The sequence below is a fragment of the Acinetobacter sp. 22323 genome (assembly GCF_052044895.1).
Classification (GTDB): domain Bacteria; phylum Pseudomonadota; class Gammaproteobacteria; order Pseudomonadales; family Moraxellaceae; genus Acinetobacter; species Acinetobacter schindleri.
On record NZ_JBQEOL010000004.1, the window covers coordinates 1 to 199,184 of the forward strand.

Annotated in this window: 174 protein-coding genes and 5 pseudogenes; 72 read left to right on the top strand and 107 right to left on the bottom strand. The window is 42.8% G+C overall.

Annotated elements, in window-relative coordinates; all coding sequences use genetic code 11:
- On the bottom strand, positions 1 to 847 hold an 847-nt coding region (locus ACTJIX_RS03660), incomplete at its 3' end, for an RNA-guided endonuclease InsQ/TnpB family protein (RefSeq protein ID WP_440611173.1).
- Positions 848 to 867: 20 nt separating this feature from the next.
- Between ACTJIX_RS03660 and tnpA the strand changes: the two genes are divergently transcribed.
- Positions 868 to 1,281, top strand: a complete 414-nt coding sequence (tnpA, locus tag ACTJIX_RS03665; protein WP_004889908.1) for an IS200/IS605 family transposase — start codon at positions 868 to 870, stop codon at positions 1,279 to 1,281.
- Between the two features lie 17 nt (positions 1,282 to 1,298).
- Here the strand turns inward: tnpA and ACTJIX_RS03670 are convergent, their stop codons facing one another.
- From ACTJIX_RS03670 to ACTJIX_RS03690, 5 genes and pseudogenes are all read right to left on the bottom strand, one after another.
- Positions 1,299 to 1,769 carry an HAD hydrolase-like protein gene (locus ACTJIX_RS03670; RefSeq protein ID WP_004889909.1) on the bottom strand — a complete coding sequence of 157 codons (471 nt, stop codon included), beginning with the start codon at positions 1,767 to 1,769 and terminating at the stop codon, positions 1,299 to 1,301.
- A gap of 243 nt (positions 1,770 to 2,012) precedes the next feature.
- A complete protein-coding gene (infC, locus tag ACTJIX_RS03675) occupies positions 2,013 to 2,564 on the bottom strand; it encodes a translation initiation factor IF-3 (protein ID WP_076753101.1) in 552 nt (183 codons plus the stop codon).
- A gap of 5 nt (positions 2,565 to 2,569) precedes the next feature.
- A complete protein-coding gene (thrS, locus tag ACTJIX_RS03680) occupies positions 2,570 to 4,492 on the bottom strand; it encodes a threonine--tRNA ligase (protein ID WP_004813026.1) in 1,923 nt (640 codons plus the stop codon).
- Positions 4,493 to 4,729: 237 nt separating this feature from the next.
- Positions 4,730 to 5,887, bottom strand: a pseudogene (locus ACTJIX_RS03685) (alanine racemase).
- Positions 5,888 to 5,909: 22 nt separating this feature from the next.
- Entirely contained in the window at positions 5,910 to 7,190 is a 1,281-nt protein-coding gene (locus tag ACTJIX_RS03690; protein WP_004889919.1) for a D-arabinono-1,4-lactone oxidase, read from the bottom strand.
- 481 nt (positions 7,191 to 7,671) lie between these two features.
- On the opposite strand from ACTJIX_RS03690, the gene ACTJIX_RS03695 reads away from it, so the two are divergent.
- The gene (locus ACTJIX_RS03695) at positions 7,672 to 9,312 is read left to right on the top strand and encodes an acyl-CoA synthetase (RefSeq protein ID WP_004889922.1); all 1,641 of its coding nucleotides are present in this window, start codon (positions 7,672 to 7,674) and stop codon (positions 9,310 to 9,312) included.
- A gap of 56 nt (positions 9,313 to 9,368) precedes the next feature.
- Here ACTJIX_RS03695 and ACTJIX_RS03700 read toward each other — a convergent pair whose 3' ends face one another.
- Positions 9,369 to 10,832 carry a phospholipase D-like domain-containing protein gene (locus ACTJIX_RS03700; protein ID WP_004889924.1) on the bottom strand — a complete coding sequence of 488 codons (1,464 nt, stop codon included), beginning with the start codon at positions 10,830 to 10,832 and terminating at the stop codon, positions 9,369 to 9,371.
- A 106-nt stretch (positions 10,833 to 10,938) separates the two neighbouring features.
- Positions 10,939 to 13,053, bottom strand: a complete 2,115-nt coding sequence (gene znuD, locus ACTJIX_RS03705; protein ID WP_440611174.1) for a zinc piracy TonB-dependent receptor ZnuD — start codon at positions 13,051 to 13,053, stop codon at positions 10,939 to 10,941.
- A 141-nt stretch (positions 13,054 to 13,194) separates the two neighbouring features.
- Between znuD and ACTJIX_RS03710 the strand changes: the two genes are divergently transcribed.
- The 4 genes and pseudogenes from ACTJIX_RS03710 to ACTJIX_RS03725 all read left to right on the top strand — a co-directional run bounded on the left by ACTJIX_RS03710 (position 13,195) and on the right by ACTJIX_RS03725 (position 17,375).
- Positions 13,195 to 13,959, top strand: a complete 765-nt coding sequence (locus ACTJIX_RS03710) for a DUF4184 family protein (protein ID WP_440611175.1) — start codon at positions 13,195 to 13,197, stop codon at positions 13,957 to 13,959.
- 162 nt (positions 13,960 to 14,121) lie between these two features.
- Positions 14,122 to 15,906 carry an aspartate--tRNA ligase gene (gene aspS / locus ACTJIX_RS03715; protein ID WP_440611176.1) on the top strand — a complete coding sequence of 595 codons (1,785 nt, stop codon included), beginning with the start codon at positions 14,122 to 14,124 and terminating at the stop codon, positions 15,904 to 15,906.
- A 271-nt stretch (positions 15,907 to 16,177) separates the two neighbouring features.
- A pseudogene (locus ACTJIX_RS03720) lies at positions 16,178 to 17,043 on the top strand (lysophospholipid acyltransferase family protein).
- 113 nt (positions 17,044 to 17,156) lie between these two features.
- Positions 17,157 to 17,375: a hypothetical protein gene (locus tag ACTJIX_RS03725; protein ID WP_253170116.1), complete on the top strand. Its 219-nt coding sequence runs from the start codon at positions 17,157 to 17,159 to the stop codon at positions 17,373 to 17,375.
- A 7-nt stretch (positions 17,376 to 17,382) separates the two neighbouring features.
- On the opposite strand, the gene ACTJIX_RS03730 is transcribed toward ACTJIX_RS03725, so the two are convergent.
- From ACTJIX_RS03730 to ACTJIX_RS03770, 9 genes and pseudogenes are all read right to left on the bottom strand, one after another.
- Entirely contained in the window at positions 17,383 to 18,171 is a 789-nt protein-coding gene (locus tag ACTJIX_RS03730) for a hypothetical protein (protein WP_440611177.1), read from the bottom strand.
- 13 nt (positions 18,172 to 18,184) lie between these two features.
- Entirely contained in the window at positions 18,185 to 18,946 is a 762-nt protein-coding gene (locus ACTJIX_RS03735) for a glycosyltransferase family 25 protein (RefSeq protein ID WP_440611178.1), read from the bottom strand.
- A gap of 388 nt (positions 18,947 to 19,334) precedes the next feature.
- Positions 19,335 to 19,526 (bottom strand): glycosyltransferase family 25 protein, encoded by a 192-nt coding sequence (locus tag ACTJIX_RS03740; RefSeq protein ID WP_440611179.1) that lies wholly within the window; start codon positions 19,524 to 19,526, stop codon positions 19,335 to 19,337.
- 55 nt (positions 19,527 to 19,581) lie between these two features.
- Positions 19,582 to 19,719: pseudogene (locus ACTJIX_RS03745) on the bottom strand (glycosyltransferase family 25 protein); the annotation flags it as partial.
- Positions 19,720 to 19,905: 186 nt separating this feature from the next.
- The gene (locus tag ACTJIX_RS03750) at positions 19,906 to 20,670 is read right to left on the bottom strand and encodes a glycosyltransferase family 25 protein (RefSeq protein ID WP_346794978.1); all 765 of its coding nucleotides are present in this window, start codon (positions 20,668 to 20,670) and stop codon (positions 19,906 to 19,908) included.
- 17 nt (positions 20,671 to 20,687) lie between these two features.
- On the bottom strand, positions 20,688 to 21,458 hold the full coding sequence (locus ACTJIX_RS03755; RefSeq protein ID WP_346794979.1) for a glycosyltransferase family 25 protein: 771 nt from the start codon (positions 21,456 to 21,458) through the stop codon (positions 20,688 to 20,690).
- A 10-nt stretch (positions 21,459 to 21,468) separates the two neighbouring features.
- Positions 21,469 to 22,233, bottom strand: coding sequence for a glycosyltransferase family 25 protein (locus ACTJIX_RS03760; protein ID WP_346795009.1), 765 nt, complete (start codon positions 22,231 to 22,233; stop codon positions 21,469 to 21,471).
- Between the two features lie 9 nt (positions 22,234 to 22,242).
- Positions 22,243 to 23,217 carry a stealth family protein gene (locus ACTJIX_RS03765; protein WP_440611180.1) on the bottom strand — a complete coding sequence of 325 codons (975 nt, stop codon included), beginning with the start codon at positions 23,215 to 23,217 and terminating at the stop codon, positions 22,243 to 22,245.
- Between the two features lie 54 nt (positions 23,218 to 23,271).
- Positions 23,272 to 24,045, bottom strand: coding sequence for a hypothetical protein (locus ACTJIX_RS03770; RefSeq protein ID WP_051005988.1), 774 nt, complete (start codon positions 24,043 to 24,045; stop codon positions 23,272 to 23,274).
- A 183-nt stretch (positions 24,046 to 24,228) separates the two neighbouring features.
- Here ACTJIX_RS03770 and ACTJIX_RS03775 point away from each other — a divergent pair, with 183 nt between their 5' ends.
- Together ACTJIX_RS03775 and ACTJIX_RS03780 are read left to right on the top strand one after the other, a co-directional pair.
- Positions 24,229 to 25,398 carry a nucleotide sugar dehydrogenase gene (locus ACTJIX_RS03775; RefSeq protein ID WP_004813070.1) on the top strand — a complete coding sequence of 390 codons (1,170 nt, stop codon included), beginning with the start codon at positions 24,229 to 24,231 and terminating at the stop codon, positions 25,396 to 25,398.
- Entirely contained in the window at positions 25,395 to 26,417 is a 1,023-nt protein-coding gene (locus ACTJIX_RS03780; RefSeq protein WP_004813072.1) for an NAD-dependent epimerase, read from the top strand. The genes ACTJIX_RS03775 and ACTJIX_RS03780 overlap by 4 nt, the downstream gene beginning before the upstream one ends.
- 57 nt (positions 26,418 to 26,474) lie before the next feature.
- Here the strand turns inward: ACTJIX_RS03780 and ACTJIX_RS03785 are convergent, their stop codons facing one another.
- The 12 genes from ACTJIX_RS03785 to mazG all read right to left on the bottom strand — a co-directional run bounded on the left by ACTJIX_RS03785 (position 26,475) and on the right by mazG (position 38,892).
- On the bottom strand, positions 26,475 to 27,401 hold the full coding sequence (locus ACTJIX_RS03785; protein ID WP_004813074.1) for a branched-chain amino acid transaminase: 927 nt from the start codon (positions 27,399 to 27,401) through the stop codon (positions 26,475 to 26,477).
- A gap of 24 nt (positions 27,402 to 27,425) precedes the next feature.
- Positions 27,426 to 30,176: a bifunctional [glutamate--ammonia ligase]-adenylyl-L-tyrosine phosphorylase/[glutamate--ammonia-ligase] adenylyltransferase gene (glnE, locus tag ACTJIX_RS03790; protein WP_004889963.1), complete on the bottom strand. Its 2,751-nt coding sequence runs from the start codon at positions 30,174 to 30,176 to the stop codon at positions 27,426 to 27,428.
- A 78-nt stretch (positions 30,177 to 30,254) separates the two neighbouring features.
- Positions 30,255 to 31,532 carry a sensor histidine kinase gene (locus ACTJIX_RS03795; protein ID WP_004813078.1) on the bottom strand — a complete coding sequence of 426 codons (1,278 nt, stop codon included), beginning with the start codon at positions 31,530 to 31,532 and terminating at the stop codon, positions 30,255 to 30,257.
- 694 nt (positions 31,533 to 32,226) lie between these two features.
- Positions 32,227 to 32,760 (bottom strand): ribosome biogenesis factor YjgA, encoded by a 534-nt coding sequence (yjgA, locus tag ACTJIX_RS03800; RefSeq protein ID WP_004813080.1) that lies wholly within the window; start codon positions 32,758 to 32,760, stop codon positions 32,227 to 32,229.
- Between the two features lie 2 nt (positions 32,761 to 32,762).
- Positions 32,763 to 33,032, bottom strand: a complete 270-nt coding sequence (locus tag ACTJIX_RS03805) for an HPr family phosphocarrier protein (protein ID WP_008303424.1) — start codon at positions 33,030 to 33,032, stop codon at positions 32,763 to 32,765.
- A complete protein-coding gene (gene rapZ, locus ACTJIX_RS03810) occupies positions 33,029 to 33,880 on the bottom strand; it encodes an RNase adapter RapZ (protein WP_004813082.1) in 852 nt (283 codons plus the stop codon). Before rapZ ends, ACTJIX_RS03805 begins: the two co-directional genes overlap by 4 nt.
- Before the next feature lie 14 nt (positions 33,881 to 33,894).
- The gene (panC, locus tag ACTJIX_RS03815) at positions 33,895 to 34,746 is read right to left on the bottom strand and encodes a pantoate--beta-alanine ligase (protein ID WP_004813083.1); all 852 of its coding nucleotides are present in this window, start codon (positions 34,744 to 34,746) and stop codon (positions 33,895 to 33,897) included.
- 1 nt (position 34,747) lies between these two features.
- Complete coding sequence (panB, locus tag ACTJIX_RS03820; protein WP_004813084.1) at positions 34,748 to 35,557, bottom strand: 3-methyl-2-oxobutanoate hydroxymethyltransferase; 810 nt, start codon at positions 35,555 to 35,557, stop codon at positions 34,748 to 34,750.
- Positions 35,558 to 35,609: 52 nt separating this feature from the next.
- The gene (folK, locus tag ACTJIX_RS03825) at positions 35,610 to 36,095 is read right to left on the bottom strand and encodes a 2-amino-4-hydroxy-6-hydroxymethyldihydropteridine diphosphokinase (RefSeq protein ID WP_004889973.1); all 486 of its coding nucleotides are present in this window, start codon (positions 36,093 to 36,095) and stop codon (positions 35,610 to 35,612) included.
- Positions 36,092 to 37,558, bottom strand: a complete 1,467-nt coding sequence (pcnB, locus tag ACTJIX_RS03830) for a polynucleotide adenylyltransferase PcnB (RefSeq protein ID WP_004889977.1) — start codon at positions 37,556 to 37,558, stop codon at positions 36,092 to 36,094. The genes folK and pcnB overlap by 4 nt, the downstream gene beginning before the upstream one ends.
- Positions 37,559 to 37,694: 136 nt before the next feature.
- A complete protein-coding gene (locus ACTJIX_RS03835) occupies positions 37,695 to 38,120 on the bottom strand; it encodes a ComEA family DNA-binding protein (RefSeq protein WP_004889984.1) in 426 nt (141 codons plus the stop codon).
- Entirely contained in the window at positions 38,077 to 38,892 is an 816-nt protein-coding gene (gene mazG, locus ACTJIX_RS03840) for a nucleoside triphosphate pyrophosphohydrolase (RefSeq protein WP_004889985.1), read from the bottom strand. Before mazG ends, ACTJIX_RS03835 begins: the two co-directional genes overlap by 44 nt.
- Positions 38,893 to 38,982: 90 nt before the next feature.
- Between mazG and ACTJIX_RS03845 the strand changes: the two genes are divergently transcribed.
- Positions 38,983 to 39,756 (top strand): SDR family oxidoreductase, encoded by a 774-nt coding sequence (locus ACTJIX_RS03845; protein WP_004889988.1) that lies wholly within the window; start codon positions 38,983 to 38,985, stop codon positions 39,754 to 39,756.
- Positions 39,757 to 39,773: 17 nt separating this feature from the next.
- Here ACTJIX_RS03845 and ACTJIX_RS03850 read toward each other — a convergent pair whose 3' ends face one another.
- The 19 genes from ACTJIX_RS03850 to ACTJIX_RS03940 all read right to left on the bottom strand — a co-directional run bounded on the left by ACTJIX_RS03850 (position 39,774) and on the right by ACTJIX_RS03940 (position 59,558).
- Positions 39,774 to 40,421: a 4'-phosphopantetheinyl transferase family protein gene (locus tag ACTJIX_RS03850; RefSeq protein ID WP_004889991.1), complete on the bottom strand. Its 648-nt coding sequence runs from the start codon at positions 40,419 to 40,421 to the stop codon at positions 39,774 to 39,776.
- Positions 40,422 to 40,528: 107 nt separating this feature from the next.
- Positions 40,529 to 41,941: a ribosome biogenesis GTPase Der gene (gene der, locus ACTJIX_RS03855; RefSeq protein ID WP_004889995.1), complete on the bottom strand. Its 1,413-nt coding sequence runs from the start codon at positions 41,939 to 41,941 to the stop codon at positions 40,529 to 40,531.
- A gap of 176 nt (positions 41,942 to 42,117) precedes the next feature.
- A complete protein-coding gene (gene bamB / locus ACTJIX_RS03860; protein WP_103800613.1) occupies positions 42,118 to 43,266 on the bottom strand; it encodes an outer membrane protein assembly factor BamB in 1,149 nt (382 codons plus the stop codon).
- On the bottom strand, positions 43,263 to 43,961 hold the full coding sequence (locus ACTJIX_RS03865) for a YfgM family protein (protein ID WP_004813100.1): 699 nt from the start codon (positions 43,959 to 43,961) through the stop codon (positions 43,263 to 43,265). The genes bamB and ACTJIX_RS03865 overlap by 4 nt, the downstream gene beginning before the upstream one ends.
- A 30-nt stretch (positions 43,962 to 43,991) precedes the next feature.
- On the bottom strand, positions 43,992 to 45,287 hold the full coding sequence (gene hisS, locus ACTJIX_RS03870) for a histidine--tRNA ligase (RefSeq protein ID WP_103800611.1): 1,296 nt from the start codon (positions 45,285 to 45,287) through the stop codon (positions 43,992 to 43,994).
- Positions 45,288 to 45,290: 3 nt separating this feature from the next.
- Complete coding sequence (gene ispG / locus ACTJIX_RS03875; RefSeq protein ID WP_286859374.1) at positions 45,291 to 46,412, bottom strand: flavodoxin-dependent (E)-4-hydroxy-3-methylbut-2-enyl-diphosphate synthase; 1,122 nt, start codon at positions 46,410 to 46,412, stop codon at positions 45,291 to 45,293.
- Positions 46,413 to 46,435: 23 nt separating this feature from the next.
- Positions 46,436 to 47,227 (bottom strand): helix-turn-helix domain-containing protein, encoded by a 792-nt coding sequence (locus ACTJIX_RS03880; RefSeq protein WP_004890006.1) that lies wholly within the window; start codon positions 47,225 to 47,227, stop codon positions 46,436 to 46,438.
- A complete protein-coding gene (gene pilW / locus ACTJIX_RS03885) occupies positions 47,218 to 48,018 on the bottom strand; it encodes a type IV pilus biogenesis/stability protein PilW (protein ID WP_076753067.1) in 801 nt (266 codons plus the stop codon). Before pilW ends, ACTJIX_RS03880 begins: the two co-directional genes overlap by 10 nt.
- 14 nt (positions 48,019 to 48,032) lie before the next feature.
- The gene (gene rlmN / locus ACTJIX_RS03890) at positions 48,033 to 49,268 is read right to left on the bottom strand and encodes a 23S rRNA (adenine(2503)-C(2))-methyltransferase RlmN (RefSeq protein WP_004890014.1); all 1,236 of its coding nucleotides are present in this window, start codon (positions 49,266 to 49,268) and stop codon (positions 48,033 to 48,035) included.
- A 122-nt stretch (positions 49,269 to 49,390) separates the two neighbouring features.
- The gene (gene ndk / locus ACTJIX_RS03895) at positions 49,391 to 49,822 is read right to left on the bottom strand and encodes a nucleoside-diphosphate kinase (RefSeq protein WP_004813112.1); all 432 of its coding nucleotides are present in this window, start codon (positions 49,820 to 49,822) and stop codon (positions 49,391 to 49,393) included.
- 110 nt (positions 49,823 to 49,932) lie between these two features.
- Positions 49,933 to 50,133, bottom strand: a complete 201-nt coding sequence (iscX, locus tag ACTJIX_RS03900; RefSeq protein WP_004813114.1) for a Fe-S cluster assembly protein IscX — start codon at positions 50,131 to 50,133, stop codon at positions 49,933 to 49,935.
- Positions 50,134 to 50,222: 89 nt separating this feature from the next.
- A complete protein-coding gene (locus tag ACTJIX_RS03905; RefSeq protein WP_004813115.1) occupies positions 50,223 to 50,774 on the bottom strand; it encodes a phosphatase PAP2 family protein in 552 nt (183 codons plus the stop codon).
- 69 nt (positions 50,775 to 50,843) lie between these two features.
- Positions 50,844 to 51,254 carry a hypothetical protein gene (locus ACTJIX_RS03910; protein WP_004890015.1) on the bottom strand — a complete coding sequence of 137 codons (411 nt, stop codon included), beginning with the start codon at positions 51,252 to 51,254 and terminating at the stop codon, positions 50,844 to 50,846.
- Positions 51,255 to 51,266: 12 nt separating this feature from the next.
- Complete coding sequence (locus ACTJIX_RS03915; RefSeq protein WP_440611181.1) at positions 51,267 to 53,600, bottom strand: fimbria/pilus outer membrane usher protein; 2,334 nt, start codon at positions 53,598 to 53,600, stop codon at positions 51,267 to 51,269.
- A gap of 44 nt (positions 53,601 to 53,644) precedes the next feature.
- The gene (locus tag ACTJIX_RS03920; protein WP_004813121.1) at positions 53,645 to 54,346 is read right to left on the bottom strand and encodes a fimbrial biogenesis chaperone; all 702 of its coding nucleotides are present in this window, start codon (positions 54,344 to 54,346) and stop codon (positions 53,645 to 53,647) included.
- Between the two features lie 113 nt (positions 54,347 to 54,459).
- Positions 54,460 to 54,981 carry a DUF4402 domain-containing protein gene (locus tag ACTJIX_RS03925; RefSeq protein WP_004813123.1) on the bottom strand — a complete coding sequence of 174 codons (522 nt, stop codon included), beginning with the start codon at positions 54,979 to 54,981 and terminating at the stop codon, positions 54,460 to 54,462.
- A gap of 1,239 nt (positions 54,982 to 56,220) precedes the next feature.
- Entirely contained in the window at positions 56,221 to 57,237 is a 1,017-nt protein-coding gene (ilvC, locus tag ACTJIX_RS03930) for a ketol-acid reductoisomerase (protein WP_163167160.1), read from the bottom strand.
- Positions 57,238 to 57,342: 105 nt separating this feature from the next.
- Positions 57,343 to 57,834, bottom strand: coding sequence for an acetolactate synthase small subunit (gene ilvN / locus ACTJIX_RS03935; protein WP_004813125.1), 492 nt, complete (start codon positions 57,832 to 57,834; stop codon positions 57,343 to 57,345).
- Complete coding sequence (locus ACTJIX_RS03940; RefSeq protein WP_163167162.1) at positions 57,831 to 59,558, bottom strand: acetolactate synthase 3 large subunit; 1,728 nt, start codon at positions 59,556 to 59,558, stop codon at positions 57,831 to 57,833. The genes ilvN and ACTJIX_RS03940 overlap by 4 nt, the downstream gene beginning before the upstream one ends.
- Before the next feature lie 690 nt (positions 59,559 to 60,248).
- On the opposite strand from ACTJIX_RS03940, the gene ACTJIX_RS03945 reads away from it, so the two are divergent.
- The 7 genes from ACTJIX_RS03945 (at position 60,249) to ACTJIX_RS03975 (ending at position 70,058) form a co-directional block, all read left to right on the top strand.
- On the top strand, positions 60,249 to 60,575 hold the full coding sequence (locus ACTJIX_RS03945) for a DUF4124 domain-containing protein (RefSeq protein ID WP_227591025.1): 327 nt from the start codon (positions 60,249 to 60,251) through the stop codon (positions 60,573 to 60,575).
- Between the two features lie 121 nt (positions 60,576 to 60,696).
- Complete coding sequence (leuS, locus tag ACTJIX_RS03950; protein WP_440611182.1) at positions 60,697 to 63,318, top strand: leucine--tRNA ligase; 2,622 nt, start codon at positions 60,697 to 60,699, stop codon at positions 63,316 to 63,318.
- A 307-nt stretch (positions 63,319 to 63,625) separates the two neighbouring features.
- A complete protein-coding gene (locus tag ACTJIX_RS03955; RefSeq protein ID WP_440611183.1) occupies positions 63,626 to 64,159 on the top strand; it encodes an LPS-assembly lipoprotein LptE in 534 nt (177 codons plus the stop codon).
- A 12-nt stretch (positions 64,160 to 64,171) separates the two neighbouring features.
- Positions 64,172 to 65,158, top strand: coding sequence for a DNA polymerase III subunit delta (holA, locus tag ACTJIX_RS03960; RefSeq protein WP_325776813.1), 987 nt, complete (start codon positions 64,172 to 64,174; stop codon positions 65,156 to 65,158).
- 118 nt (positions 65,159 to 65,276) lie between these two features.
- Positions 65,277 to 66,650: an efflux RND transporter periplasmic adaptor subunit gene (locus ACTJIX_RS03965; protein ID WP_440611184.1), complete on the top strand. Its 1,374-nt coding sequence runs from the start codon at positions 65,277 to 65,279 to the stop codon at positions 66,648 to 66,650.
- A gap of 2 nt (positions 66,651 to 66,652) precedes the next feature.
- Positions 66,653 to 68,629: a MacB family efflux pump subunit gene (locus ACTJIX_RS03970; protein WP_440611185.1), complete on the top strand. Its 1,977-nt coding sequence runs from the start codon at positions 66,653 to 66,655 to the stop codon at positions 68,627 to 68,629.
- 10 nt (positions 68,630 to 68,639) lie between these two features.
- Positions 68,640 to 70,058, top strand: a complete 1,419-nt coding sequence (locus ACTJIX_RS03975) for an efflux transporter outer membrane subunit (RefSeq protein WP_440611186.1) — start codon at positions 68,640 to 68,642, stop codon at positions 70,056 to 70,058.
- Between the two features lie 2 nt (positions 70,059 to 70,060).
- Here the strand turns inward: ACTJIX_RS03975 and ACTJIX_RS03980 are convergent, their stop codons facing one another.
- Complete coding sequence (locus tag ACTJIX_RS03980) at positions 70,061 to 71,893, bottom strand: tetratricopeptide repeat protein (RefSeq protein WP_440611187.1); 1,833 nt, start codon at positions 71,891 to 71,893, stop codon at positions 70,061 to 70,063.
- 99 nt (positions 71,894 to 71,992) lie between these two features.
- A complete protein-coding gene (locus ACTJIX_RS03985) occupies positions 71,993 to 72,763 on the bottom strand; it encodes a tRNA threonylcarbamoyladenosine dehydratase (RefSeq protein WP_440611188.1) in 771 nt (256 codons plus the stop codon).
- 428 nt (positions 72,764 to 73,191) lie between these two features.
- Between ACTJIX_RS03985 and ACTJIX_RS03990 the strand changes: the two genes are divergently transcribed.
- Entirely contained in the window at positions 73,192 to 73,440 is a 249-nt protein-coding gene (locus ACTJIX_RS03990; RefSeq protein ID WP_004813139.1) for a hypothetical protein, read from the top strand.
- 35 nt (positions 73,441 to 73,475) lie between these two features.
- Here ACTJIX_RS03990 and orn read toward each other — a convergent pair whose 3' ends face one another.
- Positions 73,476 to 74,030 (bottom strand): oligoribonuclease, encoded by a 555-nt coding sequence (gene orn, locus ACTJIX_RS03995; RefSeq protein WP_004813140.1) that lies wholly within the window; start codon positions 74,028 to 74,030, stop codon positions 73,476 to 73,478.
- Between the two features lie 124 nt (positions 74,031 to 74,154).
- Between orn and rsgA the strand changes: the two genes are divergently transcribed.
- From rsgA to secB, 4 genes are all read left to right on the top strand, one after another.
- Positions 74,155 to 75,213, top strand: coding sequence for a small ribosomal subunit biogenesis GTPase RsgA (gene rsgA / locus ACTJIX_RS04000; RefSeq protein WP_440611189.1), 1,059 nt, complete (start codon positions 74,155 to 74,157; stop codon positions 75,211 to 75,213).
- A gap of 93 nt (positions 75,214 to 75,306) precedes the next feature.
- Positions 75,307 to 75,714, top strand: a complete 408-nt coding sequence (locus ACTJIX_RS04005) for a rhodanese-like domain-containing protein (RefSeq protein WP_004813143.1) — start codon at positions 75,307 to 75,309, stop codon at positions 75,712 to 75,714.
- A gap of 22 nt (positions 75,715 to 75,736) precedes the next feature.
- Entirely contained in the window at positions 75,737 to 75,991 is a 255-nt protein-coding gene (gene grxC, locus ACTJIX_RS04010) for a glutaredoxin 3 (RefSeq protein ID WP_004813145.1), read from the top strand.
- Between the two features lie 38 nt (positions 75,992 to 76,029).
- The gene (gene secB, locus ACTJIX_RS04015) at positions 76,030 to 76,488 is read left to right on the top strand and encodes a protein-export chaperone SecB (RefSeq protein ID WP_440611190.1); all 459 of its coding nucleotides are present in this window, start codon (positions 76,030 to 76,032) and stop codon (positions 76,486 to 76,488) included.
- A gap of 60 nt (positions 76,489 to 76,548) precedes the next feature.
- Here the strand turns inward: secB and ACTJIX_RS04020 are convergent, their stop codons facing one another.
- The 6 genes from ACTJIX_RS04020 to ACTJIX_RS04045 all read right to left on the bottom strand — a co-directional run bounded on the left by ACTJIX_RS04020 (position 76,549) and on the right by ACTJIX_RS04045 (position 82,424).
- Positions 76,549 to 76,965, bottom strand: coding sequence for a cytochrome b562 (locus ACTJIX_RS04020; protein ID WP_440611191.1), 417 nt, complete (start codon positions 76,963 to 76,965; stop codon positions 76,549 to 76,551).
- A 179-nt stretch (positions 76,966 to 77,144) separates the two neighbouring features.
- Complete coding sequence (locus tag ACTJIX_RS04025) at positions 77,145 to 77,951, bottom strand: enoyl-ACP reductase FabI (protein ID WP_004813155.1); 807 nt, start codon at positions 77,949 to 77,951, stop codon at positions 77,145 to 77,147.
- A gap of 129 nt (positions 77,952 to 78,080) precedes the next feature.
- Complete coding sequence (locus ACTJIX_RS04030; RefSeq protein WP_440611192.1) at positions 78,081 to 78,902, bottom strand: TatD family hydrolase; 822 nt, start codon at positions 78,900 to 78,902, stop codon at positions 78,081 to 78,083.
- Positions 78,899 to 79,852: an RsiV family protein gene (locus tag ACTJIX_RS04035; RefSeq protein WP_163167182.1), complete on the bottom strand. Its 954-nt coding sequence runs from the start codon at positions 79,850 to 79,852 to the stop codon at positions 78,899 to 78,901. Before ACTJIX_RS04035 ends, ACTJIX_RS04030 begins: the two co-directional genes overlap by 4 nt.
- A 51-nt stretch (positions 79,853 to 79,903) precedes the next feature.
- Entirely contained in the window at positions 79,904 to 80,740 is an 837-nt protein-coding gene (locus ACTJIX_RS04040) for a hypothetical protein (protein WP_440611193.1), read from the bottom strand.
- 91 nt (positions 80,741 to 80,831) lie between these two features.
- Positions 80,832 to 82,424, bottom strand: coding sequence for a peptide chain release factor 3 (locus ACTJIX_RS04045; RefSeq protein ID WP_004813164.1), 1,593 nt, complete (start codon positions 82,422 to 82,424; stop codon positions 80,832 to 80,834).
- Between the two features lie 303 nt (positions 82,425 to 82,727).
- Between ACTJIX_RS04045 and ACTJIX_RS04050 the strand changes: the two genes are divergently transcribed.
- Positions 82,728 to 83,216: a PaaI family thioesterase gene (locus tag ACTJIX_RS04050; RefSeq protein WP_440611194.1), complete on the top strand. Its 489-nt coding sequence runs from the start codon at positions 82,728 to 82,730 to the stop codon at positions 83,214 to 83,216.
- Positions 83,217 to 83,230: 14 nt separating this feature from the next.
- Here the strand turns inward: ACTJIX_RS04050 and ACTJIX_RS04055 are convergent, their stop codons facing one another.
- Both ACTJIX_RS04055 and ACTJIX_RS04060 read right to left on the bottom strand, forming a co-directional pair.
- The gene (locus ACTJIX_RS04055) at positions 83,231 to 85,291 is read right to left on the bottom strand and encodes a bifunctional diguanylate cyclase/phosphodiesterase (protein WP_440611195.1); all 2,061 of its coding nucleotides are present in this window, start codon (positions 85,289 to 85,291) and stop codon (positions 83,231 to 83,233) included.
- 450 nt (positions 85,292 to 85,741) lie between these two features.
- A complete protein-coding gene (locus ACTJIX_RS04060) occupies positions 85,742 to 87,931 on the bottom strand; it encodes a carboxy terminal-processing peptidase (RefSeq protein WP_406612445.1) in 2,190 nt (729 codons plus the stop codon).
- A 200-nt stretch (positions 87,932 to 88,131) separates the two neighbouring features.
- Between ACTJIX_RS04060 and nagZ the strand changes: the two genes are divergently transcribed.
- A complete protein-coding gene (gene nagZ, locus ACTJIX_RS04065; RefSeq protein WP_440611196.1) occupies positions 88,132 to 89,157 on the top strand; it encodes a beta-N-acetylhexosaminidase in 1,026 nt (341 codons plus the stop codon).
- A gap of 115 nt (positions 89,158 to 89,272) precedes the next feature.
- On the top strand, positions 89,273 to 90,139 hold the full coding sequence (locus ACTJIX_RS04070) for a class I SAM-dependent methyltransferase (RefSeq protein ID WP_004813186.1): 867 nt from the start codon (positions 89,273 to 89,275) through the stop codon (positions 90,137 to 90,139).
- 54 nt (positions 90,140 to 90,193) lie between these two features.
- Here ACTJIX_RS04070 and ACTJIX_RS04075 read toward each other — a convergent pair whose 3' ends face one another.
- A complete protein-coding gene (locus ACTJIX_RS04075; RefSeq protein WP_440611197.1) occupies positions 90,194 to 91,531 on the bottom strand; it encodes an alpha/beta fold hydrolase in 1,338 nt (445 codons plus the stop codon).
- A 325-nt stretch (positions 91,532 to 91,856) separates the two neighbouring features.
- Here ACTJIX_RS04075 and ACTJIX_RS04080 point away from each other — a divergent pair, with 325 nt between their 5' ends.
- From ACTJIX_RS04080 to ACTJIX_RS04105, 6 genes are all read left to right on the top strand, one after another.
- The gene (locus tag ACTJIX_RS04080) at positions 91,857 to 93,119 is read left to right on the top strand and encodes a glutamate-5-semialdehyde dehydrogenase (RefSeq protein WP_004813189.1); all 1,263 of its coding nucleotides are present in this window, start codon (positions 91,857 to 91,859) and stop codon (positions 93,117 to 93,119) included.
- Between the two features lie 463 nt (positions 93,120 to 93,582).
- Positions 93,583 to 94,806, top strand: coding sequence for an acetate/propionate family kinase (locus tag ACTJIX_RS04085; protein ID WP_076753041.1), 1,224 nt, complete (start codon positions 93,583 to 93,585; stop codon positions 94,804 to 94,806).
- 53 nt (positions 94,807 to 94,859) lie between these two features.
- Positions 94,860 to 96,998 (top strand): phosphate acetyltransferase, encoded by a 2,139-nt coding sequence (gene pta / locus ACTJIX_RS04090; RefSeq protein ID WP_440611198.1) that lies wholly within the window; start codon positions 94,860 to 94,862, stop codon positions 96,996 to 96,998.
- 248 nt (positions 96,999 to 97,246) lie between these two features.
- A complete protein-coding gene (locus tag ACTJIX_RS04095; protein ID WP_004890141.1) occupies positions 97,247 to 98,635 on the top strand; it encodes a GntP family permease in 1,389 nt (462 codons plus the stop codon).
- A 36-nt stretch (positions 98,636 to 98,671) separates the two neighbouring features.
- The gene (locus ACTJIX_RS04100) at positions 98,672 to 99,829 is read left to right on the top strand and encodes an iron-containing alcohol dehydrogenase (protein WP_103800310.1); all 1,158 of its coding nucleotides are present in this window, start codon (positions 98,672 to 98,674) and stop codon (positions 99,827 to 99,829) included.
- 49 nt (positions 99,830 to 99,878) lie between these two features.
- Entirely contained in the window at positions 99,879 to 101,375 is a 1,497-nt protein-coding gene (locus ACTJIX_RS04105; protein WP_103800309.1) for a CoA-acylating methylmalonate-semialdehyde dehydrogenase, read from the top strand.
- 53 nt (positions 101,376 to 101,428) lie between these two features.
- On the opposite strand, the gene ACTJIX_RS04110 is transcribed toward ACTJIX_RS04105, so the two are convergent.
- Together ACTJIX_RS04110 and ACTJIX_RS04115 are read right to left on the bottom strand one after the other, a co-directional pair.
- Positions 101,429 to 102,181 carry an IclR family transcriptional regulator gene (locus tag ACTJIX_RS04110; protein ID WP_103800308.1) on the bottom strand — a complete coding sequence of 251 codons (753 nt, stop codon included), beginning with the start codon at positions 102,179 to 102,181 and terminating at the stop codon, positions 101,429 to 101,431.
- Between the two features lie 322 nt (positions 102,182 to 102,503).
- Positions 102,504 to 102,743 (bottom strand): DUF2171 domain-containing protein, encoded by a 240-nt coding sequence (locus ACTJIX_RS04115; protein ID WP_004813194.1) that lies wholly within the window; start codon positions 102,741 to 102,743, stop codon positions 102,504 to 102,506.
- A 658-nt stretch (positions 102,744 to 103,401) separates the two neighbouring features.
- On the opposite strand from ACTJIX_RS04115, the gene ACTJIX_RS04120 reads away from it, so the two are divergent.
- Positions 103,402 to 104,928: a fumarate hydratase gene (locus tag ACTJIX_RS04120; protein ID WP_008302017.1), complete on the top strand. Its 1,527-nt coding sequence runs from the start codon at positions 103,402 to 103,404 to the stop codon at positions 104,926 to 104,928.
- A gap of 68 nt (positions 104,929 to 104,996) precedes the next feature.
- Here the strand turns inward: ACTJIX_RS04120 and ACTJIX_RS04125 are convergent, their stop codons facing one another.
- The 4 genes from ACTJIX_RS04125 to tig form a co-directional block, all read right to left on the bottom strand.
- Positions 104,997 to 105,710, bottom strand: a complete 714-nt coding sequence (locus ACTJIX_RS04125) for a DUF2846 domain-containing protein (RefSeq protein WP_440611199.1) — start codon at positions 105,708 to 105,710, stop codon at positions 104,997 to 104,999.
- A gap of 164 nt (positions 105,711 to 105,874) precedes the next feature.
- Positions 105,875 to 107,185, bottom strand: coding sequence for an ATP-dependent protease ATP-binding subunit ClpX (clpX, locus tag ACTJIX_RS04130; protein ID WP_005220905.1), 1,311 nt, complete (start codon positions 107,183 to 107,185; stop codon positions 105,875 to 105,877).
- Between the two features lie 29 nt (positions 107,186 to 107,214).
- Positions 107,215 to 107,820: an ATP-dependent Clp endopeptidase proteolytic subunit ClpP gene (gene clpP, locus ACTJIX_RS04135; protein ID WP_004813202.1), complete on the bottom strand. Its 606-nt coding sequence runs from the start codon at positions 107,818 to 107,820 to the stop codon at positions 107,215 to 107,217.
- 195 nt (positions 107,821 to 108,015) lie between these two features.
- Positions 108,016 to 109,347 (bottom strand): trigger factor, encoded by a 1,332-nt coding sequence (tig, locus tag ACTJIX_RS04140; protein ID WP_004890158.1) that lies wholly within the window; start codon positions 109,345 to 109,347, stop codon positions 108,016 to 108,018.
- A gap of 263 nt (positions 109,348 to 109,610) precedes the next feature.
- Between tig and ACTJIX_RS04145 the strand changes: the two genes are divergently transcribed.
- From ACTJIX_RS04145 to rdgB, 11 genes are all read left to right on the top strand, one after another.
- Complete coding sequence (locus ACTJIX_RS04145) at positions 109,611 to 111,788, top strand: TonB-dependent receptor domain-containing protein (protein WP_278363677.1); 2,178 nt, start codon at positions 109,611 to 109,613, stop codon at positions 111,786 to 111,788.
- A gap of 291 nt (positions 111,789 to 112,079) precedes the next feature.
- A complete protein-coding gene (locus ACTJIX_RS04150) occupies positions 112,080 to 114,410 on the top strand; it encodes a TonB-dependent receptor (RefSeq protein WP_436913170.1) in 2,331 nt (776 codons plus the stop codon).
- A 384-nt stretch (positions 114,411 to 114,794) separates the two neighbouring features.
- The gene (locus tag ACTJIX_RS04155; protein ID WP_440611200.1) at positions 114,795 to 117,050 is read left to right on the top strand and encodes a catecholate siderophore receptor Fiu; all 2,256 of its coding nucleotides are present in this window, start codon (positions 114,795 to 114,797) and stop codon (positions 117,048 to 117,050) included.
- 79 nt (positions 117,051 to 117,129) lie between these two features.
- Positions 117,130 to 117,813: a Fe2+-dependent dioxygenase gene (locus ACTJIX_RS04160; protein WP_348903095.1), complete on the top strand. Its 684-nt coding sequence runs from the start codon at positions 117,130 to 117,132 to the stop codon at positions 117,811 to 117,813.
- On the top strand, positions 117,813 to 118,919 hold the full coding sequence (locus ACTJIX_RS04165; RefSeq protein WP_348903092.1) for an alpha-hydroxy acid oxidase: 1,107 nt from the start codon (positions 117,813 to 117,815) through the stop codon (positions 118,917 to 118,919). Before ACTJIX_RS04160 ends, ACTJIX_RS04165 begins: the two co-directional genes overlap by 1 nt.
- 314 nt (positions 118,920 to 119,233) lie before the next feature.
- Positions 119,234 to 121,564, top strand: coding sequence for a TonB-dependent receptor (locus tag ACTJIX_RS04170; RefSeq protein WP_440611201.1), 2,331 nt, complete (start codon positions 119,234 to 119,236; stop codon positions 121,562 to 121,564).
- A 464-nt stretch (positions 121,565 to 122,028) separates the two neighbouring features.
- The gene (gene leuA / locus ACTJIX_RS04175; protein ID WP_278364373.1) at positions 122,029 to 123,726 is read left to right on the top strand and encodes a 2-isopropylmalate synthase; all 1,698 of its coding nucleotides are present in this window, start codon (positions 122,029 to 122,031) and stop codon (positions 123,724 to 123,726) included.
- A 112-nt stretch (positions 123,727 to 123,838) separates the two neighbouring features.
- A complete protein-coding gene (gene metX / locus ACTJIX_RS04180; RefSeq protein ID WP_440611202.1) occupies positions 123,839 to 124,999 on the top strand; it encodes a homoserine O-succinyltransferase MetX in 1,161 nt (386 codons plus the stop codon).
- Positions 124,999 to 125,592, top strand: coding sequence for a methionine biosynthesis protein MetW (gene metW / locus ACTJIX_RS04185; RefSeq protein WP_004890183.1), 594 nt, complete (start codon positions 124,999 to 125,001; stop codon positions 125,590 to 125,592). Before metX ends, metW begins: the two co-directional genes overlap by 1 nt.
- Entirely contained in the window at positions 125,589 to 126,179 is a 591-nt protein-coding gene (locus ACTJIX_RS04190; RefSeq protein ID WP_004813225.1) for a tetratricopeptide repeat protein, read from the top strand. The genes metW and ACTJIX_RS04190 overlap by 4 nt, the downstream gene beginning before the upstream one ends.
- A gap of 103 nt (positions 126,180 to 126,282) precedes the next feature.
- Positions 126,283 to 126,909 carry an RdgB/HAM1 family non-canonical purine NTP pyrophosphatase gene (rdgB, locus tag ACTJIX_RS04195; protein WP_440611203.1) on the top strand — a complete coding sequence of 209 codons (627 nt, stop codon included), beginning with the start codon at positions 126,283 to 126,285 and terminating at the stop codon, positions 126,907 to 126,909.
- A 102-nt stretch (positions 126,910 to 127,011) separates the two neighbouring features.
- Here rdgB and ACTJIX_RS04200 read toward each other — a convergent pair whose 3' ends face one another.
- Complete coding sequence (locus tag ACTJIX_RS04200; RefSeq protein ID WP_184104585.1) at positions 127,012 to 127,893, bottom strand: permease; 882 nt, start codon at positions 127,891 to 127,893, stop codon at positions 127,012 to 127,014.
- A 112-nt stretch (positions 127,894 to 128,005) separates the two neighbouring features.
- Positions 128,006 to 128,788: an NRDE family protein gene (locus tag ACTJIX_RS04205; protein WP_440611204.1), complete on the bottom strand. Its 783-nt coding sequence runs from the start codon at positions 128,786 to 128,788 to the stop codon at positions 128,006 to 128,008.
- 94 nt (positions 128,789 to 128,882) lie between these two features.
- On the opposite strand from ACTJIX_RS04205, the gene lgt reads away from it, so the two are divergent.
- The 3 genes from lgt to ACTJIX_RS04220 all read left to right on the top strand — a co-directional run bounded on the left by lgt (position 128,883) and on the right by ACTJIX_RS04220 (position 130,544).
- Positions 128,883 to 129,692: a prolipoprotein diacylglyceryl transferase gene (gene lgt, locus ACTJIX_RS04210; RefSeq protein ID WP_440611205.1), complete on the top strand. Its 810-nt coding sequence runs from the start codon at positions 128,883 to 128,885 to the stop codon at positions 129,690 to 129,692.
- A 95-nt stretch (positions 129,693 to 129,787) separates the two neighbouring features.
- Positions 129,788 to 130,177 (top strand): hypothetical protein, encoded by a 390-nt coding sequence (locus tag ACTJIX_RS04215; RefSeq protein WP_005220888.1) that lies wholly within the window; start codon positions 129,788 to 129,790, stop codon positions 130,175 to 130,177.
- Positions 130,170 to 130,544, top strand: a complete 375-nt coding sequence (locus tag ACTJIX_RS04220; protein WP_005220879.1) for a hypothetical protein — start codon at positions 130,170 to 130,172, stop codon at positions 130,542 to 130,544. The genes ACTJIX_RS04215 and ACTJIX_RS04220 overlap by 8 nt, the downstream gene beginning before the upstream one ends.
- 33 nt (positions 130,545 to 130,577) lie before the next feature.
- On the opposite strand, the gene ACTJIX_RS04225 is transcribed toward ACTJIX_RS04220, so the two are convergent.
- The gene (locus ACTJIX_RS04225) at positions 130,578 to 131,123 is read right to left on the bottom strand and encodes a CHAP domain-containing protein (RefSeq protein WP_004890200.1); all 546 of its coding nucleotides are present in this window, start codon (positions 131,121 to 131,123) and stop codon (positions 130,578 to 130,580) included.
- Between the two features lie 417 nt (positions 131,124 to 131,540).
- Here ACTJIX_RS04225 and ACTJIX_RS04230 point away from each other — a divergent pair, with 417 nt between their 5' ends.
- From ACTJIX_RS04230 to msrA, 6 genes are all read left to right on the top strand, one after another.
- A complete protein-coding gene (locus ACTJIX_RS04230; RefSeq protein WP_440611206.1) occupies positions 131,541 to 132,032 on the top strand; it encodes a lipocalin family protein in 492 nt (163 codons plus the stop codon).
- A gap of 172 nt (positions 132,033 to 132,204) precedes the next feature.
- Positions 132,205 to 133,047 (top strand): thymidylate synthase, encoded by an 843-nt coding sequence (gene thyA / locus ACTJIX_RS04235; protein ID WP_440611207.1) that lies wholly within the window; start codon positions 132,205 to 132,207, stop codon positions 133,045 to 133,047.
- Between the two features lie 96 nt (positions 133,048 to 133,143).
- Entirely contained in the window at positions 133,144 to 133,656 is a 513-nt protein-coding gene (gene dfrA44, locus ACTJIX_RS04240; protein WP_333837001.1) for a trimethoprim-resistant dihydrofolate reductase DfrA44, read from the top strand.
- Between the two features lie 28 nt (positions 133,657 to 133,684).
- The gene (locus tag ACTJIX_RS04245; protein ID WP_346794331.1) at positions 133,685 to 134,731 is read left to right on the top strand and encodes an Lnb N-terminal periplasmic domain-containing protein; all 1,047 of its coding nucleotides are present in this window, start codon (positions 133,685 to 133,687) and stop codon (positions 134,729 to 134,731) included.
- A 100-nt stretch (positions 134,732 to 134,831) separates the two neighbouring features.
- The gene (locus ACTJIX_RS04250) at positions 134,832 to 135,293 is read left to right on the top strand and encodes an META domain-containing protein (RefSeq protein ID WP_440611208.1); all 462 of its coding nucleotides are present in this window, start codon (positions 134,832 to 134,834) and stop codon (positions 135,291 to 135,293) included.
- Between the two features lie 94 nt (positions 135,294 to 135,387).
- Positions 135,388 to 135,906 carry a peptide-methionine (S)-S-oxide reductase MsrA gene (gene msrA, locus ACTJIX_RS04255; protein WP_048882532.1) on the top strand — a complete coding sequence of 173 codons (519 nt, stop codon included), beginning with the start codon at positions 135,388 to 135,390 and terminating at the stop codon, positions 135,904 to 135,906.
- A gap of 59 nt (positions 135,907 to 135,965) precedes the next feature.
- On the opposite strand, the gene ACTJIX_RS04260 is transcribed toward msrA, so the two are convergent.
- The 5 genes from ACTJIX_RS04260 to ACTJIX_RS04280 all read right to left on the bottom strand — a co-directional run bounded on the left by ACTJIX_RS04260 (position 135,966) and on the right by ACTJIX_RS04280 (position 139,643).
- A complete protein-coding gene (locus ACTJIX_RS04260) occupies positions 135,966 to 136,370 on the bottom strand; it encodes an ExbD/TolR family protein (protein ID WP_005220866.1) in 405 nt (134 codons plus the stop codon).
- On the bottom strand, positions 136,370 to 136,990 hold the full coding sequence (locus tag ACTJIX_RS04265; RefSeq protein WP_004813259.1) for a MotA/TolQ/ExbB proton channel family protein: 621 nt from the start codon (positions 136,988 to 136,990) through the stop codon (positions 136,370 to 136,372). The genes ACTJIX_RS04260 and ACTJIX_RS04265 overlap by 1 nt, the downstream gene beginning before the upstream one ends.
- A gap of 25 nt (positions 136,991 to 137,015) precedes the next feature.
- Positions 137,016 to 137,789: a TonB-dependent receptor gene (locus ACTJIX_RS04270; RefSeq protein WP_440611209.1), complete on the bottom strand. Its 774-nt coding sequence runs from the start codon at positions 137,787 to 137,789 to the stop codon at positions 137,016 to 137,018.
- Positions 137,790 to 137,996: 207 nt separating this feature from the next.
- The gene (purU, locus tag ACTJIX_RS04275; protein WP_004813265.1) at positions 137,997 to 138,863 is read right to left on the bottom strand and encodes a formyltetrahydrofolate deformylase; all 867 of its coding nucleotides are present in this window, start codon (positions 138,861 to 138,863) and stop codon (positions 137,997 to 137,999) included.
- 60 nt (positions 138,864 to 138,923) lie between these two features.
- Positions 138,924 to 139,643, bottom strand: a complete 720-nt coding sequence (locus ACTJIX_RS04280) for a TetR/AcrR family transcriptional regulator (protein ID WP_008302057.1) — start codon at positions 139,641 to 139,643, stop codon at positions 138,924 to 138,926.
- A 136-nt stretch (positions 139,644 to 139,779) separates the two neighbouring features.
- On the opposite strand from ACTJIX_RS04280, the gene ACTJIX_RS04285 reads away from it, so the two are divergent.
- The 5 genes from ACTJIX_RS04285 to ACTJIX_RS04305 all read left to right on the top strand — a co-directional run bounded on the left by ACTJIX_RS04285 (position 139,780) and on the right by ACTJIX_RS04305 (position 144,429).
- Positions 139,780 to 141,228, top strand: coding sequence for a coniferyl aldehyde dehydrogenase (locus tag ACTJIX_RS04285; RefSeq protein WP_440611210.1), 1,449 nt, complete (start codon positions 139,780 to 139,782; stop codon positions 141,226 to 141,228).
- 165 nt (positions 141,229 to 141,393) lie between these two features.
- Positions 141,394 to 141,630, top strand: a complete 237-nt coding sequence (rpmB, locus tag ACTJIX_RS04290; RefSeq protein WP_004813275.1) for a 50S ribosomal protein L28 — start codon at positions 141,394 to 141,396, stop codon at positions 141,628 to 141,630.
- 16 nt (positions 141,631 to 141,646) lie between these two features.
- Complete coding sequence (gene rpmG / locus ACTJIX_RS04295) at positions 141,647 to 141,802, top strand: 50S ribosomal protein L33 (protein ID WP_001205031.1); 156 nt, start codon at positions 141,647 to 141,649, stop codon at positions 141,800 to 141,802.
- 153 nt (positions 141,803 to 141,955) lie between these two features.
- Positions 141,956 to 143,671 (top strand): cation:proton antiporter, encoded by a 1,716-nt coding sequence (locus ACTJIX_RS04300; RefSeq protein WP_004890287.1) that lies wholly within the window; start codon positions 141,956 to 141,958, stop codon positions 143,669 to 143,671.
- Positions 143,672 to 143,826: 155 nt separating this feature from the next.
- A complete protein-coding gene (locus ACTJIX_RS04305) occupies positions 143,827 to 144,429 on the top strand; it encodes a DUF1294 domain-containing protein (protein WP_004890290.1) in 603 nt (200 codons plus the stop codon).
- 56 nt (positions 144,430 to 144,485) lie between these two features.
- On the opposite strand, the gene ACTJIX_RS04310 is transcribed toward ACTJIX_RS04305, so the two are convergent.
- The 11 genes from ACTJIX_RS04310 to ACTJIX_RS04360 form a co-directional block, all read right to left on the bottom strand.
- Positions 144,486 to 144,764 carry a hypothetical protein gene (locus ACTJIX_RS04310; RefSeq protein ID WP_103800898.1) on the bottom strand — a complete coding sequence of 93 codons (279 nt, stop codon included), beginning with the start codon at positions 144,762 to 144,764 and terminating at the stop codon, positions 144,486 to 144,488.
- A 103-nt stretch (positions 144,765 to 144,867) separates the two neighbouring features.
- Positions 144,868 to 145,371 carry a DUF6586 family protein gene (locus ACTJIX_RS04315; protein WP_004813280.1) on the bottom strand — a complete coding sequence of 168 codons (504 nt, stop codon included), beginning with the start codon at positions 145,369 to 145,371 and terminating at the stop codon, positions 144,868 to 144,870.
- 412 nt (positions 145,372 to 145,783) lie between these two features.
- Positions 145,784 to 146,035: an RNA recognition motif domain-containing protein gene (locus ACTJIX_RS04320; protein WP_103800270.1), complete on the bottom strand. Its 252-nt coding sequence runs from the start codon at positions 146,033 to 146,035 to the stop codon at positions 145,784 to 145,786.
- Between the two features lie 83 nt (positions 146,036 to 146,118).
- Entirely contained in the window at positions 146,119 to 148,107 is a 1,989-nt protein-coding gene (locus ACTJIX_RS04325; RefSeq protein ID WP_440611211.1) for an ATP-dependent helicase, read from the bottom strand.
- A gap of 290 nt (positions 148,108 to 148,397) precedes the next feature.
- Positions 148,398 to 149,540 (bottom strand): glycerate kinase family protein, encoded by a 1,143-nt coding sequence (locus tag ACTJIX_RS04330; protein WP_440611212.1) that lies wholly within the window; start codon positions 149,538 to 149,540, stop codon positions 148,398 to 148,400.
- Positions 149,541 to 149,662: 122 nt separating this feature from the next.
- Positions 149,663 to 150,421: a hypothetical protein gene (locus ACTJIX_RS04335; protein WP_440611213.1), complete on the bottom strand. Its 759-nt coding sequence runs from the start codon at positions 150,419 to 150,421 to the stop codon at positions 149,663 to 149,665.
- A 31-nt stretch (positions 150,422 to 150,452) separates the two neighbouring features.
- On the bottom strand, positions 150,453 to 151,460 hold the full coding sequence (locus ACTJIX_RS04340) for an NYN domain-containing protein (protein ID WP_440611214.1): 1,008 nt from the start codon (positions 151,458 to 151,460) through the stop codon (positions 150,453 to 150,455).
- Positions 151,461 to 151,552: 92 nt separating this feature from the next.
- Positions 151,553 to 154,195: a type I DNA topoisomerase gene (gene topA / locus ACTJIX_RS04345; protein ID WP_440611215.1), complete on the bottom strand. Its 2,643-nt coding sequence runs from the start codon at positions 154,193 to 154,195 to the stop codon at positions 151,553 to 151,555.
- Positions 154,196 to 154,227: 32 nt separating this feature from the next.
- Positions 154,228 to 154,677 (bottom strand): ammonium transporter, encoded by a 450-nt coding sequence (locus tag ACTJIX_RS04350; protein WP_440611216.1) that lies wholly within the window; start codon positions 154,675 to 154,677, stop codon positions 154,228 to 154,230.
- A 70-nt stretch (positions 154,678 to 154,747) separates the two neighbouring features.
- Positions 154,748 to 155,746 carry a hypothetical protein gene (locus tag ACTJIX_RS04355; protein ID WP_440611217.1) on the bottom strand — a complete coding sequence of 333 codons (999 nt, stop codon included), beginning with the start codon at positions 155,744 to 155,746 and terminating at the stop codon, positions 154,748 to 154,750.
- A gap of 178 nt (positions 155,747 to 155,924) precedes the next feature.
- Positions 155,925 to 156,170: a SlyX family protein gene (locus ACTJIX_RS04360; protein WP_004813295.1), complete on the bottom strand. Its 246-nt coding sequence runs from the start codon at positions 156,168 to 156,170 to the stop codon at positions 155,925 to 155,927.
- A 35-nt stretch (positions 156,171 to 156,205) separates the two neighbouring features.
- On the opposite strand from ACTJIX_RS04360, the gene ACTJIX_RS04365 reads away from it, so the two are divergent.
- Entirely contained in the window at positions 156,206 to 158,110 is a 1,905-nt protein-coding gene (locus ACTJIX_RS04365; RefSeq protein ID WP_440611218.1) for an ATP-binding cassette domain-containing protein, read from the top strand.
- Positions 158,111 to 158,232: 122 nt separating this feature from the next.
- Positions 158,233 to 159,168: an LpxL/LpxP family acyltransferase gene (locus ACTJIX_RS04370; RefSeq protein ID WP_440611219.1), complete on the top strand. Its 936-nt coding sequence runs from the start codon at positions 158,233 to 158,235 to the stop codon at positions 159,166 to 159,168.
- 755 nt (positions 159,169 to 159,923) lie between these two features.
- Here ACTJIX_RS04370 and ACTJIX_RS04375 read toward each other — a convergent pair.
- Complete coding sequence (locus ACTJIX_RS04375; protein WP_440611220.1) at positions 159,924 to 161,051, bottom strand: endonuclease/exonuclease/phosphatase family protein; 1,128 nt, start codon at positions 161,049 to 161,051, stop codon at positions 159,924 to 159,926.
- A gap of 188 nt (positions 161,052 to 161,239) precedes the next feature.
- Between ACTJIX_RS04375 and asd the strand changes: the two genes are divergently transcribed.
- The 5 genes from asd (at position 161,240) to truA (ending at position 167,369) form a co-directional block, all read left to right on the top strand.
- Positions 161,240 to 162,358 carry an aspartate-semialdehyde dehydrogenase gene (asd, locus tag ACTJIX_RS04380; RefSeq protein ID WP_048882548.1) on the top strand — a complete coding sequence of 373 codons (1,119 nt, stop codon included), beginning with the start codon at positions 161,240 to 161,242 and terminating at the stop codon, positions 162,356 to 162,358.
- 141 nt (positions 162,359 to 162,499) lie between these two features.
- The gene (locus ACTJIX_RS04385) at positions 162,500 to 164,086 is read left to right on the top strand and encodes a hypothetical protein (RefSeq protein ID WP_440611221.1); all 1,587 of its coding nucleotides are present in this window, start codon (positions 162,500 to 162,502) and stop codon (positions 164,084 to 164,086) included.
- Between the two features lie 73 nt (positions 164,087 to 164,159).
- Positions 164,160 to 165,539, top strand: coding sequence for a hypothetical protein (locus tag ACTJIX_RS04390; protein WP_440611222.1), 1,380 nt, complete (start codon positions 164,160 to 164,162; stop codon positions 165,537 to 165,539).
- Positions 165,540 to 165,569: 30 nt separating this feature from the next.
- A complete protein-coding gene (locus tag ACTJIX_RS04395) occupies positions 165,570 to 166,553 on the top strand; it encodes an asparaginase (protein WP_440611223.1) in 984 nt (327 codons plus the stop codon).
- Between the two features lie 18 nt (positions 166,554 to 166,571).
- Positions 166,572 to 167,369, top strand: coding sequence for a tRNA pseudouridine(38-40) synthase TruA (truA, locus tag ACTJIX_RS04400; RefSeq protein WP_163167301.1), 798 nt, complete (start codon positions 166,572 to 166,574; stop codon positions 167,367 to 167,369).
- An 87-nt stretch (positions 167,370 to 167,456) separates the two neighbouring features.
- Here the strand turns inward: truA and ACTJIX_RS04405 are convergent, their stop codons facing one another.
- A complete protein-coding gene (locus ACTJIX_RS04405; RefSeq protein ID WP_048882553.1) occupies positions 167,457 to 168,464 on the bottom strand; it encodes an AraC family transcriptional regulator in 1,008 nt (335 codons plus the stop codon).
- A 231-nt stretch (positions 168,465 to 168,695) separates the two neighbouring features.
- Between ACTJIX_RS04405 and infA the strand changes: the two genes are divergently transcribed.
- The 3 genes and pseudogenes from infA to ACTJIX_RS04420 all read left to right on the top strand — a co-directional run bounded on the left by infA (position 168,696) and on the right by ACTJIX_RS04420 (position 170,007).
- The gene (gene infA / locus ACTJIX_RS04410; protein WP_001284370.1) at positions 168,696 to 168,917 is read left to right on the top strand and encodes a translation initiation factor IF-1; all 222 of its coding nucleotides are present in this window, start codon (positions 168,696 to 168,698) and stop codon (positions 168,915 to 168,917) included.
- Positions 168,918 to 169,066: 149 nt separating this feature from the next.
- Positions 169,067 to 169,446: pseudogene (locus tag ACTJIX_RS04415) on the top strand (hypothetical protein).
- 150 nt (positions 169,447 to 169,596) lie between these two features.
- Positions 169,597 to 170,007: a hypothetical protein gene (locus ACTJIX_RS04420; protein WP_440611224.1), complete on the top strand. Its 411-nt coding sequence runs from the start codon at positions 169,597 to 169,599 to the stop codon at positions 170,005 to 170,007.
- Between the two features lie 64 nt (positions 170,008 to 170,071).
- Here the strand turns inward: ACTJIX_RS04420 and leuB are convergent, their stop codons facing one another.
- The 4 genes from leuB to leuC form a co-directional block, all read right to left on the bottom strand.
- Entirely contained in the window at positions 170,072 to 171,151 is a 1,080-nt protein-coding gene (gene leuB, locus ACTJIX_RS04425; protein WP_440611225.1) for a 3-isopropylmalate dehydrogenase, read from the bottom strand.
- A 40-nt stretch (positions 171,152 to 171,191) separates the two neighbouring features.
- The gene (locus ACTJIX_RS04430) at positions 171,192 to 171,755 is read right to left on the bottom strand and encodes a hypothetical protein (RefSeq protein ID WP_004890345.1); all 564 of its coding nucleotides are present in this window, start codon (positions 171,753 to 171,755) and stop codon (positions 171,192 to 171,194) included.
- Between the two features lie 86 nt (positions 171,756 to 171,841).
- Positions 171,842 to 172,492: a 3-isopropylmalate dehydratase small subunit gene (leuD, locus tag ACTJIX_RS04435; RefSeq protein WP_004890347.1), complete on the bottom strand. Its 651-nt coding sequence runs from the start codon at positions 172,490 to 172,492 to the stop codon at positions 171,842 to 171,844.
- 100 nt (positions 172,493 to 172,592) lie between these two features.
- Positions 172,593 to 174,026, bottom strand: coding sequence for a 3-isopropylmalate dehydratase large subunit (gene leuC, locus ACTJIX_RS04440; protein WP_278362984.1), 1,434 nt, complete (start codon positions 174,024 to 174,026; stop codon positions 172,593 to 172,595).
- A gap of 266 nt (positions 174,027 to 174,292) precedes the next feature.
- Here leuC and ACTJIX_RS04445 point away from each other — a divergent pair, with 266 nt between their 5' ends.
- The 3 genes from ACTJIX_RS04445 to ovoA all read left to right on the top strand — a co-directional run bounded on the left by ACTJIX_RS04445 (position 174,293) and on the right by ovoA (position 177,998).
- Entirely contained in the window at positions 174,293 to 174,532 is a 240-nt protein-coding gene (locus ACTJIX_RS04445; RefSeq protein WP_004890352.1) for a DUF2061 domain-containing protein, read from the top strand.
- A 241-nt stretch (positions 174,533 to 174,773) separates the two neighbouring features.
- The gene (locus ACTJIX_RS04450) at positions 174,774 to 175,643 is read left to right on the top strand and encodes a LysR family transcriptional regulator (RefSeq protein WP_440611226.1); all 870 of its coding nucleotides are present in this window, start codon (positions 174,774 to 174,776) and stop codon (positions 175,641 to 175,643) included.
- 159 nt (positions 175,644 to 175,802) lie between these two features.
- Entirely contained in the window at positions 175,803 to 177,998 is a 2,196-nt protein-coding gene (gene ovoA, locus ACTJIX_RS04455) for a 5-histidylcysteine sulfoxide synthase (RefSeq protein ID WP_440611227.1), read from the top strand.
- Positions 177,999 to 178,056: 58 nt separating this feature from the next.
- Here the strand turns inward: ovoA and ACTJIX_RS04460 are convergent, their stop codons facing one another.
- On the bottom strand, positions 178,057 to 178,305 hold the full coding sequence (locus ACTJIX_RS04460; protein ID WP_004813337.1) for a DUF2789 family protein: 249 nt from the start codon (positions 178,303 to 178,305) through the stop codon (positions 178,057 to 178,059).
- Between the two features lie 160 nt (positions 178,306 to 178,465).
- The gene (locus ACTJIX_RS04465) at positions 178,466 to 179,116 is read right to left on the bottom strand and encodes an HAD family hydrolase (RefSeq protein ID WP_004813338.1); all 651 of its coding nucleotides are present in this window, start codon (positions 179,114 to 179,116) and stop codon (positions 178,466 to 178,468) included.
- A 180-nt stretch (positions 179,117 to 179,296) separates the two neighbouring features.
- On the opposite strand from ACTJIX_RS04465, the gene ACTJIX_RS04470 reads away from it, so the two are divergent.
- Complete coding sequence (locus ACTJIX_RS04470; protein ID WP_004813339.1) at positions 179,297 to 179,779, top strand: RNA pyrophosphohydrolase; 483 nt, start codon at positions 179,297 to 179,299, stop codon at positions 179,777 to 179,779.
- An 87-nt stretch (positions 179,780 to 179,866) separates the two neighbouring features.
- Positions 179,867 to 182,164 carry a phosphoenolpyruvate--protein phosphotransferase gene (ptsP, locus tag ACTJIX_RS04475; RefSeq protein ID WP_004813340.1) on the top strand — a complete coding sequence of 766 codons (2,298 nt, stop codon included), beginning with the start codon at positions 179,867 to 179,869 and terminating at the stop codon, positions 182,162 to 182,164.
- Positions 182,165 to 182,174: 10 nt separating this feature from the next.
- Here ptsP and ACTJIX_RS04480 read toward each other — a convergent pair whose 3' ends face one another.
- From ACTJIX_RS04480 to hcaE, 11 genes are all read right to left on the bottom strand, one after another.
- Positions 182,175 to 182,360, bottom strand: coding sequence for a DUF7230 family protein (locus tag ACTJIX_RS04480; RefSeq protein WP_017401511.1), 186 nt, complete (start codon positions 182,358 to 182,360; stop codon positions 182,175 to 182,177).
- A 146-nt stretch (positions 182,361 to 182,506) separates the two neighbouring features.
- The gene (locus ACTJIX_RS04485) at positions 182,507 to 184,168 is read right to left on the bottom strand and encodes an acyl-CoA dehydrogenase family protein (protein ID WP_440611228.1); all 1,662 of its coding nucleotides are present in this window, start codon (positions 184,166 to 184,168) and stop codon (positions 182,507 to 182,509) included.
- Between the two features lie 195 nt (positions 184,169 to 184,363).
- Positions 184,364 to 186,562, bottom strand: coding sequence for a catalase/peroxidase HPI (katG, locus tag ACTJIX_RS04490; protein ID WP_325776761.1), 2,199 nt, complete (start codon positions 186,560 to 186,562; stop codon positions 184,364 to 184,366).
- 503 nt (positions 186,563 to 187,065) lie between these two features.
- Entirely contained in the window at positions 187,066 to 188,004 is a 939-nt protein-coding gene (locus tag ACTJIX_RS04495) for a cation diffusion facilitator family transporter (RefSeq protein ID WP_440611229.1), read from the bottom strand.
- A gap of 523 nt (positions 188,005 to 188,527) precedes the next feature.
- Positions 188,528 to 189,439 (bottom strand): DMT family transporter, encoded by a 912-nt coding sequence (locus ACTJIX_RS04500; protein ID WP_440611230.1) that lies wholly within the window; start codon positions 189,437 to 189,439, stop codon positions 188,528 to 188,530.
- 296 nt (positions 189,440 to 189,735) lie between these two features.
- Entirely contained in the window at positions 189,736 to 190,965 is a 1,230-nt protein-coding gene (hcaD, locus tag ACTJIX_RS04505; protein ID WP_440611231.1) for a 3-phenylpropionate/cinnamic acid dioxygenase ferredoxin--NAD(+) reductase subunit, read from the bottom strand.
- 4 nt (positions 190,966 to 190,969) lie between these two features.
- The gene (locus tag ACTJIX_RS04510) at positions 190,970 to 191,935 is read right to left on the bottom strand and encodes a 3-carboxyethylcatechol 2,3-dioxygenase (protein WP_004781819.1); all 966 of its coding nucleotides are present in this window, start codon (positions 191,933 to 191,935) and stop codon (positions 190,970 to 190,972) included.
- 66 nt (positions 191,936 to 192,001) lie between these two features.
- Complete coding sequence (gene hcaB, locus ACTJIX_RS04515) at positions 192,002 to 192,817, bottom strand: 3-phenylpropionate-dihydrodiol/cinnamic acid-dihydrodiol dehydrogenase (protein ID WP_004781818.1); 816 nt, start codon at positions 192,815 to 192,817, stop codon at positions 192,002 to 192,004.
- 2 nt (positions 192,818 to 192,819) lie between these two features.
- On the bottom strand, positions 192,820 to 193,146 hold the full coding sequence (hcaC, locus tag ACTJIX_RS04520) for a 3-phenylpropionate/cinnamic acid dioxygenase ferredoxin subunit (protein WP_004781817.1): 327 nt from the start codon (positions 193,144 to 193,146) through the stop codon (positions 192,820 to 192,822).
- Positions 193,146 to 193,664 carry a 3-phenylpropionate/cinnamic acid dioxygenase subunit beta gene (gene hcaF / locus ACTJIX_RS04525; RefSeq protein ID WP_004781816.1) on the bottom strand — a complete coding sequence of 173 codons (519 nt, stop codon included), beginning with the start codon at positions 193,662 to 193,664 and terminating at the stop codon, positions 193,146 to 193,148. The genes hcaC and hcaF overlap by 1 nt, the downstream gene beginning before the upstream one ends.
- A complete protein-coding gene (hcaE, locus tag ACTJIX_RS04530; RefSeq protein WP_004781815.1) occupies positions 193,661 to 195,028 on the bottom strand; it encodes a 3-phenylpropionate/cinnamic acid dioxygenase subunit alpha in 1,368 nt (455 codons plus the stop codon). Before hcaE ends, hcaF begins: the two co-directional genes overlap by 4 nt.
- Before the next feature lie 279 nt (positions 195,029 to 195,307).
- On the opposite strand from hcaE, the gene hcaR reads away from it, so the two are divergent.
- Entirely contained in the window at positions 195,308 to 196,210 is a 903-nt protein-coding gene (gene hcaR / locus ACTJIX_RS04535; RefSeq protein ID WP_004813369.1) for a DNA-binding transcriptional regulator HcaR, read from the top strand.
- A gap of 394 nt (positions 196,211 to 196,604) precedes the next feature.
- Here the strand turns inward: hcaR and ACTJIX_RS04540 are convergent, their stop codons facing one another.
- The 3 genes and pseudogenes from ACTJIX_RS04540 to ACTJIX_RS04550 all read right to left on the bottom strand — a co-directional run.
- Complete coding sequence (locus tag ACTJIX_RS04540; protein ID WP_004813371.1) at positions 196,605 to 197,465, bottom strand: alpha/beta fold hydrolase; 861 nt, start codon at positions 197,463 to 197,465, stop codon at positions 196,605 to 196,607.
- 279 nt (positions 197,466 to 197,744) lie between these two features.
- Positions 197,745 to 199,034 carry an OprD family outer membrane porin gene (locus ACTJIX_RS04545; protein WP_111810588.1) on the bottom strand — a complete coding sequence of 430 codons (1,290 nt, stop codon included), beginning with the start codon at positions 199,032 to 199,034 and terminating at the stop codon, positions 197,745 to 197,747.
- Between the two features lie 44 nt (positions 199,035 to 199,078).
- Positions 199,079 to 199,184: pseudogene (locus ACTJIX_RS04550) on the bottom strand (IS30 family transposase); the annotation flags it as partial.

Below are 199,184 nucleotides of genomic sequence, written 5' to 3' on the forward strand. Positions count from 1 at the left end.
CCCCTGCGTTCTCGCATTTATACTTGAGCAATGTTTTTAGTGCCGAAAACCCTGTATCTAAAACAGACTTTGCCATTTTAGTTTTGACTAGTTTCCTGGCACTTAAGTCACCCACAACAATTAGTGCATTGTTTTTTACAAGCATGGTGCTTGCTTTGTGCAAATGATCTTTACGACAATTTGCAATCTTAGCGTGTAAGGTACGAACACGCTTTTTATTCCTTGATCGTTGAGCAATCCCTAATTTCTGCTCGTACTTCCGATAGAATTTAGGGTTTGTGATCACTGTGCCATCAGAGCAGGTGGCAATATCTTTTAAACCTAAATCAATGCCTATGGCTTTGGTTGCTATTGGTTTTTCTTGTTTAGATGATTCAACCACGAGGCACACATACCAGCGCCCACGACTATCTTCAACAAATGAGCCAGTTTTAACCTTGTATTTGCCTATACCATAACTGTCCCATAAGTTGAATTTAGTTTTCCCGTACTCAACCCAGCCATCGGCATACTTGAATCCTGATTTTTTAAATGGTATCCAACCCAAAGATCGTCTTGCTGATTTTTTGTTGCTTACACGCCATTTCAGCTTTGCTTTTTTAAATTGCTTTCTTCGGGTAATAAGTTCTTCTGTAATGGCTTGAACAGTTTGACTATGCAGGTTGCATTCCTTAGAAGTACCTTTGGTGTATTCTGCAATATCGTATGCCGATAGAAATTCACCCTTACGCTTGAGATGTTTAAATCCTAAATCATTCACATAATTCCAAACAAAATTCACCTCAGATGCCAATTGGTCTAGCACCTTGCAATGTTTGTTTCTTATACGTAATTTAAGTGTTTTCATCATTAGAATATATTTAGTCTATGAACAATAGTCAAGAAATTAGAACAGGCCGTCACTGTGTCTTTAATATGCACATTCACTTGGTATTTGTAGCGAAATATCGTAGAGATGTTTTCACCAATGCCATGCTTGAAACGATGCGTGAAGTATTTGAACGTGTCTGCTTAGACTTTGAAGCTGAATTGATAGAATTTGACGGTGAACATGATCATGTACATTTGCTCGTCAATTATCCACCTAAAGTCGCCATTTCTAGTTTAGTGAATAGCTTAAAAGGTGCGTCTAGTCGCATTCTACGCACTAAGCATCCTGAAATTAAGAGCAAATTATGGGGCAATGCCCTGTGGTCCCCAAGTTACTTCGCTGCGTCATGCGGAGGTGCGCCAATCGGAATTATTAAACACTATATTCAGCAACAGCAAACACCGCATTAATGGCTTACGCCAGTCGCTTATATCCTCGGGCTGAACCCCGAAGTTTTACGCTCCAACGAATAAATTGAAGCATTGCTTTCGACCCACTCAAATAGCTGAAACAGTTCCGCACCTAGATACTTTCGGCAATTATTCGGAGTATTGGAGGTGACAATTGCCATGCGAACGCCCTGCTGTTTGAGATGGCGAAGCAAATCCGCAATACCTTCAAACAATTCTGGCATTTTGCCACTACGACGCATCTCCCGTTTACAGTCATACATTAAGCGAAAGGTCTGAAATATTGACAGATTGAGTGCCTGACGGATCTGTCGTGGTGGTAAAGCTCTTAAATGCTCGACCTGATCTTTATGCATCAATGCATAGCGATATTTACCGGCAAAGCAATTCAGCAACTCGATAAACTGTTCAAAGGAATCAACCAGAGTACCATCTATATCAAAAATGACCAGCTGATAGGGTACAACGCGATTATTTAAAAAAGCCATAAGCCAGTCATCCAGCAATTTATGCCAAGTTTAAAAAATATATCTTTTCTCTACTCATATTCACTCATATTTGTAATGTTTATCACTGTAATCCTGATCAAAATTATTTCGGCACAAATAATGTGCGGCATAGTTGAGTTATTTTTTAGGCTTTAAACTGATAGCAGAAACTAGACTGTCTATTTTATGGCTATAAAATAAAAAAGCCCTGCAAGTGCAGGGCTTTTTTCGCTCAATGAGTGCTTACTTTTTCTTTTTAGGACCAAGCAGCATACCCATTTGACGGCCTTCCATTTTTGGAGACTGTTCAACTACACCAATTTCCGCTACATCAGCTTCAATTTTTTGTAATTGAGCCAGACCCAACTGTTGGTGAGCCATCTCACGACCACGGAAACGAAGCGTGATTTTTACCTTGTTGCCTTCTTCAAGGAACTTGATAATTGCACGCAGTTTTACGTTGTAATCACCTACATCAGTACCAGGGCGTAGCTTGATTTCTTTCACCTGTACTTGATGTTGTTTTTTCTTCGCTTCTTTCTGCTTTTGTTTAAGATCAAACAAATGCTTGTTAAAGTCCATGATTTTACAAACAGGTGGCTCAGCATTTGCTACGATCTCTACAAGATCAAGCTCTACGCTTTCTGCTGCACGTAAAGCTTCAGTTAAGCTTACTATACCTTTTTGCTCACCATTTTCGTCTACAAGACGGACTTCTTTCGCACGAATTTCATCATTCAACGCAGGACGGTTTGATTTGTTACCGCCCTGTTGATTACGGTCAGGCTGTTTAATCGCTGTTACTCCACAATGTACCGGCCGCGTTCGGCAACGGCTGTTTTTACCAGATCAACGAAAGCATCGATTGACATGGTACCCAAATTTGTTCCTGAGCGTGTACGGACATTTACCGTACCTTCCTCTACTTCACGGTCCCCAAGTACCAGTAAGTAAGGAATACGCTCTAAAGTACGTTCACGAATCTTAAAGCCGATTTTCTCATTTCTCAAGTCGGAAATCGCGCGGATACCGCTTTCTTTAAGTTTTGCGACGACTGACTCACAAGCCTCGGCTTGAGAATCGGTAATATTCATGACACACGCCTGAATTGGTGATAACCAAGGTGGCATAAAGCCTGCGTAGTGTTCAATAAGTATACCAATAAAACGCTCGAAACTGCCAAGAATTGCACGATGTAACATTACTGGCTGATCACGGTCGTTGTCTTCGGTCACGTAAGATGCATCTAGACGTTCTGGAAGGTTGAAGTCACATTGAATCGTACCGCATTGCCATACACGGCCCAAGCAGTCTTTCAATGAGAATTCGATCTTCGGACCGTAGAACGCACCCTCACCTGGCTGCAATTCCCACTCCAGACCAGCAGCATCTAAAGCATCTGCCAAAGATTTTTCTGCCATATCCCAAAGTGTATCATCACCAACACGTTTTTCAGGACGAGTTGACAACTTCATTTGTACTTCTTCGAAGCCAAAATCTTTGTATACATCGAGTGTCAATTTGATAAAGTCTGCAACTTCAGTACCGATTTGCTCTTTGGTACAGAAAATATGTGCATCATCTTGGGTAAAGCCGCGAACACGCATAATCCCATGTAAAGAACCTGATGGTTCGTTACGGTGACATGACCCGAATTCTGCCAGACGTACCGGAAGATCACGGTATGACTTTAAGCCTTGGTTGAACACTTGTACGTGACAAGGACAGTTCATTGGCTTCACCGCATAGTTACGATTTTCAGAATGCGTCGTAAACATGTTGTCTGCATAGTTGGCAGCATGGCCTGATTTTTCCCATAACGTGAAATCAACCACCTGTGGTGTGCGGATTTCTTCGTAGCCATTGTCCTGCTGAACTTTACGCATGTACTGTTCAAGAACCTGGTAAATGGTCCAGCCATTCGGATGCCAGAACACCATACCCGGTGCTTCTTCCTGCATATGGAACAAGTCTAGCGCTTTACCGATTTTACGGTGATCACGTTTTTCTGCTTCTTCGATACGTTTTACATAAGCAGCAAGCTGTTTTTTGTCCGCCCACGCTGTACCGTAAATACGTTGTAACTGTTCATTTTTCGCATCACCGCGCCAGTAAGCACCCGAGATTTTAGTCAGCTTAAACGATTTTAAGAATTTAGTATTTGGAACGTGCGGACCACGGCACATATCCAAATAGTCTTGATGGTAATACAAGCCCATTTGTGTTTCTTCAGGCATGTCTTCGATCAGACGGAGTTTGTATTCTTCGCCACGCGCAGTGAATTCTTTGATCACTTCATCACGTGGTGTCATTTTTTTGATGACATCGTAGTCTTGATCGATGAGCTTTTTCATACGCTCTTCAATCGCTGCCATATCGTCTAGAGTAAATGGACGTGGCATCCAGATGTCATAGTAGAAACCTTCTTCAATGACTGGACCAATTACCATTTTTGCTTCTGGGAACAATTGCTTAACAGCATGACCCACTAGGTGTGCGCAAGAGTGACGAATGATATGAACACCATCTTCGTCTTTCGGCGTAATAATCTGTAAGGTTGCGTCTTCAGTAATAAGATCACAAGCGTCTACTAAACGATCGTTCACACGACCTGCAACAGTATTTTTTGCTAGACCAGGACCGATGCTTTGAGCAACTTCCATCACAGATACGGCTTGATCAAACTGTTTTTGATCGCCATTTGGCAAAGTGATAATTGGCATATGAAATCCTTAAGGAGTGATGCCCCGTACAATGGAGCATGTCACCGCGAGATTATGATCGAGGAGAACCTCAAAAGATAAAAACGGTGGATAAATAAAAATCGCCTAGAATTTTACACGTCTCGGGCCATTTAATAAACCGTTAATCCTTTTTTCTCGGCTGAAAACATGCTTTGCTGCCAATCCCTTGCAGGATATTCAGAATGACTTGGGAGATAGCCACCATGATCCATCCTGTTATTCCCTAAAATTCTCCCACTTTTGATATTGTCCCTGCTCATAAGCATACAGCGAAGCAAATTGTGGCAGAATCGATTCACTTTGGGCGGGCCGGAAAAATACATAATCATCGACCTGAATCCGGCAACTAGATGGAATCTGCAACAATTCCTGATTACTACTGCGTCCATACAGTAAATGTGGCTTCGCACCTGGCGGATAGATACATTTCCCGCGCCAGTAACCACCATAAATACATACCGCCCGTTGCCGCGGTTGAAACCGCTTTAATCGCTCTAATCCAGGTAACTGAATTTGGTCCAGCACTTTCAATACTGGTGCAGCAATCCATAAAGCCGGTTGCATGGGCTCTAGGCCTTCCAGATCAAAATCAGTTGGCTTGAGCAACATTGAACCGAAGGATACATCATTACAGACCGTCTGGATAAAGTGGTGATGCAAGGTACCACTTCCCGCTCCATTCAGACAAAGAGCAGACAGATCCAGCTCAGGCAGCATCTGGCACATGACATTCATGAAGTTCATATAACACTGTTGAGATTTCTGATAGCTCTGGATGGGAGGAAATAATGCACTAGGCAACTTAGAAACATGAGCATCGTAACCCATCAGACCACTTAAACTCAGATATTCCGAATGGCTTTTGATAATCGCCAGGCAGTGCATAAACTGCTCTAGATCTGACAACCCACCACGATGAAGGCCAATATCAATTTCCAGATTGATCCGCAGCTGTAGATTCCGCTCCTTGGCATATGTCAGATAATTTTTCAGACGCTCAGCTGAATCAATCAGTCACTGCACTTTCGGCAGATGCTCAGCCTGATCTTCGGTAAAGCTTTTCAGGCATTGCAAAGGCACTGGCTTGCCCATCAGAATATCTGCCTGCGTATAGGCTTGCAGGATATGGACCGCATGCGGAAGATGGAACACCATAAAAGACTGGGTATTAAAGGCTTTAGCAATTCGTTTTAGCAATATTGAATTGGCTAATGATTTCACCACCAGACGCGGTTTCAGATGGGTCGGCATCTTATGTTGTAACCAGTCAATATTCTGTTCCAGCTTAGACAAATCCAGAATCAATTGAGGTTGTCCATTTCCTTGCTCATGCAGAGTTTTCTGGAGTTCCTGAAAGTAGTCAAGATATAGCATACTGTATTCCTCCTCAGCTCATTCAAGATGGAATGAACAGGCGCTCCAGATAAGGATTGAGCCATTTATCCTGTGGATCAAGGGATTTTCGTAACTGCATAAACTCATCCCATTTCGGATAGAGTTCACAAAGCTGTCGGGCTTCCAGCGAATGCAGCTTGCCCCAGTGCGGGCGTCCTCCGTATTTTCTGAAAATCGGTTCTACCAGATCAAAAATCACCTGATAATCCTGTTTGTAAAATTGATGTACGGAGATCGAAACTGAATCTTGTTGATAAAATGGACTTAGCCAGATATCGTCCCCACGTACATAACGAAATTCAATTGGAAAAAATACCGGCGCTTTCTGTTGCTGTAGTATTTCCATAACCTCCTCAAAACAGGCCAGTCCCTGTTTCACCGGCAGCTGATATTCCATTTCATTAAAACGGGTATTACGTACACTAGGAAAAATACGGCTGGACCAGTCCACTGCTTTCGATGGCCGGATCGCTATATTTAACAGACGCTGTAACCAGGGATTCAGTCCTGGCCAAATTCGATTCAGCTCACAGCACATGTTCAACATGAAGTCCTCATCCAGCCAACCATCCGGTCTTGCCTGTGCTTCTTCCTGGGTTTCATCCAGACTTTTTAGAATGACATTATCGCTATGGGTAAAGGCCCAGAACTCTATATGCCGGTGCTGATGCTTCCATTTATCGATGCTTGCATATAGATCGGTGAGTGAGCAAAGTCGAATCTGCTCCTGCAACCTGTACATGGGCCGGTTTTGTAGCTGGATACGGGTCATAATGCCCAGACTGCCACATGCCACCCGTCCTGCAGCAAAGATATCTGCATTCTGCTCAGAGTTACAGCATAGCAAGTGACCGTCCGCAGTCAGCAATTCAAATTCAGAAACCAGAGCAGAAAGACAAGGTAACTCCACCCCGGTTCCATGCGTACCTGTAGCAATGGCACCTGCCAGACTTTGCCGGTCGATATCCCCTTGGTTTGCCAATGCCTGATCAATGGTGGCCAGCTTCTCACCCACATCATACAAACGGGTCCCGGCCCAAAAGGTACTGCGACACTGTTCTCGATCATAGTCACACATCCCTTTAAGCTGATCTAGGCAAACCAGCACGTCGCTGGTTTTTGCCAAGGCACTAAAGGAATGGCTTGCACCCACAACACGTAATTTTGGATAGACACGCACAAGCCCCTGCAGCATCTCAATGCTGTAAGGATGAAAAATACTGGGACTGGATCGCTGGGAACCTGACCAGTTGGCCCACATCTCTGCACGTGCTATCTCCATAGCGGCTTCCTTTTACCCGGTTTTAAGTCAATAAAACCCGGACATAATTGCTCTTATTTTTGTTGTTATGAATATCTTTTTATTTAGAAATCATCATGCAGTCATTTAGAGAAACAAGTCAATTTTAAAGTCTATGTAAATTTGTAAAACTCGTTTTTTTATAAATACTTGCAAAATAATTTGATTTTATTAGTCACTAATCCACAAAAATAAAAGCCAGTCATTTTATCTATTTGCGCGGGTCTTTGAAGCTAAATTTCACACCGGATTCTATTTAACCCAACTTTATTCTGTTTATTATAGTGACAGACATGTAAAGTAACAGTTCATTTTATCCATCAAAGTTCAATAAAAACAAAAATATAGATATTAAAAGCTTGATCTTTCATTCACGCTCGACTAAAGCATAAATGTCACAATCACTAAAAATTGCTAGATTTAGAGTAATTAAATAATAATTATTTATTCAGGGAGTAGAACAATGGGCAGTGCATATGATGAATTACCACGCACACCAGCAAACTTTGTAGCGCTTTCACCTTTACGCTATCTAGAACGTGCGGCCTATATCTATCCCAACCAGAATGCCATTATTCATGGCCAGCGTGAAATTACCTGGCGTGACACTTATCAGCGCTGTCGTCGGTTCGCTCACCAGTTGCAACAGCTTGGTGTAGGCAAAAATGATACCGTATCTGTCCTTTTACCTAACGTCCCAGCCATGATTGAGGCGCACTTTGCTGTTCCGATGGCAGGTGCTGTACTGAATACCTTAAATACCCGTTTAGATGCCAAGACTTTGGCTTTTATGCTAGAACATGCGGAAACTAAAGTTCTACTTGTCGATCCTGAATTTACTGCTGTGGCGCAGGAAGCGCTGGCACTGATCAAGCAGGATATTTATATCATCGATGTAGCAGATGAGAACTATGAAGAAGCTGCTGATCGTATTGGCCAGATTGAATATGAAAGCTGGCTGGCTCAAGGCGATGCCAATTTTGAATGGCACTTGCCACAAGATGAATGGGACGCAATCAGCCTGAACTATACTTCAGGTACAACTGGCAACCCAAAAGGCGTGGTTTATCATCATCGCGGTGCGTATATTAATGCAGCCAGCAACATTATTGCCTGTGGCATGATGCCACGTGCAACCTATCTCTGGACCCTGCCATTATTCCACTGTAATGGCTGGTGTTTTGCCTGGACCATGGCGGCCAACGGCGGAACCAATGTCTGCTTACGCAAAGTTGATCCTGAACTGATCTTTCAGCTGATTGCCACACATAAAGTCGATTATTTCTGTGGTGCACCAATTGTCCTGTCGATGCTCATCAATACACCGGAAGAGAAAAGAACCAAATTTGATCACCGTGTAGAAGTTATGGTGGCAGGTGCTGCGCCTCCAGCAGCCATCATTGAAGGTATGCGCAATATTGGTATCAATGTAACCCACGTCTATGGTTTAACCGAGACATATGGTCCTTCTGCCCTATGTGCATCTCAAGCTGGCTGGTCCGATCTCACCATCCAGGAACAGGCCCAGTTGCACTCACGTCAAGGTGTACCATATCCATTGCAGGATGGTATGAAAGTGCTTGATCCTGAAACCATGCAGGAAGTGCCACATGATGGTAAAACGCTGGGCGAGATCATGTTCCGCGGTAACATCGTCATGAAAGGTTATCTGAAAAATCCGGAAGCTACGGCAGAAGCCTTTGCCGGTGGCTGGTTCCATACCGGTGACCTCGCTGTTTGCCAGCCAGACGGTTATGCCAAAATCACTGACCGCTCTAAAGATGTCATCATTTCTGGTGGTGAAAATATTTCTTCGCTAGAAGTAGAGGAAGTGCTGTATCAGCACCCTGCGATTCTGACTGCAGCGGTAGTCGCCAAACCAGATCCACGCTGGCAGGAAGTGCCGTGTGCCTTTATTGAACTCAAACAGGGCTTCGAAGTTACACCAGAAGAAATTATTGAATTTTGTCGTGAACATTTGGCGCGTTTCAAAGTGCCAAAAGATGTGGTGATTACTGAGATTCCAAAAACTTCGACTGGCAAGCTGCAAAAATTTGTCCTGCGTGAATGGGCCAAAGAACGCTCAACTGGTGAGTTTAGCTAATCCATTATTATTCGATAAAAAAAGGAAGTCATCTCGACTTCCTTTTGATTTCTCATCTAGAACGTCGACCAGCCACTCCATTCCATAAAACGGTATAGCCAGTATTTAAAGAACGAATCTTCTGCATATTGCGTATAGTCCACGCTCATGGCACGACCATTCAGATTTGACCATGCACCGTCAAAATATTGCTGGGCATCCTTGAACACTTCGGCCTGAGGCTGACCTAGCACACGCATATTGGTTTCCAGATTATAGTTTTTCAGATTCCGTACGGTAAAATTAGCCGAGCCTAAAATCATTTCAGCTTGCTGAGCATTGCGCTTCATCAGTATTTTACTATGACATTGCTCTCCTTGAGTACGGCACCAGCGCACATCAATATCTGCTTTATGCAGTTCCCAAGCCACTTGCCGGTTTGGAATCCCGTTTTTCTCACGGCCAAAAGCATCTTTATTTGGATCGAGTAAAACCCGGACTTTGACACCACGTTCATGTGCCGCAATCAGACTTTTAATAATTTTGCGCTCAGATAAATAAAACATCGCCAGATCAATCTGCTCATTTGCTTTGGCTGTCTGAATGAGATTCAGAATCGCATCATAAATAGCTTTTTCAGTCAGCACCTGAACTTGTGGCTGGCTGCTGTCTGCCTGAAAATCCCCGGCGACAATGGCAGGCATATTGGCTTGTGACATCATGCCGACAGATTGCTCTGTTTTCAGGATATCCACAGCGGTGCTACCCCAGACCAATAAACCAATATTGGAATGCCGCGAACTGCCATCATGCGGGTTCATGGATGTGACCAGTGCTTTCCAGCCTTGATCGGTATCCACCACCATAGTTTTGCGATGATTGGCTTTAAAGTTAAACAGCTCAAAATAACTGCGCAGGGTAATTTTTTCTGTTCCAAATGGATTCGGCAACCAGCCCTTTTCCGGATTATTGCCAATGCCCTGGCAACAGATATACCAGAAGCCGGACCAGCTTGGATTGGAAGCCCGCAATGGCATCAGATTGGTTTCAATCACATCAACACCGTGCTGACGTAGGGCTCGATACTGCTCGGATCGAATTCCGCCATAGACCGAATTGATCGGATCGGTAATAAATTTGATTTCGACTTCAGGTTGCAACAGACGTTTACTGATTAAAGCATCCGTCAGTTGTTGACTTAATGCCTGATGTTCCTGCGTAGATGCCCCAGTTTGCTGATTAAATAAAAACATATCAAGCACGATCAGCGATTTGGCTTCTTCAATCATGTTCAGCATTTCATTAAAAATGCGATGATCTAGCTGCTGCTTGCCTTGTGCATCCAGATAAGTCTGATCAGCCAGAAACTTGACTTCGGCATGACGCAGCTTGCCCGTATAATTCAGACCTTCCGGCAAAGGCTTATACGTGTGGTAGATCGCTGAAGCCAGATAACCCACGGCCAGCATACTAATGATCAAAGTCGCATAACGGCGATTCGACCAGTTCAATTTATTGTGAATTCGTTGAAAGATACGCATAAGAAAAAACCTAACCCAATATACTCAGGCTAGGTTTTATCTTATGATTTTTCAAGTAGATTTCAGTGAGATCTAGATGATTTGGTCGATTATTTTCGTAGACCTGTTAGAAATCATACTGCACGCCGACAGTAAAGTTGCGACCGACTTGCGGAATATTGGACAGGAATGAAGTATGTGAATACACCTGATCATCAAGCAGATTGTTGGCTTTGAAATAAACCCGGTAAGCATTTTTATCTGCAATGCTATTGGCATAACTTAAGCCAACATTCACCATATTGTAGCCCTGGGTTTCATTTTCATAACTGGCAATCTTGTCCTGATTAAAGACATGATAATATTCAGCCAGACCTGACCAGCCATCGGCAAAGTCTGCTTCGACTTTGGTTCCTAAGCGGCCCGCGGGTACACGTGGTGCATTTTCACCTTCAATCTTGCCACGCACATAGTCACCAAAAACACTGACTTTATACATGTCATTGATCTGGTAACCTGCCTGTGCCTCAGTCCCATAGAATCTGGCTTTGTCTTGGGTATACTGCACACCGCGTAAATTACCTTTCTGCGCTATTGTTTCGCCATAAATATAATCATCGAACCAGTTGTGATACACATGCACATGGTAATCCAGTTGATCACCTTCATAATGCAGACCCAATTCAAGATTATTTGAAGTTTCTTTATCGAGGTCAGGGTTACCGAGTTCATACGTATTGGTGGCAAAATGCAGGCCATCCGCGTACAGCTCTTGGGCCAAAGGCAAACGCTGCTGATGTGATCCCACCACAGAAAGCTTATAGTTTGGCGCAAATTCCCAATTGGCTGCTGCTGAACCTGAAACACCGGTATCTGAGTAATTTTTTTGAGTTGAATCCACATCAATTTTTTGATGTTCTACTCGTGCACCGAGTTCAACATGCACATCACCGATCTGTTTGTGCTCAAGACCAAATAAACTGTATTTTTCAGTTTTGGTATCTGCCATCAGAACACTGCTATGGGAATGCCCCTCATGTTCATCTGCACCTCCGGCAAGATTAACTTTTTGCTGGCTATATTGAGTACCAATGACCCCTTCCCAACCCGCAACTGGAACGTGTACCAGTTCTAAACGTGCATCATAGCCTTTACTTTTAAAATTACTGATGACTTCATTTTCTTCCAGTTCATCATGTTCATAATCAGTGAAGCTGGCATGGGCACGCAACTTGTCAAAACCGGCAAATGGGTTATTTAACTCAGTGCGCATATCATAACGATGTGATTCCAGATCAACCCATGGACCACCATGTGCGTGTTCTTCTTCAACTGCATTTGGATCCGGTTGTGGTGCTGGGCCATGTCCGCCACAATGTAATTCATTACCATGTGGATGACAGTCATGATATTCATGACTATGCCCTGGCAAACCATATTGGTCTTGGCGGTTACTATAAGATAGACCAACAAAACCACGATCATGAATCCATGATCCGCCAATATTGACTGTTTGTCCTTCTGCAAAAGTATTGTCGACACGGCGTTCTTTATGAAAGTGGGAGTGATCTCCATGCGGCTCTTCGACCACATAATCCGGCGCAATATAATCATTGGCTTTACGCTTTGAGCCTTCTACACGCAAAGCAAAATTTTCACCAATACCCGCTGTCACACCAGCACTTGCTAACTTTTCGTCACTACCTGAGTTATAGCGCAGGCCGACTGTACCTTCCAGACCATCTTCAGGCATCTGGGTCGGAATTTTTTGATCGGTGACATTCACCAGACCACCGACTGTACCAGCGCCATAAAGTAGCGTAGATGGACCGCGAATCACTTCGACTTGTTTCGCCAGAATCGGATCAACGGTGACAGCATGATCCGGAGACAAGGTCGAAACATCAGCAGTTTCTGAAGCATGCTGCAACACTTTCACACGTGGGCCATCCTGACCTCGAATGACCGGACGACTTGCACCTGTACCAAACTGATTTGAATAGACACCCAATTCATCTGCCAGTGCATCACCAATAGTCGTCGCACGCTCAGATAATGCTTTTTGATCCACCACATGATCCGCAACCGCAAAATCTGCTGCGGTTTGTATCAATGGATGGGCCTGAACCTGGATGGTTTCCAGCGTTTGTACAGTTACTGTCGCTTCTTCTTGTTGTGCGAATGCTGATGGTGTAATAACCGCAAAAATAGAGAGTGTTATTAAATTCTTATGAAAAGACATGACCCAAGCTCAAAATGACTAAAATAGAATAATGTTATAATATAACATTTCATTATTTTTGCAATCGTTTACGATAACCAGTGATATATTTTATTAGAATGCTCTTTGAATATTTTTTTATTACATTAAAACATTATCTTTATGCCCTTTACCTTGTCCCATGCTGTACTTGCTCCACCTATTTCACGTTTAAGCGGTAATAGGCTACCTGTTGCTGCGTTAGCGATTGGCTGTATGGTGCCCGATTTACATCGACTCTTTACTTCGAGCAATTCAAATATCACGCATTTATGGTCTTCGCTGATTCATCCAGACCTCTGGTTTGGGCTGGCTTTCTGTAGCATCTGGTATCTGGTTTACCGGCCAGTAACTTACCGTTTCATCGGCATTCAGCATGATTTAAATATTTACAGCATCCTTTCAGCTTTAAGATTCATCTTGGCGATGTGTCTAGCACTGATCATCGGCACAGCCACTCATTTAATCTGGGATGGTCTGACCCACGTCGATTTTCGGACTTTTGCCTTCCATGAAGTTTTAGCACAACAGTTTCAGTTGTTTGGACAAAGTTATCCGCTGCACCGGATTTTACAGATTGGCACGTCCGTGATTGTTTTGCCGTTTATGCTGTGGATGAGTGTGCACTACTATAAAAAGCATCAGCAATATCTGGCAGTCAGCCGAAAAATCAAAGTGTTTGCGTGGAACTTAGTCCTGTTTTCTGTATTGACCGGCCTGTTTTCTGTTTGGGATTATGCCCGCTATATCCCTACAGATATCTGGCAATCGGATCTGTACTATTTTACTGGACGATCTATTAATGAATTTAGTCAGGGCTTTCTGATCACCTTCAGCCTAGGCTGTTTATTGTTTTTATTTTTGGACAGAGGTCGCAGGATGGGTTAGACAAAGCGCTGGCTTTTCGTCTATTCACTTTAAAATGATATTGTTTTTGACCCAGGTTCTTGTGACTACATGCCCAAAGAGGCATAATCCTACCTTTACGAAAAGCGGTACGCTGTTTACGTATTCGCTGACCTTAAACCATATAGTTGGATTTTTAACGCTATGATGCGAACTCATTACTGCGGTTCATTAACCGAAGCTCAAATTGACCAAACCGTAACATTATGCGGTTGGGTTCACCGTCGCCGTGACCACGGTGGTGTAATCTTCCTTGACATGCGTGACCGTGACGGTCTTGTTCAAGTGGTTATTGACCCAGATACTCCTGAAGCATTCGCAACTGCCGATAAATCACGTTCAGAATTTGTATTAAAAATTACAGGCCGCGTACGTCGTCGTTATGCAGGGACTGAAAACGCAAATATCACCAGCGGTCAAATCGAAGTTCTTGGTAAAGAAATTGAAGTTCTTGCTGCGTCAGAAACTCCGCCATTCCCATTGAATGACGAAAATACCAACATTTCTGAAGAAGTACGTTTAAAGTACCGTTTCCTGGACATCCGTCGCCCTGAAATGTTAGACCGTTTACGTTTCCGTTCTAAACTGACTAACCTGATTCGTAACTACTTCGAAGACAATGGTTTTCTTGACGTTGAAACTCCGATTCTCACCCGTGCTACGCCTGAAGGTGCACGTGACTATCTAGTACCAAGTCGTGTTTCTAACGGTAGCTTCTATGCGCTTCCACAATCTCCACAGCTGTTCAAACAGTTGTTGATGGTGGGCGGTATCGATCGTTATTACCAAATCGCAAAATGTTTCCGTGATGAAGACTTACGTGCTGACCGCCAGCCTGAATTCACCCAAATCGACGTTGAAACATCGTTCATGAGTGACGATGACATTATGGATTTGATGGAAACATTGACGATCAAGATGTTCAAAGAACTTCTAGACGTTCAATTCGAAAAATTCCCACGTATGACCTACGCAGATGCAATGCGTGACTATGCATCTGATAAGCCAGACTTACGCATTCCTTTGAAACTGGTTGACGTTGCAGACCTCATGCAAGACGTTGAGTTCAAAGTATTTGCAGGTCCTGCAAAAGATCCTAAAGGTCGTATCGTTGCGCTTCGCGTACCAGGCGCTGGTTCACTGCCACGTAGTGCAATTGATGAATACACTAAATTTGTAGGCATCTACGGTGCACGCGGTTTGGCTTACATTAAAGTCAACGAACTTGAAAAAGGCATTGAAGGTCTTCAATCTCCAATCGTAAAATTCATCGAGCCAATCGTGCTGGATCTATTGAAACGTGTTGGCGCTGAAAATGGCGACATCGTATTCTTCGGTGCAGATAAAGCGAAAGTTGTAAACGATGCCATGGGTGCACTTCGTGTGAAAATTGGTCACGACATGAAACTTGCGACTTGCGAGTGGGCGCCACTTTGGGTGGTTGATTTCCCAATGTTTGAAGAAACTGATGATGGCAAATGGACCTCTGTTCACCACCCATTCACGTTACCAAAATCTAGCGTTGAAGAAGTGAAGAACAACCCAGGCGCAGCGCTTTCTGTTGCTTACGATATGGTGCTTAACGGTACTGAAATCGGTGGTGGTTCACTACGTATTTACAACCTAGAAATGCAAAAAGCGATCTTTGAAGCACTTGGTATTTCTGAAGAAGAAGCAGAAGAGAAATTCAGCTTCTTGTTAAATGCCTTGAAATACGGTGCGCCTCCGCACGGTGGTTTGGCATTCGGTCTTGACCGTTTGGTGATGTTAATGACCGGTGCATCATCTATCCGTGACGTGATTGCGTTCCCGAAAACCAAGACTGCTGAATGTCCATTGACACAAGCACCTGCACCAGTTGAATCAAATCAATTGCGTGATTTGGGTATTCGCTTACGTGAAAAACCAAAAGCTGAATCTCAAGAATAATTCTTGAAGATTTAAGTAAAAAAGCCCTGCTCTGTGCAGGGCTTTTTTATCATGATCTTAGCGATTCATTATAGTTTTAACTAGGGCTTTGAGTATAAAAAATCTTATCCTTTCAGTATGAAAATATAGATGAATTTTCTTAAGCTATTTTTTCATAATATTTTATATTAACCATTAAGTTGCTTTGCTATTTTTGATGATCTCTTAGATTTTTAGGCACTTATATAATTTTCAAGATTAAACCCGCCTATTAAAGAGTCTTTTTTAAAATATGTATTTTCTACTAACTTTTTTAGCTATATTACCTTTACGCATTTTACAATTGTTCGGGTACATCATTGCTTGGTTTTTATATCGAACCAATTCATCTATTCATCGTGTCACACAGATTAATATTCAACTGGCCTATCCTGAACTAAATGATAAACAACAAAAAATATCATTAGAAAAAGTATTCAAAGTCAATGTTTAAGTTATTTGGAATGTATTAAATTTTGGGGAATGTCTACTGCTTATAACCTTTCACGTATCAATCAAATTTATGGCATTGAACATTTCAACCATGCCATCAATGAGAAAAAAGGTGTGATTGTCGTAGTTCCACATTTGGGAAGCTGGGAATTACTAAATGCATGGCTTTGCTCACAAACACAACCCATGATCATGTATAAACCGAATAGAAATAAAGACATCAATCGCTATATTTTGCAGGCTCGCCAGAAAACGAATGCTATTTTAGTCCCTGCAGATGAAACTGGTATAAGAGCTATATTTAAACATTTAAAACAAGGTGGTCTTACTGTTATTTTGCCAGATCATATTCCTAAGCCTTCGGGCGGCATCTATGCAGATTTTTTTAAACAAAACGTTCTTTCAGGAACTATTGTTCCTAAATTAGCTCAAAAAACACAATGTAATGTGGTAGGCATAAGCTGTATTCGTACCAATCGACACAGCTGTTTTGATATTCACTGTAGTTCTATATCGAATAATATTATGTCTAAGGATCTACAAACCAGCGTACTTTGCCTGAATCAACATATGGAACAAATGATTGCAACAATACCTGCACAATATATTTGGTCATATAAACGCTTCAGAAACTGCTATGGTAATCATAACCCATATAAAGCTTAAATTTCCCTAGGTAATTTCTAAGTAATGTATAATTTTAGAAAATAGAATAAATTGAGATTCAGGCCTAAAAATGGCATAATCTTGTTATTCTTTTAAGATGTGGATTGTCTCCCATGGCGATGCGTCCTGCTGTCCGTAACCGTGGCATCATGCTGATTGTGTTTTCAGTCGTTCAATGGTTGTTTATGCGCTATATTCTTGCCAACAATCTTTTCTCTTTAGACACCAATGATCGTATTGTCTACTTCTGCCTTAGCAGTATCATTGGTGCATTTCTGATTTTTGTTGGTTTGATTTATATGGTGTTGAAAGGGAATCCTGATAAAAATTAAAATTTTATTAGCGATAATCTTTACATACTGGTTTTAAATTTTCATCAAATAAGAGATGTTCATGAAACATAAGGCATAATGGATGAAATATCTGACCAAGAATGGAAGTCCAAGGCAATGGATAGCCTTCATTATCACCCATAATATTACCTGGATGTGCTTTCAAGGTTTCAAAATTTTCATCTAATCGCTTATGTAATTCTGTGATCCACAATTCTGTAAATTGTGTATACGGTTTAAAAATATATCCACCATTACCAATAACTAGATTAAAATTTTTCTTCAAATCTTTATTCATTTTTTTTGCATCAATGGGATTAACGAATTTTGTTATATAACCGATATCTTTATATGAGGATTCATGATAGCCAATTGCAAGTACATTATTATCATTATTCAATTTTTCAAATGCTTTTTCCCAATTGTATAATTGAGGTTTGATATCGCTATAGCCTCCACCGAAATGGTGCATAAAATAACATCTTAAATAATCTGATTTATGCACTAAAGAAAGATAAGAATAAGCTGGATGTAGAGGAAAATCTTTTTTTATAAAATTATCCAAATTAGATGGGTTAACTAAAATTACTTCTGCACCAGAATTTTTTTGCAGACTTTTCAAACCTTTTAGTCTATTTTCAGACATAGGGTTATTCCCTGTCCAAAAACAGTAAATAACTTTATTAACTTTAGTTATAGCCTCGGGATTTTTTATTTTATTTTCTAAAAAACGAATATTATATTTTTCTTTTTCATAAAAATATTTTTTATGATAAAAATTTGATAAAAATTTCATAAAAATCTCGTACTCAATTAAATTTAACTTTACAGAAAAGCTTCCAGATATTCTTGATAACTCTGAACAATTCCCTCTTCAATTTCAATTGAATATTAATCTTTTCTTTAGGTACAACTATTTTTCTTGTGCATCTTTCGCCTTGTAACTGGCTTGGCAAAGCTCCCTTAGACAATCTTCCAGCTTGAATAACTAAACTTGGTACCATTTGATAAATTTTATATTCTTTAGATAAAATTTTATCCTCAAATATAATTACATCAATAGGTTTATTTATAAATTTTCCATAAACAGAATTCAAAATTATTTGAGCAGCATTTCTTGACAGAATATACCCTGCAGCACCTAAATGTTTACCTTTTAAGAGTCTTAAAAAACGACAATATCCTATGTTTATAGTTTTCAATGACATAAATGCATTTTTTTCAAATTTTTCTATTTTAATAAAATCAATATTTGAAGGAATCCAAGAAAAATCAGCTAAGAAATGATTGGAATGAATCCCTAAGATCACGTCATCTTCGAATACTGCTATATATTCTAAATTACTCTTTAAAAAATTTTCACATATCACGATATGACTTAAAAAACAAGCTTTCTCAACTTGCGTCAACATATTATCATCAAATTTAATATCAAATTTTTTAGCATATGCATCTACTTCTTTAACTGTTATCGCGTCAAAGAATTTAAAATTTAAATTATGTTTTTCAAACTCATTTGAAATATGCAAGCGCCTCTCATCCGCATCTTTCAAACTAATAACATAATTCATACACACCCTAATAATATTTATTCATATCCCCTAACAATTATAAATTATTTTAAGGTTGAAAACCAACAAAGATTATTAACACAGTAATAAATTTTTATTACAAATAAAAAATAGCAAAATCAATTTATTATACTACTTCAAAATCTCTTAATAAGAATTTCAAGTAGTACTGCCTAAAAAATTATTTAATATAGTAAATCTTGGAATATTTTTTTGAATTTTATTCATAATTCCTACTAATTCATCTATAATTTTTTAAAATATATTTTTATTATATTTTAATAATTTAAGAGTTTTTTACTTCTCTCATTCTACAATTGACTTGGAAGATTATTTATTCCAATTCGATCTTCTTGAATAACTACACATGGGTTTAATTGATAGATAGTTATAAACTTATTTTTATATAAGAATTAAAAATTAGTTGATCAATAGGACGTAAAATTTTTTTACTACATACTTGATTTAGTATTTGTTTAGCCATTGATTTTGAAATAATATAACCTGCTGTTCCTAAATGTTTACCTTTCGACCTTCTTAGAGACAGATTTTTATTAAAACTAATTCTTTGGAAATCCATTAAAGCAACATCTTGAAATTTTTTCTATTTTTATAAAATGTATTTTACTAGGAATTCAATTATAATCATTTAAATATTCATTACAATATTTAGATAAATAAACATCATCTTCAAAAATTGTAAGATATTTTAAGTCACTATTTATTAAATATTCCCATAATTTGACATGACTTAAAAAACAAGCTTTTTCACTATTAGATAAATTTTATTTACTAAAATCAATATTATATTTTCTCTCATTTTCATTGAGAGTATCCTTATTTACTACATTGAAGAAATTAAAAAAATCATTATTCTAAGAAAACTCTTTCTCAATATGCTTTCGTCTTGCCCATGCCGTTGATAAGCTAATTAAAAAATTCATAAAAAAATCCTAGTTTTATTTATGAAATATTAATTTAATAGTATATGGATATTCAATAATTTTCTTAAATATTCTAATGAATTCTCTTTTTATTTTATCCCTAAAGGATAATTTAGTTTTTATTTTATTTTCTCTCCATTGTAGTGATGAAATAAAAGATTGATTATTCGGCTTTAAAATACAGTCTTGTATACAAAGTACAGGATTCAATTGAGAAATTGGATACTTGCCTTTTTTCAAATATTGATTAAACAATATTTGATCAATATGGTCTAACACATTTAAACTTTGTACATAAGCTATTAAATCTTTAGCTGCTGCATATGAAAGTACGTATCCACCAGCGCCAAGATGTCCTTTTTGCAAGACACCTATTGTATATTCAGATTCACCTACTTTAATTTTTTCATTTTGTTTTAATACAACTTTTTTATAAACTTTCTCAATTTTAATAATATCTTTATTTATGGGCCATTCACCACAAAGAAAGTCAGAAGCATTTTCACTTAAATAAATATCATCTTCAAATATTACGATATAATTTAACTTTTCTTTAATTACTTTATTCCAAAGAGAAAAATGACTAAGAAAACAAGCTGTTTCATTTTCTGTCAGCTTATTGGCTTTAGTATTCAATTTAAATTTTTCTAATAATTCTTTATTCAAAGCTGGTTCAATGGCTTCAAAAAAATTGAAAGGTATACTTTGTGAGTTAAATTCATTCTGGATGTGAGCTCTTCTATCTACTGCTGATTTAAGGCTAATGACATAATTATTCATAATAAGTATTCTTACAATTATTTAAAACCAATGCTCTGCCCAACTAAAGCATATTTCACTTGCTTAAGCACACGCATAATTTCCAACTGAATTTTTGCCCATCCCTTCTTCTTCTGCTTACGCATACGCGCTTTACGTTCAGCAAGCAAATCACTAGAAAGGACTGTTTTCTTTTCAGGAAAAAGCATCATTTCTTGAATACAAAGAGCTGGTTTCATTTGGTAAACAGAATGAACTTTCTCTCGGATAAATTCATCAAACATGACTTGATCTAAAGGAATTAACTGAATCTTTCGCACATAATCCAAGTATTTTTTTGCCCCTTTCCAGCTTAAAATATAGCCCGCTGTCCCCAAATTTTTTCCCGTTAACTGAATAATCTGACGCGATCCATTTGCGATATCTATATTAGGACCACTTAAAAAGACCTTATCGGCAAAAGCTTCTATTTTAATAATATCCCAGTCATTTTGAATCCAGTCATCCTGACTCAGAAAATAGTCAGTATTTTCTCCCAAATATACATCATCTTCAAAAATTGCCAAATGCGGAATCTGCTCATCTACCATTTTTTGCCAGATCGATACATGACTCATAAAACAAGCGAGCTCGCCTGCCGTAATAAAATCTTCATGCACATTTAGAGACATTTTCGCAGCAAGTGATTTTGCCAAATCTGGAGTTAATGCATCAAAAAAATCAAAACCGATATTCTGTTTACCAAATTCTTTTTGAATGTGTTCACGACGTGCAGTTGCTGTTTTTAGGCTAATTACAATGTTTTTCATACAGAGTTACTTACTTTGAAGCCATTAAGTGTTTAAGTGCATAATAGCGATCACGCCACATACGCTTTTGCTTTTTCAAACCATGGGACAACCCACGATTTTCTTTTTGTTTACGTGATACACCCTGAGAAGCGACTGTCCCTAAAATATCACTGTCTAAACCTGCAGGTCGAACCAAGGCTGGCCACACACCTAACCCCTTTCCATTTTTACTCAGCCAGGTCTGGAAGAAAATATCGACAGGCATATTTATATGCTTACCAGCTTCTAAAAATGCTTGAGCACCTTGGCGTGACCAGATCAAACCTAATCCGCGAATTGGAAAATAAAAAGCATGCCACATGCTCATATCTTCAATCTGGATAATATCTTTTGCCAGCTTTTTCTTTTTGGCTGCAATATTAATTAAGTACCAATCTAATTCTTTATGCTGATCCAGATATTCCAACACACCATCCAGCTTTGTTTTAAAGTCTGGATTAATTTTCATATCATCTTCAAGTACAACCAGATAATCTGCATCAGTATTCAGAAACTTCTCTGCGCAACCATAATGACTCAGATAACACCCCAATTCCGAGTTCATCAGGCTACGCCCAAGTATCTGTTGCGCACCTTGATCATCATAGTTGGTAAATTCAGTTAAAGCCTTGCCGCGACCATCGACTGCAGAGAAACGCTCAAAAGGCCAGTGCACTGCATCTAGTTGCTGAGTCGCCCGTTCAAGCCGTTCATGACTACCATCCAGATTAATCAGATAAGTAATTACTTTCATCATGAACCTCTAAGCTAAAATTGAATTTGGTAAATAACCAGCCAGTTTTTGCTGCATGGCATTACCGATCTGCTTTGCATCTGCTGACTTCAATTGATCCAGACTCTGGATACAACCATATTTTATTGCAGGATTATCTAAAGCTGAAATAAAACTGTCGAGGCTATCTTCATTTTTCAGATAAGCCAGTTCAATATCCGGCTTCAGCTCAGCTTGCTGCTTTTGAATCTTGATATGATTCATCAGTGAAATGGGATTAAGCTGCTCTACACTGCGGAACTTGTATTTAATCTGGGTTTCCAGCAACTGCTGATGTGCCAATAAATAATCTTTCAAAGCATGACGATCAACAATATGTGGATAATGATGGATCTCAAAGAACTTTTTGAAACCCAGGATATCAGCTCCTAACATTTGTGCAATCATGTGCTTCGGCTGAATCGGCTTGCCAAATTGACGCTGCAAAAATTGGCGATATTTTAACTTTGTCTTCAGCGCAAAACTGCTTTGCCAGTGGCCATAGATCACCAAATGATTACCGTTTAGAAAATCTTCTGGCTGTGCAGTTGAATTAAAGAAAAAGTCATCATTCAAATAAATAAAATAGTCTGATAATCCTTCAATGTTCCAGAGCATACTTTCAATGGATCGGGTATTAAAAGTGGGCAAATGCTGCTCATAACCTCTAAAAATTTCCCGATGATCCACTACACGAATTTTATCGGCAGTACACAGGCCTTGTGCAGCAAATTCATCAATAAATTCTGGGCGCTGGTTATCGGTCACTACAAAAATATTGCGGCAAAAAGGTACATATTTCAGGATTGAAGCAATGTTGTAGTAGATTTCATTATTACTGGCGAAGCGGGTATCACTGACTGCATCGGATGCATCTTCACCAGTCAGATATTTATGCCGTTTCTTTTTTAATTCCAGATCATTGCCATCCACCCAGGCAATTACAATATCAATTTGCTGCTGCATTTACTTCATCACTTTAAAATAGGTACCGGATTGCTTAATTACTACACTTAATAATTATTGCCACGCATCCTTGATCCATTGCGATGGCAGAACATAACGGTACCATTTACCACCGCCGCCGTTAATTGCGTCAGGTGGATTGATTTCACCATGGAAAATAATAATTTTGACACCTTCCGGCTTCACAGGCGGCTTGAAATAAGCCATTGGAATTTTTTGCAGACAGTGATATTTATAGCTCTTGCACCAGGAATCCGGCCAGTAACTCAGTTTCTTTTCCTGATCAACATACCAGGATAAATAAGCCTGCTCATTACGAAACTTCTGACGGATTTCATCAAAATGTTCACGGAAATATGGCATCAAACCAGGAAAAGCTCCCAGCTTGAAACGATAAACCGAGCTATTTCCGGTAATACGCCATGGACGTTTCCAGTCATGAATAATCAAAAAATCACCCGGATGGGTAAAGAAACTGTCAATATTATCGACAATCACAACATCTAAATCGAGAAAAAGTGCATTTCCTTTTAAACCATATAAATTAGGTTCAAAGGTCGATAACTTATTCCAGCCACGTTCAGGACTACCTGCTGGCAAGGCCAATGGCGGAATAGGAAAACATTCAACAGCAGGATCAATGCCCTCGGTACGGTCTGTCAGACACACCATTTTAAAGTCAACCGTAGTATGACGCTTGACCATGTTGTATAAACGATTGACGTACTCTGCCCCATATTTGGTGCCCCACTTCATGCATAGCACAATATTCTGTTCAGACTGTGTATGAGCCTGACCTGACAGTGAGTCGTTTACGTTTTCCTGCATGTATTCATCTTCCACCAGCATTCTGCGCCATATCATACCATCTCTAAAGCAAAGTTACTCCCCCGCTTTTCAACACCTTCATAATACTCAAAATACTTTATGGTATGATATGAAACCGCCTTGAGAACACCACTATTGGCTTGGGCTCTGGCTCCCCTATTAAAAATACATAATCAGGTTGATATGAAAATAGCAGTTGCAGGCACCGGTTACGTCGGCCTTTCCAATGCCATGATCTTCTCACAACATCATGAAGTCGTGGCATTAGATATTATTGACAATAAAGTTGAAATGTTAAATCAGAAGATTTCTCCGATTCAGGATCCTGACATTTCAACTTTTTTAAGTGAAAAGCCACTAAACTTCCGTGCAACAACTGACAAATATGAAGCTTATCAGAATGCTGATTTTGTCATTATTGCGACACCGACGGATTATGATACCAAAACCAATTATTTTAATACCCAAAGCGTCGAAAGCGTTATTCGTGATGTGACCGAGATTAACCCTCAAGCGGTCATGATTATTAAATCTACAGTTCCGGTAGGCTTCACCAAAACAGTTAAAGAGAAATTTCATACAGAAAATATTATTTTCTCTCCAGAATTCTTGCGTGAAGGTAAAGCTTTACATGACAACCTTTATCCATCACGTATTATTGTTGGAGAGAAGTCAGCGCGTGCTCAACAATTCGCAGATATGCTGATTGAAGGTGCAATCAAAAAAGACAGTCCTGTTCTGTTCACTGACTCAACCGAAGCAGAAGCAATCAAGTTATTTGCCAATACCTATCTGGCTATGCGCGTAGCTTTCTTCAATGAACTGGATACCTATGCACAAACGTTCGGTTTAGATACTCAGCAAATTATTGAAGGTGTCTGTCTGGACCAACGAATTGGCAATCACTATAACAACCCTTCCTTTGGTTATGGAGGTTACTGCCTGCCAAAAGATACCAAACAGCTATTGGCGAACTATAGTCAGGTACCTAGCAATCTGATTCAAGCTATTGTGGATTCTAACCGTACCCGTAAAGACTTTATTGCCGATTCTATTTTGGCAAGGAATCCGTCGGTGGTCGGGATTTATCGACTGGTTATGAAAAGTGGCTCAGATAATTTCCGTGCCTCTGCCATTCAGGGGGTAATGAAACGCCTTAAAGCCAAGGGGGTTGAAGTCATTGTTTATGAACCGGCATTAAAAGAAAGCGAGTTCTTTAAATCTGAAGTGATTACTGATTTAGAAGCCTTTAAACAGCGGGCAGATGTGATTATCACCAATCGTCAATCCAAAGATTTGAGTGACGTTGAAGATAAAGTGTATACCCGTGATATTTTTGGAGGCGATGAATGAAAATTCTGGTAACAGGTGCAGCAGGTTTTATTGGATTCCATGTTTCCAAAAAGCTTTTAGAACGTGGTGATGATGTGGTCGGTTTTGACAACATGAATGACTACTACGATCCAGCTTTAAAACAGGCACGTGTAGATCTGCTAACTCAAACAGCGGAACAGCAGTCGGGGCAGTTCGACTTTTATCATGCCAACCTTGCAGATAAAGCCGCAGTTGACAAGTGTTTTCAGGAACATCAATTTGATCGCGTGATTCATCTTGCTGCACAGGCAGGCGTACGTTATTCGCTTGAAAATCCGATGAGTTATGTGGAAAGCAATATTGTCGGTTTTACCAATATCATTGAAGCCTGTCGCTATGCCAAAACACCACATCTGACTTATGCCAGTACCAGTAGCGTGTATGGTGCCAACACTACCATGCCTTTTAGTGAAAAGCATGGTGTCGACCATCCGATCCAGTTCTATGCAGCAACAAAGCGTGCCAATGAATTGATGGCACATAGCTATAGCCACCTCTTCAAACTGCCAACCACAGGCTTGCGCTTCTTTACTGTCTATGGTCCTTGGGGGCGTCCGGATATGGCTCTCTTTAAGTTCACCAAGAACATTATTGAAGGCAAATCTATTCCGGTTTTTAACCACGGCAATCATACCCGTGATTTCACCTTTGTTGCAGATATTGCTGAAGGCGTGATCCGTTCCAGTGACCAGATTGCTGCACCAAATCCAGACTGGGATAGCAACAATCCTGATCCATCCACCAGCAATGCCCCGTTCCGGATCTTTAACATCGGCAATAATTCGCCAGTCAAACTGATTGAATATATCCATGCCATTGAAAAAGCAGTCGGCAAAGAAGCCATTCTGGACTTACTGCCACTACAACCCGGTGATGTACCAGATACTTTCGCTGATAGCTCAGCACTAGAACAAAGTGTAGGTTATAAACCTTCTGTTTCTGTTGAAGATGGCGTAAAACAGTTTGTTGACTGGTATCGCGATTTCTATCAGGTTTAATAGATTCTTCTAGCCATAAAAAAAGGACTCATTTGAGTCCTTTTTTATCTGTTGAACTTATTTTACGTAAGTTAACCAGTGCGCATATTTAGGGTCTTTACCCTGAACCGCATTGAAGAATGCAGTCTGGATTTGCTCAGTGATCGGACCACGTTTGCCTTCACCGATTTGACGGTCATCGTATTCACGGATAGGCGTTACTTCAGCAGCAGTACCGGTGAAGAATGCTTCATCAGCAATATAGAATTCATCACGGGTAATACGGCGTTCAACCACTTCATAACCAAGATCTTTGGCAATGGTAATAATCGTTTGACGGGTAATACCATCAAGCGCACCACCTGCGATATCCGGTGTATGAATCACGCCATCACGTACCAGGAATACGTTTTCGCCTGAACCTTGACATACATAACCTTGTGGATCTAGAAGCATTGCTTCGTCATAACCAGAATGTGCTACTTCTTGATGTGCAAGGATAGATAATGTGTAGTTACCTGATGCTTTGGCTTTACACATGGTCACGTTAGGGTGATGGTGCGTAAATGAAGAAGTTTTTACGCGAATACCCTTCGCCATTGCTTCATCACCTAGGTAAGCACCCCAGCTCCACGCAGCAACCACTGCATGAATGGTATTGTCAGTTGCGGCAATGCCCAGTTTTTCAGAACCAATAAAGATAATTGGACGTAAATAGCAAGACGCTAATTTGTTTTCACGAACGACATCAATTTGAGCTTGTTCTAACGCTGCCTGATCAAATGGAACTTTCATTTGATAAATTTTTGCAGAATTAAGTAAACGTTTAGTGTGTTCTTTCAGACGGAAAATAGCCGTTCCATTCGGGGTTTCATAAGCACGGACACCTTCAAACACCCCCATGCTGTAGTGCAAGGTATGTGTTAATACGTGAGTTTTTGCCTCACGCCAATCTACCAGTTGTCCGTCTTGCCAAATGAAACCATCACGATCAGCCAAATTCATGCCACAAACTCCAATTTTTCACAATTATTCACTATCCAGTGCAAATACTGCACTTGGATCAATCAGTCTTTGCCATAACTTGCAAACGGTCTTTCGGGTATCGTGCCAGTCGCTTGCAGACACTTGCATGGATTGATTTGCAAGGGCTAAGCGGTGGCTCTCGGCGCGTTCACGGAGATAAGCTTGAATCAGAGCAGTCGCATCGTCGCTGGATAAGCAACCTGATTTTGCGGCATCCTCAAGGATTCGTACATTGTCGGAGTAATGGGCGAGATCTTTATTCGTCCCACTCCAAGCTAACACCGCATACTGTGCCATAAATTCGATATCAACGATACCACCTGCATCTTGTTTTAAATGAAAAATTCCATCTTTTTTTTGCTCTTTTGAAGAACCCAGATGATCTTTCATTTTCTGACGCATTTTTAATACTTCTTCACGCACATGACCGATATCCCGTTTTTGGGTCAAGATATCACAGCGCAATATCTCGAATTTTTTACGTAAACTCATTTCCCCTGCGATTGGACGGGCACGTACCAAGGCTTGATGTTCCCAGAGCCAGGCGCTCTTAAACTGATACTGTTCAAAAGCTTTCAGACTGGTAACCAATAAACCTGCTTCCCCTGAAGGACGTAAGCGGGTATCAACTTCATAAACCCGCCCATCCAAGGTTTGTGTAGTCATCAGTGACATCAGCTTTTGCGCCACACGCATGGCAAATTCAAAGCCACTAATTGGTTTCAGTCCGTCAGTATCTGCCTGTTCATTCATAAAATGAATAAATACCAAATCCAGGTCAGAACCATAACCGAGTTCAATCCCGCCCACCTTGCCATAGCCAATCACGGCAAAAGCAGTATGATCGACTGAACAGCGTTGCCCTTCGGCATCAAGTGGGAAACCATGCTTTTTGGCCACAATTTGATAGGCTAAATGCAAGGCAGCATTTACAGACACTTCAGCAATATCAGTCAAAGCATCTGATACTTTCATTAAAGGACTTTCTGCCAACACATCACTGGCAGCAACAGCCAGCACATTGGATTTTTTAAACAGACGCAATACCCGCATCTGGTCTTCCACCTGATCAAGCTCAATACGCAGCAACTGCTGACGTAGAGAATCTTCAAGATCTTTACGCTTTGGCAGCTCAAAATCCATAGACAGGAATTCATCCAGTAACACCGGATAATGGGTTAATTCCTCACAAATCCATGGGCTGACAGTTGCCATCTTGACCAGACGCTGAAGTGCACCTTTGCTTTCAATCAGCATGACCAAGTACACAGTGCGGCGCATGACTGATTCAACCAATGGCATCAGACGCACTAAAGCCGTCTGCGGCTGATCAGATTGCAAAATTGCTTCAATCAGATAAGGCCAAAATGTTTTTAAACGCTGTAAGGCTTTGGCCGGCAATTTTTTTAAGGTATTACTGTTCCAGAACTCATGCACCAGATTTCGGGCATTTACATCTAGTACTGCATTTAACTGCTGTTCCAGTTGGGTAAAACTTGAGAGTTGAGTTTCTGGACCATTCTCTTTAATCAGATGTTCAAACTGGTAAATCACTTTGGCGCGCTTCTGATCCAACACATCCATAAATGCTGCCCAGTCAGCAAAACCCAAAGTATCAGCAATGCGCTGGCGAGGGTCATCTTCGGTTGGTAATGACTGAGTTTGCTGATCATTCAGCGCCTGAATCGCATGTTCAACCCGGCGCAGGAATAAATAAGCATCCTCAAGATCTTCTACTGCTTGTTCATCTAGTAATTCAGCCGTAACCAAGTGCTTGAGACTGACCAGACATTGGCGATCCTGTAATTCCAGCTTGGCACCACCATAAATCAGCTGATACACCTGAACAATGAATTCAACTTCACGAATCCCGCCAGCACCAAGCTTGATATCATCTTCAATATTGCGGCGCTGCACTTCACGCTGGATCATCGCTTTCATTTCACGCATAGCAGCGAAAGCACTGTAGTCCACATAGCGACGGAACACGAATGGACGTGTCATCTCTAGTAACTCATCACCTTCAGGCGTTGGATTGACAATCCGCGCCTTGATCCAGGCATAACGTTCCCATTCACGACCATGCTGGCTGAGATATTTTTCCAGCGCGACATGGCTAATTGCTAATGGTGAACCATCCCCCCAAGGACGCAGGCGCATATCGACACGGAAAACAAAACCATCTGAGGTAATATGATCTAACAGGTAGATCAGCTTTTGTCCCCACAGAATGCAAAACTGCTGCACATCAATACATTTTCGCCCATCGCTTTCCCCTTGCTCGTCAAAAGCAAAAATCAGATCAATATCGCTAGAAAGATTGAGTTCCTGAGCACCGAGCTTACCCATAGCAATTACAATTAAGTCTTGCACCTTTCCATTGTAGCCAATCGGCTGGCCATACTTTGCAACCAAGGGAATACGGGCAAAATCTTTGGCGGCACAAATGGCGGCATCGGCAAAATCAGAAAGTTCACGAGTAAGAGTAATGACATTAGTAAGTTGATTGGCATCCTGCCAGATCCAGCGAAACATCAGGCGAGCACGCAGAGTACGTAACGTACTCATCCATTTGTCTTCATCACTAATATTGCTAAGAGTATCTGTGACAGATTGCTTGATTTGTTCAGTACTTAAAGCATGCTGAAAATGGTCAACTGCATAGTCCTGCTGCAGCAAGGCAGCGTGTCTGGACAATACCTGCTCGGCATATTGGCTTGCCCTTAAAGTTTTCTGCAATTGTACGTCGTTCATTTCCAGTCCTTGTCACCTGCAAGATTTTTTCTAGTTATAACAGGTGACTGGCAGCGCTGTGAATGCCTTGGACGGAAATTAATTTTTTTCTTTTAATGCACCTGCCGGTTCAGCAAGTGCCAGTGCCTGATGTTCATTGGTGGCTTTTGGCAACAATACACTAAAGGTCGTACCCTGACCTTCTTTAGAGTCCACATAAATTTGACCATGATTCAGATCGACAAATCGCTTACACAGTACCAGACCAAGACCCGCGCCTTTTTCATTATCTGTGCCTTTCACACTTACTGTCAGATTTGGCTTAAACAGATTTTGCATCTGTTCTTCAGTCATGCCCAGACCGGTATCCTGCACGCTGATTCTGACCAGCTCGTCTTCAGCTTCAGCAGTCAAAATGACCTGACCCTGCTGATCGGTTGGGGTGAATTTCAGTGCATTGGAGACCAGGTTTTGCAGCACTGAAGTAATCATGTTGATATCAGCATTGACCTTCACTCCTTCAGGAATGCGGTCAATCAGGTCGATTTTTTTATTCAATGCTAAGCTTTTGAGTACATCGCAAACAATTTTGCTGGACTGTTTTAGCTCAAAGTTGATCGGATGGTAAACAAAACGTCCACCTTCAGCCATCGCCCAAGTCAGCAGGCTTTCCAGCAAGTTATAAGTTGACTTGGCATTTTCACAGAGATAATCGGCAATATTCTGAACACTTGAATCATCCAGTGTATGACGTTCTTCAGCCAATACTTCCGAGAATCCAAGTAAACCATGAAAGGGTGCACGCAGGTCATGAGCAATAATCTGGAAGAATTTCGTCTTACTGAAGTTCATGGCGCATTGCTGCTCGTACATTTCCTTCAGTTCATTATAGTCTTCATGCAAGCGAATCCGTCCGACCAGCCCATCGGCAAACTCCTGCACCAGACGAATATCTTCCTGATCAAAGCCCTCTTCTTTCTGATCAAAAAATACCACATGACCAATTGAGTGGGTATCACTGGCTTTCAGATTAAAGGAGATCAGGCGCTTATGCTCTACACCAAGACTACGAATATATTCTGACATTTCTGTATAGGCAGGATGCGTATGATCCAGACAGTCATCATTTTTAAGATAATTGAGCAGATTTAATTCGGGCGGCGTTTCAAACCCCCAAAATTCTGAAGCAGTGGAATACCAGATATAAGGTTCTTTATGAAAACCCAGTAAACATTTTTCAGTCTTAAGTAGCCGACGTGCGACTCGAGCAAATGTATTAATTAGGTTATTGGAAGTATTTACGCCCAAAATAAGAGACAGGCGGCATGAGCTTAGCTGTTCAGTATTTTGACCTATCTCCAGAAGGTTAAGCTTCATCTCTGCCTCTCATGGTTATGTTTATTTATTCGACCAATTTTATACAATCAATAACAAAGAATCTAAACAGTCTCAACAACATTTCCTAACATCTAGATTAATTGATTTCATTACATTTAACTACGTATACGTTCATTTTTTCTTTAAAAAATGTAAAACAAATTTGACATTAACCGTTATTTGTAAACCTATAAACAACCCTGATAATGTCACTGAAATGTCTATTTTTTCACCACCACTTGTAACATGCACCTAAACTAAATACTAGTGCCAAGCCTATAGATAATTAATTTAATTTAAAATAATAGCACCAAAATAAATTATTTAGATTAATATTGTTAAGAATTTCTTCACCAACCAATCTTTTACGAGTAAATATCCTATTTTTTGCTTCATAATGCTCAAATGATTAATCTTCTAACTAACCATGTAATTTAGTTAATTCTTTGATATGTCTAATTTTTGTTAATTAAGCACAATAAAACTGGCATAAAGTACCAATTTTTTTGTTAATGACTGAGATTTCCTTACTGTTAATTGTAAGCAGCCACTACAATTCTTATAAATTGTTTCTTTAAAAATTATGCTTGAGCTCATAATTCCAGTTCATGAATCTTATATAACTTTCTGTTTGGTAAAATACGGATATAAAAAAAAGCGACCTTCTAGGATCGCCTTCTCTATCGACACGAAATCAATTATCTGAAATCAATGCTACTTGCTGTACATAGTTGAACAGTTTTAGCTTTGATGCTGTAACCTCTTCTTCAGGTGCCTGATTTTTTAGATCACGATGTACACGCAAATAATGCTGACGTAAGGTATGACGTTCTGTTGCATTATAGGTTTTGGTAAATTCGTTAATCGCCGGATCACCATCTTTGACAATACGGTCAACCCAACGCTGTAATTGCGCTGTCTTTTTCAAACCCTGTTTAGGGGTCAGGTAGGACAGAATCACGGTTTCATTTTCGTTACGTAGTAATTTGCCAATACGTGAGAATTGGCGACGACGTGCTTCATGTGAACTAATTTGCTGAACATCTAGCAAGGCTTCAATCAAACGCTCTTCAACAGGAAGGTTCTTGATTTGTTTCGCACTCAGTTCTGCCAACTGTGCGCCTAAAGCAGCCATACGCTGGACTGCTTTTTTCTGTTCGGTTTTACTTGCGCGTCCCTCTAAAGATTCGAAATCTTCTTCAGTTAAACTGCTCGGTCGACGTGCCACGATTAATCTGCCTCATAAAATTTTGCCGCAAACAGTGCCTGAATTTCAGATAAAGCTTTTTCTTCATCTGCTCCTTCAAGTACCAAGCGTAATGTTGTGCCTTTGCCCGCTCCTAGCATGAGCAAGGACATGATATTTTTTGCATCGACGAGCTTGTCACCCTTTCCAATCTGAATATTGGAACGAAATTTGGTGGTGACTTCAATGAGCTTACCCGATGCCCGCGCATGTAAACCCAATTTGTTAATTACGTCAACCGTCGTATCAATCATGACCAGTGCTTCATTTCTCGGTGGAGGACTTGAACAGACCATTTTGCCTCAAGCGCTTTTTTTAGTCTATCCACAATATAAACAGAACGATGCTGACCACCGGTACAACCCACAGAAACTGTGATGTAGTGACGGTGCCCTTCAGCAAAAGCCGGTAGCCATTTTTCCAGAAAGTCGTAAATGTCCTGGAACATGTCTTCTACCTGCTCACTCTTTTCCAGGAAAGTCTGTACAGGCTGATCCAGTCCGGAAAATTTACGTAGTTCCAGATCCCAGTGCGGGTTAGGCAGATGACGCACATCAAAGACATAATCGGCATCCAATGGAATACCATGCTTATAACCAAAGGACTGTAAAATCAGAATTAGGTTATCGGTCTGACCGAGCTTATGCAGTAAGGTATGCTTCAGGTCATGCACACTTTTGTCAGAAGTATCGATATGTACCGTCGAGCGCAACTGGATCGGAAGCAAAAGTAATTTTTCTTCCTGAATGCATTCATTCAGACTTTTAAAACGTGCAGCCAGCGGATGCGGACGGCGTGAAGCACTAAAACGTGCAATCAGCTCCTGATCCTGCGTAGTTAGATAAATAACATCGACTGTGCCATGTTGTTGCAGCTGTTCAAACACATGATCAAATTCTTGCAGATCCGCCCGGGTGCTACGAACATCCACTCCTAATGCCAACTGTTCCAGGTTATTTTCCTGATCCAGTTTCGCGACAATTTCAGGAAGCAGTGCCAGCGGCAGGTTATCGATACAGTAATAACCCAGGTCTTCCAGTACCTGCAAGGCAGATGACTTACCTGAACCAGATTGGCCTGTCACAATTAAGATGCGCTTCATGCACTGCTACCCTATTAATGACGTGCAGAATATTTTACCTGCAGATTGTCGATCAAACGTGTTTTACCTAATTTCGCCGCAATGAATAACACAAGATCCTGACTAAATTCATCAATCTTTTGCAATTCTGGCGTACGTGCCTCAATATAATCTACCACAAAACCAGCATCAGTGAGGGTCTGGCGAATACCGGTCAACACCGCATCCAATACCACACCTTCATACAACTGCTGTTCCGCTGCTTTTAAGCTGCGGTAGATCAATGGTGCAGTCTGGCGTTCTTGCTCGGTCAGATAACCGTTCCGTGAACTCAGTGCCAAACCATCTTCAGCGCGCGCTATCGGCACCCCAATCACTTCCAGTGGAATATTCAGGTCTTGCACAAACTGGCGAATCACTGCCAGTTGCTGATAATCTTTTTCACCAAAGAAAGCATAGTTTGGCTGAACCATGTTAAACAATTTTGTCACGACAACTGCTACGCCATCGAAATGCCCCGGACGCTGTAAACCACACAGGTCGTTAGTGATATCCGAAACACTGATATTGGTTAGACGCGGCTTGTTGCCATACATCTGTTCCACACTTGGAGCAAAGACGATGTCACAGCCTACTTCAGCCAATAACTGCTGATCCTGTTCCAAGGTACGTGGATAATTATTAAAATCTTCGTTTGGCCCAAACTGAATCGGATTCACGAAGATGCTGACCACGACTACATCACATAACTTGCGGGCTTCACGTACCAGATTTAAGTGACCTTGATGCAGATTCCCCATGGTGGGTACGAAGCCAATAATTTTACGTGCTGAACGAGCCGGATTTAATGAGGCCGCTAAACCCTGGATGGTAGTTTCTGTTTTCATGTTATAACTCAACCTGGAATGTATGTTCAGGTGCAGGGAATGAGCTGTCTAGTACAGCAGCATGATAGGCCTTGAATGCATCCAGGATTGCATTGGCACCTGATTGTTCTTTCATAAAGTTACGTACAAATTTAGCCGTATGACCAAAGTTCAGGCCCAGCATGTCTTGCACTACAAGCACCTGACCATCCGTATCTACACCCGCACCAATACCAATCACTGGAATCTCCGGGAATAACTCAGCCACTTCTTTGCCAAGTTGTGCAGGCACACATTCAAGCAATAACAAGGCAGCACCAGCTTCAACCACAGCCTTACAGTCAGCAAGCAGCTGATCTGCCGCTGCACGGTTACGTGCCTGTAATTTATAACCACCAAATACATTCACTGATTGTGGTGTCAAACCTAGGTGTACACAAACTGGAATACCGTTACGCGTCATGACCTGTACGGTTTCAGCCAGCCATGCTCCACCTTCCAGCTTGACCATCTGAGCACCCGCCTGCATCACGGTACGGGCACTTTGCAAGGCATCATTCAATGTTGCATAACTCATAAATGGCAGATCAGTCAGGATAAAGGCATGCTGATTCGCACGGCGCACTGCAGCGGTGTGATATGCCATATCTGCTACAGTGACTGGCAAAGTAGAATCATGTCCCTGAATGGTCATACCCAGGGAATCCCCGATCAGAATCGTATCTACTTCGGCAATTTCCATGGCTTTGGCCATGCTGGCATCATAGCAGGTCAGGCAGGAGAATTTACGGCCGTCCGCCTTGAATCGTCTTAAGTCGCTCAGACTGATCATGAAGGTGTTCCTCTCTTATTGAAGTTCTCGCGAACATACCAATAACTAAAAATTAAATATTTGCCCAATTCGTGCGATCAAGGACCGTCAAAGTCGATTGTTTTACGATGTCCAGGTCTTTTAATGATTGTCCATTCAGCTGTAATTCAGTATCAAGATCCAACAACGGCAATAATACAAAATCACGTTCCATTACACCGACATGCGGCACAGTCAAACGCTCATTCTGAATACGTTCATCACCGTAAATAAGCAGGTCCAGATCCAGGGTACGTTCACCCCAGTGGCGTAAACGTACCCGACCCGCTTCCTGTTCCAATGCCTGTAGACGATCCAGTAAATCGAGTGGTGCCAGATCGGTAATCAACTGCACCACAGCATTATGATAATTTGGCTGATCCTGTGGACCCATCGGTGGACTTTGATACAAATGGGATATTTTCACTGTTCCCAAGCTTGCCAGTTTCTGTACCGCCTCAGCCATAATCTGGCGCGAATCACCAAGATTACTGCCTAAGCCAATATAAGTAATGGTCATTGTGTCGGTCCAAAAACAACTTGGCTTAAATCACGCTGTACACGCTTACGTTTCATAATTGGATGATCCGGACCAATCTCACCGCTTGCACTCGCTGCTGCATGAGAAACTGGTTTCTCTGCTGCTGGCTTAGGTTTGCGGGTACGACGGTTACGTGGTTCCGGCTCATTGACTAATGGCTCAATCTCAGTAGTTTCCTGAACAGCAAGACGCTGTTCCAGATGCTCTTCCTGAGTCGCTTTACGACGGCTCTTGGCACGCTGACGGTTATACTGTGCAATGGCACGTTCTTTTTCGTCACCGCCCATTTGCTGATAAGCATCCCACCAGCTCCCCATGCCCTGTGCCGTTTCATCACCTGATTTTTCGCGGAGTAACAGGAAGTCAAAGCCGGCACGAAAACGCGCATGACCAGACAGCGCTTCAATCTGCTGCGGTTTTGGATTCAACAGCCGGGTCTGCATTTCCCAGACTTCACGGATAAAGGTTTCCGCAAAACGTGGAATGATGGTACGGGTTGCTTGACGCTTCAGCACATCCAGGCCTGCTTGAGCACGTGCTTCAGCTGGAATAATGCCTTTACTCAAGTAGAAATCACAACGTTCCAGGAATGGCTTCCATAACAATACAGCATAGAAGAACGCGGGATTAATCGTCTTGCCAATCGAAATACGCTGATCGGTATTGGTCGCAGCACGTTCAATAAACGGTGTGATTTCGGGCTTGATCTCTGCAAACAGCTGACGCCAGATCCCGAAATCAATCAGCATTGGCAAGACGCGGTTGAGATGCCCCATGGTGAACAGCTTCTGTGACTCATCATAAAGACGATGCGGAGATACATCACGAAGTAACTGGGTCATTTCTGGTGTAAAGATATCCAGAATCGCTTCATCAATATTGAAATTTAATTTTGCTGCAAAACGCAACGTACGCAGCATACGGACTGGATCTTCTTCAAAGCGGAGTATTGGATCACCCAGCAGGCGCAGTGTTTTATGTTTAATATCATCTACTGCATTGCAGAAATCCAGCACAATACCTTTACGTGGCTGGTAATACATTGCATTAATCGAGAAATCACGGCGAGCAAAGTCCTGCTCGATAGTTCCCCAGTTATTGTCACGCAGAATCATGCCCTGCGCCGAAGTGACGGCCTTTTTCGGCGGTGCCCGGAAAGTCGCGACTTCTACCAGTTCGCGACCAGAATAGACATGAGCCAGCTCAAAACGACGCCCGATAATACGACAACGTCGCCCGAATACTTCTTTGACCTGAGCGGGAGTTGCGTTAGTGACAGCATCGAAATCCTTGGGATTCAAGCCCAGCATCAGATCTCGTACACCACCACCAACAATATAAGCTTCATAGCCGGCCTTATTTAAGGCATCAATCACATCGAGGATATAAGAAGGTAATTGAGCGGTTGATAAACCACATTTTGACGCGCGCAAAGTTTGCAAAAGACGCTGTCTCCTACGTCTGAACGTAAAATTCTAAGATGACGCTAATCATATCGCTTACACGGCTAAAGGGCAATTTGATTATGTCAATCCTGTATCCAGCAATGATAGAGGATTCACTTTAAATTTAGATGATTTACAGCGCCAGTCGAGCTTGATTTTTAGCAAATAGTGCGGGACCAATCCCCTTGACCAGCTGAATATCCTTAACACGTTTAAACTTGCCATGCGTGTTGCGATATTCAATAATTGCTTCTGCTTTCTTCTGACCAATGCCATGCAGCTGCTGCAACTGCTCGACCGTAGCGGAATTCAGCCGGATCCTGTCTGCACTGGAAACAGCTGCAAGCTCCGGCTTCGCCAGATAGTGATTGCTATGATTTTGGGATGGCTGATTCTGCTGTTGTTTCAGCCGTGCATCATATTGTTGCTGTTTAGCCTTCCAGTCGGCGTAACTTTCATTTTGAGCAGCAGCTGCAAACGAACTGCACAGTACAGATAAAATTGTGAGGATAATACTAATCAGTTCTCTGCTGATTGGCTGAAGTTTTATGATTTTCATGCATGGCCCGTTGTTTTAATTCTTGTTTCGCCTGTTCCCACAACTGATCCAGTTCAGTCAGTGACAGGTCTTCTATATTCAGATTCTGTTGTACTGCCTGATGTTCCATCAAGGCAAATCGAGTACGGAATTTATGGATGGTACCTAATAGTGCCATCTCACTCGAAATTCCAAGTTTACGACCAACATTAACCAGAGAGAATAAGCAATCACCAAATTCTTCCAGAATTTCGTCGGATTTCTGTCCTACCATTGCCTCTTTAAATTCACCTAACTCTTCTTCAAGCTTACCGAATGCACCATCCACATCAGGAAAATCAAAACCAATTTTTGCCACATTTTTCTGGATTTCATCTGCCTGTACGAGTGACGGTGCATGTTTCACGTCATCCAGACGGGAACGGGGCTTATCCTGTTTTTCTTGTGCCTTAATCTTTTTCCACAATACAGCCACATCTTCAGGGCTGAGTTTGGAAAACTGTTCAGCCTGAAATACATGCGGATGACGGCGGATTAATTTATCGCTAATCGCCTGTACTACATCCTGGAAATTAAAAGCACCTTGCTCACTGTACATCTGCGACTGAAAAACCACTTGTAATAACAGGTCACCCAGCTCATCACGTACATCTTCAGCCTTACCGGAACGAACAGCCGCTTCAACTTCATACGCCTCTTCAATCGCATAACGCGTTAATGATTCAGGTGTCTGCTGTTGATCCCACGGACATTTTTCACGTAGTTCTCGCATGATGCTCAGTAATTGTTCCACCTTAAAACCTCTTTATTTTATCGGACAAGAAAATATCTTTTGCTCAATGTTTGCTATGCTCTAAAAACAATCAACATGGAGGTGAGCTCAATGCACAGTATCTTTATTAGCGGTGCAGCACAAGGAATCGGTGCTGCTGTTGCCAGCCTATTTTGCCACGAGGATTACAAGGTCGGTATTTACGATCTGAATATTAGCCTTGCCGAACAACTGGCTGAACAGTTAGGCCCGAATGCGCATGCAGGTTATCTGGATGTCGCCAGTTATGCATCCTGGCAAACCGCCTTAGAAGATTTTGAAGCCTGGGCAGGCAAGATCAATATTCTGGTGAATAATGCCGGCATTCTCTATTCAGGAAATTTTGAAAAGACCCCCATTGAAGCACACCATCATACGGTCGATATTAATATCAAGGGTGTGATCAATGGCTGTCATGCGGCCTTTCCCTTTCTGGAGCGTGCTGCTTTTGCCCGGGTCATTAACCTTTCCTCTGCTTCCGCGATCTATGGTCAGGCTGATCTCGCTTCTTATGCGACCAGTAAATTTGCCGTACGAGGCCTGACAGAAAGCCTGGATATTGAATGGCACAAGCATGGCATCCGGGTCATGGATGTGATGCCACTTTTTGTGCGCACTGCAATGGTTCAGGATATGCAGGCAGAAAGCATCAAGAAAATGGGCGTACATTTGAGTGCAGAAGATGTCGCTCAGGATATTTTAAAACTGGTACAGCGCAAGGACAATTTACTGGTTCCTACCCATCAGCCAGTCGGCTTTAAAAGCCAGTTCTTATACCATTTGTCACGTTTCAGTCCGCAGTTTGTGAACCGCATGAGTAATTTGCTAATTGCCCGAAAACCCTGATTCTTATATCCCCCTGTTTATGCTACCGGATACTGGTAAATCTGAATCTGTGGAAAACTAAAGCCACGACAGGACTGCTCAGCCTGCCATGCCACGCTGAGCACACAATCACCAAATACATAGTTGTGAAATGCAAAGACCCCAAGCTGCGCATGCTGACACAGGCCACCCTGCTGCTGTGGATGTACTTTAGTATTGAGCTCACTTAAGTTCATACGAATACCCATACCATGTGCTTTTAATACTGCTTCTTTGGTGGTCCAGACCTTAAACCAGTATTCAGGATCACAGTCTAGCTGTTGCCAGATCGCGTATTCTTCAGGGTGAAAGGCATGCTGTGCCAATGCATCAAAACGAACTTTACGGCTTAATTCTTCAACATCCACCCCAATTTCTTTGACTGTTTGGCTCATGGCAAGTGCATAAAAATTCTGGCTATGGCTATGGTTAAAGGCAATATTTGAGTGGTCTTTGAGATAGGGTTTGCCATACTCTGCACGTGCAAGATCATGATCGCAAATTGAGAAATTCAAAGCACTGGATAAATACTGATTTCGCAATTGAACGATGTGTTGTTTGCGTTGCTGGAGATACGCTTTACGCGTTAGCCCATCAGATGTGGCTTGAACCGGCAGTTTATGTAAATCAATTCGAATCTGACGCATTACAGGATCCTTTATTGCTCAAGTGAATTATAAAACAGTTCAGACCTCTATGGTGAAAGCACAAAAAAGCCTGCTATTGCAGGCTTTTTACTTTATTCAAATACAGATTAACCGCGTTTGAATTTCTTCTCAGCTTTCTTGAATTTCTGAACATAACGACGCTTACGTGCTGCAGTACGTTCATCAATTTGCGACTTACGACCTTCGAACGGGTTTTCAGAAGTTTTAAATTCAATTCTTACTGGTGTACCTTCAAGTTTATAAACTTTGCGGAACACATTTTCCAGGTAACGACGGTAATCCGCAGGAGTTTTATCGACCTTGTTACCATGAATGACAATGGTCGGTGGATTCTGACCGCCAATGTGCGCATAACGCATTTTGATACGACGGCCTTGAACAGTTGGCGGCTGGTGAGCTTCAGTCGCATCTTGCAGAATCTGGGTGATTTTTGCAGGAGAGACTTTCAGGTGTGAAGAATCATAGGCACGGTGGATCGAAGGATAAAGCTCACCGACACCGGTACCATGTAATGCAGAGATCAAGTGAATCTTCGCCCATGGAATGAAGTCAAAACGACGTTCCACATCCAGCTTGCACTGCTTACGATCATATTCAGACATGTTGTCCCATTTATTGATCGCAATCACCATGGCACGACCTGCTTCAATCGCATAACCGATCAAGTGCAAGTCCTGCTCTACAATTCCTTCACGTGCATCAACAACTACGACAACCACATGCGCATCTTTCATCGCCTGCAAAGTTTTCACGATTGAGAATTTCTCAATCATCTCATCGACTTTACCTTTACGACGTACACCTGCGGTATCGATCAAAGTGTATTTACGGCCATCACGTTCAAATGGAATGTAAATCGAGTCACGTGTTGTACCAGGCTGGTCAAATGCAACCACACGCTCTTCACCCAGTAAACGGTTGACCAAGGTTGATTTACCAACGTTCGGACGACCAATAATCGCGAGACGCAAACCGGTATTTTTATCGTGTTCAGCTTCAGACTCATCTTCAGGCACATCTGCAAGTACTTCTTCAAGCATCTGCTGTACACCACGACCATGACTCGCCGCCACTTGCATCGGCTCGCCCATGCCAAGTTTATAGAACTCAACTAAAGCAGCTTCTGCGTGTACTCCATCTACCTTGTTCGCAACGAGGAAGACTTTTTTACCCAAAGTACGCAGCTCACGGGCAATCTGTTCATCAGATGCCAACAATCCGGCACGTGCATCGACCACAAAGATAATCATATCTGCTTCATGGATTGCAGTTTTAGACTGCTCTGCCATGTAAGAGTCGATCCCACCTTCGTTCTCACCGATACCGCCAGTATCAACGACAATGAAGGATTTATTTTGATAGACAGCATCACCATACTTACGGTCGCGTGTCAGACCTGCAAAGTCTGCCACCAATGCGTCACGGCTCTTGGTTATCTGGTTGAACAGAGTTGATTTTCCGACGTTCGGACGACCAATGAGCGCAATTACGGGTTTCATAGATTAACCTTTATTCAATATCAGGCTGTCTAAAAATGGCCTGAACATCAGAAAGTTCTGGAAGAAAATGGGAATAGGATTAAAGCCTAAAATAAATAAAAACACGGGGCATTGAACATTCAATCACCCCGCGTAAAAAATACGGTTGGCTTATTTTAGCATAAGCCACAGAAAAATTAACGATTCTGCCAGATACTGTAAGCACCCTTGCGTGTCGACACATAGAGCTGGTTGTCGATCACACGCAGTGTGCGAACTTCACCAGAAGTCTTGGAACGACCAACAATCTGTCCAGTAGACGGATCAATCAGGTGTAATACACCGTCCAGGTCACCGACTACAAGGTCTGTACCCAGCATGACCGGGTTGCTCAGCTGACGGTTTAACAGCTGGTCATTTTCCCAGAGTTTCTGGCCAGACGTAATTTCATAGGCGGTGATTTTACCATCAGTCTGGGCTACAAAGACACCATTACCTACAACTTCTGGACGCTGGATACTGCTGGCATCTTCACTCCAGATCACCTGTTGTGAAGCCAGATCAAGCACAGTCACCTGACCTTGATAGCTGGTTGTTACTACAAACTGACCAGCAACGACCGGCTCACCATCAATATCATTCAGACGTTGAATATCGGAGCGACCATCAGATACCGCTACACGGCGCTGCATTTTTGGCACGCCAGTAACAGCATCCAGAGCATAAATATAGCCGTTTGCTGAAGCAATCAGTACATGACGTGGGTCAAGTGCGACTGGTGCCGCCATACCACGCAGGCTGAATTGTACATTAGGTAGCTTATAAGTCCACACCTGTTTACCAGTACTGACTTCATGAGCGAAGACCATACCGTCATTCGCTACGGTAATCACACGGTCTGCGTGCACTAAAGAGGGCGCAATAATGGCACCCGACAATTGGGCAGCCCAACGCTGTTCACCCGTCTGCTGATCTAAAGCAAACAGCTGACCTTTGGTATTGCCTGCAATCACCAGACCAGAAGCCGCCTCCACACCCGCGCTTAAGCCGGCTTTAGACACTTTTTTCTGCCAAAGACGTTGCTTGCCCTGATAAGCAGAAATTTCCCCATTTGGATTAATGGCAAAAATCACACCGTTGTCTGCATCGAGGCGTAAACGTAATGGATCTGCTTCATCCGTAGAAGAAACACTGCTAGAAAATACAGGAACCAGTGATTTTGCCTGTGCAAGTTTAGGAAGTGGATTTGGCTTGGCTTCTTCCACTTTAATGGTTTTTCCCGCACAACCTACCAAAGCAAGGGTTAACACGGTTAAGGCACAGGTGAGTTTGTATTTTCTATTCATTCAGTTTCTTCCACTTGTGTATCTATAATCGGGCGTTCAATTTCAGGATCATCGACCAATACGCCAACACTTTCTAGTTTAATTTGTAAAATCTGACGTTCTTCTTTGCGTTCTACCAAAGTATCCCATGCACTTTGATACACTTTCTTGGCATTTTCAATATCATTTTTAGCAACATAGATATCTCCACGTGCTTCATCTGCAGTTGCTTTAAAAGCAGGCTCATTCACCGCTTCTAAAGTTTTCAGTGCTGCATCATATTTTTTCTGTGCCAGCTGGGCATATGCCAGACGAAGTTTAACTACTTGCACCAGACCTGCATCATCCACCTTGGAGTTTTCAACTTTCTTCAGTGCACGTTCAGCTGCTGCATAATCTTCTTTGTCATAAGCCAGTTTTGCCATTACTAGCTGAGTCTGAATCGCCTGCGCTGAGTCAGGTGCTTCCTTGACAATCTTGTCCGCAGTATCAGACAGTTTAGCAAACGCATCGCCCTGAGTAGACCGTGCATCATCCATTAACTGCTGTACCTTGGCCGTTTGCTTCTGCGACTCCGCCAGGTTCTTCTTCTGCCAATATTCCCATCCAAAAAAGGCAATCAGCGCAACCAGAATTCCGGTAATGATTGAAGAGCCATACTTCTTTGTGAAGGATTTCAAACTTTCAAGTTGTTCATCACCACCAATTGCGCTCATGTGATTACCCCTTTCCTAATGTCTTATCGATTATTTTGAAGAAATTTTAGTTGTGAAGAATGCCACAAAATCAGTAAATGGCACATCTGATTGCTCTGCCGTTGCCAGCTCTTTTACGGTAAAAGTCTGTGCTTCCAGTTCACGTTCACCCATAATCACGGCATAGATCGCACCAGACTGGTCTGCCTTTTTCATTTGCGATTTCATTGAACCTTGTGAGCCAACTTTCAGGCGAATGCTACTCCCGGCAGCTTCTAACTGGTCACGGATCTGTTCAGCCAAGACCAGTGCCTGACCTTGAGAAGCAGGGTCTGCCACCAGAAATACTTCACAATCACGTACAGGTGTGTTGTCTTCAACTTGCTCCAGTAAAAGCAGTAAGCGCTCCATCCCCATCGCAAAACCAACCGCAGGTACAGACTGGTCTGCCTTACCTTTTAACTGACCCACCAGACCATCATAACGACCGCCGGCACAGACTGTACCTTGTGAACCTAAATGCGTTGTGGTCCATTCAAATACGGTTTTGTTGTAATAATCCAGACCACGTACCAGTTTCTGGTTGATGACAAAGCTGACGCCTGCATCAGTCAGGTATTGCTGTAACTGGTTAAAGTGCGCCAGTGTTTCTTCACCCATAAAATCATGCAGTTTAGGTGCATTTTCTAAAATAGACTGCGTTTTGGCATCTTTAGAATCCAGGATACGTAATGGATTCGTGGTTAAACGACGCTGAGAATCTTCATCCAGATCGGTTTTATGCGCTTCCAAGAATTCAACCAATGCCGCGCGGTATGCCGCACGTTCATCCGACTCACCCAAAGTGTTGAGTTCAAGCTGGACTTTATCGGCAACACCCATACGTTTCCATAAACGCGCTGTCATTAAAATCAATTCAGCATCTTGATCTGGCGTTGCTACACCAAAAGTTTCCACACCAAACTGGTGGAACTGACGGTAACGGCCTTTTTGTGGTTTTTCATAACGGAACATAGGTCCGACATACCACACTTTCGGGGTCGCACCACGCAGCAGGTTATGCTCAAGCATGGCACGTACGCAACCTGCTGTACCCTCAGGACGCAGCGTCAAAGACTCCGGTGGATTACCTTTGTCCAGAAAAGTGTACATTTCTTTTTCAACGATATCCGTTGCATCACCGATTGAACGTTTGAACAGATTGGTCTGTTCAACGATTGGTAAACGAATTTGTTGATAGCCATAGGCATCCATCAGACCCGATAAATGCTGTTCAAGACGTCTCCAAGCTGGGGTTTGCGTTGGGAGAATGTCATTAAAACCTTTGATTGCGACGATTGAACTCATGATCTACTCAGGAAAACTTGTACGAATAATTTCTTTAGATTTAGCTTTTTCAAGCTCATCAACACGTTGACGAACCATAGCTTCGATTTCATCAACCAGTTGATTGGTATCGATTAAATGGCTCTTTTCACCATTACGATACACCAGTGAACGTGGACTTGCACCTACTACACCAATGTCGGCTTCCTTAGCTTCACCCGGACCATTTACTTTACAGCCAATCACCGATACATCCATTGGTGTACGAATATCTTCCAAACGTTCTTCAAGCGATTGCATCACTTTAATTACATTAAATTCCTGACGTGAACAGCTCGGGCAGGCAATGAAGTTAATCCCGTTAGAACGTAAACCCAGCGATTTTAAAATATCGAAACCGATCTTCACTTCTTCTTCAGGTGCTGCTGCCAATGAAATACGCATGGTGTCACCAATACCTTCCATCAACAGACCACCAAGGGCGATTGCAGACTTCACCGAACCTGTACGGTAAATGCCCGCCTCAGTCACACCCAAGTGCAGCGGGTTATCAATCTGTTTAGACAGCAGACGATAAGCATCCATGGTCAGGAACACATTCGATGCTTTTACCGATATTTTAAATTCATGGAAATCTAAACGGTCTAAAATATCGATATGACGCATCGCCGATTCAAGCAGTGCCTCGCCTGTCGGCTCGCCATATTTTTTCTGGATGTCTTTTTCTAATGAACCAGCATTGACACCAATACGCATCGAGATATCGTTATGACGCGCAGCTGCCACGACTTCACGAATCTTGGCTTCTGAACCGATGTTACCTGGGTTAATACGCAGACAGTCTGCGCCCAAGTCAGCTACTGCTAGGGCAATTTTGTAGTCGAAGTGAATGTCTGCAACCAATGGCACACTCACCTGTTTACGGATTTCCCCAAACGCTGCCGCTGCTTCCATACTTGGTACAGAAACACGCATGATATCAGCACCCGCATCGACACAACGCTGGATCTGTGCGACCGTTGCAGCTACATCACAGGTTTCGGTATTGGTCATACTCTGGATGCTGATAGGCGCATCACCACCGACATAAACAGAACCAACACGAATCTTGCGGGTTGGACGGCGTTGAATCGGATTCACAATCATGATTTGTTTCTACTCTCTTGCCATTAACGTGATAAACGGAATTCTGCTTTTCCGTTTACAGTATATGGTGACAATGAAATATTTTCGTTATTCAGGGTCATGGCCACAGCGGTTGCATCATCAAGACGGATCTGAAATGGAGTTTCACCATTTAAATCCAATGTTGATGATTGACGACCAGTAGCAAGCACTTTACCGGTTGAGTCAACAATATGGACTGAAGTAGGACGGCTAAATTCAAGTTTTAGCTGATCACCAGATACTGCTGCATTGGAATCCATATTAATGATTTCAACGTCTGATGCCCGAGTCATTACTTCCGGTTCTACTTCAGTGCTACTATTGCCTGACCAGTTTTGGATTATCGTTACCAATACACCTAAAACTGCTAACGCCACTAATGCGATTAAACCGCGTTTTAACCATTTACGGTTACGGTCACGATTAGAGCCTGGTAATTTACCCATAATCTTGATTGGGGAATTGTTCAAGGCATGATTCGGCAACAGACCGGTATCATTGGCATAAATCTCATCAAAACGTTGAATGATATTCGATGCATCGACGCCTAAGAACTTCGCATAAGTACGATAATAACCCTTGATAAAGGTCGCTTCCGGTAAAGCTTTATAATCATCCTGTTCCAGTGCAGTCAAAGTTTTGACTGGAATATTCAGTTCACTTTCAACATCTTCCAGCTCAAGTTTTTGGTTGATACGAATCTGGCGCAAGTACTCACCTGGACGTTGAACATTTCCTAACGCGTTTGGCGCTACGCTCGAATTATTCGATGGTGAATTAGGATTTACTTCCATACGGCCTCAGTAGTGTACTGTAATTGCAAATAACGTTGGTATTCCGGGCTTTCAGGGAATAAGGCGCGCAATTGATTGACCAATACTTGCATGCCCATTTGATCACCCTCGGCACGCGCAGTACGAATGCCGATCCAGAGCGCACGAGCACCCTGGTTTTTCTGTCCCACCGAACGTACAAATTGTTGATACATATTCGACGCTGCCGGGAACTGCTGATTCAGATAAAAAATCTCTGCCAACTCTAACATTGAAATGTAAGAATCGCGATTGGCTTGCAGGGCCTGTTTGAATGATTTTTCAGCATTCACCAGATCACCCTGCTTCAGGTAGATCCGCCCCATATTTTCAAGCGCAAGATAACGCTGGTCATAGCCCAGTGTCGCGCCTGCAATTGCAAACTGTTCAATTGCATCATTATAACGTTCAAGCTGATACAAATAGGTGCCATAATTGTTACGTGCCTGTGCATTTTTAGGTTCGGCTGAAATCGCGCGCTTAAAGTAAGTTTCGGCACGATCCAAGTTCAGCCTACTACCTTCCTGCTGTAACAAAACACCCATCATCATATTGGCTTGAGCATCACGTGAATTAATTTTAAGCGCCTCATCTAGCGCTCTTTTCGCTGAATCCAGATCACCAGTCTTCAGATATTCAACCGCCAATTGAGTACGCACCTGGGTCGCTTTTTTAGGATCCTTTTTACCCACTTCTGCCGTTTGACAGCCAGATAGAGCAATAGAAACACATACTGTTGAAATAAAAGCAATTTTAGATGTCAGATTTCTCAATTGGTGACCTCTTGTTATCCTTGTGAGCGCATGATCTCATTGGACTGCGCGATTTTCTTCTTCCACTGTTCCGCACGACGGGTACGATCAGCAACTTGTCCCACTAATTGACCACACGCAGCATCAATATCATCACCACGTGTCTGACGAATCGTACACACAAAACCTGCATCAGACAAAGTTTTTTGGAAAGAAATAATACGGTTACGGCTTGAGCGGCCATAAGGCGCATGCGGGAACGGATTAAATGGAATCAGGTTAATTTTGCTTGGCAAATTCTTCAATAATTTAATCATCTGCTGGGCATGTTCCGGTTTGTCATTCACGCCGTCCAGCATGACATATTCAATGGTCACATGTTTACGTGCGCTTTCATTGCCATCTTTAGTGATATAGCGCTGACATGCTGCAATAAGTTGCTCAAGCGGATATTTTTTATTGATTGGCACGAGTTCATTACGCAGTTCATCATTAGGTGCATGCAATGAAATCGCCAGAGCGACATCAATATCTTGAGCCAATTGATCAATTTTAGGCACCACACCTGATGTTGATAGTGTCACACGGCGTTTTGACATACCGTAGGCAAAGTCATCCAGCATGATACGCATTGAACTGAGTACAGCATCATAATTCAATAACGGTTCGCCCATCCCCATCATAACGACATTGGTCACTGAACGCTCACGCTCTGCCACAGGCACATCTTCCATATAGGAATAGTTTGCCATCCATAACTGGCCGATAATTTCAGCCTGGCTTAAATCACGCTGGAAACCCTGTTTACCCGTTGAACAGAATGAACAGTCCAGTGCACAGCCCACCTGTGAAGAAATACACAAGGTCTTACGTGAGCCAGTTTTATCTTCTGCTGGAATGAGGACAGTTTCAACCAGTGAACCTTCACCATCACCGACACGGAACACCCATTTACGCGTACCGTCTTTAGAATAATTTTTATGCACCACTTCTGGCGCTTTAATTTCACAAATTTTTTCCAGCTTTTCACGCAACTTGCCTGAGATATTGGTCATCTCAGCAAAATCAGTCACAAAAAATTGGTGAATCCACTTCATCACCTGCCCGGCACGAAACTTCTTCTCACCCATATCTTCGAAGAATTTTTCCATTTGCGGACGTGACATGCCAAGTAAGTTCACTTTTTCTACAGCCTTTTGCTGTGCTGGAGCGGATGGAGTGTGTTGCTGTGCCTCAGAAACTGCTGATACAGCGACTGCTTCAATACTCATGTGTATTACCTAAACCATGTCTAAAGATGAAAGGAGAAGCTCAATATCTGAGCAAAGAATTATTCAGGGAATAAAAAAACCAGATAAGTATAATAACACTTATCTGGCTTGAATACTGCGAATTAACGAGTACGTGGAGCAATCTCAGTTTGAGCGAAGAAGTAGTTAACTTCACGGTCAGCAGATGCTACAGAGTCAGAACCGTGAGCAGCATTTTCGTCGATGCTTACAGCGAAATCTGCACGGATAGTACCAGGAGCAGCTTCTTTAGGGTTAGTCGCGCCAAGGATTTCACGGTGAGCAAGAACTGCGTTTTCACCTTCAAGAACTGAAACAACAACTGGACCAGAAGTCATGAATGCAACTAGGTCACCAAAGAAACCACGTTCTTTGTGCTCAGCGTAGAAGCCTTCAGCTTCAGCTTGAGTCAGGTGCTTCATTTTAGTAGCAACAATTTTAAGACCCGCTTTTTCGAAACGAGCAAAGATTTCACCGATTACGTTTTTAGCAACTGCATCTGGTTTAACGATAGATAATGTACGTTCAATAGCCATGATTGGCTCCTTTAGTCAATGGTTGACATGAAAATTTGGCGCATTATACCGAGATAATCCGCAATTTTCTGCTTTTACTCTGTAAAAAAATCGCTTTTTTAGATGAGGTCTTAGCGCGCCTCGTCAATCCATGCCATTTGAATGGCTTCAAGCAGGCCTTCAGTTGATTTTTCAGGATTATCTTCAAAGTCTGGAAGTGCACAAACCCATGCATGCAAATCAGTAAAACGAATCCATTGCGGATCCACGTCCGGGTGTGCTTCATACAGTTCAATTGCGATATCAAGAGTATCAGTCCAACGTAAACCCATATCTATTCCTAATAGCCATTTGCTTCGATGTGGTACTTTAGCAAATCTGGCAGAATCTGCGAGTGTTTAGCGGTTCCAGAGCTATATTTTTACAACACAATGTTCAAGAGCGGTGCCAGAGATATAAAACTTACCGCCACAGTTATACCGATGACAGCCCCCATTGCTACATCACTCGGATAATGCAGACCGAGTATCATTCGTGAGGCTGCGACCAACACCGTAAAAGGCAGCATTAAAATCAGTAGAACTGGAACTGCATAACCCAGCATCGTCGTTGCCATGACGGCATGCAAGGTATGTCCTGAGGGAAAACTGTAATAGTCTAGAGGATGGTCACCGAGACGAATAAGCTGATGCACCTGATAAGGTCGGGGGCGTACAGTTTTAGTTTTTAGTACTTTGTAGATTGCCGTACCAACAGTACTTCCCAAAATTAAATACAGCATTTGTAGGCTATATAATAAACCTTGTAGCGCCCAGGTAGTGATGATCATCACGTACCAGAATACACCATTGCCAAGCCGGCTGATAATTTTGAAAAAAGCAGCCACACGTCCAGAATGCGAAAGATGATTTAATACTACGCAACCTTTTAAATCCATCTCCATTAATTTTTGTTTTGCATGATGGAATTTCACCGTTTGGCTTCCTGTAATATTTTCAGTTCATTTTATCGATTCTTAGCTACCGAATTATTTAAATCAAATTTAGAAATTAATATCGACTGAAATCCGATCACGATAAGTACCTGCTGGAACACCATTAAAAGGATTATCTACCAGTTGAACAGATACAATAAATTTCTGTCGCTGGGCTGCGCTCTGTTGGAGTGGTACTCCCCACGCATTACCGCTTGCTCCTCTTAAATTTAACTTAGTGCGGAGTTTATAGGCGCCATTAGATACATAACTCATACCATCAGTACTAACCAGATTTTGGCTATTAAATAAAATTGAATAACCAGTATCACAGCTGATATTAAAAGACGTGGCTGCCTGGCTACGCTGGTAGCTTTGCAAACGAAGCTCATCATTAGCAAAGCCATCAATTGAACAATATTGAGCAGATGCCATGGTGCTCATCGCAGATACTGCTATTAATAACAAGAGTTGTTTCATTATAGTTTTCTCCTACTCGCAAACCGTTTCAAAAACATGTTTGTCCGCACTCTGGAATTGTATTTCATTCAGATTAAATTGTGCCTGGCATTGCTTTCCGCCTTGAGTTTTAATTTTCAGGTTATATGCACCTGCCTTAAATAAATAAAGATAGACCATACCCTGGCTATCAACAAAAGAAGCTTCCTGACTGAGCCCGTCTACAAGAACTTCAGACCCTGCAACCAGCGAATTTTGCTGTGCATCCTTAAGTTTGACAGCAACCCGTTTTGTTTTATAAATCGGAAAATCCAGACGATATCCGCGTTGATCTAAGCCCACCAGTTTCTTAGAAGATTGTTCAAAAGTTTCATCCATTGCCAACTGGTTATGATCAAAAGAAATGTCATAATGAATATAAGGAATAAGATTATGAACAAACATATAGCCTTGTTTATTGGTACTTCCTACACGTGTTGCCGAGCGATAAATATCAATATCTGAATGTTGGTCCACATTAACCAAGGCAAAAGCATTATCGGCATATTTGGTCAAGGCAACTTTATTCCCCATCCAAACTAATGCGCCATCAAATGTAACTTGTGAATTACGGCGATCCTCATATTCATCATGAGATAATTGCAAGTTACCTACGCTGGTTTTCCACAAGCCATAAGCATTGTAGTTAATTTCTTCATCACTTCGGTTTACACCCACGACATAATCAAAGCCATTCTGGGTCATGGTTCGATGGGCATAACTTAAACTTGTTTCATTATCTGCGGTATCATGATCCAGAGAAAGCCGCCCTCGTTCGCCCCAGTTATAATAAAAGGCGATACGAAATCCCTGATCTCCGTCCTCACTAAAATCTTTATAATAGCCAAAATCCGTATATAAATTTCTAGTTAGACCTTTTGTCGCTCTAATATCAAAAAACTTACGGTCTTCTCTTGGTGAATCATCAAATTCATTATAATAAGATTGATAAATAAAATTAAAATTTAGACCATCAATAATTTTAAGATTAGAAAAGTTGAAATATAAAATACTTGAAGTCTCGATTTCGGAATCATATAAGTCAGTATTTAAATATTGATACTCTTGAGTAAAATATCGACTATTTAAGCCAACTGACCAGTATTGAGAACTTCGACTCAAGCCAACTGCAGCAGCATAACCTTGCTCATCTATACGATCTGCCTTGCTTGCTGATACGGCGGTATCTAAAAGAAAATACTTACTGATACCTTGGGTCCACAACACATCTACATTGCTAACATCTTCACTATAAAGTAAATCTAGGCCCAAGGTTGTAGAAGAGGTGATTCCTCGGCGAAAATAGAGTTTGCTAAAAAAATCACGATAATCATCATCCACAAGATCATAGTTATAACGCAGCTTTCCTAACGAAATATTGTATTCATTTAACCTTGGCTTCAATAACCGGCTATTAATATAAACAGGAAAACTCCGAACAGTACGATTTCCAAGTATATCCTCCACCACAATTTGAGCATCACCTGCCTGATTGACAACTCCTCCAGCTGGTAAATTGTAATTACCCGGGGTGATTGAATCCCGGTAAAGTCTTACACCATTAATAAAAAGATCTACCGTAGAGGGTAAGCTGGCGCTACCATTTAAGGCCGGGATATTCCAATACACAAAATCAGGACGATCAATATAATTAGTTCCAAAACTTAAACCGCCAAAACGAAAAGAATTATTTAGCAAGTTATAGGGACTGGTCGTATCACCGAAAGTCAGCTTTAAAAATTTTGTCGGAAAATCGATATCTAAGGTACTGTTTACGCGCAAAAACGTTTGTTCTGTTTCCTCAGGTTCATTCCGATAGAGAAACGCATTTTTAAACAACCAATAATCTTTAAAGATCCCAAACTCTGAGAACGTATTAAACTCCTGATCTTCTTCATCCTTACCATAGAACAGACTATAGTTCACAAAGCCACCAAAGTTTGCTTTTTCCGGAACTTCTATTTCCAGCTCATAATCGGTTCCTACGAAAAAATCTGCAGGAAAGAAGATTTTAATCGCCTGAAGACTATAATCATCCTCGACTGTAATTCCTGGCTGTGTTAATGAACAAAAATCTTTCTTAGCTAGGTGTCGTGAAATTTTTTCTACCCGTATTCCAATATCAGATAAAGCTTCACATTCAACAAATCTTTTCCCATTCTCAGAAAATGTTACAGTTTCAGTGTGATAATCCACACCATTGATCCATATATTAACGATAAGTACTTCTGGACTTTTTAGTTGATTTGATTCTTGACTAAGTTCTGCATTTGCATTTATCGCTCCCATACCACATGCAATCATTAGGAAAAGTTTTGTGGCTTTCATAGCATGATCCTTTTACTATTTCTTATTTTTATGAGATAGAACTATCACCCTTTTACTGGAAACTCTAAATACCCTGCCTGCTCATCTAACTTAATTTTTAATTTGGCTATATTCCCAGTTTTAATTTCACCTAATTCAAATTTAATTTTATTACCGCTTAACACATACAACGCCAAATCTTGTCGCAGTAATTCATTATTTTTATTATCGAGCACAACAACTTCAGTAATTTTCGCAAAAGAATTTTCTGAATTAATGATATTGAGATAGGCTACATTATTAATTTTATGTAGATCCACACTGAGCTTTGGAGGAACTACCTTTCCAGCAAAAAGTGGTAAAGAAAAATTAAATAAAAAGTTAATTGCAGACTCCTCTACAACCGGTGTTACTTCCTTAAAAACTACTCTCCAAGACTGTTGTTTTTCCAGGTTTTCTGGCGGCTGACTAAAGCCAATACGCACAATCTGCTTACTTTCTGGTTTAAGTTCAAAAGTTTTTGGATTAAATAATAAAGTTCTATCTTCTACGAGAACATCTTCTCCTTTTTCATCCTGCTGCCATTTAAATGCATTAACTTCATAGATTTTAGATTTAGATAGACCAGTACTTTCGATATTAACCGTAGTACTTTTCTGTCTTTTAAAATCTTGGATATTTAATTGTATTGGATTAAATTTAATTCCTGCAGACAAAGAAGCACTGTAGAGGAGCATAATTAGCAACCCTATTAATTTTATATTCACCTTTGACTCCAAATATTTAAATATAATTATTATTAATTTTTTATATTAAAGTAGGAGATGTTTAAAACATCTCCTAACGGTGTAACTATTTTATAAGAATGATTTTCTTATTTTTAGAATCGAACCGCTACTGTATAAGTACCACGGTAAGTACCAGCATCAGCGTTGTTATAATCATTTTGTGCAACTGTTGCAGTTACATTAAATGCCTGATCGGCATTGCCTGTACTAGCTAAAGTACCACCATTGTACGCATCAGCAGCGCCATTTTGACGTGTGCTCACTTGTACCGGTACTGCGCCACCCGCTCCAGTTAAAGTATTTGGTGCTGAGATTTGCAGTCTGTATGGTGCATTTGTACGTACATTAAATGTTCCTGTATCTGTCCAAGTACCATTTTGTGCTTGAGCCAGCGTTAAGGTTTCATCTACGACATCTAGGTCGCAATGTCGAGCAACATCTAGAACTACATTAATTTTTCCATCACACTTATCACCACAAGCATGCTTGCCTGGTTTATGTGGTTTAGTCGGTTTAGATGGACCTGGGCCACGATCTGGGCCACCTGCATATACACTTGCTGATCCTAAGCCAAGTACAACTGATGCTAATGCTGTTAGAACTATTTTATTCATTTTTTTCTCCATTCTTTTAAAAGAATATAAATATTTATTTCGAAGAACGGTTAATGCAAAACTCTTATTATTATGAGTGCAGCTACCTAACCGTAGGCTTATCTTATAATTATTAGTTCCAAAACATACAAATGTGATAACTTTCACAATATGTTTTATTATTCTTTCACAAAAGCACACTTTTATCTTAGATCACTATATTCTAAAGAATTATTTTTTTGAATTTTACAATTAAGGCAAATTAAAGAGAAATTTATAAAAACCAATTTTCTATCAATATTTTTAATCAAAAAAATCGATTAAAAATAAGTTATTGTTTTTTATTTTATTTTTATTAAATAAAAAATAGTTGCATTAAATATTAAAACCTTACAAAATCTTACAATTTACAATCCAATATTTTAAAATAAAAAAATTACTAATTTTATTTTTTTGATTTTTCATATATTTACATTACCCTTCTCATCAAAAAAACATTCAATATAAATAATTAAATTTTTACAATCAACAACTTAATAAATTATTTTTCACTATTTTAATACTTGTATCATAATTAATGACTTTTATTTCTTTTTCTATACAAATTTATTCAACCTTAAATTTTATGATAATTTTACTGGATATAAATTTAGTTCAAATAATAATTTAATTAACTTTACATTAAAATAATTAAATTATTTTTCATTTTAAATATAAAAAATTTAATTATTCCTAAGTTATTAAGACCTGTTAATACTTAAAAAACATTTTTACTTATTAATTAATTATATAAGCCACTATCTTCTATAGTTTATTTTATCTTAATTTTATTTATTAACTTTCTTTAATTCACCCTTAGATCTAATTATTCGCATTTCTAACTTATTAAAGAAAATTAATAGTCAACAAATAATCAATTATTTTTAAACCCAATAATATACATCTCTAAAAATAAAAATATAAAAACATCATTCAATTTGAGTGGTTTTTTCCTTTAAATCAAATGATCCGAGAAATTAGTTTTACGCTTTATAACGATCTTGTTTGCTTGAATTCAAGGTATGAACGAGTACAAAACACTGTTTTGTAAGAAGTGTAAGGAGGCAAAGCACTGCTTTGAATGAAGCACAAGAAGTGAAAGCACACTGTTTTCATCTATTTGAGGCATGAAGTTCAACTCAAATAAATCAGTTTTGTTTTTACAAGACATCAAAAAAGCCCCTGTTAAAAACAAGGGCTTTTCGACTTAGAAATTAGAACTTAGTTCTTTTCTTTGTCTACGATTTTGTTTGCTTGAATCCAAGGCATCATCGCACGAAGTTTGTTACCCGTTACTTCGATACCGTGAGCAGCATTTTGACGACGACGTGCAGTCATAGATGGGTAGTTCAACGCACCTTCTTGGATGAACATCTTCGCATATTCACCTGATTGAATACGTTTAAGTGCATTGCGCATTGCTTCACGAGACTGTTCGTTAATAACTTCAGTACCAGTTACATATTCGCCGTATTCAGCGTTGTTAGATACTGAGTAGTTCATGTCCGCGATACCGCCTTCGAACATTAAGTCAACGATCAATTTAAGTTCGTGTAGACATTCGAAGTATGCCATTTCAGGCGCATAACCAGCTTCAACCAAAGTTTCGAAGCCCATTTTAACCAATTCAACAGCACCACCACAAAGAACTGCTTGCTCACCAAATAAGTCAGTTTCAGTTTCTTCACGGAAAGAAGTTTCGATGATACCTGTACGGCCGCCACCAACACCTGATGCATAAGAAAGCGCAACGTTACGAGCGTTACCAGAAGCATCTTGATGAATAGCGATTAGATCAGGAACACCTGAACCACGTTGATATTCAGAACGCACAGTGTGACCAGGCGCTTTAGGCGCAACCATGATTACGTCAAGATCAGCACGTGGAACAACCTGGTTGTAAAGAACAGAGAAACCGTGAGCAAATGCAAGAGTCGCGCCTTGTTTGATGTTTGGCTCGATTACGTCACGATAAAGTTGTGCTTGGAACTCGTCTGGAGTCAAGATCATCACTACGTCAGCTTGAGCAACAGCAGCAGGAACTTCAGCAACTTTAAGACCAGCGTTTTCAGCTTTTTTCCAAGAAGTAGAACCAGCGCGAAGACCTACAGTTACGTCTACACCAGAATCTTTAAGGTTAAGCGCGTGCGCGTGACCTTGTGAACCATAACCAATGATCGCTACTTTCTTAGATTGGATGATAGATAAGTCGCAGTCTTTATCGTAAAAAATTTGCATTGCTGTCTCCGCTTAATGCTTGTTTGTCTGTTTAACCAGGCAGTGAATCTTGTATTTACACTGCCTGATACCCCCTTCTTTTTAGGATGAGGAAATACTTTAAAATTAGATTGTCAGTACTTTTTCGCCGCGTGCGATACCCGAAACACCTGAACGAACCACTTCTAAAATGGTATGTTCCGCAAGTGCATCAATAAACGCATCCACCTTTTCAGTTGTACCTGCAATTTGAATGGTATAAGTCGTTGGCGTTACATCAACAATCTGACCACGGAAAATATCGGCAGTACGTTTGATTTCATCACGCGATGAACCGAGTGCTTTGACTTTAATGAGCATCAGTTCACGTTCAATATGCGCACCTTCTGACAGATCTACTACTTTTACCACTTCAACTAATTTATTCAGCTGTTTAGTAATTTGTTCGATCTTGTGATCATCGCCATAAGTGGTCAATGTCAAACGAGAAAGTGTTGGATCTTCAGTTGGCGCAACGTTCAATGTTTCGATGTTGTAGCCACGTTGTGAGAATAAACCCACTAAACGGGAAAGCGCGCCTGCTTCGTTTTCAACAAGTACAGAGATGATATGTCTCATGCTGTGCGCTCCCCTTTTGCCAACCACATATCCTGCATTGACTGACCTGCAATAAGCATCGGATAAACGTGCTCAGAGCGATCAACCATTACGTTAATAAATACGCACTTATCATTGATTGCCATCGCCTCTTCAAGCTTAGACTCAAGCTCATCTGCATGATCAATCTGAATACCAACATGACCATAAGCTTCCATCAATTTTGCAAAGTCCGGCAATGACTCTACATAAGAGCTAGAGTGACGACCTTCATAGTTCATATCCTGCCACTGTTTTACCATACCCAAGGCACGGTTGTTCAGGCACAGAATTTTAACGTTCAAGCCGTATTGCTTACAGGTTGAAAGCTCCTGGATACACATCTGGATCGATGCTTCACCAGTGATACACACCACTTGCTGATCCGGGAATGCAAGCTTAGCCGCCATTGCATATGGCAGACCTACGCCCATCGTTCCTAAACCACCTGAATTGATCCATTGACGTGGACGCTTGTAGCGGTAGTGCAATGCGCCGAACATCTGGTGCTGACCCACGTCAGAGGTGATGATCGCTTCGCCATTGGTCACTTTGTCGAGCGCACGAACTACTTGTTGAGGCTTCATCGAACCATCAGTCGGTAGATCAAACTTCAAGCAGTTCACTTGACGCCATTCATCAATTTGCTTCCACCATGCCGCAATCGCTTCAGGATTTGGCTTGGACACATTCATCTGTTTCAGCTGGTTCAGCATTTCCTTTAATACAGGTTCTACTGCACCCACGATTGGAATGTGCGCCATGATGGTTTTAGAAATCGTCGCTGGGTCAATATCAATGTGAATGACTTTGGCATTTGGACAGAATTTCGCAGGATTATTGGTTACACGGTCATCGAAACGCGCACCGATACACAGAATCACATCTGCATTGTGCATGCTCATGTTGGCTTCATAAGTACCGTGCATACCGAGCATGCCCAGGAACTGTGGATCATCGCCCGGGAATGCACCAAGACCCATCAAGGTATTGGTTACCGGGAAGCCCAACAGATGTGCAAGTTCAGTCAATTGTGCTGAAGCATTGCCTTGAACCACACCACCGCCAGAATAAATCACTGGGCGTTTAGCATGAATCAGTTCGTCAATCGCTTTACGGATTTGACCTGAATGACCACGGTATGGTGGCTGATACGAACGCATCTTCACTTTTTCAGGATATTCGTAAGCAAATTTCTCTGCTGGATTGGTCGCATCTTTCGGAATATCAACAACGACTGGACCTGGACGACCAGAAGCAGCGATATAGAATGCTTTTTTGATAATTGCCGGAATTTCGCTGGCATGACGAACCTGGAAGCTGTGCTTCACAATCGGACGAGAAATACCAACCATGTCCGTTTCCTGGAACGCATCCTCACCAATTAAGTGACTTGCAACCTGGCCAGACAGGATCACCATTGGAATGGAATCCATATAAGCTGTTGCAATTGGGGTTACGGTATTGGTTGCGCCCGGACCTGATGTCACAAGCACGACACCAGTTTTACCTGTTACGCGCGAGTATGCATCTGCCATATGGCCGGCAGCTTGTTCGTGACGTACAAGGTAATGATTAATTTTGTCTTGTTGAAATAGCGCGTCGTAGATATGTAGAACTGCGCCGCCTGGATATCCAAAAACATGTTCAACGCCTTCATCCGCTAATGCGCGAACGAGCATTTCACCACCAGATAGAAGTTCCAACGTGATTCACCCTAATATTATTCACTGCACAAATGGGAGGCATTTGCAGTGTTCATTCATTAACTGTCTGCACTGTTATAGCACATAAATTTCATAGTTTTCATAGCAATAGGAAAAAAAATCTGGCCTCTTTACTGTTCGAGCAATACAAGACCTAAAACATGTTGGGATAAACATATTTTGCTTAGCTTTGTTCAATTTCTCGGCTAGAGAAATCGCCCACTGCATGAAATGACACTTATTCGAAGGGTGATCGATCTAAGGCATATAAAACTATTGCAGCATTCTTGTGTTTTCAGTCTGTAAAGTCAAGTTCAAAAAACACTCTGTTTCATCTAGCTTATAGGGTTTTTGCTGTTTTTCTAAACTTTTATTAAAGATATAGCTTTACACCCCCTCTTTATAAAGAAAAAATATTCAATAAAATCATTATGATAAATATTCATTTTTATAAAATTTTAGTATGCCTTATATAAAAAAAATGAATGAATTTTTCTATTTTTTGATTTTAATGTTTATAAATAAATTTACTTATTAGTCTGTTTATATTTTCTTCAATTAGCTTTTTCTGCATTTATTACGAAAAGTCGATAAAAATACTCCTCTGATTATTTAAACTGACTACAATATGCACAACCTGAATGCTGAAACTGCAAAGGATCAATAACCATGAGACATTCACTGTTTGCCATGTTAACAAACACCCTTCTACTCTGTTTTATGAGTGGAAACACCATGGCAAATCAATACTATAAATGGGTCGATGCCAAGGGAGTAACGCATTACACCAAAACACCACCGCCAAAAAATGCAAAAAAAGCAGGTAAAGTGGAAACTTATGGCTGGAAAAATTCAGCCCCAACCCCTCCTAGAAATACTGAACCTGCTGAACAAACTGAGCACGCATCTCAAGAACAGCTGCAACAATCGCCTCAAGCTCCAGCGAATCAAGACCAGCAGCAACGCGAAGCGAACGAAGCCTTGCAACAATCTAAAAAGCGTGCAGTCGCTTTATAAGGCATCCCTTTAATAGGACAGTCGTTTTTCTTCGGGAAATGTGAGTGCAAAATTCACTATAAGTGCATTTTGCGCTATGCTGTGCCTCATAATTTTTTAACCGTTCTCTTGTATTACGTATATGACTACTCACATTGACTCAGAATACCAAGCCAGTGCGATTGAGCCTCAAGTCCAACAGGACTGGGAATCGCAGAAAGCCTTTAAAGTTGCCGACACTGTAGAAGGTCCACGTCGTTATATCCTCTCGATGTTCCCTTACCCAAGTGGCAAACTGCATATGGGTCATGTGCGTAACTATACGATTGGTGACGTGATCAGCCGTTTCCACCGTTTAAAAGGTGAAACTGTGCTTCAACCAATGGGTTGGGACGCTTTTGGCTTACCTGCGGAAAATGCAGCAATTGCGCATCAGGTTGCACCTGCAAAATGGACCTTTGAAAACATTGATTACATGCGTAATCAGTTGAAAAAGTTAGGTCTTGCAGTGGACTGGGATCGTGAATTCGCAACCTGCACACCTGAATACTACCGCTGGGAACAATGGTTATTTGTTCAGCTTTATAAAAAAGGCCTGATCTACCGTAAACTTTCAACCGTGAACTGGGATCCAGTCGATCAAACAGTTCTTGCCAACGAACAAGTTGAAAATGGTCGCGGCTGGCGTTCAGGTGCATTGGTTGAAAAACGTGATATTCCAATGTACTACTTCCGCATCACTGACTATGCGCAAGAATTATTAGACGATTTAGACACATTAAAGGACGGTTGGCCACAACAAGTCTTGACCATGCAACGTAACTGGATTGGTCGCTCGCAAGGTATGGAAATTACCTTCCCTTCAGCAAATCCTGAAGTTTACTCAGATGGTCTAACTGTATTTACCACACGTGCCGACACCTTGATGGGTGTGACTTATGTTGCTGTTGCAGCAGAACACCCAATGGCGCTAAAAGCGGCTGAAACGAATCCTGAGCTTCAAGCATTCATTGAAGAATGCCGTATGGGTTCTGTGGCAGAAGCGGATCTTGCCACTGCCGAGAAGAAAGGCATGGCAACAGGTTTGTCAGTTAAGCACCCTGTAACAGGTGAACAAGTTCCAGTTTGGATCGCAAACTATGTGTTGATGTCATACGGTTCAGGTGCGGTGATGGCGGTACCTTCACACGATGAACGTGACTTCGAATTTGCCAACAAATATGGCTTAACCATTAAGCAAGTGATTGATGCCAAAGGCGCAGATGATGCGGACTTTGATGCAACACAATGGCAAGAATGGTACGGTTCGAAAGAAGGCAAATTGGTCAATTCAGGCGAATTTGACGGTTTAGATTTCCAAGGCGCATTTGATGCATTCTTAGCGAAACTTGAGCCACAAGGTCTTGCGAATGTAAAAGTTCAATTCCGTTTACGTGACTGGGGTGTCTCTCGTCAGCGTTATTGGGGTTGTCCAATTCCAATGATCAACTGCCCAACGTGTGGTCAAGTGCCAGTGCCTGAAGAACAACTTCCTGTTGTGCTGCCGACTGACGTAGTTCCAGATGGTTCAGGTAACCCATTGAACAAGATGCCTGAGTTCTATGAAACATCTTGCCCAAGCTGTGGTGGCGACGCACGTCGTGAAACTGATACGCTAGACACATTTGTAGAATCTTCTTGGTACTATGCACGTTATGCATCTCCAGACTTTACCAATGGCATGGTGAAACCTGAAGCGGGTCAAACTTGGCTTCCTGTCAACCAATACATCGGTGGTGTTGAACACGCGATTCTGCATTTGCTTTATGCACGTTTCTTCCACAAATTGATGCGTGATGAAGGCGTGGTACAAGGTAACGAACCATTCACTAACCTTTTAACACAAGGTATGGTGCTTGCTGATACCTATTACCGTGAAGCAGAGTCAGGCAAGAAAACATGGTTTAACCCTGCGGACATCGAGCTTGAAAAAGACGAAAAAGGTCGTATCACTTCTGCGAAATACAAAGAAGATGGTCAAGACGTTGTCATTGGCGGTCAAGAGAAGATGTCGAAATCGAAAAACAACGGGATCGACCCGCAAGCGATTATTGACCAATACGGTGCAGATACTGCACGTGTATTCATGATGTTTGCTGCTCCACCAGATCAATCTTTAGAATGGTCGGATGCAGGTGTTGAAGGTGCAAACCGCTTCTTGAAACGTGTATGGCGTTTGGCAACGGGCTTCCTTGAACAAGGTAATGCTACTGCAACTATCGACAAAGCATCGCTTTCAACTGCTGCGCAAGACTTACGCCGCAAGACTCATGAAACCATCCAAAAAGTGGGTGATGACATCGAACGTCGTCATGCATTTAACACTGCGATTGCAGCAATGATGGAACTTCTGAACGCAAACAACAAGTTTGAAGCGAAAGATGACAATGACGTGGCGGTTGCACGTGAATCGATCATTACGCTTTTAACGTTGCTTGCACCATTTGCACCACACTTAAGCCAGACTCTATTGGCGCAGTTTGGTATTGAGTTAACTTCTGCTCAATTCCCAAGCGTTGATGAATCTGCATTAATCCGTAATACCCAAACCATCGTGGTTCAAGTGAACGGTAAGCTTCGTGGCAAATTAGAAGTATCGGTAGACGCTTCTAAAGATGACATCTTGGCGCAAGCAAAAGCATTACCTGAAGTGCAACAATTCTTGACGGGTCCAACCAAGAAAGAAATTGTGGTGCCGAATAAGTTAGTGAATTTGGTGGTTTAAATCCTGAGGAATTGTTTAAGCACTGCTTTAAACAATTCCGCAAGGGGGGATGTGGGCAATTAAATCTATTAACCTCATCCTCTTGCGGAATATATTTCTCATCCCGAAAAAGAAAGTTTTAAAAACCCCTCATCCTAACCTTCTCCCAGAGGGAGAAGGGACTTTAAGGAATAATCCCTCCTCACATAAAGGTAGAGATTAAAAAACAATTCCCAAACAAAGCCCGTTGCCAGTCAACGGGCTTTGACTTTACAATCCCCTACAGAATTTCAATATTTTCCCATTTTGGAAAAACAGAGGACAGCGCATGCATTTGGGCAAACGTTTAGCAGTAATTGTTTTAACTTGTGGCCTGAGTGCAGGCCTAGTCGGCTGTGGCTTCCATCTTAAAGGTAATAATCCAAGCTCGGTACCTGTGGCTTATTCAGTAATGAGTCTGGCTTTACCTACCAATACCGAGGAGCTTCAGGAAAAACTGGCAATTTATCTGGGTGCGGCTGGCGTACAATTGTCAAATTCACCAAATGCCTATGTACTACGTGTGCTGGACTATACTCCGCGTCGTCTGGAATTAAACGGTAAACTGATAGAAACATTATTACGTCTCAATGTGACCTTCCGTATTGAAGATGCACAAGGTAATCCTGTGACTGAACCGCGTACGATCGTCGCGACCCGCACCTATCAATATGATATCGAGACAGTAAATACTGATGACCAGGAACAGGTTTTCCTGAAACAGGTTCTCATTGATGATGTAGCACAACAGATTGCGCGTCAGATATCATCAAATCGCCTACCATTGGCAAAACCTGAAACTCCTACTCAACCGGCACAATAAGACGACTCAACCATGAAACTTGATTACCTTCAGGCATTAAAACGTGTCTCCGATGCTCGCGGTGCCTGGGTGTTACATGGTCAGGAACCTCTGCTTGAGCAGAACCTGATGGATGCTTTTCGTGCTAGCTGGCAACAGCGGGAAGTTGAACGTCAGCGCTATGATGTCAGTTCGGTCAGTGACTGGAAAAATGTCTTTAATGCATTAAATAGTTTGTCTCTGTTTTCGACTCAATTGGCGGTTGAAGTACATGGCAATATTAAGCCGGACGCTAGTGGCATCAAGCTATTAAAAAGCTATTTGCAGCAGGACAGTGACAATTTATTGCTGATCATCATGCCTAAACAGGATAGTAGCAGCCTGAAATCCAGCTTTTTCCAGGTCATGGATGCCAATGGCGTCAATGTCTCTCTGACAGCTAATTATCCGCGCGACCGTCAGCAAATTTTGTCAGTTGAGGCAGAAAAGCTCGGCATTAAACTTGCCAATGATGCCTGGGCATGGCTGGAACAACACCATGAGCATAACCTGCTGGCAGCCAAAAATAGTCTGATGCGTGTCAGTGATACCTTTGCTGAGATCGATGTAATCCAGGTGGATCATCTGTATGCCTGCCTGCAAGATCAATCACGTTATAGTACCTATGACCTGAGTGATGCCTTGCTAAATGGCAATCTGGCACAATCGATTAAAATTTTTCAGTATCTGATTGCTTCTGGTGAGCCATTAAGCTTAATTCTGTGGAGTATCAGCAAGGAAATGCGTTTGTTAATGCAGCTGTTTGAACAGCCACAAAATGCGCTACAGATCGGTATCTGGAAAACCAAAGTTAGCCTATATCAACAGGCTTTACGTCGACTTAGCCCACAAACCTTTTTAGCTTGGCCAGCCCTGTTATTAAGAATTGATTCTTCTATCAAAGGGTTGGGGCATGAAAACCCTGAACATCTGGTGCAGCAAGCCATTGCCAGCATGTGTGGCAAAACTTTATTTCATTAATAACTTAATCATCAGATAAATAAAATAATAATCATTCTTATTTGTTAAAAAAATTCACGATTTATCCTTAATTCGCTTTTATAATCACTCACATATCTCTGACTTAAATCTGTTCACTATGCCAAAAATAAAACCGTCCAAACTGATCATGGCAGTAGTCATTGCCATTGCACTTATAGCCACCGGGTGGTATTTCCTCAAACCTGAAGAACAGCCAACACAATACATTACTGCTGAGGTGACTCAGGGAGATATTGAAAACTCGGTACTGGCAACAGGTGTACTGGAAGCCACCAAAATGGTCAGCGTCGGTGCGCAGGTTTCTGGTCAGGTGAAAAGAATGTATGTGCAACTGGGCGATCAGGTTAAACAGGGTCAGTTGATTGCTCAAATTGATTCTGTACGTCAGGAAAATGATTTAAAAACTGCTGAAGCCAGTATTAAAAACCAGATGGCACAACTTGCTGTGCGACAAGCAAATCTGGCCAAAGTTGAAGCAGAATATAACCGTCAGAAAGCCATGTATGCACAGGATGCGACTTCCCGTTCAGAGCTGGAATCAGCCTTGGCAAGTTATAGGACAGCACAAGCGGACATTACTGCAATTAATGCTCAGATTGAACAGTCACGTTTAACTTTGGCCACTGCAAAAGAAGATCTGGGTTATACCCAAATCGTGGCACCGATGGATGGTACCATTGTGGCGATTGTGACTGAAGAAGGCCAGACCGTAAACGCAAACCAGAGTGCACCGACCATTGTGAAGCTGGCAAAACTTGACACCATGACCATCAAAGCCGAGATTTCTGAAGCAGATGTCATGAAAGTTGAAGAAGGTCAAACGGTTTATTTCACCACCCTAGGCAACAGTGAAAAGAAAATCTACGCGAAACTACGTCAGGTAGAACCAGCACCAAATTCAATTAATACCGATACCAATACTTCAAGTTCATCTTCTAATTCTGCAGTGTATTACAACGCCTTGTTCGATGTACCGAATGAAGATGGCAAACTGCGTATTGATATGACGGCGCAAGTCTATATTGTGCTGGATGAAGCACGAAATGTATTGACCATTCCGGCCGCTGCGATTCAAACCTCTAACCGTCCACAACGTCCAAATCGCGGTGAAGGCGCTCAAGAAACACGTGGCGAGGTTCGTCCACGCAGCGAAGAGTCTGCTGCTCGTGATGAAAGCCGTGCTGACAATGCAAAAGGTGAACGCCCTGCCCGTCTGGAACTTTCTGATGTAGAACGTGCTCTGGTTGAACAAGGCAAAGCTCAACGTGCCATGGTTCGCGTATTACAAGCAGACGGTACTGCAAAACCAACACCAGTGCTGATCGGCTTGAATAACCGTGTGACAGCGCAAGTGATTAAAGGCCTGAAACGTGGTGATCAGGTGATCATTGCCGATGGTTCAGACACTTCAAATGACAGTGCTAAACGAAGCGGTGGTGGTCGTAGTGGCGCCGGCCCAATGAGAATATAAGCATGAATCAACAACAACAGCCTCTGTTAGAGGTCAAGAATCTGATTCGTGAATTCCCAGCGGGTGAAAGTACGGTTCAGATTCTCAAGGGTGTTAACCTCGAAATCTATCCCGGCGAGCTGGTTGCCATTGTTGGTCAGTCCGGTTCAGGTAAATCAACCTTAATGAACATTTTGGGTTGTCTGGATAAACCCACTGCTGGCAGCTATAAAGTCAAAGGGCGTGAAACCCGCGAACTGGAAGCGGACGAGCTGGCCCAGTTACGCCGTGAATACTTCGGCTTTATTTTCCAGCGTTATCATCTTCTTGGTGACTTGAATGCTGCAGGCAACGTTGAAGTGCCTGCCATTTACGCGGGGGCGGACTCAACTGAACGTCATGAGCGTGCTGTCAAATTGCTGACAGATTTAGGGCTAGGTGAAAAAACCGAAAACCGTCCAAGTCAGTTGTCTGGTGGTCAGCAGCAGCGTGTTTCAATTGCTCGAGCTTTAATGAATGGTGGTGACGTTATTCTTGCCGATGAACCAACAGGGGCATTAGACAAGAATAGCGGTATTGAAGTAATGCGCATTTTGCGCGAGCTGAATGCCAAAGGTCATACCATTATTCTGGTCACACATGATCATAATGTGGCCAAGAATGCGACCCGTATTATTGAGATTTCAGACGGTAATATTATTTCTGACCAGCAAAATGTACCTGAAGTCGATGATGGTCTTACAAAGCAAACACTAGAACGCAGTGAACAGAAGAAAATCTCCAGCTGGCGTTCAGCAGTAGATCGTCTCGGTGAAGCATTCCGTATGGCGCTACTGGCCATGAATGCCCACCGCATGCGAACCTTTCTGACCATGCTTGGGATTATTATCGGGATTGCCTCCGTGGTTTCCGTGGTTGCGCTGGGTAACGGCTCGCAAAAGCAGATTCTGGAAAATATTAGCAGTCTCGGGACCAATACTATTACTGTATTCCAGGGCCGTGGCTTCGGGGATAATTCACGGTCCTCCCAAGCCAAAACCCTAATTCCTGCCGATGCGGATGCTCTGGCAGAACAGCCCTATGTTGATGGTGTCAGTCCATCGGTCAACAGCAGTGTCACTGGACGGTATAAAGAAATTGAAGCTTCAACCACCGTCAACGGCGTCAGTGAAGACTTCTTCTATGTCAGAGGTATGACTTTTAAGTCCGGTCAGCCTTTTGATAAGGAAAGTGTTACGGAACAGGCCCAAGATGTGGTCATCGATACCAATACCCAAAACACTTTCTTCAAAGATGGCACCAATCCGGTTGGACAGGTGATTCTGCTGGGTAGTGTACCAACCCGAGTAATTGGGGTCATTGATGCGCAAAAAGGCATGATGGGCAACAATGATACGCTAAATGTATACCTGCCTTATTCAACTGTCATGAGCCGTATGCTGGGACAGTCCAATGTGCGTCAGATCATTGTACGTATTAAAGATGAGTACCCAAGTGCCGCGGCTGAAAATGCGATCCTGAACTTACTGGTACAGCGCCACGGTGCGCAGGATGTATTCACCCAGAATGCGGACAGTATTCGTGAAACCATTCAGCAGACAACCCAAACCATGACCTTGCTGATTTCTGCAATTGCAGTCATTTCTCTGGTCGTCGGTGGTATTGGCGTGATGAACATCATGCTGGTATCGGTAACAGAACGTACCCAGGAAATTGGGGTACGTATGGCTGTTGGTGCTCGTCAAAGTGATATTCTGCAGCAATTCCTGATTGAAGCAGTACTGGTGTGTATTCTGGGCGGTATTTTGGGTGTGCTGCTATCCCTCGGTATTGGTCAACTCATTACCCATTTTGCTGGAGGTACTTTCCAGATGGCTTATTCGACCACTTCAATTGTGGCAGCTTTTATCTGCTCTAGTCTGATCGGTATTGTGTTCGGCTTTATCCCGGCGCGTAATGCAGCACGACTGAATCCTGTCGATGCTCTCTCTCGAGAATAAGGAATCTGATATGCAAATGAATTTAACCAAACTTGCCAGTGCCCTGCTCCTCGGGAGTTCACTGGTGGGATGCGCAGCTGTGGTAAAAACACCTTATGAACAGCCAAGCATAGCTGTGCCTGGCAGTTTTCAGAATAATACTGCGCTAAGTAAGCAGATTTATGATGATGTCCTGGCTGATCAATGGTGGACCTTATTTAAAGATCCTCAACTGAATACGCTTGTCGAGGATGTATTATCACGCAATAGCAACCTTGCAGTAGCCGGGATTAACCTGCAACAGGCACGTATTCAGGCCAGACAAACGCAAAGCCAGCAAGGTGTACGCATCGGTGATGCACGTGTTTCAACTGGTCGTCAGTTTAGTCTGGATGGTGACGGGGACCGTTCTACTGGGGTTTCATTAGGTTATCCTGGTCTTAGTTATGAGCTGGATCTATTTGGCAAGCTCGCCAATCAGACTGAAGCAGCCCGCTGGGAAGCTCGTGCTACTGAACAAGACTTGCAGGCAACGGCGCAAAGCCTGATTGGAACGACTGCACAGCTTTACTGGCAATTGGCTTATTTAAATGAGCGCTATAGTGTCGTACAGCACAACCTGGCAACGGCACAGAAGACTTATGACCTGGTACGGGTACAGTATCGTGCTGGTGCCGTTTCTGGCTTGGACCTGACCCAGGCCGAGCAGGCGATCCAGAGCCAGCAAGCTACTTTAAGTCAGATCGAGCAACAACGCGTTGAAACACGTACCGCACTTGCAGTCCTCATGAATATGCCGGTGCAGCAGCTTTCTATTCAGGAACCACAACGTCTGCCGAATATTGCCTTGCCTGCGATTGCAGCGGGTTTGCCTGCAAGTCTGCTGTCACGTCGTCCAGACTTAAATGCTGCTGAATTGCGTTTACGTAAAGCGCTCGCCAATAAAGATGCTAACAAAGCCAGCTATTATCCATCAATTAGTCTGACCGGTAGCTTAAGTACGGGTATTGGTACCAGCACGTCTTTGTCAGATGCGCTAAAAAATCCGGTTGCAACATTGGGCGCAGGTCTCACCTTGCCCTTCCTGCAATGGAATGACATGAAGCGTGATCTACAAGTGAATGAACTGGAATATGAAAAAGCAATTCTGCAATATCGCCAAACCATTTATGAAGCTTTTGCCGATGTAGAAAATGCCCTGTCAAATCGTACTGAGCTGACGAAACAGGTCGAGCTACAGCGTCGCAATGTCGAGCTGGCAGAGAAAACAGAACGTTTGACTGAAGTGCGTTATCGTAATGGTGCAGTTGCCTTGAAGAACTTACTTGATGCGCAGGAAACCACACGTAATGCGCGCCTCAGTCTGGTACAAACGCGTCAAAATCAATACAACGCTTACGTCACTTTGCTGCAGGCGCTGGGTGGTAGTCCAATCAAGCAATTACCATAATATTATGCCAGTCTATTTTTCATTTGCAGATAGGCATTTAAATTGTTGAGCTGCTCCTGTGAAGCCGCATGTCCTAGCAAACTTCCCTTCTCTAGCCATGTTCGGGCAAGCGTTACATCACGATTTACACCAATACCCTTGGTGTATACACGTCCCAGATGACCATAAGCGTCAGCATTGACCTGTGCAGCAGCTTTATAATAGAACTGGATTGCTTGATCCATATTAGCTTCAACGCCAATACCGTGCTCCATCACTTCCCCGAGCGCATTCAAGGCCATGGCATTTTGCTGGGCAGCTGCCTGCTTTAAATAATTCAGACCTAAAGCAGTCTCTTGCTCTACGCCTTCACCTTTAAGATAACTCATACCGAGCTGTGCTTGTGCCTGTGCATGACCGAACTGGGCCGCTTGATGCAAATAGCGTTTGGCCTGATCTTCGTCTATAGTAAATACCGGATATTGACCTGACAGTGCCTGATACAAATACCAGGCGGCATCAGCCGAACCTTTACTTACGGCCTGACTCAGATATTGAATGGCCTTGTCACGGTTGGGCAACGGATACTCGGGCAGGCTATAGAAACGCCCAACGATATAAATCAGATCCGCTTCAGATTGTGTATTAATATTCCAGTGCTGCTGCGCGATCTGCTGAATAATTTGCGTGGCTTTAGCGGTATCTTTAACTGTACCGATGCCATGCAGATAGCACAGTGCGAGACCCATCTGGCTATAGAAATAATCTGGATCAATCTTGGCAGCAGCCTGATACAGGCTAAACGCTTTTTCAGGCTCATTTGCGACCAGATAAGACTCATAATATAACGCTGCAATCATGCACAATGCTTGAGGAAACTGAGTATTCGCAGCCTCACTCCAATAGCGAAAAGCCATGGTTTCATTCTTATCGACAAACCAGCCATGAAAATAGGCTAAACCAAGTAAAGTTTTGGCTTGAACATCTTTATGCTCATAAGACAGCTGTTGCAAATGCTGCAAGATCCGCTGTCGCTGATCAGCATCAATCGTACCTAGTAATACACCAGCATAATATTCATACAAACCATTCTGATCGCCCAAATTAACGCTTTGTTTAATGAAGCGTAAGGCTTTTGACTGATCCTGTGGTAATAGCTCACCGCTTACATACAGTTGTGCAATCTGTTGGGTTGCTTCGAGATGATCTTGCTGCGCGGCCAGAAACAGATAATGGATTCCCAAGCTTAAATCTTGGGTGGTACCCTCTGCCAAATAGTGTTGTGCCAACTGGTACTGTGAACCAGAGTGTCCCTGATCTGCATTCTGAATCAACAGTTGTAGACGATGCTGTTCTGCCGCATCCTGAGTGGGTTCGGACAATTCGGTGATTCGATACTGGGCTTCCAGATTACCGCGTGCCACAGCATGACGATACCAATACAGTGCTTTTTCGCAATCTTGATGCTGATAGCGGTCATCCTCAAAGACCTGACCCAGATGGTAAGCAGCTTCATCACTACCAAGACGGAATGCATTTTCAAACAGATTAATCGCATTTTCGGTACTTTGCGGACGCCCCAAACCTTTAAGTTGCATCAGCCCCATACCGACATAGGCCTGAGGGATTTCCTGCTGTTGAGCCAGATCCTGATAGATCTGATAGGCACGCGCATAATTCGACTGCTGCCCTTCAGTACTGAGACGAGAAGCGTGCTTGAGCTGGGCCTCAATCTGTTCAATCCATAGGTCATGTTGCACTGCCCTGGCTTGATCTCGTGTTACCGGGTCAGGACGCTTCCACATCCAGATCCCCAACGCCACGATTCCCAAAATCAGCACCAGTAAGAACCACATAGCTGCTCCCTGATATTGTTTTTTGTTATATGAATATAGTCTTCATTCTAAACGCAGGCACAAAAAAAGCACAGTAACTGTGCTTTTTTATTTTGTATATCAGGCTTTTGCTCGCTTCATATCCAGCTTTTTCAACACTTCTGATACTGCGATCATGGCAAAACTGGAAGTCACCACTACCGCTGAACCATAGCCACCACAACGTAAGCCCGCGCTTGGACAGACATCGGCACTGGAAAAGGGATTGTCGATTGAATAAACACAGGTGATGCCGAATTTTTCTTTCGGTTTTTTACAGATACCTTTTGCACGTAATTGCGCACGTAATTTTGCCAGCATCGGGTCCTGTTCAGTTTTGGATAAATCAGCCACCCGGATTTTTAATGGGTCTAGTTTACCGCCTGCTCCACCCGAGACAATCAGAGGAATTTTATTGAAACGGCAATGCAGCATCAAAGCAAATTTAGCTTTTACATCATCAATACAGTCCAGAATGATGTCAGGATTACCTGCCAGGATTTCTTTGAAATTTTCAGGCGAGAGATAGTCATCAATCAAGTTTACTTTAATACGTGGGTTAATCGCACGGCAGCGTTCTGCCATGATTTCAATCTTTTCACGGCCTAAGGTGGTCGTCATCGCGGGTAACTGACGATTGATATTCGATGCCGCCACTACATCCATATCAACAAGAGTCAGTTCACCGATTCCGGTACGTGCCAGTGCTTCGACTGCCCATGAACCGACACCGCCAATTCCAATCACCATCACATGACTGTTTTCATAATGATTAAAGCTGTCATCGCCATAAATTTTGGCTACACCGGCAAAGCGGCGGTCATATTCATCATCTTGAAGCAGATCAGTCATAGGTCATCAATAGCAAGAAAAACATCGGGGGCATTTTAGCAAATTCGCAGCCGGTTGACTGCCACTAAAATTCAGACACAAAATCAGTCAAAAAACTATTCTTTAACCATCCATAAAAAGCTTAAAATCGATCAAATTCTATTCGCCATTAAAATCATCACAATAGATCTTTTTCAAAAATCAAAAAATGATCGTTATATTCATATTTAAATGGATATTGAAAGTTCCTTCTCCCTCTAGAATGAGAAGTATTACTTCGCAAGAGGAGAAGGGAGATTTCTTAGATATAACCTTTTCCTTGCGCAGTAGTGCTACTCATCTCCTACAAAGAGGAGAATTTCATTTTAATGATTAAAAAATGATTTATGAAAGAAGCCTAATAACCAGAATATTTTAATCCTTCTCGGCTTATAGGGAGTCAGGTCAGTATGCTATTTAACGCTCTTTATGCACTCATGGTTGTTCTGTTCCTGCTTTATCTTTATGGCTTAGTTTTCAAAAAGCAGAAAAATTATTATATCAGTATCATGATTCGCTTACTGACTTTGGGATTATTTGCTTTAATTGTCTTTGATCAACATGAAACCCAGATCCATTTGGCTTTGGTCCTGCTCACCTGGGTACTGTTTGAAAGCAGCGACAATTTTTATAATAAAAGACTCTCTTCAAGTAAATAAAAAAGAGGCTTTACGCCTCTTTTTCAATGTCCGGATTACTTGTTCATAATGAAAAAATATTCACGATAGTATTTCAGTTCAGCAATTGAATCACGAATATCATCCATCGCCAGATGTGAAGCATTTTTCTTAAGACCACTCATGATTTCCGGACGCCAGCGTTTTGCCAACTCTTTCACTGAAGACACATCCAGGTTACGGTAATGGAAATATTGCTCCAGTTCTGGCATCAGACGGTGCAAGAAGCGACGATCCTGACAGATCGAATTACCACACATGGGTGATACTTTTGGATTGACCCATTTTTTCAGGAATTCAATGGTTTGTTGTTCAGCATCTTGTGCAGTAAGTTTGCTGCGACGCACACGCTCCACCAGACCCGATTGTCCATGTTGACGGGTATTCCATTCATCCATGGCATTGAGCACACGATCCGACTGATGAACTGCAAGGACAGGACCTTCGGCAAGAATATTTAAATTGTCATCGGTTACAATCGTTGCAACTTCAATAATCTGGTCATTGTCTGTATCCAGACCTGTCATTTCCAGGTCGATCCAAATCAGGCGGCTATCCGGGGTGCTGCTCATAAATGTGCAATCTTATTAGGCTATAAAACATTTATAGTAGCAAATTTATTACGTCGATGCTGTAACTGACACCCTGCTTCATGCTATTTTTGCCATCTCGCTCCCATGGTTTTTTAGGATTTGAATGGCTTTAATACGTAAACGTCGTTTAACTGAACAACAACAACGTCGTATTCAAAAACAGCACAAAACGCGTCAGGAAGAGGCGGATACCTCCCAAGACCTGGAAGGACTGGTCGTGCAGCATTATGGTCGACAGCTAGAAGTCCAGGCGCTTTCGGTTCCTGAACTGCATCCTGAAAAACCGGTGGTGGCTGAAGGTGAACCTGAACCCTTCTGGAAAGAAATTGAAATGGGCAGCGTGTGGCGCTGTCATACCCGTACTAACCTTGAATTGCTGGTCACAGGTGACCGGGTCAAATGGCAGGCTGATCCAAATACTGGCTTGGGAATTATCACTGCGATTCATCCGCGTAAATCACTGCTGACCCGACCTGACCGTTATCACAAGGTTAAACCGGTCGCAGCCAATATTTCCCTGATTGTGATTGTATTTGCACCATTGCCTGAGCCAGCACCAGGCCTGATTGATCGTTATCTGGTGGCTTGTGCCGATGCAGAGATTCACGCACTACTAGTCCTGAATAAATCAGACTTGCTCAAGGAAAATGATCCAATTCTGGAACTGCTCAAAGAATATGAAAATCTGGGTTATGAAGTCATGCAGACCCAGTCTGATGGAGATCTGACTGAACTTTCTGCGCGTCTCAATGATGAAACAGTCGCATTTGTGGGGCAATCAGGTGTAGGCAAAAGCACCCTGATCAATGCCATCGTGCCGGATGCAGCTCAAAAAACGAATGTTATTTCTGAAAACTCGGCATTGGGTCAGCATACAACAACTTCAACACGCCTGATTTCCTTTGGTGATGGCGCAGCGCTGATTGACTCTCCGGGGATTCGTGAATTTGGCCTGTGGCATTTGACTTTAGACAAGGTACAAACCGGTTTTCCAGAGATTGAAAATCTGCTAGGGCACTGTCAGTTCCGTAACTGCACGCATAAACATGAAAAGCAATGTGCTTTACGTCAGGCAGCAGATTCAGGTGAAATTTTGCCGCGTCGTTTGGACAGCTATCTGCGATTAATTGATGAAATCACGGAAGCTCAACAAAAAAATTGATATTCTTAAGCTTTAGCCCTTGAAGCGGTGATTTTGATCACCATATTTATGAGCTATACTCTTGGCAATTTTGAAATTGTAATTAGGTGAATTGTGGAACGTTGGTTCGAGTTTATGGGGAATCACCCCTTTTTGTTTGGTGCACTTGCAGCATTGGTGGTTTTGTTCTTCATTATCGAAGGTCAACGTAACGGTCGTAAAATTTCTCCGCAATCGCTGGGAATTTTGGTTAAGGCAAAAAATGCCATGCTGATCGACCTGCGTGATGCCAAAGATTTCCGTGAAGGTCATATCAGCGGTAGCCGTAATATTCCATACAGCCAAATTACCAAACATGTCGAAGAGTTAAAAACAGCAGATCGCCCATTGGTGTTCATTTGTAATCTTGGGCAAGTTGCAGGTACTGCGCTACAACAGGTCGGTCATGCAGATGCTTACCGTCTTGATGGCGGCATCAGCAACTGGAAAGCCCAAGGCTTACCTCTGGTGAAAAGTAAATAATTTACGATCAGGAGATTCATTCATGGCTGAAGTCATTATCTATTCAACGACTGTGTGTCCATACTGTGTCCGTGCAAAACAGCTCCTTGAGCGTAAGGGCGTAGAATATAAAGAAATCAATCTGTCTAAAGAAGATCCGCAGGTTCGTCTTGATTTGATGCAACGCACCAATCACCGTACCGTGCCACAGATTTTTATTAATGAACAATTTATCGGCGGTTTTGACCAGCTTTATGCTTTAGAGCGTGAAGGCAAACTCGACGAATTACTGGCTTAATTGCCCTTTAATTATCACCTCATATTAAGGATTAAAGAATGAGTGAAGAACAACAAGCTCAACCACAATTGGCATTAGAGCGTATTTACACTAAAGACATTTCTTTTGAAGTACCTGGGGCACAAGTTTTTACCAAGCAATGGCAACCTGAGCTGAACATCAATCTGTCTTCTTCTGCAGAAAAGATTGATCCAACTCATTTTGAAGTCGCTTTAAAAGTGGTAGTACAGGCAAACAACGAAGGTGATACAGCATTTATCGTTGATGTCACTCAAGCAGGTATCTTCCTGATTGATAGCGTTGAAGAAGAGCGTCTGCCTTATATTCTTGGTGCGTACTGCCCGAACATCCTGTTCCCATTCCTTCGTGAAGCAGTGAATGATCTGGTCACTAAAGGTAGCTTCCCACAGCTATTGCTTACACCAATCAACTTTGATGCTGAATTCGAAGCCAACATGCAACGTGCGCAATCTACTGCTGTTGAAGGTCAAGCTTAATCGTTTGATCCTGAATCAAAAAGACCGCAATTGCGGTCTTTTTTATGGTCTGTTTATAAGTTATTTAAAGGCTTGATGCCCCTGCTTTTTAATCTCATCCATTTTCACGGACAAATTTTGGGCTTCCTGCAACTGCTTAGCAGCAAGCAGCAAGCAGCAAGCAGCAAGCAGCTGTTCTGCCTTTTTAATCTCTATTAGTAAATCCTTTAGTAATCCCTGATAGGCCACTACATGTGCATCTTCGGCTTTCAGTTTTTGCAGCTTGGATGGTAAATGTTTTTGGTAGCTTTTTACAGTTTGCTGCATGATCTGTAATGCTGCTTGTGCCTCTTTAGAATCCTCTGCAGCTTTAAATTTTTTCAAATTATTATCCAGGTCACGCATGCTGTAATGCTGGTGCTCTTCTACTGCCATAGCCGAAGTTCCCAGACCTAAGCCTATGATGAAAATGATGCTAATCCACAGTGATTTAAACATGTTTATTTTCCTGGTTTTTTTGTTTTAAGCATCTTAATGGCAAAGTATTAAAAGATAGATTATCTTCATCCTATTTTTTAGACTTGATGTCATCAGATTTACATCATTGTCCATTAGCATAAAAAATAAAAACCCCTCAATTGAGGGGTTTTCTTTGCTTGAAATAAGTATTAAAAATCTTATTCTGCATCCAGCATCAGCTCTGCGCTCATGCCAACCGTATTATAACCGGCATCAACATACATGATTTCGCCAGTGATGCCATTTGCCCATGGTGAGCACAGGAACAATGCTGCATTACCAACATCTTCAATGGTGACATTACGTTTAAGCGGAGCCACTTTTTCATTCAAATCCAGCATTTTACGGAAAGATTTAATGCCAGACGCTGCAAGGGTACGGATTGGACCAGCTGAGATGGCATTAACGCGGATACCGTCTGTGCCCAAGCTAGATGCCAGGTAACGTACACCCGCTTCTAGTGATGCTTTCGCCAGACCCATTACGTTGTAGTTCGGCATCACGCGCTCAGAACCTTGATAAGTCAGAGTGAGTAGACAACCTTGGCGTGCAGCTAAAAGTGGCTTTGCAGCACGTGCCATCGCGATAAAGCTATAAGCACTGATGTCATGTGCAATCTTGAAACCTTCACGATCCGTCACATCTGTAAAATCACCGTCTAAGGTATGTGCAGGTGCAAAACCGATTGAATGCACGACTCCATCCAGACCATCCCAATGTTTTGCCAGTTCTGCAAATGCATGGTCAATTTCTGCATCTACCGCCACATCACAAGGAAATACCAATTCAGAACCGAATTGTGCAGCAAAATCATCTACACGTTTTTTCAGCTTTTCATTTGGATAGGTAAAAGCAAGTTCTGCACCTTCACGGTGTAATGCCTGAGCAATACCAAAAGCAATTGATAATTTACTTGCAATACCTGCGATCAGGAAGCGCTTACCCGCCAATAGTCCTTGTGCCATGTGAATCTCACTCAAAATAATTTATATGCATGATGCCAAGTCTAAAGCATTTTAGAAATTGCATAATGCGCCTTTTTTCATTGGATCATACATTGAAATACAGTTTCCGATTGATGCAAGGATTTTATATTAGATATCCAGATGCAAAGCCTGATGGGAATTTTTCCAGAGCTGGTCTGCCAGTTCATCTTGATCCATGTGCAAACTTTTGGCCAGTCCTTGCAGAACGTAGGGCAGATTTGCAGGAGTGTTGCGGGTACGCTGTTCAGTAGAATGCTGACAACATAAGGGTGTCATGTCTGGACAATCGGTTTCAAGGACCAGATGTTCTGGGCCCATCTGCTGTACCACCTGATGCAGTTTTCTGGCATTGGGATTGGTAATTTGTCCTGTCACCCCAATCTTGAAACCCAGTTTGACAAAAGCCTTGGCTTCTTCAATCCCACCACCAAAGGCATGCGCAATACCGCCCTGTTGAAATTGATGCTCTTTCAGTATTTTGAGTACTTCCGCATGGGATTTACGGATATGCAGTAAAATCGGTTTGTCATATTGCTGTGCCAGTTCAATCTGAGCAGCAAAAAAGTCTTTCTGCTTCTGGAAAATTTCTGCTTGCTTATGCTGTTTCAGAAATGTATCCAGACCGATTTCACCAATGGCAATACAGCCTTCAGTTTGCAGGATCTGCTCTAAATCCTGCAAATGATCCTGCTGATGTTGCTCGATATAAAAAGGATGTAAGCCGGGGGCTAAATAGCTCCTTGGCGCATCGGCAAGATCATTTAAAAAATGCTGGGTTTGAATCAGGTCCTGAAAACGCTGCTGTAAAAAACCGATTAGAATTAGCCCTTCCACGCCTGCCTTTTTAGCGGCATAAGCTAACTGTTCCCGATCATGATCAAAATCAGGAACATCGAAGTGGGTATGCGTATCAAACAGTTTTAGGCTCATTTTGCAACTTGAGCTTCTGAAGCAGCCTGTTCAGTTTTCGGCAGATACTCTGGTTTTAAGATTCCCTGTAAATCACTATAAGGAATATTTAAACGCGGCAAGCCGACCACATAAGGTCCAATTTCATATTCTGCATATTGCAGTGCCAGACCTTGTTTGGTCAGGAAGAAATTATCCGTTAACTTGAATTTCCAGGCCTGCTCGTATTCTGCAACATCAGTTGCCAGCTCTGAATCAATTACCCAGGTTTTAAAGGCTTCATGCGCTTTGGCTTCCAGTTGCGCCTTTTGTTTTGGCAGGACAATATCATCCAGTTTGACCAGCTTTTTACTATCCAGGTCAAAGTTATAATAGTTCTGTGCAGTAGAACCATGTGCCCCACCCAGATAATGTGTGCTATTTAATACTACTGTTGCCAGCGGATTTCCAGGATTCAGGATCTTCGGCTTGATCATCAGGCTAATACTGTGATTGGCACTGAGTGCTTTCAGCTCCTTGTCCAGATTCAGGAAAGTCTGCATATAAGGAATAGTCTGCTTTTCCAGCTGCTGACGTGCACTGAGCTGGGGTTGAGTTACAGCTGCCTCTGAAGCTGCGGATTGAACAGGTGTTGGCTCACTGGCAGCTTGTACTTTCGCTGACGTAATCGCATCAACATCAAGCATACCCTTCAGTCGGGTTAAAATCTGTTGATCAATAAATTCATCAATAAAACGCTGATTACTGTTCAGACGTTCAATGGTGATTTCAGGACAGCTTTTACCATCACATTCCGGGAGATCCAGGTTAAGCTTTTCGGTTTCACCCTTGAGCTGGACGATTTCAGGCTCTGCCTGAGTGACTTCCGGTGGATTAACCTCTTTGGCTTCCTTTTCTCGAGGTTGACAGGCAGTCAACAGAATCGCTGTCGCCAGTACAGACAGGCCGAATATCTTGTTATATTTTGGCATTCAATAACCTTTTGTGTTACATCACATTCCACCCGTTCTCGGGCATCAATCCTAAAACATATGCTGATACACTTCAGCTTTCAAGACCTGTTGTGTTTGTTCTTGACTAAGATAAATATCAAGTTGTTTAGCATCCTTGACAATTTCCCCACCACGATAATGCAGCCCAATCCCCTCCTGATCAAAGAACCAGTCAGCTTGCCCCCAATACAGTTTTTTCGGGGCAGTTTGTCGGACTTCTTTACTATTTTCTTTTAGCCATTTTGCATAAGCATCTTGCACGATCTTGTCCATCGTGACCCGTCTTTGTGGATCAATAATATCTAAGGCCGTCAGATTTTTTTGACTGCGGCGATCTGCCACATAAAAATAATAGCGTTCCTTCACCGTAACATTTTCCTGCTCTGTATCCACCCCAATCTGCATTAGCACATACTGATTATGCTGATAAGGGATGCGGGTATACATGGAGAGTTGATAGGCTTTATTGATTTTAATCTGTTCCTGCCAGGTATCTGACTTTTTTACATAGGCATTGACGGCCTGCTGTAAGCTTATGTCCTGCTGCTGATCTTTATCCCGAATCTGATCCTGAATCACCAGTGCCTGTTTACGTTCCATCCACTGGTTCAGCCATGGATCTACCGTTTCCAGGGTCTGAATATCCAGTTCGATACAGTTTTTGTTTTCACAAAATGGGAGTGCAATCTTGGCCGGCTGTTCCTGAATATTCAGATAAGGCAATACATCTGCCTTTTCTACTTGCTCAATTTCGACTACCGTATCCTGAGTTTTTGTTTCTGGTTCTGATTTTTTTTGATCGCAGGCGCTCAGCAATAATCCTAAACTGATTGCTGAACTCAGCATGACTGTATTGCTAAGTTTCATATTACCAAGCAAATTTGAAAAGATAAGTGAATGTAGCACAAAATAAAACAGCTTCCTGAGAAGCTGTTTTATTTTTAAATCATTTTATTACTTAGTGTTCACGGGTATTGCGGAACACGATGTCAGGGTAACGTTCCTGCATCAGTTGCAAATTGACACGGCTTGGTGCCAGATAAGTCAGGTGGCCGCCACCATCAACAGACAACTGGTCATGGGCTTTTTTCTTGAATTCATTAAATTTCTTTTCATCATCACAAGAAACCCAACGCACAGTATTAATACTCACTGGCTCGTACACGCAGTCTACTTTGTATTCTTCTTTAAGACGATACGCCACCACTTCAAATTGCAGCACACCCACCGCACCAACGATCAGGTCATTATTATGTTGCGGCATGAAGACCTGAGTTGCGCCTTCTTCAGAAAGCTCTTTCAGACCTTTTTGTAACTGCTTAGATTTCAATGGATCTTTCAGACGTACACGGCGGAACATTTCCGGCGCAAAGTGTGGAATACCTGTGAACTGCAGATCTTCACCTGAAGTAAAAGTATCACCAATCTGAATAGTACCGTGGTTATGCAGGCCAATAATATCGCCTGGCCATGCTTCTTCCAGATGCTGACGGTCACCCGCCAGGAAGGTCAATGCATCACTAATACGTACATCTTTACCCAGACGCACATGCTTCATTTTCAGGCCTTTTTCATACTTACCTGAACAGATCCGCATGAAGGCAATACGGTCACGGTGCTTCGGATCCATATTGGCCTGGATCTTGAAGACGAAACCACTAAAACCTTCTTCAGTTGCTTCAACTTTACGGTTTTGGGTTGGATGCGCTTTCGGCTCTGGTGCGTATTCACTAAATGCATTCAAGACATGGTCTACACCAAAGTTACCTAATGCCGTACCGAACAGCACTGGTGTTTGGCGACCTGCCAGGAATTCTTCACGGTCTAATGGCTCATTGGCCATTTGAACCAGTTCAAGAGATTCTTCAAATGCTGCCCATGCCAGCTCACCTACTTTTTCACGCAGGTCTGCATGGTCATAACCATCACGTACTTCGATGTCAGTAATCACTGAACCGAAACCCGCCTTATAGACATAGAATTTTTCTTCAATCAGGTTGTATACACCAGCGAAGTCACGACCAGTACCCAGCGGCCAAGTGATTGGCACACATTTAATTTTCAGGACGTTTTCGATCTCATCCAGAAGCTCAAGCGGCTCACGGATTTCACGGTCCATTTTGTTGACGAAAGAGATGATTGGTGTATCGCGCATACGACACACTTCCATCAATTTAATGGTACGGTCCTCGACACCTTTTGCACCATCAATTACCATCAGCGCCGAGTCCACAGCAGTCAGGGTACGGTAGGTATCTTCCGAGAAGTCTTCATGCCCCGGGGTATCGAGCAGGTTGATCATCTTGTCTTTAAATGGGAACTGCATGACCGAGGTCGTGATCGAAATACCACGTTCCTTTTCCATTTCCATCCAGTCCGAAGTCGCCGCACGGTCAGACTTACGGCTTTTTACCATACCGGCAACCTGGATTGCCTGTCCCCATAACAGCAGTTTTTCTGTCATGGTCGTTTTACCGGCATCGGGGTGGGAAATAATTGCGAAAGTACGTCGCTGAGCGACCTGCGCCGCTAACTCTTGTTTAAAACTCATGGAAAATACCTACTGCAGATCCGCAGTGCAAAAGATCAAGCACGATCAATATGAAAAATTGACGATATTGTAGCAGAATTTCTAAATGCAGTACTCATTCCTCAATGCCCACCCTCTCCTGCACTTTTCCTTTATAGAATGGACAGTTTTTTAGAAGAATACCGTCTTCAGGTTGAAATTTCGGGAGAAATATCGACTTTTATCTCATGGTGAAACCTATTTAAATAGATTTATATTTTAAGAGATCATTTAGCCTTTATAAATTTATTGAAGCGACTGATCACATTTAAATAAGGATAAAAAATGACAAGGATTGCCTTTCAGGATCTGTATGCTGAACCCTACACCCACTGTTATGGCTGTGGACGTGACAATCCACATGGTCATCAACTGAAAAGTTATTGGGATGTCCCTTTTGTACAGACTATTGCACATATTTGCCCCGCCTCTCATTATACCGGCGGTGTACCCGATCATCTGTATGGTGGCTTGATTGCATCTCTTCTAGACTGTCATGGGACCGCCTCTGCGGCAGCATTTAAAAGCCATGCAGCTGGCATCGCCTTTGACGGTGGTGAAGCCTTAATTCGATGTGTCACTGGTAGTCTGAATATTCAGTTTATTCGACCGGTACCTGTGAATACTGAATTGGTGTTGACGGGTCGATTACTGAAAATTGAAGGCCGAAAAATCCAGATTGTACTTTCTCTGTCTGCCCATCAGATTGAATGTGCTCAAGCTGAAATGCTCGCTATTCAAATTAAGCAGCTCCTGAATTCAGAGGCTGATTGATAAAATTAAACAGATTAAGAAACGATAGCGGCTTCGGGTAAATCCTTCACACTAACTGGTCTACTGAATAGGAATCCTTGTAACTGCTGGCAACCCAAACGGGTCAGGATGTCTGCCTGTAGCTGAGTTTCCACCCCTTCAGCAGTGACCTGTAAACCTAGCTTAATTGCAAGATGGATAATACTTTCCAGGATCATCTCTTCCTTGGAACCTGCGGTCAGGTCTGCAATAAATTCTTTATCGATTTTCAGCTCATTCACTGGCAGGTTCTTCAGATACAGGAAACTGGAATGCCCTGTACCAAAGTCATCAATTGCCAGCTGAATCCCCATATCACGCAAGCGTTCCAGGGTACGCACACTGCTATCAATATGATGCATGGCTGTAGATTCAGTAATCTCAATCATCAAGTGATTCGGATTAATCTGGTAACGTGCTAACAGTTCTTCCAGATTTTTAAACAGGTTCTTATGTTCAAACTGCACGGCAGACAAATTAACAGCAATCGGGAAGAAATTCGTTCCTTTCGTTTCCCATTGATGAATCTGTTTACAGGCCTGCTCCAGTGCCCAATACCCCATCTGAATAATCAGGCCGGTTTTTTCTGCCCCCCGGATAAACATTACTGGTGATAACAAGCCCAGTGCCGGGTGCCGCCAGCGGATCAAGGCTTCAACCCCACAAATCTGCAAATCTTCGGTACGATATTTAGGCTGGTAATACAGCTCAAACTGGTGTTCTTCGACCGCTTTATACAGGTCATTAATCAGCTTGCTCTGACTTCTGGATTCCTTTTCATCATTACTGAAATTGAACAATGAATAGGTATTACGCCCCTGATTTTTGGAAGTCAGCATAGCTGAATCGGCATTGATCAGAAGATCCTGAACATTTTGACCATGTTCCGGGTACATTGAAATACCAATACTCCCTGAAACATTAATCACCTTGCCAGCAATCATAAAGCTTTCCTGAATCATGCTTAAAATTTTTTCAGCGACTTCAGCGGCCTGTTGCGGTTCTGCATTTTCTAGAATCAACAAGAATTCGTCACCCCCAATTCGTAGCAATCTCGAGTGCTCATTGAGTAAACTATGAATCCGGTTAGCCAGCTGGATCAGGAGCTGGTCCCCCACATGATGCCCAAAGACATCATTTACTGCTTTGAAGCGGTCAAGATCAATATACAGAAAGGCAAACTGTGCATTACGGTAATGATGATCATTAAACAGAAAGTGAGAATATTCTGCCAGATAAAAACGATTGGGTAACTTGGTTAGATTATCCTGTACAGCCAGATTGGCCAGCTCTTTATTGGCCTCAGCCAGCTGACGATTGCGATGCTCAAGACGCTGTTCCAGCATGGCTACACAGAAACCGGCAACAAGAACCAGACAGGTAATGAAAACTATAGTAATCAGCAATTCGCGCTCAAGCTTGGACATTTCGGCCAAGCCCTCACCCACTATGGAATGAAAACTGGTCGCTGCCATCCCGGTATAGTGCATCCCGACAATGGAAAAAGTTAGCATCAATGCCACACCGGCTTTCAGCCAGAAGCTACGGCGAGCAATACTGCGATTCTTAAACAGCATCCAGAAGCCTAAACCAGCCCCGCTAATCGCAATGAGTACCGAACAGATCACCAGTACCGGATCATAGCGGATCACATAACCCTGCACCACCATACTCATCATGCCGGTGTAGTGCATGCCGGAAATTCCCAGCCCCATTAATACCGCGCCGAGTACCAGACGGGGGAAAGGTAGGGTTTGTCGTGTCGTCAGCCATATGGCAAAGGTCGAGGCGATAAAAGTAATAATGTAAGAGGTAACAGTCAGTCCGGAATCAAAATAGGTATTGTCTGGCAAATGACTGGCGGTCATGCCGACAAAGTGCATACACCAGATAGAGAATCCTAAAATCGCACCACTTGTAACCAGAATCAGCTTTTCATATTTGGGAGGAGCTTTATCAAATAACAGCTGTTCAATTGAAATGGCGAGAAAACAAACCACCAAAGCTACAATGAGCGAGCCTATAACCAGATTAATGTCATAATGAACATGAATCATATAAGAGTCCTGTAGAAACTTGCTTTCCCGAACTGCTTAAGCCCACATTGCATCTTTACCTGCCTAACTCGAGGGCACCCAAGAACATTGCTCAACCCATACACCCTTGGTCATATTTGACCCATAAAAATTTTTTAATTTATCGATACTTGAACCGCAATATTTAAAGCACAACAAAAACTATAATTTTACTGACTTAAATCCAAATCTGACAAAAATAAGAAATATGTGACATATATTAAAAGTGTTTCAAGCTTTAGCAAATGGTTAAATTCATTCATTGACTAGAATTTAGCAGATCTAGATCACAACATTATGAATTTCAACAAAACAGATAGCATTTTTAACACTTATCAACTTTTATCTTGTTTACTATTTTTCAACAAAAAATAGAAAAACAGCCTGCATATGCAGGCTGTTAGTCAAATTAAATTCTTCAATTCTGAATAACTATTTCGCCTTTCCTTGTAAACGCGCATAGTCATGCAAAACATTGGCAGCTTCTACAACAAATACTTCCTCTTCAGGGAGCTGCGGACGATCTTTAGCTTTCATCTTGGCACGTGCTTCAATCAATGCATCCATTGAGGCCTGATAGCTTTCCCAGTTTGGATAAGGTTTCTGACCCGTTGCTGCACGACGTGCATTTTCAGATTCCAAGGTCTTACGTTCAAGTTCCAGCAATTCCGCTTTACGCTGATTCAGATCCAATACTAGACGCTTTTTCTCGTCAGTTTTCTTGGCAATCGCTGTACGTTGCTCAAGATACTTGAATTGTGGATCCAGATTGACACGAACCTGTGAGCTCTTGATCAGATCAGGTACATATTTCTGTACTTCACCTTCACGTTTAAAGGGTGCTGTCGGAATGGTATCCCACTGCAAGGCATTTTTAGCCTTACGCTCACCAAACTCTTCATTGTAAATATCGACCAGCTTGATATCGGGGACCACACCCTTGTTCTGGGTACTGCCACCAGTGATACGATAGAACTTACGTTGCGTCAGTGTAGCCTGTCCATGTGCCAAGGTATCCAGCTGTACTTGTGCCGTACCTTTACCTGTCGTGGTGCTACCAATGACAATACCACGTTCATAATCCTGAATTGCAGCAGAGTAGATTTCACTTGCCGATGCAGAAGCGAGGTTGACCATGACCGCCAGTGGACCAGCATAGGTCTGTGCACCGCCATCATCATCTTCAAAGACACTTACATTGCCATTGCCATCACGAATCTGTACCACTGGACCAGACTTGATCACTTGCCCCAGCATACGTGCAACTTCTTCTAATGAACCACCTGGATTATTGCGTAAATCAACAATAATCCCTTCAACATTTTTGGCCGAAAGTTCTTTCAGGGCATTGTTGGTATCTTCAGATACAGAACGATAATCTGTACCTGCACGTCGTGCGCGATAGTTTAAGTAAAAAGATGGAATTTCAATCACACCATATTGATACTTCTTGCCATCTCGCTGAATCTCGACCACACGGGTACGTACGCCAGCATCTTCTTCCTGGATCACATCACGGGTAATGGTGACATTACGCGCCTGTCCCAGTGTTGCGCCAGCGCCCAGCAATTTCAAAGTAACTTTAGTGCCACGTTTACCACGAATCAGACCGACAATTTCATTACTCGGCCAACCAATGACATCGACCATTGGTCCGCCATCCTGAGCGACCCCAATAATACGGTCACCGGATTTCACCTGACCTGATTTACTCGCCGGACCACCCTCCACAATAGTTTCAATCTTGGTGTAGTCTTCATTGCCACGTTCTGGGCGAATTGAAACACCCACACCTTCAAGCTGTAAAGTCGTTTGGCGGTTCAGCTCCATCGCATCCACAGGCGGGAAATAATTGCTATGTGGATCATAGGTCAGCATCATGGCATTCAGCGTTTTATCCAGCACATCATCGCTCTTGATGCGACTTAAACGTTCAAGCTGACGGGTATAACGCTTGGTTAAGGTCTGTGCCGGTGTCAAATCCTCTGGACCACTCAGATCCTGACCATTGGCCAGTTCTGGGTTGTCTTTTAATGCTTTTTGTTTGGCCTGCTCTTCTTCTTTACTGATGGTCAGATTAATCAGCTGAGAAACCAGCATTTTTGACCAGTAAGCGCGTTGTTCTTCAGGTGTCTTGAAGAATGGGGCTTTCTCACGGTCAGTCTCAATATAAACATTACTTTGATTCAGGTTTTGAGGCTTTTTCAGTTCATCCAGCATAAAGGTATAGAACTGCTTGAGGCGTTCACTATAGTGTGCATGAATCTCAAATGGACCAGCCAGATTGCCTGATTTCAAGTTGGCACCAAAATTGGCACCATAACGTTTTTTATAGTTATCAATTTCAGGTGCCAGGAACAGGCTATGCTCCGGATCCAGGCTATCAATATAAAAATCAAAAATGCGCTGTGAGGTTTGAGCATCTAGACGCATATTCAAATAGTGCTGACGATCCACTAAAGTAGCCAGCTGTCTAGATACGAGCGCTTGTTCTTGAGATGGTTGAAGGGTTTTGCTTACGACTTCTGATTTTTCAGCAGCAATCGCGTCGCTCACCACATGGGTAAAAAAGAATCCGCCTGTCGCAACTGCAACTGCGCAAGCTACTGTTTGAAGTTTCATAAATAATTCGTACTTCCTTGGTCTTTTGACCAATTTAACCGTGTCGTTTTCCGATCTGAAATAAACGTATCCGCGATCTTAAACAACTTAATAAGTTTATGTTGTGTAGTTTTATCATATTCTGTGCAGTCAAAGTGTAGCAAAAGATTGCAGAAATCAGGTATTGTTTTCGCTGAAAAATTCTAATATGGACACCGCATATGATTGGCGCATTGATGCTCGACATCGCTGGCACTCACCTTACCCAGGAAGATATTGAACTGCTACAGGCTCCGCAGGTTGGCGGGGTCATTCTGTTTGGCCGTAATATTGAATCACCTGCACAGGTTCGCGCCCTGACAGATCATATGCGTCAGATTCGCCCGGATATTTTGATTGCAGTCGATCAGGAAGGTGGTCGCGTTCAACGCTTAAAACAGGGCTTTACTTTACTCCCGGCCATGGGTCGTTTTGGAGAACTTTACCAAAGCGAACCTGAACGTGCATTACAACTGTCAGAGAAATGTGGCTGGTTAATGGCAATTGAAGTGCTGGCAGTCGGCATTGATTTTAGTTTTGCTCCTGTGCTGGATCTGAATGACATCAGCGATGTTATTGGTGACCGTAGTTTTGCCACAAATATTCAGGACATCATTCCACTGGCAAGCGCTTTCCTGAAAGGTATGAAACGTGCTGGCATGGCATCGACCGGCAAACACTTCCCGGGTCATGGTTCTGTAAAAGCCGATTCTCATGTGGCAGCGGCCGTAGATCCACGCAGCTATGAAGAAATCCAGCAAAAGGACATGCAAACCTTTATTCAGCTACAGTCACAACTGGATGCCTTGATGCCAGCACATGTGATCTATAGTCAGGTCGATCCCAATCCAGCCGGTTTTTCAGAATTCTGGATTCAGAAAATCTTGCGTCAGGAACTTGGTTTTGACGGTGTATTGTTCTCGGATGATTTGAGTATGCAAGCCGCCTGTGTCGCAGGTGGCGCTGATACCCGTATTCAGGCAGCGCTGAAGGCAGGTTGTGATATGGGTCTGGTCTGTAACGACCGGGCAGCACAATGTCTGGCACTTGAGGGGATTGTAGATTTACCATTACCGAATCAGGAACGTTTAGAGCGTATGCGCGGTCGTATTCCTCAGATTCAGATTAATGATGTTTTAGATCTTGGCAAAGAATGGCGTCAGGTTCGTGATGAAATTACAGGATTTAGAAATCAGGTGGCTTCATAAGCATATTTGGGTAATACGATTTAGGAATACGATAAAAGGAACACCATAAGTGTTCCTTTTTGTTTATGATGTAAAAATACAAAAACTTATACAATAACAATAAGGTCAGGAAGACATGACACAACCACTCTCGCAACATCGACATATCTCTTTTACTGCGCACTATACCGGCTATATCTGGTACCAAATGGGAATTTCTCATCCAGTGTTTGCGACTGGACGAGGTAAATTTCTCGCTGCATTGGTCCATCCCTTGGAAACCTGGGCTGAAAAGCACGTGGGCGGCAGTATGCGTACTACCTTAAAACAGCGCCACCAGATGATTGATGAACATCTCTGTCAGCTCATTACTCAGCACCCACAGCTACAAGTACTGGAAATTGCTTGCGGACTATCTCCGCGTAGCTGGAATTTCAGACAAAAATTTCCTAAAATCAATTACCGCGAACTTGATCTGCCAGATATGGCCAAGATCAAAACTCAGGCGCTGAAAATTCTGGATCAGGATGCACCAGAAGTCTTGACTGCTGATATTTTTAGTGCAGAGCTGGCCAATATTTTTCAGGTTTTTGATTCTGAACGACCACTAGTAGTCATTAGCGAAGGACTGATTAACTACTTTGACAAGGACATGTTGCACACCTTATTAAAAGGTATTGTCGAGTATGGACAACGCTTTCCGGAAATTCATTACCTCAGCGATATTTACCCTGAACCCGTGAAGAATCGATTAGCCAGCTTTATCTGGACATGCAGCCGCTTACTAAAGTTTATGTCACGTAGTGCTTTTACTTTCCACTTTAAATCACCACAAGAATTACAGCAGTTTTGTCAGCAGACCGGTTTTATAGAGGTAGAAGTAAAACAGCCGCAGCGCTATTTTGCCCAACCTCAGCAGTCCAATCCCACAATTGAACAAGATGAACATTTAGGTGATCTAGTCTGGATGATTCATGCGACCAAAAAAAACAGCGTTGAATAACGCTGTTTTTTTTCAAAGTATCTATTTAACTTTCAAATTCAGGCCGGGAGCATTCTAAACGACTGCATCCAGCACTTGTGCTTCAAGTAAAGCTTTTTGAGTCTGCACAAAACCTAGCAAACGTTCCGCCACTTCAAAACTACCGTGCTTAAACAAGGCACGAATCTGCGTTTCATCATGCTGGAAAATCAGGCATTCAATTTTGAACTCACCTTCTTCATCTTCCAGATGCAAAGCCAAATCCCTTGGATACTGGATGGCCTGCTGCACCTGCGCTTCTTCCATTTCAAATAAGACACCAAAGAAACTTAAATCCACAATGGTGGTAGGCAAACGCAGATCCGAGTGTCGATGGCTCAGGAAACGTTCTGGCTCTTGTACCGGAATACGGTCTTCACCACGACGTTCAAGTTTCAGCATCTGTTCCCGAGTAAAGGGAATAATCCCTTCCAGCTGATCTACGGGTTCATCACGCAGGAAAGTGGCGAACAGATGCATGGTTTCTTTACGGCGCTGCAGCTGCGGTACATGGTCGGCACTGGCAATCTGTACATACTGCATGTCTGGACACTGTAGGGCAAAGCCAGCATTTTCATGCGGCAGGGTAAAACTGTCATATTGGCCGCAAGCAACGAGTACTTTACATTGTGGAATGGGTACATGTTTCAGGCGTAATAGACGGTTGCAGTTAACATCATAACGATCCTGCTCAGTTGCGGTAAACTCTGCCATCTGTCTAAAAAACAGACGCTTGGCCGTCGGTGACATACGGGTTTCTTTTAAACGGGCATGATTGACCAGATACAAAATGACAGCTTGACCAAACTCGTCCATACGCCCTTCTTTCATCAGGTGCAGGGATTCTTCCAGCAACATCCGCCAGCTCTTGCGGGTTTTTTGCATCACCCCCATCAGGATCATGCGATCCACCAGCTCAGGACGCTGATCTGCCAAACAGGAAGCCACGACAGATCCTAATGACATGCCCAATACTGCAACCTTAGGCAAGCACATTTGCTCTAGCCAGCGCCCTAGCATGCCTGCGAGATCTTCCAGTTCCAGAGAGCCTGCAGAGACGCCAGTATCCACATTGGTGATCTGCTGGTTAGCGCCCATTGAAGGCAAGTCAATCAGGATGATTGGACCTGCAGCGAACAGCTGCTCTACACAGTATTTATAGGAATTAAAGTTCTGAAATGCCCCACCAATAATAACCATCGGTGTCATATGCAGGGTTTCAGGGCGGGCAATTGCCATATATTCAATTTTCCAGCCATCCATCCAGGTCGTACGTGGTGGCTGTTTAAAACTGTTTTTATCGTATAGTTCAAAAAACGCATAGTGGCTGTGTTGCTCAATGCGGTGGTGGTCCATCTGGATAATGGAATTCATCTTCCTTTCCTCCATCCTTGCCTTATTTTTATTGTGCAAGCAATTATTGAGAGATTTCATGCTTCAAGATCAAATGTGAAAGACCTGAATACGCGTCCTACTCTTTATTTATTATTGAATTCGACATCAATGTCGCTGTCATTCATTCTATACAGAGGTTCTTTTTACAAGCAACTAATCTTGCAACCGCTTGTCTGCTTTTAAAGATAAAACGATTTCAAAATGTTTAACGATTGTAAAAGCACATGAAATTTAGCCAGCAGACTTCATTGTATCGGCTCAGGCTGTTAATATCAGAAGGATATTTCTAAGTGATCGAACCGCTATGCAAGAGTCTATTGAACAATATATGCAAACGGTAGGACAGCAGGCTCGTCAGGCTTCACGCGTCTTGGCGCGTGCGTCCACCCAAACAAAAAATGATGCATTGTCAGCAATTTATACTGCTTTAAAAAACAGTGAAGCTGCGATTTTGGCTGCCAATCAGATTGATATGGCCAAAGCGCATAGCAATAATCTGGACAGTGCTCTCCTCGATCGCTTAGAACTGACTCCCGCACGCTTCAAAGGCATGCTACAGGGCTTAAATGATGTGATTAGCCTGGTCGATCCGATTGGTGAAATTACCGATATGGCCTATCGTCCATCTGGTATTCAGCTGGGTAAAATGCGCGTACCTCTGGGCGTAGTCGGCATGATCTATGAATCACGTCCAAACGTGACCTTGGAAGCAGCATCTTTAGCACTGAAATCTGGTAATGCCATTATTTTACGTGGTGGTTCGGAAGCACTTGAATCTAACCAGGCCATTGCCAAAGCGATTCAGCACGGCTTGCAGGTTTCAGGCTTACCAGAAGCAGCTGTGCAAGTGATCAATACCACAGACCGTGCAGCAGTGGGTCAGCTGATTACCATGTCTGAATATGTCGATGTGATTGTGCCTCGTGGTGGTAAGGGCCTGATTGAACGCATTACCAATGATGCGCGTGTACCAGTAATTAAGCATCTTGACGGTAATTGTCATGTTTATGTAGAAGCACAGGCAGACTTGCTCAAAGCCTTACCTATTGCCCTGAATGCTAAAACTCATCGCTATGGTGTATGTAATGCCATGGAAACTTTGCTGGTCGATGAAAAAGTTGCGGAAGAGTTCCTGCCACGTATTGCCGAACTTTATGAAGAAAAGCAGGTAGAACTGCGTGGTTGTCCTGCAACTCGCCGTATTCTGGAAAATGCAGTACCTGCTTCAGAAGAAGACTGGTATACCGAATATCTTGGTCCGATCCTGGCAGTTAAGGTGGTTTCTGGCGTTGAAGAAGCGATTGAACATATCAATAAATATGGTTCACATCATACCGATTCAATCATCACTGAAAACTACAGTATTGCGCGCGAATTTTTAGCTGGTGTGGATTCAAGCTCGGTAATGATTAACGCCTCTACCCGCTTTGCTGATGGCTTTGAATATGGTCTCGGTGCGGAAATTGGTATTTCAACCGACAAGATTCATGCCCGTGGTCCGGTTGGCCTTGAAGGTCTGACTTCACAGAAATGGATCGTATTTGGTGACGGCCAGATTCGTCAATAACAATGCAGTAAAAAATCATTTTCAGCTCTGTTCGCGCAGGGCTGATTTTTTATAGAAGTGAATGAAGAAAATAAAAAAACAGCTCAGTGAACCTTCAGGTCACCTTTTATGAAGATTATCTTTGGAAATTTGTAGCTTGTTTAAATTTCCAGCAATTCAATGTATAAACTATAAAAAGTGAATCTGTTTAGCGTGCTTTATAAGGTTTATTGGCTCAACGCTATTTTGAATGAGGTGTGCTTTTACTACTATTTCATTGATAAATGAAAACGATGAACTGATAAATTTTAATTATAACTGGCAAAATGATCGATAGTGCTTAAGTCTAATCACCTAAAGTCTATCTAGGACAGAAAAATATCGCATGTTACAACTGCATCACTGATCTAAATTGCATCGCCTAGGCGCACAAAATAGATCAATCAAATAGATGAGAATTTTAATTAGAATCGGGTAAACAATCGTGTCTAAATCAGTATTAGTTATTAATTGTGGCTCTTCTTCAATCAAGTTTGCCTTATTACTTGAAGAACAGAATTTCCGTATTCACGGCTTAGCTGAGAACTTAGGCACAGAAAATGCCCGTATTAAAGGTGTGACTGTCGGTAATGAACCGGTAGACATCCATATCCCATTTGCAGATCATAAAAAAGCACTGGAAGTTGGTCTGGAGCGTCTAGCCAATTATAAACCAGATGCGATTGGTCACCGTGTGGTACACGGCGGCAGCTTGACTAAAGCCGAACTGATCAATGATGAAATTATTGAAAAAATTCGTGAAGCTACCCCGCTTGCACCGCTACATAATCCAGCACACCTGATTGGAATTGAAGCAACGCAACGCCTGTTCCCGGATCTGCCACAGGTTGCAGTATTCGATACCGCATTCCATCAAACCATGCCAGCACATGCTTACCGTTATGCTGTGCCTAAATTCCTTTACGCTGACTTTGGCGTTCGTCGCTACGGTTTCCATGGTACCAGCCATGCTTATGTATCTGAGCGCGGTTCTGAACTGGCTGGCAGCTTTAAACAAGGTGGCTGGTTAACAGCACATCTGGGTAATGGAAGTTCGACCTGTGCCGTATGGAATGGGCAAAGTGTAGATACTTCTATGGGCCTGACTCCACTGGAAGGTCTGGTAATGGGCACCCGTAGTGGTGATGTTGACCCAAGTCTGCATAGCTTCCTGGCAGCGAATCTGGGCTGGGACGTCTATAAAATTGACAGAATGCTAAACAAAGAAAGTGGCTTGCTCGGTTTATCAGACAATCTGTCTAATGACATGCGTACGCTGATCGAAGCTTCTGAAAATGGCAATGAAGATGCAACGCTTGCAATTGAAGTATTCTGCTACCGTCTAGCAAAATCACTGGCTGCTTTAAGCTGTGGTCTACCGCGTCTTGATGGTCTGTTCTTCACAGGTGGTATCGGTGAAAACTCAGCTTATATCCGTGAAAAAACTATGGCTTACCTGCCACATTTTGGCTTCAATCTCGATAAAGATGCTAATAATGTATTAAAGCGTGGTACTGAAGGTCGCATCGATAATGGTACAGGCCCACAAATCTGGGTCGTACCAACTGATGAAGAAGGCCGTATCGCCAAAGAAACCCACAGCGTGGTTGAGCAGGAAGTGGAGAACACCACTGCAAAAAAGTCTGAACCTGAGGCTACGCTTGCTTGAGCAAGCGTAGGATTCCTATACCTTCTATTTGATTTTAGATATTTGAATACGCTATGAAGACCATTCTATTAGTTCCGACTGGGGAAGGCGTTGGTTTAACGTCAGCATGCTTAGGCCTGATTTACGCACTGGAATGCCAAGGTGTAAAGGCTGGTTTTGTTAAACCATTTTCTCAGGAAATTACGGATACGGCAGATCGTACCACTGCCCTGTATCGCCATATCTCCAATGCAAAGACTGTGGAACCCATCAGCTATAACACAATGATGCAACGTCTCAGTCATGGCGAGCAGGATGAACTTCTAGAAGATGCCGTGCGTCTGCATCGTGAAATTGCCCGCAATCACGACCTGATTATTGTAGAAGGTGTAGTGCCAAATGGTCGTGACAGCTTTGTCGATGAACTGAATGCTTCTCTGGCTCAGGCGCTCGATGCCAAAGTCGTTATTGTCAGCAATGCCGATATCCGTCATCCAGTGCAAACAGCAGAAAAAGTTGAAAATCAGATTCGCAATTTTGGTGGTGCAAGCTCAACACGCCTGTCTAGTATCCTGTTCATGCGTACCAAAGGCTTACCTGAAGAATCTGCCCAGATTCCAGTGACCATTGATCCAGAACTGCGTCTGACTGCTGAAACTGAACAGTTTGTACACGCTATTCAGAAAACCCATCCATATATCGGCTCTGACAAACTTCCAGTGATTGGCTTGGTTCCGTTTAGTAAAACCCTGAGCGTGCCACGTATGTCTGATCTGGCTGCACATATTTCTGCGCTATGGATCCATCAAGGTGAAGCGGCTCAACGCCGTGTTCAGCACAGCAGCCTGATTGCATCCAGCATTGAACATGAACTGCATAAATTTGTCGCGGGTGAACTGATCATTACTGCCTCTGACCGGGTCGATGTGCTACTGGCAAGTAGCCTGGCGAGCTGTAATGGTATTCCACTGGCGGGGTTAGTCCTGACTGAGCAACATCAGCCAAACGAACAGGTGCTAGGTTTCTGCCAGTCTGCAATTAAACATGGCCTGCCAATTTTACATACCCCATTAAGCACATTTGAAACTGCGCAGAAGCTGGCCAATCTTGGCAATGAAATTCCAGTTGATGATACAGAACGTGCTGATCAGGTTACCCGTTTTGTATCTAGCCATATCAATCCAGACTGGCTGATTCAGATGCTAAATGGCACCTACAAGCCACGCCTGTCTCCTTCTGCTTTCCGTCATGAATTGGTACAGAAATCGATTGCAGCAAAAAAACGCATTGTGCTACCTGAAGGTGATGAGCCACGCACCATTCAGGCCGCGGCTATCTGTCAGTCACGTGGTATTGCGCATTGTATTCTGCTGGCGAAACCTGAAGCTGTACTGGAAGTTGCCAAAGCACGTGGCATTGAATTGCCAGAAGGTTTAGAAATTGTCGATCCTGACCTGATTCGAGACGACTATGTCGAAAAAATGGTAACGCTGCGTAAAGGCAAGCTGAATGAACTGCAAGCCAAAGAACAACTGCAGGATACTGTTGTTTTAGGTACGATGATGCTGGCACTTGATCAGGTGGATGGCCTGGTATCTGGTGCAGTTCACACTACTGCGAATACTGTGCGTCCAGCCTTCCAGCTGATTAAGACTGCGCCAGATTATTCACTGGTTTCTTCGGTGTTCTTTATGCTGTTACCAGATGAAGTATATGTGTATGGTGACTGCGCGATTAATCCGGATCCGGATGCTGCGCAACTGGCAGAAATTGCCATCCAGTCTGCTGACTCGGCAAAAGCTTTTGGTATTGACCCACGTATTGCCATGATTTCTTACTCTACTGGAACTTCTGGTGCCGGTGCTGATGTACAGAAAGTGGCAGAAGCTACCCGTATTGCCAAGGAACGTCGCCCTGACCTGTTGATTGATGGTCCATTGCAATATGATGCTGCATCGGTTGAAAGTGTAGGTCGTCAAAAAGCACCAGACTCCCAAGTAGCTGGTCGTGCCAATGTCTTCATCTTCCCGGATTTAAATACCGGTAACACTACTTATAAAGCGGTGCAACGCGCAGCAAATGTGGTGAGTGTTGGTCCAATGTTGCAAGGCCTGAATAAGCCAGTAAATGACTTGTCACGGGGTGCTTTGGTGGATGATATCGTATTTACTATTGCACTCACTGCGATTCAGGCAGATCAGCAAGGTCAATAGATATATTCTAAATTTTTAAAACCACCCATAAGGGTGGTTTTTTATTCTGTTTAAATAATTTTGTATTTAAAACATATATTTATTTTTCATGTAAAAATTCATCTATTAATAATTTTGTTTAGTAATAGAAATACATTACTAAAAGAGCTTGACTTCCTTTTGCATAAATTATATACATCAATAATGATACGAATCGTATCATTATATGGAAATTATAAGAATATTTAAAATAGACAGGATGTGTGCCCATGATAGGACTAATAGGAATTGTCTTATCCTTAATATTGCTCATGTATCTAGCATATAAAGGATTTAGCGTAATTATTTTGGCACCTGCTTTAGCATTATTTGCCGTGCTTTGGAGTGGGTATAGTCATGAATTACTCGGGTTTTACTCACAAGTTTTTATGACTGGCCTCGGTGGTTACATCATCAAATATTTCCCGTTGTTTTTACTTGGCGCTATTTTCGGGAAATTAATGGATGACTCGGGTTCAGCAAATACTATTGCTAACTTCTTTGTAAATAAATTAGGTCATCACCGTGCAATGCTTTCAATTGTATTGTCATGCGCAGTACTGACATATGGCGGGGTTTCGCTGTTTGTTGTTGGTTTTGCCGTCTTTCCAATTGCAGCCGCATTATTTAGAGAACTAAATATCCCTAAACGGTTGATTCCAGGTGCAATCATGTTAGGCGCATTGACCTTTACAATGACTGCATTACCAGGCACACCAGCGATTCAGAATGCTATTCCAATGCCTTTCTTTGGAACAGATCTTTATGCAGCACCTGGTTTGGGAATAATTTCCTCAATCTTTATGCTAATTGCAGGTATGTGGTGGCTTAATCGCAGAATTGCGCATGCTGCTGCAAATAATGAGGGCTATGGGAATCATATAGAACATCATCAAGGCCCGCGTCACCAAGCAGGTCCTAGCTTGATGATCGCATTTGTCCCAATTATTGTGGTGATTGTGGCAAACCTTGTTTTAACTAAATTGATCTTACCTCAGCTTGACGTTTCATATTTAGCCACAGATAAATTTGGTAATACCTCTCTTAACTCTGTTGTTGGTTTATGGGCCATTATCTGCGCCTTAGTACTTGCCTGTTTAACTATTATTTTCTGTAACTGGAACAGGATTGCTGATGTTAAAGAGTCATTACAACAAGGTGTATCTTCTTCTTTCTTGCCTATTTTTAACACAGCATCAGAAGTAGGTTATGGCTCAGTTATCGCTTCCTTAGCTGGCTTCCTCATTCTTAGAGACTTTCTTGTAGGGCTTGCACCTCATAACCCTCTGATCTCAGAAGCAATCGTAATTAATGTCTTAGCCGGTATTACAGGTTCTGCTTCTGGTGGTTTGAGTATTGCCTTAAATACGATGGGTGAAACCTATATGAATTTGGCAACTGAATTCGGAATCAATCCAGAACTTATGCATCGTGTCGCCTCCATGGCTTCTGGTGCACTAGACTCTCTCCCTCACAACGGCGCGGTGATTACCATTATTACTTTATGTGGACTGACACATAAACAATCCTATTACGACATGTTTGTCGTCGCAGTCATTATTCCATTAATTGCACTGACTGGTGTTATTACACTTGGAACAATGTTTGGTTCTTTCTAAAACAAGTTGGAAAGTTATTAATAAAGGAAGATATGAATGACCCATACTATTAATTTACCAAGAATTATGGAAATTGGTAAAAACTCAAGATTTAAACTCCCAGAAATATTAAAAACCATAGGATGCAGCAAGCCACTTATTATCACAGATAAAGTGATGGTCTCGCTGGGTTATGTTTCAGAAATCCAGAATATTCTCAATGAGGCAAATATTACATCTGAATATTTTGATGAAACTATCCCAGAACCGACATCGGGCTCTATTGAAGCAGGTGTAGTCAAAGTTAGATCAAGTCAATATGATTCAATTATCGCAGTTGGCGGTGGTAGTCCAATTGATAGTGCCAAAGCTATTAGTATCTTGGGAAAGTTTGGTGGTGAGATTCATGACTATAAATTTCCTCGCCAGGTCAATGAAACAGGTTTGCCTATTATTGCCATTCCAACGACAGCTGGTACCGGCTCTGAATGTACACGTTTTACGATTATTACCAATGATACAACAAGTGAAAAAATGCTCTGTGCGGGAATAGGCTTTCTCCCTATTGCTGCGATCGTAGACTATCAATTAACTATGTCTTTACCTGCCCGGACAACAGCAGATACAGGTATTGATGCTTTAACCCACGCCATAGAAGCTTATGTGAGTAAAAAAGCAAGTCCTTATAGTGATGCACAGGCTATCGCTGCTATGCGTTTGATCGGTCCTAACTTACAACGTGTCTACCAGGAACCAAGCAATGAACTTGCGCGAGAAAGCATGATGCTTGGATCTACCTTGGCCGGTATCGCCTTTTCAAATGCCTCCGTGGCTCTCGTTCACGGTATGAGTCGACCATTAGGTGCTTTTTTCCATGTACCCCATGGCCTTTCCAATGCCATGTTATTACCCATGATTACTGAATACTCAATTGCAGCTGCATCTGAACGCTATGCTAATTGTGCCCGTGCCATTGGGGTCGCACATATTGATGATCATGATGATGTGGCCAACCAGAAATTAGTATCTGCACTTATTCAAATCAATCAAGAACTACAAGTTCCTACTCTTGCGGAATTTGGAGTTGAAAAGACATATTTTGATGAAGTCGTTCAGACTATGGCAGAACAGGCTTTAGCTTCTGGCTCACCAGGTAATAACCCACGTGTACCCTCTATTCCAGAAATGGTCGAACTTTATAACAAGCTTTGGTAATTCAGCATTCAAAAATTCACCTAATCATATTTATTTAAGGAATTAGATTATGACAACTATCGGACATTTTATTAATGGTGAAACTTGCTTAGAATCTCATCGCACTCAACCAGTTTTTAATCCATCAACTGGTACTTCAGAAAATGAAGTTGCGATTGCAAGTAAGCAAACAGTCGAACAGGCCATTGCTGCTGCAGAAGCCGCTTTTCCAGAATGGCGTAACACACCTGTACTCAAACGTGCTCGGGTAATGTTTAAATTTAAAGAATTACTTGAGAAAAATGCAGATAAAATCTGCGAGCTGATCGGTAGTGAACACGGTAAAATAGTTCATGATGCAGCAGGTGAACTACAACGTGGTATTGAAAATGTAGAATATGCCTGTGGTGCTCCTGAATTCCTAAAAGGCGAATACAGTAAAAACGTAGGACCTAATATTGATTCCTGGAGTGAAATGCAGCCTTTGGGTGTGGTTGCGGGCATTACACCATTTAACTTCCCTGTTATGGTTCCACTGTGGATGTTCCCAATGGCAATTGTATGTGGGAACACTTTTATACTGAAACCTTCAGAACGAGATCCATCTTCTACACTATTTATTGCCCAACTTTTAAAAGAGGCTGGTTTACCAGATGGCGTATTAAATGTTGTAAATGGAGATAAAGAAGCGGTAGATACCTTATTATATGATCCTCGTGTACAAGCGATCAGCTTTGTAGGTTCTACCCCAATTGCTGAATACATTTATACAACTGCTACTTCACAAGGCAAACGCTGTCAGGCTCTAGGCGGAGCAAAAAATCATGCCATTATTATGCCTGATGCTGATATAGATAATGTCGTTAGCTCTTTGCTTGGTGCTGCATTTGGTTCATCTGGTGAGCGCTGCATGGCTTTATCAGTAGCTGTCGCAGTAGGTGATGAAATTGCTGATCAAGTTATTGAAAAATTAAAAAATGAGATTCAAAAATTAAAATTCGGTCATTTTTCTGACAAAAGTAATGATTTTGGTGCAGTGATTACCGCTCAACATAAAGCTAAAGTAATTGGCTATATCGATAGTGCAGAACAGCAAGGTGCCACTATTGTAGTAGATGGCCGTCAGGTAGCCCCTGAAGGCTATGAAAATGGTTTCTATGTAGGACCTACACTCATTGATCAGGTACGTTCAGACATGGTGAGCTATAAAGAAGAAATTTTTGGCCCCGTGTTACAAATCTTGCGAGTAAATACCATGCAAGAAGCGATGGACCTGATTGATCAACATGAATACGGGAATGGGACCTGTATCTATACTCGTGATGGTGAAGCTGCACGTTATTTCTCAGACCACATTCAAGTTGGGATGGTAGGGATTAATATCCCACTACCAGTACCAGTTGCATCACACAGTTTCGGGGGATGGAAAAGATCATTATTTGGTGATTTACACGCTTATGGTCCGGACGGTGCTCGTTTCTATACCCGCCGTAAGACAATCACGCAACGTTGGCCATCTGCCAATATTAGAGAAGGTGCGCAATTCTCTATGCCAACCTTAAATTAATTTCAACTATTCACCTCTACGAATGAGCAAATCTTCTAAAGATTTGCTCATTTTTATTCTTTATCTTCAATAAGTTTACTCAGTTCATGTGCTGCACTTCTTAATAATGGCTCAAATGCTAGCAAATCATCTAATGATTTTCTTATTGTGGGTGCATGAGTGTATAAGCAGGCTACAATATTGTCATTTTTTTGAATAGGTACAGAGCAAGCCACCATACCCGCAACAAACTCCTCATTATCTGTTCCTAATTTTTTATTAAAAATTTCTTCCAAGTTTTGTTCTAAAAGTTCAGGATTAGTGATCGTATTTTTAGTAAGTTGAGTAATAGGTAAATGCTCAACAATATTTTTACGTTTATTTTTCGGCTGATAACTTAAAAATAATTTTCCACTCGAGGTACACCATAAAGGTACTTCTGAGCCTACAGGTAAGTAAATTTGTAATGGCCAGTTGGTTTGTACACGGTCGGTATAAAGCATCTGATTATTATTTAAAATAGCAATCCCACAAGTTTCATTAATCTGATTGGATAATTTCTGAAGAATCGCCAGTCGTTCAACTTTTCGAGACTCTTGTTCCCATGTGCATATCAGCATCTTATAGGTACGGTCGGCAATAATATAACCACCATACATATCATAGGTAACAAAACCTTCCTGTTCTAATGTCTGCAACAGTCGATGAATACTAGGCTTAGGGATATCAAGTTGAATGGACAAATCCAAGGGAGTTGGAGGATGCTTTGCTGTAGAAATTGCTTCTACAATATCCAATACTCGTGTAATCGATGATCCCTTTTTCATTCATCCCTCATAAGATTATACAATTTATGATTTTCATTCGCGCTCTTTATTTTAGAGTTACCTTTTAAATTAATCTATGAAAATCGAATTTACTATCTATTAATAAAATATTAATGATTAAAGCAACTCACTAACCTGCCAACCCCATTCTCTATCTGTGCTTTCATCATTCAATGGACACAGTGGATGGTTTTTGTTTTCAGTTCTTAAAAATTGCATATATAAGAATGCCAGTCAATTTGACTGGCATTCTTTGATAAATCATTTGCTTTTCTTATCACTCTTATAGAAAGAGATATCAGTTCAAGAAAAGTAGTTTGACTTACATCGTGGTCCATTCATTACGGACATCATCTGCCGCTTTATTCAAAATGACCTGATCGCCTTTCACTTCACTGACCCAACTTAACGGAATCAGATGATGCTCATTATTTTCGTCATCACTTCTTGTTAATTTAATTGAATCTTGGCCTTCTAAATGGTCCACTTTTCCAACTTGTGTTCCGTCTGAAGCAATTACTGATGCATGTTCCTTGATGTCACTTGGATTTACTGTAGTCATTACAATTGCCCTATTATTAATAGAAGTTGAGAGAAATCAGTCTAGGCAATAAAAATTCGACTGTGTGTAAGGGTTATCAGGCTTTAAGTATTACTGGGTTAATAGTGTAATGATAAAAATACAGTGTGTTTCAACAAGTGAGTAGCGTAACGAATTGATGGAAAGATTTAGGGGATTGTCTGTTTAGAGAAATATGGGAATAATTTTTTTTTATAAATTTTTGGCATAAAAAAAGAAGATTAAGCTTAGGCTTGATCTTCTTTTTGACCGTACATCCAAGTTGCCGCGATATATACACAAAAACCGCTAGCCATCAAAATACCTGTAACCATTGTCTTAGGATCTCTTTGTTTCGATGTGTGCATTATGCGAAAGTTTTATGACAGTTATATGACAACATACAAAGTATTTTATTTTAAAAATAATTATAAATTTCAAGTATTTAAAAAAATAAATACTATTTTTTGAGTTTTATAACATGAAATATGACAGTTATTATGACATTTTTTATTCAAATTATGACACGATAGACTTTATCTCTAAGCAGATAAGCGCGCATTAAACTTTCGCCCAAAAGCCTTGTAAAACGTCCCACAACTTTTATGTTTTGTCATATAATTTAGCCCGCTAGCTATCAGCCCGCTCAAGAGATTTTTGTATGACAACTATTATCAAGCAAGATGACTTGATCACATCGGTTAAAGATGCGCTTCAGTTCATTTCTTACTACCATCCACAAGATTTCATCCAGGCGATGAGTCGTGCGTATGACCGTGAAGAAAACAAAGCGGCTAAAGATGCGATCGCGCAAATCTTAATTAACTCTCGTATGTGTGCAGAAGGCCACCGCCCAATCTGCCAGGATACCGGTATCGTAAACGTATTCGTTGAAGTGGGCATGGACGTTAAATTCGATTTAACGATGAGCTTAGACGATGCGATCAACGAAGGTGTACGTCAAGGTTACCTAGAAAATTCTAATGTCCTGCGTGCGTCTGTACTTGCTGACCCTGCATTCGGTCGTAAGAATACGAAAGACAACACCCCTGCTGTGATCTACCACAAACTTGTTCCAGGTAATAAAGTTGACATTACTGTTGCAGCGAAAGGTGGCGGCTCAGAAAACAAATCTAAACTGGCAATGCTTAACCCATCTGACTCAATCGTAGATTGGGTACTAAAAACTGTTCCAACAATGGGTGCAGGCTGGTGTCCACCAGGTATGCTGGGTATTGGTATCGGTGGTACTGCTGAAAAAGCCATGATGCTTGCAAAAGAAGCATTGATGGAAGAGATCAACATGGACGAACTTCTTCGTCGTGGTCCACAAAATAAACTTGAAGAACTTCGTATCGAAATCTTTGAAAAAGTAAATGCTCTGGGTATCGGTGCACAAGGTCTTGGCGGTTTAACCACTGTTCTCGACATCAAAATCAAAGATTACCCATGTCACGCTGCGGGCAAACCAGTCGGCATGATTCCGAACTGTGCTGCAACGCGTCACGCACACTTCACGCTTGATGGTTCAGGTGTTGCAAACATTATTGCACCGAAACTTGAAGACTATCCTTCTGTTACTTGGGATTCATCTTCTTCTAAACGTGTTGACCTAGACACGATTACTCAAGAAGAAATGAACGCTTGGAAACCAGGCGACACCCTACTTCTTAACGGTACAATCTATACAGGTCGCGACGCGGCTCACAAACGTATGGTTGACATGTTGAACAACGGTGAAGAGCTTCCTGTTGATCTTAAAGGCAAGTTCATCTACTACGTAGGTCCTGTAGATCCAGTAGGCGACGAAGTTGTAGGTCCTGCTGGTCCAACCACGGCTACACGTATGGATAAATTTACACGTCAAGTCCTTGAAGCAACTGGCATGTTTGGCATGATTGGTAAGGCGGATCGTGGCCCTGCTGCTGTTGAAGCCATCAAAGATAACAAAGCGACTTACCTCATGGCTGTGGGTGGTGCTGCATACTTGGTATCTAAAGCCATTCGTGAAGCTGAAGTGGTTGCATTTGCTGACCTTGGTATGGAAGCAATCTACAAGTTCGTGGTGAAAGACATGCCTGTATCCGTTGCGGTTGACGTAAACGGTACTTCTGTACACGCAACTGCACCAAAAATCTGGCAAGCTAAAATTGGTAAGATTCCAGTAGTTGACGCTGCTGCAGGCTAATTTAATCTGCAAAAAAAGCACCCTTGATGGGTGCTTTTTTATTGCGCTCTTTTCCTATAAAAGTTTAATTACCAAGTACGCGGATCCCATAACTTAAATGGGGTAGTCAGTTGTACGTCTTCAGTCGGATCATATTCGATGGCTTCAATTTTCTGTGCCTTTTTACGAATTTTCCCCGTTTCCTGATCTTGGGCAACAAAATTAAAACTATCCGACTTAAGCTGGGTAAATGCAATTTCATTTAAACCAACAGTTTCAGGCATCAGCATTAGCGGACCTGTAGCTGTACGGCGAGTCGTTATATTTTCTTCATCATATTTAATGAAGTAGGATTTGCCGGATTCCACGCTAAAATCCAGATATTTCGGTTTCTGGAAATGCAGTGCACCGAGCGGACGGCTGGTACTCAGACGATACGTACCTGGTGGCAGCTCCACCCAATAATAATGATTATGCAACAGGCTTGGAATACGTTCCTGATTGATAAAAATACTGGCAGCCACAATTTCCTGGCGGTTCCATTTCGAATCTGGACGATATAAGTAAACCATTGCCGCCTGTTCATGCTGCGGCTTCACTGGTGTAAAACGTTGACCCAGCTTTTGATTGGCCCATCCACCAATCGTGAACATGCCTACCTTATGCTGCTCGACAAACCCCGGTTTTTTGTTCAGATCGATATTTTTCAGTGTTGATGTCAGTTGCTGTTCCTGAACAGCGTGCTTCGAATGACACCCCATCAAGGCTAAACTGCTGATGAGTACAATTGCGGCTCCACGCATGCTTATCCCTCACTGCGTCTTTATTATTTTATGTACATTTTTATAAATTTATATGAATGATCAGGCGTCCACGCCTAAGAAACGAGATTAACATTGTGATTTATTTTTGAAAATAAAAAACGTGCGAAAACAGTTCATTTTCGCACGTTTCAGACGAACAGCAGTTAAGCAGACTTGCTATTTACTACCTTTAAGTCAGCCTTGGGAGTAGCAGTCGGTTCAATAGCGGCCTGACGTTCCGGGCGGAATTCCGGTTTAGCCTCGCCATTGATCACAGCCTCACTCACTACCACAGTACCAACATCGGTACGGCTTGGCAGGTCATACATGGTTTCAAGCAATGAGTTCTCAAGAATAGAACGCAGACCACGCGCACCTGTATTACGTTCCAGGGCTTTTTTCGCCACAGCGCGTAATGCAGAATCTTCAAAGACCAGGTCTACATTTTCCATATCGAACAGATGCTTATACTGACGAGTTAAAGCATTCTTTGGCTCAGTCAGGATTTGCATCAAAGCTTCTTCATCCAGCTCATCCAGCGTTGCGATTACTGGCAGACGACCAATGAATTCTGGAATCAGACCGAATTTCACCAGGTCAGTTGCTTCAACTTGGCGGAACAGGTCAGATAGCTTCTTGGTTTCCTCTTTATTGCGTACTTCTGCAGTAAAGCCGATACCACCCTTCTCCTGACGTTGCTGCACAATTTTCTCAAGTCCTGAGAATGCACCACCACAGATAAACAGGATATTTGAAGTATCAATCTGAATGAATTCCTGCTGCGGGTGCTTACGGCCACCTTGTGGTGGAATTGAAGCAACCGTACCTTCGATCATTTTTAATAACGCTTGCTGTACGCCTTCACCCGATACATCACGTGTAATGGATGGGTTTTCAGACTTACGGGTAATCTTGTCAATTTCATCGATATAGATAATACCCTTTTGCGCTTTCTCGACATCATAATCAGCTTTTTGCAATAGCTTTTGTACAATGTTTTCAACGTCTTCACCGACATAACCTGCTTCGGTTAAGGTCGTTGCATCTGCCATCGCAAAAGGTACATCTAAAAGACGTGCAAGTGTCTGTGCCAGTAAGGTTTTACCCGAACCTGTTGGACCGACCAGCAAAATATTACTTTTGGCAATTTCAACGCTGTCATCAGCTTTTTTACCATTAGTCTGCACTTTTAAACGCTTGTAATGGTTATATACTGCAACAGATAACGTCTTTTTCGCTACGTCCTGACCAATTACATATTGATCCAGCGCCGCACGGATCTCATGCGGTTTCGGCAAAGGACGATTCGCCCAGTCATTGGTTTCTACCTGTTGACTGGTCTGAACCAGATCCAAGCATACGTCTACACATTCATTACAGATGTAGGCGTCTTCGCCAGCAATCAGCTTGCCGACTTCAGACTGCGTTTTACCGCAGAATGAACAATGCTTTTGTCCTTGAGTATGTTCGGACATAGTCTCTCCAATATCTCAATCTTTCAAACTTATGGACGTTTCGTTAGAACTTCGTCCACGAGACCATATTCTTTCGCTTGCTGAGCAGTCATGAAGTTATCACGGTCAGTATCACGCGCGACTTTATCAAAGTCCTGGCCACTGTGTTCTGCCATCAGACGGTTTAAACGCTCTCTGATAAACAGGATTTCACGGGCATGAATTTCAATATCAGATGCCTGACCCTTAAAACCACCCAATGGCTGGTGAATCATGACACGGGCATTTTCAAGGCAATAACGTTTGCCTTTTGCGCCCGCATTTAGCAGAAATGCACCCATTGATGCAGCCTGACCCATACAATAAGTCACAACATCCGGCTTAATAAATTGCATGGTATCGTAAATTGCCATACCTGCAGTCACCGAACCACCTGGCGAGTTAATATATAGATGAATATCCTTGTCAGGATTTTCAGCTTCTAAGAACAGCATTTGCGCAACAATCAAGTTGGCCATGTTGTCTTCAACTTCACCAGTCAAGAAAATTACCCGCTCACGTAAAAGACGTGAATAAATATCAAAAGAACGCTCACCACGAGATGATTGTTCTACCACCATTGGAACTAAAGCGTTTTCAATCGCTGGAACATACATACGTTTATTTATTCCTAAATTTTTTGTGACTTAACCCATAATTACAATATGAGGGATAATGATCTAAATTGCAAAAAAATCGCCATGAATTCCATGATATTTTTTGCATTAGTTTTGTGAAAAACTGATTAGGTCGTAGAAAGCTAAAGTATTAAAAAAAGGCGCTTAAAGCGCCTTTTTTATGACCAGCTAAACTTAGCCTTGTTGGCGAGCTTGCTGAGCTTTCAATAGGTCTTCATAGCTAACCTTAGTGTCAGTCACTTTAGCAGCAGCTAGGATGTGATCAACAACTTGGTCTTCAAGAACAACTGCTTCGATTTGAGCACGTTGTTGCTTGTCGTTTTTGAAGTATTCAATCACTTCAGCAGGATCTTCATAAGAAGAAGCCATGTCTTCGATGTAAGCTTCTACACGTGCTTGATCAACTTCGATTTTCGCGTCAGCAAGTACTTTACTTACCAATACGCCAAGTTTCACTGATTTTTCAGCTTGCTCTTTAAACAGTTCATCTGGAAGCATGCTTGAATCAAATGCTTTCGCGCCTTGGGCACCGAACTGTTGAGTGAACTGCTGGATCATTTGTTGACGTTGACGGTCAACTTCTTGAGCAAGCATTGCAGCTGGAATTTCAACTTCGTTTGCAGCTACAAGTGCATCAAAAGTTGCGCCTTTCACCTGATTGCGAAGACCGTTTTTCACTTCACGTTCCATGTTTTTACGAACGTCAGCTTTAAGTTTTTCAACGCCTTCTTCTTCAGTTAAACCGAAAATTTTAAGGAATTCAGCATCAATTTCTGGAAGTTTTTGCTTTTCAACAAGTTTCACAGTGATTTTGAATTGAGCTTGTTTACCAGCAAGGTTTTCAGCCTGGTAGTCTTCTGGGAAAGTTACATCGATAACTTTCTCTTCGCCTTTCTTCATGCCGATGATGCCATCTTCGAAGCCAGGGATCATACGACCAGAACCTAAAACAAGTTTAAAGTCTTCTGCAGAACCGCCTTCAAATTTTTCGCCATCAACTGAACCTTCGAAATCGAAAGTTACTTGCATGTCTTTTTTCGCCATGCCTTTAGTTTCAGCCCAAGCAGCACGTTGTTTTTGAAGATTTTCGATCATCTTCTCAACGTCTTTGTCGTTTACTTCAGCTTCGTTGCGCTCAACTTCAAGGCCTTCAAACTTCACTTCAACTTCTGGGTAAACTTCAACAGTTGCTTCATAAACTAAAGCATCATCTTTCATTTCAGTTTTTTCGATGTTTGGCATACCAACAGCGTTGATTTTCTCTTGTTGGATTGCTTCAAAAACTGTATCACGAATGATGTCGTTAACAACTTCTTGGTAAATACCAGCGCCGTATTCACGACGAATAACGTTCAAAGGCACTTTACCAGGACGGAAGCCGTTGATCTTCGCAGTTTTAGCAGTGCGTTTTAAACGAGCTTCAAATTGCTCATTAATTCGGCTCGTCGGTACAGAAACATTTAAACGACGGGCAACGCCCGAAACCGCTTCAGAAGTTACTTGCATGGCTTCCTCTATATATTTGGTAATAACAGGTTATAAAAAAATGTGCCACATTATATGACATCATTTAAAGATATACAAAACATACAGCCTTGTTACAGTTTTTAGAAACGATTTCTTCACATTATTCCTATTTATGCGATGAATTACTCGTTTGATTAAAATATCTATATGCACCTTGTTGCAAATGATAAATATTATCATTAATATTGCAAAAATTTGATATACAACTCTAATTTTATCTCCATTATCCTGGAATCTTGGTTATGCGCACTTTCAATCTTCGCCCTCTTGCAGTGGCTATCCTTGGGGTCACATCATCCTCAGTATTTGCTGAAACAACATTAACGCCTACAACAACACATCAAATGTCGACGATTGTCGTTTCTGCAGCAGGTTTTGAACAAGAGCTAAAAAATGCGCCTGCTTCTATTAGTGTGGTAACCAAAGAAGATATTGAAAAGAAAAATGCGACCAGCATTGCTGATTTGCTCGTTGATGTTCCTGGCGTAGACATTCGTGATGGTGTCGGCAAGACATCAGGTCTAAATATTAAGATGCGTGGTTTAGGTAATGATTACACGCTTATTCTCATTGATGGTCGTCGCCAAACGACGTCCTCTGATGTTGCGCCTAATGGTTTTGGTGAATCATCGAATACTTATTTACCGCCATTAGCCTCTATTGAACGCATTGAAGTGATTCGTGGTCCAATGGCAACACGTTATGGCTCAGAAGCTATGGGTGGTGTCATTAATATCATCACTAAAAAAGTTAGCGATGAATGGAATGGTAACGTTACCCTAAGTGGTAATGCCATGGAACACAGCGGTGAAGCAGATGCATGGAAGACAAGTTTTGCCTTAAATGGTCCTGTTATTAATGACCGCTTAGGCTTACAGTTACGTGGTTCTTATCTGGATCGCCAAAGATCTGAACGTATTGCCGAATCAGGACGTGACCCTCGTCCAAGTAAAGCAGATATTTATGATGTAGGTGGAAAACTCAATTTAACAGTTGATGACGCCAATACTCTCTGGATTGATGCATTTTATTCAAGCCAAACTTATCTCAATGAAGATAACCGCCTAGGTAACATCGACACCCCTACTCGTGCAAATGGTTATAAAGATGAACTCGAGTTTAATCGTGAACAATATGCTCTTGGTCATGATGGAGACTACAGCTTTGGTACATGGAAAAGTTATATAAGCCAAACAAAAACTGAAACATTAGGTCGTACCATTCCACGTAATACTTTCCCTGGTAATGCCTTCGCAGGAAATGATCGCACCCTTGAAAATACAGACTTGGTCTTAGATTCTCACATCATTGCCCCTATTGCCAATCACAAGATTACTGCGGGTGTAGAATATAAAGATTCAAAAGTTGCTGATGATATTGCGGGTATTGGAAAAGAATTTTCTAAAGACTCATGGTCATTCTATGCTGAAGATGAATGGAGCTTATTGGATAACCTTCGCTTTACTTTCGGTGGCCGTTATGAAGATCACTCAGGATTCGGTGGACAATTCAGCCCTCGTGCTTATTTAGTCTGGAATACCAATGATGTTCTTACGCTAAAAGGTGGTGTAAGTACAGGTTATAAGGTTCCTTCTGCGAAAGCTTTACATGACGGGATTATTAACTACAGCGGTCAGGGTACAACACCAACTTTGGGAAATTCTGATTTAAAACCAGAGACCTCTACCAACTATGAACTCGGTTTAAATTTCCAACCGAACGATCGACTTAACTTGACTGCTACGGCATTCTTTAACCAAATTGAAGACAAAATTATGTCTTCAACTTATCAATGCCCAGCTTCACCAGAATGTTCAAGTTTGGCGTCTAGCGTGACAGAATATAGCAAAAGTTCAAATGCAGATGAAGCTGAAACTCAAGGCTTAGAACTTAGTCTTCATTACTCCATCCTGCCAGAATGGGATATCAAGACCGCCTATACATTTATGGAAACCGAAATTACGAAAGGTGAAAAAAAGGGTCAATATTTTAGTAATGTACCGAAACATGCATTAAATACAACATCTACATGGCACATTAATCCTGCCCTAGATATCTGGTTACAGCATGAATATCGCTCGAGCAAAGACCGTTTCCAATCTAATCCAACAGCACCAGCAGCAGGCCTTGGTTCAAGTGATTATGAAGAGTCTTTGATTTTTGGTGATAAGTTTAGTGGTTATAACCTCTTTAACTTAGGTGCAAGCTATAGCTACTCTGATGCATTACGTTTTAATTTTGCTGTAAACAACCTCTTAGACAAAGACTTCACCGAAGGTAGCACCACGTATTCTTATATTAATAACGATGGCGAAACTGTATCTGCCACTGGTTATAAATATCTTGATGTAGGTTCTTCTATCTCTGGTACTTATTTATCAGGCCGTAACTATTGGTTGTCTGTTTCATATGATTTCTAATCATATCTAGTCAATAAAAAAACCTGCTGCGGCAGGTTTTTTATGTTTTGAAAATTCTTATGAAATCCCTACTTCATGTACATAAAAAATCCCCATCAAAGAGACTTTAAGCACTTATTTCTCCGATATTTATTAAATTCATTAGCTTAGATATATTTTGTTATACTATTACATTTACATTTCCAAGTTTAGCCCAGCTAAACATTGCCAAAACCAATAACAAAAACAAACATTAAACAAATAAGAATAATTATTATTCGCACATCATAAATTACACGATTCAAGTATTCCATGTCATTCATCAAGTCACGTAAGAAAATCGTTTCTTCTGCGATCGCTTCTTCCCTCTCCATGATCGCAGTGAACGCTGTTGCTGAAGAAAAAGTTGTTCAACTTGAAACTATTCATCAAGAAATTACTGCTGAAAAACAACAAAGCTTAAAAGTAGATAATTCTGCCAATAAAAAATTTGTTGCACCTTTATTAGATACCCCGAAATCAGTATCTGTCATTTCTAAACAAATGATTGAGGATACTCAAGTTACTACTCTTGCTGACGCTTTACGTACTGTACCAGGTATTACCCTTGGTGCCGGTGAAGGTGGCAACCCGAATGGTGATCGTCCATTTATCCGTGGTTATAACTCTGAAAGCTCAATGTATGTAGATGGAATTCGTAGTGCAACTTCGCAAAATCGTGAAATGTTTGCTGTAGAACAGGTTGAAGTCACCAAAGGTTCGGCTTCTGCTATGGGCGGTGCAGGGACCACTGGTGGTAGCATTAACATGATTTCTAAAGTTGCCAAAGCAGGGGATTCTTTAGAAGGTTCTGTTGCTGGAGGCACTGACAGCTACGCACGTATTACCTTAGATGGTAATAAAGATTTTGGTAATGGTGTTGCAGCACGTGTGGCGGTGATGGGTCATCATAATGAAAAAGCCGGTCAAAAAGACGGTACTGAATATAAACGTGCAGGTATTGCGCCAAGTATTACTTTTGGCCTGGATACCCCTACCCGTGCAACCTTAAGTTATTACTACTTAAAAACTGATGACACGCCAGATTCAGGTGTACCTTATAACAATCCATTTGGTGCCCCAGCTGCTGGTTCGACAGACAATAGACCTTTAAATGGCAATGGTAAACCAATTAATGTTAAACAAGGCGTTTACTATGGTTGGGAAGATCGCGACTTCCAAAAACAGGAAAATCAAATCGGTACGATCAAACTTGAACATGATTTAACCGACAATCTGACAATTTCCAATACTGCTAGCTACAGTAAATCTAAAAATGATTACCTGTGGACCAATCCTGATGACTCAAAAGGTAATATTTATCTAAATAATAGTGTTTTTGCACGTGCAAATTCACGTGTAGCTGATACAGATACTTTTACGGATCAATTAGCACTTACAGGTAAATTCAATACTGGCTCACTACAACATAGCTTTAACTTGGGTGCCGAATATTCTGACCAAGAAAATGACCGTACTCAGTACATTATCAATGGCTTAAATACTACTGGTAGTGCCTATCAAACATGCCCTGATAGTGCACCAGCTGGTTGGTGTACTCCAGTTCAAAATCCCAACCGAGGCCCATGGACTGGCACAATTAGTACAGAGGGCGCTGATCAATACAACACAAGAACCAAATCTACCTCGATCTATTTCTTAGACAGTATTGAATTTAATCCTCAATGGATTTTGGATCTAGGTCTTCGTTGGGATAAATTTGATACAGAGCAAACCATGACTTATGGCGCGAATAACGCTGCAACAAAGCCAACAACCGTAGATGGTGTTGTCATTCCTCCTAAGAAGAATGTTGGTGACCAAGACACGGTAACAAGCGATACCGACTTTTTCACCTACCAAGCAGGGGTAACTTTCAAACCTGTTGAAAATGGTTCAATCTATGCAAGCTATGCAACTTCAGCTAACCCAGTTGGTGTTGATGCAGGTGATGGCTCTGAAGGTATCGGAGAGGCTTACAGTAACCTTGACCCAGAAGAAAGCCGTACTTTTGAAGTGGGTACAAAATGGGATTTATTCGATGATCGCTTGAATTTAACCGCTGCGATTTTCCGTACTGAAAAACAGAATGCCCGTATCCAGCTTGATTCAACCACCTATGCAAATATCGGCGAAAGTAAAGTAGACGGTTTTGAACTTGGTTTGAACGGTAACATCACGGATAAATGGGCAGCTTCTCTAGGTTACACCTACTTAGATAGTGAACAAACAGATCCAGGTCCATCTTGTACACGTGCTGGTGTGTGCACCTACCCGAATGCTGCAAAAGGCAAACGCTTACCAAATGTTCCTGAAAACAGTGCAACTCTTTGGACGACTTATGACCTAACCCCTGCTTTCACAGTTGGTGCGGGTGCAGTTGCCATGGATAAAGTTTACGGTAATGCCGACAACACTAGATACGTTCCAGGTTATGTTCGCTACGATGCAATGGCGCGTTATAACGTGAATCAAAATGTTGACCTGCAGTTAAATGTAAATAACTTATCTGATGAACGTTATTTCACTAAAGCTTATGCATCTCACTATGCAACTGAAGCAGAAGGCCGTAACGCCGTTCTTTCTCTGAACTTTAAATACTAAGTTTTAGCTTCTTCCCTCATCAAAAAATAGCCTCATTCGTGAGGCTATCTTTATTTCTGTCCTATATATCAAGGACTACTTGAACATACTGTTTTTAACACCTGTTAGTTATCTTATTTAAGTCATGGCTTAAAACCTCAAGAAAATATAGACCTTACCTTTTTTCTATAGAAATCCTGAATCAAATTCTAAAATTTAAACAGTAATTCCATGCACAAAGTTATAACAATGACTAAATTCAATATTGTTAATGATAATTATTATCACTACAATTCGCAAAATTGTTAAAGGCTATAACAATAACTCCATAATTGCTGCTATTTGATGAACTCGAGCATATCAAGGTGGTAAGGGAAATATTATTCAATTCAGGAATTCTGTCACATGGCGCATATCAAAAGCCGAAAACATCATTACAAGACTTCATTGGTCGCACTTGCTGCAACTTTGCCACTGATCACTCATGCAGATAACATCACCAATGAAGGCGTTATTCAGCTTCCAGAAATTACAGTTAAGAATAAAACTGCAAATGAATATAAAGTGGATCAATTAAGTTCTGCTAAATCTAACCAAGCTTTAGTAGATACGCCTCAAACTGTTTCAATTATCAACAAGAACTTATTAAAAGAACAAGGTGCGACTACTTTGGTTGAAGCCTTACGCAATACGCCAGGAATTACCTTGCAGCTCGGTGAGAATGGGAATACCAGTGCTGGCGATGCCTTCCAGATGCGCGGCTTTTCAACTCAAAGCTCCACCTATCTGGATGGTATTCGTGACCTCGGTGCTGTGAGTCGTGATGTATTTAACCTGGAACAGGTAGAAGTCGTAAAAGGCCCTGCTGGTGCCGAAGGTGGGCGTGGTACGGCGTCTGGTTATGTGAATCTGGTCAGCAAATTGCCTCATTTAGAAAACAGTCGTGAAGTCTCTGCCACCTACAATACGGCTGAACATACGCGTCTTGCCACTGACATCAATCAGGCAATCAATGACAGCATTGCTGTCCGTTTAAATGCGATGGGTCAAGATGGCGGTGTAGAAGGCCGCGACTTTATTGAGAATCAAGGCTGGGCTGTTGCCCCTTCTATCGCCTTTGGTCTGGATAGTGATACTCGCCTGTATCTTTATTCCCAGCATATCCGCCAACGTAACATTCCGGATGGCGGTATTCCGACGATTGGCATGAAAGGATTTTGGAATGCAGACCCGCTGATCGCCAGCGCACCTAAAGTAGACCGTGAAAATTATTATGGTCACGCAGATGACCATGAAGATGTTGATGCTGACATGTATACAGCCAAAATCGAAAGTGACTGGGCTGAAAATCTGAAATTTACCAATATTACCCGTCTGGGCAATACCCATATGCAGCGTACTTTGACGGGGATTAATAGCCTTTCAAGAAATGACTCTACCAATCCTCAAGACTGGACAGTAAGCCGTTCACGCCAGGGTGTCGATCAGGAAAATAAAATTCTGGCCAATCAGAGCACAGTGAACTGGAATGTCAAAACCGGTTTAGTGGAGCATGATCTGGTCTCTGGTGTAGAACTATTAAAAGAGCAGCAACACTCCAGAACACTGGCTACACAAATGCCAGGGCAGCCTACTAACAGTACACCACCCGCGAATCTATACCATCCTGACCGTCACCAGAATCTGCCTGATCCTGTGTATACGGGCGCTTATTCAAATGGTGAAACCCAGACGGCGGCTGCTTATCTTTTTGATACGCTCAAGTTTGGTGAACGTTTTCAACTCAATGGTGGCGTCCGTGTCGATTATTACGATACCAATTACGATGCACTAGGTTACTCAACCGATAGTACGACACTAGCAGTAACTGAAACCAAAACAGATTTAAAAGCCCATGACACTTTATTCAGCTGGAAGCTCGGTGGTTTATATAAGCCAACTGCCTACAGCAGTGTCTATGCATCTTATGCCAAATCCCTGACACCGCCGGGTAGCAGTAACTTTAGCCTTTCAACCACAGGAATAAACAGCTCAGCCGCAGACCCTCAAGAAACTCATCATTATGAAATTGGCACCAAATGGGATCTACTAGAGGGTGATCTGGCTTTAAATGCTGCTGCATACTACACCGAAAATGAAAACCAGTTTACCCAAGATCCGATTACCCGCGAGTCTGTTCAGGAAGGTAAAACTACAGTTAGAGGAATCGAATTGGGTGCTGTCGGTAAAATTACCGATGCCTGGAATATTTCAGCAGGTGTAGCCCATATGAAAACCGAGCAAAAAGACCAGTTCAGTGTCAACTCCAACACGGGTGTAGTGACCCAGACCAATAGTGTACGCTGGTCACCTGAATGGACCGCTTCACTGTGGACGACCTATAACATTGCCGGTTTAAAACTGGGCTTGGGGGCACGTTATGTGGATGAGCAAAAACGTGTGATCACCGACAGTACTGCTGCAGCGAATATGCCAAGTATTCCAAGCTATGTGGTGTTTGATGCTATGGCCGGTTATACCTTTAATGACCAGACTTCCTTAAACCTGAATGTTTATAATCTGGCAGATAAAGAGTACATCAGCACGCTGAATAATGGAGGTGGTCGTGTGATCTTGGGTCAACCACGTTCAGCAGCTTTAACCTTGAACTATAAATTTTAATTTAGCTTTTATCTCTATCTATCAATATCGTGTATTCTCTTGAATGCACGATATTTTCAATTGCAGGAATGCTTTTAAAATGATGTTACATATCCCGGCAGTATTAAGCAAAGCACAAGTTGCCGAACTGAGACAGCAATTAGATCGTTCAGAACACTGGATGAATGGGCAACTCAGTGCCGGGAGTCAGGCACAGAAAATCAAAAAGAACCTACAACTGGATTCTTCTTCTGTCCTGTATCAGCAGATTAGCCCTATCATTTTACAGGCACTTAAAAGTCATCATTTAATTACCTCTGCTGCCCTGCCGAAACATATCCTGCCGCCCCTGTTTAACTGCTATCAGGATTCTGGCACCTATGGCAATCATGTCGATAATGCCATTCATTACTCTCCTCTACTCGGACAGGCCATTCGTACCGATGTGTCACTGACTTTATTCTTATCTGAAATCGATGAATATGAAGGTGGCGAGCTGGTCGTTGAAGACCAGTATGGTTGCCATGAAGTGAAACTGGATGCTGGTGATGTGATTGTTTATCCATCGACCAGCCTGCATCGGGTTGAACCTGTGACTCAAGGCAAACGTATTGCGGCTGTGACCTGGATTCAAAGTATGGTTCGCGAAGATGCCAAACGCAGCATGCTGTTTGATCTGGATATGACCATTATCAAACTGCGTCAGCAAATTGGCGATACGCAAGAAGTCTTGCAGCTGACCCATCATTATCACAACCTGGTTCGTCAATGGGGTGACTTATAATGTCGCAGGACCCAATCGCACCACTGACCCAGATTCCCGCCTACTTACAAACCATTGCCGACTATGAAATGGAGGCAAAAAAACATCTGTCCAATATGGTCTGGGATTATCTGCAAGGTGGTTCTATGGATGAAGTCAGTGTCCGGGATAATCTACAGCAGTTTCAGGATATTCAGTTATTACCTCGAATGTTGAAAGACCTAAGTCAAGGCAGTACTGAAATTGAAATTTTTGGACAGAAATTTCCGCATCCGATTTTCCTGGCACCGATTGGACACCAGCAACAATTTCATCCTGAGGCTGAAACAGCTTCAGCGCTTGCTGCAGAAGTCATGGGCAGCAATATCATTCTCAGCACTTTTACTAATACCGATATGCGGGCACTCAAGCAGGATAATCCTCGCAAATGGTTCCAGCTTTACTGGCAAGGTGATCGGGAAAAATCTTTGGCTTTGGTGAAAATGGCTGAAGCACACCATTATACGGCGCTGGTAATTACCGTGGATTCACCACATACCGGCATCCGTGATCGTGAACGTCGTGCTTTTTTCCATTTACCGAAAGACATGCAGCACCCGCATACACCAGCACATATTCCCCTGCCAGAATTAAAAGAAGGTGATCATCCGGTCTTTCATGGGCTGATGAAAATTGCTCCGACCTGGGAAGATATTGCCTGGATGGTAAAGCAGACCTATTTACCGGTCATTCTAAAAGGCATCGTGCATCCTCAGGATGCCCAGCTGGCGATTCAGCATGGGGTAAAAGGCCTGATCATTTCCAATCATGGCGGCCGGGTACTAGATACCTGTATTTCTCCACTGATTGCCCTACAACTGATTAAAAAGGTGGTGCCAGCAGATTTTCCTCTACTCTATGACGGTGGCATCCGTCGTGGATCTGATGTATTCAAGGCGATTGCCTTAGGTGCTTCTGCGGTGCTGATTGGCCGTCCTTATATTTATGGACTGGCGACTGCCGGAGCTTTAGGCGTAGCACATGTGATTAAAATCCTCAAAGAAGAATTTGAAATCACCATGGCGCTAATGGGAACAGCCACAGTAGCTGAAATTCAGCCGGGCTGTGTGTTGAATAGAATTGAATAATGATATTTATTTGAAAATAAAGATGAAGTTTCAAGAAGTCGGAAGTGCTATGTTCTACTTCTTGAACTATTATTTAAGACAATCCTAAATATTTTATATCTCGATAATTATTATCAATTAAAACTAAACTAGACCTATATTTTATCAATTTATAACAAAAACATAGAGTTAATCCTCCACCCTCTAACCCTTTCATCTATTTTTAAAATTGATTAAATTTTATTCATCGCCAATATCAATTCAGAAAGGATAGCAACGATAACAATAATAATTATTATTTGCGAATCCAAACTTAAAAATAAAAAAGAACTATGATGAGCCAGATAAAATCTCGTAAAAAAATCGTTTCTTCAGCAATCATTTCTTCCCTTTCTCTTGCATCCGCACATGCAATTGCCCAAGAAAACGTGGTGCAGCTTGAAACCATCCGTCAGGAAGTGCAAATGGAATCTGTGCCAGGTTTAAAAATCGATCAGTCGGCAAATAGCAAATTTGTTGCCCCTCTCCTGGATACCCCGAAATCTGTGGTTGTGATCCCTCAGCAACTGATTGAAGATACCCAGGTTACGACCTTGGCAGATGCTTTGCGTACTGTGCCGGGGATTACCCTAGGCGCGGGAGAAGGTGGTAATCCAAATGGGGACCGGCCTTTTATTCGGGGTTATAACTCGGAAAGTTCGATGTATGTGGATGGTGTACGGAATTCGACTTCACAAAACCGGGAAATGTTTGCCGTTGAGCAGGTTGAAGTCACCAAAGGTTCTGCCTCTGCCATGGGCGGCGCTGGCACCACTGGCGGCAGTATTAACCTGATTTCAAAAGTGGCGAAACAGGGAGATGCGCTGGAAGGCTCCATTGCAGGTGGCACAGACATGTATGCACGTATCACTTTAGACGCTAACAAGGACTTTGATAATGGTATGGCGGCTCGTATAGCTGTCATGGGTCATCAAAATGAAAAAGCGGGACAGCATGACGGTACAAAATACCAACGCGCCGGTATTGCACCCAGCTTCAGTTTTGGTCTGGATAGTGCAACACGTGGCACTTTGAGTTATTACTATCTAAAAACAGATGATATTCCAGACTCAGGCATTCCCTATAACAATCCGTTTGGGGCACCTACTGGAAATAACCCTGATAACCGGCCATTAAATGGCAATGGTAAACCGATTAACGTCAAACAAGGGCAGTATTATGGCTGGAAAGATCGTGATTTCCAGAAACAGGAAAACCAGATTGGCACCCTCAAGCTGGAACATGATCTAAATGACAATTTAACCCTCAGCAATACGGCGGTATTTAACCGTTCTAAAAATGACTACCTCTGGACCAATCCTGACGATTCACGCGGAAACTTCATTTTAAATGGCAATGTCTGGGCGCGGGCCAATTCACGTATCGCAGATACCGATACCTTTACTGATTTACTGGCTTTAACCGGTAAATTCAACACCGGTATCATCCAGCATAGCTTTAATCTGGGTGCAGAATATTCGGATCAGGATACTGAGCGTACTCAATATATTATTAACGGTCTGAATGCGACTGGCAGTTCCTATGCAGCCTGTGGCACTCCTGCCAATATTATCTTAGGTTGGTGTACCTCTGTAGACAATCCAAATCGGAGTACCTGGACGGGAACGATTAGTACGGATGGTGCAGACAGTTATCATATTGAGACCAAATCCCAATCGATCTACTTCCTGGACAGCATTGAACTGCATCCACAATGGATTGTGGATCTGGGAGTGCGCTGGGATGACTATAAGACCCAGCAAACATTGACCTATGGACGATTCAATAATGCGGTGACAGGTGCTAACAATACGCCTATTACAGCCGTTCCAGGTGATCAGCTCACCCTCGAAAATGAAGAAGACTTTTTTAATTATCAGGCGGGTCTGGTCTTTAAGCCAAGAGAAAATGGCAGTATTTATATCAGCTATGCCACTTCCTCGAATCCGGTCGGTATCGATGGTGGTGATGGCTCTGAAAGTATTAGCGCAGCTATTGAAAATCTAAAAGCTGAAAAAGTCCGCACCATGGAACTGGGAACTAAATGGGATCTTCTGGAAGATAAACTGAATCTGACGGCAGCTATTTTCCGTACTGAAAAAACCAATACCCGCTCCACCGATGCTGATGGCAGTACCCGTAATATCGGTGAGACCCGTGTCGATGGGATTGAGCTGGGTATCAATGGAAATATTACTGAGAAATGGGCAATTTCCGCAGGCTATACCTATTTGGATAGTGAACTGATTGATGGTGGCTTTGAAAATATTGGAACCACGGCCGAACCGGTTTATGTTCCAAGCACAAACAATGGCAATCAGGTTCAGAACGTAGCAGAAAACAGTGCAACCTTGTGGACAACCTATCAGGTCATGCCCCAACTAACATTGGGTACCGGTGCTGTGGCAATGGATAAAGTTTATGGCAATGCCGCCAATACCAAATTTGTTCCCGGTTATGTGCGTTACGATGCCATGGCACGTTATCAGGTGAACCCCAATGTGGATCTACAGCTAAATATCAATAACCTGTCCGATACACGTTATTTTACCAAAGCCTATTCTTCCCACTATGCTACAGAAGCAGAAGGCATCAGTGCCGTTTTAGGCCTGCATTTTAAATACTGATCTGAGCAATCTTCATGATATTAAGGGCTAGTCTGGATTCATCAAACTAGCCTTTATTTTTTGATATGAAAGATTTCATGTATGCATTGCTTAAGAACTTCCAACAAAGCTATTATATAAAGAAATATTTTAGCCTTATCGCTTAATTACAGGAAAATCCAACAAAATTAAAATAGATTATAGAAATATTTTTCCAATTAATAACTTTATAAGAAAATCTTTTTTAAGATACGACTAAAATCCATAGAAAAAGCAAAAACTTTTCACGTTTTCTGGACTAAAATTTAATTATAGGTTCACCATGCAGGTGTCTGGTTGATCCTGATGATCAAAACTTAAAAAAGACAGGATTGATCTAATTTACCCTCACCTGCCTGTAAACGAATATATAGACAAAATCTATGCTGTAGACCGAGCAACTGCTACACCAAGCAAGTATGCCAGGCTACCTAAGGAGCTCTCTCATGATGTTGGCTGATCCAAGTAAAAAATACCGTCGCATGTATCAACGTGTGGACTTACCAGACCGTCAATGGCCGAATAATGAAATTACTAAAGCGCCAATCTGGATGAGTACTGACCTGCGTGATGGTAACCAGGCGATCTTCGAGCCAATGAACATTGAGCAGAAGTTCAAAATGTTCCAGATGTTGGTAAAAATCGGTTTCAAACATATTGAAATCGGCTTCCCGTCTGCCTCTCAAATTGATTTCGACTTCACTCGTAAATTGATTGAAGAAGGTCATATTCCGGATGACGTTTACATTGAAGTATTGGTTCAGGCACGTGATCATTTGATTGCACGTACCTTCGAATCTTTACAAGGTGCGAAACGCGCAATTGTGCATATCTATAACTCGAACTCACCGACCTTCCGTCAAAAAGTGTTAAATGTGGATGTTGAAGGTGCGAAACAGTTAGCGATCAATGCAGCGCAAAAAGTAAAAGAATATGCAGCGAAACAGCCTGAAACTGAATTTATCTTCCAGTACAGTCCTGAATGTTTCTCTGCAACTGAATTGGAAGTGGCGAAAGACGTTTGCGACGCTGTGACTGAAATCTGGGAAGCATCTCCAGAAAACAAAGTGATCTTGAACTTGCCAGCCACTGTCGAAGTCTCTACACCAAATGTGTATGCCGACCAAGTGGAATGGATACACCGTAACATCGAGCGTCGTGACGGCGTGATCATTTCAGTTCACTGTCATAATGACCGTGGCTGTGGGATCGCAGCATCTGAATTGGCAATTATGGCCGGTGCTGACCGTGTCGAAGGTTGTGTATTCGGTAATGGTGAGCGTACCGGTAACGTGGACGTGGCAGCGATTGCCTTGAACATGTATACCCAAGGCGTAGCACCAAACTTGGATTTCTCGAACATCAACGAAATCATTGCGACTGTTGAAGAATGTACTGGCTTGCCAGTCCATCCACGTCATCCATATGCGGGCGACTTGGTCTTCACTGCATTCTCTGGTTCACACCAGGATGCGATCAAAAAAGGTTTTGAATTCCAGAAAAACGAAGAAATCTGGGATATGCCGTACTTGCCGATCGATCCAAAAGACTTGGGCCGTGACTATGACGCTGTAATTCGCGTGAACTCACAGTCTGGTAAAGGCGGTATCGCATACTTGTTAGAATCGAACTACAACGTGACCTTGCCACGTCGTTTACAGATCGAATTCTCGCAAATCGTGCAGCAAAAAACTGATGAAGATGGTACTGAGATTTCAGCACAAGCGATCTGGAGCTTGTTCAAAGAAACTTATGTAGCTGCGAAAGATGCTCATTATTCTGCGAAAAACTACAAATTGTCAGATGAAAATGGCAATCAGGTGATTGAGCTGGATATTGAAGTAAACGGTGAAACTCAGCACTTACGTGGTGAAGGTAACGGTCCGATCTCTGCGATCTTGGATGCCTTACAATTACCAATCGATGTCTTGAACTATGAAGAACGTAGCATCAGTTCTGGTGCCCATGCTAAAGCCTTGGCATTGGTAGAACTGCAAGTGAAAGGTACTGGTAAATCCGCCTTTGGTGCTGGTGTGCATGACAACATTGTGACCTCTTCAATTGAAGCGATTATCGCATGTACCAACCGTCTAATTGACCAAGGTGTGTTAAGCACTGAACAGGTGATTGCTGCTGCCGTCTAGACACGGTATTAGAATTAGCGATAATTCATAGCACTAAAAAGACTTTAGAAGGATACCTGCAAATGGTATCCTTTTATTTATTCATACTAAAGATTTAAGGCGAATCATTCCCGTGTCTTTTCCAGCTGACTCAGTGGGCCTTGTTGTCCCACAAAAGTTCCAATTCGAACAGCCGTTAGAGCTTGAATGCGGTCGCATCCTCCCCCGTTTTGAACTGATGGTTGAAACTTATGGCGAACTCAATGCCGATAAGTCCAATGCCATTCTGATTTGTCATGCCCTTTCCGGTCATCATCATGCTGCTGGCTATCATCATGAAGATGATAAAAAACCAGGCTGGTGGGATGCCTGTATTGGTCCAAACAAGGCAATTGATACCAATAAATTTTTTGTGGTTGCCCTGAATAATATTGGTGGCTGTAATGGTTCAACAGGTCCAACTTCTCCGAACCCTGAAAATGACAACCGCCCTTATGGTCCTGATTTTCCTCTAGTGACTGTACGTGACTGGGTGAAAACCCAAGCCATGCTGTCTGACCGTCTCGGTATTGATGTGTGGTATTCCGTCATCGGTGGTTCATTAGGTGGTATGCAGGCATTACAATGGTCAGTAGATTATCCAGATCGTCTGCAAAAATGTGTGATTATTGCCAGCGCACCTAAATTATCTGCACAGAACATTGCCTTTAATGAAGTCGCACGTCAGTCAATTCTGTCAGATCCGGATTTCCATAATGGCCGTTATCTGGAACATGACAGCTATCCAAAACGTGGTCTGATTCTGGCACGTATGGTCGGTCATATCACCTACCTGTCTGAAGAGGCCATGAAGCAGAAATTTGGTCGTGATTTAAAATCCGGTAAATTTATGTATGGTTTCGATGTGGAGTTCCAGGTCGAAAGCTATTTGCGCTATCAAGGTGAACAATTTAGCCGGAACTTTGATGCCAATACTTACCTGATTATGACCAAGGCGCTGGATTACTTTGATCCTTCACGTGAATACCAACAATCATTGGTAAAGGCAATGGCCCAAACCAAATGTAAATTCCTGGTGGTCTCTTTTACAACTGACTGGCGGTTCTCACCTTCACGTTCTGTTGAAATCGTAGACGCCTTAATTACCAATAATAAGCCTGTCAGCTATCTGGATATTGATGCTGAGCAAGGCCATGACTCCTTCCTGTTCCCAATTCCACTGTATGTGAAGTCATTGCGTGCCTTCCTGGGTGGTGAAGAACTGTTAAAATCAACCCCGAAGGAGACGGTGTAATGCGTATTGATCAACAACTGGCAGAACGTTGGATTAAACCGGGTTCACGCGTCCTTGACCTGGGCTGTGGTGACGGTGAATTACTGGCTCATATGAGCAAAAAGCACAATATTCGTGCATACGGATTAGAAATTGATCAGGAAAAGATTGCAATTGCAGTCAGTCGTGGGTTAAATATCATCCAGCAAGACTTAAATCTGGGATTAAGTCGTTTTGCAGACCAGTCTTTTGACTATGTTGTCATGGCACAGGCTTTGCAAGCTGTAGATGCACCGGACGTTTTATTGCGTGATATGGTGCGAGTGGGTAAACAGGCGATTATTACTTTCCCGAACTTTGCGCACTGGAAGACTCGTTCTTTCCTGGCACTAAAAGGGAAAATGCCTGTTTCGGAAGCTTTACCCTATATGTGGTATAACACACCGAACATCCACTTATGTACTTTCCGTGACTTTGAAGCACTTTGCGCGGAAAATAACATCAAAATTATTAACCGACTCGCTGTAAATGGGAATCAACAAGGCAGCATGCTCAGCAAGCACCTCCCTAATTTGTTTGGTGAAGTCGCAATTTATCGAGTGAGCGCTCTATGAAAAAATTATTACTAAGTACGACGCTACTGGCTGGACTTTTTAGCTTTCAGGCCCATGCAGACTATGTTGCTCCAACACCTTCTGTCGCAAGTCAGGCCGCACAATATTCCATCATGGACATTAATAGCCTGATTAAGGCAGCCAAGGCAGGCCAGCCAGGTGCACAATTCTATCTAGCGACAAAATACCAATATGGCAAAGACATTCAGAAAGATGAACGTCAGGCTTTTGCCTGGTATAAAGCAGCAGCCGATCAAGGTCTGGCAGTTGCTCAATTGAATGTAGGCCGTATGCTGGCAGATGGTATTGGCACCAAGAAAGATGAAACACTGGCTCGCCAGTACTTTGAAAAAGCGGCCAGCCGTGGTGATAATCGTGCCAGCTTTAATCTGGCGATGATGGAAGAGAAGAAAAAAAACTATATGGGTGCTTACCAGTGGTATGAACTCTCTACCCGTGACGGCATGCTGGATAATAAAGTGATTACTTTATCTGAAGGCAAGAAAACTGCATTGGCAGCCAACTTGACCCAGGAACAGATCCGTCAGGCACGTGATCGTGCTGACAGATGGATTCAGGCACAATAAGCTGAATGGTATAAATAGCACCTTCGGGTGCTTTTTTATTGCCGCAAATTCTTCATCCATTGCTAAAATAGCGCCCATTCTTTATCTAATAATGAGTTTTAACATGGCTGCAACTGACTGGTTATCCCAAGGCACACTGGTACTAGCAAGTAATAATAAAGGCAAGATTGCAGAATTTGAAAAGATGTTTGCAGAACTCAAACTTCCAGTTGAAGTTATTCCTCAAGGTAAGCTGAATATTGAAGACGCAATTGAAGATGGTTTGAGCTTTGTTGAAAATGCCATTATCAAAGCACGTCATGCCTCACGTATTTCTGGCAAACCTGCGATTGCTGATGATTCAGGGATTTGTGTACCAGTTCTGGGCGGTGCACCTGGAATTTACTCTGCACGTTATGCGGGTGAACATGGTGATGATGCAGCGAACAATGAAAAATTACTGGCTGACCTGAAACCACTGCGTAAAGACGGTGAACCGATTGAAGGCATGTTTGTGTGTGTACTGACCTTAGTTCAACATGCCGAAGACCCATTACCACAAATCTTCCAGGGCATCTGGAAAGGTGAGATCTTGGAAGCAGCCCGTGGTGAAAATGGTTTTGGCTATGATCCGCTGTTCTGGTTACCTGAACTGGGTATTGCGAGTGCGGAAATGAGCAAGGAAGAGAAAAATAAAATTAGTCACCGTGGTCAGGCAATGCAACTATTTAAAGCGAGTCTGGAAAAGTAAGTTTCATCTCTTATTGCTCCCTCTCCCGTTGGGAGAGGGCTGGGGCGAGGGATTTAAAATGCATCTTATTCTCTCTCGGGGAAAAGGACTTTTCTGATATTTTTATAAACCCGGCACCAACGCATGCACCACCACTCCATATACGCCGATCAAGATCGCACTGGCAATCGTTCCTGAAGCAATATATTTCGCTGAATAACCTGTGCCTTGATAATGGGTTTCTAGTGCCACAATATTGGCTGCTGGTGGAAGCAGGAAGTACATCATTAAAACAGCATAAGTTAGTATTTGATGCGGAATTGGCAATAAGAAATAAGCACCTGCTGCCAGTCCTAAAGACAGAATAAAGCGACCACTAATCAAGATTAAACTACGGGTCAAATCACTCAGCTGAATCCGGACATGACGGAGCCACATGCCTAGAATACACATGCCAGCAAAGGTCACCAGAAACTTGTTCGCGGCATAACCCCACTGAATCACTGGATGCGATTCATAAGCACTAAAATCCCAAAATGATAAAACTGCTGCAACCGTCAGTGCAATCACCGGTGGAGACTTCAGCATATTTTTAATAATGAATTGCGGTGTCTGCTTTTCAGCACTCACTGCTACAACTGCACTGACATTTCCAAATAAAGAACCGCCGATATATAAGGCAACAATGGTATTTAAAGCATCAGGACCAAATAACGCCAAGGCAAAAGGAAATCCCAGCCAGACACCATTCAAATAACTAAAACATAATGCACGTAATTTATCTTTGGAGAAAAAATAGAACAGGCCGAACAGAAACAGCGAGCTAAAGATACTAAAGCCAATCAGCCACAAGCTACCCTGCTTATAGAACACCATGTTGTAAATTATAATCAACGGGATCAGCAGACGAGCCAGTAAAGCGGCCATAAATGGACGAACCGGCTTTAAATAATGGATGCCCCAGAATCCAATCAGAAATGAAATAAGTGGTAGGAGCAGTGCCATAAAAAAGATAAAGTCAGGAGTAGTAGACAGGCTTCATCCTAGCACATCTATATACTCAGAAGAGTGTTGTTTAAACTGATATCTTTATAAACATCATCGCCAATACTGTTATTTAGCTAATAATCGGAATAACTTGTTCAACGATCTGTCCTGCTGTTTCACCCTGCTGGGATTTTTCCAGCCACTGCCACTCATCGGTTTTCATTCGCAGGAAATTGGAACAGCGCGTGCCATAAGCCGGACTTTGAATAAAGGTTGAAGACAACAACTGTTCCAGTTCATGTGAAATCCCGGTCTTCGGCAACAACTCCGGAATGATCTTGCGTTCATCTTCCAGAATATCCCACACCGCATGAGACAGATCAGCTTCCGAAATTTCTTGCTGTTGCAGCATCGGTAAAAATTCCTGGGTAAAACGCTTGCGTAAGTGACGGGTCTTTTCCCAATGTTCCGTGAGCAAGCCATTTGAGACTACATATACCCCATGTGCCAGTACTTGTGGTGCCTCGCCACGGTTACTCATATAGACGGCTTGATCACAATCACCGACAAACAGGTTAAAGCCTGCATAGTCACATTGCTTTTTTTCCAGTTCTTGGGCAAACCGAATTGGGGTTAATTCAGATTCCAGAAAATCCTGAAGAATATGACCGCGTGAAGTCGGATAAGACTTTTGGTCCTGCCCATCTCTAAAATTGGTCATCACCGCCCAGCGGCCCGTAGCAGTTACTCCCATCCAGGTACCACCAGACTGCAAATCCTGACCTGCAATAATTGGGCTATTTTGCCAGGCATGCAGGGCGGCTGTCGGACGCTGATAAAACTCATCCCGGTTTGAAATCAGACAAAGTGGCGTGTCATCCAGTACACGCCAGGCCAAGGCAACGATACACATAATTGATGCTCTAGATCTTTACACATTGAATGTACAACATTTTTCCCAAGTTTAGGCTAAAATCAGGACAAAACAGAAAGACAAAGGAAGATGCATGCTCAACTATCCCAATATTGATCCTGTAGCGATTTCGCTCGGGCCATTGCAGGTCCACTGGTATGGACTGATGTACCTGATGGCATTTTTATTTGCCTGGGGACTGGCGACGTATCGCGCTAAACAACGCGGCTGGACATCAGATATGGTCTCGGATTTAATCTTCTTCGGGGCGCTTGGGGTGATTATCGGTGGCCGTGTTGGTTATGTATTTTTCTACGGTTTTTCCCAGTTTCTGGCAGACCCATTGTGGCTGTTCCAGATCTGGACAGGTGGCATGAGCTTCCATGGCGGTTTCCTCGGTGTAATCCTGGCGATGCTACTCTGGTGTAAAAAATACAACATGACCTGGTTCCAGACTCTGGACTTTATCGCGCCGTGTGTACCGACCGGTCTGATGTTTGGCCGTATTGGTAATTTCATCGGCGGGGAACTGTATGGTCGTCAGGTGACTGACCCAAACTTTGCTTTTGGCATGATTTTCCCAAGCGATCCACTCCAACTGGTTCGTCATCCATCACAACTGTATCAGGCACTTTGTGAAGGTCTGATTCTGTTTATTGTACTATGGTGGTTCAGCTCTAAACCTCGCCCACGTATGGCAGTTTCTGCGCTGTTCCTGATTGGTTACGGTCTGGCACGTTTTATCGTCGAATTTTTCCGTGAACCGGACAATGGTCAATTGTTTATTAGCTGGATGAGTAAGGGGCAATTCCTCAGCTTGCCAATGATTCTGATTGGCCTATGGATGATGTGGTATGCCTACCAGAAAAAAATTTATGACTGGGGGCCACAGAAAAACGTATAAGACATCCTGAACATATTGCGAGGCATCTGCCTCGCTTTTTTATATCTGAAATATGCTAAAGTGCAGATCAACTCTTTTGGATCTTCACGGTTGCCATGCTTGAATACTGGTTTAATCCGCAAATTTCTGTCATTAAAAAATTACTGATTTTTATCGTGATTGCCGTACTGACAGCAGTACTGTACTGGATAGAACCTTTACCGCTGGATGCGATTCTGATGTTCGCCGGTACTGGAATTATTTTCCTGATCTGCCGTTATTGCAAAATTCATTTTGCTGCAAAGAATCCGACAGGCTTGTTCTATCGCATACTGACCTGGATTCCAATTGCCCTATTATTGGCATTAGTCTTTATGAATATGAAGGATGGCGAGATCCTGGTTTCAGGTGGGCAGGGCATTGGCTTTATGGCGATTGCCATCTGCCTGTTTTCACCACTGTCTTTAATGCATAAAAACACGGACACTCCACCGCCTCATGCTTAATTACTGGTATTCCGAACGCTGCACACGCCAGATCAGGCTGATCATCTGTATCGCCACCTGTGCAGTGATTTATTACGCTTCTACCTTTGCAGAACTGAATACAATATTTGTCGGCATCAGTCTGGCAATTGGGATGCTGAGTCATGGCTTACGTACAGTCGCCTTGAAACTGCCTGAGCAGAATCCCTATCGGGAAGGTTTTACACGACTGTTTTTCTGCATTCCGCTGATTGCCCTGATCACCCTGTTTGGTTATCTGCCTGAACAGCACAAGATAGCTTTAGGCATTCAATGCATTGGCTTCAGCGCGGTTGGACTGTTTATCCTGTCTATTTACGGGAATCGTGCGAAACGCTTCGAAGATTGAACCATTTCGCAAATGCTACGTTTAACTTCTGGCTTAAAGGTGAGAATCCAGGCGGTAATAAGTGTATTTCACGTCAGAATTACGATAAACCGCATAACCTGACTGTCTGAAATCCGATACCCATGCAGAACCTGAGTATGCTGCAATATGCCCGTACTTATGCTTGGAAGTCCGGTCAATGATATAGATATCACCCTTTTTCGGACGGTCAAATGACAGGTTGATTTTACGGTAGCCCAATTTCTGTAAGGTACTGCCCCAGTCAGCTGCTGCTACAGGATGATTCACAATTTTTGCACCTGAAGATTGCAAGCCGATACGAATACTGCGCGCACATTTCTGTGTACTGGTACTACGGGTAATGCCTTGCAGATAACTGGTGAATTTTTCAATATTAAAACGCTGGCCATTCATCGCACTAAAAGTCTTGCGTGATTCAGAACTTGTATTACGAGCTGATTCAGAGCTGTTACGCTGAGGCTGACGTTTAGAATTTTGTCCCGACTGGGAACGAATTATGACGTTCGCTTGAACAGGAGCATGAACTTCACTCATATTCACTTGATGATCATAAATCATATTAAACCAAGTACTCCTCGCCCTTAAGCAGGCGTTCATATCTTTTGAAAGGCCCAAATACTAGCCCCATTAATGTTATTTTTCACGTTCAAAATGTAAATAAATTTATCAATATTTAACTAATTAAATGTAAGCCACTATTCCGCATAGAATTATTTAGCTCTATTAAGTTACAAAAATTTTTATTATTAAGTTTTATTGAATAATAAATTAATTAATCGATATACTTTTAAGCAATAAATTATAAAAAATGACTAGATTTCGACCTACTTAACATTTCTTATATATGCTCTACCCCTTCTCATCTCATTGAAAACAAACACAACATTTCACTGCATGATTACATCTTTTCTTTAGCAGCTTCATGTTTAGACTGATTGAGCGCAAAAAATGAACTGAAATAAAGCGGAGAAAATAATGAATCATGATATCCCTACCGTTTCAAATTTTGATCTCACCAAATATTTAGGCACCTGGTATGAAATTGCCCGTCTCCCAATGAAACATCAACCTGAAGACAGCACTGATATTTCAGCTGTTTATAGCCTGAATAAAAGTGGTAGCGTACGTGTTCAGAATCGTTGTCTGGATGGTGATGGTAAGCTGGATGAATCCATTGGTGAAGCAACAATTGTAGATGCGGCCAATGCCAAACTTGAGGTCAGTTTCCTGCCAGAAGGTTTACGCTGGGTGCCATTTACCAAGGGAGATTACTGGGTATTAAAGCTGGATGCTAGTTATCAAACGGCTTTGGTCGGTGAGCCAAGCATGAAGTATTTGTGGCTGTTGCATCGCACCCCAACCATTGATGAAGCGACTAAGCAGGAATATCTGGCTTATGCACAATCGCTCGGTTATGACTTGTCTGATCTGATTGATACAGTACATACCGGCAAGCCAACAGCTTAAAGCAGGCAATAAAAAAGCATCGATAATGGATGCCTTTTTTATTGCATTTTCTCTCTCCTCCAGTCACCTTCCCGGCGATGTGGAACTGCGAAAAAAAATGTTATGATGAGCGCAATTTTAAATTGCTTAGTTCAAAAAAAAGCAATTTTTCAACGGATTTTAAGAGAGACTTATGCGCCAATACCTTGACCTTTTACAACATATCCTCGACAACGGCGGCGATAAAGGCGACCGTACCGGCACTGGTACACGTTCGGTATTTGGTCATCAGATGCGCTTTGATCTTTCCAAGGGTTTCCCTTTACTGACCACCAAAAAAGTCCACTTCCGCTCTATTGTGATTGAGCTATTGTGGTTCCTCAAAGGCGATACCAACGTTCAATATTTGAAAGATAATAAAGTCAGTATTTGGGATGAATGGTCAACTGCAGAACAGACTGCACGTTTTGGCCGCGCAGAAGGTGAGCTTGGTCCTGTATACGGTCATCAGTGGCGTAACTTTGGTGCCACAAAAAATGAAGATGGCAGCTATAAAAATGATGGTTTTGATCAGATCAAATGGTTGGTGAATGAGATCAAAACTAATCCAAACTCACGTCGCCTGATTGTGTCTGGCTGGAACCCGAACGAAGCAGGTCAAGTGGCACTGCCACCTTGTCATACCCTGTTCCAGTTCTTTGTACATAATGGCAAGTTATCTTGCCAGCTGTATCAGCGTAGCGCTGACGTGTTTTTAGGTGTCCCGTTCAATATTGCCAGCTACGCCCTGCTCACTCATATGATCGCACAAGTCTGTGAGCTTGAGGTCGGTGATTTTGTCTGGACAGGTGGTGATACGCACCTGTATGCCAACCACTTTGAACAGGCCAAACTTCAGTTGAGTCGTGAGCCTTTAGGTCTATGTCAGTTAAAACTGAATCCTGAAATTAAAGATCTGTTCGATTTCAAATTTGAAGATATTGAAATTGTCGGTTATGAATCCCATCCGGGAATTAAAGCGCCTGTCGCGGTTTAATTTTTCTCAAACCCAAGAAAATCGAAATCCCACTTTGCTTAAAGTGGGATTTTGCATTTTAATAGGAACAATTTTTATTTGTTTTTGAGTGTGGGTATGGCATTTCAGGATTTAGAAGTCGTTCATGTCGTTGCAATGGATCAGCAGCGCTGTATTGGTAAGGACAATGACCTGCCTTGGCATATCTCAGCAGATCTAAAACATTTTAAGGAGATCACCCAGGGCGGTGTAATTGTAATGGGACGTAAGACCCTTGAATCCATGGGACGTGCCTTGCCTAAACGTATCAACTGGGTCATTACCCGTGATACAGACTGGTCTTTTGAAGGTACTAAAGTCGCACACACAATTGAGGATGCCTTGAACCAAGCTGTTGCAGATGTAAAAGCGTCAGAAAAACCGGAGTCTATTTATATTATTGGGGGTGGTGAAATCTTCAAACAGACAATGAGTATTGCTGACCGTCTGGAACTGACCCATGTCGAACTGGATGTACAAGGTCATGCCTTCTACCCGGAAATTCCTGCTGAATTCAAAAAAGTTTTTTCCGAACAACATATCGACGACAAAACCGGGATTGCTTTTGAGTTTGCAACTTATAGAAAATGAAGAATAATTTTTGATTAAAGATTCAATTATGCATACACAGGGAAATCCTGCACCTCACTGGCTATTCTGGTTACTGAATGCAGTATTTACCCTGTTTGTCATCACATCAAGTCTATGGCTGTGCCTTGCGATTTGGGTACAGCAACCCTTAGGCATGATTGGCAGCTCTGTGCTGATTGGTCTTTGGATTGTTTTAGCCTGTGCAGTTCTCGGCATTTATTTTAGCCGTCATCTGATTTCACGTGGTGTAGATACCCTTCTTTATATTCTGGCTTTTCTGTTTAGCCTGTTCTGGTATTTCAGTCTGGACGCTCGTCAGGACCGGGAGTGGAATCCTGAAGTTGCCCGTATTCTCAGTTATGAACAACAAGGCGATCAAGTCACCTTACATAATGTGCGTAATTTTGTCTGGCTGCCAAATGGGAAATATATTGAGCGCTGGGAAAGTCGCAGCATCAATTTAAATCAGATCACCGGGGTCAATGTCATCACCTCTTACTGGATGGGACCACATATTGCCCATACCCTGGTGAGTTTTGACTTTGCTGACCAGAAGCCACTGACCTTTTCGATAGAAATCCGTAAGGAAAAAAATGAAGATTTCTCTGCTATCGGCGGCTTCTTCCGCAAGTTTGAGCTGAGTCTGGTAGCAGCTGATGAACGGGATATTATCTACACCCGTAGCAACACCCGCGGTGAGCAGGTATATTTTTTTCCGGTTAATATGCCACAAGCACAAGCCAAGGCGCTTTTCAAAGAATATCTCAACAAGGTGGATGATCTGGCTCAACAGCCGAAGTGGTATAACACTCTAACCAGTAATTGCACTACCTTGGTGTTTGATATGGTTCAGGCTGTTTCCCAGAAACCATTACCAACAGATTATCGCCTGCTGGCGTCGGGTTATTTGCCAAATTATATGTATGACCTACAAGCATTGGATCAGGATTGGGACTTAAGCACCTGGTATGCTCGAGCGCATGTAAACCCACGTGTTAAAGAATTTGCTCAGGTCAGTAGTGAACAATATTCCGCTCTACTGCGGCAAGGGTTACCTGCGCCAAAAGCAGAATAGAACCTATCTTCCCGGGAACCCGAAGATACAAATTGTATTGGTATCATTCTATTTTTTCTGTTTATATACAGTGATGTATCAAAGAAAAAGAGTAAGCCCAATGTTAAAAAAAGTGACCGCAATTGCAATGTTCGTTTCAGCGCTGGCAATAACAGGCTGTCAAACCACCCCAGACCAGACCTCTTCCCAAGCGGTTGAAAATCTGCAGCAACTTCAGAACCGCACCTGGATTGTCACTCACATTGGCAGTACAGAAATCACCACTGCACCTACCACGCGTAATATTCCAAGCCTGCAATTTGATGCTGCCACTCAGCGTGTTAGCGGTGCCGATGGCTGTAACCGTATTATGGGCAGCTATATTGCAGGCAAAGACACTTTGAATCTTAGCCAGATGGCGGGTACAAAAATGGCTTGTCTGAACAATGACAATCTGGATCAGAAATTTAATGAAGCCCTGGCTAAAGTGACCCACTATCAGGTTTTTGGTAAAACACTGAAGCTGCTCGATAGCTATGGCAACCCAGTCATTCAGCTGGCAAGCCCGGTACAACCGCGCTAAAGCTTAAATAAAAAGCCTGTTTTTTACAGGCTTTTTTCTATTTGATATTTACAGCGTAGAATAGAGACAGAAACTCGGAATTAAGGACAAGATTATGCAACAGGCGCTATTTGGTGGTGGATGCTTTTGGTGTACCGAAGCGGTATTCCTGCAGATTCGTGGTGTCAGCAAAGTCGTTAGTGGCTATGCCGGTGGACATACCACTCATCCAACCTATGAAGAGATTTGTAATGGTGATACCAACCATGCAGAAGTGATTCTGATTGATTTCGATGAAAGTCAGATCAGCTTTAAGCAATTGCTGGATGTATTCTTTGCTACTCATGATCCAACAACGCTCAACCGCCAAGGCAATGATGTCGGTACACAGTATCGTTCTGTCATTTACTATCTGAACGAAGAACAGCAACGGCAGTCACAAGAAACTATTGATGCACTGAAGGCTGAAGGTTTAAATGTAGTCACTGAACTCACTCCTGCTCCGACCTTCTATCCAGCTGAAGATTATCATCAGAACTTTTTTGCCAAAAACCCAAGTCAGGGTTATTGCAACTTTGCCATTCCCCCAAAGCTCAACAAGCTACGTGCCAAATTTGTAGAACTGTTGAAGTAAAGCAATATTGTCATAAAAAAAGCGACCATCTCAGGTCGCTCTTTTTGATCTTGGAAAAATCAGTTATCGGTGGCAAAAGCAATATCGGTGAGTCCGGCTCCACTCGCGCGTGACATCACTTGAGCAACTGTGTCATAACGTGATTCTTTATCCGCCTTCAATACAATCGTTGGCTGACGCTCTGCCTGACCTGCTTCATTGAAACGGGTTTCCAGCTGTTCCAGGCTAAGCACATCACCATTCCATGCCACATCACCCTGAGAGTTAATGCTGATGGTAATGTTCTCCGGCGGAAGATCAATAATTTCCGCAGTCGTTTGTGGCAAGGTTAATGGAATTGATGGGTTCGCAACGGTCGCTGTCACCAGGAAGATGATCATCAATACCAACATAATGTCGATCAGGGGAATGAGGTTCATCTCATTCATGCCTGTATCGTTGTCTTCACCCAGTTGAAAAGCCATTAAACTTGACCTCCCACTAAACTGTCTTGTGCAACTTTGCTTTCAGCTTTCTTTGCAGATTCCTGTTGCAGCATCGTATCAATCAATAAGCTATGAGCATGGTCTTGTAGTTCATGCGATAAACCACGGTTAAAACGTACCGCGATGTTATAAGCCAATACAGCTGGAATCGCCACTGCCAGACCCAGACCTGTCATGATCAGTGCTTCACCTACGGGTGTTGCCACCTGAGCCAGACCTGCCTGACCGCTCTTACCCACTGCTACCAGTGCATGGAAGATGCCCCATACTGTACCGAATAAACCAATGAAAGGTGAAATCGATGCGATGGTACCCAGAACTGACACACCTTTTTCCGCATTGGCTTTTTCAGCTGCAATCTGGCGTAGCAATGCTTGTTCAGCTACGGCTTTGCGTTGTTCAAAGCCCAAAGGCGCCATTTTTGATTTCAGTTTATCTAGGGCATCAGATAACTGTGCATAAGCCACTTGTTTGAGTTGGCGCGTACCGAGTAAACGCAGTACAAAGATCGTCCATGTCGCAATCGACATTGCCAGTAACACAAAATAAAGTGTTTTACTGACTGCATCAGCATGTTGCCAATAAACTGAAAAGTTCATATTCGAACTCCTAATGGGTTAGCCGTTATCTGGTAATCTGGAAGTCAAAGGGCTGCTCAACACGTGTTGGATAAGCAACGCCATTTTCAACATATTTGGTTAATTGTGCACGACGTACAGCAGACTCGACCTTACGGTTAATCGAAGGGCTGCAGCTTGAATTACGTGCTGTCGCAGCCACTACCTTGCCTTGTTCATTTGCTGAGATATCCACCACCATGGAACAGGAATTTTTCAATTCACCTGCTGACATCGATACTTTTGGCGTACGCAACCAGGTCACACCACCACCCAAAGAAACACTCTTAGGAGAAGGAGGCGCAGGTGGTGCCGGTGGCGCAACAGGCGCAGGCGGTGCCACAGGTGCTGGTGGAGGTGTCGGAGCGACTTTGGTTTCTTTCACAACCGTTGGTACAACCGGACTTGGCGTTGGTTTTGCTTCAACTGCTGGTGCCACAACCTTAGGCGTTTCAGCCTTCTTCACTTCCTGGATTTTTTCAACCTTTTTCGGAGGTGGTGGCAACGGTTTTTCAACAATCTTGACCTCTTTCGGCTTCGGCGGCTCTTTCTTCGGCTCAGGCTTTGGCTTCGGAGGTAATGGTCTTGGCGCTTCCTGCAGTTTTACAAAGCGAACCTTCATCGGCTCCTTGTCTACAGGCTTGAGTTCAGGTGCTTTCATCTGGCTGACAGCCCACAATAGGCCAACATGTCCCACCAGTACAGCTGCCATAACAGCTGCGACTTTCTTTTTCATCTGGTTAGGTGGAGTAGGCATCATAGGAGAAGCAACTTGGCTCATTAAATCTTTTACCTTGAAGAGATGATATGAAACAAACAATCAAGCTCATCGGTTAGCACAATTAAAGTACGCCAATAATAAATGAGAAGGGTTTTCATTTGCAATAACAATCCCCAACTTTCTTCATTTTTTTCGACAAATGAGAGAAACAACTCAAATAAAAAAAGGCATACTTAAAGTATGCCTTTTTGAATAATGATGCAAGACTTATTGAAATACCACTGTCTTGTTACCATCCACAATAATACGGTCTTCCAGATGCCATCTTACGGCACGCGCCAGTACATTACGCTCTACGTCCTGCCCCAGTTCACGCAGCTGCTCTACAGTAAAGTCATGGTTTACACGCTCTACGTCCTGCTCAATGATTGGACCTTGGTCCAGATCAGCCGTTACATAGTGGGCAGTCGCACCAATCAGTTTCACGCCTTTTTCATAAGCCTGCTTGTACGGATTTGCACCGACAAACGCTGGCAGGAATGAATGGTGAATGTTGATCACTTTCATTTCCCATTTTTGTACAAATTCTTCATCCAGAATCTGCATATAGCGCGCCAGTACTAACAAATCATTGCCTTGCATCAGCTCATCAATTTTTGCATAAGCTTCACGTTTGTTGTCTTTAGTCACTGGCACTACTTCAAATGGAATACCAAAATTTTCAACCGATTCACGCAGCGTTTCATGATTCGATACTACTTTGGTGATTTCACATGGCAGACCGCCACGTGCATGACGCCATAACAGCTCAAGTAAAGCGTGATCAACTTTAGACACCAGAATGCCGACTTTTTTCACATCACTTACCAGCGCCAGACGCCAATGCATGTTATAGCGTTCCGCAACATTGACAGCAAAAGTCTGTAACAGGCTTTCTTTACGGCTTTGCAGGTTATCGAGTTCAAACTCAACACGCATGAAGTAACGTCCGCCCTGAGCTTCTGTCGCGTATTGATCAAGCGCAGTAATATTGGCGCCCTGATGATACAAGAAGCTTGAAACAGCCTGCACGATGCCCGGCTTGTCTTCACAAGTAATCAATAAACGTGCGGTGTTAGCAGTCGTCATATTCATGTTGGTAAACGTCACTAATCAGATAAATTAAAAAATAAGCCGAGTATTCTAGCGCGTTTCTTAATTATTCTGAATAGTTTGTTCAGTTTCCCGATCTTTAGCGGATGACAGACTGGCAAAAAGTTCGGAAGAACCAAAAGAGTTCAACAGGCTTTCATAGGTATGACGACTCTCACCACGCAGATAGGCGCCTTCCAGGAACACCATTTGACGCAATGCCTGCCAGACCCATTTTTCTTCCAAATGGTTCGAGTCGGTAATATGACCAGACATATACAGGAAGTTGGTCCAGTTGGTCAGCACGATCCACAGGTTGATAATTAAGGCTTCAATTTCCGAATCAGTCATTTCCATTAAGCCAGCATTGACAAAGGCTTTATAGATTTTTTGTCCCTGCTGCATCACTTCACCCGCAAAGCGCGGATACAGCTTGCGGAAGTCTTCATTATTTTCCACCAGGTGATAAACATCACGATGCAGGAAACGATAAGCCCATAACTGGCTGCTGAGCACCTGGAAATAATGAATCTTGTCATTGGCATCCAGCGGACGGTCATCCGGCAATGCCAGCATTTCCAGGGTTTCCTTCTGGTACTGCTCCATCAGTTCCTTGATAATTTCATTCTTATTACGGAAATGATAGTACAGGTTACCCGGGCTCATACCGAGTTCAGCAGCAATATGATTCGTCGTAACAGAACGCTCACCACGCTCATTAAATAACTGCAAACTGAGCTGCAAAATACGTTCTTTCGTTTTCAACGTTTTGGTTTGGGACATCCTAAAATAACCATTCAGTTCATATACCCGCACGCACCAGCAGCGCATTGACGGTCGAGTACACAAAGTAACTTGACTAATTAGAGTATTTACTCTAAAAATAAATAATCGATTTTCTTAAAAGTGGTAGTGCTGCATGAACAGTCACACAAAAACGACATTAATGACACCACATTTTTTTGACAGCCAGTGCCTTAATGACATTCTGGCACAACAAAAACATGCCTACTTACGTTACCCGTTGCCGACTGCAAAGGAACGTATCGATCGTTTAGCTCGACTTAAGCGTATCTTAGTTAAGTATCAAGATCAATTTGCCGATGCAATTAATCAGGATTATGGCAACCGTTCGATTGGGGAAACCAAAATCGGGGAACTGTTGACCTGCCTGGAACACATCAAATATTACAGCAAGAATCTGACTGGCTGGATAAAACCATCCAAGCGTCACGTCAGTATTATTCACCAGCCAGCCAAAGCCTGGGTGCAGTACCAGCCTTTGGGCGTGGTCGGCATTATTGCGCCCTGGAACTATCCTTTACTCCTCTCGATTGGCCCACTGGTCTGTGCACTGGCTGCAGGCAACCATGCCATGATAAAAATTTCGAGTGCCTCTGCTCATTTTGGAGCGGTACTTGAAACAGCCTTGGCTGAAGCCTTTCCAAAAGAACTGGTCGCAGTGATTACGGGTGGCGGTGCAGTATCTGATGCCTTTTGTCGCTTGGCTTTCGATAAAATGATTTTCACGGGCTCAACCGCGGTGGGTAAAACCGTGATGGCAGCTGCTGCAGAAAATCTGGTGCCGGTGATTCTGGAACTGGGGGGCAAATCTCCAGTACTGGTTCATCCATCTATTGATATTGAAGATGTGGCAGAGCGTATTGCCGTGGGTAAACTCTGGAATGCCGGTCAAACCTGTGTGGCCCCTGACTATATGTTCCTGCCACGCGGTAAAACCGCTGAATTTATCGACCATTTCCGCAGCTATGTGGAAACCATGTATCCAGATATCACCCATAACCAGGACTACACTTCGATTGTGAATGACAAGCAATACAACCGTCTGCAAGGCTATTTAGAGGATGCACGTGCACATGGCGCCCAGGTTATTGAAATCAACCCGCGTAATGAAACACCGGCAGATCTGCGTAAAATAGCACCGACCATTCTGACCAATGTGACGCCAGATATGGATATCATGAAAAATGAAATCTTCGGTCCGCTGCTGCCAATCATGGAATATGATCAAATTGACGATGTAATCGACTTTATTAATAGCCGTCCGCGTCCACTTGCATTATACTATTTCGACTTTGATCAGGCGCGTGCCGATTATGTCGCACAGCGTACCCATTCAGGGCACTTCGGCCAGAACACGGTACTCACTCATGTTGCACAGGATGACCTGCCATTTGGAGGCGTTGGCGCTTCGGGGATGGGTAAATACCATGGGCCAGAAGGCTTCTTCAGTTTGTCGCATGAACGGTCTGTAATGTCCAATCCTAAGCTGTATAGCTTGAAATACATTCTCCCGCCGTTTAATAAGCCGATTCATAAACTGATTTCGAAGACTCTTCTTCGATAAATGATCAAGGCATGAGCTGTTGCACCAACTCATGCCGGGTTTTAGACAAAATCGCTTGTCTTTTAAGCGCATTTTTGGTATAAAACGCCCCTTGAATGAATTCAATCCGTTTATTTTTGACTGGCCATACAGATTTGCTGTTGGCTAAATCAATGGAGTTACACCATGTCTAAGGTTTGCCAAGTTACCGGCAAGCGTCCAGTCGTTGGTAACAACGTCTCACACGCCAACAACAAAACTAAGCGCCGGTTCGAGCCGAACCTGCACCAACACCGCTTCTGGTTAGAAAGCGAAAAACGTTTCGTACGTCTTCGTCTTACTACTAAAGGTATGCGTATTATCGATAAATTGGGCATTGAAAAGGTTGTTGCTGACCTTCGTGCTCAAGGTCAAAAGATCTAAGTAAGGAGTCAGGACAATGCGTGATAAGATTCGCTTAGTTTCTTCAGCTGGTACAGGTTATTTCTATACCACTACTAAGAACAAACGTACTATGCCGGAAAAAATGGAAATCAAAAAATTTGATCCAAAAATCCGTCAACACGTGATCTTCAAAGAAGCTAAAATTAAATAATTTTAGTTTTTTGAAAAAAAGCGACCTTTTAGGGTCGTTTTTTTTTGCATTTTTTTTATTCAGCTTGATAAACTTTCTTTTTGTTTTGGCACTTTTTGTGCTTATTTCCCATAAAAAACTGAAATTTTAAAATTCATCTTAAAGGAGTGTTTAGTGCCACATGACGTAGATCTCATCATATTACTGGCTGTAGGCTTTGGACTGGCGCTGGCATTCGGCTATATCGCTGCGCGCTTGCGTCTACCTCCTTTGATCGGATATCTGATTGCCGGGATCCTGATTAGCCCCAATACCCCTGGGGTGGTTGGTGACATCCAGCTCGCCAACCAGCTTGCCGAATTAGGCGTCATGTTCCTGATGTTTGGTGTCGGGATGCACTTTTCCTTAAATGACCTGATGCAGGTAAGGCGCATTGCCCTGCCTGGTGCGATCCTGCAAATTGCAGTGGCTACCCTGCTTGGCGTTGGTGTATCCATGCTCTGGGGCTGGAGTTTTGGTTCTGCGCTTGTTTTTGGTTTAAGTCTCTCCTGTGCCAGTACTGTCGTGCTCCTAAAAGCACTTGGAGACCGTGGTCTGCTTGAATCCATTAACGGTAAGATTGCTGTAGGCTGGCTGTTGGTTGAAGATCTGGTCATGGTATTGGCATTGGTGTTACTTCCTGCAACCGCAGTTTTACTCGGTGGTCAGGCACTGGAAGGTAGCAGTGATGGGAATATCTGGCTCACCTTGGGCATTACCCTACTCAAGGTCGCAGGCTTTATTGCCTTTATGCTGATTGTTGGTAAACGTCTAATACCAATGATCATGCAGGTTGTCGCGCGTCTAGGCTCACGTGAACTGTTTACGCTAACTGTTGTGGCCGCTGCTGTATCGATTGCCTTTGGTGCCTACAAAGTCTTTGGTGTCTCTATGGCACTAGGTGCATTCTTTGCGGGTATGGTCGTGAAAGAATCTGATTTCAGCCATCGTGCAGAAGAAGAAACCCTTCCGCTACGTGAAATTTTCTCGATTCTATTCTTCGTTTCTGTTGGTATGCTGTTTGATCCGCGGATTATGATTGAGCAACCCCTGCATGTGCTGGCGGTTGTTGCCATTATTATGATTGGTAAGACCATTGCTGCGATGGCATTGGTACTGTTCTTCCGTTATCCAATCAACACAGCGCTGACAGTGGGTGCGTCACTGGCGCAAATCGGTGAATTCTCGTTCATTCTTGCTGCACTTGGGGTATCGCTAAATCTGCTGTCACTGGAAGGGCAAAACCTGATTCTGGCGGGTGCCTTGATTTCAATTACCCTGAACTCTTTTATTTTCGCTGCCATCGAACCAGTACAGAAATGGATTCGCGAACGTTCCAACCTGGCGCGTTTACTGGAGCGCAGTGGCGATCCACTGGCCATGCTGCCTGATGAAGTATCCCAGGACTACCTGCGCGATCAGGTAGTGATTGTCGGCCATGGTGAAGTGGGACGTCGCATCACGACTTCCTTGATGGAACAAAATATTAAAGTTGTGATTGCTGAAGAAAACCGGGAGATTGTTGAAAAATTGCGTGCCAAAGGCATTGCGGCGGTATCGGGTGTAGCGACTGAACCAGGCGTCTTGATTCAGGCGCATATTCAGCATGCACGTCTATTGGTCATTTCCCCTATGGATATTCTGGACATTCATAAAATCGTGGATATTGCCAAAACTTTAAATCCTGAAATTCAGGTACTGGTCTGTGCCGAAAGTAAGGAAGAAGCTGAAGTTATCCGCCGCGATAATGTGGGTGCGGTCTACTATGCTAAAGAAGAAATGGCGAAGAACATGAGTCGTCATATCCTGCATCAGATTCAGATGGCTCATCAACATGGTTCGGCACATTAAATTTTAATTTTTTAAATTGGGCAGATCATGAGTATCTGCCTTTTTTATGACAAAAAAATTGATCGACTTTATAATAAACTCCTAATTTAAATAACTTATAGACTTTTATATTTGATTTTAAAGTCTTTTAAACAGGATTCTTGTGGGGGAATAGTATGCGTTATAAAGGTAAATTAACCACATGGAAAGATGACCAAGGCTTTGGATTCGCGACTACCCATGAAACTTCAGAACGTGTTTTTGTTCATATTAAAAATTTTAGTTATAAGACCAGACGCCCTGTAGATGGTGATGAACTGATTTATAATGTTGTACAAGGGACTAAGAAAAACTTACAAGCAACCAATATTCAGTTTTTACATGATTATGAACGTCAACGATTAAGAGACCAACGCCATCAACAACAAGAAGGTGGCAAAAGCTTATTGTCTAAAATTGCAGCTTACCCATTTATTCTTACCTTATTAGTTCTATTTTTGACAGGACAAATCTCGGTTTGGGTCTTAGTTTATTATGCAGTGATTAACCTCATCACGTTCTTCGCTTATTGGCAAGATAAACAATCAGCCCAAAACAATAAACGTCGTACACCAGAGCAAACTCTGCATAATCTGAGTTTATTTGGTGGTTGGATAGGTGCTTTAGTTGCTCAGCTCAGTTTAAGACATAAATCACAAAAACAAGAGTTCCGAAAAAAGTTTTGGTTAACCACAGTGATCCATATTATTTTTTTTGGTATATATTTAATAATGAAATAAATCCAATAAAAAAGCGCACGTTAAAGTGCGCTTTTTTATTTAGAATGGGAGAGCAGTCAACTTAAATATTTTGGTTTTTCATCCATAATTTCAGCCTGCATCTCATTTGCCTGCTTTTCGAGCAGGCCAAATAAAGCCGCCTGAATCATATGCTGAGCAACCACCGGGGTCTGATCACCGAGAAGTGCTTTTACTTCATCATTAAACTGAATAATGACCAATGGCTGTTTTTCTGAGCCTGCATTGCGTAATGCTAACTCACCACTTTCCAGTTGAACGAGTTCTAAAATCGCTTCTTGACTACCAAATAGTTCTTTCAATTGTTCTATAGACATATGTCCTCCATGTTCAACATGGTGGCAAAGCGCAGAATCACTTTGCATCGCTGTTTATTGGATATATGGTTAATAATTTCAATTTCAAGGGCCATTGGTCGGATTAAAATTCCACCATCTCATTGCGAAAACCATCAATCAATTGTGTCAGGTCTCGATGCCATTCACGCAGGATTGCTGTATCTGGTAACCAGGCTTGAGGTGTTTGAGTGACTTTAATAATCAGTTTAGAAGATGTTTCATCTTCAGGCTCCGGCACACTCGGCTCGGGTGTGTACTGACACAAACGATAAGCACGCTTCAGCTCAGCGATAAAGCCGTCTTTAGAAAGTTGCTGCATTACGGTGACTTCTGGAGAGATCTGCCCTTTCGCAGCCATCTGCTCTTCAATCGATTTCAAGGTCGGACTCAGATCATTTAAACGGTAGTAACGCACCAGTTCCTGCAAAAAAGCCAGGACTGCACCATGCAAATGAAAAACTGCTGATTCACGATGTGCCTGAGCCTGCTGGACATGATCGGTTTGCTCTGCCTGCTGACAGGCAAGGCGGGCGAAATAAAGTTTCTGATTGGTACGGTCCGCATGATAGCGAGCAACACGAGTCATGGATTTTTCCTAAGTGTTAAAACAAATTTTGGCTTTTATAACTTAAAACCAGATCATTATTTTTACAATGGAATTTATTTTATTTATTGATTTTTTCAGGAAATATGAACAACCGGGCTGAATTACTAATGCAATTTATTTTAATTTTTGAAGAGTCATTAAATCTCTTTCATAAATCAAAAAATGATCATTCTCTTCATACTTAAATAGATATTTAAAGTCCCTTATCTCTCTGGAATGAGATGCACTGCTTCGCTTTATAATGATTAAAAAAATGATTTATGACAGAACTCTATTTTATTGAATAGACAATAAAATTTGGATTGAGTTATTCAATCAGAAGCTCTAACTATTTGGTCATTCAGAAAAGTTATTTCCATAAAAAAGGAGCATTATCTGCTCCTTTTTCTATTTACGCCTGTGGCTTTTCTTCAGCCTGTTTCACACGAATGCCTGTACCATGTAAGCGCAAGGTATTCAGACCTTTGATCGCTTTAACTGCTTCACGGCCATGCGGCATTTCTACAAAGGCAAAGCCTTTAGACTTACCAGTTTCAGCATCCAGCACCAGTGCACAAGTATCTACTGTGCCATATTGCTTGAACAATTCCAGTAACTCAGCCTCTGTCACAGTACGTTCCAAGTTACGAACTAAAATTTTCATTTGATAACCTTAAGAAGATAGGCAAAAAACATCAAAAAGCACTCGCCTACTCTACTTTTTGCATACAACAACATCTGTCTAGTTTAATCGAGATCAATGCCAAAATCTAAATTAATCGACTGGCGCTCGATTAAGGCACTTTTCACGGTTTGTTGATGGGTCTTGTAATGGGTTTCCGTAGTACACAGATGGCGAGTTAGGTCATTCATAAAATAACTTTCAACTTTACGGCCCTGCTCATCCACTGTTTCGCGTGCCCAGTGATTCAGATTCTGTTTTGTCAAAATCAACTCATTCTGCGCACGGGTCAACGCTACATACAGCACGCGACGTTCTTCTTCAACATCATCAAAATCACCTTGCGCGCGCGCATGAGGGTACTGTCCCGGTGTCACATTCGCCACATAACAGACCTTCTGCTCTGTACCCTTGGCAGAATGGATGGTGATTAAAGTCACCACATCAGGATCTGACTGGCGTTCAATTTCAGAAATCGATACTGGATCGAGCACATATTCTTCCAGAAACTCGCTCAGCTGGGCATGTTTGGAAGCCAGCTGCTTGACCAGTTCAAAATCACCCTGACGGCGATTCCAGTCTTTTTTGTAGTTTTCAGCGAGCTGGTTTTCGATGGCTTGAATGGCCAGACTGACACAGGCTTCAACTTCTGTTTTTAACACAGCCATCTGCTTCATGATCAGAATGGATTCCAATGGAATCTTGCCAAATTTTTCCAGCCTGTCTGCAATGATGTCCATCTCAGGCTCTGCCAAAAGTTGCTGTGACAGTTTACTCGCACCGACATCACCTACGCCATTCCACAGCGTCAGGAAACGCATCCAAGCAATATCATCCAGCGGATTGGCAACCACACGCAGTAAACTCAACAAGTCTTTAACATGTGCTGTTTCTAACAGCTTCATCCCACCGATAAAGCGATACGGTACATTGGCAGCAATACAGGCCGCTTCAATATGGCGTGCCGCAAAACTGGAACGCACCAGCACCATATGATCAGACCATTTACTGCCTTGTAAGTAATGACGCTCTTTGATATCGATGGCGATCCATTTAGCTTCATCAAACTCGTTCGGGAAGATATGCATTTTTGGCTTAATGCCTTCACCCCGATGTGCATCCAGCCGCTTGTCATATTTAATTTCGGATTGATCCAGCAGCCAGTTGGACAGGTCTAGAATTTCCTGAGTCGAGCGGTAATTTTTTTCCAGTTTAAAAATCTGTGCATCAGGCACACGCTCTTTGAAATGGTGAATATTTTCAAAGTCCGCACCACGGAAGCCATAAATTGACTGTGCATCATCTCCAACACAGAACAGACTGATATGATCTTTGAGTGGTTCTAGCAAAGCCCATTGCAATGGATTGGTGTCCTGCATCTCATCGACCAGCATATGACGGCAAATTGAAGCGACATAATCCACCAGTCCTTCTGATTGTACCAATGCACTCGCGACCACCGCCAGAATATCGTCATAGTCCAGGAAACTACGTGCCTTTTTACGTGTTTCGTATTCTTTCATGATGTCAGCAATCTGGTCTTTCAGCGCCAGATATTCCGGCATCTGTTTTTCCAGTGCCAGACTCAGTTTCTGCCGAGTATTTCGTGCAAAGGAATACAGGTCACACAACTCTTGTGGCTTGGGTAGGTAATTCGGGTTTTTCTTGTCATCACGTCCGCGAATCAGGCGAAACATCATCAACTGATCATCACGATCAATAATCGAAAACTGCTCCAGTCCAAATGCTTTGGGAATACGGCGAAGCAGATACATACAGAAGGTATGGAAAGTCGATGCCCGCAGACCTTTGGCCTCATCCCCCAAAGCCAATTCCACACGCGCGACAATTTCACTGGCTGCACGACGGGTAAAAGTCAAAATCTGAATCTGATTGGCGGGTACGCCCTGATCGATCAGATAAGCTGCACGTGCGACGATGGTTTTAGTTTTGCCACAGCCCGCCCCAGCCAAGACCAAACTGTGCTTTGCTTCAGTCGTCGCAGCTTGTTTTTGTTGGGGGTTCAGTTCATCTATTAGGGTGGCTAAACTCATGATCACTCATCATTCTGTGGATGCGTGTAGTTTAACAGATCACTCTTATAATTATGGCTTTTCATCCGCGCTAAAACAGCACCCAATTTTATCTCTAGATTTGCTATAGGGTCGACGGCATGGATACCGTCTGCTAGATTGGGGTATAGGGATATCCCCTCAATCCAGTAAAGGATTTTTGTTACCTTGCGAAGCAGTGCCTCTCATCCAGGAAAAGTAAGATCTGCTTACGCATTATTATCTACCATTATGTAAAGCTTTTGCAGCAATGACTATCTTGCAAGAGAAAACTAAGTCCTCGGTTCCAAAATATTTTTAATAGTTTTGGACACTGCTTTTTCCAGATTCACTTCCCCATTTTTTAATGCTTCTTCCAAGCTACAATCTGGTGGATTAATTCCCACAATCTGACTAAAGCCGGCATCAAATAAAGACTCAATTCCTTCACCCACCAGACCAGCAAAAGCTAACACCGGTTTATTGAACTGCTGTGCGACCTGAGCAACGCCAAACGGTGTTTTGCCTAAGGCCGTTTGGCTGTCAATCTTGCCTTCACCAGTCAGTACATAATCCGCTTGAGCAATTTTTTCGGCTAATCGGCTTTGCTCAATAATCAATTCCACACCGGATTGCAACTTGGCATCCGCAAATGCCATAAGGCCAAAACCCAAACCACCCGCTGCACCCGAGCCTGCTACATTCTTTATAGAAATACCTAAACTTGCTTCGACCAGATTAGCATAATGGTTGAGATTACGATCCAGTTGCTGCACCATTTCCGGAGTTGCTCCCTTCTGCGGCCCAAAGATTGCCGAAGCGCCATTCGGTCCACACAGTGGATTATTGACATCAGAAGCGATTAGAATTTCGGTGTTTTTCAAACGAGCATCTAACTGGGAAATATCTATTTGATTAATCTGATCCAGATTACCGCCGCAGACCTGAATCGCTTCACCTGTACTATTGAAAAACTGGACACCCAATGTCTGTGCCATCCCGGCACCGCCGTCATTGGTGACACTACCACCAAGTCCAATAATGATTTTTTCAATACCGCGATCTAATGCTTGTTTGATCATCTCTCCTGTGCCATAGGTTGAGGTCAGCATCGGGTTACGTTGTTCTGCTGCGAGCAAATGTATGCCATTGGCTTTGGCCATTTCAAGGACGGCCGTTCGACCATAATCGACTATGGCAAAATAAGTAGACACTTGCTGAGTCACTAAAGGCCCAGTCACCATACAGGTAATACCTTGACCATCCAAGGAGCGCAGCAAGGCCTCTACTGTTCCCTCACCACCATCTGCCATAGGCACAGCAATACAGCATGCATCAGGAAAGACCTGTAGAACACCGCGTTGCATAGCTTGGCACGCTTGCTCGGCTGACATACTTTCCTTAAAGGAATCGGGTGCCAGGACAAAAGTATGCATATTCTTCTCAATTATTAATATTTTATGGTTAGCAGTTTCAGTCTATCTATAAGCTCATAAGCCAGTATTAAATTTATTTACAAGCACGACTAAAGTTCTGGGTAAATTCAGCATTATCCACATCAGTGTTTCCAACCCAATTCAATCGCAGTGATCTCATTAATTAGAGTCTGGCTTAAAGATTCTGGCATTTTACTTGACGTTTGAGAGGTTGGAATATGTCCTGCCATCAGTTCTGCTTTGGCCTGGGGAAACAAAGGTTGCTGATCTGGAAATGCATATCCCACAGGATACATCGGCTGACCGGTCGCCAGATCATATTTATCGCTGGCTCCAAAGGCATGTAATAGCTCATGTACAAGGACAATCTTGTTTTGTTCAGTCTGTTTCCTGGAAGCGAACAGGTTCACTGATCCAATCCGGCCTTTTTGTAAAGCTGTTGAATGCTTTAACACTTTATGCTGTGCCGGATCATAGTAGTTTAAATATAAGATCACATTGGCCGAAGGATCTGAACTTTGCTGCTGTTGCCAGGCATAGAAACGGAATTTCAGGCTCCAGACAATGGTATCTATAACTGAGGCCTGCTCAGGAACTTTAGGCGGTAATTCTTTCAGTTCACGTCCAAGATTAAAATAGAAGTAGGTTGGTTGACCGCGATACTGCTGCGCAGCCTTTTCCAGATATTCTTGTGCTCCATTTAAATCCTGAGCCGAGAGCTGCTGAATATATTGTTGGGTAGCTGCTGAACTATCAGCATTAATTGGATGCAACAAGACAAAAATAGGCTTGGACCAGTCCTGGTTTTGGTCACGATAGGCATTGACTGCGACCACAAATAAAATCAGTAGCAGAATCAGGATTCGGATTTTTTTCCACATGGTTATTAAACGCCTATCCAACTATTGAACATTAAACTATGACTTTATTAACTTTGATAAATTTCATCTCACCATCCTGTTTAAAATCAAGCCAACCTGAATGAATTGAATCAATAGCTTCTTCATAGTTTCTAATATTCAAATCAGTTTGCTTTAAATATTTGATAACATCTTTAACCTCAACCCAATCATTATTCTCCGAGTAATGATAAATAGCTTTTTGAATAAGCCTAATAAACGAGCTAAAACTACTCTTTCTTAAATACATTTGGCTACCTTGCATTTTTGTTTCGAATACGCCTAAGGCTTTTACTAAGCCAGATAGCTTGTCAAATCCGTAATTTCGAGTATCAAAATCTGGCTTTACTGTATTTATATATGTTCCGACTAAACCAAGATATGCCCATCCATTTTCATCTGCATTATCTTTTACAGCTTTATAAATCAGATTTAGCGTAGCTCGATCCATCATTTCAGGAAGATTTGAATTTTCCTTAGGTGAAGTCACCATCTTATGGTCTAAAGATTTGTCAGAGCTTACTACTTTCTTCTGGGAAGTATTAGCGAGTTCATCATCTTCCTGCTGCTTGATATCAAGGTCTGCAATTAAGTTTTCAACATAAATAAACTTATCACATGCTTTTTTGAATGCTTCAGGTGTAGCTTTTTTGCCAAAACCATAGACAGTGAGACCATTTTCACGAATACGTGAAGCTAAGGGCGTGAAATCACTATCACTGGATACAATACAGAACCCATCTAATGCTCCTGCATAAAGTAAGTCCATAGCATCAATAATCAGGATCATGTCTGTTGCATCTTTACCTTTGGTATAGGCAAATTGCTGTACAGGTGTAATTGCATGTGGAAGTAAAACATCGCGCCAATTTTTTAAGGTTTCACTACTCCAATCTCCATAAACACGTTTAACACTGGCAATACCGTATTTAGCAACTTCTTCTAAAACTGATGCGATTGCATTAATCGATGAATTATCCGCATCAATGAGCACTGCGAATTTTTTTGTTTGAATATCCACACCTTCCCCAAATTTTATTATTAATCAAATTTCTAAAATTTATTCTGCCATAAAAAATGCCGACTGATGTCGGCATTTTTTACTTTTAGCTTTTAGGCTTCAACCCATTTTCCATCCTGGTAAACCAGAGACCATTTGGTTTGCTTACCTTCAGGTGTCTCTGAACCAATATATTGCGACTGGTTCTTACGGCTGAATTTCACCAGAGTTGGATTACCTTCAGGATCTACATCTGGTGCCTGCAAGATAAACTGATACTTTGGATCCAGCTGCTCTGCAACGGTACGTAGTTCCGCCACCTTCGGTGCACGGGTTTCACGTACTTTAGGGAATTTGCTCGCTGCCAGGAACAGACCTGCTGCACCATCACGCAGGACAAAGAAATCATCATGCTTGGTTGAGCGTAAATGCTCCATCTTGATTGGATCAACACGCGGTGGCGCAGGCTGACCATTTTTCAAAACCTTACGGGTATTTTCACAGCTGGTGCAGGCAAAATAAGGACCAAAACGGCCAGTCTTCAGCTGCATTTCGCCATCACATTTGTCACATGGAATGGTTGGGCCATCATAGCCCTTGATCTTGAACTCACCTTCTTCCAGTTCAAAACCGGCACAGTCCGGGTTGTTACCACAGATATGCAGTTTACGACCGCCATCAATGACATAGCTGTCCATCGCAGTTGAGCAGATCGGACAACGTTTTTTCGACATCAGATCAGCAGTTTCAGCGGCATCATCGTCAGAAAGTGCAGCCAAAGACTCAACTGGGGTCAAGTTCAGTGTACCTTTACAACGCTCTTTAGGCGGCAGGTTATAACCTGAACAACCCAAGAATACACCTGTGGTTCCGGTACGGATCTGCATCGGACGGTCACATTCTTTACAATGGACTGCTTCAACTTCTACAGGCTGATTGCGGCGCATACCGCTCTCACCCTGTGCATTGGTTAGACGTTTCTTGAAATCACCATAGAAGCTATCTAACAGATCTTTCCAGTTGCGCTCACCATCTGCCACTTTATCCAGCTGACCTTCAAGGTCTGCAGTAAAGTCGTAGTTCATCAGGTTATTGAAGCTTTCATCCAGACGGTCAGTAACGATCTCACCCATCTTCTCGGCAAAGAGACGACGGTTCTCCAGTTTTACGTAACCACGATCCTGAATGGTCGAGATAATCGCGGCATAGGTCGAAGGACGGCCAATACCACGTTTTTCAAGTTCTTTTACCAAGGAGGCTTCAGTGAAGCGTGCAGGTGGTTTAGTGAAATGTTGAGAAGGATCAAGTTTCTCTAGCTTGAGGACTTCACCCACTTTGACAGCTGGCAATAAAATATCGTCATCTGCCTTGTTGGCACCACGAACTTTGGTGAAACCATCAAATACCAGAGTACGGCCTTTGGCTTTCAGCTCCACACCATTGGCATCGACTAAAATGGTAGAAGATAAATATTCAGCAGGTGTCATCTGACAGGCAACAAACTGACGCCAGATCAGGTCATACAAACGCTGTGCATCTCGTTCCACACCAACCAGGCTCTCACCTTTCAGGCCAACGGTTGAAGGACGAATTGCTTCGTGGGCTTCCTGCGCACCGGCTTTATTGCCATAACGGTTTGGCCTGGCTGGTAAATATTTTTCACCAAATTCAGATTCGATGTGACCACGTACCATATTGACTGCATCATCGCTCAAGAACGTGGAATCAGTACGCATATAGGTAATAAAGCCAGCTTCATACAGACGCTGGGCCAGCATCATGGTTTTCTTCACCGAGAAGCCTAAACGTGTGCTGGCTGCCTGCTGTAGCGTTGAAGTGATATACGGCGCGCTTGGATTGACCTTGGTTGGTTTATCCTCACGGCTCATCACCTTGTATTCTGCATCTTTGATCAGGTTCAGCAAAGCATCAGTTTCAGCTTTATTGTGCAGCTTTAAGGTCTTACCGTTTTGCTTCACTGCTTCCAGGCGAATGTCATCTTTTTTCGCTTTGGTATCAGCAAATACTTGCCAGTATTCTTCAGGAATAAAGGCACGGATTTCACGTTCACGCTCAACCACCAGTTTTACTGCAACGGATTGCACACGACCTGCTGATAAACCACGGGCAATTTTTTCCCACAGCAATGGCGAGATCATAAAGCCTACAACACGGTCCAAGAAACGGCGTGCCTGTTGAGCATTGACTTTGTTGGTATCCAGACGGGTTGGATGCTTGAATGCTTCCTGAATGGCATTTTTGGTAATTTCGTTGAAGACCACACGCTGGTAACGTGAATCATCACCGCCGATCACTTCTTTTAAATGCCAGGCAATCGCTTCCCCTTCACGGTCCAAATCCGTTGCCAGATAGACTTCATCGACTTGCGAGGCCAGTTTTTTCAGTTCGGCAACCACATGTTCTTTGCCAGGCAGGACTTCGTATTTGGCTTTCCAGTCGTGTTCCGGGTCTACGCCCATACGGTTAATCAACGCCTGCTGTGATTTTTCCGCCTTTTCTGCTTCAGTCAGCTTGGTTCGCGTTGCTGGTTTTTTCTCTGTACTTTTGGCAGAGCCGCCTGTCGGCAAATCACGCACGTGACCGACAGATGATTTCACAATGTAGTTCGAACCGAGGTATTTGTTGATTGTTTTCGCTTTTGCAGGCGACTCCACAATCACTAAGGCACGCTTATTTCCAGCGTCGGAAGACTTCGCTGTGCTGCTTTTTGATGTGGACCGAGGAGCGTTCGCCATAATTAACCGTTAATCCTGTATATTCTAAAAAATTAAAGTTCAGCCAAGGAATGTAATAGTGCCTTGATGTCATCGAGCTGGGCCGCTTTTAGATCAGCTTCTTCATCCCAATACAGTCCAACACAGTTTGCCTGCATATCAATAGCATAAATGCCTTTTAATGCAATGGGAAAATCTTTAAATTTGTCATCGCCTTGTACCAGCTCAAGCTTTTGATCGACCACACGGGCACGCATCAGTGGCAAACGTGCGTCTGGTATCAGCACACTATAATAAGCCACCATACTGGCACGCTTTTCAGTGGCCATCGGCACTTTGGTCCAGTCAGGAGCCACAACCAGACGTGGGTGTAATCCCCTCTTGCGGGCTTTCTCACGCATCATGCCCAAAGCTCTTTCTCGTGGGCTGACACGCAGACCAAAAATAGATCCCAGTACAAATACAATGATGACGACAGCAACCCAGATTCCTGTATTTTCCATAGCTCAACCTTTATGTTCTATTATTAGAGTTGCATAAGCTCAATATAAAACGCAAGTTTGCGCGACAAAATTAATTCAGGAACATCTCATGGCTGTAGAGAACTTCATGACCATTCCAGTAAATATAGCCTTTCTCCAGCAGTTCCTTCAGCAATAAACGCACATCGGATTTTGGAAATAACTGTTCCAGTAAATCTCGCAATTCATAAATATCTTTAGGCTTGTCACCTTGTAGTTCACGCAGCTTGCGTGCCACTTCCATTTGTACCGGATCAATACGGTCAAAGTTTTTGAACAATCCCTGTTGTACAGACTGAATGGCAGATTGTTCTTCAATGACTTTTTCTGGCTCTTCCGGGGTCAATTCAGCAATGGCCTGACTCAGATCAAGCGATGTAGTTGGTGCAGCAGACAGATCCAGTTGTGACCATTGCTTTAATACCTTTTTACGGAAGGCAATCTGATCTTCATAGCGTTTTACAATCTTGAGGTTAATCAGCATCCCGACTACATGCTGCGCTTTACCTGGCAGTACTTGCAAAATATTTGCCACAGAATTTTTCAGGCTTTCCAGTGTGGTTGGCTTGCCTGGCATTTTCGCCAGTGCATCACAATATTTTTTCACCAGTTGTAAAGCGGGTTTCTGCTGAATCGTGTCGAGGCTTGGAATCTTGAATTTAGGAGAGATTTTTTTATCCTGTTCCGGTTCTGCCTGTACCTGAATCAGGCTACAACTAATGTCAGATGCAATCAGCATTTGCATCAGCATTTCACTGCTGTCCATGGCTGAAATCAGTTCCACATGCGTGTCCGGTTCCAGCAGTGCCATCAGCTGCCCGACAATGACCGCATATTCATATTCACGGTGTTCAGCTTCAGGAATGTCCAGAATGACCACTTGCCCACTGGCGATCCAGCCTGCCAGTTCGGTCAGGTCTTCCAGTTCAAATTCAAACTTGCCGGCACAGCTAAACAGGTACAAGATTGGATAATGCTTGGTGATTTCACGTAATAGAGTGGCGGTCGGGAAATTATTTTCAAGATCGAGTAAAACAACTTTCTGTGACATGGAACACCAATCTGAACAAAACCTGGAAGCGCTATTAGAGGGGCAAGCGTGAAAAAGGTCAAATTATTTTAAGCATGGCTTGTTTTACTGACTAGGATTACCCTGCTGAAACAAAGCATAGACCCGTTAAAGCGAAAACCCTCACAATGGAGGGTTTTCTACATGACCAATTACATAATTAATAATGCGGTGGTCGATCAATAATTGGGTCGAATTCTGCAATGCCTTCGGACAAATCTGCCGACTCAACACGTTGATATAACAGCGTCATTTGCTTCTGAAGATTGATGATTTCCAGATTCTGCCTGGTCACCTGCTGATTCAACTGTTCAACTAAATCGTCCAAAAATGCAATTCGGACTTGCAAATCTTCAATGGGTGCGGAAAATGACGCCTGTTCATTTAGATTTTGTTGTTTAGTCATTTTAAGTCCTCATCATAGGATTTCAGGAAACCATTATGGCATATATTACCCTAAGGGACGTCCAACTCGCGTTTGGCGGACCTGCACTGCTCGACGGCGCTAACTTTAATTTAGAACGCGGTGAACGAGTGTGTTTGATTGGCCGTAATGGTGAAGGTAAGTCTACCTTACTTAAACTGATTGAAGGAAGCCTGTTACCTGACAGTGGTGAAGTTTCCTTACAAAATGGCATCACAATTTCCATGTTGGCCCAAGATGTGCCGATGGATTCAGGCAAAGTCGCCGATATCGTGGCGGATGGCGCAGGTGAAGCATCAGAAGTTCTACGTGCTTATCATGAAGCCAGCGAAGCCTGCGTACTGGGCGATATGGAAGCCTGTGACCGCATGGGTTCATTGCAGCACAAGATGGATCAGCTGGATGGCTGGGCTTTAGAAACCAAGGTGAACTCTATCCTGAGTAAAATGGGCCTGGATCCGGATGCAGACCTTGCCGATTTATCCGGTGGTCGTAAGCGTCGTGTGCTGCTGGCTCGTGCCCTGCTCACTCAACCAGACGTTCTGTTACTTGATGAACCGACCAACCATCTGGACGTTGAGAGTATTGAATGGTTAGAGAAATTCCTGCTCGATCAAAATAATTTAACCCTCTTGTTTATTTCGCATGACCGTTCATTTGTAGACAGCATTGCAACCCGTATTGTTGAACTGGACCGTGGTACATTGCGTAGCTACGAAGGTAACTATTCACGTTATCTCGAGCTTAAAGCACAGCAGATGGAAGCCGAAGAAAAGCAGAATGCGCTGTTTGACAAGCGTCTTGCTGAAGAAGAAGTATGGATTCGCCAAGGGATTAAAGCGCGTCGTACCCGTAACGAAGGTCGTGTCCGTGCGCTTAAAGCATTACGCGAAGAATCAAAAGCGCGCCGCTCACAACAAGGTAAAGTGAGCATGGCAACTCAGGATGCGAGCCGTTCTGGTAAAGTCGTATTTGAGATTGAACACCTCAGCGTGAAATTTGGTGACAATGCACCAATCATTAATGACTTCTCGGCACTGGTAATGCGTGGCGACCGTATTGGTTTAGTCGGTGATAACGGTGTTGGTAAAACCACACTGATTAAAGCGATTTTAGGCCAGCTTGAGCATGGCGGTACAGTGAAAACTGGTACACAGCTTGAAGTGGCTTATTTTGACCAGTTACGTAACGTACTGGATCTGGAAAAATCGGTAAAAGATAACGTCGCTGAAGGTTCTGACCATGTCGATATCAATGGCAGCCGTCGTCATATCTATAGTTATTTACAAGATTTCCTGTTCTCACCTGAACGTGCCCGTACACCGGTAAAAGCGCTGTCTGGTGGTGAACGTAACCGTATTTTGCTGGCAAAACTATTGCTTAAACCCTCAAACCTGATTGTGATGGACGAACCAACCAATGATCTGGATATGGTGACCCTTGAACTATTAGAAGAAATGTTAAGTGGCTATAAAGGCACATTACTGCTGATCTCGCATGACCGTGCCTTTATGGACAACGTCGTGACCTCAACCTGGGTATTTGATGGTAAAGGCAATATTGATGAATACATCGGTGGTTATCAGGATTATTTAGAACAGCGTCCAAACCAGACAGCAGTCGATCAAAAATCTGCCGTTAAAAAAGCTGCAGCCAAAGCTGAAGCCGCAGCGGCTGCTCCTGCACCGAAAAAGGTGAAACTCAGCTACAAAGATCAACGTGAACTTGAACAATTGCCTGCAGAAATCGAAGCACTGGAAAGTGAACAGGCTGAACTTTCTGACAAACTGGCAGATGGCTCATGGTTTGTGCAAGATGCAGCAGCAGCGACCAAGGCATCTGAACGTTTAGGTGAAATTGACGAGATTTTACTGGCAAAAATGGAACGTTGGGATGAACTGGAAAATATGACCAAAGCTTAAGTTTTCTATTTCTCCAATGCCAAGCATCTGTATTCGTACAGATGCTTTTTTTATTTTCACTTTTTTGTTTCAAAAAGCTCTTCTGCTACACTGCAGATATCTTGAGATTTAAATAGCAGATTATGAGTAAAAAGCCAGATTACCAACCCGGTGAATTTCAGTGGACCTTCCTGTCTCCACAATATTGGGGTATCTGGATTGGCATTGTATTCCTGATGATTCTGGCAATTTTACCTTGGGCGATTCAGCACCGCCTGGCATCTTTACTGGGTAGCTTAAGTTTTAAATATCTCAAATCTCGCCGTGAAACTACAGTGCGCAATCTGGAAGTGTGTTTTCCAGAATGGTCTGCGCAAGAAGTGCAGGAAAATTCCCGTCAGGTCTTTATTGACCAGATGCTCGGTGTGTTTGAAACCTTAAATGCCTGGTACACGCCAAAGTGGTTTAAAGGCCGTGTAACTATTGAAGGTCTGGAATATATCCAGCAAGCACAAGCTGAAGGAAAAGGTGCATTATTACTGGGTACACACTCTACCCTGCTGGATGCTGGCGGCTACCTGTGTGCCCAATATTTTGAACCGGATGTCGTCTATCGTCCGCAGAATAACCCCTTGCTGGATATGCTGATTTATCGCTGCCGCGCCACAATTTATGCCAACCAGATTGACCATGATGATATGCGTGGTCTGGTGCGTAATTTGAAAAATGGACATGCGATCTGGTACAGCCCGGATCAGGATTTCGGTTTAAAACAAGGCGTAATGGCGCCATTTTTTGGCGTTCCTGCTGCAACCGTGACCGCACATCGTCGTTTATTAAAAATGACCAAAGCCGCTGCGATCCCACTGTATTTCTACCGTCACGGAGATATCAAAAATCCCAAATATCATGTCCTGATTGAGCCACCTGTTGAAAACCTGCCAAGCGCAGATGAACTGGATGATGCCACTCGCGTGAACCAGATTATTGAACGCCAGTTACGGATCGCCCCAACGCAATATATGTGGTTCCATCGCCGTTTTAAGACCCGCCCACAGGGTTATGATTCGATTTATTGAGTTCTCGAGCTCTTTAATCATGGATTAATGATTTGTTCCCTGATAAATCCACATGGCTTCAGTATGACCAACATAGCTAAAGCCTGATAAAAGCCGGTAGCATGCTGGTCAGCAACTAAAATTTTTTGATGAAATCTTGAATAACGCTCTAGCATGGCCTGCATAATTCGGCGACCAATGCCGGCCCTTGTAATTCTGGATAAACCAGTAAATGGGAAAATACATCACCAGATAGCCATCAGAAATGGCATTGCCGGGTCCAATCAGTCGACCATTCATACCGGCAGTCACAAGACTATGGGAATGGTTCAAGGCTTCTAAAAGCATTTACGGTTTTTTAGCTGCTGACCATCGATTGGCATGATAGAGTTCAAATTCCTGGGCTGAGTCACTGTCAGAAATAATAAACTGCATACACGTTTTTCAGAAATTATTTCAACTCTATAAATTGTTTTAATAATCAATTAAATAAAAAAGAAAATTAAAGCTCTAAAATAGTTTAACCCGGGCTCTACATCCTGTAAAAACCCGGGTTAATGAGGTTGTGCTTTCAACATTTTAATTCTTGGTTTTTTGTGATTTCCATTTCATCATCATATCCATGATGTCTTCATTCAGCTTCGTCTTCCTTATGAGAAATTCCCTTCTCGACTCCCTGTGCTGATATAAGCAGAATATTGGAATCATCGAGGAATAAATATCGTTTAAGACCCCAATCCGTGTAAGCCATTTCGTACACTTTTCCGATAAATCCATCACACTTTTGAGCCATTTTTGTAGGTTTGAGCAATTTCATCCGTGACTATTTTTTCTTCTTTCTCAGCTTTTTCAATACCTTCTTGTATAGCTTCCTGAGCCTGTTGCTCATCTTCTTCAGTCTGTTCCAGTTCTTCTTGTACATGATCAAAGACTCGCCCGGTTTGTAGTACCACAAACACCGGAAAATGATCCGAGCCCACATGTGGCAAACGCTCCATATGGACTAAAGCAAAGTCGGTACTGTGGAAGACATGGTCAAGTGACCAGCGGAACATCGGATAATTGGCATGAAAGGTATTCACATAACGGCGCCCGACACGCGGGTCGAGCAAGCCACTAATACGCTGAAACAAACGTGTAGTACGTGACCAGGCGACATCATTTAGATCCCCCATCACAATACAGCTTTCATCGAGATCCTTGATTTGATCGCCAACAATCAGCAATTCAGCATCACGCAGTTTCGAGTCCTTGGCTTCAGTCGGACTTGGCGGTTTTGGATGTAGGCAATATAACTGAACCGGATGGCCAGAACGTAAAGTGACTGTGGTATGAATCGAAGGAATTTCATTACTCAAAATAAATTTCACTTCGGTGTCGCTGAGTTTTAATTTACTGTAGAGATGCATCCCATACAGGTTATCCAAGGGCACAGGTACACGGTAAGGATAGTCCGCTTCAATCACTGAGAGTTGTTTCTGCCATTCGGAATTGGTTTCCAGCGTCAGTACCAGATCTGGAGTTAAATTTTGAATCTGTTCGAGTAATAGATGATATTTTTCATTGGTCATTAACACGTTAGAAACCAGTAAAGAAATTTGTTTGCTTGGATCCAGTTGCTGCCGTTTGACCTTCTTCACCTGTTTCTTCCAGATAAAGGTATAAGGCAAGACCATCTTCAACTGGTAGGCTTGTGCCGCGACTAGTCCTACAAAAATACTTTGGTCTATCAAGGTCCAGGAATGCTCCCAGAATATATAAAGTCCTAGTGCAATGAAGCCAATAATCAGAATTTGTAGTCGCGGGAAATCGGCGCCACGGATCCACCATTCATCACGAGGAATCAGGGACCAGAAACTGAGCCAGATGACCAGCACTGACAATATCTGAATAAACAAAATCATAAAGTGACTCTTTTACTATGTTGTTATTTTTTCTAGAAGAAAATCTGCGTTATCAATTTTGTATGTAACATAAACAAGATATTTCGCTCAATATTATTGATGTTTCTATTGTGTAGCTATTGCAGTTGAGTCCCTTTTTGGTACACTCGAACCCCCTTTAATTTTTTAACGCACCGAGGCAAAGTGACATGAAAGTAGGTCTGGTCGGTTGGCGCGGGATGGTTGGTTCCGTCCTAATGCAACGTATGGTTGAAGAGAATGATTTTGCTCATTTTGAGCCATTCTATTTCTCTACCAGTAATGCAGGTGGTGAAGCACCGGCATTTGGTGGTAAAACTGCCCCAGCACTTATGGATGCGACAGACATTGATCGTCTGAAGCAAATGGATGTCATTATTACCTGCCAAGGTGGCGATTATACCACTGCGGTTTTCCCTAAGCTGAAAGCTGCAGGCTGGAATGGTTACTGGATTGACGCTGCGTCTACCCTGCGTATGGATGATGAAGCAATCATTGTACTTGACCCGGTTAATCTGAACGTGATCAAAGATGGCCTAGTGAAAGGTACTAAAACTTTCGTTGGCGGTAACTGTACGGTTTCCCTGATGCTGATGGGCCTAGGTTCTCTCTTCCAGAACAACCTGGTGGAATGGGCAACTTCGATGACCTATCAGGCGGCATCTGGTGCAGGTGCACAAAACATGCGTGAGCTGATCACAGGCATGGGTTACCTGTATAACAATACTAAAGACCTACTCGATGATCCACGCTCTCCAATTTTGGACATTGATTCTAAAATTGCTGAATTACAACGTGGTGAAGGCTTCCCGTCTGCAAACTTTGGTGTACCGCTAGCTGGTTCTCTGATTCCATATATCGACAAGCAGCTGGAAAGCGGCCAGTCGAAAGAAGAATGGAAAGGTCAGGTTGAAACCAACAAGATCCTCGGCAACCAGCAGATCGTTCCAATCGATGGTCACTGTGTACGTATCGGTGCAATGCGCTGTCACTCTCAGGCAATTACCTTGAAGCTAAAACGTGACGTACCTTTGAATGAAATCGAAGATATGATTCGTCAGTCTAGCCAATGGGCCAAAGTGGTACCAAATACACGTGAAGCATCAATGACTGATCTGACGCCTGTCGCAGTAACCGGTACATTGACTGTTCCAGTCGGCCGTCTGCGTAAAATGAACATGGGTAAAGAATACCTGGGTGCATTCACTGTAGGTGACCAGTTACTTTGGGGTGCTGCTGAGCCTTTACGCCGTATGCTACGCATTCTGATCGATTATAAAAATGCTTAATTAAGCACGTTATAATCAATCTAAAAGCCGATCTTTATTGATCGGCTTTTTTGTGTCACTATCAAGAAAATAGTTGAACAAACATAGACATCCCAATCATCGAGCCATACTGCCTATAATATGACCGATGCTGAGCCTAGAATGAAGATGACTGTATATAAAAAATTCAAAATTGCTACTTTAACCATGATGATGGCACAGCCTGTTTTTGCAATCACGGTTGAGCCAGTTCAGGTTCAATCGGCACCCGGGGAATTACTCTATGCGGAAATGAATTTCCGTCAGTCAGATATCAATATACCGATTGAAGTGAGTTTAGCTACGCCAGAAGATTTAATGACGCTGGGCACTACACATCAACCTCCCGGGCATCTTAATTTTTTTACCCGTCGTAGCAGCAATGGCACAGGTGTGATTACTATTACCTCTTCACGCCCAATCACTCAAAATGATCTGAATTTTGTAATTAAAGTTAAAGAAGGCAATGCAGCACGTTTACAACACATCAAGACCACACTCAAACCCAAGACAGATCTGCTAAAAGCTTCGATCAGCGCAAATGAGCAAACATTAACCCCAGTCGTGGTGGTGAATGAAAATGAAATTGGTTTAAATTTACCTGTCAGTACGCAATACAAGACTTCAACAGCGAATACCAAAGCTATGGAAAAACCATTGGCTGTACAGCGTCTTACTCCACCACCATTATCACCAAACTCTATCCCTCAGACAACATCGATAACGACTCCTGCTGTTCAGGCTCCAGCCAAAGTTGATGAAGCTATTAAAGCTGTGAATACGCGTCCAGTCACAAGTACTTTGACGACACCCACACCAATCGCTGGACCTGCAATGCCCGCTATTCAACAAAAGCCTCTGGTCTCAAATAGTCTTCAAAAAAATCCAGTCACTACCGCAGCTCAAGCAAAAACTCAGGTAGCACAAGCTGCTTCAGCAGCGCCTGTTGCACAGCCGAATCAAGATATACCAACTCAAAAAGTACAAAATCAAAAGCCAGTGGCGACCTATCCTGCTGCTGCGCCACAATCCAATTCCAGCGACCCATTAGTTAAAAAATATGCCGAAGAACAAGTCGCAAAACAGAAGCAAGTCCCTCCTAAAAAACCGCCTCAAGCAGCTACAGCTCCAGTGCAACACTTCCCTCAAGCGAGCCCAACATCTACTGCAAAAGCAAGCTATGTGGTTCAATCCAATGAATCTCTCTGGAAAATTGCTGCACGTATTGCTCAGGAACAAAACCGCGGTGTCGGTGAAGTCATGCAGCAAATTAAAAAAAATAATGAACAGGCCTTTATTGGCGGAGATGCGAATCGCCTGAAGCGTGGTGCGGCATTGAATTTGAATATTGCTCCCGCACAACAACAGCCAATTACCGTCAAGACAGCTGAGCTTGCACAAGTTCAGAATAAGGCTAAAGGCAGTACCAAATATCGTTTAAATCAGGCTGAAATGAGCCTGGTTGCTGAGAACCAGAAAGAATCTGAGCAACTTTCTGCAAATCAAAACACATTAGACCGTCAAACTTCGAAAGAGTTGTCATTAAAAGTTATGACAGTTCGAGAAAAAACCGTTAAATTACAGAGAAACGTAACTGAATTAGAATTGGCACTTAATCAGAAGGATCAGAGAATTCAATTATTAAATGCCCGTCTTGCCCGACTGCAACAACAGCTCAAAGCACAACAGGCAGATAAAAAAGCCAATTAACTAATCATTACATACATTGATTTACAGGGATGAGTGGATATATGGAGCCCTCTATCTCTAAGGGGTACTTATCATGCTGATTTATGTGATTCCATTAATTTTATTGATCATCGTTCTGATTGTAGTCAAAAAACGTCAGGATGCTCAAGAGTCAGATAAACCAAAGGCAACTACAGCGAAAGCGAGAAAAACCACCAGTTCAGCACGGGCTACCCCAGCAAAAACCCGGGTGGTTGAAGAAGTTGCAACGAACCCTCAGGAAGCTATTGCTCTTTCAGCAGATCTGCGCAAGAAAATTGAGCGCCTGATCAATGAAGGAAATTTCTTTGCCGCTGAAGCGCAAATCAATCAGGCACTCAAAAAAGACAACCGCCAGCATGAACTGTATCTGTTGCTCCTTGATATCCATATTCAGCAGAAAGATGAATTTGCCATTTCTCAGTTAATCACACATGTCCGTTCACTCGGTTTGGATGACATTCTTGCGCAGGCAGAAACTAAAAAGGCAGAGTTTGAAAATTCAGCTACTTCAACCAAGGATACAATTGATTTTCCTTCTGCACAGTTAAGCGCTGGCTCATCAGTAACTGAGACAGCATCTATAGACAACACTGCTGCCTTTGAAGAGCTATCCCCAACCCACAGCCCAGTAGTTAATGACCTCGCTTTTGATGAACTGCGACAAGAAAATAAGCCTCAAAAAGCTGTATTTGAGCCGGCGCCATCACAGAATGATATCCAGCCGCTGGAATTTAATTTTGAGCCCACTCTGACTAAACCGGCAAGTGATGCAGCCCAGGATCTCCCAGGAGCTACAGGTTTAGAGTTTAACTTCTCTGACGCTCCTGCATCTGAGCCTACACCGAAGACAACATCAGATACTGCCACATCTGCACTAAACTTTAGCTTTGACTTAGATAGCTCGATAAAAGCTGAAACTGCCGCACCGGTTATGGACTTTAAGCTTGACTTAGGCAGCTCAGAAAAACCAGAAGTGACACCAGTACCTACTGCAGAATCAGTTCAACCTCTTGATTTTTCTTTCTCGGCAGATACAACGTCAACCACAGAAACTCAGCCAGAAATCGCAGTACCAGAATTTGATTTATCAGGTTTAGCTACACATGAACCTATAAGTCCAGCAGTACCTGCTGTCTCAGAATTGGACTTTAAACTAGATGCCGTTCCTGAAAAACCAGCCAGTGCTGCAATCAGTTTTGATATTCCATCTGCGCCCGTTACTTCAACCGCTCATCAAAATGATCCACTGGTTCAATCATTCCCTGAATTAACGGAAACGGATGAGGTAGTATTAAATCTGGAATTGGCAGAGCAGTATATTCAATTGGGTGCCTATGATGCCGCACGTGAAATCCTGACAGAAAAGGAAGCGGACTACAGTCCACAACAACGTACCCATGTTGATCAATTACTGAATCGAATCGCTTCTTAAGTAAATTCGTTCTACACTAAAGCAGTCACTATGGCTGCTTTTTTTATGATGAAAAATATTGCATTGATTTATATGGGAGGTACGTTTGGATGCGTTGGTGATCCACTCGCTCCTATGCCTGCCGAATCTTTTTTTATAAAACTAAAAGAATTATTGCATGAAGACACGCATTCAGTAGAGTGCTTCTGCGCCCCTGTAATTAAGGACAGCAGTGCATGTACTGCTCCTGACTGGCTAGCCTTGATTCAGTTTATTCAGCAACTGCAGGCTCAGGATTATCAGCGCTTTGTTATCATTCATGGTACAGATACCATGAGCTATGCCTGTGCCGTGCTGGCGCATCTTTTAGGGCAATCGGCCTATGTGGTTTTAACCGGTAGCCAGTATCCATTATTAAATGCAGCTGGCAAACAGCCACGCGAATTTAGTGATGCTTTGGAAAACCTATGCTTTGCTCTAGATTCTGTACAGCAGGTCGAAACGGGCGTTTACCTGGCATTTAACCAAGAACTGGTTCATGGCAGAACAGCGTTAAAGCAACATACTACTGAACTCAAGGCCTTTGCTGGCATAGATGCAGAAGTAAAAATTCCACCGCAACTATATACACATATCATTACTGCACAAGATTTGATTAAGGCACAGCAATTTAATTGCCTGAGTATAATGATGCAGCCAGTTGGGCTAGATCAGCAGCTTCATAACCTTAAGCAATTATTGGCTTTACCTCCAGACTTCCTGATTCTGCAGGGCTTTGGCACGGGAAATCTCGCAGTTAATCCTGATCTCATTCAGCTCTTTGATGAGTTCTATAATGCTGGCTGTGCTGTAGTTTTGACTACACAAGTACCTTTCGGGAGCACAGACCAACGCTATGCTATTGCTGAATGGGTACAGGACTGCCGGATTTTACTCAATGATGCCTATGGCCATGCCGATCTATATGCAAAAGCCCTGAAAATGTATTTACAATACGACAGCGTGGAGCAATGGCATCACCATTGGTCTGATTAGTTGAATCTTGAGGTGAATATGCAGCGTTTTGCAGTCGGTATTGAATTTAGTGGAGCACACTACAGAGGTTGGCAAACCCAACAGCCCGGCGTAGCAAGCGTGCAGGAAACGATTGAAAAGGTTCTGTCTAAAGTCGCCAATGAAACTATTATCCTGCATGGTGCAGGTCGAACTGATGCCGGCGTGCATGCCACCAATATGGTTGCTCACTTCGATACCTCTGCTGATCGCTCCGAATATGGCTGGTTACGCGGCTGTAATAGTCAGCTGCCTAAAGATATTGCAATTCAGTGGATTCAGGAAATGGACATGGATTTCCATGCCCGTTTTAAAGCCCAAGCCCGTCGTTATCGTTATGTAGTCTACAATCACCCTGTGCGTTCTGCGCTATTGCATAAACAGGTCACCCATATCCATTACGATTTAGATGTCGACAAGATGATTAAGGCTGCGACAAAGTTTGAAGGCACACATAATTTCGAAAGTTTCCGTGCCTCTGCCTGTCAATCCAATCAACCTGTACGCCATGTGCATCACTGTCGCCTAATTCGTCATGGTCACTATCTGGTCCTGGATATTCAGGCTGATGGCTTCCTGCATCATATGGTGCGCAACATCATGGGCTGTTTGCTGGAAATTGGTCAGGGCATGTATGACATCGATCAGATTGATGCCATCTTTGCTGCACAAGACCGCAAAGCAGCAGGTGTGACTGCACCACCAGATGGACTCTACTTTATTCAGGCGCATTATCCTGAACAATTTAATTTACCAAAAGTGCCTTTAGGACCACATTGGTTAAACATGCCAGAATAATTGAATCCTTTTTATTCATTTACCTCCCCTACCCCCTTCTAGAAGGAGAGAAAATTCCTTCCTTTTTAAAGGGAGGTTAGGAGGGATTTAACGCTGTTTGCGCTTTCTATATTCCACTGGCGTTTCATTGGTCCAACGCTTAAAAGCACGATAGAAGGTACTTGGCTCGGAGAAACCGGTCAGATAAACAATCCGCTCTACACTTTCACTGGTTCCTGCCAGTAAGCGTTTAGCCAGACGACAACGATAATCCGAAAGGATCTGCTGAAAACTGGTATTGGCTTCACTCAGCTGGGTACGCAAACGGCGGGGAGTAATATTCAGCTGGGCAGCGACTGTTTCTAGCGTGGTTTCCCCACTTTCCAAGGTTGAGCCAATGGCACGGCGAACTTCACCCACCAGATCATAACGTGCCAGCTCTTGCAGCTTTTCAATTGCTAACTGCTCATGCAGCTGGAGTAATTCTGGTTCTGCCTGCCAAAGCGGATATTCAAGAATACTCGGATCAAAATAAAGACGTGTTTCTTTCTGTCCCAGACTTACTGGACATTCATAGACACGGAAGTATTCATCATCAGTTGCACCTTTAGAAAAATTGAAGTCGATATAAATCGGTTCAAAACGTCCTTCGGTAATAAACTTAAAGAAACGCAGTACACCAGACATAGCACATTCAGTGAAATGGCGATTAACGAGGTTTTCGGCAAAAAGCTGCTCACCATTGGTCAAATAACAGCGGTCATCTTCCACGACCAGTTGCGCATGGAAGGCATCACTGATGAGGCGCTGGTAAGCCAAGGCACGTTTTAGCCCTTCACCAAAATTTTCTGATGAAATAAACAAATGCTCAATGACCTGACCACGGTAAAGTGGCAGGTGTTCACCCAAATGTAAGCCGATATCAGGGTCCTTGCTGACCTCTTCTGCCGCGACCCAGAATGCATACTGTGCACTCAACGGGGTACGGTCATTGGCTTCAACCTGGTTTAAGGCAACTCCTGCTTTAGTAAGCAATTCTTCGGTTGGCAAACCCGCACGACGTATCGCCTGGTAGCCTAATCGCAGTACAACCGATGCATCTGTTAGCTGACCCACTCAAAAACCTTCCTTGTATGTGCTTCATTTATACCTAAAAAGATATTTTTTAGATTAACTGTGATTGACCAAACTGACAACATCAACAAGCAGTTTTTTAGTTAAAATATTTGTACTGATGCTTCGCTTATTTTGCTTTCAGATGATCAGTCTAAAGCCTGCTATGCCTTGTGTTATACGAAAAAATTGACTATAATTTGCGCCTTTCTAATTTATTCTTTTAGGTAGGCTATGGCCAATAAAGAGGAACTCATCGAGTTCGAAGGCGTTGTCACCGAGACGCTTCCTAATACTATGTTCCGTGTACGTTTAGAAAACGGTCACGAAGTGATTGCTCATATCTCTGGTAAAATGCGTAAACACTATATCCGTATTTTGACTGGCGACAGTGTAAAAGTGGAGATGACTCCTTACGACTTAACTAAGGGTCGTATCACTTATCGTGCACGCTAAGATTTAGCGTCAGTAAAAAAAGCCACTGATCAGGGTGGCTTTTTTTGTGACTTTAATTAATTCATTATTTACCAATAAATAAAACAATTTGACATAGCCTGAGAATTACAAGACTATTCAATTTAATTAAAACAATATTTATAAAAACAATGAATATGAAATATTTGACTCTGCTTTCCAGCTTGTCTCTTGTTGCATGTGCTACAGGCAGCAATCAGCATCTGCATCATTCTCTACAGCCCTATATCGGTCAAACTGCCGCACAGGTTCGCAGCCAACTTGATCTTCGTGCAATGGGATTTAAACCTCCCAGCACCCCATTCAGACAGCAGACTTTCTCAGTTATACTATTTTCCGGGATGTGAATATTCCGATGGGTACACCTAATATTAGTCAAAGTATCTCCCCTGGTGCACCAATTCCAATGCCTTCGAATGGAGGTTATAACATTAAGATGAAATGCCAAATCTGGTTTGACTTGAAAGATGAAATTGTTCAGGACATTCGTTATACTGGTAAAGCTTGTTAAACTGTGTCCAGTGAAGTTTGAAACCTGTATGGGATTTAATGAGAAATCCAATTTATCAGGATACTTCTCTCTACCGTGTGTCAAATTACAACAATAAGCTCGTTTTCTACTCGCTACAATAACAGCAATGGCTTTTGTAGGAGTCAGAATATGTTATCTGCATTTCGCCAAATGAAACTCGTGTTACCAGGTATGCTTCTGTTATTGTCTGCATGTATGCATATGCCTACCCTGTCTCAAGCCGAACGTGACGCTTATTTACAGCAGTATATTGGACAGTCTAGCCAAACCATTTATGCCAATCTGGATTTAAGCAAACTCGGCTACCAGCAGGTAAATGAACCTGTAATTTCAGCCGGGCAACTGGTCTATATCGTGCAGCGTCCCGTTGCACTTCCACTCTCTGTTGCTCAGCATCCGGTTGCCGGTACTGGAACAGTACCCATTCCGGTGACACATAGTCCATCGCGTAGCTATGATGTAAACCTGCAATGTAAAATTGTTTTTGAACTCAAGGACAATATTGCACAAGCAGTGAAATATACCGGCCGAACCTGTTAATTCAGCAGACACAAAAAAACGCAGCCTGAGCTGCGTTTTTTATTGATCAGTTCTGGAGTGAAACTTAGTTCAATGCAGCAACTACTGCCTGGCCCATTTCCACTGTACCGACTTTGCTCATGCCTTCGGACATAATATCCGCAGTACGTAAACCTTGGTTCAATACATGGCCTACTGCATCTTCAATTGCTTTTGCAGCCGCTTCTTCACGGAAAGTATAACGCAGCATCATTGCAACAGACAGGATGGTTGCCAATGGATTTGCTAGGTTTTGACCTGCGATGTCTGGTGCAGAACCATGACATGGTTCATACATGCCTTTGCCATTCTCATCTAGAGAAGCAGATGGCAACATACCAATTGAACCCGTTAACATTGCCGCTTCGTCAGACAGAATGTCACCGAACAGGTTAGAAGTGACAATTACGTCAAACTGTTTAGGCGCACGTACCAACTGCATTGCAGCATTGTCGACATACATATGCGACAGGTTGATGTCTGGATATTGCGCTTCTTTCAATGCAGTAACGGTTTGTTTCCAAAGCTCAGTCACTTCAAGCACGTTTGCTTTATCGACTGAACATACTTTACCGCCACGCAGACCGGCAAGTTCAAATGCAACTTTGGCAATACGCTTGATTTCAGACTCTGAATACACATCAGTGTTAAAACCTTGTTTTTCACCATTTTCCAGTTCACGGATACCACGTGGTTGACCGAAGTAGATACCACCTGTCAATTCACGTACGATCAGGATATCTAGACCAGCTACAATTTCAGGTTTCAGGCTAGACGCATCAGCAAGTTGCGGATAGAGAATCGCCGGACGCAGGTTCGCGAACAGGTTCAGTTCACTACGCAATTTTAACAGACCACGTTCAGGACGAATTGAGCGTTCAATCGTATCCCATTTAGGACCACCCACAGCGCCAAGCAGAATTGCATCAGCTTTTTTTGCCTGCTCAGACGTCACATCTGGATAAGGTGCACCATGTGCATCAATCGCAGCACCACCCAACAGGCCATGTTCCCAGCTTAGATCTAAATTAAATTTTTCATTTACGCGAGTCAGCACGTGCTCTGCTGCTTTCACAATTTCAGGACCGATGCCGTCACCAGCTAAAATCAAAATTTGTTTAGACATGAGATATTCCATTTATAAAGTCAGCATTTCGCTGACTGGGTTAAATTTTCTGTTCTACAAACTCGGCAATGCCAGTTTCAACATTGTATGGCTTGCAGAAGCGTCGAATTATTTTGGTGTTTTGCAACAGATCTACACACAGTGGATCCGGTGCAGAGGCCTGCAATAAGCTGGTGTTTCGAGTCGAGCGCTGGCGATACATCTTAAAGGTGTACTTATGCTTGGCCTGAAAGTTCTGGAATACATGTAGAACTTCGGCCTTATCCGGACTAATCGGATAAAAGCGTACCACCAGTTCATGCTGCCCCGCGGGTACCGACAGGTAAACCGGATTAGGCTCTTTCAGGCTTTTTGCTTGTAAACGCACAAGTTTGAGCTTGAGCGCTTCACTCTCCACATGTCGTTTTTCAGCATTGATGATCTTGATATCATCCATACGTTCAAAATTACAATCGTGGGTACCTGAACAATAAATCAGGGCATCTGAACTATTTACAGCCGAATCTGTCAATTTCTTCAACTGTATCGTATCGATGGTCTGACATGCTGTCATTAACATCGAAACCGTACCCAATGCAAATAACTGTTTCCAATAGCTGGCCATGCTGAATGTCTAACCCAAACGAAATTTCCATGATTTCACGATATTAGCAAGGGTTAGACTTTCCCGCTATGACAATTTAACTAGATTTAGCCACTAATTTCTGCAAATACCCAAGGGCGCGATTGTTTGGTTTTTTCTTCATAAGCACGAATCGCATCGGCATCCTGCAAAGTTAAACCGATGTCATCCAAACCGTTTAAAAGACAATGCTTGCGGAATGGATCAACTTCAAACTTGAAACTTTCACCTGACGGGGTACGCACTTCTTGCGCTGCAAGATCAATTGTTAATTGATAACCTTCAGTCGCAGCACATTCTCTAAATAACTGATCAACAATTTCTTCAGACAGGATTACTGGCAACATGCCGTTTTTAAAACTGTTATTGAAGAAAATATCCGCATAGCTTGGTGCAATCACGGTACGGAAACCGTATTCATTCAATGCCCATGGCGCATGCTCGCGACTTGAACCACAACCAAAGTTTGCACGTGAAATTAAAATTGATGCACCTTGGTAACGGGGTTTGTTTAACTCAAAATCAGGGTTTAAGGGACGTTTTGAATTATCCTGACCTAAATAACCTTCATCCAAGTAACGCAATTCATCAAATAAATTTTCACCAAAACCGGTACGTTTGATCGATTTTAAAAACTGTTTTGGAATAATTAAGTCGGTATCTACATTGGCACGGTCTAATGGTGCAACGATACCTTGTTCAACGGTATATTTTTTCATGATTATTTCTCACTGAATCCGTAACCTCTCCCTAACCCTCTCCTAACAGGAGAGGATACTCCTTCTCCCTCTGGGAGAAGGTTGGGATGAGGGCTTAAACTTAGAATGAACGTACATCAACAAAGTGACCGGCAATTGCGGCTGCTGCTGCCATTGCTGGGCTCACCAAGTGGGTACGACCGCCATTGCCCTGACGACCTTCGAAGTTACGGTTCGAGGTAGATGCACAGTGCTCGCCCGGCTGTAACTTATCAGCGTTCATGGCCAAGCACATTGAACAACCCGGCTCACGCCATTCAAAGCCTGCTTCAATCAGGATTTTATCTAAACCTTCAGCTTCAGCTTGTGCTTTGACCAAACCAGAACCTGGAACGACCATCGCCTGTTTAATGCTCGGTGCAACCTTTTTACCTTTCGCCACTTCAGCCGCAGCACGAATATCTTCAATACGTGAATTGGTACAAGAGCCGATAAATACACGGTCTAACTGGATATCAGATAAGGCCTGACCAGCAGTTAAACCCATGTATTGATAAGCACGTGTCCAGTCATTGCGTTGCACGTCATCTTTTGCCTGTTCCAACGTTGGAACTGCTTGAGAGACTGGAATCACCATTTCAGGAGAAGTCCCCCAAGATACTTGTGGTTCAATCTCTTCACCTTGTAATACCACAACGGTATCAAAGTGCGCATCTTCATCAGAATGCAAGGTATTCCAGTAAGCAACTGCTTGATCCCACTGCTCACCTTTCGGTGCATATGGACGATTTTTCACATATTCAATGGTTTTATCATCAACTGCGACCATACCAACACGGGCACCGCCTTCGATCGCCATATTACATACGGTCATACGGCCTTCGATCGACATGTCGCGGAAGACCTGACCGCCAAATTCGATGGCATGGCCTGTACCACCCGCAGTCCCAATTTTGCCAATGATGGCTAAAACCACGTCTTTTGGAGTTACGCCTTGACCCAATTTGCCGTCAACGCGCACCAACATGTTTTTCATTTTCTTTTGAACCAGGCATTGAGTTGCCAATACATGTTCAACTTCAGAAGTTCCGATACCATGTGCCAAACAGCCGAAAGCACCATGCGTTGCAGTATGTGAGTCACCGCATACAACCGTCATGCCTGGCAAGGTCAAACCCTGTTCTGGACCCACAACATGCGCAATACCTTGGCGAACATCATTAATGTCAAACTGCACCACATTAAAAGTTTTACAGTTGTCATCTAAGGTTTGTACTTGGATACGTGAAGTTTCATCTTCGATCCCAGAAATACCTTCTGAACGTTCTTTGGTAGAAGTCGGTACGTTATGGTCTGGCGTTGCCACGTTCGCGCTTAAACGCCATGGTTTACGACCCGCCAGTTGTAAGCCTTCGAATGCCTGCGGAGAAGTTACTTCATGCAATAAATGACGGTCGATATAAAGTAAAGCTGAACCATCGTCACGCTGTTTTACTAAATGGTCATCCCATAACTTATCGTATAATGTTTTTGCTGTTTGGGTCTCGCCTGCCATGTCGATGTACTCCACTGGACTGGGTAAATTCTATCTCTAATTTTGATTATATCGCTGCGGTCACATAAATCTAATTTATCATTTTTATTAGTTAATAAACTTTTTGGAATCTTTAAAATTGGATTCTAAACAGACCAATATTGATTTTTATTTAATCTAATTTTCCGATCATTTTTTGCAAAATATACGTTTTTACAAATTAAATGAGAATTATTATTATTTATTCATACAGAAAACATTGAATTTATTTTTTGAGGAATATCGACATGGCACACGTTCAAAAATTTGTTGTAGATAATCAGCGTATGTTCAAGAAAACCTTGAGCTATTACGTCATGCACATCACGGTAGCCATGTTAGTCGGTTATTTTGTGACTGGTAGTTTAGCCATGGCAATTGCATTAAGTTTATTAGAACCGACTGTTCAGGCTGTTGCTTTCTTCTTCCACGAAAAAGCCTGGGAGGCTAAATCTGAACAGAGCAATAATGAGGAAATCACAGCCTAAATTCTTTTCTGTCCTTATTCCTCGTTTTGCCACCGCTTACCCTCGGTGGCTTTTTTTATTGATGCATATCCGATTTTTATAAAATATTTTTTGGGTTCGAGCCGCTATTTCCAGCTATCTATTGTATTAGCGATCAATGAATGTCGGATTTTACAGCAATAGATACAACTTTTCCTTTGATTTATTCTTAAAATATTACAACAATAGAGATACGCATAAAAAATCTTTATAGGTGATTAAGATGAATCTCGCAGCCTTTGAAGCCTTTGTAAAAGTCATGGAAACCGGATCAATTTCTCTGGCGGCAGATCAGCTTTTTATTACTCAACCCGCCGTGACCAAACGGATTCATAGTCTGGAAGAGTATTTTGGAGTCAAGCTGTTTGAATCAGCGGGTCGTGGTGTACAAGCAACCCATGCCGCGCATTCGCTGTTACCGAAAGTGAAAAACTGGCTGAATGAACTGGGCGATATTCACCATACCCTCAGCCATGAACAAGGCCAGATTCAGGGCAAACTGAAAATTGGTACCAGTCATCATATTGGTCTGCATCACCTTCCAGCACATTTGCGTCAGTATGTACTGCAATATCCGGATGTAACCCTGGATGTGCACTTTGTTGATTCTGAACAGGCGCATGAACAGGTGATTGCCGGTGACTTGGAACTGGCTTTCCTGACTTTACCTCCACATGGCGATGAACGGTTGAACTATGTGACTATCTGGAACGATCCATTGGTGTTTGTAGTTGCTCCATTCCATCCATTGGCCCAGCAGAAGAATCTGTCACTGGACGATCTGGTGCATTACCCGAGCCTGTTACCGTCTGCACAAACCTATACCACGCAAATTACCATGGCAGAGTTTGAAAAGCGTGGTGTCAAACCAAAGATCACCATGAGTAATAATCCACTCGAATCGATCCGCATGCTGGTTTCCATTGGTCTGGGCTGGTCAGTACTACCACAAACTCTTGTAAATCATGACTTGCAACAGCTGAATATTCCTCTGGAAATGAATCGCCAGCTTGGCATGGTCTGGCATCCGGGACGTACCCAGTCCAAAGCTGCACAGGCCCTGGTTGAGTTAATGCAACAACCTAAAATCTAAGTCACTTCATTTTAAAATAAGAGACTGCGATGGATTCAATTCGCAGCATTTTGTTACCTAAATGAGCAACAACTGCATCCTGCTTTGCATTAAGTTTAAGATATTCCCTGCGCGGACTTACCAGTGGAATATTTTAAAATTCTTAATGGAGTCTGATGGATGCAGCCCGATTCAACCTTATTTAAACCTAACCAGCCAAATAGTAAGTCACCTACATATTTAGCAGACGACAGCCCTTGGCAACAGGGCAAAATTCGCCTGCTTCCAACACCTAATTTAAACTTTGAAGACATTTCCACAGCGCGCCATGTGATTCGTGAATATTTCCTGAATACCTTTGACACCTACGAATCCCTGTTTGACTGTCTGCGCAATGAAGAAGCATTTTATGTCAAACCGATTAGTCTGCGTCATCCACTGATTTTCTATTTCGGTCATACCGCTACTTTTTTTGTCAATAAACTGCTGCTCAGCAAACTGATTCCTGAACAGCTGAATCCACATATGGAAAGTATCTTTGCCATCGGTGTAGATGAGATGAGCTGGGACGATCTGGATGAACAGAATTATGACTGGCCTGAAGTCAGTGAAGTAAAAGCGTATCGGCACCGGGTACGAGCCTTGGTACTGAAGATCATAGAAAATGCACCTCTAGAACTCCCCCTCAACTGGCAGAATCCATGGTGGTCAATCCTGATGGGTATTGAGCATGAACGGATCCACCTGGAAACTTCGTCGGTATTGATTCGACAACATCAACTGCAATATGTGCAGAATCATCCACTATGGCATGCCCGAATCCTGACTGGCCCTGCACCAGAAAACCAGCTTCTTCCTGTTCCTGCGGGAACTGTTCGACTGAATAAAAATTTCACTGATCCATATTATGGCTGGGACAATGAATACGGTCTGCATGAAGCTGAAATCAACGCGTTTCAAGCATCACAATTTCTGGTGTCCAATCAGGAATTTTTCAACTTTGTCGAAGCTGATGGTTATCAGCAGTCAGAATACTGGAGTGAAGAAGGTAAAGCCTGGCTGGAATTTATTGAAGCGCAACATCCAAGCTTCTGGATCAAAAAAGAGGATGGCTGGCATTTGCGTATCATGCTGGAAGAAATTCCGATGCCGTGGGATTGGCCAGTCGAGGTGAATTACCACGAAGCCAAAGCCTTCTGTCACTGGAAATCAGCACAAACCGGTGAATCAATCCGTTTGCCGAGCGAAGATGAATGGTATCGGCTGTATGACCATGTCGGACTGAATCCTAAACGACCGCTGCCTTTAGAAGCCAATATTGCCTTGCAACACGCCCCCAATCCTTGTCCGGTACACCAGTTCCAGCAAGGCGAGTTTTATGATGTACAAGGCAATGTCTGGCAATGGACTGAAACTGCAATCTATCCCTTTGAAGGTTTTCAGGTCCATCCAATTTATGATGACTTTAGTACCCCAACTTTCGATGATCGGCATAATCTGATTAAAGGCGGCTCCTGGATTTCAGGCGGTAATGAAGCTCTGCATAGTTCCCGTTATGCCTTTAGACGACACTTTTTCCAGCATGCTGGTTTTCGCTATGTGACTGGGTCAGATGAGCCAGTTTCACCCTATCATTCACATTATCAGACGGATGAACTGATTTCGCAGTATCTGGAATTTCAGTACGGTCAGGAGTATTTTGGCATTCCGAATTTTGCCAGGTCTCTCATTATCCTCGCCGAGCCTTATTTTGTAAAAACTGCCAGAAAAAAAGCACTCGATCTTGGCTGTGCCACAGGACGCGCCAGCTTTGAACTTGCGCAGCATTTTGCACAGGTAACAGGTCTAGATTTCTCGGCACGTTTTATTCAGCAAGGTATAGCCTTAGCGCAAGGTGAAAGTTTAGGTTATACCATTCCGATTGAAGGTGAACTGGTCGAATATAAATCCTGTTCACTGCAAGAGACTGGACTTGATCAGGTTGCTCACAAGGTCGAGTTTTATCAGGCGGATGCCTGCAATCTAAAACCGCAATTTAAGGAATACGATTTCATTCTGGCAGCCAATCTGATTGATCGGCTGCACCACCCTAAAGCCTTTTTGCACGAGATTCATCAGCGACTAAATATTGGTGGCATTCTAATGCTGGCTTCACCTTATACCTGGCTGGATGAACATACCGCGCGTAGTGAATGGTTAGGCGGTTTTAAGCAGGCTGGAGAAAATTTTACGACCTTAGATGGAATACAGGAATTATTGAGTCCACATTTTGAAATGCTGGCTGAACCTATAGATGTTCCTTTTGTGATCCGTGAAACAGCGCGTAAATATCAGCATACCCTGTCACAGGTCACTTTATGGAAACGCATACGTTAAGATGCCAAAATCAAATAAAAAGCCAGTCATCGGACTGGCTTTTGGTTTTAAGATACATTCAGATTTCGATGGTCGCATCCTCATGCAGGGATTCATTCAGTTGGTCTACCACGATGGCCCATTCACCATCAGACGCAATCTTTTCAGCGAGAAACTGGCGCTGTGCCTCAGACCAGTAGGGTGCATCCAGCAGATTAAAATCCTTATGCAGCTGATGATCGTTAATGAAGGTTGCAATTCCTTCCTCACTGGCATCCAGGCCCAACTGTTCAAATAGGTGCGTCATGCGTGGTCGTACTTTATTCATTTCAACTACCTCTGAGTTTCCCTTATTCTCATTATGCAAATTAAGCTTAGCATGAGCTGCAGTGAGCTAATGTGACAATAGTTTATTTTTCACCTTGAATCTGTGCACATAAAAAAGTACAACCTGAGTTGTGCTTCACAGATTTGAACGCTTCAGATGATTAAATCGACCAGTCCTGAATTTCCCAGCCCTGCTCTTTCGCCAGTGCTTCTAAACGATCATCCGGATTGACTGCAATGGCGTGATCAGCATGTTCCAGCAAGAAGCGGTCATTGATTGAATCCGAATAGGCCCAGGACTCGGTCACATCACGGCCTTCCAGCCACTGTTCCAGGCGAATCAGTTTGCCTTTCTGGTAACAGGCAGTATTGATCACTTTACCGGTATATTTACCATCAACAATTTCAGCATTCGTCGCGATAATTTCGGTAATGCCAAATTCACGAAAAATTGGTGCAGTAATAAAGTCAGAAGTTGCAGTAATACCGACCAATTCATGTCCTGCTTCACGGTGACGTTCAATTGCCTTAAAACCTTCTGGACGCATTTGCGGACGAATGACTTTTTGCATGAAGAGTTGATGTAGTTCAATCAGATAATCATTGTCATGTTTGGTTAAAAATTCAAAGACAAATTCATTATAGGCATAGGGGTCCAGCTGACCTTTTTTATAATCTTCATAGAACTTGTCATTCATGGCACGGTGATGAACAGGGTCAACCAGGCCCTCGTTGACCAAGAACTCTCCCCAAGAATGATCCGAATCTGTATTTAACAAGGTGTGATCGAGATCAAATAGCGCCAATTTCATGAAAATACTCGTAAAAACTGAAATTTAAGAAAAAAATTGTAAATCTATCTCCGCTAGTCGATAGAAATTCGTTAAGATCATAGCAATTTTAACATTTTTAAACTTTGCTTTTTTCGTGCTGGATACAGAAATAAAAATCCCCGAGGGCAAAGGCATAAATTACACAATATTAGGTGCCAAATGATCGACTCTGAAGGTTTCCGACCGAATGTCGGGATCATTTTGGCAAACGATGCTGGACAAGTTTTATGGGCGAAGCGCATTGGACACAATGCATGGCAATTTCCACAAGGAGGTATCCAATATGGAGAAACCCCTGAGCAGGCACTCTATCGTGAGCTGAGAGAAGAAGTCGGCTTACTGCCCGAACATGTCCAAATTATAGCGCAAACCAAAGGCTGGCTGCGTTATCGTTTGCCACACCGGTACATTCGTACGGATTCAGATCCGGTGTGTATCGGCCAGAAACAAAAGTGGTTTTTACTCAAATTGACGGCGTCAGTACAGAACATTCAGCTTGATCTGTCTGACCCGCCCGAATTTGATCAATGGCAGTGGGTCAGTTACTGGTACCCGCTCGGTCAGGTCGTGAATTTTAAACGTGACGTATACCGCAAGGCCATGGTAGAACTGTGTCAGCAACTTCCCAAGGAAAAACCTTAAGAATTGCATAAATATGCAGATTTTTTAGGCAGTTATTGTTATAAATAAAGAAGATACCGGACCCTAAATTACGAAGGAGCAGCGCGAATGTCGAATATGCAACTGGAGACCCTGAGACGTATTGTTCAAGAGATCAATGCGTCAGCCAGTTTGCACGAATCACTCGACATTATGGTTAATCAGGTAGCCCAGGCGATGCAGGTCGACGTCTGCTCCATTTATCTGCTGGATGAGCGCAACCAGCGCTATCTACTGATGGCATCTAAGGGCCTAAAACCTGAAGCGGTGGGCCATGTGTCGCTGCAAACCGGTGAAGGTCTGGTAGGTCTGGTCGGACAGCGCGAGGAAATCGTCAACCTTGACAATGCCCCGAAACATGAGCGTTTCTTGTATTTACCTGAAACGGGGGAAGAAATTTATAATTCTTTCCTTGGCGTTCCGGTCATGTACCGCCGTAAGGTCATGGGCGTTCTTGTGGTTCAGAATAAAGAACCTCAGGATTTCTCAGAAGCTGCTGAATCCTTCTTAGTGACGCTCTGTGCTCAGCTCTCTGGTGTAATTGCCCATGCCCATGCAGTCGGCAATATTGATGTGTTCCGCAAGCCCAGCAATCTGCCTGCTTATAAAACCTTCCAGGGCGTATCAGGTTCAGGTGGTATTGCTCTAGGTCGTGCCGTGATCCTCTATCCGCCAGCAGATCTGGGAGCAGTTCCGGATCGTGAAGCGGATGACATCAGCGAAGAACTTGCCCTGCTCGACAACGCGCTAAATTCCGTACGTGAGGAAATCCAGTCTCTCGATGACAAGATGCAGGATGCTCTCATGGCTGAGGAACGTGCACTGTTCAGTGTGTTCCTGCGTATGCTGGACGAAAATGCCCTGCCGGCTGAAATCAAGGAACTGATCCGTGAAGGTCACTGGGCGCAAGGAGCGGTACGAATTGTCATTGAAAACCATGTGGCGCAGTTTGCCCAGATGGAAGATGACTATTTACGTGAACGTGTTGCTGACCTGAAAGATTTAGGCCGCCGGATTCTGGCTAAATTACAGGAAGCTGATGAAAGCCATCGTGAACTGACCGATGAAAGCATCCTGATTGGCGAGGAAATCTCGACCGCAGCGCTGGTAGAATTACCTGTTGATAAAATTGCAGCGATTGTCACCACTGAAGGTGCAATGAATTCACATATGGTGATTGTCGCGCGTGCACTCGGTATTCCGACCGTAGTGGGTGTGACCGAATTACCTATCAATACCCTTGATGATGTCGAAATGATTGTTGATGCGCATCAGGGTCGGGTATTTATCAATCCGCCACGTCGTCTGCGTACCCGTTATAAAGAAATTCAGAAAGAAGAAGAACAGCTCGCCAAAGATCTGCGTCAGTATGAAACCAAGGATGCGATTACCCCAGATGGTGTGGCTGTACGCTTGTTCGTGAATACAGGCTTGATGATTGATGTGGTACGCGGTGTACAGCGCGGTGCCAAAGGCGTCGGTTTATACCGTTCTGAAATTCCCTTTATGCTGCGCGACCGCTTCCCGGGTGAAGAAGAACAGCGTGCCATTTACCGCCAGCAACTTACTCATTTCGCCAATAAACCGGTGGTGATGCGTACCCTCGATATTGGGGCAGATAAAGACCTGCCATATTTCTCGATTGAAGAAGAAAATTCGGCATTGGGCTGGCGCGGGATTCGTTTTACCCTCGATCATCCAGAAATTTTCTCTTCGCAAATTCGTGCGATGTTAAAAGCCAGTATTGGACTGAATAATCTACATATCCTGCTACCAATGATCACCAGTGTCAGCGAAGTAGAAGAAGCACTATATTTGCTGGAACGTGACTGGGTTGCAGTCCAGGAAGAAGAACAGGTCAAGATCACCAAGCCTAAAATTGGTATCATGCTAGAAGTGCCGAGTGTCCTGTATCAGATTGATGAATTTTCTGAATTTGTCGACTTCTTCTCGGTCGGCTCTAATGACTTGACCCAATATTTACTGGCAGTGGATCGTAATAACCCGCGTGTCGCCAACGTTTATTCGCATTTGCACCCTGCCGTTTTACGTGCCCTGACCCGTTTGGTACAGGATTGTCATCGTAATGAAAAACCGATCAGTATATGCGGGGAAATGGCAGGTGATCCGATTTCGGCTGTACTGCTGATGGCCATGGGCTTTAATACCCTGTCAATGAGTTCAAGTAATATTCTGCGGGTGCGTAAGACGATTTGTCATGTACCCATGCCGGATGCTCAGGACTTATTGGAACATGTGCTAAAACTGGATAATCCGCTGGTCGTAAAAAGCTGGATGGAACATTATTTCCGCACGCATGGTCTGGGAGATATGGTGAAAGGCGCGACCCGAATCGTGGGAGCTTAAGCTGCTAAATTTAGCAAAACTGCCATAAACAAAAAGGGAGATAGTCATTTGAGTATCTCCCTTTTTTGTGCTTGCTATAGCCACGTTTTGCATCTTTTTTGCGGTCTGTAAACACTTGGCTTTTGTTGACCTCATGCATGTGTTTGGCCACAAAGTTATGTATTACTGCTTCTGGTAGCTGCTTTTTCTTTGCCATCTTTTCACCTGTTTTTTGACATAGCATCTGAATTGACACTGTGCATATATTGCGCTCTATTCAGTATATTTCAAGTGGTTTCCAATATTTTTAGGATTTGAGAATAACCTTTAACAAGAAGCTATTCTCTCCTCCTTTTTAATATTTTATGAAGATGAGTCTTGAGCTAAAGCCCGTTCCAAAATCCTCTCTACATCTACTTGTTTGGCACTCATCATACCTACTACTCGCCCATGAAACTCACTGTATCGGGTCTGAATAAATGCATTAAAAATAAATTCAGATGCATGACGTTTTAACAATACAGCTTGAGCTAAAAGAGTCAAGCGGCTGACCAGACTACGCCCCATAAATTGCAGTTCATCTGCAGGCTGCTGAAACAGTTTAAACAGCGTTTGAAGTTCCTGTTTCAGTCTTTCATCCTGCATTGCAGTAGCAGCCAGATCCTGAAACAGTATTTCAATCGATTCCGGTTCACGACCAATGGCACGCAGCACATCCAGACACATGACATTGCCTGAGCCTTCCCAAATGGTATTCACTGGCGCTTCTTTGAAAATTCGTGCCATGATGCCATGATCGACATAGCCATTACCACCAAAGACTTCCATGGTTTCACCGGTCAGTTCTACGGCACGTTTGCAGATCCAGAACTTGGAAGCCGGGGTCATAATTCGCTTCCAGGCCAGTGACAAGGCATCATCATTTTCATAACAGGAAGCCAGATAGAAACTCAACTGCATCGCTGCTTCTGTTTCCAGTGCCAGATCAACCAGCACCGCCTGCATTAAGGGCTGTGCTGCCAGATGCTTGCCAAAAGCCTTACGCTGTCGGGTATAGGCCAGACATTGCACCAGCGCCTGACGTAACATCGCAGTACTGCCAACCGAGCAGGTCAGACGGGTGTAGTTCGCCATTTCAATAATGGTGGGGATACCCCGTCCTGCTTCACCGATCATGATGCCCCAAGCTTCCTGAAACTCGACTTCCGAGCTGGAATTGCTACGATTCCCAACTTTGTCTTTGAGTCGCTGTACATGAATATTATTTTTGGTTCCATCTTCACGCCAACGTGGAACAAAGAAACAGGCCAGACCATCCTGTTCAGTTTTCGCCACCACCAGATGAGCATCACACATCGGTGCCGAAAAAAACCATTTATGGCCGGTCAGCAGATAAGCCTGCCCTCGACCTGATTCACCAATGGGCACGGCAAAGGTTTCATTCGCCCGAACGTCGGAACCGCCCTGCTTTTCAGTCATCCCCATACCCAGCCAGATTGATTTTTTTTGGGCAATCGGCAGATCACGTTCATCGTATTCAGTAGATAATAATTTATCGCCGATTTTGGCCCAAAGTTCCGGTTCACGCTGGATCAAGGGAATACTGCCGAGGGTCATCGAAGTCGGGCACAGACTGCCACATTCTACCTGTCCACTCAGGTAAAACCGTGCTGCCCAGTCGACCCATTTAGATTTTGATTCAGCCTGATTAAAAGGATGTGCATGACTATCAAATTGACGATTGATGCGCATCCATTGATGCCATGCAGGATGGAATTCAATGTAATCACCACGGCGACCACGGGCATCAAAAGCATGCAGAATAGGCGTATGCCGGTTTGCCAGATCGGCATATTGATAATATTCTGATGAACCGACCACCTGCCCCATTTCATTTAAAATTGTCTGATCCTGACTACCATAGCTCTGCAAAATTTCCTGCAAAGTGGTATCAGTTGCAAACAGGTTATAGTCCTGTTTTTCATTAAACTGATTGCTGATCTGATGGGTTGTCCATGTGTTCATCTTATCTTCCTTAATCTTAATTTTTGTTGTGTGGTTTTCAGTCCAGTATAGAGAAAAAGTGGCGAATACCTATTAAGTTTTCAGTAAGACCATCTATTTTTCATGACTAGTCGTTCTATGAGCTGATCAACCAATAAAAATTCAGGCAATAAAAAACCGGCCCTACGACCGGTTTCCTATTTCAAGATCGAAAAATTATCGCTTCACATCAAAACGGTCTGCATTCATAACTTTGACCCATGCCTTGACAAAGTCACGCACGAATTTTTCTTTATTGTCATCCTGAGCATATACTTCTGCATAAGCACGAAGAATCGAATTCGAACCAAAGACCAGGTCTACACGTGTTGCAGTCCATTTCTTCACACCTGTCGCACGTTCAACAATGTCATACTGGTTACGGCCAGTTGCTTTCCATTGATAGTTCATATCCGTCAGGTTCACAAAGAAGTCATTGCTTAAGACACCAACATTGTTGGTGAGGACACCTTCTGGCGCACCACCATAGTTGGTTCCGAGTACACGCATACCCCCAACCAGCGCAGTCATCTCAGGTGCAGTCAGCCCTAACAGTTGTGCACGATCGACTAGCAGCTCTTCAGCCTGAACCACATATTCATCTTTTAGCCAGTTACGGAAACCATCGTATTTCGGTAACAGGTCTTCAAATGAATAGGCATCTGTCTGTTCCTGAGATGCATCGCCACGGCCCGGTGTAAATGGCACCTTGATATTTACCCCTGCTGCTTTGGCTGCCTGTTCAATTGCTGCGCTACCGCCCAATACAATCAGATCGGCAATGCTGACTTTCTTCTCAAGACCCGCCTGAATCTCTTCAAGTTTGTTCAATACTTTATTCAAACGTTCCGGTTCATTCCCTTCCCATTGACGTTGTGGCTCTAGACGGATACGTGCTCCATTGGCACCACCACGATAGTCCGAACCACGGTAAGTACGTGCGCTATCCCAAGCCGTATTGATCAGTTCGGTTGGGGTTAAACCACTGATCAGTAATTTTGCTTTGAGTTCTTCAATTTCAGCCTCAGACAAGGTGTAGTCCACTTTTGGAATTGGGTCCTGCCAGATCAGATCTTCAGCCGGTACGTCTGGGCCAAGATAACGGGATTTTGGCCCCATATCACGGTGGGTCAGTTTAAACCATGCGCGTGCAAACACTTCAGAGAAGTAGGCCGGATCACGATAGAAACGCTCTGAAATTTTACGGTATTCCGGATCAATTTTCAGTGCCATATCAGCATCGGTCATCATCGGATTACGGCGTACACTGGTATCATGTGCATCAAATGGTTTGTCTTCTTCCTTGATGTTAATCGGTTCCCACTGTTTCCCGCCTGCCGGGCTGACAGTTTTTTCCCAATCATAGTTGAGCAATAGATAGAAGAATTCATTGTCCCATTTGGTTGGGTTGGTGGTCCAGGCACCTTCCAGACCACTGACCATGGTATTCGCCGCGTTACCAGTCCCTTCCGGGTTATGCCAGCCCAAGCCCTGAAATTCGATATCTGCGCTTTCAACATCTGGTCCAAGCAAATCTGCTTTACCATTACCGTGTGACTTACCTACAGTATGACCACCTGCGGTCAAGGCAACTGTTTCTTCGTCATTCATGCCCATACGGTCGAAAGTGACTCGCATATCCTGCGCCGTACGTAAAGGATCCTGTACACCATCCACTCCTTCAGGATTGACATAGATCAGACCCATTTGCACCGCAGCAAGAGGATTTTCTAGCGTTGAACGATCTTGGTTATTTTCATAACGACTTTCGGTCGGTGCCAGCCATTGGCGTTCATCCCCCCAGTACACATCTTTTTCAGGATGCCAGATATCTTCACGACCACCAGCAAAACCGAAAATTTTCAAACCTGCAACTTCATAGGCCACTGTCCCTGCGAGGATAATCAGGTCACCCCAAGAGAGCTTGTTACCGTATTTTTTCTTGATCGGCCATAACAGACGACGGCCTTTATCGGTATTGACATTATCTGGCCAGCTGTTCAACGGTGCAAAACGCTGGTTACCCGTATTGGCACCACCACGTCCATCCTGCTTACGGTAAGAACCTGCCAAGTGCCAGGCAGTACGAACAAACATACCAATATAGCTGCCATAATCTGCTGGCCACCATGCCTGGCTGGTCGTGATCAGTTCACGCAGATCTTGTTTTACTGCTTCAAGGTCAAGGGAATTAAATGCTGCTTTATAATCAAAGTCGGGATCAAAAGGATTGGTTTTTCTATCGTGTTGAGAAAGAATGTCGAGGTTAAGCGCATTTGGCCACCAGTCCGTATTGTGTGAGCTGGCATTGCTTGCCGCTGTACCTTCGTGTTTTTGATGAAATGGGCAGCCTGATGCTTGCAAATCTTGTGTCATTTTGTAGCTCCAAAACTTTATAAAGTCTGTTTGATCTGAACTGTTTAAACATCTTATTTACTTCAACATACCCCTTTTATGTGACAAGCTAAAACAATTTTTATAAATACAAACCATCGTTTTCTTCTATCTAAAAGCTTGTAAATCTATTGTTTATTTATTTTTTGCAATTTTCTAAGGGAAATTGCAGAGAACTGGTGAGTTGATGAAAATTAAACTATCTTCAACATTGCTTCTGTTATTCGACTAAAGTTATAGAACATAGATGTAAGAAAGGCGCTCCAGCGACAACATGAGTCTATCAATCATTACAAAGATTGATTTGAATCCTGAGATTTTTTAGTTCAAGACGCACTTTTGCGTCTGCTTACTGTTGTCTTTAGGGATGTTATTGGCAAAAGCAAACGCCGCTGCGCCTATTTAAATCAGTGATCTGAATATGCAGTTGAAAAAACTGCTATTTGAAGATATTTTCTATCCATATCAATTAAAAAAATAGCTTCTTATACACGTCCCTGGGTACGTTCCAGCCAGACGGCCTGAGTTTGTGGTTTCACAAACAGAGTAATAATTTCCGGATGGATCTGTTTGATCTGCGCTTCGATCCGGTTGACGCAGGCTTCAATTTCATCCGAATTCAGATTATCCATAAACTCCAGGCTTAAAGAAGCAATCACCTGATGTGCACCGATCTGTTCGGTCAGTACTCCGTTAGCACTAAACACTGCGATATCCTCCTGCGCAATCAGCAGCACATTTTCCCGCAGTTTCGGATCGGCAGTTTCACCAAGTAACAGCCCTTTTGTTTCACGCGCCAACAGCCAGGCCGATACCGCCAGCACAACACCAATCAGAATTGAAGCTGCGCCATCCAGCTCAGGAATATTCAGTTGATGTGCCAGGAAGATACCGGTCAAGGCAATAAACAGACCGATCAATGCAGCTGTATCTTCAAATAACACGGTAAAGGTTGTTGGGTCTTTGCTGCGTCTAAAGGCTTCAAAATAGCCCATTTTCCCTTTCATTTTTCGGAATGTTTTCAATGCGAGAAACCATGAAAAACCTTCACATAGAATGGCAATACCGAGCACAATATAGTTAATCATCGGGTCCCGCATTTCTTCAGGGTGGATAATGTGCTGGATACCCTGATAGATTGATACAATGGCGCCCAAAGCAAAGACCATTAAGGCGACAATAAAGGCCCAGAAATATAGCTCACGACCATAGCCAAAGGGATGCAATGCATCGGGGCGTTTTTGAGATTTTTTCATACCGTGCAGCAGCAGAATTTCATTCAGGGTATCCACTACCGAATGAATAGCTTCACTCAACATGGCAGAACTATTGGTAATATAGGCCGCGACAAATTTAACCAGTGCGATTGCCAGATTGCCAAGCAGCGCAGCATACACCACAATTTTATTAGATTCAGACGACATGCAAATTTGTCCTGGTTTTTATTGTCAAACAGATGGATCTATTTGATTTTTCATTTTATCTAATTGCATCTTAATAAACTGCCGGCATAAATTGTTTATCATTTTGTTGTTCTCATTTTTTCCAAGAATCTTTATCCTTACAATGTTTATCATCTGTACTGATCAGCACACTTTTTGACTGGAAGTGTGAGCATAATCAGTATGTTTTCGCCTCATTTGCTGAATGACGTATAGGTCCTGAGGATCTGTCATTAGATTATTGACTATGAGGATGTGCAGCAGGTGCAACTGTTCCATGTGGAACATCAGCAGCAAATTTTGGGTTTGATGCACATTACTGAACAATGCGGGAAATACTGTTTATTGTATCTGATGCGACTATCTTTGACTTAAAGCCTGGATTTGAGCTCATCTGCCGTTCTGAAAGGGATAGAAAAGACATCCCTACCCGGTTCTGCATCAAAAACCAGAAAGGAAGCCCTGGCTTCCTTTCTAAATATTTTTTTAATTTGAATAATACAGTTTAGGATTTAGAAAAATACTGCTCGCGCCATTCCTTCCAGAAATACATCACAATTCCAAACATCACGATCACAATGCCAATAAAGGCATTTGGGCTAATGTGTTCATTATTTAAAGTTGCTCCCAAGACCAACGCAATCACAGGTGTCATCACATTGCTTAAAGACACTGTCGACGCTGCCAAACGACGAATGAGCCAGAAGTAGCACAGCATTGCCACAATGGACGACAAAATCATAGTAAAGACAAACCCAATGATGGCATTGGTACTTGGTATTTGAGTCGGAAAATGTTGCCAAATAAAGGGAATCAATGCCAAGGAACCTAGCGCTGAAACAATCAGAGAACCCGTGGCTTGTGACATTGGTTTCAGTGGTGCATTAATTTGTTTGACCCAAAAAATGGAGCTGATATAAGAGATCATACTAATCACCATCAGTACCACGCCCCAAGGATTCACATTGCTTTCAGCAGAGTCGGCAAATACAAACGTTAAGCCACTCACCGCAACCGCCATACCGAGCCATTGCAACCACACCAATTTATGAGTCTTTAAAATCACATGACCGATTAAACCCGCAATCAGCGGTGACAAGCCAAAAATTAATGCCATCAAACCTGAAGTTAAGTAATTGGCAGCAAGATAAATAAACAGCTGTGCGCCAATCAAGTTCAAGCTACCTGCCAAATAACTTTTCATGGACACTGCGTCAAATGGCAGCGGATCACGCATGATTTTAAGTAGGGCTAAGGCAATCAGGGACGCACCAAAATAACGGATGATCAGCACCCACATGGGATGCACTTCCGCCACACTCCAGACAATCGCAAGTGGCGTCGCTGCCCAAATGAGTACCAGCAGAGCATAAATACTTGCGGTGACGATCATGGGAGATGATGAATTTGAACTCATAAACTGCTCAATAAAAATGTATTAGACAGAATCGAACCAAATTTATGTTCAAATCTGCATTCAACAATACGGGGAGCGGCAGGGATGCCGCTGGATCGTTTGGGGTATAGGGATATACCCTCAAACGATCAAAAGATTTTTGTTACTTTTAATCTTTTAAAAGTAAAAATCACCTATACGCAAACTTTACTCAAATATAATGACAACTAAGGTCGTGACAACAAAGTAAAGTGCATAAAAAAGCAGACCTAGGTTGCCCAAGGTCTGCCCTTTTGTAAACTCATAATAACGCAAAGTTATTTCACAAGCTTACGAAGATCTTGACTCAGATCCAAATACTTATCAGCTTCAAATGCAGCTTGCTTGCTGATCAACTTTTTCAGGTGACGCATTTCTTTCGCAGCATTGACCGTAATACCACCTACGATCACACCATCAGTCACACCAAACAAGACAAATGATGATTCACCACGAAGTTCAGGTTTGATTTCACCACGAACATGCCATTCAGCTGCAGCCATATCACCTACGAATTGGTAGTTAATGTCGAGCTGGTCTGTCCAGAACCATGCTGGGTTTGGCGTAGGATGCTCAACACCCATCACATGACGTGCAAAAATACCTGCTTGAAGATTGGCATTTTCCCAGGTTTCTACACGACGGTGGTTACCGCAGTTACGAAGTTGAGTTGCCACATCACCCGCTGCATAAATGTCTGCATTTGAAGTCTGGCAGTTTTCATTCACTTTAATCGCGAAATCAACATCCAGGCCAGCTTCTACAGCCAATTGTGCATTTGGCACGATACCAATACCATAAACTACAGCATCAGCACGAAGCTCTTCACCACCCTCAAGGGTAATCACCACTTCTTCACCATCCAGTTTGCAATCTGCAATTTTGGTTTCCAGACGAACGTCGATCCCTGCCAAACGTTGTTGTTCAAGCAGGAATTCGCTCAGGATACGAGGTGAACAACGGCCCATCACCATAGGACCCATTTCGATCACAGTTACCTGACACTCTTTGAAACGTGCTGAAGAAGCCAGTTCCAGACCGATCACGCCACCACCAATCAGGACAATACGACGGCCTGATTGCAATACTGGAACCAGTGCTTGTGAATCTTCTAGGTTACGTAGCGTATAAACATGTTTACCCAGCGCATCGAAGTTCGGCAGACGACGAGCTGCGCCGCCTGTAGCAAGCAACAGTTTGTCATAAGCAACAACGTCACCATTTTGAAGTTCAACCGTTTTCGCTTCAGCGTTGATTTTTTTCACGCCATTGCCACGAATGGTTTCTACACCAAGTTCCGCCAGTTTTTCTTCTGACAGGATTTCAATCTTGGTCTCTTCAGGTTTTAGAATCACGTCTTTAGACAGTGGTGGACGCTCATAAGGAAGATGCGTTTCATCACCGATCAGAATAATTTTACCTTCGTATTTGTTGCCACGAAGTTCTAAGATCGCGCTTGCACCTGCCTGGCCAGCACCTACAATTACGATGGTTTCGATGTTGCTCATGTCTTTAACCTTTTAACTCTGCAGATACGATGCCGAAGCCCGCAATCCATTCACTGATTTCTTCATAACAGTGCGTTGTCATTTCGTACTCGCCCATTTCGCTTAAAGCAGCAAATGCCGCCATCCACGAACGGACTTCCTGACCACCACGGCCACCATCACGGCGGATTTCAGCTTCAGTCATGGCTTCTAGTGCAGCGAAGTCGGCATTCTTGAATTTTTCAAGCAATGCGATATCCCATTCAGCATTCAGAGGAACTGCAACAGAGGTATCGCCCGCTGCCAGTTTCTGGCCCACTGCAATAATTTTTGACTGACGCGCGTTACGTGCTTCAGGTGTCGGGTTACGACCTGCAATCAGGAACTCTTCCACTTCTGGTGGTACAGAACCCATTTGCGGAGTTGGTGGATCGTGTGACAGACCACCTGTACCTAGGACAAGTACACGCTCATTTTCAAGGTTCAGAGATTTGATGAACTGACCTACAGCACGGCCTAAAGCGATGGTACGCTTCGTAGTTGGCATCGGTGCTGCAGCGCCATTAATGAAAATTGGAATCGTTGGATAACGATCAAGTTTGCCGTCGCACAGGAAGTGCAATGGCTGAGTCACACCATGGTCAGCTTGCATACGGTAAGAATACGCAACGTCCACGCCCTCATCGAGTACACGACGCACTAAGCCCAGTGCTTTGTCTTCTGGTACATCAATGTGTGCATTGTCTTTACCATAGTCCCAGTCACCTGCAGCAGTCGCGCGAATGCCCACACAGAAGCTTGGCATCAGGTCATAGAAGAAACCATTGAAATGGTCAGGACCAAAGGTAATGATCAGGGTTGGGTCGTAAGCTTTTACTTCAGCAGACAGTTTTTCAAACGCTTCACGAACAGCCTGTTCTTTGCGTTTTTCCTGCGGTGAAGCAAATTCCATTAAAGGACTGTGCGACGCACAAATAAGTTTAACGGCCATGAGAGACTCCTTAAAAGGAAGGCAGCCAAGAACAGGCTGCCGAAAAGTCCATTTCAGACTAGATTTTTATTCGTCAAAGAAACCGGCACGTGGCTGACGTAAGCCGCGAATACCCAGACCGCATTCTGCATTGATCAGAACGCCAGTCAAAGGACGGTTATTTTGACGAGATGCCAAGAGCACATATGAACCTGTCATATCTTCCGGCTCAGGTAAGAAATTCAGTGGCATGCCACGGGCGATTTTCTCAGGATCACGTGCATCGAGCAGGCCAAGATTTTCCTGACCCAAAGATGCAGCACCTTTGATGTTCACATTCATACCTGATGGCGCAACGGCATTAACTCGGACTTTAGGCGCAAGCTCGTAAGCCAGTTCTTTCATAATGCCTACACCGGCATGTTTCGATGCTGTGTAAACCGGACCGCCACCTGCAGAATAAAGTGCAGAATTTGACAGTGTGAAAATGATCGAACCTTCAGATTTCACGAGCTCATCAAGTGCAGCTTTCGCACCGAGGATCAGAGATTTGGTATTAATCCCCATAATCTCATCAAAGGCTTTTTCCAGCTGCTCACCTGAAGTATTGACGATATCGGCATAGTGATCCCAGATACCGGCATTACCCACGAAACAGTCGAGTTTACCGTAACGCTCTACAGTCGCTTTAACAGCGCGGACGTTGTCTTCATAGCTGGCCACATCACCTGCGATTGCCAGCACGCGGTCACCAAAATGTGCGTTCAGTGCATCGACTTTAGACTGTGAACGTTGAAGAACGGCCACTTGTGCGCCCTCTTCCAGGAAACGTTCTACCAGTGCCCAACCGAGACCTGAACCACCACCAGTGATCAGTGCAACTTCGCCTTGTAGCCAACCCATGATTACTCTCCTGCCATCTCTACGTATAACGCACCATCTTCAAGTACAACTGGGAATGTTTGAATTGGGTCAGTTGCTGGTAAGCAAAGTGCCTGACCTGTTTTCAAACAGAAGCGAGCTGCGTGAAGTGGACATTCCACTGTACCATCGTCTTCAAGGTAGCCTTCAGACATAGAAGCATTACCGTGTGAACAGCGGTCGTTCATTGCGAAGAATTCGCCACCGTTGTTGAATACTGCAAGCGCTTCGATACCGTTTACGCCGCAATCCACTTTTAACGCTTCGCCTTCGTCTAATTCGTCAACTTGGCAAACAAAAATCTTATTCATTAGAAGAACACACTCAGGTTATGTGAGTTATAGGTAACTTGGTCAAGCGTGATCTTACGGTTGAAGATCTGGAAGCCCAGGCCGCCTTCAACTTTGCGGATCTTGTCATGACGTTTACCACAGTAAATCGTAACGTCTTTCTCTTTCTGGGTACGGTACAGTAGGTATGTCACGTATACATCGTATTCGCCTTCAACTTCAGTCGGCTCAACAATCACGTTACTCACCATGTGAGTGGTACGTGATGGAGGCTCTTCAGCCCAAGCCATACCAGTTTCCAGACGTGCAACACGACGTTCCAGAAGATCTTTCGTATCGTTGAATACCCAGGTAGTAGGTGGTTCAACTGAACGACGACGGTCACGCGTTTGAGCGTTTGGTGTAGTACGTAGCGTGTAAGAAATATCTTCAGCTAGCGTGTCTAACCATTCGCGGAATTTCCAGTCATCAAGAAGCTTGGCTTCTTGATACAGGAACTGACTAATTTGGTGATGAAGTTCTAAACTGATTTGACTCATTTCATAAGCTCCTTCTCATATTCGTCAGCCGCAGCTTCAACGTCTTCCCATTTTTCATGAATCAATAAATCTGCCCAACGGCGGTACATACCACGTGCTGCAGTTTCAGAGAAAATATAGTTAGTGATACCCGGGATACCATCTTCACGTACTTTCTCGTTACCTTTACCCATTTCCATAATGAGTTTGTTTTGACGCGCTTTGTAACCACGTAAAACTTTTTGGATTTCGATCCAGTTTTCAGAGTCATCTTGCTCTAGGAAACCAGCAGGACCGAAGGCACGAGTTGCAGAACGTTCAAATGCTGCTTGTACATCTTCTGGCGCGTCCGCATCACAGATACAAAATGCCCAAACTTCAGTTTTGTTTGGACCACGTGGGTGCCATACACGAAGAGTCGCAGTACCGTTCAACCAAGACAATGTAGGGAACATGGTGTTATGACCCGCTAAACGAAGCGCACGAGTTTCACCTAGGCGTTCTTTCACTTCTTCGTAAGTTTCGCGGAAGTAGTTTGCAACTTCACCATCAACCCATACGTTTGCATCTGGTTTCTCTGTGAAGAAGAAGCCTGAACCGTGACCACGTGAACCGTATTGGATCGCGTCTTTCGCAGTTTCCCAAACTGGACGAGCAGTTTGTGCAGCACCTAATTTCTTAGAAGATTCGTCGTCTGGTTTCGCACCAAGCACCTGAATTGCAGATGCGTGAGAGAACAACGCGTGATATTGGTCAGATGCGAACTGTTCAGCGGCAAATTTCCAGTTACACTCGATTTCCCATTTGTGTACACCACCCACAATCACAGTACCGCCTTCACGACGATCGACAACACCGTCCAGGTACCAAGCGATATCGCCCATGTATTCTTCTAGATCTGGCGTAGTTTCATCCCAGCATCCGAAGATCAGGCCTTTGTATGATTTAACGCGGTTAACTTCTACCAGACCCCATTGCTCTTTACATGCACCATGTGGGTAAGCACGATCTTCAAGCGGAATGTCTTTTAGAGAACCGTCAATACCGTATGACCAGCCGTGGTACGGGCAAGTGAATGCACGTGTATTACCACAGTCAGCAAAGCTCACACGCATAGAACGGTGACGGCACTGGTTTAAGAATGCTTTGATTGAGCCGTCTTTTTGACGTGCCACGATGATTGGATCTTCACCCATATAGGTATTGAAGAAGTCACCGGCCTTAGGAATCTGGCTTTCATGGCAAAGGAACAACCATGTACGACCGAAGACACGTTCAAGTTCTAATTCGTAAATGTCAGGATCTGTATAGATAGATGGCGTGATACGTCCATTTTGTGCATCGACTAAAGCGTCGATTTCGCGCACATCAATTTTTCCACTCATGAAAAGCTCTCCTGTGACCAGATATGGCACAAAGTAATAGACTCAACTTTTCAACGATGATGGATTTTTGAGTGAATTTGCGGAAATATTTTTTTTGTTTTGATTAATAGATTTCACCAATTAATCACTTGGCGATATTCTCCATTAAAACACTTTTTTTACGACACATTCATTTACTTTGTGAATGGTAAAATAAGCTTCACCATATAGTTGCTTATGCACTATACTGCCTGAAAATTATAGTAATACATTTTTTGGATTACTCGGCGGGCTAGTTTTATGGAATTACGACATCTTCGTTACTTTATTACCGTTGCTGAAGAACTGAACTTTAGCAAGGCGGCACTCAAACTTTATACGGCACAGCCTTCTTTGAGTCAGCAAATCAAAGACCTGGAAGAAGATGTCGGCGTAAAGCTACTCAACCGTACTAAGCGTAAAGTCGAACTCACTGAGGAAGGTGCTGTATTCCTTGAACAGGCACGCCTGACGCTGGCTCAAGCAGATAAAGCGATTGCCATGGCACGCCAGGTATCACAAGCCAAGCAGCAGATGCTGCGCATTGGTTTCGTTCCTGTAGCAGAGATGAAAATCTTCCCTTATGTGCTGCCAAATCTGCGCGTTCAAAATCCAGACCTGAAAATTGAACTGCTCAGCCTGAATAACACTGAACAGATGAAACTGCTCAAAAAAGGTGAGCTAGATCTGACCTTTACCCGTCATAACTTCAACAGTGACGAGATTGAAAGCCAGTTTGTCATTCGTGAACCGTTAATCTTTATTCTTCCGAAAGATCATCCACTTGCGAAATATGACCGTATTCCGGTGAAAGCCCTCAATGGCATTGATTTTATTATTCCTTCAGCAGAACAGTCATTGACGCTGCACAATGCTATCCTGGACTTCGCTAAAGCCAATGGTATTGAATTTAATATTGTGCAGAAAGCAGACAATATTCTGTTTAACATCAACTCGATCGGGATTGGTTTAGGTTGTACTATTCTGCCAGGCTATATCGCGCCACTGACCATGAACAATACGGTGATTCGTCCCTTAGACGTTGAACTGCCTTATCTGGATCTGTATGTCAGCTACCGTAAAGATGGCAATTCGGTTGCAGTGAAGAAATTCCTTGAATTACTGACACGTGTATTCTATCTCGATATTAATCGCGATCAGTAAAAATAAGCCTTTAGCTTAATCCCGACGCGCTTACTGACAAGCTCAGAGGCGCGTTTTTTATTCCCCCAATTCAAATGTGTATTTTTTAATCAAACAGAAACATCTGTATTTAACGTTTTAATCTATATTTCAGCCAACTGCTGTATTAAAAAAATCTATCAAAATTTCCAAATTGATTATTTAATACTCAAACCACCCCCTGCTTTTACAACTTAAGTCTAATGCGATTTTAAGGGTAAGAAAAAAGGATTTAGACGCCAAAGATATTGTGCAAATTATGTTTAAATCTAAATCAGTGGTTAATGAGAATCACCCTCATTGAATGCATTTAATTTTATCTTTTTAAGTATAAAAAAAGGATGGCTTCAGCCATCCTTTTTCACCGAGCTACGACTTATTTTACGCCGTGAACAGCCAGGTAGTTTTTAATGACAGTATTGAACTCATCTGCTTTTTCAACTTGAGACCAGTGGCCACATTGGCTGAAAATATGTGCATCAGCATTTGGCACGATGTTCAGGATGTCCCAAGTACGAGAAACTGGAATCACCACGTCTTGAGTACCGTGAATCAAAAGTACAGGAACAGTGATGTCTTTCATCTTTTCGAAGTCTAACGGGAATTCGAAACGGTCACGGTCACGTGCCCCTACAACATCCATCAAACGGTTTGATGCATAGTCATTTGCAGCAGAAGCAAAACGTACTTTCACCAATTCATCAGTAATCAGGTCTTTGTTCACAACGAACATAGAAAGTGTCTTTTTGATACCTTCTTCGGTCAATACTGGATTTGCATGTGCTTTCAGTGCAGCAGTCTGTTTTGCACCGCCGGTACCCATAGATACAATACCTAAAACACGCTCTGGATAATCCAGTGCCAATTGGAATGCCAACCAGCCACCTAAAGAGTTACCTACCAACCAGGTTTTTTCAATGCCAAGAGCATCTAGAGTACGGATCGCGTGATCAACCCAGGCACGGATACCATAAGCAGTGTTAGGTGCAACAACAGTTTGACCATAACCAATCGTGTCAATTGCGATACAACGTGCTTGCTCACCAATTGCAGGCAGGTTCAACCACCAGTTTGCAGCAGCAGATACGCCAGTACCAGAACCATGAAGGAATAGAATTGGTGTACCTTCACCAATTTCGTGGTAGTGAGTCAACTCACCTTCTGCAGTTTCAATCCATTTGTCTTCTAAGCCAAAGAATGGATCTGTTTTATAATCAGGGATTTGAACAGTGCTCATGTTGATTCCTCGTACAGTCTTTAGCTTGCGTGTCCATCTATTCAGAGGTCGACGGCAAGTTGACTCTTTAAAAAATGAATTTTTACAGCTTTATATTAACCGCTTAGCACAGCTCAACTGATACAAAATTACGATTGCATACTATAAAAAATATATAATTTAAGATATTGTTTTGTATAACTATTTTTAAAATAATTCCTTATAAATATTCGGGTTTTAAATTTCAAAATGACATAAAAAAGAGCGGTATTGGTATACCGCTCTTTTAAATTCTCAATTTTAGAATTTATAGGTATAAGTTGTTGCAATACGATGTTCCTGCAAATCAAAGCCACCTGCAATATTGTCATAGTTGGTATCGATGAACATGTATTGGAGACCTAAGCCTTTTAATTTACCTTCAGGAACAACATAATTAACAATTACATTGTTTTCATCTTCCCTACCACGCTCATTGCCAGCACCATTATCTACGTCCCATCCTTCAAAATGACGTAAAGTTGCAGTTAAACCTTTCGCACCCAGCTCTGAGAAGTCATAGGTATAACCGAGACTCCATGATTTTTCGTCTTTACGAATAAAACTTGCTACAGACCAGTTGTCTAAATATGGTTGTGGAACCCATCCGCCCAGAGTCGGGAACATAGTGGCTCTCGTACCATGATCACCAAACATTTGTTGATAGCCCAAATGAACTGTATGAGCACCCTGATTTACTTTTAGGCCTGCAGAAACCGCCTGGCTATCGATATTGCCATAAAGTTTGTCACCAGATTCACTGTTATCAAAGTAGCGAACGTGTCCATCGAGCTTAGTCTTTTCACCGACAGTTGTTTTATAGTCTGTAGCTACATAATGCTGTTTATAGATATTGGTCACATCGGCATACCAATAGCTACCAGTAAATTTAGGTGTGAATTGATGGTCGATTCCTACGATATACATACCGTCATCAGTGGATAGACCTGCAGCTTCAGCTTTAGCAAAATCATTTTGCGGGAACAGCGTTAAATTTTGATATTGATTATCATAACGCGCATTAATACCATCAATATAAGCCAAGGTCAGTTTAGTGTCTTTGATATCTTTAGATTCTAACCATGCGCCACTATAGGTCGTTAGCAATTGACGAGATGGATCAAAGAACACCACTGGTGACATGGGTTGTAAGTCACCTACTTTCAATTCAGTTTGACCAACTTTTGCTTTTAAGGTTATGCCCAACTTGGCATTATCACGTTCAGTCTTCTGATCTTTGTTGCTATATGGCATGTGAATATCATTCACATTATCAGGAGATTTCAAACCTACGGCATATTGTGCTAATACATCGGCACCTACCTGAACCCCACCACCGATATCGTGATAACCAGACTTAGCATCTAGTGTTACCGCTTGCGTCCAGTTACCATAGTTTTTTTGAGATTCATTATCATAATTACGTTCTAAATAAAAATTCTTAAATTTTAATTGAACGTTACTGTCGTCAATAAAATCAGCTTGAGCAGCTGTTGTCCCTAAAGTCGCTGTTGCAGCAATCATTGCTATCATTAAATTATGACGACGCATTTTCTTTGTCCTTAACCAACATAAGAAGTAATGGCTGGGCGAATTCAAACATGAGGTGCGACAGTTTGAAAAGTCTTATGATAATCAACAAGCTGAGCAAATTTCTCTAATGGTGTAAGCCAATCTAACGCTTTTCTAGGACGAGTATTC

Coding starts and splice junctions, on each gene's coding strand:
- ACTJIX_RS04080 (WP_004813189.1), top strand. CDS start 91,857: ATGCAAGAGTCTATTGAACAATATATGCAAACGGTAGGACAGCAGGCT.
- ACTJIX_RS04215 (WP_005220888.1), top strand. CDS start 129,788: ATGCTTGAATACTGGTTTAATCCGCAAATTTCTGTCATTAAAAAATTA.
- ACTJIX_RS04330 (WP_440611212.1), bottom strand. CDS start 149,540: ATGCATACTTTTGTCCTGGCACCCGATTCCTTTAAGGAAAGTATGTCA.
- ACTJIX_RS04045 (WP_004813164.1), bottom strand. CDS start 82,424: ATGAGTTTTAAACAAGAGTTAGCGGCGCAGGTCGCTCAGCGACGTACT.
- hcaD (WP_440611231.1), bottom strand. CDS start 190,965: ATGAGCAACATCGAAACCATCGTAATTGTAGGTGCTGGCCAGGCAGGT.
- ptsP (WP_004813340.1), top strand. CDS start 179,867: ATGTCGAATATGCAACTGGAGACCCTGAGACGTATTGTTCAAGAGATC.
- ACTJIX_RS04360 (WP_004813295.1), bottom strand. CDS start 156,170: ATGACTAAACAACAAAATCTAAATGAACAGGCGTCATTTTCCGCACCC.
- ACTJIX_RS04465 (WP_004813338.1), bottom strand. CDS start 179,116: ATGAAATTGGCGCTATTTGATCTCGATCACACCTTGTTAAATACAGAT.
- ACTJIX_RS03725 (WP_253170116.1), top strand. CDS start 17,157: ATGGCGATGCGTCCTGCTGTCCGTAACCGTGGCATCATGCTGATTGTG.
- tig (WP_004890158.1), bottom strand. CDS start 109,347: ATGCAAGTAACTTCTGAAGCGGTTTCGGGCGTTGCCCGTCGTTTAAAT.
- ACTJIX_RS04145 (WP_278363677.1), top strand. CDS start 109,611: ATGCGCACTTTCAATCTTCGCCCTCTTGCAGTGGCTATCCTTGGGGTC.
- ACTJIX_RS04395 (WP_440611223.1), top strand. CDS start 165,570: ATGGCTGCTTTTTTTATGATGAAAAATATTGCATTGATTTATATGGGA.
- leuB (WP_440611225.1), bottom strand. CDS start 171,151: ATGTCTAAACAAATTTTGATTTTAGCTGGTGACGGCATCGGTCCTGAA.
- leuA (WP_278364373.1), top strand. CDS start 122,029: ATGATGTTGGCTGATCCAAGTAAAAAATACCGTCGCATGTATCAACGT.
- ACTJIX_RS04230 (WP_440611206.1), top strand. CDS start 131,541: ATGAATCATGATATCCCTACCGTTTCAAATTTTGATCTCACCAAATAT.
- ACTJIX_RS04480 (WP_017401511.1), bottom strand. CDS start 182,360: ATGGCAAAGAAAAAGCAGCTACCAGAAGCAGTAATACATAACTTTGTG.
- ACTJIX_RS04095 (WP_004890141.1), top strand. CDS start 97,247: ATGATAGGACTAATAGGAATTGTCTTATCCTTAATATTGCTCATGTAT.
- metW (WP_004890183.1), top strand. CDS start 124,999: ATGCGTATTGATCAACAACTGGCAGAACGTTGGATTAAACCGGGTTCA.
- ACTJIX_RS04350 (WP_440611216.1), bottom strand. CDS start 154,677: ATGGAAAATACAGGAATCTGGGTTGCTGTCGTCATCATTGTATTTGTA.
- ispG (WP_286859374.1), bottom strand. CDS start 46,412: ATGATTGTGAATCCGATTCAACGCCGTCCAACCCGCAAGATTCGTGTT.
- ACTJIX_RS03670 (WP_004889909.1), bottom strand. CDS start 1,769: ATGGCTTTTTTAAATAATCGCGTTGTACCCTATCAGCTGGTCATTTTT.
- hcaE (WP_004781815.1), bottom strand. CDS start 195,028: ATGAGTGGAAAAATTGATGTGCGCGAAATCGACGCTTTAGTCGATGCA.
- ACTJIX_RS03700 (WP_004889924.1), bottom strand. CDS start 10,832: ATGCGTATCTTTCAACGAATTCACAATAAATTGAACTGGTCGAATCGC.
- ACTJIX_RS03760 (WP_346795009.1), bottom strand. CDS start 22,233: ATGAAAGTAATTACTTATCTGATTAATCTGGATGGTAGTCATGAACGG.
- hisS (WP_103800611.1), bottom strand. CDS start 45,287: ATGAGTTCAATCGTCGCAATCAAAGGTTTTAATGACATTCTCCCAACG.
- ACTJIX_RS04365 (WP_440611218.1), top strand. CDS start 156,206: ATGGCATATATTACCCTAAGGGACGTCCAACTCGCGTTTGGCGGACCT.
- ACTJIX_RS04125 (WP_440611199.1), bottom strand. CDS start 105,710: ATGCGTGGAGCCGCAATTGTACTCATCAGCAGTTTAGCCTTGATGGGG.
- ACTJIX_RS03850 (WP_004889991.1), bottom strand. CDS start 40,421: ATGCGTCAGATTCGAATTGATTTACATAAACTGCCGGTTCAAGCCACA.
- ACTJIX_RS04540 (WP_004813371.1), bottom strand. CDS start 197,465: ATGAGCACTGTTCAAATCCCTGATTATAAAACAGATCCATTCTTTGGC.
- rdgB (WP_440611203.1), top strand. CDS start 126,283: ATGGCTGCAACTGACTGGTTATCCCAAGGCACACTGGTACTAGCAAGT.
- ACTJIX_RS04545 (WP_111810588.1), bottom strand. CDS start 199,034: ATGCGTCGTCATAATTTAATGATAGCAATGATTGCTGCAACAGCGACT.
- ACTJIX_RS04325 (WP_440611211.1), bottom strand. CDS start 148,107: ATGAGTTTAGCCACCCTAATAGATGAACTGAACCCCCAACAAAAACAA.
- ilvN (WP_004813125.1), bottom strand. CDS start 57,834: ATGAGACATATCATCTCTGTACTTGTTGAAAACGAAGCAGGCGCGCTT.
- clpP (WP_004813202.1), bottom strand. CDS start 107,820: ATGTATGTTCCAGCGATTGAAAACGCTTTAGTTCCAATGGTGGTAGAA.
- ACTJIX_RS04485 (WP_440611228.1), bottom strand. CDS start 184,168: ATGAACACATGGACAACCCATCAGATCAGCAATCAGTTTAATGAAAAA.
- ACTJIX_RS03970 (WP_440611185.1), top strand. CDS start 66,653: ATGAATCAACAACAACAGCCTCTGTTAGAGGTCAAGAATCTGATTCGT.
- topA (WP_440611215.1), bottom strand. CDS start 154,195: ATGGCGAACGCTCCTCGGTCCACATCAAAAAGCAGCACAGCGAAGTCT.
- hcaF (WP_004781816.1), bottom strand. CDS start 193,664: ATGAGTCAAATCAGTTTAGAACTTCATCACCAAATTAGTCAGTTCCTG.
- dfrA44 (WP_333837001.1), top strand. CDS start 133,144: ATGGCATTTCAGGATTTAGAAGTCGTTCATGTCGTTGCAATGGATCAG.
- ACTJIX_RS04445 (WP_004890352.1), top strand. CDS start 174,293: ATGGCACACGTTCAAAAATTTGTTGTAGATAATCAGCGTATGTTCAAG.
- hcaR (WP_004813369.1), top strand. CDS start 195,308: ATGGAATTACGACATCTTCGTTACTTTATTACCGTTGCTGAAGAACTG.
- ACTJIX_RS04280 (WP_008302057.1), bottom strand. CDS start 139,643: ATGTCCCAAACCAAAACGTTGAAAACGAAAGAACGTATTTTGCAGCTC.
- leuC (WP_278362984.1), bottom strand. CDS start 174,026: ATGGCAGGCGAGACCCAAACAGCAAAAACATTATACGATAAGTTATGG.
- ACTJIX_RS03980 (WP_440611187.1), bottom strand. CDS start 71,893: ATGTGGTTCTTACTGGTGCTGATTTTGGGAATCGTGGCGTTGGGGATC.
- ACTJIX_RS04050 (WP_440611194.1), top strand. CDS start 82,728: ATGACAAGGATTGCCTTTCAGGATCTGTATGCTGAACCCTACACCCAC.
- ACTJIX_RS04120 (WP_008302017.1), top strand. CDS start 103,402: ATGACAACTATTATCAAGCAAGATGACTTGATCACATCGGTTAAAGAT.
- thyA (WP_440611207.1), top strand. CDS start 132,205: ATGCGCCAATACCTTGACCTTTTACAACATATCCTCGACAACGGCGGC.
- grxC (WP_004813145.1), top strand. CDS start 75,737: ATGGCTGAAGTCATTATCTATTCAACGACTGTGTGTCCATACTGTGTC.
- truA (WP_163167301.1), top strand. CDS start 166,572: ATGCAGCGTTTTGCAGTCGGTATTGAATTTAGTGGAGCACACTACAGA.
- panC (WP_004813083.1), bottom strand. CDS start 34,746: ATGAAAACAGAAACTACCATCCAGGGTTTAGCGGCCTCATTAAATCCG.
- ACTJIX_RS04035 (WP_163167182.1), bottom strand. CDS start 79,852: ATGCCAAAATATAACAAGATATTCGGCCTGTCTGTACTGGCGACAGCG.
- ACTJIX_RS04335 (WP_440611213.1), bottom strand. CDS start 150,421: ATGTGGAAAAAAATCCGAATCCTGATTCTGCTACTGATTTTATTTGTG.
- ACTJIX_RS04265 (WP_004813259.1), bottom strand. CDS start 136,990: ATGAACTTTTCAGTTTATTGGCAACATGCTGATGCAGTCAGTAAAACA.
- thrS (WP_004813026.1), bottom strand. CDS start 4,492: ATGCCAATTATCACTTTGCCAAATGGCGATCAAAAACAGTTTGATCAA.
- ACTJIX_RS03845 (WP_004889988.1), top strand. CDS start 38,983: ATGCACAGTATCTTTATTAGCGGTGCAGCACAAGGAATCGGTGCTGCT.
- ilvC (WP_163167160.1), bottom strand. CDS start 57,237: ATGCAAATTTTTTACGATAAAGACTGCGACTTATCTATCATCCAATCT.
- orn (WP_004813140.1), bottom strand. CDS start 74,030: ATGAGCAGCACCCCGGATAGCCGCCTGATTTGGATCGACCTGGAAATG.
- ACTJIX_RS03735 (WP_440611178.1), bottom strand. CDS start 18,946: ATGAATTATGTTATTAGTTTGAAAGATGCGGATGAGAGGCGCTTGCAT.
- ACTJIX_RS04375 (WP_440611220.1), bottom strand. CDS start 161,051: ATGATTTTGTTTATTCAGATATTGTCAGTGCTGGTCATCTGGCTCAGT.
- ACTJIX_RS04495 (WP_440611229.1), bottom strand. CDS start 188,004: ATGTCGTCTGAATCTAATAAAATTGTGGTGTATGCTGCGCTGCTTGGC.
- ACTJIX_RS03955 (WP_440611183.1), top strand. CDS start 63,626: ATGCATTTGGGCAAACGTTTAGCAGTAATTGTTTTAACTTGTGGCCTG.
- ACTJIX_RS03945 (WP_227591025.1), top strand. CDS start 60,249: ATGTTAACAAACACCCTTCTACTCTGTTTTATGAGTGGAAACACCATG.
- ACTJIX_RS03750 (WP_346794978.1), bottom strand. CDS start 20,670: ATGAATAATTATGTCATTAGCCTTAAATCAGCAGTAGATAGAAGAGCT.
- ACTJIX_RS03780 (WP_004813072.1), top strand. CDS start 25,395: ATGAAAATTCTGGTAACAGGTGCAGCAGGTTTTATTGGATTCCATGTT.
- ACTJIX_RS03755 (WP_346794979.1), bottom strand. CDS start 21,458: ATGAAAAACATTGTAATTAGCCTAAAAACAGCAACTGCACGTCGTGAA.
- ACTJIX_RS03695 (WP_004889922.1), top strand. CDS start 7,672: ATGGGCAGTGCATATGATGAATTACCACGCACACCAGCAAACTTTGTA.
- ACTJIX_RS04470 (WP_004813339.1), top strand. CDS start 179,297: ATGATCGACTCTGAAGGTTTCCGACCGAATGTCGGGATCATTTTGGCA.
- ACTJIX_RS04055 (WP_440611195.1), bottom strand. CDS start 85,291: ATGATTCATGTTCATTATGACATTAATCTGGTTATAGGCTCGCTCATT.
- ACTJIX_RS04460 (WP_004813337.1), bottom strand. CDS start 178,305: ATGAATAAAGTACGACCACGCATGACGCACCTATTTGAACAGTTGGGC.
- ACTJIX_RS04115 (WP_004813194.1), bottom strand. CDS start 102,743: ATGACTACAGTAAATCCAAGTGACATCAAGGAACATGCATCAGTAATT.
- ACTJIX_RS04200 (WP_184104585.1), bottom strand. CDS start 127,893: ATGGCACTGCTCCTACCACTTATTTCATTTCTGATTGGATTCTGGGGC.
- lgt (WP_440611205.1), top strand. CDS start 128,883: ATGCTCAACTATCCCAATATTGATCCTGTAGCGATTTCGCTCGGGCCA.
- ACTJIX_RS04220 (WP_005220879.1), top strand. CDS start 130,170: ATGCTTAATTACTGGTATTCCGAACGCTGCACACGCCAGATCAGGCTG.
- purU (WP_004813265.1), bottom strand. CDS start 138,863: ATGAATATGACGACTGCTAACACCGCACGTTTATTGATTACTTGTGAA.
- ACTJIX_RS03985 (WP_440611188.1), bottom strand. CDS start 72,763: ATGACTGATCTGCTTCAAGATGATGAATATGACCGCCGCTTTGCCGGT.
- ACTJIX_RS04315 (WP_004813280.1), bottom strand. CDS start 145,371: ATGACTCGTGTTGCTCGCTATCATGCGGACCGTACCAATCAGAAACTT.
- ovoA (WP_440611227.1), top strand. CDS start 175,803: ATGCAGCCCGATTCAACCTTATTTAAACCTAACCAGCCAAATAGTAAG.
- aspS (WP_440611176.1), top strand. CDS start 14,122: ATGATGCGAACTCATTACTGCGGTTCATTAACCGAAGCTCAAATTGAC.
- ACTJIX_RS04285 (WP_440611210.1), top strand. CDS start 139,780: ATGAACAGTCACACAAAAACGACATTAATGACACCACATTTTTTTGAC.
- ACTJIX_RS04260 (WP_005220866.1), bottom strand. CDS start 136,370: ATGGCTTTTCAACTGGGTGAAGACAACGATACAGGCATGAATGAGATG.
- ACTJIX_RS03910 (WP_004890015.1), bottom strand. CDS start 51,254: ATGAAACAACTCTTGTTATTAATAGCAGTATCTGCGATGAGCACCATG.
- ACTJIX_RS04500 (WP_440611230.1), bottom strand. CDS start 189,439: ATGAGTTCAAATTCATCATCTCCCATGATCGTCACCGCAAGTATTTAT.
- ACTJIX_RS03730 (WP_440611177.1), bottom strand. CDS start 18,171: ATGAAATTTTTATCAAATTTTTATCATAAAAAATATTTTTATGAAAAA.
- iscX (WP_004813114.1), bottom strand. CDS start 50,133: ATGGGTTTACGTTGGACTGATACTCTTGATATCGCAATTGAACTGTAT.
- ACTJIX_RS04245 (WP_346794331.1), top strand. CDS start 133,685: ATGCATACACAGGGAAATCCTGCACCTCACTGGCTATTCTGGTTACTG.
- ACTJIX_RS04250 (WP_440611208.1), top strand. CDS start 134,832: ATGTTAAAAAAAGTGACCGCAATTGCAATGTTCGTTTCAGCGCTGGCA.
- ACTJIX_RS03795 (WP_004813078.1), bottom strand. CDS start 31,532: ATGAAGCTTAACCTTCTGGAGATAGGTCAAAATACTGAACAGCTAAGC.
- ACTJIX_RS03765 (WP_440611180.1), bottom strand. CDS start 23,217: ATGCAGCAGCAAATTGATATTGTAATTGCCTGGGTGGATGGCAATGAT.
- rapZ (WP_004813082.1), bottom strand. CDS start 33,880: ATGAAGCGCATCTTAATTGTGACAGGCCAATCTGGTTCAGGTAAGTCA.
- ACTJIX_RS04100 (WP_103800310.1), top strand. CDS start 98,672: ATGACCCATACTATTAATTTACCAAGAATTATGGAAATTGGTAAAAAC.
- ndk (WP_004813112.1), bottom strand. CDS start 49,822: ATGGCTATTGAACGTACATTATCTATCGTTAAACCAGATGCAGTTGCT.
- ACTJIX_RS03775 (WP_004813070.1), top strand. CDS start 24,229: ATGAAAATAGCAGTTGCAGGCACCGGTTACGTCGGCCTTTCCAATGCC.
- glnE (WP_004889963.1), bottom strand. CDS start 30,176: ATGAACGACGTACAATTGCAGAAAACTTTAAGGGCAAGCCAATATGCC.
- ACTJIX_RS03990 (WP_004813139.1), top strand. CDS start 73,192: ATGCTATTTAACGCTCTTTATGCACTCATGGTTGTTCTGTTCCTGCTT.
- ACTJIX_RS04030 (WP_440611192.1), bottom strand. CDS start 78,902: ATGAGCCTAAAACTGTTTGATACGCATACCCACTTCGATGTTCCTGAT.
- holA (WP_325776813.1), top strand. CDS start 64,172: ATGAAACTTGATTACCTTCAGGCATTAAAACGTGTCTCCGATGCTCGC.
- nagZ (WP_440611196.1), top strand. CDS start 88,132: ATGATTGGCGCATTGATGCTCGACATCGCTGGCACTCACCTTACCCAG.
- ACTJIX_RS03925 (WP_004813123.1), bottom strand. CDS start 54,981: ATGAATAAAATAGTTCTAACAGCATTAGCATCAGTTGTACTTGGCTTA.
- ACTJIX_RS04450 (WP_440611226.1), top strand. CDS start 174,774: ATGAATCTCGCAGCCTTTGAAGCCTTTGTAAAAGTCATGGAAACCGGA.
- ACTJIX_RS04420 (WP_440611224.1), top strand. CDS start 169,597: ATGTTATCTGCATTTCGCCAAATGAAACTCGTGTTACCAGGTATGCTT.
- rpmG (WP_001205031.1), top strand. CDS start 141,647: ATGCGTGATAAGATTCGCTTAGTTTCTTCAGCTGGTACAGGTTATTTC.
- tnpA (WP_004889908.1), top strand. CDS start 868: ATGAACAATAGTCAAGAAATTAGAACAGGCCGTCACTGTGTCTTTAAT.
- bamB (WP_103800613.1), bottom strand. CDS start 43,266: ATGAATAGAAAATACAAACTCACCTGTGCCTTAACCGTGTTAACCCTT.
- ACTJIX_RS04430 (WP_004890345.1), bottom strand. CDS start 171,755: ATGGCCAGCTATTGGAAACAGTTATTTGCATTGGGTACGGTTTCGATG.
- rlmN (WP_004890014.1), bottom strand. CDS start 49,268: ATGAGTATTGAAGCAGTCGCTGTATCAGCAGTTTCTGAGGCACAGCAA.
- ACTJIX_RS04305 (WP_004890290.1), top strand. CDS start 143,827: ATGCGTTATAAAGGTAAATTAACCACATGGAAAGATGACCAAGGCTTT.
- ACTJIX_RS04060 (WP_406612445.1), bottom strand. CDS start 87,931: ATGAAACTTCAAACAGTAGCTTGCGCAGTTGCAGTTGCGACAGGCGGA.
- leuS (WP_440611182.1), top strand. CDS start 60,697: ATGACTACTCACATTGACTCAGAATACCAAGCCAGTGCGATTGAGCCT.
- ACTJIX_RS04310 (WP_103800898.1), bottom strand. CDS start 144,764: ATGTCTATAGAACAATTGAAAGAACTATTTGGTAGTCAAGAAGCGATT.
- ACTJIX_RS03975 (WP_440611186.1), top strand. CDS start 68,640: ATGCAAATGAATTTAACCAAACTTGCCAGTGCCCTGCTCCTCGGGAGT.
- ACTJIX_RS04510 (WP_004781819.1), bottom strand. CDS start 191,935: ATGGCCGTTAAACTTATTTGTGCGTCGCACAGTCCTTTAATGGAATTT.
- ACTJIX_RS04390 (WP_440611222.1), top strand. CDS start 164,160: ATGCTGATTTATGTGATTCCATTAATTTTATTGATCATCGTTCTGATT.
- ACTJIX_RS04020 (WP_440611191.1), bottom strand. CDS start 76,965: ATGTTTAAATCACTGTGGATTAGCATCATTTTCATCATAGGCTTAGGT.
- ACTJIX_RS04165 (WP_348903092.1), top strand. CDS start 117,813: ATGTCGCAGGACCCAATCGCACCACTGACCCAGATTCCCGCCTACTTA.
- ACTJIX_RS03785 (WP_004813074.1), bottom strand. CDS start 27,401: ATGAATTTGGCTGATCGTGATGGTTTCATTTGGCAAGACGGACAACTG.
- ACTJIX_RS04105 (WP_103800309.1), top strand. CDS start 99,879: ATGACAACTATCGGACATTTTATTAATGGTGAAACTTGCTTAGAATCT.
- ACTJIX_RS03835 (WP_004889984.1), bottom strand. CDS start 38,120: ATGAAAATCATAAAACTTCAGCCAATCAGCAGAGAACTGATTAGTATT.
- ACTJIX_RS04110 (WP_103800308.1), bottom strand. CDS start 102,181: ATGAAAAAGGGATCATCGATTACACGAGTATTGGATATTGTAGAAGCA.
- ACTJIX_RS04385 (WP_440611221.1), top strand. CDS start 162,500: ATGAAGATGACTGTATATAAAAAATTCAAAATTGCTACTTTAACCATG.
- ACTJIX_RS04370 (WP_440611219.1), top strand. CDS start 158,233: ATGAGTAAAAAGCCAGATTACCAACCCGGTGAATTTCAGTGGACCTTC.
- der (WP_004889995.1), bottom strand. CDS start 41,941: ATGAAACCCGTAATTGCGCTCATTGGTCGTCCGAACGTCGGAAAATCA.
- ACTJIX_RS03710 (WP_440611175.1), top strand. CDS start 13,195: ATGCCCTTTACCTTGTCCCATGCTGTACTTGCTCCACCTATTTCACGT.
- ACTJIX_RS04190 (WP_004813225.1), top strand. CDS start 125,589: ATGAAAAAATTATTACTAAGTACGACGCTACTGGCTGGACTTTTTAGC.
- rpmB (WP_004813275.1), top strand. CDS start 141,394: ATGTCTAAGGTTTGCCAAGTTACCGGCAAGCGTCCAGTCGTTGGTAAC.
- ACTJIX_RS04040 (WP_440611193.1), bottom strand. CDS start 80,740: ATGAAACTTAGCAATACAGTCATGCTGAGTTCAGCAATCAGTTTAGGA.
- ACTJIX_RS04225 (WP_004890200.1), bottom strand. CDS start 131,123: ATGATTTATGATCATCAAGTGAATATGAGTGAAGTTCATGCTCCTGTT.
- pta (WP_440611198.1), top strand. CDS start 94,860: ATGAAGACCATTCTATTAGTTCCGACTGGGGAAGGCGTTGGTTTAACG.
- folK (WP_004889973.1), bottom strand. CDS start 36,095: ATGACCATTACTTATATTGGCTTAGGCAGTAATCTTGGTGATTCGCGC.
- hcaC (WP_004781817.1), bottom strand. CDS start 193,146: ATGAATAAGATTTTTGTTTGCCAAGTTGACGAATTAGACGAAGGCGAA.
- panB (WP_004813084.1), bottom strand. CDS start 35,557: ATGATCAGTCTGAGCGACTTAAGACGATTCAAGGCGGACGGCCGTAAA.
- ACTJIX_RS03865 (WP_004813100.1), bottom strand. CDS start 43,961: ATGAGCGCAATTGGTGGTGATGAACAACTTGAAAGTTTGAAATCCTTC.
- znuD (WP_440611174.1), bottom strand. CDS start 13,053: ATGTCTTTTCATAAGAATTTAATAACACTCTCTATTTTTGCGGTTATT.
- rsgA (WP_440611189.1), top strand. CDS start 74,155: ATGGCTTTAATACGTAAACGTCGTTTAACTGAACAACAACAACGTCGT.
- ACTJIX_RS04155 (WP_440611200.1), top strand. CDS start 114,795: ATGGCGCATATCAAAAGCCGAAAACATCATTACAAGACTTCATTGGTC.
- msrA (WP_048882532.1), top strand. CDS start 135,388: ATGCAACAGGCGCTATTTGGTGGTGGATGCTTTTGGTGTACCGAAGCG.
- hcaB (WP_004781818.1), bottom strand. CDS start 192,817: ATGGGTTGGCTACAAGGCGAAGTTGCACTGATCACTGGTGGTGGTTCA.
- asd (WP_048882548.1), top strand. CDS start 161,240: ATGAAAGTAGGTCTGGTCGGTTGGCGCGGGATGGTTGGTTCCGTCCTA.
- secB (WP_440611190.1), top strand. CDS start 76,030: ATGAGTGAAGAACAACAAGCTCAACCACAATTGGCATTAGAGCGTATT.
- ACTJIX_RS04025 (WP_004813155.1), bottom strand. CDS start 77,951: ATGGCACAAGGACTATTGGCGGGTAAGCGCTTCCTGATCGCAGGTATT.
- ACTJIX_RS03690 (WP_004889919.1), bottom strand. CDS start 7,190: ATGGAGATAGCACGTGCAGAGATGTGGGCCAACTGGTCAGGTTCCCAG.
- clpX (WP_005220905.1), bottom strand. CDS start 107,185: ATGTCCGAACATACTCAAGGACAAAAGCATTGTTCATTCTGCGGTAAA.
- ACTJIX_RS03740 (WP_440611179.1), bottom strand. CDS start 19,526: ATGGATTTCCAAAGAATTAGTTTTAATAAAAATCTGTCTCTAAGAAGG.
- ACTJIX_RS04170 (WP_440611201.1), top strand. CDS start 119,234: ATGAGCCAGATAAAATCTCGTAAAAAAATCGTTTCTTCAGCAATCATT.
- ACTJIX_RS03805 (WP_008303424.1), bottom strand. CDS start 33,032: ATGATTGATACGACGGTTGACGTAATTAACAAATTGGGTTTACATGCG.
- ACTJIX_RS04070 (WP_004813186.1), top strand. CDS start 89,273: ATGACACAACCACTCTCGCAACATCGACATATCTCTTTTACTGCGCAC.
- ACTJIX_RS03770 (WP_051005988.1), bottom strand. CDS start 24,045: ATGCAGGAAAACGTAAACGACTCACTGTCAGGTCAGGCTCATACACAG.
- leuD (WP_004890347.1), bottom strand. CDS start 172,492: ATGAAAAAATATACCGTTGAACAAGGTATCGTTGCACCATTAGACCGT.
- ACTJIX_RS04150 (WP_436913170.1), top strand. CDS start 112,080: ATGTCATTCATCAAGTCACGTAAGAAAATCGTTTCTTCTGCGATCGCT.
- ACTJIX_RS04205 (WP_440611204.1), bottom strand. CDS start 128,788: ATGTGTATCGTTGCCTTGGCCTGGCGTGTACTGGATGACACGCCACTT.
- ACTJIX_RS04320 (WP_103800270.1), bottom strand. CDS start 146,035: ATGAAAATTTTAGTTCGTAACTTGGAACGTACTGTGACAGAGGCTGAG.
- katG (WP_325776761.1), bottom strand. CDS start 186,562: ATGACACAAGATTTGCAAGCATCAGGCTGCCCATTTCATCAAAAACAC.
- ACTJIX_RS03915 (WP_440611181.1), bottom strand. CDS start 53,600: ATGAAAGCCACAAAACTTTTCCTAATGATTGCATGTGGTATGGGAGCG.
- infA (WP_001284370.1), top strand. CDS start 168,696: ATGGCCAATAAAGAGGAACTCATCGAGTTCGAAGGCGTTGTCACCGAG.
- ACTJIX_RS04160 (WP_348903095.1), top strand. CDS start 117,130: ATGATGTTACATATCCCGGCAGTATTAAGCAAAGCACAAGTTGCCGAA.
- ACTJIX_RS03880 (WP_004890006.1), bottom strand. CDS start 47,227: ATGGAAGTAAATCCTAATTCACCATCGAATAATTCGAGCGTAGCGCCA.
- ACTJIX_RS04075 (WP_440611197.1), bottom strand. CDS start 91,531: ATGAATTCCATTATCCAGATGGACCACCACCGCATTGAGCAACACAGC.
- ACTJIX_RS04355 (WP_440611217.1), bottom strand. CDS start 155,746: ATGTCACAGAAAGTTGTTTTACTCGATCTTGAAAATAATTTCCCGACC.
- ACTJIX_RS03965 (WP_440611184.1), top strand. CDS start 65,277: ATGCCAAAAATAAAACCGTCCAAACTGATCATGGCAGTAGTCATTGCC.
- ACTJIX_RS04270 (WP_440611209.1), bottom strand. CDS start 137,789: ATGAGCCAAGTTGCTTCTCCTATGATGCCTACTCCACCTAACCAGATG.